The sequence below is a fragment of the Listeria grayi genome (assembly GCF_900638015.1).
GTDB classification, from domain to species: Bacteria; Bacillota; Bacilli; order Lactobacillales; family Listeriaceae; genus Listeria; species Listeria grayi.
In genome coordinates this window covers 225001-455686 of sequence record NZ_LR134483.1, presented here as the reverse complement: position 1 = coordinate 455686, position 230686 = coordinate 225001, and the positions used below count along the sequence as shown (strand labels likewise).

The window sequence follows — 230686 nt, the reverse complement described above, 5'->3', positions numbered from 1 at the left end:
TTCTCCATCTCACGCTGGACTTCGGTATAACGTACGATAAAGTCAGGGGATTTCATGTGTTCTACTTTAGTGAGTATTTTTTCTATCTGTTTCATTTTGGTTTGAAAAGTATCTAGGGCATGTTCGGCACGTTTTAATTCTTGCAGGACTTCTCCTGCTGTCCATTTGATCTCTTGCGCCATATCAGAAGTCCTCCCTTAATTGCGCTGCTTTCTCGTTGCAAAGGGAGATCATGCTTCCTAATACGCTTTCGATATTTATCAGTATATTTTCCAAGGTATCGATTTCTCTGTGGTTTTCGTCGACTAATTGCTTACGCCTTCGACCCACAGCAGACTTTGCTTCTTCCAATACTGCCCTTCTTGCATTTATGGTGCTTTTTAGCTGTGTTTTGTAACTCCCATGTGTTCATCTCCTTGTTGTCTGTTCTATCACAGTATAACAAATTTTATAAAAGAAAGACGAGAATTTATATAGAAGAAGAAATATCTAACAAAATTGTGCTATAATAAGTCTTATTTAATAAGCGAGGAAAAAAATGAAAAGAAAGTTATGGAAAATCTCCGCTTGGGTGATTGGAATCTTACTGGGACTTGTGTTATTGATCTTCATCGCTTTTCAAGTATCGCCAAGACCAGGCGCACTGATCATCAATCGTATGTTTGCAGCAGAAGTCCAGATCAAGGATAAGCCAATCTATAAGCAAGCGAAGAAAAACATTATTGTGGAATCGAATCGCAAGTATCTTTCTAAATTCAAGCAAAATGAGTATGATGTTTATTATCCGAAAAATGTCAAAAAACCGGTACCCGTCATAATCTGGCTGCATGGCGGCGGGTATGTCGGTGGCGATAAATCGGGGATGCGAGAATATGCGACTCGAATAGCTTCGGATGCTAAAGTTGCTGTTGTAGCAATGAATTATGAGCATGCTCCCGCCTCCCAGTATCCAAATCAAGTCCATCAGGTAGATGAATTGATCCAAACATTACTGAAGAACAAAGCGAAAGATACTCGGCTGGATTTGAGCCGTATTTTCTTCGGTGGTGATAGCGCCGGCTCTCAGATCGCCTTGCAATATGCCACGATTCAAACAAATGACAGCTATGCGAAACAGATGGATATGAAGCAGTCGATCCCGAGAGGACATATCAAAGGTACTATTTCCTACTGTGGTCCTGTCGATTTAAAACAAACTGCCTTGCAGCATTCCAACAGCAAATTTATGAAATTTTTTGTTACCACCGTTGCATGGTCGCTGATCGGAACAAAAGATTGGAAAGAAAGCGATAAACTGCAGGAAGCAAGTCTAGTGGCGCATGTAAATAAAGATTTTCCGCCAACTTATATCACCGACGGCAATACCTACTCCTTCCAAGAACAAGGGCATGCTTTAGCAGACCGATTGAAAAAACTTGATGTTCCAGTGGCGCAGTTATTTTATACCTCAGCCAACAAGGAAATAACCCATGAATATCAATTTGATTATGCGACCAAAGAAGCTAAGAAATGTTATCAGGAAACATTGCAGTTTGTGAATAGGTATAAAAAATAGCAGCTTGGTGCTAAAAAAGAACTTTTACTTCTATTATCAAGAAGTAAAAGTTCTTTTTTCGGTCACTCTACCGATTTCAGCGCTTCGATCATATCAATTCGTTTCAGCTTAATATGCATGACGATCATGACCACGGCTGCAAACAGAAGCGTTAAAAGCGCGGAATATAGATAACTTAACCAGCCGATCGATGGACTGAACATCATCTGGTCAACTTCGGCGGTCGTAATAACAAAGCGGTGCAGGAATGCTCCTGCAAAGAAGCCGACGAAGATTCCCATCAACGTTAAGATGATATTTTCCCGATACACATACATCGTGACTTCTTTAGGATAGAAGCCGAGCACTTTAATCGTTGAAAGTTCGCGGACGCGCTCGGAAATATTGATATTCGTCAAATTGTAAAGAACAACAAAAGCGAGCAGTGCTGCGGATGCGATCAATACCACAATGACCACGTCCAAACTATCCAGCGTATTGTCGAGTAAGGAGCTGACGGTATTAGAATATGTGACGTTTAGCACCGCTTTACTGTCAACAAGTTTTTCTGCGTAAGCATTCTGCCATGAACTGGAGGTATCCTTCAAATGAAGTAGATCCAGATTGTAGACAGGCTTTTTGGAAAAGATTTTTTCGTAATACGCTGGTTTCATATATAAATAATGAAAGGCGTAATTTTCTGTTATGGCGGTGACTTTTATTTTATATTCTGTGTGACTACCATCGCGGACAGTCAAGTGATCGCCTGCTTTCACGTGATAGAGACGTGCCAATTTTTCGTTTAAAACTGCACCGTTATCAGGAATGCTTTCCCGTTTATGTGTCACACGATCACGAAGGACGATAAAGTCTGCGAACTCATCCATTCGTTTTGGTACGATCACCGACACGTTTTGTGGACGTGTTCCATTTTTCACAGCGTCCAGATTATTTTGCGAAACTTCCAGACGACTGGAAATAGTAGTATCTTGCATAAGCGATCTGTACGTGGCTCTAGCAGTTTTCGGCGCTGTTTCATCCAGGTTGATGGCGGCGTCATAACGCATGATGTCGCCGTACTGGCGATCCGCAATATTGCTGATCGAGTCGCGTAGACCAAATCCTGTTAAGATCAGTGCTGTACATCCTGCCACGCCAAGCACTGTCATCAGCATGCGCTGTTTATAGCGAAATAGATTTCGTGCGGTGACCTTGCTGGTAAAGTTCATTCGTCTCCAGAGAAACGTCACGCGTTCCAGTAAGATTCGTTTGCCACTCTTCGGTGCCCGCGGCCGCATCAATACAGAAGCATTTGCTCGCAATTCTGCGCGACAGGCAATGAAGGCAGTCAGCGTCGTGCAGGCGATCGCAACGAGTAGGGAGATCGCAATGATTCCCCAATAGATACCGAGTGTGATATCCGGCATCGTGTACATGGTTTTATAAGCATTGAAAATGATTGACGGAAACACTTGAAACCCAATGATGATTCCAGCAATGCCGCCGAAAACACTTGCTAGTGAGCCGTATACCAGATATTTCAAGATAATGCTGCCGTTAGTGTATCCTAATGCCTTCAAGGTTCCGATCTGTGTCCGCTGCTCCTCGATCATCCGCGTCATTGTCGTTAGACAGACAAGGGCGGCAATCAGGAAAAAGAAGATGGGAAAGATCGTTGACATCGAAGACAGCCGATCGGCATTTTCTTGATACTCGCTGTAGCCTGGATTTGTGTTGCGATCAAGTACAAAATAATGAGGTTTTTTAAGCGCATCCAGCCGTTCTTGTTCGATCTGTAAATCTTTTTCTGCTTTGGCCAAGCGTTTCTCCGCTTTTGCTCGTTCTTTATGGAACAAAGCCAATTTAGTTTGGTAATTTGCTTCACCCGCTGTGATTTCTTTTAGAGCGGCAGCTAATTTCGCTTCACCTGCTGCTTTTTCACGCTGATACGCTTGCTTCCCAGCGTTCCATTTTGCCAAGCCTGCTTGATAATCGTGTTGTCCGTTCGCATAAGCAGTTTTGGCACTCGCTAATGCCGCTTTCTTTTGAGAAAGTGTCTTTTCGCCTTGGTCGATCCGGCGCTTTTCTTTTGCTAATTCTCTTTCCATCTGATCCAAATAGCGGTCAGCCTGATTTAAACGCGCTAGCAAAAATTTAAGGCCTTGCTGGACATCTTTGTCACTTACATCAGCGTTATCTGTCTGCTTCAAAAAGTCATCCAGTTCACCTTCATATTCGGAAAGTGCTTGTTTCAATGTTCGTTTTTCTTCTTTTGCGAGATCCATTTCTTCGATCGTACTTGTGATCTCCTTTTTAATGCCATTTCTATCATGGGAAAGATCTGCGATGTTGTTTTGTTTTTTTGCTTGCTGAAGTAGGTTTCTAGCTGTTTTTACAGCTGATTTGACTTGTACTACTTGTTTTTTCGCTTGCTGCCATACTTCTTTGCCTGATTTCAGCTCTTCTTCCGCCTGACTTAGCTGCTCTTCGCCGGAAGCAATCTTGGCTTTTGCACGCGCGAGCTTGGCTTTCGCTGCTTGCAGATCGCGACCGGCTTGTGTGAGTTTGGCTTGTGCAGCCGCGGAACGATTAGCGAGTTCGGTTTTTCCATGCTCGTATTTTGCCCTAGCATCTGCTAGCTTCGCCTTTGCAGCATCAAGTTTGGCTTGGTTTTTCGTCAATTTTTGGCGGGCTTGCCGTAGTTCTTTCTTACCGGCGTCGATTTTTTTCTGTGCGTTAGCTTTTATTTTGGCAAGCCTTGCTTTAGGTTGATCTTGCAAGGCGTTCTTGACTGCTTCTTTCGCCTGACGCGACTGTGTTTTATAGGATTCACTGTAAGCGTTTGTTTTGGCAAGCTGCTTAAAAGTGACATTCATTTGTGTGTAGACTGGTAGATCGAAGTCTTCCTTTGGTACGACGGCGAAAGCATCTGTTTGACCCGTTCCGATCGTACTACTGCCGCGCTCGCCTTTTTGGATATACATCGGTGTTTTTACAAAACCGACGATCGTATATGTGGCTGTTCGGAATTTTTTTGTTAGTTTGCTACCATCGCTATCGACGAATGTCACGCGATCGCCCAGTTTATAGTGCTTCCTCATTTTTGATTTACTGTCTAGCGCGATCTCCCCGCTCTTGTCTGGCAAGCGGCCAGCTATGGCTTGGTATTGATTGAGTTTTGTATCATTTGTGACTGAGAAAACTTTTGTGACTAGGTTGCTATTTTTCAAGAGTACATCTGCGCTATAACCCATTTCTACATGCTTTACATCATCAGCTGCTTGGATTGCTTTTTTGTCGGTCTCATCAAGCCCGTAAGTAGATTGGACCGAAAAGTGTGCTAATTGGTATTTCTTAAAATACGTATCAGCTGTTAAAAGCATGTCTGGACCGGTAGCTTTTAATCCGGAGAAAAAAGCTACGCCAAGCATGATTAAAAGAAAGATAGAAATAAAGCGGCTTTTGGAGTGCCATATCTCTCTGCAGATGTCTTTCCATAATGCCGTTCGCTTCAATTCTTTCTCCCTTCTACCACTCTATTTCGTCGATTGAAACAGGGGACTCATTTTCGCGTATTTTCCGTACTTTGGCATCATTGATCTCAATGATCCGATCGGCAATCGGCTTGATCGCTGTATTATGAGTGATCACGATAACGGTCGTTCCGGTCTTCCGGCAGGTATCTTGAAGCAATTTCAAGATCGCTTTTCCCGTTTCGTAATCCAGCGCGCCAGTGGGCTCATCACACAACAGTAATTTGGGGGATTTCGCCAAAGCGCGGGCAATCGCTACCCGCTGCTGTTCGCCGCCCGATAATTGTGCTGGAAAGTTATCGAGCCGATGCCCCAGACCAACACTTCGCAGCACTTCTTCCGCATCAAGTGCATTCGGCGAGATCTGTGCCGCTAATTCTACATTTTCTTTTGCTGTCAAATTCGGGACTAAATTATAAAATTGAAAGACAAAACCGACATCATTGCGCCGATAACTGGTTAGATTACGCGCACTTAATGCTGCGATATCTGAACCATCTACTTTTACTTCTCCCGCATCACATGTATCCATTCCACCAAGAATATTCAGCACTGTGGATTTCCCTGCTCCCGAGGGACCTACAATGACAACAAACTCGCCTTCGTGGATCTGAAATGTAATCTTATCATTGGCAGTAACTGTATTTTCGCCCATTTGATAAAATTTTGATACTTCTTTCATCTCTACATAAGTCATTTATCGTACTCCTTTTTTCCATCTTCCCCACTCTCTATCTTACTATAGAAATGACTTTCAAAAAATAGTTTCTGGAAATTATTTAGGACTTGGTTTTTATGTGAAACGAAAAAGTCACTGCCTGAGGAATCAGGCAGTGACTTTTTTATATTTCCTTCCAACTAAAAGCCTCCAAAGAAGCTAAATGTTCATCTGCAGACGGCAGGTTTGCTGCCTTGCCAATACCGACTGCATACATTCCTGCTGCTTTGGCGGCGCTGCATCCTGCTTCGGAATCTTCAAAGACGACACACGTTTCCGGCGGCAGTCCCATTTTTTCGGCTCCACGCAGAAACACCTCCGGGTCGGGTTTCGCTTTCGCTACATCATTCCCGTCGACTAGTTCATCGAAATAGCGCAGCAAGCCAGTTCGCTCCAAGATCAGTGGTGCATTTTTGCTTGCTGACCCCAATGCTATTCTGATTCCTTGCTCTCGCAGGTTTTCTAATGTCGGCTTCACCCCAGTCAAGATCTCTGAAGCATCCATTTCGGAAATATACGCGACATAACGTTCATTTTTCAGAGCTGCAAAGGCTTCTTTTTCGGACACAGAGTATGTCGGGTTGTTTCCCAGCGAAAGCAGGATTTCCAGCGAAGCCATTCGTGAAACACCTTTCAGCCGCTCGTTGTCATGCTCGGAAAAGGGGATCTCCAACTCTTCGGCGAGCGCTTGCCACGCCAAGAAATGATATTTGGCAGTATCTACTAATACGCCATCTAAGTCAAAAATAGCACCTTGATAAATTTGCTTTCCCACAGGCTTCTGCTCCTTTATTTCAATTTATAAACGACTGCTTCATAAGGACGCAGTGTTACTTCATGTAAAGAGATTTTGCTATCCGGATAGTTGCTCAAAATGATCTTTTCCGCAGTGTATCCGGCCAACTCGGCGGTCGTTTCGGCTTCATAAAAATTAGCCAGTATTAGCCACGTTTCCTGCTTGTTAGTACGCAAATAGGCATAGATCGCGGGATGTTCTGGCAGGAGTTCTTGATAGCTTCCCCAGACGATCAATTCATTTTCTTTGCGCAGTTGGACCAGTTTTTGATAATGATAAAAGAGGGAATTCGGATCTTGCAGGGCATTTTCCACATTGATGACATCATAACGCGGATTAAGTGCTAGCCATGGTGAACCGTCTGTGAAACCGCCGTTTTTGCTGTCATTCCACGGAATCGGCCGGCGGGCATTGTCTCGGCCCTTAGCGTTGATAGCGTGGAGAATCTCTGCTTCTGTATATCCTGCCGCCAAGCGCTCACGGTACATGTTGTGAGATTCGATGTCATCGGCTTCTTCGATCGCATTTATGGCCGTATTCGTCAGGCCGATTTCTTCTCCTTGGTAGATATAAGGGGTGCCTTTTTGCAAATGCAAAATCGTTGCCAGCATTTTTGCACTGACTTCGCGGTATTTTTCTGAATCGTTGCCAAGTCTGGAAACGACGCGCGGGAGATCGTGATTATTCCAAAACAAACTGTTCCAGCCGCGTTCGTCTAGTTTGGTCTGCCATTTGCTGAAGATTTGTTTTAATTTGAGAAAGTCCCATTCTTGCAAGTCCCACTTCTGTTTATCGGGTTGCTCATCCAGGGCAGCGTGTTCAAATTGAAAGACCATCGACAACTCTTCACGATCCGGATTCGTATAAAGCAAAGCCCCGCTTGGAGTAACGCCCCATGTTTCACCAACTGTCAGCACATTATATTTGCCGAATGTCTCGCGGTTCATTTCTTGTAAATACGTGTGCAACAGAGGACCGTTGGCAGTGATTTCCTTGTCGGGCTGTTTCCCGATCAAATCGATCACATCCATGCGGAAACCGCCGATCCCTTTTTCCAGCCAAAAATTCATCATCCGGTAGATCTCTTCGCGTACTTTTGGATTTTCCCAATTAAGGTCCGGTTGTTTTTTACTAAAAAGGTGCAGATAATACTCGTTGGTCGTTTCGTCTAATTCCCAAGCGGATCCGCTGAATGTCGAACGCAGTCCGTTTGGTAATTTGCCGTGATTAGGGCGCCAGATATAATAATCGCGGTAAGGATTATCTTTACTTTTTTTGGCTTCCTGGAACCAAGGATGTTCATCGGAGGTATGATTGACGACGAGATCCATGATGATCGCGATGCCGTGCTGCTTTGCTTCGGCGATCAATGCGTCCATATCTGCCATGGTGCCGTATTCCGGTGCGATCGCTTGGTAATCGCTGATATCGTAGCCGTTGTCGTCATTGGGAGAAGCACAAACTGGACTAAGCCAGATTGCTCCGATCCCCAATTTCTCCAAGTACGGCAGTTTCCGAATGATTCCTTGCAGATCTCCCACACCATCTTGGTTACTATCATAAAAACTGCGTGGGTAAATTTGATAAATGACTGTTTCCTGCCACCATTTTTTATTCATTTTATACCTCGCTTTTCTGCCTTTCTTGAACGGCTAATATCAGAGTATCTGTAACGGTATAGTTTCCCCCGTAAACAAGTAGCTCGATTGCTGATCCTTTCAATAAACGAATTGCTATGTTTTCTGCATCTACGGCGATTTCCAGCAGTCTTCCGCGGTAATTCATTTTGAAGCGGTACGACTTCCAATTTTCTGGGCTGAACGGTGCAAAGCTAAGTTTACCGTTTGCTGTCCGCATTCCCGCAAATCCTTGGGCGATCGCCAGCCAGCTTCCGCTCATGGAAGTGATATGCAGTCCATCTTCCGTATCATTATTATAATTGTCCAAATCAAGACGTGCTGTTCTGCTATAAAGTTCCACCGCTTTTTCTTTCTCACCGATCTCTGCAGCCAAGATGGCATGGATGGAAGGGGAAAGCGAAGATTCATGGACTGTCAGCGGCTCGTAAAAATCGAAATTTCGACGTTTTTCCGCCAAGCTGTATTGATCATTGAAATAATATAATCCTTGTAAAACGTCTGCCTGCTTGATATAGCATGAGCGGAGGATCTTGTCCCAAGACCAGTTCTGGTTTAGCGGTAGTTCGTGTTTATCTAAATCAGCGACTGGCGTTAGATCTTTGTCTAAAAAAGTATCGTGTTGGACGAAGATCTGCCGTTTATCATCGAATGGCAAGTACATATGCGTCGCGATTTCTGCCCATTTGTTTTTTTCTTCATCGGAAACTTCTAATTCCACTTGTTTCGCTTTACTTACTTTGGTCAATGTTTCCAACGTATAACGAAGTTCCCATTGGGCGATCAAGTTTGTGTACCAATTGTTATTGACGTTATTTTCATATTCATTCGGTCCAGTTACGCCATGAATCATATATTGTTTTTTAGTTGCGGAATAATGAACGCGGTCTGCCCAGAAGCGGGCAATCCCTACTAACACATCCACCCCTTTTTCCAGCAAATACTGCTCATTGCCTGTGTAGTTCGTATAATTATAGATCGCATAAGCAATCGAACCGTTGCGGTGAATTTCTTCAAAAGTGATCTCCCACTCGTTATGGCACTCTACACCGGTAAAAGTCACCATTGGGTAAAGAGCTCCTTGGAGGCCTTGCTTACCAGCATTGTGAAACGCTTCAGGAAGCTGTTTATAACGATATTGAAGTAGTTTTTCGGTAACGGCTTCATCCGTCAACGCTAAGTACATGGGAATAATGTAGGCTTCTGTATCCCAATAAGTTGCGCCGCCATATTTCTCGCCTGTAAAACCTTTAGGACCGACATTCAAGCGGTCGTCTTCACCATAATAAGTCGAAAACAGTTGAAAAATATTAAAGCGGATCCCTTGCTGTGCTTCTTCATCGCCGTCGATCACGACATCTGCTTGTTCCCAGCGTTCCCGCCAAGCCGTTGTTTGTCTTTCCAAATGTGTTTCGAAATCCATCTCAGTAAAAGCGCGCAGCAGTTGGACTGCTTTTTCGGTCTGCGCTTCTTCCGGGATATCACGGCTCGTTACCACGGCAACATATTTCGTCAGTTCCGCTGTTTCACCAGCTTCCAAAGAAAAAGCGATTTCTTCCTCTACTAATAAAGTGCTCTCTCCGCGGAGTAGTTCCTCCACTTGTGTCGCTTGATTTTCCATTACTGTGGTGACGCTGAACTGCGGGATCGAGAAATCATTTGGGATCGTTCTGACTGTTAGACCGCTTTGCTGACCGGAAAAACGATGGCGTTCTTCCCAGAACATTTCATCGTAATTGCTGTCTTCATTGGTCACATTGCCATCGATCTTCGGTACTAATTGAATCGCAGCAATGCCTTCCAGCACTTCGGTCTCTACATGAACGATTGCGAGTTCCCGATCCACGATGCTGACGAACCGTTTAAATGTAAAACGTACTTTTGCTTGTTTCTGCGTTATCGTAAAGCGGCGGGTCAACACTCCATTGCTCATATCTAGTTCGAGTTCGAATGCTTCCGTTTCTATTTTTGCCAAATCGATCATCCGGTCATTGACGTAGATATCGACGCCGATAAAATTGGTGGCATTGATCACTTTCCCGAAATAATCCGGGTAGCCGTTTTTCCACCAGCCAACTCTTGTTTTATCCGGATACCAAACACCAGCAATATAAGTTCCCTGGTGGGTATCTCCCGAATATTGTTCTTCAAAATTTCCGCGCATTCCCATATAGCCGTTACCGATTGACGTCAAGCTCTCTTGCAATCGCTTGTTTTTCTGGTCTAAAAGGTGCGTACGGATTTTCCATGGATGGACTTCAAACAGTCGCTTTATCATGAGTAAACGCTCCTTTTTTCTGTTTCTTTAAATTTTTCGATGCCTCATTATCATTGAATCGGGTCTGCAGAAAGCTCAGTAATAATAGAATCATCCATGCTCCCGATTGGATCAGTAGTACGAGGGCGATATCTCCCGTTAGAAATCCGATTATCATGCCGATCAAACTAGCACTTCCTAGCGCATTTAGCATCAGTTGGATGGACTCTCGAAAAGATTGAATCGTCGTGAAGCCGGTTTTTCTCGTTGCAAAAAGGATCAAGGCTCCCAACAATAAAATGAAAACATTACTGATCAATAACATACCGTTTGTAAGCAGGATCTTTCCTCCCGTTAAAAGTGGTTTATATTGTTTCTCCCAGCTGGACATTGCACTTTTTACAAGTGCTTGAAAAGTTGTCGATTGCTTATGTGGCAGTTGGAGTGTCAGCGAGTAGCCGTTCTTATCTTTCAAAAATACGCGGTCATTCGGCAGCATTACCAACTGATTTTCACCATTGTATGTTTTTCCTGCTTTCCCAGTTGGTGTGAAGAAAAAGGAATTGCTGCGGTGTGGCGCTGTTAGAGAGATTTCTTTTTGCGCCTTCGCTTCCTGCACCCAATTTGGCATATAGGTTTTTAGCGAGACGTTTTGTTTCGCAATGGTCAGAGCGAGCGGCATGGCAAGCAGCGCTGTGCAAGCCAGTATTGTCAGGATAATTTGAAAAAAGTTGGCACCCTGTCTGTTTTCAAATATCCGGCGCGACGAAAAAGTCGTGCCCAGATAGCGAAATAAATATGGATCGGTTCGTTTCATTCTGCTTGCTCCTCTCTTGTCTTAACCCTTCGTCCCGCCGGCGATCAGTCCTGATACAAAATGTTTTTGCAGCAGGAAGAATAAAATCGAGATCGGTACGGCGATCAAGATTGCGCCTGCCGAAAAAAGTACCACTTGCGGATTTTTCGCATCACTGATAAAAGTCTGCAGCCCAACAGCCACGGTATAACGTGTTTCGGAACGCAGCAGGAATTTCGCCAGCATATAATCACCAAATGGACCCATAAATGCCCAGAGCGCCTGCACTGCGATCATCGGCCGTACTAATGGCAAGACGATTTGGTAGAAGATCCGGAAATGACCTGCACCGTCCAGTTTTGCAGATTCATCAAGATCGATCGGCACTGTATCAAAGTAGCCTTTCATCAGCCAGGTATTCATCGGAATTCCCCCGCCGATGTAGATCGCAGTCAAGAACCAGAAGTGATCTAATGCGTTCAATAAAAGTGCCATGACATAAAAAGCTGTAAGTGCTGCCATTGTTGGCACCATTTGGATCACTAAGAAAAACAGCAGGCTTTTTTTGCGCCCGACAAAGCGATAGCGGCTGAATGTATATCCTGCCAGCGTAATGACTGCCACTTGGATGACCATCGTAAAGATCGCAATGACCAATGTATTGAAGTACCATTTGCCATAAAGGGTCTCTTGGAACAAACGACCAAAATTGGAAAGGGTCCATTTGCTGGAAAAGTCAAGTGCGAATGCTGTAACGTTCCCTACTTTAAACGCCGAATTGATCGTGATTAAAATGGGGTATAGAATCACGATCGATAAGACGATCATATAAAAATAAGTAAAGAATCGTGTCCAAAACTTACTGTGTTTGACAGAACTCATTTTTTTCATTGTTTAATCCCCCACCTTAAATGCGTTTGATTTTCGGAAAATAAGTAGCGATATCGCAATAACGATGATCGAGATCAATAACGTTACCGCAGCAGCCACCGAATATTGCGGCGAGCTTCCTGTTGTCAGTTTGAAGATCCATGAGATCAGGATATCCGTTGAACCAGCACCGCCGCCAACACTTCCCGGACCGCCTTTATTAAATAGATAGATCATCGAAAAGTTATTGAAGTTACCAGTATATTGCGTAATAAAGATTGGTGCTGCCACGAACATCACCATTGGAAAAGTGATTTTCCGGAACCGATTCCAAGCATTTGCACCATCGATTTTCGCTGCTTCATAAAGTTCATGCGGGATCGACTGCAAGATCCCAGTAACCATTACATAAATATAGGGGAACCCTAACCAGCCTTGAATCATGATAATTGCTGTTTTCGTCCAAAATGGATCGGTTTTCCAAGCGATACTTGGGATATCTACAAATGGGAGATGGTTCAGAAGTGGGATGACTTGCGTATTGATCGCACCGGCACTGTCATTGAAGATATTGGAAAAGCTTAGGATACTGATAAATGCTGGAACTGCCCATGGCAAAAGGAAAACAACACCGAAGAACCGTTTTCCTTTGATAAATGATTGATTGGCAATAACTGCTGTCGCGATCCCCAAAATGATCTGCAGTGTTGTTGCGCAAAGTGTCCAGATCACCGTCCAAATAAATACGGATGAAAAAGTTGCCCGATAAGAGCTCAAAAAGAAAATATTGAAAAAGTTTTTCACCCCTACCCAGTCGATCAATCCAGCCGGCGGGATGTGGTAGAAATCATAGTTTGTGAAGGCAATAAACACGGTCACTAAAACTGGAAAAACAATGATAAAGATCATCAATACGTAGGCTGGGAGCGTCAGCAGATATGGAAAGCCACCGTCCAGCACATTGCGTAAGATCGCTTTAGCACTTTGATTGATTTCTCTGCCTTGATTCCAGTGCAAGGCGACGATTTTCGCATCACGGATATTTATGAAGTAAAAACCAATAAAAATAATGGTGATCAGCAGCTGCAATGTCCCTTCGATCATCAGGAACATGGAATTATCGAGTACCGGTGTTACACCAAGCGTGATCAATCCTTGTAGCGAACTAATTCCCCGTACTGCCATTTCAACTACAAAAGCTAAGAAAACTGCAAGGAACAAGATCCCTTTTAGCTTCTGCTGGTTATAAAATTGTCCAAGTCCAGGTATGATCGACAGCAGCATTGCTTTTTTTATAGACTTTTTATGTTCCCCCATTACTCGTCGCTCCTCATTCCTAAAATAGGTCGACAGAGACTGTGTTAGCTCCCTGTCGATCATTTATTCTTTTTTATTTACTGTATTTTTGCTGAATAGCATCTTTGATGACTTTTACCGCATCATTAGCAGATTTTTCCGGTGATTTTTTACCAGAACCAGCGTCGAACATCAAGTTCTCAGCGCCAGTCCATACTTCAGCCATTTCCGGGATGTTTGGAGTTGGATGTGCATTTGCATATTGGTCGACCACTGCTTTCGTCAATTCATCGTTTTTCGATTTTGCTGCTTCTCTTGCGGTTTGATTAGCTGGTACTTCGTTGGTCATGTCATAGAATTTTTCCTGATTTTTCGTATTTGTTACATAATCCAGCCATTTTTGTGCAACTGGTTTGTTTTTTGAGTAGCTGCTGACCACCCAGCCTTTTCCGCCGCCGAATGATTCATATTTCTTTCCGTTCACAAGTGTTGGAATTTCTGTTACCCCATAATTGATTTTGGCATTTTTGAAAGTTTGTGCTGCCCAAGGTCCGTTGATGATCGCCGCTGTTTTGCCTTTTGTAAATAAGTCTGTGATGAAGTTGTCATTAGATGTAGAATCTTGCATTCCCTTTGGCCATACATCTTGGAACCACTTCGTCGCATAGGTGATGCCTTCGATCGAACCTTTGTTGTTCAAACCGATGTCCTTTGGATTCGTGCCGTTATCACCGAATACATAACCGCCATAACCTGCTAACAGGCCGTAGCTGTAGTAAAAGTCCGTCCATTTTGCTAAGAAACCGACATTTTTGCCAGGCTCGCTTTTATAGTCGTATTTAGGATCTTTAGATAACGCTTCCAATTCTTTGAAAGTCGTTGGTGCTTTTTTCAGAAGCTCTTTATTGTAATAAAGGACAAGCGTTTCGATAACAGCCGGCTCACCGTAGATCTTGCCTTTGACCGTTACTTGTTTTTCATCGGTTTTATCGTAGTCCGCTTTGTTACCCAATTTCACTTCTGCCAATTGCCCTTGTTGTCCCAACGAGCCGATCCGGTCGTAAGCTGCCATCATCACATCAGGCGCTTTTCCGGCTGGGCCATCTAAAGAAAGTGCATCTAGCTGATCGAACATATCTTTTTTTACTACTTTTATCTTGACGTCGTTTTTCTTTTCAAAATCACCTTTGATGGCATTGACGTACTTTTCATAACCTTTATCAACAGAAATCGTTAATACTTTGCTGTCTTCCTTACTTCCCCCTGAGCCTTGCGTCCCACATGCTGATAACCCGATTAAAGCCCCTGCTAATAATACGCTGCCAAGCACACGTTTGACTCTTTGACTTTTCTTCATCTTCTTTCCTCCTCTTTAGTGTTTACGCATTTTATTATTTCGCTGTTACAACTGTTATGCAAGCGCTTTTTTAATGTTACCGCTAACACGATTTTTCAGTTGTTTCCCGGTAAATAATACAGCCATACTGTCCGACAACCCAGCTACCGTCTTCTCCTTGCTCCGCTTGGTGATGGAAAAGCACGTCGCCATCATGTTCTAAATAATAGGGCACATCACCGCAATTAAAGTAAGCATTCCAAACCTCACCATTCCATTTGCGGACAAAAGCGATTTGCTTTTTCTCATCATCAGTTGCCAGCCAGACCAATTCCCCTTCGCTAAGCAGCTGATAGTTGTCTTTACGCAATTTGATCAATGCTTTTGTGAAAGCAAAGAACGTTTTATCTTGCTCCTCCTCTTTCCAAATCATGCAGCGGCGACAATCCGGGTCATTTTCGCCAAGCATCCCGATTTCCGTACCATAATAAATACATGGCGCGCCGATTTGTAAGAAAGTAAAGGCTAAAGTCGCTTTCGCTAAATCTTTATTTTCCCCACAGATCGTCAATAATCTGGCCGTATCATGTGAATCGAGCATATTGAACATCATTTGGTTCGTTTGCTGCCGGTAAAGCATCAGCTGTTCGTTCAACCCAGCGATCATTTTCGAGGCACTGATTTTTTTTTGAATAAAGAAATCTTCGATGGTTTCCGTAAAAGCGTAGTTCATTACCCCGTGGAATTCATCTCCTTGCAGCCAGCTTTGCGAGGAGTGCCAGATTTCTCCTAAAATATAAAAGTCCGGTTTCACGGCAGTTGTTGCCTGATAGAATTTCTTCCAAAAATGATGATCGACTTCATTCGCAACATCCAGGCGCCACGCATCAATATCAAATTCTTTGATCCAATAGGTCGCAATATCTAATAAATAAGCCTCCACATCTGGATTGGCGGTATTTAATTTTGGCATGTGCGGTGTAAACGCAAAGCTGTCGAAAGAAAGTGTCGTTGCTCCTTCAAAATTGCCGTTTTCACCATAGCGAACAGGGAAATCACGAATATGGAACCAATCGCGATATTTAGAATCTGCTTCCTTCTCGATAACATCCTGCCACTCCGGTGATTTATCTCCCATGTGATTGAAAACTGCATCCAACATGATCCGAATTCCGCGGCGATGACATTCATCTACTAATTTCTTGAATAGTCCTTTGTCGCCAAAGTCAGGATCGATCTCGTAATAGTCGATTGTATCGTATTTATGATTGGAATTCGCTTTGAAAATCGGGCAGAAATAAATACCATTGATGCCAAGTCCCTCCAAATAGTCCAAATGATCGTAAACCCCTTGTAGATCGCCGCCGAATGAATCCGTGCGGTCAGGCAGTTTACTTCCCCATGGTAGGGTTCCTTCTGGATCGTTTGATACGTCACCGTTTGCAAACCGCTCAGGGAAAATTTGATACCAAACCGTTTCCTTCACCCATTCCGGTGCGTCAAACCGATCGATCTCGTGAAAATAAGGCAAGCGGAAATAGTAATTAGCCGTTTGGCACGTTGCCTCTGTGTAGGGAAAAGTCCCGCGATCCCCATAAAAAACTTCTTCGCCGTCATGATCGATCAAATGGAACGCATATTGTAAACGGCGATATGGCGCACCCGTTTCCAGTTGCCAATAATCATGTGTATCTGTGGAACCAATCTGTGTCATTTTTACTTCATGCTCGTACCATTTTTCCTCATTTAGTAAATAAGGATCGCCTTTTAGGACAAACACCTCTTGGATATCTGCTTTCGCCGTCCGTAAGCGGATATGCAACGTGTCCTGATCATAAAGATAAGCGTATTCACTCTCCGGACGATGATAAAATGCTGCTGTATTCATTATTTTTCTACTCCTTTCGTTTTGAAAACAATCATGCCGAATGGCGGCACGATGATATGATCTCGTTTTATTTGGAAATCAGCGGTATTCGCGAGCAAGATCGATGCTTCAGCAAGAGACGCCGAATATTCGATTGTTTCCGCACTGTGATTTGCCAGCACGATCGCATCTTGTCTTTTGGTTTTACGCCGATAGCCGAACAATGGTAGTTCTCCTGTATCTATCATTTCCCAGTTTCCAGCAATAAATAATTCCGTTTGCTTTAACTTCAGCAGTTGCCGATAAAATGCAGTAACTCGGTTTTGCTGGCTCGCCGCAGTAAAATCAGGTTCTTGATTGACCCCTGACCAAGGCGCCGTCTCTGAAAAACCGGCATAATCCGTATTCTCCCACTGCATCGCACCACGGCTGGCATCTTTGCTGGTCAAACTTGCCCATTCCAACAGTTGCTGCTCGTCATAACCTTTTTCCTGTCCTTCCCGCAGAAAATCTCTGGCTGCCTCTTCTTGAAAAGCAGTGATCTCCGGCATCACCAACTGCTGCATCGCGATTTCTTCACCGTAATAAAGCAGTGGGAGTCCACGCTGTAGATACATCAGTCCCGCTAGCATCATCTGGCTTCGCTCCCGCCATTTTCCGGTATCGCCAAACCTTGATATCGCCCGCGGTAGATCGTGATTATTCCAATATAAAACCGGGTAAATATCCGCTTGCTGCCACTGGGCCATCGTCTTTTTAAATGCCTGCCAATCCAGTGACTTCGGTAAAAATTGTTTAGGCAGATCTGCACGTGTAGTCGGCTCTTTTTCAGGAAAATAACGAAAACTGATTACAGCATCGCAAAGGTCAGCTTCTGGATCGCAGTACTCCTCTGCTAGCGTAGCATCTGCTGAGGCCGCTTCGCCTAAAAAGAACAGCTCCGGAAAGTGAGCTTTCAAGCGCCCGATCCATTCTGCCAAGTAGACCTTCACAGCCGGCAAATTTGCATAATAAGGCTCAGCAATGGGATATGTTTCTTCCCCGGACATCTGTTTGGAGAAATCCGCTTTCGCAATATGTATAAACGCATCCAAGCGAAAACCATCTACTCCTTTTCCCGCCCAAAATGCAGCGATCTGAAACATTTCTTCCCGAACTTGCGGATTTTGCCAATTTAGATCTGGCATTTCTTTTGCAAACAAATGAAAATAAGATTTTCCTAAAGAGGGCACATATTCCCAGACTGAACCGCCAAAAAAAGAACCCCAGTTATTGGGTTTGCCGCCGCCAGGAGTTTCCTGCCATACATAATAATCATGATAATCGCTCGCTGGTTCCTCCAGCGCTTTTTGAAACCAGATGTGTTGGTTCGATGTATGGTTCAAAACAAAGTCAAAAATAACGCGAATTCCTCTGTCATGGGCTGCTTGGATCAGCTGCTCCACATCCGTCATCGTTCCAAAAACTGGATCGATCGCGGTATAGTCGGAAACATCATAGCCATTATCGACTTGCGGTGATGTATAGATCGGATTGAGCCAGATCGTGTTGATCCCTAGATCGGCGATATGCTCGAGCCGCTGGATAATACCTTGGATGTCTCCGATCCCGTCATGGTTGGAATCTTGGAAACTTTTCGGATAGATCTGGTAGATCACTGCTTGCTGCCACCATTTACCTGCCATTTGGCTGACCTCCTTCTCTTTGCTACATACCTAGATTACCTAATAAAATAAGCGCTTTCAATATAATTCGAGCTGTTAGCGGTAACAAAAAACCTACCGCCTTTAGCGATAGGTTTACTCGATTACACGTGTGCTCCCGCGTTTGATCAATTGCGGTTCAAATCGTTTATAACCTTGTCTGGCATTGTTTTGATTCATTTTGCTAAGCAACATCGTCACACAAGCTGCTCCCATATCCATGATTGGTTGTTTGACCGTTGTCAGCTGTGGTGAGCCGATTTGATCCAAAAAGACACCGTCAAAACCGATCACACCGAATTGCTCCGGTACGTTGCCGTCCATTTTGATCAGTCCGCGTTCGATCCCTAAAGCCAAACGATCCGAGCTGCAAACAAAGCAGGTGTTTTGCTCCCACATTCCCCAATTATCTTCAATAAATTTCGCTGCATAGCGGGAATGATTATCAAAGCGATGGATCGTCGGTACCAATCCGTGGGCCTGCATTGCATTCACATAACCGGCTTCTCTCGAAAATTCAAATGCCTCATTGATGTCGATTCCGATGTAGATGATATGTTGATATTTTTGAGCAAGCGCATACTCGGTACTGATGCGCGTCCCCTCTTCATTATTTGTATCAATATAATCAATACCGTAGCGGTTTTCTCCAAAAAGAACGACTGGTGCTTCTAGTTTCTCGATCCATTCCAGATCCTTTTCACGAAACCCGGTAATGATATAGCCATCGCAGACCCCGATATCAAAGGCATTTTTCGTCACCAGTTGCATGGAATATTGATGTTTATCCAGTTCCTGCGCGATACCCATCAATAGATTCATATAGTAAGGCTCCGTGGTATCCATTTCTTCTAAAATAAAAAACTTGATGATCTGCGTGCGATTGTTGGCAAGCGCCTTCGCAGCAGCATTCGGGCGGTAATTGAGCTCATGCATAGCATCAAAAACCAATTTTTTCAATTCATCGGTCACAAGTTCAGGATGATTGATTACTCGTGAGACTGTCATTTTCGACACATTCGCTTTTTTAGCAACATCTGTTAAAGTTACCATCCATACCGTCCTTTCCAATATTCTTTTGTATCTGTGCGTGGAAAGTTAAGAAAAACTAGATGCGATTACCACTTTTTTCGTATACTCCTTATTATAGGCTTGCGGGAAATAGGTGGTCAAGAGGATAAAAAGAAAAACAATGCCTTCAAAACTGGCATTGTTTTAAATCGAATTGCAGTTTGATAAAACACCTTCCTTTTCAAAGGAAACTGTCTATCAAACATTATCTTTTTTTTGAAGATGCTGCGCCATAATATCATCAACGACAGTTTGTAAAGTCACTTCACGCATTTCCTGCTCCACATTGGCCTGTAATTGGTCATAAATACCATTAAGTGTGTGCTGGATATTCCCGCCCACAATGCAACGTGGATTCGTATTTTTATCAACATGCAAGATGCGATGGTCTTGTTCAATCGCTTGATAGATCTCTAGCAGACTGATTTCTTCCGCAGGTTTTGTCAAAACTGGAGCCACCGCGCCCGGCCTGCTCTCTATTAAGCCTGCCTTCACTAATTGCGCCATCATTCGGCGGACTAGACTTGGATTGGATTCAATGCTGGCTGCTATTGCCTTGCTTGAGAGATCGCTATCTTTACAGATACACATATACGCAAGAATATGAATGCCATCACTTAGTTTATGCGAATACTTCATAAATTCCGTGCCTCATTTCTGATCGTCTGTTTGCGTTTATTTTTCTGTGACTTCTTTGATCGCCTTATCGATCGGAACTAGATCGTGTCCTAGAACTGCTTTAAGCTCAGCATCATTCCCATCTAATTCCCCTTGGCGGATCCAGCCTTGTATCAGCGTTACGAAGTTAGCTGTTTCTGCATCTAAGCCGCTGTCTTCCAATCCTTTTTTATAGGCAGCGTCATCCAGAGAAACAACCTCAAAATCTCCTGAAATATTGGCAGCTAGTTCTTGATGCGTAAGGCCATTCCCGGAAAATTCATAAACTTCTTTTTGCGCTTCAAGAACTAGTACTTTAGCAGCAGCTTCTGCGTACTCACGCTCTAATGCCCAACCAGTTCGGCCTTCACCAGCAGAATACACAAAAGGTTTTCCTGCTACTGCATTTTTTAAGTTAGAAAGTTCGTTTTCTAAATACCAGTTATTTCGTAGGAAAGAATGTGCGATTCCTGCCTTTAAAATTGCTGCTTCCGTGGTACGATGATCGATTGCTAGCAAAGCGGTTGCTTCTTCCAGATGAGGAAAACTTGTATACGCAATATAGCTGACGCCCGCTTCTTTTGCCGATTCAACTACATTTAAATGCTGCTCCTCACGTGTTACCGGGCCACCTGGGACAGAAGAAATAAATAAAAGACGATCAATGCCAGCCAATGATTTTGTTAATTCTTCCGGTTTCGTATAATCCCCGGCACGAACTTCTACACCTTCCGGAACAACTGCTTTTGCTTTTTCAGTATTTCTCGCTAAAGCAACGATGTCACTCGCTGGTACTAATTGACTTAATGCTTGAATGGCTGCTCTGCCAAATTTCCCTGTTGCTGCTGTAATACCATATTTCATAATAAAGACTCCTTCTTTGTTTGATTTTCATCTTGTTATTATTATAGTAACAGGTTGACCAAAAAGCAAATACTTTGTTTCATGCCTTGATCATCACATGACAGTTGCTTTTCTAACGCGAAAAGACCGTACGATTTCATACGGTCTTTTGGACGCTTTCATACTATTACTTACAACATAGCTTGATATAAAGCAGTTATCTCTTCAAGGTTCGTTGGACGTGGATTCCCCCCTGTACAAACATCTTGGAGTGCATCGTTTGCGATTGCTTCGATATCTTCGCTTTTCGCGCCCAACTCTGAGATGGTTTGCGGAATGCCTACTTTTTCTCCAAGTGCTTGAACTGCTTGAACGGTCTTATCTCTAATTTCTTCAATCGGTGCTGTTCTACTGTCTTTTATTCCCATTGCTGCTGCAATATCCCGATATTTTTCACCGGTATACGCTTTATTATAATCCATAACAATCGGTAAAAGTGAGGCACAGGCAACTCCATGAGGGACGTTGTACCAAGCGCTGAGCGGGTGCGCCATGCCGTGAACTAGCCCGAGGCCTACATTAGAAAATCCCATTCCTGCCATATATTGTCCCAACGCCATTTCTTCTCGTGCTTGAAGATCCCCTTCTACTGAATGTGGCAGCGCCTTTGAAATAATTTCGATTGCTTTAAGATGTAAGGTATCGGTCAGCTCCCAAGCTCCTTTGGTAATATAACCTTCAATGGCATGAGTCAAAGCATCCATTCCGGTAGCGGCACAAAGTGCTCTCGGCATCCCAAGCATCATTTCACTGTCGATAAATGCACATACCGGGATATCATGCGGGTCGACGCAGACAAACTTGCGGTTGCGCTTTTCATCTGTGATCACATAATTGATCGTTACTTCAGCAGCCGTTCCGGAAGTAGTTGGTACAGCCAAAATCGGCAGACTAGGATGTTGCGTTTTAACTTCACCTTCCAGACTAACGATATCCGCATATTCCGGATTAGTATGAATAATGCCGAGTGCTTTGGCAGTGTCAATTGGCGAGCCACCACCGATTGCAAGAATATAATCGGCGCCAGAAGTACTGAGCACTTCTACTCCTTGTTTCACTACCTCTAATGTTGGATTTGGCAGTATCTTATCATAGATCTCGTAAGCTAATTCCGCTTTATCAAGAATCGTTGTAACTTTTTCAACAAGGCCAGCGGCGACCAATCCTTTATCTGTTACCACGAGCCCTTTTTGAAAACTTCTTTTTTTCACTTCGGCAGCGATTTGTTGAATCGCGCCTTTGCCGAAATAAGCTGTTTCGTTTAAAATCATTCGGTTTACCATTATGACCTTCTCCTTTGTTAGTGGATTCACATAAAAGAATAAGAAAGAGTGCTGCCCTTAGGCAGCGGCTCCCAGACTGAAGAAAAACACCATTTCAATCATTTTCGGGCTGTTTCCAGCTTGGCGAAAAATGATTTGATTTTAGGCAAAGTCGAGTACCGAAGCGGAGCGTACTCGTGTACGTGAGCATCGGAACGCAGGCTTTAACGACGAAGATGATCGTTTTTCGCCAAGCTGAGAGTGCTGCCCTTAGGCAGCGATCCCTTCTTCTCTCTTAATCAAGAAAGAATACAGATTGCAATTCTTTTGAAATCGGACTATTATCGGGGTTCGACTTCATGATAGGCGCCATATAGGCCCACCATTTTCGGCAGATTTCGGTTTCTGCGATTTTTTTATAGGCTGCTTTGTCTGGAACTTCCAAATAGGCGAACAGTGTATCTGTTTCTTTATCGAGAAAAATAGAATAATTAGATGCACCATGCTGCTTAAGAGCAGCCTTCATCTCCGGCCACAATTCGTCATGGCGCTTTTTATAATCCTGTTGATTGCCTGGATATAAATACATGATCTCAGCAATTCGTTCCATGCGGTTTCCTCCTTATCCCTCTAAATAGCCTGCTCGAGGGGTGACTTCAAAACGTTCTCCCAACTGACGCAGCTGTTCATCCGTGATAGTTTGCTTGATTTCGCCTTGCGCTTGAACGATCGTGTAGACTTGTGCTGCTTTTTCGGCAGTTTCAATCAGACCAAATGTTTCATCCATATTTTCACCAGATCCATAAATGCCATGGTGCGGCCAGACAACTAATCGATTGGTTTTCATTTTTTCTGCTGTCGCTTCGCCAATCGCATTTGTTCCCGGTACTAGCCAAGGAACAATACCGACTCCTTCTGGGAAAACAACGAGACATTCTGTACACATTTGCCATAAGGTCCTTGTAAGCGCGCGTTCTTCTAATGGGTGTGTGAACGTCATCGCCAGCAAATGCGTTGCGTGGCAGTGCATCACGATCCGATTATTCGGATTGACAGAAAGGCGGGCGATATGACTCATAAAGTGGGCAGGCAATTCACTTGTCGGCAAGCTGCCATTTTCAAGTCCCCATAACACGTCAATACTCTTACCGTCTTTGGCAACGCGAATGATACCTAAGTTTTGGCTCGGTGCAGACGCCACATTTTTGAAGTATTTGCCAGAGCCTGTTGCTAGGAAGTATTTGCCGCTCAGTGCAGAACCGTCAAACTCCATCGGAATATTGCGCTTCGCTTCCGTTATATCCAAGTAAGGTGTCAATTCTTCTTCGTTTAGAAGATAAGTGATATTGCCGCCATTTCGTTCATCCCAGCCTAACCGGTATAAATTAGAAGTCGTTTCGACTATTTCTCTGATAAAAGGTGCCTGTTCGATATTTATTTCCATTTTCCTAGCTCCTATCGTTTCGAAAGTATTGTTTCTTCATATTCTTTTACTTCTTTTAACCAGTCAAGACCGACTGGTACGTCATTTTGTTCACAGAAGTAATTCCAAACATCACCGTAAGGGAAATCTTTGAGTTCTTCTGTAATGACCATTCGATCGGTAAATGCGTTATCGAGCTCCAATTTTTTCAGCTCTGCCGTTGGTTCAAGCAAGGCTTTGAGAAGGGATTTCTGCGTATTGCGTGTGCCCACTACCCAAGCCGCGATCCGATTGATAGTCGCATCGAAGAAATCTAGGCCGATATTCGTCGTTGCAAGCAAGTCATTACGTACGATCTCCCGACCGATCTCAATTAGTTCATCTTCCATCAATACGACATGGTCGCTATCCCAGCGGACCGGTCTGCTGACATGCAGCATAACGCCTTTGCTAAATAGGGCTAACGAAGAAAGTTTATTGGAAATGACTTCTGTTGGATGGAAATGTCCGGCATCCATACAGATCAGTTTATCGCGCGTGATGCCGTAACCCATATAAAATTCATGCGATCCGACGGTATAAGCTTCGGCACCTAGACCGAAAAGTTTACTTTCGACTGCTTCCTGCGTGTATTTTTCGTCTAATTTCTCTGCAAAAATCTCATCTAGCGCTTCCATTAACCGCTTACGTGGCGTTAAGCGATCGATCGGGTTGTCTTTGATACCGTCCGGAACCCAGAAGTTATTGATACTTACTTGTCCTAGTTCTTTACCGAAGTACTCCGCAATCTTGCGCGAACGTTTGCCGTGCTCGATCCAAAAGTCACGTACCTCTTTATCTGGTGAAGCGAGCGTAAAATTATCTTTAAACATCGGATGTGAGAAAAATGTCGGATTGAAATCAAGGCCGATACCGTTTTCCTTTGCCCACTCTACCCATGGCGCAAAATGTTTCGGTTCGATCGTATCAAGATCGACCTTTTCATCTGTATCGACATACATCGCGTGCAGATTGAGTTTGTGCTTGCCTGGTATCAAGGAAAATGCTTTATCCAAATCTGCCCGCAGCTGCTTTGGCGAGTGCGCGGCGCCGGGATAATTACCTGTTGCCATGATTCCGCCGGTAAGCTCTCCGTCCGGGTTCAGGAACCCTTTAACATCGTCTCCCTGCCAGCAATGTACGGAAATTTTTACATTCTTTAATTTTTGGAGTGCCTTGTCTGTATCTACGCCGATCTCCGCATAGCGTGCCTTTGCATCTTGATATCTTTTTTCTACTTCACTCATTTTCAGTTCCTCCTTCTTAGGTCTCATATCACTGATTTTCGTTTTTTTAATGCGGCTAATTCCTGCATTTCTTCTGGTTCAAAAAGCTTGATCGCAAATGAATTGCGAATTAAATTTCGTGCTTCAGCAACATTTTGCAGCTCATTTCTAGTGATCATCTGCACGATGATATTGCCGATCGCAGTTGCTTCCCCCGGGCCGGCATATACCGGGAGCCCGGTTAAATTAGCAGTCAGCTGATTTAGCACCGCTGCATTGCTCCCTCCGCCTACAATATGGATCTTATTCACTTTCTTATCCGTTATTTTTTCCATTTTTTTCAGTTCTTGGGCATAGAGGATCGCCAAACTTCCATATACACAATTTGTGAGTTCTCCGATTGTTTCTGGAACGGTCTGATTCGTTTCTCGGCAATAAGCTTGGATCTCAGCAATCATATCCGTGGGATTATTGAAACGCGGATCGTTCACGTCGATGACTTGTTTGAAAAATGGTGATTCAGCAGCTTCTTCTGCCATTTCTTGGTAGCTGTACTTGTAGTCCGAAAGCCGGGCGATCTCTTGGATGATCCATAATCCCATGATGTTTTTTAAAAAACGGTAAGTTCCATATGCGCCCCACTCATTGGTATAATTTTCTGAAAAAGCAGCTTCGCTCGTAATCGGTGCATGGATCTCCATCCCTAGCAGCGACCACGTCCCGCTGCTTAGGAAAGCCCAGTCATCCCCTTCCGCAGGGGTTCCGACTACAGCAGAGGCAGTATCATGTGTCGCCACTGTGACGACGTGGCAGTCTGGAATCGAAAATCGTTCCTGCCACGACGCTTTTAACTTGCCAAGCGGGGTACCCGCGTCCACTAACGGAGCAAACTTCGAGGCATCGATGTTCAATTGTGCCAAGAGGTCTTTATCAAATATCTGTTCTCGAAGATTAAGCATCTGCGTTGTCGAAGAATTCGTGGTTTCTGCCGCCATTTTCCCTGTCAGCACATAGCCGATATAATCTGGGATCAATAAGATCTTCTCTGCTTTTTTGAGCAGTTTTTTATTCTCCACATAAAGTTGATAAAGCGTATTTAATTCTAAAAATTGGATGCCCGTCTTTTGATAGATATAATTTTTCGGGTAGCTCGATGTGAGCTCGCCGATCTTATCAACGGTTCGTGTATCGCGATAGCTGATTGGATCAGTTAATTTTTCGCCGTCTTCGCCAACGAGTACATAATCGACTCCCCATGTATCGATGCCGACGATACACGTATCGATATTTCTTTGTTTTACTTTTTCCAGACCAGTCAAAATCTCTTGGATAAGCGTATCGATTTCCCACCGGTCATGTCCCTCCCGGCAGGAAAAGCCATTTTTGAACCGGTGGATTTCTTCTAAATGAAGCTTTCCTGCTTCGATATTCCCCAAGATCAGCCGACCGCTCGAAGCTCCTATATCGATCGCCACATAGTATTCCACATCATTCACTTCCTTTTATTTTCAGCTTAGTTCCTGCCACCTTTTCTTTTTCGCCATAGCGTTCTGCAGTAATATCGTCAAGCGACCGATTACGTGTATTCGGCGTCCAGATAACGCCAATAATAAGCGAGGCTGCCAGCAACGCGATCATGATCGTCCCAGCCACGACAAAGCCAAGGTTAGTTAAAATAATTGGGAAGAAGATCGACCAGAAACCGGCACTCCCGCGGACAATGAAAAACATGATCCCCTGCACACCGCCGCGATATTTTGTCGGGAAAAGTTCCGTCGACCAGAGTGCGTAAAACGCCTGCGCACCGATTCCTGCTGAGATCCCCCATAATACGACAAATGTCCATAATCCAAGCCAAGACATGCCGACATATGTCAAAACAACCCAAGATGCAAGCGCCATTGCTGCACCGACGAAAAACAGCCACCGGTGACTGACGCGATCGCCAAGACGAGCAAAACCGTAATAAGTTGCAGCAGCTGTCAGTATCCAAAGTACCGCTTGCAATAGATTTGCCTGCGTATTGGTCAAACCACCGACAGTCTCGTAAACATATGGCATAAAGAAGCCCATTGCTCCGGCCACCAGATTCCAAAACATATACACGCCAACCAAGAATAAGATCGATTTGATATTGACGAAATTAGCAAACACATCTTTAAATTGATGTTCTACTTCCACTAATGGATCTTTCATTTTCTCCTGTTCCGCTTCCCAGTCTTTCGATTCCTCCAATTTGCGCTGCATCATCCAAGCTATAAACGCTACCACAAACAAGGATAGAAATAGTAAGCGGTTACCTAATAGACCAAGCGGCGAGACGATGATCCCTAAGGTAAAGATGATCGCCGGTCCACATGACCAAGCAAATTGCGAGATCCCGATGTTTCTGGCACGAGCTTTCGGCTCTGCCATTTCTGATAAATAGGTCCATGATGCCGGTACGCCAGCCCCTACAGAAAGCCCTGTAATAAGAAATCCTATTAATAACATTGTAAAATTCATGGCAAACATAATGATCGCTACGCCCAACATATAAATCAGCATGTTGTAGGTATAGATAAATTTCCGTCCGAACTTATCGGCTAAATGACCGCCGACTAATGCACCAAAAGCAGAACCGAACGCATTTGCGCTGATTGCCCCTAAAAGGCCGACCGCAAAACTACTCAAACCAAATTCTGATGCCCATAATGTCAATCCGCTGGCCCCTGCCACAATACAACCCGAGTCCAAGTAATTCGTTAATGAAACAGCAATCGTTCCTTTTTTGCTTTTCTGCGAGTCCATACTCATAATGTTAATAACCCTCCTACATATTTTATTTAAGCGCTTACTTACAATATAGTTTTCAATGATTGCGTTTTCAATATCGTAAATCTATAATAAAAGTATCGAATATACAGGAGGAATAGTAATGGATCCCAAAATAAAAGAACAGTTATTCCGGCTCAACCCGCATGAGATCGCCCAAAAAGAAACCGGCACGTTCATTATGGATTATCCGAAAAAATCGTTTTCCGAAGAAAATGGCGAAATAAATATGTTGAACCGTTATTTTTTTAAAAATAAAGATATTCGGGTCAGCAAGCATAACCGCTATGCCGACTATCCCTATCATTCGCATCAATTTTTGGAATTGAATTATATGCTTAGCGGTAGCTGCTGCCAGATCATCGAAGGAAAGGAAGCACTGCTGCAAGAAGGCGAACTTCTCCTTCTCGATACTGGCTGCCATCACTCGATCAAGGCAACCGGCGATCAGGATATTTTGATCAATATCCTTTTCCGTGACAAAAATATCAATTTGAGTTGGTTAGCAGAAATCAAAAAGAAAAACAGCCTTGTCTATGACTTCTTACTCAATTCTGCCGTAGAAGGCCATTCTTTTAAGAAATATATTATTTTTAAAAGTACAAATATTCCGCATATCAAACAGATCCTTGATCAGATCATCACCGAATATTTCCGCAATGAAGCTTTTTCAACGAAGATAATTACTTTTTATCTGCCGATCCTTTTTACCGAACTAGTGCGAAAATGCGACACCTATCTTTCCGATACCGTCATGAACCATGCAATCAGCTCTAATACCATTATTCTTTCTGCATTAAGACTGATTGAGAAAGAATACCGGGAAATCACGCTTAGCTCTACTGCTGAAAAACTCGGCTATAATAAAAATTACTTAAGCAATGTTATCAAAAACAAAACCGGCAGCACCTTTACAGAACTCGTAAATAAACAAAAGATCTTGGCTGCTGATCTATTGATTGAATCCACTACAGCTCCGATCAGTGAGATCATCGAACAAGTCGGCTTTCAAAACAAAACGCATTTCTATAATCTCTATAAAGCGACTTACCACATGCTTCCGCAAGAGCGACGCCAAAAATAATTCACTTCGTTTCCAAGTCCAGTACGACGCTGACCCTTTTGACTCACAAAAATTGGGCTCAAAAAGGATATATATTTCTATCAAAGTGTTCTATTATAATATTGTACAGAGAATCACAATCTTTTTTGCTCACGAAAACACAACGAGCATCGCTGGTTCTCAAAAAATATATAAAAGGACTGATTCGGTATGACTGATTATTCATCTCCAAATTATTTAGCAAAGGTTGATGCGTGGTGGCGGGCAGCAGATTTTATTTCTGTCGGACAATTGTATTTGAAAGGAAATCCATTGCTTCGTAGACCACTTGAAAAAGAAGATCTCAAAGTTCATCCAATTGGCCATTGGGGCACGATCTCCGGTCAAAATTTCATTTATGCGCATTTAAATCGTGTTATCAATAAGTATGATCTGAATATGTTTTACATTGAAGGACCAGGTCACGGCGGTCAAGTAATGGTATCCAATTCTTATCTGGATGGCAGCTATACGGATATTTATCCAACAATCACACAAGATGAAGTTGGTCTGACAAAATTGTATAAACAATTTTCTTTCCCCGGCGGCATTGCTTCTCATGCTGCTCCTGAAACACCTGGTTCCCTTCACGAAGGCGGCGAACTCGGCTACGCGCTCTCTCATGCTACTGGCTCGATCTTAGACAACCCTGACGTGATCGCTGCTACAGTAATTGGCGATGGCGAAGCGGAAACGGGTCCATTATCCGCAGGCTGGTTCTCCAATACCTTTATCAATCCAGTTAATGACGGCGCCGTCCTTCCGATCTTGTATTTAAACGGAGCAAAAATCTCCAATCCGACGATCCTCTCCCGCAAAACGGATAAAGAACTTACCTCCTTTTTCCAAGGATTGGGCTGGGACCCGATTTTCGTTGAAGGAGAAGATCCTGCGAAAGTTCACCCGCTTATGGCAGAAAAACTAGATCAGGCCATCGAGAAAATCAAAGCCATCCAAACAGAAGCACGCAAAGAAGCCGCAGATAAAGCAACAATGCCAACATGGCCAGTGATTCTCTTCCGGACACCAAAAGGCTGGACAGGTCCCAAAGAATGGAATAACGAACCAATTGAAGGAAGCTTCCGCGCCCACCAAGTTCCGATCCCAGTTGATCAGCATCATTTTGATCATGTCGACGCATTGGAAAACTGGCTGCAGTCTTATCGCCCTGAAGAACTGTTCACAGAAGAAGGCTCGTTAAAAGAAGAAATCAAAGCCCTTGCACCAAAAAACCGCATGGCTACGAATCCGATCACGAATGGCGGAATTGATCCGCAACCACTGCGCTTACCTAGTTGGAAAGATTATGCTGTTGAGACTGCAAATAAAGACGTCATTACCCAAGATATGATTGAACTCGGTGGTTTCGTTCGCGATATCGTCAAGGAAAACCCTGATAACTTCCGTATTTTCGGACCGGATGAAACAAAATCAAACCGTTTGAATAAAGTCTTTGAAGTGACCAACCGCCAATGGATGAGCAAAGCAGAATTCCCACGTGACGAATGGTTGGCACCAGCTGGCCGCATCATCGATGGGCAGCTTTCCGAACACCAAGCAGAAGGCTTTTTGGAAGGATACGTCCTCACTGGTAGACATGGCTTTTTCGCCAGCTATGAATCCTTCCTACGCGTTGTCGATTCCATGCTGACCCAGCATTTCAAATGGCTTCGCAAAGCAAAAGAACAAACATGGCGGAACAGTTACCCATCGCTGAATGTGATCGCGACATCGACTGTTTTCCAACAAGATCATAATGGCTATACACATCAAGATCCAGGTGTTTTAACACATCTAGCAGAGAAAAAGCCGGAATTTATCCGCGAATATCTGCCAGCTGATACGAACTCACTGCTTGCAGTCATGAACGAAGCTTTTCGTTCAGAAGAGCTGATCAACTTGATCGTGTCTTCTAAACATCCGCGTCCGCAATTCTATTCTGCTGAAGAAGCAGAAATACTAGTGAAGGACGGCTTGAAAATCATCGACTGGGCCTCCACAGTAAGTGAAGCCGAAGAGCCAGATGTCGTCATTGCTTCTGCCGGTACAGAGCCAAACTTAGAAGCACTTGCAGCGGTCACACTTTTAAATGAAGCCTTCCCTTCCTTGAAGATCCGCTTTATCAATATTGTCGACATTTTGAAATTACGCCATCCGGATATTGATCCGCGCGGCTTGACGGATGAAGAATTCGATCGTTATTTTACAACCGACAAACCGATCATTTTCGCCTTCCACAGCTATGAAGGCATGGTTCGCGACATCTTCTTCAACCGTCACAACCATAACTTGTTCATTCACGGCTACCGCGAAAATGGCGATATCACCACACCATTCGACATGCGTGTCCTTAGCGAAATGGATCGCTTCCACCTTGCAAAAGATGCTGCAGAGGCGGTTTATGGCGAGATTGCAACATCTTTCGTCGCTGAAATGGACGCTGTTTTAAGCAAACATCATCATTTTATCCGCGAAAATGGCGAAGATCTACCAGAGGTGGAAAATTGGAAATGGCAAGCATTGAAGACAGATTTATTGGAAGTATAACTTAAACACAATATGCTTTTAAGAAAGCGTGGAACAGAGAATGTTCCACGCTTTTTCTATTTCAGTGAGGGAGTTGCCTCCCTTATTTTTTCGTGTTTGATTAGAGTTCCTTACCTCCGCCTCATTTAACTGAATTTATATTTTTTTCAGAAAAATCCCTTTATTTCGTTATTTTAATTTGCTATACTCGGAATAACAACTTTAGAAGGAGGCTTTTTATGATTACACTTTTTGCATTTTTAGGAGTAATGGCCGCCATTCTTATTGGAGAATGGCTTTCTACATTTACAAGGGCATTGATTCCGTCATTATTTATCACTGCTTTGATATTTTTGTTTGGATTTTGGACGATCTTTCCCAAAGATATTGTTGCCAAGGCCAGTTTTGGTACAGAATTCGTCAGCCTGTGTGTCCCACTGCTGCTCGTTCACCTCGGCACGAGTATGAGCATCCGCGAGCTTGCTAGCCAGTGGCGTGCGATCATTATCGCTTTGACTGGGGTCTGCGGGACTTTGCTGTTGACGCTCACGATCTGCACCTATCTTTTCGATCTTCCAACCGTGCTTGCTGCTGTGCCGGCAATGGTAGGCGGTATCGTTTCTGCCCTTTTGATGAGCGAGAATTTAAAAGGCTTGGGACTCACTTCTCTAGCTGCCTTGCCTGTCTATATGATCATGTTTCACAGCATTTTCGGCTATCCGATCACCTCTTACATGTTGAAAAAGGAGGCAAGACGTTTGCAGAAGGAACGTGATGAAAATCCGGCTAGTCAGAAAATGACTGTTAGCACGCAAAAAGAACGGCCGAAAGTGATCGATCGGATGCCGGCGGATTATCGGACAAGTGCTTTTATTCTAGTCCGCATGATCCTGGTCGTTTTGGTCGCTTACGGCAGCAGCATTCTGCTCCATAATATCATCAATTTCAATATTCTCTGCTTATTATTCGGGATCGTTTTCAGCGAACTCGGTTTCTTGGAAAAAAATATATTACATAAAGCCGGCGTTTTCAACTGGCTGATGTACGGTTTGACAGCATATATCTTTATGCAGTTGAATACGTCTACCCCAAAAGGATTTATTTCATTTATCCCAGAGATCCTTACGTTGCTTGTGCTCGGAACGATTGGGATGTATATTTTCTCCCTCATTATCTCGAAGCTGCTGAAATTCTCGAAATACATGGGCTTTGCGACAGCTCTGACAGCACTGCTCGGGTTCCCAGCAGACTATATTTTAACAACGGATGTGATCAAAGAACTTGCAAGAGACGAAGAAGAAAAAGAATATATGACGAAACAGATGCTCCCGCCTATGCTCGTCGGTGGATTTGCTACCGTCTCGATCGCTTCGATCATCATTGCTTCCGTCTTCATTAATTTTTTATAAGGAGTGAACTTTATGACAACCATTTTATTCAAGCATGCCAACGTTTTTACAGGAAAAAATACGCAGTTTGAGCCATACGACTTTGCAATCGATACCAAAACCGGAACATTTATCGACCCTTCCTTAGGTAATTATCACGAGGTCGTGGATCTTTCTGGAAAATATGTGATGCCTGGACTTATCAATGCCCATACACATATTATTTTAGATCCTTTCTTCCAAATCGGCGGCTTGTCCTCTGTCAATAGCGTGGAGATCGATTCCGTAGTCAGCACCTATATCGCTGTCCAAAATCTGGAGAAACTATTAAAGCACGGTGTAACCTACATTCGTGATGTCGGTTCTACGTTTAACATCGACCTGCAGTTGTCCAAACTGGAACGAACAAACAAAATCACTGCTCCGGGGATCATCGGTTCCGGCCCCGCCATTGTTATGACAGGCGGGCACGGCAGCGAACTAGGGATCGAATCTGACGGGACTGATGAAACTCGCAAACACGCACGCAAAAACATCAAAAACGGCGCTCGGAATATCAAATTGATGGCAACAGGTGGCGTAAGTATCGATGGCGAGACCCCCACGGATATCCAGCTGAGCATCGAAGAAATGAAGGCCGCTGTGGACGAAGCCCATCATAAAGGCTACACCGCCTGTGCCCATGCACAAGGAACAGAAGGTATCAAAAACGCACTCCATGCCGGCGTCGATTCGATCGAACACGGTATTTATCTCGATGATGAAGCCATTCAAATGATGCTCGATAAACAGACTTTCTTAGTCCCGACATTGATAGCTCCTTGGGCCATCAATCAGCATCCCGAAGCGCTGCCTGCATTCATGGTAAAAAAATCGCAGGAAGTAGCCGAAGCTCACAAGATCAGTATCGGTAAAGCCGCCAAAGCCGGTGTGAAAATCGCAATGGGGACAGATTCTGGAACCCCTTTTAATGATTTTGAAAATGGTTCCGCATTTGAATTGGAATTAATGGTGGATGCCGGATTGTCGCCCTTAGAAGCACTGCAAGCTGCCTCTGTGAATGCCGCTGAGCTGTTGAAGATCGAGGGGCTGACCGGTTCGATCGAAACTGGCAAATTGGCAGATTTTCTTATTATCGACAATGACCCGCTTGCCGATATTCGAGCAGTTCAGGGTGAGAAGATTGTTTATAAAAAAGGGGTGAAGGTACAGTAAGGTTTATGCGGATTCACTTGGGTCCATACGGCAATGACCCCTACCAGGGGAGTCATTGCCGTTTTTCGATTTTTTTGTTCGCTTTTTGAGAGCGTGATTGTTTGACCTATCGACAGTCCCCCCCCGAACAGTACTAGACATAGAATGCGTCACACCAGCTTTCATTACAGCCTTAAAAGCATCCAAACAAGTTCTTCAATATGCCTGTCTTTATCTCTGCGAAACTAGTACTATTGGAAGCCGATTATTGGTCTTCCCGCTTATCTACGATATATGTTAAGTATAAAAAATGGATGTTTCCTGATTCTGTTTAAACAAAATCAAGAAACATCCATTTTTTTCACGCCTAGTTTACTTTTTCAAGGCATCCAAGACTATTTCGGCAATGTCCGTAAACGGGTAAGTATCTTTCTCGTATAATCCGTCTTTAATGCTTAAAGCATGTTGGTGGAAAACATTAAATACCACACTCATATGCAGATTCACCGGTACATCCTTCAAGTAGCCTGCTGAGATTCCTTCCTCTAATAACGTTATAACGATTTTGTTGGTACTTAAAACATCTTCATTCGTGAGGTTCAAGGACTTAATCTGTTCAATAATGGTTAGTCCATCGGGATATTTGATTGAATAATTATAGACAGACCAAATATACGTATCTATTCTCCTTTCGATGGGGATATTTTTATCTGTGAGAGCGATTAAGTCGTGCGTATCTCGGATCCGATCTAACTCCCTCTGATAAGCACTTAACAATAAATCATTTTTATTCTTAAAATAGAGATAAACGTTTGACTGAGCAATTCCCACTAGTTTAGCTACTTTCACTGTGGAAACTTTCGCTATTCCCTCCGTAAGAATAATCTGAGCAGTAGCTTCTTGAATCTTAACTATCTTTGAATCGTCTTTTTTCTTCATATTATTAGTATAAAACTTATTTTTTCATATTTCAACCTTGACAAAGATAGTTCTATCTTTTATAATCTTTTTGGAGATAGAACTATCTTTAAAGTTTTTCCCATTCGAGAAAGGATGATAACGTTGAAAATATTTATTACTGGAGCTACTGGATATGTCGGAACAAAGGTAACAAAAGAATTAGTCGATCTTGGTCATGAGGTAGTGGGACTTGCACGTTCAGAAAATTCAGCTGAAAAACTGCGTACATTAGGTGCTTCTTCTGTAACCGGAGATTTAGAAAGTTTATCTGTATTAACAGAAGCGGCTGCAAATGCTGATGCTGTCTTGCATTTAGGTTTCCAACACAATTTTGATGAATTTGCAAAAGCTGGGCAAGTAGACAAAGCAGCGATTCTAGCATTAGCTGCTGGGATTAAAGGAACAAACAAACCCTTAATAATAACTTCCGGAACAGCGATGATTGGAACGAACGCTAATGAAAAACAAATTTCCGAAGATTACCGGATGCCAGCTGATCAAGAAGCATCTACACCACGAAAATCAGAATACGTTGCTTATGATTTGATTGATGATGGCTACAATGTTGGGATTGTCAGATTAGCACCTAGTGTCCATGGACCCGAAGATCAACATGGATTCGTTAGACAATTGGCTGCAATAGCTGAACAAAATGGCAAATCTGCATACATTGGAGATGGATCCAACCGTTGGAATGCTGTTAGTCAAAAAGACGCTGCTCATTTATTTGTTTTAGCAGTAGATTATTTGCTAAACAAAGAAGTAAAGCTTAGAGTTTTCAATGCCGTAGCTGAGAGTGCCATCACAGCTAAAGAAATAGCTCAAGCAATTGGCGATTATTTGAATGTTCCTACTGTTTCTCTTACGCAAGCAGAATCACAAGAACAACTAGGTTTTCTTGCAGGAATATTCGCTTTAGATGCACCCACTTCCAGTGACCAAACACAAAAAGAGCTAAACTGGACGCCTGTAGAACCAACTTTAATAGCAGATTTAAAAAGCGGTAGTTACTTCAAATAATGGACCTTTAGCTTTGTATTTCTGCTAAAGCTAAACAAATGGATTTGATCTTCTTCCAAATAGGAACGAAGACCAAATCCATTTCTTGTCTATAAATAAGAATTTTTACAAACTGACTTTGCTAATAATAATTATTATACACTTGGCGAAGTTGAGGTAGCTAACGGGCGCTGCTTAGTATAATATTTCCTCCTCAAACCAACCGCTTCCGCATCCACTTCCCGCGATACAACCGCACCGCAAAGATGATGCCTCTGACGAACCATTCAAAACACATTGCTGCCCAAACGCCGAGCAAGCCATATCCTAACGTGATTCCCAAGATATAGCCGAGTACGATCCGAATGCTCCACATCGTGATCAGCGAAACAACTGATGTGAAGGTTGCGTCCCCTGCGGCTCGGAGTGCAGAAGGGGTAATGAAGCTGAGTGGCCAGGCAATGATCCTTGCGACCGAAACCATCAGCAGCAGGACAAAAACTTGTTTTTCAACAGAAGCCGGAACGTGGAACAAGTCAATGAGCCATGGATAGACTGTGATGAGGATGACGCTGGTCAAAAGCGTGGTGATCGAAGAAAGCGCTAAGAAAGATAGCCAGAATTTTCGGACGCTTTTAGTATCTCCTGCCCCGATCGACTGCCCCACGATCGTAACTAATGCAAGCCCTAAGGAGGCCGGAATGATCTCTAGAAGCATGGTCAGTGAGTTGCCGATCGCGTTTGCTGTGAGGGCGAGTGTTCCTAATTGGACGATAAAGATCTGTGTCAGGATTTTTCCGCCGTTGAAGAAGAGCTGCTCGGCGGCAAACGGAAAGCCGATCGACATTACTTTTTTCATGATGTCGAAGTTAAAGGGCGAAAGCCGGGAGAAAGAAAAGTGGATCGATTGAGTCCGCTTGGTCAAATACCAGATCGACACACATCCGCCTAATAAGCGGGCGATATTCAGCGCAATGATCATGCCGACGATCCCTAAATGAAAAACTTGGATAAAGAGCAAGTTGAGAGCCACGTAGCTTAGATTGGTGAGTGCGGAGAGAAACAAAGAAGTTCGGGTATCCGCGACGCCTCGCAAGACACCGCAAGCAGATTCAACGATTGCAAGCGCTGGATAGCTAAGCATCGATCCGATCAGATAGACACTCGCATTTTTCATTACGGCCTCGCTGGAACCTCCAAACAAGCCTTCCAAAAGCGCCCGATGGAAAATCAACACGATAATCGCAAGCACGATGGCGATCCCAAAAACAGCGACCACTGTTGCGACTGCTGAGCGTTCAGCGAGCAATTCATCTCTTTTCCCACGAGCTTGGGCGACCACTACCGTACCCCCAGTCGAAAGTGCAATGAATACACTAATGAAGAAAATATTCAATGATTCGACCATATTGACTGCACTGACGGCTGCGATGCCTGCCGAGCTTATCATTGCTGTATTCAAAAGTGCCATTCCAATAACAAAGCCTTGATCGATGACGATTGGAATTGTTAGCTGAACAACTTCTTTCGACGAGAACAAGTCACTAGAAATAAAATTTTTCCCATATTGCTTTATTCTTGGAAACATAGCAGAATCGATCCTTTCTTTCAATATCTTTTCATTATAGCATTCACTCGCTCGATGTCTAGGAAGGTGATTCTGCTTTTACGCCTTGACAGCGCTCTCTTTTGCCTCTATGATAGAGAACAAAAAATCTCTCTTTTTTTTCAGAGGAAATGGAGTTGTCGCACATGCAACAATTATTCGATTTAGATCAAGTCGCTATATTATGGTTTCAAGAAGAAGCTGGAAATAATCATTTATTGATTTTAGATCCTGCCGACAGCACTTATCCGCTCAGTTTTATCACCAAAGAAGCTGCCTTTCAGCACGCCTGCATGTATGCTGGTGATTGGTATGAAAAGCAGCTGATCACTATTACTAAAACTGCGGTCACTGCCGATAGTTATTTAAAAGCAGCATCGTTATGTATGCAGCAGCTGCATATGGATCATGTAGATGACTTCGAGGTCACAATGGCATTCCGCCAAAAGATCCGAACATTGACATCTCACTATTTACCTAAGTAAGGGAACACGACTAAAGGCTCGGAAAGCAGAGGCTTTAGTCGTGTTTTTTGTCGCTCATAAAATTTGTTCGCCTTTGTAGGTTCCTGAAGGCGAGATATGATGACTTTTCTCGTATTCTCCTGTTTCTTTATTGTAATGGATCGCTGGCGCTGTCAATTTTTTGTTGCCGCGTCTTTTTCTCTTTTTTGCTTTTGAAGTTTTGCGTGCTGGGACTGCCATTCTTTTCCCCTCCTATTTGATTCCTTTATTTTTGCGTTTATTGGTCAAAATAACCTTTAATGCCCGTTTTTTGGTTCTGCTGTTAGGACTTTTCAAACGACGATAAGCACTAGAAAGATCTGCTTTTTCTGACATTGTTATTTCCTCCTCTTTTTTAAATCGTAATCATTACGATTTAAACTTTATCATTGTTTATTCCTTTTTGTCAAGGTTTGTTCTTCGTCTTTCATTCAATGATTGCAATTTAAAGCGAAACAGGTTATACTCCTAAATAATAATGATTACGATTTAGGATGTGTTTCTGTGAAGCAGCTATTCGATTTATATAATATGTCTATTTTGATCCAAGAAGAGACCGCCAGTTATCGCGTGTTAGTTGTCGATATTTACAGCGGCACGCTTATTTATCCTTTCGATACTTTGGATGCAGCGTTAAATCATGCTTTCCAAGAATTACAGGATTGGTTTCAAGAGATTTTAATTGATTTTGAAGAGATGAATAGCCACGATCCGCTTAGTCAAGCTGACTTTGATCGAATGATTGCTTTCCCGCTCAGTCTTGCCGTTCCAAGTGAGCCATTTCAGGAATCATTTGCAGCGCAGCACGTAAAAACGCAGCTCCAAGAAGAAGCTGCGCAAACATGGGAACGGATCGTCCGCTCGAATAGCAAACTCTGATCAGCGGCGGCCGAGTTTTTCCATTACGGCTTGGCGGCTCTGTTTATGATCGACGATTGGAGCGGGATACGTTTTTCCGAGTTCGATATCACATTCAGTAGCCAATTTGGCTTTGTTCTTTTCAGTGTCATGTAGATATGCAGCGGGAACGGCTTTAAAAATCGGCAGATACTGTTTGATATAGGCACCATCCTGATCAAATCGTTCACTTTGCCGGATCGGATTGAACATGCGGAAGTAAGGAACAGCATCGGTTCCAGTTGAAGCAGACCACTGCCAGCCGTTGACGTTGGAGGCATTATCATAGTCGATCAGCTGACTGCGAAAGTAATCTTCTCCCCAACGCCAGTCGATAAAGAGATCTTTTGTCAAAAACTGGGAAACGACCATGCGCATGCGATTGTGCATATAGCCGGTTTGATTTAATTCCTGCATGGCAGCATCCACGATCGGATAACCAGTTTCTCCCTTTTTCCAACGTTCAAAGTTCGCTTTATTCAAAGACCATTCGATTTGACGGTAATTCGGTTTAAAAGACTGCGTGGCCATCTCCGGATAAGTGACCATCAGGACATAGTAAAACTCTCGAAACAGCAGTTCCCGAATAAAAGCTTCGTAGTTTTTTTCATTCGCTTCCCGCTGATCGAGCAACTGATTGAAAATCTGCTGGATGTCGATCAAGCCATAAGCCAGATATACACTAAGCCAACTGGTTTTGATCTCTGCCAGAACTTCCCGATTGGTCTCATACGCTTCGATCGATTCTTTCAAAAATGTCTGCCAATTTGCCGCTGCCTGCTCCTCAGATAACCCGTCATCTGGATAGCTGTGATCAAGATGGCCCGTTCCAGTGACCGCTATCTCACTTAACTGTTTTAGAGAATAGGCAGCAGGTTTTTGGATCGTCACATGTGGCCGATTTGCTTTATAAAAAGGCGTGAATACTTTATAGGGCTCGTCGCCGTTTTTAAAAGTTGCCCGCGGGTGGAAATAATGCTGGACACGAATCGTTTTTATTTTCAAACCAGCGGCTGTTAACTTCTCACGCTGATGCCGAATATCATATTCTTCTTGATGATAACTCATAATATCCCCTGCCATTAGGATCGTATCGATTTTCTGCTTCTGACAGAATTCGGATAATTTTTCATACGTCACTAAGAATGGCCGGATCTCATATTTTGCCAGTTCTGTTAGGAACTGGTTGACTGTTCCAAAGTAAAAAGCTTTTTTTCGTTCACTTGCCCCTTTAAGATCTTCCAGCGGAATAATAAAATAACACGCATCGATCTTAGAACGGTTTTGTTCCACATAGGAAAATAATGGATTATGCTTCGTTCGGAAGACGCGGTTTAAAAGTACACCAAGCTGCATATGGCTACATTCCTCCTTTTGACTGGAATCCCAGATGATAAGACTTCGTCCGGTCGACTACTTGGTTTTGATGATCTAATCCTTTGTCAGTGGCCCGTTTCTGATGAGTCTTTTGGTAAGATGTTGAAGCTTGCCAAGCGTGAAAATCTGCTTCTTCTTCCCACCATGTGATAATGATATAATGACGACTTTGTTCTGGGCGCAATACGCGGATCGCTAGAAAGCCTTTATTTTCACTAAGTCGTCTGGATCGCCCTAAAAAGCGTTTTTCAAAAGCAGCTTCCTGTCCAACTGCTACATAAATATAATTCAACACCGCAAAGCTCTGGACATCAGGAAGCACCCCTTCCCTATCAATACAATTGAATGATTGATCAGCTGTTCCAGCGTTGATGCGGTATACTGTGCTATCATCCGTTTCTAATTTATAACTTGCTGTTTTATTTTTCAATTTGATCGTTCTCATCTCTGCTACCTCCGCTCGCTTTCCTCACCATTTTACTGCTCACATTTCCCTCTTTTCAAACCGCTCAAACCATTTGCGCCCAACTGTTTTCCAGTTTCAACGCATGACCGCTTTCTTTTGATATTCGGTCTAGGGAGGTTTATAATTGACTTGAAGTAAATGTAAGCGCTATTAAGCAAATTTTACTTCAAATCGATTGAAGGAGGTTTTTCTTTTGGTAAAAGATCTAAATGTTTTTGATGCGCATTACCAATTGTTTATCGGCGGGAAGTGGACAGATGGCACGGACGGCAACAAACTCACTTCATACAATCCAAGTAACGGGGAGGCGCTCGCTACTTTCATTGATGCATCAGATCAAGATGTCGATGCCGCTGTAAGTGCAGCCAAAGAAGCGCAGGAAAGTTGGAAGAAGGTTCCTGTAAAAGAAAAAAGCAAGTTACTACTCGACATCGCGGATGCTATCGATGCAAATTTAGATAAGCTCGCTTTAATGGAAACACTCGATAACGGGAAATCACTTCGCGAAACAACGAATGCAGATATCCCGCTTGCAGCCGATCATTTCCGCTATTTTGCAGGTGTGATCCGCAGCGAAGAAGATACGGTAAAACAAATCGATGAAAACACGCTTTCGCTGATCATCAAAGAACCAGTCGGCGTTGTCGGTCAAATCGTGCCATGGAATTTTCCATTCTTAATGGGCGCTTGGAAAATCGCTCCCGCTATCGCAGCAGGGAATGCGGTCGTTATCCATCCATCGTCTAGCACTTCACTTAGTCTACTTGAATTAGGAAAGATCTTAGCAGACATTTTACCTGGTGGCGTTGTCAATATCGTGACCGGAAAAGGTTCCAAATCAGGAGAATATATGCAGCATCACAAAGGCTTCAATAAACTTGCTTTTACTGGTTCTACTTCTGTCGGCAGAAACATCGGCATCGCCGCAGCAGAAAATCTGATTCCGTCCACACTGGAACTTGGCGGAAAATCAGCCAACATTTTCTTTGATGATATGCCATTTGAGCAAGCCATCGAAGGCGCACAAAAAGGGATTCTTTTCAACCAAGGCCAAGTATGTAGCGCTGGTTCACGGATCTTTGTCCAAGAAAATGTCTATGATAAATTCGTCGCTGCACTGAAAGAGCAATTCCAAAAAGTAAAAGTCGGTTTACCATGGGAAGACGGCGTGCAAATGGGGGCGCAGATCAACCAAGGTCAGCTCGATAAGATCCTGGAATACGTGGAGATCGGTAAAAAAGAAGGCGCAAACGTATTGACTGGCGGAGAAAAATTAGAAAACGACAAACTCAAAGATGGCGTCTTTTTAGAACCTACATTGCTGGAAACAACAAACGATACACGAGTAGCGCAAGAAGAGATCTTCGGCCCAGTAGCTACGATCATCAAATTTAAAGATGAAGAAGAAGTGATCAAGCTGGCAAATGATAATGAATACGGCTTGGCGGGCGGCGTTTGGTCCAGAGATATCAATCGGATATTCCGCGTTTCCAAAGCGATCCAAACTGGACGCGTATGGGTCAACACCTACAATGCGTTTGAAGCCGGAACTCCATTTGGCGGTTACAAAAATTCCGGGATCGGCCGCGAAACGCATAAAATGATCTTGGATGCCTATACACAAGCGAAGAATATTTATATCAATTTGAATGAGGAAAAAGAAGGTCTTTATTAAGAGCATAGAAAAAGCACTTCCTGTTATAGCTCGCAACAGGAAGTGCTTTTCTATCTAGGAAACTAACTTAAAAAGCATTCAAATTATTTTGGGGCTGCTCCCCTTTTACGATTCGTTCAATATTTGCTACAAAGAAAGCATACCTTTTTTGATGGATTTTGTAACCATCCGGCATTCCTGCTGTATGTGGCGTAAGAATGACATTTTGCATGTCCCGCAATACGCTATCTTTCGCAAGTGGTTCCTCTTCAAAAACATCTAAACAAGCCCCAGCAATTTCACTTGTCTTTAAAGCCTCGATCAGATCTTGTTCTGCTAAGATCCCGCCCCGCGCCGTATTGATAACAACAGCATTCTTTTTCATTTTTTTAAATGTCGCTGCGTCGATCAGCTTTTTAGTTTGCTGATTTAAAGAAACGTGGACACTGATAATATCCGCTTCACGGATAAGTGTATCAAAGCTGCACATTTTTACAGAACCAGGTGCTGTTCCTGCTGTGTTTCTCGCATAGGCGAATACTTTCATTCCAAAAGCTTGGCAAAAAGCGGCAACTTTTTTGCCGACAGCTCCCATGCCGATAATGCCGATCGTTTTCCCCTCTAGTTCGCTTCCAGCATAGGATAAGCGGTTCTCATCTTCACGATTTTTCATAAAACCATCCAGCTGTGGAATATTTTTAAAATAGGCAAGCATTAATGCCATCACATGTTCTGCCACCGCTTGTGCGTTTACTCCAGCAGCATTAGCGACCCGTACGCCGAACTTTGTACAAGCATCCACATCGACATTATCGAATCCTGCGCCAGTTTGAATGAATTTCAATTCTTTTGCCGTTGCAAGCAATTCTTCATCCACTTGGATGTGCTCTGGAATAAGAACTTCACAATCTTCTAAATGTTTCATCATTTCTTCTCCAGGCGGAAGAATAACTACCGCCCACTTTTTCGGAAAAAGCGATAAAATGATTTCTTTTGTTTGCTTCGTAAATTCGCCCACTATCAAAACTTTCATACCCTTAACCACCTTTTCAGTTTAGCGTCCTATTACGACTTATGCTGAGCCCCTGTATAATACTCATTATATATTACCTTTTTACAAATTCCACTATCCTTGCTCTCATTACAGATCGTGCTTTTTTTCACATTAAAAAGCCGGTTTCCACCATGAGATCCACCTGCATTTCTTAAAATCCTATGGTATGATTATACAGTCATTTCCCAGCAGGAAAAGCGTACAGCTATTTTTAGGGAGTTGGATCTATCATGTTAATTATTATCACTATGGTTATTTTAGGATTACTATTGGGATTTGTAGGGGCAGGAGGCGCGGGCGTTACACTTGCCATACTTGTTTCATTCTTCAACATTCCCATCCATGTAGCAATCGGAACCTCTTTATTGGGGTTGATCTCCACAGCTTTATTTGGTTCCATCAGTCATACCAGAGAAAAAAATATCGACTTTAAAATCGGAAGTTTCCTAGGATTGTCTGGTGGCATTGGAGCACTTATTGCCTCTTTCTGCGTTAAATATATACCAGAATCCAATTTGAGTTTATTAACTTCTATCGCTTTAATTTCATCTAGTATTATTTTATGGATCAGGATCTCTATTATGACGAACGGAAAAGAAAAAAATCTCCGCTTGAAAAGCATTATTCTGCGAGCTTTGTTTTTTGGTATTATTTTAGGAAGTATCTCCGGGCTATTCGGAATCGCATCTTCTGCTTTTATTCAAATCACACTACTACTCGTCTTTGGTCTTGATCTCCGAAAGTCGGCTGGAACTACAATGTTAGTAATTTTGCCTATTTCGTTGATTGGTGGTATCGGATACATTGCCAATGGCTATATCGATGTTTTGCTACTGATAAAAGTAATACTTGGAACTTCGATCGGTACTTATATAGGGGCTAAGTTCACTAATAGATTGAGTCCGCTGATCTTGAAAATCGCCATGATCTCTGTCCCGCTAATTGGTGCTATTATCTTGATTTCAACCCATAACTAAAGTTTTTTTCGATCGCTTTGACCGCAAACAGCTCCTTTCTCGTTTATGACAGCGGATACGGGGTATCCACTAATACATAAAACAAAAAAGGAGCAAAAAACCATGGAAATCAAATTAGCAGACCTTGATTATCCCCCGTTCGTTCGCTTGATTGAAGAACACACGAAAGACATGTACGAAGATGTTCCGGAAGAGTATGATACAGCGATCAATATGGAAAATCTTCCTGACGAAAACGTCACATTTTGGAGCGTATTCGATGGCGATCAGTTAGCTGGTTGCGGCGCTTTAAAAGAACTAGGTGCGACACATGGGGAGATCAAATCAATCAAGACTCACCCGGATCATTTGCAAAAAGGCGTCGCCTCTCTGCTGATGGACTTTTTAACACAAGAAGCACAGCGGCGCGGTTACACGCGACTCAGCTTGGAAACAGGCACAACAGACGATTTCATTCCTGCCAGAGCGCTTTATGAAAAACTAGGATTTACTTACTGCGAGAGCTATTTAGACGGTCCAGCCGATCCGGAAAGTGTATTTATGACGAAAGTGCTTGACCCTTTATAGATTGATATCTGTCGGTGCCGGCAAGCTTGTCTTCTCATTATAGTTCATGAAGTCAGCATGAATAGCCATTTCTACTCTTTGACCGCTTTTTTCAGCCGTTACTTTTTGCGTTACTTGCTTCAAGTATTTTTTCTTCGCATCAACCGTGTAGGTCAGTACCAGTTTACTTTCAGAAGGCGGAATACTGGCAAGGCGAAGATTGTAGAAAGACCTGATTTTTTCAAACAGCTTTTCTCCTGTTCCAGTAAATGTAAATACATAATCATTGCCTTGCTTTTTCATTTTAAAGTCATCTGCCGTATTCGTGAACATATCGACTGCCGGAATATACGTCGTTTCGGTTTGCAAAGTCCCATTTCCGGAAATATCCTGCCAAGTGCCGCCTGACGATCTGATGTAGATTTTCTCCCCAGCAGCATACGTTTCTACTTCGCGGCTGCCTTGTTTCACGTTGGAAAGCAATTCCTTCAACACGCCGTCCTTATAAGTCATCTCCCCAGCGACTTCCGAATTATTCGTTTGCGGCGATGCCCCCACGACCCCGCCGGTTACTTTCACTTCGGCACCAGCTTGTTGTTTGATATACGTGACGTTATCCTCCGATTTGCGAACGATCTCGATCACATCTTGTTTCGTCAAAGTCTTTGGACGCTCTTTTGGTGGTGATTCCGCAGCTCCCTTACATCCACTGAGCACAAAGAGTCCCACAACGACAAGTAATACCCACCCTATTTTTTTCATCTTTCTCCCTCCTTTTTTGAAAGCCATTACAGTAATTACTTTTTTATACCCTTGTTTTCACGCTTTAATATCTAAAAGTTAAATTATTTTTAAAAAACAAGACGGCCTTCGCTGTTCGAAGTCCGTCTATCCTGTCATTGCTGTAATAAGCGATCAATATCCAGTTCTGTCAGATCTGTTACCACCACATCTGCTTCCGGCAACGCTTCTGTTGTTTTAATACCGACTGCATACATACCGGCAGCTTTGATTCCGGCGATTCCAGCCTTGGCGTCTTCAAATCCGACAGCTTTCTCGGGGGCAACTGCTATGCTCGCTGCTGCTTTCAGAAAAATCTCCGGATCTGGTTTCCCTTTGGTAAGCGTATTTGGATCTACGATATGCGCAAAGTAATGGCTGACTTCCAGCTTATCTAAGATCATGGGCGCATTTTTTGAAGCGGATGCGATCGCACAAGGGATGCCTTTTGCTTTTGCTGCTTTTAAAAATCCGGCCACGCCTGGCAGCAAATCCTTTGGTGACAGGTCTTTCAAAAGTTCGACATAGTTCGTATTTTTCTTTGCAGCCAGTTCTTCTTTCTCCGCTTCGCTATATGCCATTTCTTTCCCGCCATGTGCTATTATTTTTTCCAATGATTCCATTCGGCTGATTCCTTTAAGTGTTTCATTGAATTTCTCATTGATCGAAATTCCCAATTCATCTGCTAGTTCTTTCCATGCCTGGTAATGGAATTTAGCTGTATCCGTGATGACACCGTCTAAATCGAAAATAAAACCTTCCCGCATGATTCTCTAAACCCCTCTCTTTAATAAGCAATCGTTATTTGCTCGCCAGCCGGTAGCTGATAAGTTTTTCCACGGACGGAAATGTCTGATGCTGTCGACGCAGTTACCGCTATTGTCTCTGCTGTGATCTCAAATTGATAGTTCACACCTCGGCGTACAAGCTGGAAGGCGATCTTCGTCCAATCTTCCGGTAAGCGTGGCTGGATCGATAATTGTTGTTTGCGAATATCTACACCTGCATAAGTAGCCAGAGTGACGTGCAGTGTTGCTGCCATAACTCCTGTATGAATTCCTTCTGCTGTCGTACCGCCTTGGATGTCATTGTAGTCAGAGTATAAGGCTTCTTGATAAAATTTCCACGACAACGCATGCTGCCCGACCATTTCTGCTAATTCAGCATGGACGATACGAGATAATGTCGAGCCGTGCGAAGTTCGCTGTAAGTAATATTCCAAGTTCTTTTCTAAATAGTCATCCGGCAGTTGATAGTCTAAGTCGCGAATGATCTCATCGATGTGTTGTTTATCCAAGTTATAGAAAGTCATCAACGTATCGGCTTGTTTGGAAACTTTGTAATCATCAGCTGACTTGCCTTCCGCTTTTAAGATTCGATCCATTCGGTAAATATTGCCGTATTTCTCTTTATACGCATCCCAATCGATCTCTTTCAGATCAAAATAGCCTTCATACTGCGCAATGATTCCTTCGTCATTGATCTCAAGCTGTAATTGATGTTTGATCTTTTCATAGTCTTCCAAATCTTCTTCCGTAAGGCCTACTTTTGCACGGATCTTGGCCAATGTTTCCGAATCGAAACGTTCTCGTAGATCCGCCACTTCTTCAAATAGCCAAACGACCATCATATTTGTATAGGCGTTGTTTGTCAGCCCGCCTTCTTTGCTATCCGGGTATGCTTCGTGAAATTCGTCCGGTCCCATTACTTTCGGGATATCGTAGCGCTGTGTACTTTCATTGAATACGGCTGTGCTTTTCCAAAACTCAGCAATCTCTAAGAGCATTTCGATACCGTAGTTTTCCATGAATGCCTGATCATCTGTATTGACGTCATATAACCAGACGTTATAAGCGATCGCAAGCGAAACGTGGCGCTGTAGGCGACTGTAGTCATCGCCCCATTCACCATTCATCGGGTTCAAATGCAATAGCTGGGTTTGTTCTGTTCCGTCATGGCCGGATTGCCATGGGAACATTGCACCATCATAGTTTTCGCGAGCAGCACTTTCTTTGGCTGCGGCTAAGCGATTATAGCGATAAAGTAGCAATTGTTTTGCTGTTTCCGGGAAATGATAGATATAGAATGGCAAAATGAAGATCTCATCCCAAAAGATGTGGCCACGGTAAGCTTCGCCATGCAGTCCTCGTGCTGTGATCGAAACATCGAGATTAGCACTGCTGAATGGTGTAGACGATACTAAAAGATGATAGGTATGCAACCGTAGCAGTTTTTGTGACATCATATCGCCTTCCACTTTGATATCAGCTTTCTCCCAGAGCGTTTGCCATGCTTGGCTGCTTTCGGCAAAAATATCTGCAAAGGCTCTAACAGACATCGTTTCCGTTTTGAGTGCCTTGATATCGATTGGATTCTGCTGATGATCGGCATATACTTCTACCCGCTTTTCAAATGTGTAGGATTCGCCAAGCGCTGCCTCGAAGTTCGTTGCCTGCACAACTTTTCCTGCTTGGATAGTATTCGTAGTTTCGGTAGAGAAAATCGTTTTCTGCAGGACTTCGATCTGCGATTGGGTGGTTTTCGTATGGATAAAAGCGGTATTCCCTTCCGCCCCGAGATCCACAACATCATAATGGTGAGAATTGAGGGAACGATATCTTTCGACATTACTGTTTTCAACCGTTCCATCTAATGTGGTGATCACCGTCAGTGGAGCAGAGAAGTTTAGCGGCCGTACTGTATATTGAATCGCATATTCGTTCATTTTCGCCATATTGGCTACTTTCTCCGCCTTCCATTCCAGCTGCCGCCCTTCTGCATCTTCCACAATTGCTCTTGATTGGAAAAGTCCTGTTTGTAGATCTAACTTCCGTGTAAAATCCATTACTGTAACATTCTCAAATGTCAGAACTTCTCCGGAGGCAATCTTTACGCCGAGAAAACCAGCGCTGGCATTGTTGACAAAGTCTTCATTGACCACTTTTGTATCAGCAACGACAGATTCCGCTTGATTATAAAGGCCTGCAATATAAGTAGCCGGATATGTGCCACTAGTCTGTTCCATTTCCGGGCTCGTTCCTCTTAATCCGAGAAAACCATTTCCGATTGTCAGTAGCGATTCGATCGAGTATTCTTCCTTACCAGGTTCATAGCCTACATAATCTAAATTCCAAGTGATTGCTTCTGCTTTTGCTGCAAAGGCTTCCGACAAAGAGCCGTACTGCGCGGCCTCTTTTTCATGCAAAAATGGTTTATTGGTTATTTCCGAAAACAGCTTTGCTAGATCGTACGCTTTTCCATCTGCATCTATGTAAGTGTTTTCATGTGTTTGTGCATTAAATTCTCCAGAAAGAATGCCAGCTACTATTCCTGCCGCCGATAAGCGCACCGTTTCTGTTATCTGAGAGAGCTCCGTGGTCAGAGAAGTTTTGTCCAGCGGAAATTTTGCTTCGCTCGTTATCTCTCCATGTTCGATTGTTTGGATCGCGATTTTTCCAGGGTGGAATGTCACCGCTAAATATTTCATTTCACAGCCTCCTATTATAACTTGAATATACAAGTTTTCACACTGCAAGTATAGTTGATTTCGATCCAAAAAACAAGCGTTTTCTTTCTACCATTCCAAACACAAATGCTTCTTTCTATGGTAGAATGAGGTAGTTACTATTTTTAAAGTTAATGAGGTATGCACAAAATGAATAAATTTCATGACATATTTTTAGATTTGGAGAAAAAGATCCGCGATGATGTTTATCCAGTCAACTCCCTTCTGCCAAGCGAAAATCAATTAATGAAAATTTATAATGTTTCCAGAGAGACCATTCGTAAAGCGCTTGTACTGCTTATCAATGCCGGATATATCCAGAAGAAGCAGGGAAAAGGCTCGATCGTCATCAACTATCATAAGTTCGATTTCCCGATTTCCGGATTGACCAGTTATAAAGAGCTGAAAGACGCTCAGCACATCTACAGCAAAACGATCATCGCCGAGCTCTCACTCACTAGACCTACCGAACAGCTGGCCAGACAAACAGGCTGGAGCACGCAAGATACGATTTGGCGCCTAGTGCGGCAACGCGAGATCGACGGAGAAAAAGTGATTTTGGATAAAGATTTTCTGCTGAAATCGATCATTCCCGACCTTCCATTAGAGGAAGCCGAAAATTCGATCTACCAATATTTTGAAAATGAACTTGGTCTCAAAATTGGATTTGCCCAAAAGGAGATCACTGCCGAACCAGTCACAGAAGAAGATAAAGCTTTAATGGATCTAGGCGACTCCACCCATGTCGTTGTCGTCCGCAGTGTCGTTCATTTAGAGGATACCCAGTGTTTTGAATATACCGAGTCGCGACACCGCTTAGATAAATTTAAATTTGTCGATTTCGCTCGAAGAAGACAACTTAATTAAAACCGCTAGCCTACTAACAGACTAGCGGTTTTTTATTTTAAAAATAAAACGCTTGCTTTTTTACAATTATCGGTTTATGATTATCATGAAATACAACTTGTATATATAAGTGACTTCAAAAATGAAAGGGGTTTATTTTATGGGCAAGTATTCAGAAGATGCCAAGCAGCTGTTAGAATATGTCGGAGGAAAAGAAAACATCTCTGCTGTCACACACTGTGTAACGCGAATGCGGTTTGTGCTAGTCGACGATTCCAAAGCTGACAAAGAAGCGATTGAAGATATTCCTTCCGTAAAGGGCATGTTTACTAACGCTGGACAGTTTCAAGTTATCATCGGTAATGATGTTTCTACTTTCTATAACGACTTTACAGCTATTTCCGGAATTGAAGGCGTTTCCAAAGATGAAGCAAAAAGCATGGCAAAGAGTAAACAAAATCCGGTTCAAAAAGCCATTGCTGTTTTAGCAGAAATTTTCACACCGTTATTACCCGCAATTATTATTGGTGGTCTTATCTTAGGTTTCCGTAACGTGCTCGGGGATATCGACTTCGGCGGTAAAACGATCGTCGAGATGTCGCAATTTTGGGCAGGAGTCAACGATTTCTTATGGCTGATCGGGGAAGCGATCTTCCACTTCTTACCAGTCGGAATCGTGTGGAGTATCACCAAGAAAATGGGAACGACACAGATTCTCGGTATCGTACTTGGGATCACGCTCGTTTCACCTCAGCTTCTCAACGCTTATTCCGTTGCTTCTACGGCAGCGAAAGACATCCCGTTTTGGGATTTCGGTTTTATCCATATCGATAAGATCGGTTATCAAGCACAAGTTATCCCGGCGATGCTTGCCGGTTTCATGCTCGCTTATTTAGAACGCTGGGCAAGAAAACATATTCCAGAAGTCGTCTCGATGATTTTCGTACCGCTGATCGCATTGGTACCAACTGTTATCGCAGCACATGTTATTCTTGGTCCGATCGGCTGGACAGTAGGTTCTTGGATCTCTGCCGCTGTTAACGCAGGTCTTACTTCTTCTATTAGCTGGCTGTTTGGTGCTGTATTCGGTTTCGTATATGCACCGCTAGTTATCACCGGGCTCCATCATACGACGCTCGCCATTGACTCGCAGCTGATCGCGGACTTCCATAGTACCAATCTATGGCCAATGATCGCCCTTTCGAATATTGCACAAGGTTCCGCAGTTCTTGCTGTATACTTCCTTCATAAAGGTAATAAAAAAGAAGAGCAAGTATCTATCCCAGCAACGATCTCCGCTTACCTGGGTGTTACTGAGCCAGCAATGTTCGGGATCAACTTGAAATATCTGTATCCATTTATTGCCGCTATGATCGGTTCCGGTGTTGCCGGTATGTTCGTGACTATCTTCGGTGTAAGAGCGAACTCGATCGGTGTCGGCGGACTGCCAGGTATTTTGTCTATCCAGTCTAAATACTGGCTGATCTTCCTTGTAGCCATGGCAATCGCGATTGTCATTCCGTTCTTACTGACGATGTTCTTCCGCCGCGCTAATATTTTCAACAAGATCGACCGCGTCGGTGCTGCAACAACTGTCAATCCGATTAAAGAACAACCAACATCTTCTGCTTCTATAGCAGATACGAACAAAGGCATCAACTTTTTCGCACCGGCAGACGGCGAGCTTATTCCGATCTCGGAAGTAGACGACCCTGCTTTTGCACAAAAAACGATGGGCGACGGTTTCGCAGTGAAGCCGACGACCGGTGAAGTCTATTCTCCAGTAACAGGCGAGATCATCAGTATCTTTGAAACCAAGCATGCGATCGGTTACCAACTGGACAATGGCCTAGAAGTATTGCTTCACATGGGGATCGATACAGTCGAATTGAATGGCGAACCCTTTACACTTAAAGTCAAAATAGGCGATTTCGTTAAGCCAGAAACAAAGCTTGCACACATTGATTTAGAAAAAATCACTGCGGCCGGCAAAGGAACTGACTTGATTGTCGTAATCACAAATATGGAAAAAGTAAAAAACTTTACCTTAGAAACAAGTGGTCAAGTGAAAGCTCGTCAAGAAGTGGCGAGTGTGGAAGTACAAGAATAAGTAAAAGAAGAGCTTCGGTCTAGTTGACTGAAGCTCTTTTTTTATATGTATTATAGATTCTGATGGATCGGATAAATAGTAGTTTCAATAGGTTTCGGAAACATGCTTTTTGATAAAATAGCCCCCAACTCAACATAAAAAAACGCTTAAAGCACAGCAGCCCTAAGCGCGATTTTCAAGGTGATCGTTTACTTTTTTTTCTTTTTTCTTTGGAACATGACTTTAAAGGAACCTTTGAGAACATCAAAAAAGCTGAGCGATGGCACCATATCAGCCGGGTCCACATAGACTCTGATTGCCCTAAGGACTTCTTTCGGCCGTTTAGAAGAAAAGGTATACGTGCCATTTCTTTTTGTCTTGATCGCATAACGAGGAATCCACTTGCCCTTTAGCATGACAGAAGCAATCACTTGATCTACTTCTTCCCAGGGGATTTGGATGTACTTACGCACGTCACGGGAATTGAAAAACTCGAAGCCGTTATCTCCGATCAATATCTTCCCATAATCTGTAAGGCCCGTAAAAGCGGTAGCATCTATTGTCAAATCTACCTTTGTATTAATCGATTGAACCAATTACATCCGCTCCATTTCATTTATACTTCTTGCTTTTATTATACGTTTCTTTGAGCGATTTAGCCACAAAAAAGCGGCTGGTCCAATAAGCCCAGCCACTTCTTTATGTGAACTATGATTGCCCCCAGATTTCTACGCTAACCTTCCGATCCCGTCATTCTCGGCGAAAACGGAAGGAGAACAGGCAGCAATTGTTTCTGTAACGGATTTTTTCAGAGAAAATCGTATTCGTTCTTATAGAAGTCCGATTACGTGTCCACCAACACCAACTACGAATAGTCCTAGAATGATGATGATTGGGCTGACTTTCTTCTTAAGCAACCACATACAGAAGAATGTAAGAAGTACTGCTGCAAGTCCTGGAATCAAGTTATCCAAGTTATTTTGCAACGTTGTAACTTTGATTTGCGATAATGCTAATCCTGCATCATGTTGTTCCAATGCAGTTTTGATACCTTGTGCGCCACTTGGAATCTTGTTCCAATCGATAAACGCGCCGTCATCTAATTTAACTTTAGATACAACTGGTGCAAAGTGAATCGATACCCATCTTTGTACGAGGGCGGCGAGGACGAACATCCCTAAAATGGAAGCGCCTTTTGTAATGTCTTGTAAAATACCACCGGAAAGGTCATCTGTGATTTTAGAACCAGCTCTATAAGCAAATTCTTGTGTATACCACATGAATCCCCAACGGATAAGGTTCCAAGCTACGAAGAAAATGATTGGGCCAAGAATACTTCCGCCCATTGCAAGCGAAGCTCCTAGTGCACCTAACATCGGACGAACTGTAAACCAGAATACTGGGTCACCAACACCAGCTAGTGGTCCCATCATACCAACTTTAACCCCTTGGATCGCTACATCATCAACTGGTGCGCCATTTGCACGTTCTTCTTCTAGTGCAAGTGTTACCCCAAGAATTGGTGAAGCAATGTATGGGTGAGTGTTAAAGAATTCTAAGTGACGTTGCAGCGCTGCTGAACGATCTTCTTTTGTTTTATATAATTTTTTGATTGCTGGAATCATGGAGAAAGCCCAACCACCATTTTGCATACGTTCATAGTTCCAAGAACCTTGAATGAACGTGGAGCGCCATGCTACGTTTAGGCGATCTTTTTTAGTTAACTCGATTTTTTCTGCCATTTCTCTTCTCCTCCTTTTAGGTTTAATAATCGTTTAAGATATCACCGAGTGGATCTCTAGAACTACCGCCGCCGTTTCCGCCGCCTGAGTTATTGCCTCCGCCCATTTTGGACAGGTTCAAGTAGATTAGAGCTAGAGCTACACCCAATGCACCTAATGCGATAAGTGTTAATTGAGAAATTGCAGCTACTACGAAACCGATGATGAAGAATGGCCATACTTCGCGTGTTGCCATCATGTTAATAACTAACGCATAACCAACGGCAACTACCATTCCCCCACCGATTGCCATACCATCAGTCAACCAAGCTGGCATGGATTCTAGGAATGATTGCACGCTGTGTGCTGGAATGAATAGAAGTGCTGCTGCTGGGATCGCGATACGAATACCTTGCAGACAGATCGCAAAAATTTGTAACCATTCGATTCGTCTGATGTTGCCTTCTTCTGCCGCTCTATCCATTAAATGTACAACTGGTACAGCTAATGTACGAACGATCATTGTCAAGAAAAGACCAGCTACTGCAAGCGGAATTGCGATTGCGATCGCTGAAGGGATCCCTTTAACGCCTTGTTCACCTAATACTAAAATAATTGCTGACGCTACTGATGCAAGTGCTGCATCTGGTGCTACCGCTGCTCCGATGTTTGCCCATCCAAGCGCGATCATTTGAAGTGTACCACCAAGAATGATACCCGCTGTTAAGTTACCTGTTACTAAACCGATTAATGTACATGCCACTAGTGGTTGGTGAAATTGGAATTCATCTAAAATCCCTTCAATACCTGCTAGAAAGGCAACGATTACTACCAAGATCATTGATATAATAGACATAATAGGCCTCCTATTTTAAATTTGTTTTCTTACCCTTTTAACTCAGATTTTGCACGTTTGATGATTTCATCCATATTTGCACCAGAATCATTAGGTACTTTACGAACGTCGAATTTAATGCCTTTTGCTTTTAATTTTTCAAAAGCTTCCACATCTTCAGGTCCCATTGAAAGCACTTTGCTTACAACGACTTTCCCTACAGAGTGAGCCATCGAACCAACATTGATCTGGTCGATTTCCACGCCGCCTTCTACGACTCTAAGAACATCTTCTGGGTTTTCAAATAATAATAATGCTTTGGTATTGCCGAAACGTGGATCTTTTGCTACTTCGATCATCTTATCCACAGGGATAACGTTAGCTTTAACACCTGGTGGTGCAGCTTGTTCGATCAATTTCTTACGCAAGTCATCTTTGGAAACTGCGTCAGAAACAACGATGATCCGATTTGGTTGTGTAGATTTTGTCCAAGCAGTTGCTACTTGACCATGCAATAAACGGGAATCGACACGAGCCAAAACAAATTTGATTTTGCCGTCTCCTACTACTGTTCCTGGTGCTAGCGAACCTTTTGGTTGCTCTTCTACTGCAGCAGGTGCTGCTTCTTTTGGTTCTAGTTCTTCAGGTTTAATGCGTACTCCTTCTTTAGCTGTCCCAAGGATATGTGCTGCGATCTCTTGCGCAGATTCCATTGTGAAGCGTGATGCGTATGCTTCGATCAACATTGGTAAATTCAAACCTGCAACGATTGCCCACTTATCTTTATGTTCTTCATACAAGCTGTTTGCTTGGTTGAATGGAGTACCTCCCCATAGATCGACTAAGAACAATACTTCATCTTGATTATCAAAAGATGCAACAGCAGCTTCCATCTTTGCTTTGACATCATCTGGGCCTTCGCTTGGCATTAATGTAATTGCCTTAACATTCTCTTGTTCTCCGAAGATCATTGTACCGGATTGCAAGATACCTTCAGCAAATTCGCCATGGGTTGCGAGGATAATTCCTACCATCTCTCTACCTCCTAAATAATTAATCTTTATTTTTCCCAAATAGACGAAACTAACATAAGCTGTTTATCTTCATTCTATTAGTTTTGTCTACTCCGAAGCGCTTCTCTCCCTTTAATACCGCCCCCTCTCAAGTTTTCTGCTTGTTCTAAAGTTGTTATAATTTAGCTTTTTTTAGCGCTTCCATCAAACTTTGTTTACTGTCTGTCACTACTTTGCGAATCTCAAGCTCTATCCCGTGGCTGTCTAAATAGTTAAACGCCTCTAAATCAGCATCATTTACCGCAATGGTATTCGATATCATTTTCTTTCCTGCGGTATAGCCCATCGCACCAACATTTACTGTCGGGAAATAGATACCTGCTTTCACTACTTGTGCTACTTCGATCGGATTGGTGAATAATAAGATCACCCGAACGTCGTCAAACAGCTTATTGGAATAAACTTCAATCATTTTGCTAACAGTGATCACATTCACTTTGATACCCGGGGGAGCTGCTTGTAGAAGCAAAGTTTTCCGCAAATTATCTTTGGTCACAGCGTCGCTAACAACAATGATCCGTTGTATATCTAAGCGCTTTGCCCAAATTGTGGCAACCTGTCCGTGGATTAGCCGATCATCAATTCTTACTAATCGGATATCGATTCCCACCAACATCCCCTCTTTCTGTTTGGCTTATTATTTTGTTGTCTACTTTATATATTGCAAGTTCCGTGCCAACTGTAGTGTATTCTTCCGAAAATCTTTTAATACCAATGGATGAAGCGCAACCAAAAATAAACGGATAATACACTAATTAGTGTATTATCCGTTTATTGATACGCTATTTCACTTCTGCATCTAGTGTATTATTCAATATTTGCAGGATATAATAGATTTCTTCTGGTGGGATTGTGATCAATAATGCCGCTTCCAACATTCGCGCGATTTCCCGTACTTGAACAAAACGCTCTTCCTGTTCATCAAGCACTTGATCGTCTGGGATCTGCAGGCAATCCTGTCGCAATATCCGCTCGACCATACCACCTAAGTGCATGACCATATTGATCGTAAATGCCTGATCGACTTCCTTTAAAAAGACGGCTGTCAATTCACTGGTGAAATCCCACAGCGGTTGCATCACTTTTTCCGGATTGATAAACGTGAAATTCTCGCGTAGATACTTCTCGCAGAGTTCCCACGATTGATCATCATTGAGGACAACTGGATCAAACAAATTATCCGCATCAATGATCAGTTCTTGAAGGATCGTTTTTGCTTCGCCAGAGAAAAGTGCTTCCATCGGAATATATCTGACACCGATTTCCGGGTCCACGATACCTGTTACCGCCACAAGCTGGTAGTCTTTTTGCAGGTTCTCCAACACAGAATCCATTTCCACGATCGAGATCGGTAAAACTTCAAGATCCTGCTCACCGATTTCTAAAAGTGATTTTTCGATGACCTCTTTCATCCGTTTGGCGGTTCCTTGTCCAGATGCACAAATTGCTACGATCGCTTTTTTCGTGTGATGATTATTGTGCGCTGGCAAGCTTTCGACTTCTTGATCGACCGCATTGCCATAACCGCGGAAATTTTTTAGCGAATGGAATAAATAATCCAAGTCCGTATCGAGCAGCTCTGTTTTTCTGACTGCCTCCAATACTAACGCGGTCGTTACCATATCGACTGTGCGGACTGGGATTCCCGTTCGACGATGGATCTCCTCGCTGAACGTTCCAAGCGAACCCATATCCACCAGCAAGAGCACGCCCCCGCCGTTGTTCACTAATTCCACTGCGCCCACGATTTCCTCGAGAGCAGCACGTGGTTTCATTTCTACTGGCATATCCACCGCTACGAGATTATCACTCCCGAACAACTGCTTGACTACTTGCGTCATACTCGTCGCGGTGCTGTTTCCATGTGCGGCAACCACGATCCCGATTCGTCCTGCTGCCTTTTCTTTTTTCAGTGAAACTAGAAGGACAGTAAGATATTCTACCTCTTCCATAGGGATGCTGATTTGATATTCCTCAAAGATCAAGGCTTTGATATCTAATGCAACTTCATATTCCTCGGGATATTTTTCCACCATTTTTCTGATGCTTTCGTTATTGGCTGCTTCCCCACGATTTTCGAGTTGCTGCCGTTTTAAAAAGGAACTGATATGCAAACTCATCGCATAGATAAAGTTTACTTGGAATGTATTATTGAGTTTACTTTTAGCAATTTCATAAATCCGCTTTGTTAAGTCAATTACTTTTTGTTCCACGATTTCTGCTAATTTATTTTCAATATCAAATGTTAAGCGATGATCTTTGTAAAAGGATTTCAAATGCACATTGATATCGGTCATGATAAACTGGTTGATCGATTCTTGATCAATGCCGTCGTCTTTCAGCAGCATCGATTTCTCGTTGATGATCTCGTATAAATTATAAGGCAGTTCATAGGAGTCGACCAACGGCGGCAAGAGGTTCTGATCCGGTGATACTTCCATGACAGCATCCAATCCTTGCGCTAGCTCTGCTAAAAATTGCCGGTCATCCGCCAAATGACTCAAACCGCTCTTGATCTCTTCTGTCAGATCCTCCAACGTAATCACGATCTCTTCGCTTTCCATTTGATTCAAAAAGCTTCGCGCACAGATCAGCTGGATATTCGATTTCAATTGCCCGACATTTCCATGTGTCACACTGCCGATCAGCGCTTTGACAACATCTTCCGTAAGCGAGATCTTGCGTTGGATGCGTTCTGCCTCAATGCCGACCATTAGTTTGACCAGGTCGATTTTCTCTTTTGTTTGCCGCTGATTGAAACTTGGTAAATGGATACTGATCGGGATTCGACGCATAAATGTATTTAATAAGTAAGAAGTCGCATCTTCTGTCGTCGCGCAAATGATGCGCACGTTGGCATGACGCTCTTTCGCCGTTTCGCCGAGTCGATTATATTTTCCATTGTCCATAAAATAGAAAATCATCTCTTGCCCTTCTGGAGGCAAGCGGTGGATCTCATCTAGAAAAAGCATCCCGCCGTCTGCTTTGGCGATCAGCCCTTCTTTTTCCTTGGTCGCACCAGTAAATGCACCCGCTGCATAGCCAAACAGATGACTCATCAGCAGTTCCGAATTATGCGCATAGTCCGCACAGTTGAAGACGATCAATTCCTGCTCTTCTTTGATAAGGCCTTTTGCCTTGGCAAATTCAAACATAATATGCGCAAAATGCGTTTTACCAGTACCAGTCGCACCAGTGATCAAACAGTTCAACCCGCGTGGCGGATATAAAATCGCCGCTTTGGCTTGTTCGATCGGCATTTTCATGCTGCCGCTACCGCCGATGACTTTTTGGAAAACATCTTTATATTCCGCTTGCCGCGGCGCTGCACCTGTCCGCTTCGCCGATTTTGCTTTATTCGGCACAGCAACTCGTCCGCTATCGACATAACGAACCGGTCTTCCGTCAATCTTGGCTAGCAGCCCGTCCTTAACAAGTTCATTCAAGTCTTTGCTAGCGTTGGTTCGTTGAATATCAAAAGCTGCTGCAACTTCATTTGTTGTCACTCCTGAGCCAGAAGCGATCTCTTCTGGACTTAATCCCTTTGTCCTTTTACTAACAAATAAATAGATTTTCTCTACCCGCTTCATCTTTCCCCCACCTTCATCTAAAGCAACTAAACTTCTCCCTCATTGGTGAACTTGTCTAATATCCCTTATATCCTACCATAATAAGTGGGTTTTTTGAACCTTTTTATCATGTCTGCTAGACAATAACGGTCCTAGCGAAGGTCGCTTACGGTAACCCAATATCTAAGAAATCCATCACATTAACGACCTTTTTATGTTCATTTAGAAAGAGAAACTCATAATTCCCGCCATCCATCAAAATTTGCTTCTCTTTTGCAGAAGGTTGCTTTTTGAGGGGAAGAACTATTTTATATTGATAATTTCCCCCTTTAGCAAGTGTTTTAAGATCGTTCCGAAATAGAGGCAACTTATTTTTATCGATCAACCGGTCTAAGTTAGTTTGATCTGTTTTGCTACGCACTGTATAGTAAGACGGCTTCTTGGTATGCTGCAATTTCTTTTCTAATTCCCTGCTAAAAGTTGCCTTAAAAGAAATGACCACTTGCTGGTTGTAGATTTTCACTTTAGGCTTGTCAGTAGACATGTTTGTACCAATGTTAGCTGCGTATTCTTCTATTGATGTATAACCCGTTTTTTTACTGATTGGCTTGTTTTCTATTTTTGAAGTAGCATCTGGAACGTTCTGACAACCGAATAATAGTCCTATTACTGCTAAAACAAAAATGATAGGATATCTCTTTTTCTGCATTTCTTTCCTATCCCTCTCTTTTAACATATAATCTGATATTCCTTTAATAATAGCATTATGCCCGCCTAAAAATCTTTTTTTACAGTTTGCTTATCTATTCACATATGCTAAACTAAACCTATCTAATCAAAGGAGTCCACCATCCATGTTCGATAGTGAAGAAATCTTATCCAGAATGAACGACGGTCAAAAAGTGAATTATGATAAAGTTCTGCAACGAATGATCCAAAATTGGGCGGAGAATGAAGTGCGTCCGCGGATTCTGCTACATAGCTGTTGTGCGCCTTGTAGTACTTATTCATTAGAATATCTCACTCGATTTGCTGATATCACGGTTTATTTTGCAAATTCGAATATTCATCCGCGCAGTGAATATGAACGGCGGAAATTAGTGCAGGAGCAGTTTATCGAGGCTTTCAATGCGAAAAATCAGACAGAGGTCGCTTTTTTAAGTGCTCCTTATGAACCCAATGTATTTATTCGTGAAGTCAAAAAGCTCCAGTTAGAAAATGAACCTGAGGGCGGCAAGCGCTGTTCTGCTTGTTTTCATATGCGGTTGGATATCGTCGCGCGAAAAGCCGAGGAACTCGGGTATGACTATTTTGGCAGTGCCCTTACCCTTTCGCCAAAGAAAAATAGCCAAGTCATCAACGAGATCGGTATTGAGATCCAACAATTTTTCCAAACTCGCTATCTGCCAAGCGATTTCAAAAAAAATAATGGCTATCAAAGATCCATCGAGTTGTGCAAGGCTTATGACGTTTACCGGCAATGCTATTGCGGCTGTATTTTTGCGGCGGCGAAGCAAAATATTGATTTTAAAGCTGTGAATAAAGAAGCAACAGCTTTTCTCAAAAAAAATGCCGACCGGCACTCCTAGCCCGGCGGCATTTTTTCTTTTCTTTTTATTCATCTGCATCCACCATTCCTTTCAGCCTGCCGATAAATTCCGCATAACTGCTCGACGTACTCAATTGTTTCGTATTCACTGCATCGGAAACGATCTCAATGAATCGTTCAAAAAAATCATTGAATACTTTGGATTCATCTTTGCTGATCGTCACAAACGCTATCAGCTTGACTGGATATGCTTCCCACATGACCGGTTCTTGCAATGTCATGACCGCTACACTGCTTTTCACCGCGCTGATCTCAATGGCGTGCGGAATGGCGATGCCAGAAGGGAACCCCGTAGAAGACATGCTTTCCCGTTTTTCAACGCTTTGCAGAAAATCCTCGCCGACATAGCCATTGTGTAGCAACCGCTGATTGATCTGCTTTCGGATCGCCTTTGGAGTTGCTGCTGCAAGGTCTACCTGATTGAAATACAACTCGGCTGGAATAAATTGATCGATATATTGATGCATTTTAACTTTTTGTTTCTGTTCTTTTATCTGATAGATTCTTTTTTCGATTTTTCTTAAATCATTTTGATGTAGAAGCGGCTGGATAAAGATAGCCCGTTCATATCGTTCAGCGATGCTGTGGTCAGTTGTCAGTAACATATCATAACTTTGAGCTTTGATAGCTGCTTCATTAGCTGTCTTGATAAATATCTGTTCACCAAATGCGTTTTCCAGTTTTGCCACGATATTCTCGCTTAAATCATGGTAATCATTAGCGACCAACAGCAAAGAAGCTTGTTCGATGCTATTTTTCTGCGTTCCTAAAAACGAACCGATATGCAAAGCAATAAATGAAATCTCATCTTCGTTGAACCAGATAGCTAGCTTTTCTTGAATCAGTGAAGAAATGTACACGGAAATATCATAGATCAGCGGATAGGCCGTTTTTAGATCCAGTAAACTGCTGTTTCGTGCGAAGGTATCGTATTTGGAACGGTGATAAAGACTTTGCACGTGGATAGCCAACTTATTGAAAAATTCCTGATCATCTCCAAGTTCGATCAAATAGGTCTTTTTGACTTGCTTCAATACATCATGCAGCGCCGTAATGATTTTTTCATCCACAACTTCTTTTAACTGTTTGTTCTTGCTGTTTGCCGAGGTTTCGTTTTGAATCCCGATGAAAAGCAGCGCCAACTGTTCGAGTTCCCCTTCTGAAAAATCAATGGCATATTCTTCTGCTAGTTTATCTGCGATTTCCTTTGCCAGCTCGTATTCTCTCTTTGTTTGAAAATCTTGGTTGTCCGTTTGCTTTTTAATGATGTGCCCTTGACGGATGCGTTCAATGCTGATTGCATAATGAAGTACGATATTATTCAATGTGTATTGATTGATACGGATCTCGTGTCCCGCAAATACCGTACGGATCATCTCTTGAAGTGCAGCTAGTGAAATATAACCGATCATCTGCTGAATACTTGCTTTCAGTTTTTCCTGCAGATTGCTTTCGTCATATAGTAGTGAAATCATATAACGCCTCTTTGCCCGCTCCGTTCCGACCAGCTTTACAGTATCCTTTTCAAAGATGATCTGGATATTCTTCGCCGTAAATTCTTTTTTCATCTGCTGGATATCTGCTTTTAGGGTAGATTCAGAAATAAAAAGATTATCGGCTAATTCGTAAATATCGATCCCATCTGCTGATTTTTTCAACAATTCGAGAAGTATCCGTGACTTACGATCATTTCGTAGTGGTTGTTCGCCAATTGCCTTTATTTCCGTATTCAGCCGATAGCCATACGTACTTGCTGTGATTTTTCCAGGCAGTTCCGCATTGATGCTAGCTACTCGATTTCTGATCGTTCTCGTTGTACATTCGCAGTATGCCGCCAATTCCTTCGATGTTATCCAGCTATCTTTATGTTTTTCCAAAAAAGTCAATAAATCTTTCTGCTTTTCATTCAACATATTCATGGCCCCTAAAGCAAAGAGGAATGATTGTTTTACGCTTTCTAGACAATCATCCTCTCTCCTATTATTTACTTATAAAACTTCGCCGTTTGACGCGATCACATTTTTATACCACTCAAAGCTGTCTTTCTTTATCCGTTTGCCTGATCCATTTCCTTCATTATCTAGATCGACATAGATAAAGCCATAACGTTTTTCCATTTGCGCGGAAGAGCAGCTGACGATATCGATCGGCCCCCAAGCGCAGTAAGCAATAACATCTACACCATCAGCCATAGCATTTTTCATTTGTTTGATGTGTTCGGATAAATAAGCGATCCGATAATCATCGTGCACGCTGCCGTCCTCCAGTTTATCGTACATCCCAAAACCATTTTCAGCAATAATGATCGCTTTTTGATAACGATCCCAATACTGCGAAAGCGAGTTGTACAAGCCTTGCGGATCGACCGCCCATCCCCATGGGTTTGCTGTTAAATTAGGATTAGCGGTTACCGAAGCCGGATTCAAATCATTTTTGCTAGAATCGACCATTTGCGAATAATAATACGAAATAGCGAGATAATCCATTGTATTATTTTTCAAAAGTTCCTTATCTGCTTCTGTGATCGATAATTCGATGGATTTGCTGGCAAAATAATTTAACGCGTATTGCGGGTATTCTCCGCGGAATTGTACATCTGTATAGAAGTATTGCATCCTGTTTCGCTTCAAAGCTAAAATAATGTCATCCGGTTTACAAGAAAACGGGTATGCCGTACAATCTGCTACCATCGTTCCCATTTGGATTTCCGGATTGATCGTTTTCGCATATTGAACCAACTGAGCACTAGCGACAAATTGATGATGCACCGCTTGGAAACTTGCTTCTTCATAATTATCTACCGTGTCATAAGCAACAGCTGTCGAGTTGAATGGTTCAAACTGGATCAGGTTGATTTGATTGATCGCGATCCAATATTTCACTTTCTTTTTGTAGCGATCTAAAACGACTTTACCATATTTCACAAACAAATCAATGACAGCACGATTATTCCAGCCGCCGTATTTAAGGGTGATCGAAACAGGTGTTTCATAATGTAGGATCGTGATGATCGGCTCCATTCCCAGCTCAATGATTTTATCGATCAAGCGGTCGTAATAAGCAAGCCCCGCTTCATTTGGCTCTGTTTCTTCTCCGGTCGGAAAAATCCGTGTCCAATCGATCGACGTCCGAAATGTTTTAAATCCCATTTCACTTAGCAAAGCCAGATCTTCGGGATACGTATGGTAAAAATCAATGCCATGCCGTTTGGGATAATAGCCGGTCTCATCCGCTAAGTTTGCTTTTACTTCTGCTACAGACATACCTTGATGTTGTGCCGCGCTGATTTCTTCATTCGATTTCTCAGGATAATACTTATGCAAGTCGGCTAAGCTGATACCTTTTCCATCTACTTTATAGGCACCCTCCGCTTGGTTCGCCGCGATCGCACCGCCCCAAAGAAAATCTTCCGGCATTGTAAATGCTGCTCTCATTTTTAAAGCCCTCCCATTTTAGCGTCTAATTTTGTAAATAACTTGATTAAATGTTCGCCGATCAAAATCTCGCTTTGTGCAGTCATCAGTGTATCTTGAGCATGACAGAACAGCGTTGAATAGCGAATTTGCTGACCAGATGCTTCCAATTGCAAGGTATCCGTTTGCAATCCATGTGCAACCACAACTTCCTTTCTAGCTTCCTTGATTTCCTCTTTCGCCTTCTCGAATTTTGATTCCTCTAAACTCTCTAAGGACTGCACCAAGCAATCGCGAGCATTTCCCGCATGAACCAAAATATTCATCGATAGTTGATTTAAACGATCATTTTCTTCGATATATTCTTTTTTCTCTGTTTCCATAATACATCCTCCAAATCAATTAGAAGCCGCTTCTAGCTGTGATTCTTCTAAATTTTCTTTTGCTTCTTGTTTTAATAAAGAATTATCGTATGCCTTAAAGAACGGCAGGAAGATAACCCATGTGATGGCAAAAATAACGATACACACAATGACTGCCCGAAAGTCTTGCGTTGCCAAGTAGGAAGTGAACGGGTAAGGCATATACCAGAGCAAGAAGGAATGGGTCGGTATATTGACCAATCCTAGCGACATGGAAAGATATGCCAAGGATGGAACAAGTAGACTGTTGATCCACATCGGGATCATCAAGTACGGGTTGAATGCGATCGGTGCGCCAAACACTAATGGTTCATTAATATTGAAGATCGACGGTATAAATACCGCCTTTCCGATCGCTTTCAACTGCGCCGATCTACTGATTAGCAGCATCATAAAAGATAGTGCCAAAGTCGTTCCGATCCCGCCCATTGACGAGAATGCGTAGATGGTTTCCTGAGTAGCGATATTTACTGCTTTCGCACCATGAGCAACAGCATCGGCATTAGCAGCCAGTCCTGCCATATAAACAGGATAGATGACCGGCATCATTACCCAACCCGAGATCCCGAATGTATATAGAAAAACGGGAATAAATACCGATAAAACAAAGCCCGGATAGGATTGGATGATGCTTGCTAACGGACTAAATACCAGTAAGACGACATTGAAGAAATCAATATGGAACTGCACGGTTACAAGCCAGCCTGCAACCAAGATAAAAGTGATCGGCAGCAGGCTATTGAACCAGCCAACTACAAAATCTGGAATCGGCGTATCTTCGTCGAACAAGGATCTTTTCGCCGCTAGATTCATAACAAAACCTACAAATAATCCAGTAATGATTGCTAAAAACATTCCTGTCGCTCCAAAACGAGAAAGAATGAATGTAATTTCCCCCGATTCTTGAACCGTCGGGAAAAGCAGCATGAGAAACAGGACGACTGCCGTAGAACCAGAGATCAACTTTTGACCACTATGCCCCTTTTTCTCCATTAAATAGTAAGGAATCATAAAAGCAACGATCAGTCCAAACATCCCGAATGAAAAATTACTGATCATGGAAAAGTCCGGCATCCAGTGGAATAAATTCCGCAGCAGCGAGATGACCGTTACCAGTGAACCCACGAACACTAATGGCAAAGCCGCCATGATCGAATCCTGAATCGCAGAGATCCATGGATTTTTCACGATCTTATTCACTTTCGGGGCAAATGTATTTGTCATAAAATCCATTATTCTATTCATTTTATTAGTCCTCCAAACTCAAAACTAGATCTAGCGCTTTCTCTCCGTTCAGCGAGCCATAAATATTTTGAGGGATAACAGCCGCTTTTACATGCTTGTCTTTCACTTGCTCTGTCAAATCATCTAGCATGTATGATAAATGCGGACCGATCAATAAATAGTCGATCTCATTGATTCGTTCATCCAGCTGTGATTCACTCGCCGCCTTTACCGAGATCGTTTCCCCTCTCTTCTTCGCAGCCTTCCGAATTGATGCCGCCATAAAACCACTTGAAGCGCCTGAACCACAAATCAGTAAAATGTTTTTCATTGTCTTCACCACTTTCTTTTATTTATACATTTATTATAGGATGCATAGACAGCGCTTACAAATTTACTTTTTTCCTCGGGGTAGGAAAGTATTGTTTGGTCGTAAATCAAAAGCAGAAAAGGAAAATCGTAAACGGCGATTTTCCTTTTCTGCTTTTTTATGGAACCTTATAAATTTTCTTTAATTATTACCCAGCAGTTCTACTTCGCCTAATTCCCCGCTGCCAGAAAATACGAGCTTATAATGCTTGAATTTGCTGCTATTCGGGTTTATCAAGAATGGTTTCGTGAAATAATCATAGTTAAAATCAAGTTGCTTGATCGTGGATACTTTTTGCCATTTCTTGCCATTTTGCGAACCCAAGACTTTGATCGTTTTGAAAGTAGTCTTTGTTTTCGTGTTGGTCAATGTAAGCAATTTTACTTTTTTCGCTTTATTGAACGAAACAGTCAACTCATTTTTATTATCGATCTGTACGCTTGTTTTACTGTTGTTGTCGATCAGCTCTTGATAATTATCGATTGTAGATTTGACCGCAGAGCTGTGGTCTAAGACATCTGTTTTTACAGTTGGTGTCTTACCGCTTTTAGTCAGTGACATGGGTTTGTCTTTTGCGGCAGTACCGCGTTTTTTATTTGGTTTCGCCGACATATTGAATTTCAACGTACCGCCTTTCATGATCGTTTTGTAATCGATCGCTAAGCTTGTTATTTTCTTGCCATTGAAAGTAACTTTATCGACATACACATTTTTATCACTGTTGTTTGGTGCGTCTACGGTCAACGTTTTGCCATTTGGAAGTTTGATAGATGCCGATTTGAATAACGGTGACCCCAATACAAATTGGTTGCTTGATAGTGTGAGCGGATATAATCCCATGGAGGAAAGAATCTGCCAAGCGGATTGTTCGCCGTTATCTTCATCCCCGATATACCCTTGACCAAAATCAGATCCTACGTAAGTTCTTGCCAAGATATCACGTACATATTTTTGTGTTTTCCAAGGTTCGCTAGAGAAGGCATACATATACAAAATATGATGTGACGGCTGATTGCTATGCCCGTATTGCCCTAATTTCACTTCTCTAGCTTCCCGCATTTCATGGATGACACCTCCACTTGTGGTAAAATCACCCGGTGTATTAACGATACTGTCGATTTTCTCCGTCAGCTTTTTAGGTCCGCCATATAATGCAGCAAGCCCATTCCCATCTTGTGGCACTGATACTGCCATATTATAGGCATCTGTTTCAGTATAGTCGCGTGACCAGTCAATCGGCGAAAAATCAGATGCTTTTGTGGTCCATGAGCCATTTGCTTTCCGCCCTTTAAACCACTTGTTTTCGACTCCATTGCCGGAATAAAACATTTCCGTGTAGCCTAGCGCCCGGTTTTTATAATAAGCCGCTTCATCTTTATGACCTAGTTTTTTCGCCATTTTATAAAGTCCCAGATCATTGATGTAGCCTTCCATAGACCAAGACAATCCGAATGAATCTTCTTCAGATGGTACATAGCCGAGAAAAGCGGATTGATTGAGGTCTTTTCTGCCACCGTTTACTAGATCGTCGGAAAAGACACTAGCATTTTTCAAAGCGGACTGATAAGCGGCTTCTTTATCCATTGAAATGTTTTTCATCATGGCGTCGGCGAAGATGATGTCAGAGTTGGTACCAACCATACTGTTTGTTCCACCTGGTGCGATCCAGCGCGGCACCCAACCTTGATCGCGATAGTGTTGCACGAGTCCGTCTACTAATTCAGCTTCTTTTTTGGGAGTCGATAATAAAGAATATGCCGGCCAAGTCGTACGGTAGGTGTCCCAGAAACCGTTATTTGCATAAAGTTTTCCTGTTTTGATGACGGGTTTATCATCTGTCCCTTCATACGGACTGCTGTATACCCATTTCTCTTTTGCCGCTGTTCCGGCATTTTCCGAGTATAGGTTTGGGTACATGTATAAGCGGTACATGTTGGAATACAAGGTGGTTAGCTGATTACCGGTAGCACCTTGGACACTCACGCGATCTAAAATGGCATTCCAATCTTTTTCTGCTTGTTTTTGCGCTTGTGCAAATGTGTTTTTTTCCAGTTCAAGTTGGTAATTATGCTTGGCTTGCGCTAAGCTCACAAACGAAGTAGCCACCTTCATTTCTACTTGATTAGTCTTTTCATCATCAAAACTGACAATTCCTTGCTTGCTGTTTTCCACTTTTGCGACGCTAAACGGCGTATCAAATTTGCCATATACATACATCGTCTTCATCCCATTGCTGGAATGCTTTGTCGCTGCTTCAAACGATTGGTCTTCTGTGTGATAGGTCAGCTTTCCATCTCCTCTAGCGGAATCAAAAATCACATTTTTGTGAGGAGCTGCTTTATCAAATGTAAAAGTCGTTACTGCTCCGTGCATCGTCGGTGTCAGTTTCATGGTTGCGCCGGCAGCGTTTGATTTATCAGGGAAACTTATCTGATAAAGCTGTGGTTTGGCAATTTCCTGTTCGTGACTGAATGCCGATGCATATTTTCCATGATCGATGTCCGCGCCACTCGTGACTTTTTGGCTGTCGATAGAAGTATTGACCATAAATTGCCATGTCCCTCTATCTCCGACCCAATAAGAAGGTTCATGACTGACTGTCATATATTGGAACTTCTTATCGCTATTGAGTTGATATTCGTAATTATTGTTGTCATTATAGTTCGTAGCTGGCGACCAGAAATTGAAGCCGTTCGGTACTGTAGTGGCCGGCAACGTCAGTCCACGTGAGAAATTCGTATTATTGTTGGTTCCTCGCAGCGTATTGACATAATCTACTTTTTGCATTGGCTGCGCAGGTTTCTCGTTGGTTAACTTGATATCATCAAAGTAGTCGGCAAATTGCTTTCCTTTTTTGGCATTCGGGTTGTGATAAGCCAATAATACGCGTTTGACGGTTTTACCATTTGCGACTTTACCGAGGTCGACAGTGATCTGGCTCCATTGATTGTATAAAAGTGTTTTCGATTTGCCTTGTTCTTGCGGGGAGACGATCACACCATCCTCGCTTTTCCCTTTGAGATCACTTAAATAGGACCCATCGGCAAATTCTAGATCCACTGCTGCGTACATCGGTGTATAGTCGTAATCATAATGAGAATCATAGCTGCCGGACTCGGAAGTCGGCATGACCTTATACTGTAGTCGTGTATTTTTAGACACCTTGATATTGACGTCATTGACAATATTATTATAGGAGTAAGCATCTCCTCCCTTGGCGATCGAACCTTTTACAACAGCAGCTTTGTCACCAGTCCAGCCTTTGTTTTTAAGCTGATTGAGTGCATCTTTCGGTCCGGTGCTGATCTGCGAGCTCATTTGCGCGCTGGAAGTAGGATCGTCTTTCTTATCGCCTGTTCCCAAACGCAATTCCGCCAACTGTGTCATGCTTGCACCATTATTTTCTGAAACAGCTAACTTGTAGAATTTGTACTTTTCACTTGAAGCGATTGGATATTTTTTCCACATGCCCCGTTCACTGAAAGACTGATCTTTTCTTTCATCAATTGTTTGCCAATTTTCAGAATCATTGCTTCCCAGCAATTTCCAGCTTTTAAGATCTCGTCCTGGTTCATCATTGGCAGAAGCAAGTGCATAAACCTTCACTTCTTTCGCTTCTTTCAAAGGAAACGCGACCCACACGTTTTTCCCATTATTTTCATTGGTCAAAAATTTCGTGCTTACACTGTCATCAAATAGATTGGCCTTTATTTCCTGTTCGTTAAAATCTTTACTGCCAGTGATTTGATCGTTCACAACAGTACTCGTTATATCCCCATGGATAACCGGTGTAAAAGTACTAGTTACATTTCTTGCTGCTTTCTTTTGATTCAATTCATCTTGTACAAAATTTGTCTCTGTGCCGTCTTCAAATGATGTGTAAAAAAGCTGATTGTTCTTTGCTGCATGTCCCGTTTTTGCGTTCATCCCCGTTGCCGTTCCTATTGCGCAAATAACTACGATCATGTAAAAAACAAGCTTTTTCATCGTCATTTCCCATCCCCTTATTATTTTTTAAAGCGCTTTCATTATAGTAAAGATAGCTGGTGATTGCAAACTATAAAGAACAGTCGGCTGCCAAAAGCGCAGAGCGACTGTTCATCTGCATTTATTTAATCAATAGCGTCACATAATCAAAAGGCGCTATTTCTGACTGCATGGTGATTTCTTGCTCTAGCGCATTCACTACTCTGCCTTTTTGAAGCAGTTCCTCGGGAAGCTTCATCGGTTCGTCTGTTGGATTTGCCAAACGAACGACATAACTACCCACTTCCGAATAAGCTGGATAGATAGCGGAAACTAACATCTGATCTGTAATTTCTAATAGTGAAAACGTTGCTTGCGGTTTAGCTGGATATTGAAGCGGCCAGATTTTATTGTCTAAGCGGTTGATAAATTTATTCAATTCCTGTTTTTGGTAGGAAATACTCGGTGTTAACCGCGTGATAGCTGTTTTGGCAATCGCATGCTGATCCAGTGTTCCCTCAACGATTTCCACCGCAAACGTAAACTTTCGCTCGCCGATTTCTTGCGCTAAAGGAGTTGGCATCATAATATGCCCTTCATTCGTTGTATCACCGGAAGCACGTCCGGGACGCCAAGCTAGATCTGGTTTGCCGAGCTGTCCGGTAGTGGCAAATAAAGTAATCAGCAATTTGTCATCGATTCGCTCGTATTCTCTCAGCCCATCCGCAAAAGCAGTTAAAGTGCTACCTGCATATTCCACTGAAAGACTTTTCTCGAAGATATGGAGATCGACGGGCTTCTCAACATATTTTTCTTGCCAATCCGCCGGTACTGGGTCTGGTTTGTTGGTCACAAATCCGTTTTGGATCTGGGCAACTGTGGTTCCGCTTAGATCATCTACCTGCAACTGTAGGCGAACCCGATGCGATAATACTTGATTATCAAGCGTGATCTCTCCTTCGATCAGTGCATCTGCTTTCAAGTTGAGTGTCACTTGGAATGCTACCGGTTTAGTTTTCGGGTTTTCTGCCATCCGATCATCCAAATCATATGGCAAATCGGCTGAGCCTTCGATAATCAGGCTTTGTTTAGAACTGTCTTTCTCCACATGTGCTTTCTCAAACTGCAATGCTTTTTCAACCTCGTCAGCTAATGGAGAAAAGTCATACGTATCACCATTGTTGCCGCTATCAACAAGCCGGATGAAATCATGGATCTCGCGGCCGGTTTTGGTGGTCAGTGTTACCTTCCCCGCTTCAAAAGCCAACGTATACAAATCATTCGTGATAGCTGTTTCTTCGCTAACCGTTGCTGTTTCTAAGGGTTTATCTCCTTCAATGAATTCAACCACGGTATATCCTAATCCTGGAATAGTAACATCAATTGCGATATCTAATTCATAGTAGGCCGGTTCGGAGATATATTCAAACCCGGTAGCTACTAAACGCTGGATATTATGCCGTTCAGGATAGTATTTTTCATTGATAAGCACGGCTTTTTCACTGTCCTTAAAGCGGATGTTTTTCGTCCGACTGACAATATGGACTATTTTCTCACCACTAAAAGGAACAGGATCTGTGTTAAAGATCAGCACTTGTTGCGGAGTCAGTTCGAGGCTGTCTGCAAGCCGTTTTGCAATTAGATTTTCTAATCCTGCTGCGATTTCATATGCTTCTTTGGTGCGGTGGATGATGTCCTCCGCCACGTTATCGGAGACACATCCGCCAATGCTATCGTGCGCTTGATTTTCCATTGTTTTTTTCCATAAACGCTTTAATAGGCCGTTACTGACTTGAATATCATTTTTTTGCGCGATCACCATCAATGGTTCAATGCGTCGCAATATTCGCTGTTCCAGCTGGAAATTATCGAGTTTCATTTGGGAACGGACGGAACCGATAGAACGATGGACTCGTGAATAGACTGGTTCCCGTAACTCGCCCTGATAGCTGGGAAGATTCTGCTTTTGTCTGATCTGCTCGACATAAGCCGGATAATCAGAGATGACCGTTTCAAACTTGCTTGCTTCGTTGATTTGCGGCACAATTTTTTCCAGATTCCGTACCATGTTTTTTTGATCGATCCCCGACGGAATCAAAATGGTGCTATTATCGCCGTGATCTTGCAAAAATCCAATCGCCGGGTCTAATTTTTCTTTCACAAATGTCGAAATATTTTTCTGCGCTTCTATCGTCATAAGTCCTGTCATGTATCCAAACGGGAAATTCATTGCATAGACGGATCGCTCTCCAAGCCCTTTCCAGATAAAGTAAGGGGAAGGAACTAATTTTTCAAAGTTTAACCCGCGCCAGCACATGAAATTGTCGATACCGACTTGATTCAATAATGTCGGCAGCTGAGCGTTGAATCCAAACGTATCAGGCAAATAACCGACCATCATTGGTTTTCCGTATTTTGCAGCAGTATCGTGGATCCCAATGATCAAGTTCCGTAAAATCGATTCTGCGTCTACCAATAGCGCATCAGTTTGGGCATACCATGGGCCAATAAACAACCGCTCTTCTGCTACCAGCTTTTGAATCACCGGCAGCTTTTCCGGATTGATCTCTACATACTCATCCACAATGGAAGACTGTCCATCCAAGCAGAAATTAGCATGCGGATTGTTTGTCAATTCATCTAATACTTCTGTAAAAACCTGATCGCTTAGAACCTTTGCATCCTCTGCTGTGAAATACCACTCTCGATCCCAGTGCGTATGCTGTACGATATGTGCTTTTGTCATGTTATCGACCTGCCTTTTTCATATTTTTGCGTTATGCTGCTTTTTTTGCTTCTTTTTTAAACTTGATCGATTTTAGTGTATTGACCATCAACGCTGTTATCAATCCGCCAACGATGATCGAAACACAGTAAAGCAATACATTAGAGGTAAATGGGATCGCCATAAAAGTTGCCAACATGGTATGTTGGGTGATCCCGAAGAAGCCGTTTAATCCGCATGCTGCTGCCGTACCCACGACAATACTAGGAATGACCCGCAGCGGATCAGCAACGGCGAAAGGAATCGTTCCTTCTGTGATACCGACCGCCCCCATGATGATTGCTGTTTTACCATTGTCCCGCTCTGCTTCCGAATAAAGTTTTTTATTGAGCAATGTTGCTAAAAACATGCCGAACGGCGGAATCGCAATGGCAAGTAGCATCGCTGTACTTGCTGCATAGCTGCCTGAAGAAAAGGAAGCGACACCAAATGCATACGCGATCTTATTGACAGGTCCCCCCATATCGAAAGCCATCATCGCACCTAAGATAGCCGCAAGCAGTGCTGCATTTGTACCCGACATGCCGTTTAACCAATGGGTCAATCCTTCTGTCAACATGGTGATCGGGGTCCCTACGACATACCAGAGTATCAAACCAATAATGGCAGTTGCAATAAATGGAATAATGATCAATGATTTTAAGCTCATGATTTTTGCTGGCACTGGAAGTTTTTTCAATACGTTGACTAAATAGCCGACTGCCAAACCGGTGAACATCCCGCCGATAAATCCAGTCCCCATCTGTGAAGCAATCATCCCCGTAATAAACGCCGGGGCTAATCCAGGTCGATCAGCAATAGAATAAGCAATGTAACCGGAGATCATTGGTACAATAAAGTTCAAACCGGTTTGCCCGATCATTCGAATAACGCCCCAGAATGTATCCGTTGTATCCCAAACGCCGCTTCCACCAAATATAACAGCAACAGAAGTAAGTAGACCTGCTGCGGTTACCAATGGAATCATGTAAGATACGCCACTTTGGAAGTGATTAAGCATTTCTTTCCCTAATTTTCTAGCATTCATTTTCTTACCCTCCTGAATTTTATAATACCTACAATAATGCTAATGCCTGCTTGATCGTTTTCTCGCCATCTTTGACAACATCTACCGTGCCGACTTCTAAAAGCTGTTTGCCTTCAAATCGTTCTCGTTCTGCCACGTTTGTGTCTACGGCAAAGATCACGACATCTGCCGCTGCGATATCATCAGCTGACAATCTATTTTCGATCCCCATTGCTCCTTGCGTTTCAACCTTCATATCGATTGCTTCTTTTTTAGCAAATTTTTCTAAATTAGCTTTCGCCATATACGTATGCGCGATTCCGGCGATACATGCTGTTACTGCTACTATTTTTGTCATTTTCTTTTCCTCCTAGATTTTAAAATGCCAGCGCGTTTACAATAGCTTCTCGCGTAGATGCCTCTTTCAGTTGTGCTACAAATTCATCATCCATCAATTTTTCTGATAGCTCTGCTAATACGCGCAAATGTTCTTCTCCTTTATCTGCTGCTTTGATTGCAAGGAGAAATACAAATTTTACCGGTTTTTGATCTAATGATCCCCACTCTACAGGCTGCTTTAATTTAGCAAATGCCACCGTTGATTCTTGGACCGTCTCACTTTTCCCATGTGGGATAGCTAAATTATTCCCGATTCCCGTCGTCATATGAGCTTCCCGCTCAAAAACAGCGGTCTGGAAGGTTTCAGCTTCATTGATAAAACCATTCTCATAAAGCTTTTCAGACATTTTTTCAATGACCTCTTGTTTTGTCGCCGCCTCTAAATCGAGTAGAATATTTTCTTTTTTTATTTTATTTTGTATCATCATATAAAACCTCTTTCAAAACGTTTGTTATTTCTGAATATGTTTTACAATGTGGTAATTTCTTCATTACTTTATGATTCGAGATCACTTCATTGAAGTACGCATAAATTTGATTGATCGATTCTTTGACTGCTTGATTTAAAGCAAAGAAGAAAACGACTTGGACGGTATCGCCATTCCAATCTATCCCGTTTTCATTTACATACATTGAGATCGATGGTTTATTTACATAAGTTATCTCAGCATGTGGCATTGCAAACATCCCCATCGCCGTGGAAGCTAATTTCTCACGTTTCAGACTGCCCTCATAGATGCCTTCATGGACATAGCCGTGTGTCAGTAGAGTGCTGGTTATTTTCTCTAAAACCGCATTCCTTTTCTCAGGCCCCGCCGTGGAAATACATACAAATGTCTTTTTTAGAAGCTTTAAAAAAACGTCACTGGAACTAGTGGTGTGTTTTGTAAGAAACGTGTTGATCTTTTGGATATCTGCATTTGTCATCAGTGGACTAACTACTAAAATCGGCGAATTTGATTTCTCAATAGGAATCGTGCTGATGATCAGTTCATCTTGGATGTTTGCTTTTTGCAAGTCCCGAATCCCTAAAACTTGTTTCACGTGAAGGGCCGCCCCAAACGTCTGCCTGATTCGCTGTTCCAGTAATTTGGAAGTCCCGTAACCGCTGCTGCAAACGAGAATAACCTCCCGCTTGGTCTGGGCTTCACGATCTAAAAAAGATTGGATGTGAAGTGTGATAAAAGCAATCTCGTCTTCATTGAGTTTAATCGCAAATCCAGCCTCGATCGCACTGGCTAATTCAATGCTGATAGCAAATGCGCCCGAAAAGTTTCCCTTGATTTCTTCTGTATACGGATTATGGATAGAAACTTCCAACTTCAATCGTTTGACCGCTGCATTTAAGTGAACGAGTAAGCTGTTTATCAGCTCTTCATCCGGACTGTAACCTCCTAATGTCGACCGGATGATCTGCTGAAGTTTTTCACTATCATCCAATACTTGCAGCATCTCTCCATCGGTATCATTTAAAGAACTTTTTTCGATTGCCAGAATATGGATGTCAATGTATTCTCTTTCATAATCAGGCAACTGGATTTGAAATTTCTCTTCAAGCAATTCGATTAGCAGCGTTGCATATTTAGAAGGTGCATTTGCCGGAGCGATTTTTTTATCGATATAGAAATTCTTTTTGATTCTTTCGATCGCGATTGCTAAGTGGATCGAGAGTGATTGGTATTCGTATTCTGTCACTTGCAGCGAAGTGGATTCAATAAATATATTCAGCACATTAGTGATCGAATGAAGTAGATTCACATCAATAATATTTGTGGTGTCGCCGATCATATTGATTCCGAGTTCCAGTTCTTCTTTTTTAAATAAATTAGTAGCAGTTACTCCGCCCCAATAGTAACTGATCACATCTGACATGAAATGACGCTTCATTTTCTCCGTAGCATCGATTTTGAGACCATTTCGGTTGCTTACAATCGCTACACCTTCTTTTTCCAGTCTCTTTCTGATTTCCTTGATCGTATTTTCCATAGTCGCTCGACTAACGAACAATTCATCTGCAAGATCCTGTATTTTCAAGTGACCTTTTGTATTAAGCAAACGCGAATATACATGCGTGATTCGGTCTTGGATGCTATCGTTTTTAGGTCGTTGCATCGACAGTAAAATGGAGAGCCATGCCTCCTCTGTCCCTACCATTTCTATCCCGAACCGCGGCTTTACATGAATCGCAACCTCTTCTTCCTCAGCCAATGATTCTTGCAATATTCGCACATACTTACTTGCCGTTTTCGTGGATACATTTAAATATTGAGCCAGTTCATTATAAGTCGTATGTCGATGCTCAATTAAATATTTTAAAACCTCGATATACTTGTATTCCAAAATCTCCTCCATACACTCACCTTCCTGAATACGCTTTCATTATAGCTTGATTACACTATTCACCATACGGATACTTTTTCGCTTTTATTATGGAAGTTCCTTAGGTGAAACAACTATTTCTATTATCCCATTCCCTTTGAGAAAATTACTATTTTTTTATTTCCCATAAAAAAAGCAGCTAAAAGATTAGCTGCCCCCAGTTATTTATTAAGTAGTTTCTTTTTACCGCGCATCCTGCTCATAATGTGCTTCATACAACAAACCTTTTTCCAGCGCTTCTTCCGTTACCGAATCTTCCATTTTTTTAACGCTTTTTCGGTATTCGGCGGCCGAGAAACGGTTCATCTGATCAATGGTATCCATATCTTCTGGACTGATCTCAAATTCGAGTTGGTAATTTTCCTTGACGCGTTCTGGTTTACTTGATTTTGGAATCACATGATAATCATGCTGTAGCGCCCATTTATTGAGTAATTGGCCAATGCTGACATGATAAGAATCACACAGCTGATCTAATTTGCTTTTTTCGTCATTCGACAGCTCTGAATCTGGATAAAACGGATTCGGAGTGAAATATGGTTTCAAAATCGAATAACCTGTCAGCAAAATCCCCTCATCAAGGCAATATGTTTCCAGTTCGACTGGTCGTGTTGTTGGCGAGCAGACGATTTGATTACAGTAAGGCTTGACACCTGTGCTTGCTTCAAGTTTTTTTAAGCCCTCGATCGAAAAGTTCGAGACGCCCACATGTTTGATCACGCCATCTTTTTGTAGGTCAAGCAGATCTTGATAGGCTTTTAGATTTAATTCTTCGCTAAGCTCTGCATGTAGCAGTACCAGATCCAAATAATCCGTTTGCAGCCGTTTAAGCGATTGCTTCACAGATTCTTTCACGTGCTTTTTATAATTCGGCGGTGCGATTTTAGTCGTTAAGAAAAATTCCCCTCGCTCGATTTTCTGCTCCTGCAATATTTGACCGATATCATATTCATTATTATAAAGCTGTGCTGTGTCAAAATGGCGGTAGCCTGTTTCCCAAGCAGCTCTGATTACTTCTGACAGTTCTTCCCGATCCGTTAATAACCATGTTCCAAGTCCAACTTTCGGTAATTCGTTTACAACCATTTTCTATTCCTCCTAAGATTCGTCTAATGACCTGTACCTCTGTGAATACCCTAGATAGCTCCAGAAAAAACCTTTTTTTAGCAAACAAAAAAGCCTAATCTCCTTCAAAAAAAGACTAGACTTCCTACCGTAGTCTGTGCTAAGAAAGCAGTTGTATCAAGAACCCGGAAATAATCAAAATGATAGCGCCGCCCATTCGATTACCCATTTGTGCAAATGCGATCAGTCCCATACGATTAGAGGCTGACAACACTGCGACATTACCCGTTCCGCCCATACTGTTATTACAGAAGCCGGCAGTGATACTTGCTTCGACCGGATAAAGTCCAAATAATTTCCCGATAAGTCCGGCTGATAGGGAGATCGTGATGATACTGGTCAAGCATAAAAGCATAAACTGCCAAGTCAATGACTGCGCTAAGACATTCAGGTCGATCAAGGCGATCCCGATACCTGCCAATACGGCAGCGGTTAGATTTTTCACGATCAAATTATTGAACATGATAGCACTTTCTTCATAATACGCTGGAATAAGATTGGCTACTTTACAAATAACGACAATAATAATCATAAAAGCATACGAATGGATTTTTGGTACAAAATAATTACCGATACTTCCAAGCATAAAGAAGGATAATGAAACTAGCAGCCCGACACCCATTTTCGTGATATCCAACTTTATTTCTTTTGGCTTTTCAGCGCTGAAATCACCGTCCATCAATGTTCCGTGTCCATTTGCTTTCGAAGATTCCCCGAATTTAGAAACAAGTGCAGCACCGATGATCGCCAATACATTTCCCATTGCAGAAGCAGGGATCAAACGCGAGATAATATGCGCTGCCGGCTGCGCTAAGGCGTGTGCATAAATACCGGATAATGGCACGACACCTGCTCCGATCCCGCCAGCCATAACTGGAAGAGATACATATAAAATAGAATTGCCGAAACCATTTCCGATCAAGGCACCAACTAAGCCGACCATCAATAATGAGATCGCCATAGAGAGGAGTGCAACCGGAATAAAACGAATCGAAGCTTTGATCAATAATTGACGGTTCATTCCAAGAATACTTCCTGTAATCAGTGCGGCAATATAAAAATCAAGGAAGCCCATATTATTAACAAAACTTTTTGTTGTTTCAACCGCACTACTTGGTAAGATACCAAACGTCGCGATCGTAGCAGAAGCAAAAATGCAGAAAACTGCCCCACCGCCTAAATAAGTTCTCACGATCGGGATTTTCGTACCGATGAAATGGAATAGATTTCCTAGTAACACTAAAACGGCAATTGCCCCCAAAATATTGTTAGGCAATTTGCCTAGCGAGATCACAACCACTAAAATAGCCAGCATGATCAAATAAAATGGCAAGCTTATACCGCTGATTTTAATCGACCAAAAACTTTTTTTCGTTGCGACCGGAACGCTAGTTACATTACTTTCCGAGTTTGACATGATTAAGATTCCTTTCTTTGTCCATCATAATGGCTGATAAACAGCTTTGTCTGACTCAGCTGTTTATCTTGCCATCTCTTTTAATCAGACTTATTTGATTTCAAGATCACGATATTCTGGTGTCCATTTTGCATCTGCCACCGCTTTTTTGATATCCGTGATCGGTTCGCGATTTAGTTTTTGATCTACAACGCTTTGTGCTACTACTTCTGCGATCCGCTCTGAGAATTCCGTGATTTTAGCAACGGAAGGTAATACTGGAGCGCCTGGTTGTTCAGCATCGACAAGTCCACCTAAGGCACGGCTTGCTTGTGACAAGATCTCACTATTCACACGAGTAGCGGTCGAAGCAATCAGTCCTAAGCCAAGACCTGGATACATCAACGCATTGTTACCTTGACCAATTTGATAAGTAATGCCTTTATAAGTAACATCTCCCGCTGGGATCCCTGTTCCGATCAATGCTTTTCCGTCCGTCCATTTGATCAAATCTGCTGCTGTCGCTTCTGCAAGTTTTGTAGGATTTGATAATGGGAAGATAACCGGACGTTCGGTATGACTAGCCATTTCTTTTACGATTTCTTCTGTGAAAGCACCTGGCTGAGTAGAAGTACCGATCATGATTGTTGGGTGGATAGTCTTAACGATCGCATCCAGATTGTTTAATTCTGTTGCATTTGCGAACTCACTGCGTTTACGAACAAAAGGTTTTTGCCCTGGAGTCAAGTCTTCGGTATCTTCAAACAATAATCCTTGTTTATCTACTAAATAAAAATGTTGACGTGCTTCTTCTTCTGATAGGCCTTGGCGGATCATTTCTTCTAATAAGATATTCGCGATCCCAACACCGGCTGTTCCAGCACCGAACGTAATGACTTTTTGATCTGTCAGTTTATCTTTGGAAATATTCAATGCTCCGAAAATACCTGCAAGTACAACGATACCGGTTCCTTGAATATCATCATTGAAAGTAGTCAGCTTATCTTGATATTTTTCCAAAATAGTTGCTGCATTCCCACGGCCGAAATCTTCCCAATGCAATAACAATTCCGGGAACAATTCATCTGCTGCGTTGACAAATTGATCGATGAAATCATAATAGCGGTCGCCACTCACTCGTTCGTGGCTGTTTCCTAGATATAACGGATTGTTCAATAATTCCTGGTTATTTGTACCTGCATCAATCGACACTGGTAATACTTGTGCCGGATTGATGCCTGCTGCAGCGGTATAAACCATCAATTTCCCGATCGCGATGTCAACACCGTTAACACCCCAGTCGCCCATGCCTAAGATACCTTCTGCATCCGTTACGACGATCAAGCGGATATCTCGTCCTGCCGCCGCATTTTTCAGCGTTGCTTTGATATCCTCTGGAGCATCGATCGACAAGAAGGCAGCATCCTGAGGTCTCACAAAAATCTCGTTATATTGTTCGATCGAGTCTGCCACGACTGGATCATAAACGACTGGCATAAATTCTACTAAATGCTGTCCCATCAATTTATAAAATAATGTACGGTTCGTATCAAAGATGTTCATCAAGAAAATACGCTTTTCCAAATCAGCCGGTTTGCTTAAATATTGCGCATATGCTTGTTCTGCTTGTTGTTGCAGCGTTTGGACCTTAGAAGGAAGCATTCCCACCAATTCATACTGCTCTCTTTCTTCCTTCGTAAATGCTGTTCCTTTGTTTAAAAATGGGTTGTTTAAAATTGTTAGACCTTTCACAATAATTCCTCCTCTTTGTTTACATTGGTCATTATAAATGCTAAGATTTACTATAGTCAAAATCACGGGTTGCCATAAATTTTATTTATATGAGAATTGAGGGATTTGTCATGAATCTAAAGGATCTAGAATATTTTCAGCAAGTGGTGACCGACCGGAATTTCACTGAGACGGCTAGAGCCTACAAGGTCAGCCAGCCAACCGTGACCTATGCGATCAAGCGTTTAGAAGAAGAACTTGGCACAAAACTGATCATCCGCAATCAAGCGCATCATTCCCTCATTATCACAGAAGCAGGGAAAATCTTATCCGCACACATCAAAAAAATGATGAAAGAATTGAATATCGCCCGCACCGAAATCGCCCGGCTAACAGATAAAAAAATAAAATGCGGCCTCCCGCCGATCATCGGAAATTATTATTTCCCTAAACTTTCCGTACGCTTATTAGAACAAGGATTCATGAAAAGCATCGATATCATCAGCGGTGGCTCCAGAGATCTCTATCAGCTTTTAAAAACAGGCCAAATCGATACCGCGATCCTCGGCTCGACTCAAGCCATCAGTGATAAAGAACTGACCAGCAGATTATTAGTGGAGAAACCCTTTATGATCGTTGTCAGCCCCAATCATCCGCTGGCCAAAAGAGAAAGTATCGCTTTTTCGGAATTGAAAAATGAACCCTTTGTCCTTTTCAATGAACATTTCGTCCATTCCAGCGGTTTCCACACACTTATCGAACAAACAGATTTCGAACCGAATATCATTTACGAAAACAGCGACCTCAATATTTTAAAAGGCATGATCCACGAACAGATCGGCATCGGTTTTTTAGTAGAACTAGCGGTCCATGCAAATGATGATCTGGTGAGCATTCCAATCAGTGACTTGGAACAGCCCACTTTTATGATCTCTGTTGTGACAAGAAAACAGGTGACCCAGTCCGATTATCAGCGAGAGATCGTGGAGTTTATTACATCGAGTACGGATAATGAGATCAAGGAGAAATAAAAAAGGAAGAACATTCAGGATGTTCTTCCTTTTTTGTTGGATCAGAAGGCGGAATGCATTTTATTATTTTGGCAGTTTGCCGCATAAAAACCGTTGCGCTAAAAAGTTCTCTTTATAAGAGTCTAGGTACTCATATGTAAGCTCTTCAGCTCCATCTATTGCTACTTGTTCATCGAATTCATCATCATCCAACCATACTGTACACTACAAATATCGTTTTTATCAAATCTGATCCTCACTTCCAAATAAAAACAGACCAAATCCATAAAGGATTTGGTCTGACAAATGAATCTAGCTCACAAAATAGCATTTATAATAAATTAAATCGTGCCACAACGTTCTCTACGGTAAAGCCCCGTTCACGCAAGATCTTTTCTCCTGGCGCTGAGGTGCCGAAGTTATCGATCGCGATGATGCTGCCCTTATCTCCGTAATATTTATGCCAGCCAAAGCTTGACGCTGCTTCTATCGCCAAGCGCTTAGTAACAGAAGTCGGTAAGACACTTTCTCGGTAATCTACAGATTGTTGCTCAAAGCGATCGAAACTCGGGATAGACACCACGGAAACATCTTTGCCCGCTTTTGCCAATTCCTTCTGTGCTTCGACCGCAAGCGAAACTTCCGAACCTGTTGCAATCAGAATTCCTGATGGTGTGTTTCCTTGTTGCGGAGAAATAACATAGCCTCCTCTAGCAACATTCGTCGCAGCATTTTCTTTTGTTCCAGGAATAACCGGCAGATTTTGACGACTCAAAACCAGTACAGTTGGTTTATTCCTTGTTTCTTGGGCTAACTTCCAAGCTGCTGCTACTTCGTTACCATCTGCTGGTCGAAAGATCTGCAGATCCGGAATAGCTCGAATGCTGGCTAATTGTTCCACTGGTTCATGTGTAGGACCATCTTCTCCCACAGCGACAGAATCATGCGTCAATACATAGGTAACAGGTGCTTTCTGCAGGGCAGATAGTCGCAAAGCTGGACGCAAGTAATCTGTAAAAACAAAGAATGTCCCACCATATACGCGTGTTCCGCCATGAAGCTGAATCCCATTCATGATTGCTGCCATAGCAAACTCGCGAACCCCGAACCAAATATTGCGACCTTCGTAACAGCCAGGCTCATAATCTTTTTCAGCTGTAACCATGGTATTATTAGAGGAAGACAAATCGGCGGATCCTCCCCAAAATTCAGGCAGAGCCTTGGATAATGCCGTAATTACTTCTTTACTGGTGGCACGAGATGCAGCGCTGCTCCCGACTTCAAAAGTTGGTAACGCCGCTTCCCAGTTTTCAGGAAGCTGCTGGTTGAAAACGCGGAAAAATTGTTTTGCCAATTCTGGATACGCTTTTTCATAGGCGGAAAAACGTTCTTGCCAAGCAGATTCTACTTCTTCCCCTTCTGCAATCATTTGCTCTGTAAAGCGCTTTTTGACATCGTCCGGCACGGTTGATTCGGGATACGTCCAGCCAAGTTTCTCCTTCACAGCTGCGATTCCCTCAGCTCCAAGCGGTGCTCCATGTACTTTATTCGTCCCTTGCTGAGGTGCACCATATCCAATGACTGTCTTCACCTCAATAAGCGTTGGTTTTTCTGTTTCTGCCTTTGCTTGTTCAATAGCTTCTGAGATCGCAGTTAAATCATTCCCATCTTCCACAAGCAAATGCTGCCAGCCGTATGCCTCATAGCGTAATCCGACATTTTCCGTAAATGCTTTTGAGGTCGGACCATCTAGTGAAATATCATTGGAATCATAAAGCACGATCAGTTTTCCTAGTTTGAGATGTCCAGCAAGCGAACTTGCTTCTTGAGAAACGCCTTCCATCAAATCTCCATCTCCACATAGCGCGTATGTATGATGGTCGACAATGGAAATATCTGCTTGATTATATATCGCCGCCAGATGCGTTTCTGCCATCGCCATTCCTACAGCCATTGCAAGCCCTTGCCCTAACGGACCGGTTGTTACTTCTACGCCATCCGTATGACCTGCTTCGGGGTGTCCTGGGGTTACTGAGCCCCACTGCCGAAATTGCATAAGATCTTCTAGTGAAACGTTATAGCCTGACAAATGCAGTAAACTGTAAAGCAGTGCCGAACCATGGCCCGCAGATAAAATGAAGCGGTCACGATCGATCCATGTTGTTGAGGTTCTCGGATTTACTTTTAAATGTTTTGTCCAAAGTGCATAAGCCATTGGTGCTGCTCCAAGCGGCAATCCCGGATGTCCGGAATTTGCTCGCTGAATTGCTTCTATACTTAACATGCGTAACGTATTTACGCCTAACTCATCTATTTTATCAAACATTTCTGTACCCTCCAACGGATGAAAAACTATTCTCTACCACTTTATACTTCTACTTTTTTACCTGTTGCTTCTTCATAATCCTTCAGCATGATATTCCATGATTCCTCGATATCATCTGTCAAACCGAATAATCCACTGCGTCCGACGATATAAATATCAGGTCCTGCAATATCAATGTCTTTAAATGATTTTCGATTAGAAGAACCATCCATTTCAATCACATATCGATACCCTTTTGCGTCACGCAGATTTCGCAAGTCAACAATTTTATTGAGTGTGCTTTTTATAAAACGTTGGCCCGCGAAGCCAGGATCGACCGTCATGATCGTGATTTTGTCTACGAGCTCGATATAGGGAAAAATCGTGTCGATCGGTGTTTCAGGGTTTAACACAATTCCCGCTTTCAACCCCGCATCATGGATTTGATCAATAAGTCTGAATGCCAAACCATCCAATACCTCAGCATGAATACAGATCCATTCGCATTTTAATGCAATTAACTGCTCCACCCAAAAACTTGGGTCAGTCACCATCAAATGGGCTGACACTGGCAGATCGCTTATTTTCCGTACCTCTTCGATAAACCATGGCGATAACGTAATATTCGGCACGTAATGGCCATCCATGATGTCAATATGATAGGAATCAGCATAGTTATTCAAAAAAGTGATCTGTTCGCTAAATTTATCCAAGTCCATCGTCATCAATGATGGTGAAAATCTTACTTTATTCATCATTCCTGCACCACTTTCTGTATTAAAAAATTTGAATATCGTCTAAATCAATATCTTCTTCTTCTACTGCTGCTTTTTCGTCCAATTCTTGTTTAGAAACGTTCTTCTTGATCAAAGCCAGCGCGACCGCAGTTACAATAATATTTACCAGTAAGGCAATAACGCCTGCCCATGGTCTGGACATCGTCGGCAGCATAAGCACGCCACCAAACGGAACCGTAGCATCTGCACCTAACAGCATCGAAACTGCTCCCCCAGCTGCTCCCCCGATAGCTGTTGCAACTACGCAACGTACGATATCATTCATTACGATCGGGATAACACCTTCCACGATATTAATAACACCCATTGGTACTGCAGATTTCAGTGTTTCTATTTCCACAGAGGAATATATATTCTTGCGGAATAATTTTGCAACAAAATAAGCAAGGCCAAATCCGATCGGAGTAGCAGTGTTTACCAGTTGCAGCGCTGTGATTGGTCCGTTGATACCTTCTGCCTGCATCGTCAGTACAAAGGCAAAGACCGTTTTGTTGATTGGGCCACCATAGTCGACCCCACTCAATATACCTACCGCTGCTCCGAATACAGATAGCGAAGATGAACCTAGACCATTCAGCAACCCTGTCAGTAAAGATGTAAACCAAGCAATTGGTACCCCAATGATGTAGACCATGATCAGACCACCAACGATCGATGTCAGGAAGGGAATGATCAGAGTTGGCAGCAAACCTTTTGCCCAGCTTGGGACTTTAACATACTTCAAGACCGCAAGTACAAGATAACCAGCTAAATAACCGCCTAATATCCCTCCGATAAATCCAGCACCGATTGCGTTAGCAGTCAATCCGATAATAAAACCGGGTGCGATCCCAGGTTTAGCCGCAATCGAATAAGCAATTCCTGTCGAAATGACTAGCGGAAGCAGACCTAAGCCTTTTCCACCCATCGTAGCCAAAGCATCCCAGATCGTAAACTTCCCTTGAACCAGCGCATCTTGACTACTTCCTCCAAAAGCCATGCCGATCGCGATCAAAAATCCTGCTCCACAAACGACAGGGATCAAATATGAAATGGCAGTTAATAAATGTCCTTTAAGATCTAACTTGCGAAGTGCTTTCATCACTTTTCTCTCCTTTTATGTTTTTTCATTTTGATAAGCTTCTCTAATCAAGCAAATGCTTCAACAACATCCTCGGCACTCTCAGAATTCAGCAGTTTAGCAACGACTTTATCCTTTCCTAACTTGCGCGCAAATAATGACAGCAGTTTTAAATGTTCTTTTGCAGCTTCCATATCATTTCCGACCGCAAACAGAATAACGACTTTTGCTCCATGGTCATCCAAACTTTCCCATGGGATCTCATTTTCTGTGATACCGATCGCCACTCCATTCTTGCTGACAAACTCGCTTTTACCATGAGGGATCGCCACAAAATTGCCGATTCCAGTTTGTCCTTCTGCTTCGCGAGCGTAAACATCTTTCATAAATCCGTCGATATCGGAAATATAATTATTGTCCTTTAATAACTCACTTAATTCCTGTAATGCACTTTCTTTGGTTGTCGCTTTTAAATTTGTTGTGACTGTTTTTAAATCTACAATATCTTTCACTTCCATTTTTGACCCTCCTAGTTAGAAGCATTACCTTGGCTTACAACTTCTTTTGCTTTCTCCAAAAGTTTTTTGGGCGATTTGATAGCGACGTCCGTTGGCACTTGAATGATTCGTTTGTTTTCAAAACGTTCTCGACCCGCTATTTTCACATCAATAGCCAAGATAACAATATCAGCGGCATCTATTTGTTCTTGTGATAACTCATTCTCGATCCCGATTGTTCCTTGCGTTTCCATATGGATATCGTGCCCCGCTTCTTGAGCTGCCGATTCCAATTTTTCTTGCGCGATATAAGTGTGGGCAATCCCCACTGTACAAGCTGCTACTCCGACGATCTTCATGATAAATTCCTCCTATATCTTCTTTAAATAATCCATAAAAATGGCTTCTTTTTCAGCGCAAAGCAGATTTTGAATAAATGTTTCATCTGCTAAGCTTCTGGTAAATAACGCGATTTCTTTTTTTATTTCAAGCGACTCATTTGTTTTCAATAAAATAGCAATTACTAATTTGATATCCGCAGCAGTTTGATCCCAGCACGAAATCTCTTCCTGCAGATGAATGATCAGTACACTACTCTCAGTCAGAGCCAAGCTTTCGAAATGGGGTAAAACAACATGCGGCGCTATCTGCAAATTGCTTGCTAATTCCCGCTCCCGCAATGCCCGGTTGATATTTTCATGACTTAACTGATCATTTTCTCCGTAATTCGCAATAAATTCATACATTTCTTTTTTCGTTTGAAGAGGTTGGTTGAAATAAGCTTTAAGCCATTTTTTATTTTCCATGTTGCAACTCCTCGATCTTGCGTTGGATCCTATTTTGATCATCTGCTGTCAGCATGGCGCTGACCACCAAGCTCTGGATAGGGAGATCTTGCGGTAGCTGGACAGTAGTTAAAATCAGTTCTGCTTCCGGATGCTTGCGCAGGTTTTCCTTAGAATAGCGGCTCGCTGCAACATCAATGACTTCCAACTCTGGAAATCGCTTTTCTACTTTTGCTAATAAAAGTTCCGACGTGCCGATGCCTGTTGTGCACATAATAATGGTTTTGATAGGACTTGTATTTGTCTCAAGTATCCGGGCAAAATAAAGAGTTATAAAGCCGTTTTCATCTCTGTGGATAGGCGGCAAATCATAATTTTTGCTGATCTTTTCAGAAACTTCCGTCACTTGCTCAAAAATTTCTGGATAAGTGATCATGATCTGCTCGATCAGCCCATTTTTGATTCGGATCTTATTTTCCAGACGATTGATCATTGGTTTGATATGATTGGCCAAATCTAAAAAGTTTGTTTCATTGTTCATATCATTGTTTAGTCGTGCAGTCATTTCATTTAAGTACATATGTGTGATCTGCATTACTTTTGGCGAGAAATTATGTGCGTTTCCATGAGATTTCCCTTGCATCCGTGAAGACAATAGATATTGATATAAATAGTAGACCTCCAGCTCTGATAACTTTTGATGTAAATAGTTTTCTACATTTCTGATCACGTCTTTTGCGATCTGATGCAAATATGGATCGCTGTGAAACTCCGCCAACTCTTTCTCTGTCAGTGGTCTCTCCTTGTCTATCTGAAGAGCACCTACTTTTCGGAACCTTGAAATCAATATATACAAATGCGAAAAAATGTTGACACTGTATGGATAAGGGATCGTTATCGCCAGCGAACTTTCTATTTCTCGCAACTGACGAATAACAAATAGCACATCATAATTATTCAAATTAGAAACTTTGATACTCTCAAGTTCATCTAAATCGATCGTGCTGAATGTAGCTACTAAGTCAACGATTGCCCGCCGAATATTACGCTCATCGCCAATGATAGCAAGTGTTCGTTTTTTTCTTTCGAGCGTCAACTCATATTCTTTGATTTGGCGTGCGATTTCCTGTTCATCATTAAAAATCGCAGAATCGCCCACATAATAGTCTTCGAATAAGTTGTGAATATTTTTTGCCCTTGGAGAAATAAGTAGAAGTTCCTCCATCACCCGGTTACGCCTTTCACTCGGTGAATAGATATCCTCCTTACTCTGCTGCCATTTTTTTTGAGACAAATACTTTTCGTAATTTAATTTATAACCTCTCCCCTTCTCTGAAACGATAAGTGGATCTTTTGCTTCCGCGTCATTTATTCTTTTGATCAAGCGGTAGATTGTTTTGGCTGAAATTTGGAGTATATTCGCCAGCTCCTCTGCTGTCATGTACCCTTGTGTTTCAAAAAGAGTAAGTAACAGATGCTGCTCACGATTTGTTTTTTTCGCCATTTCATCTGCCCTCCTTCTATATATTTAGCATATCTCATTTTTAAGAAAGCGCTTTACTTGGCAATGTCCGTTGCAACGGACATTTTGAAGCAGTATTCATTCATTGTATATCTTTAACTTTAAAATAACATAGAAATAGACCGGCTCTTTGAAAGCACCGGTCTTAAAAGTTACGTTATTTTTAGCTATTTAATCCAACGTAAAACCCTGCTTTTTCAAAAAAGCAGCGATTTCTGGTCTTCGGATCGCTTTAAAAAATTCGATATTCTTATCCGGCCAAGAAGTTTGTTGTCCGTTTTTTTCACGTAAAGCATAGTATTCTCGCGTTAACGCTTCATATGCTTTTAAATCTGCGAATCGATCATGTGGATACTGATTTTCGCTCACTTGATTTTCAGGCAAAAGTCGTGTTTTAACTTGATTTTTGTGTGCCGGGACTCCGACAGTTAGTCCGAAAACCGGTATGGTAAACGGAGGTAAGTTTAATAACTCCGCAACCTTTGCTATATCATTCCGTATTCCCCCGATATAGCAGATTCCAAGATCCAATGATTCTGCTGCAACAACCATATTTTGAGCTGCAATTGTGGCATCGACTACTGCTACTAATAAAGATTCCATATTTCTTAAACCAGCTAAAGATTGATTATCTTCCAATAAAAGTTGTGATTGTCGATATAGATCACCGACAAACACATAAAAAGTTCCCGTTTGTTTGACATAAGAAGCACTATCCGTAATTTCAGCTAGTTTCGCTCGTAATGATTGATCTGTAATTTCCAAAATAGAAAAAGCTTGAACAAAATGAGAAGTAGCGCCACTTCTGGCTGCAGTTACTAGCGTTTGTTTGATTTCATCAGACAAACGCTCCTTTTTAAATTCTCGTACTGAAACATGTTTGACTAATTGCTGAATGGTTTTATTCATGATTTCTCCTCCAATTGTCCATATCACTTACATTTCTTGAATTTAAATGCTAAGTAAAGTATAATTTATTCCCGCTATCATTTGAAATGCATAAATCATATATAGATATCATTAATTTTGATATCAGAAGGAGTACGTTATGGATATCGAGAACATGAAAGCTTTCAATAAAGTCGCTGAACTTAAAAGTATTTCTGCCGCTGCAAGCGAATTACATCACTTACAATCTAATATGTCGAATAAAATAAAAAATATCGAGAAACAATTTCAAACACAACTTTTCTTTCGACATTCTAGCGGCGTTGAACTAACTCAAAACGGGGAAAAACTCTATCACCAATTTCAAAAAATGATTTTGCTCTGGGAGGAAACCACTGCTATTATCACTAACAAAGAAGAAACTATTTTGCTTGGTATTCCCCAGACTTCTTTTCCAACCCAATTTAATGACATTATTAAGGATTTTTATACACAGTTCCCAAATAAAAAATTATCCATCGTCAGCGGAACCACCAACGAATTGATCCATAAAGTAGTAAATAGAGAATTAACGATTGCTTATGTTACTGAATTAGAAAATGAGCAGCTGCTTCAAGACAAACAAGTCATATCAGAGATGCTGTCTCAAGATAAATTAGTCTTCGCCGGCAAAACAAAAGGGATATCGCTTCAAAAAATATTGACTGAGGAACGCTTATACGTCTTTAGTAAGCAATGCTATTCTTATAGAGCACTGGCTTCTTTGATGAAAGATCTCAATGTGGAAACTGCTTCTATCTCCGAAATAAATATTGCCGAAACACTTTTTGAGATTTGCAAAAACGAACTGGGAATCGGCATTATCCCTGAAAGCATCGCATTAAAATATCATTTCCTTACCTACGAAACTTTACCCGACGAGTACGCCAAACTGCGAAAAACGCTCATTTATCATACCGATCATCCGATTTCAAGTGCAGAAAAGTGGCTGATCGAAAAAAGCAAACCAGCTTTTCAGAGATGAGAGTTTGGAGGATGTTTGTTGTTAAAAGCAGCATCCGTATAGACAATTTCACGTCCTATGAACCACAATACCTAGTCAATATATTATCAAAAATGTGTTGATGTTTCACTAACAGATGTTGTTTCTTTATATAGGCATTTTTCATTACAATCATACAAAAAAAAACTGCCGGAAAAGCAAACTACTTTTTCCGACAGTCTGAGGTCGAAACTGTAAACAGCCTTCGTTTTATAATCAATCTTATGTTCAGGCTCTAGAATTAGATTATTTTATAAATTTTTACTTCTTCACGTAAACAACTTGCCACAAGAAATCCACCTCTTTACGACTTTCAAATAATCTTACCTTTTATGTATTTTTACTAATCCAGATAACGCACGAACCGATACTAAACACGCTTGCTCGTTTGACATTATGACTAAGCGTTCATTTTTATTGATTTCCATAATGTGGTTCTTATTTATTAAATAGGATTTATGGCATCGGTAGAAATCTGTGCTTATAGACTCTAAACTTTTGATCGATCCATAAAATTCTAATTCACTATTTTCCAAGTGGAGAATGACTCGATGAGCCGCTGGAGATGCTTCAAAAAAAATAATATCATCTATGTGGATGGAACGAACATTGTCTCCTAATTTCACTTGAAACAATTGTTTCTTCCCTATTCGATCATTACGATAGCGTTCATAAGCAACCCGAAGACAGGCCTGAATTTTTTGTTGGATTTCTTCTGGATAATCCTTAATAATATAATCCATTGCCTCGATTTTGTAAGTAAACGTAAGATAGGACATTTCTCCATGTGTGGTTACAAATACAATTTTGCCTAAATCATCGATTTTTCTGATTTCTGCAGCGAGTGTCAAGCCATTCATGGGATGCTGCAAATCAATATCTAAAAAGTATAAACCCACAGTATGATCATGCGACTCTACATAGTCTAACACTTCTGTTGGATTCGCAGTAGATAATACCACTTCCATATCCAGGTCTTCCATTAAAATGTAATTTTTTATACACGTTTCTACTTTCTCTCTCTGTTTATCCTCATCTTCGCAAATAAAAATAGATAACATGTGCTTACCTTCTCTCTTTTTGGATAATTAGCCGTTGTATAAATAATCGCGGCTCAGTCGTAGTCTCTAATAGTAAATTAGCCGTTTGATTAATCATTTCGCTCATGTTGCTTAATCCAAGACCCCGGTTTTCCCCTTTTGTCGAAAAGCCCTCTTTCTTTAGTTGGTGAATCTTTGGAATGTTTTCTCGACATGTATTTTGGACGATGATCTGTACAGAATGAAAATCTTCAAATAGCGATACAGCGATTTGTCCCTTTCCTAGGAATTGAACCTCTTCTACAGCATTATCCAAGATGATCCCAATCAGCCTGACTAAGATAATTGTATCCGTAGGTACTACTTTGATTTGTCCAGTTACTTCTATAACTATATCAATACCTGCCTCTTGTGCAGATATCAATTTAAAAGATAAGATACTTTTCAGCTCTCTTATTTTAATATTTCTAAGGTCATTAAGTTTAAAATTATTTCGATCTATCATTTCTGAGGATGGCTTGATTTTATGTAAAAAATATATTTTTAATCCTTCATAATCATTTTCCAAAAGATAATCATCAATCGAAGACAATATATTTTTATAATCATGCCTAAATTTACGCACCTCATGATACTGCTTTTCCATCGCTTCCGTATAACGATTCATTGATTCATACTCTATTTCCTTTTGTTCTACTTCATATTTATTTTTTAGTGCATGCATGTAAAAAAAGAAAATGAATAATGTAATTACCAAATAGCCGATAAAAAACATCAAATTGAGCTGAATCAAAGGGAAAGCATTTCCTAAGAAAAACCCTAAATAAATACTTGTATAATAGACAATCATTGTTGCTAAGCCCAATACGGCCACAAATATATTATGGACTATATCTAACCCTAACTTTTTTTCCACTCTCTTTATCATATTAGCTACCCAATATGAGATGAGAACAGATAGGATAATTTGAATTCCGAGATGGGCAAAAACATAGGTATAGTTAATATGGGTTTGATTGATTTGCAGAACATACACTTCCATAATAGTGGCTAAATGATCGCTTAGCACTAAAATGATAGTAGCATATGACGTCACCCCTACAGCCAATACTAATTTATGGTATTTTAAATAATTAATAATCAAAATATTAAGAATCATTACAATAGACGTAAAAAAATTTAAATAATTATACATTAAAACCATTATAACTGCAACTACGGTTAGAAAAACGAATTCACTGATAGTCACTTTCCTATTATGTACTAGTATCTTTCCATTGAGATGGAGTAAAAGTGTCTGGAGGATGATGCCTATTGCAACTTCCAAGTATTTCCCTCCTCTATATGAATGTCTACAAATAGTATACCACTTCACATAGATAGATTCTACTCCATTAACTAAACGATACTATTCCGCTAATTCATCAGGAATTTCTATTTCATCTGACAAAAGAAAACAACACTGTCTCACATTAAGCGATCCAAACATTTCAAACAAATTAATCACTAATTTTTTCATCTTGATTCCCTCCTTTCTTAATAAACACGGGTATGATACAACATACTGCCAGTAAATTTCCAATTAGAAGCAGATTTGCTTCCAATAGAGGTAGCAACGAGCTAATTACTATGGTGAGAAAGCAACTAAAAAGGGCTCGTTTTTTTAGTCGTTTTTTCTTTATCTCGCTTGTGATTTTGTTTTTAGCAGTAGTTCCTGGAGCATATTCCCATAAACCATAAGCTATTAGCAATGCAGCTAGTAATAGAACCACTCGCGGAAATAAAAAGGTCTTTTGGATAAGCAAAGGAAGTCCGACAAGTGCAAGCGTGCTTATTCCTATACAACCAACCGAGCTCTTTGCATGCGCCCCATATGCAAACGTTCGAATGGCTAAAAAACCTAAATGGACAAAAAGAGTTGCTAGGAAAGTATTCATTACAAAGGCAACCGCATATACAATACTCAACTTAAACATATTATTTATTAATGCTTCAATGCCTAGCTTGCATTTCAGAAACTTTTGCTCACTCATAGCCTCCCCAGCTGTTAACCTTTCCAATACCCGCTTAGCCAAACGGTGTTCGATACCCCACAAATTCCACCCAGTCATTTTAATATCCATAGAAATTTCCTCCTCCTGCTTATTACAAGCATACAGGAATACAAAGGACTATTTCCTTTTTTTTCATAAAAAATCGTTTTCCCTTCTTTAGCGTACTTCCCAATCAAAACTACAAGTCGCTAGTGTTTGTTTTTTCTTCCTTAACGTTATTCCCCTGTATTCCCAGCTCTACTTGCAATATCATAGTAACATTCCACGCTTGCAAACTAATGGAATGAAATTCTACTACATGAAAACTTCGCTTGATATGAAGCATCAATTGTAAGAGACTTTGTTCCAATCCCCCTTCTAACAAAAATAAATACTGTTTATCCTTATTAAATTCTACTAATAAATCGTTTTGAAAGACAACGATACTATCCTCGTTTATTCTTTTAATATATAAACAGCCATCAATCAATAACACGATTCGAAAATCCAAATTTTTTTTCATACTATTTTTGGGTGCATATTGTTTTAATAGTTCAAATATCTCCAAAATCGGAACAACAGCTTGATTAGCTTCTTCTAACATTTCAAGTGTTGTAAAGGAGATAGTCGCTACTTCTTTCCCTAAAATAGATCTCCTCACAAATTTCACCTCACGGACTATTTTCCTTATTACGCTGTGAGCATTGATTTTTGATGACTTAGCTGCGCGGCATATAGTTGATAATAATATCCTTTGCGCTGAAAAAGTTCCTCATGCTTGCCCTCTTCTACAATACGACCCTCTCTCATTACATAAATTTTGTCTGCATCAATAATGGTTGATAAACGATGTGCAATTATAATCCGAGTCGCTCCGATATTACTTAAATATTGCGCTACTCTTTGCTCGTTTACAGCATCTAGCGAACTCGTTGCCTCATCAAGGACAATGACACGTGGTTTATTAATCAATGCACGTGCTAAAGCAATTCTTTGCCGCTGACCACCTGATAAATTCAATCCCATTTCCGACACTAATGTGTGATATCCCATTGGCATTGCTTCAATTTCTTCATGAATCTGAGCGAGTTTTGCCGCTGTCTGTACATCTCTAAGAGAAATATTTTCCTGGTTCATCCGAATGTTTTCTAAAATTGATTTATTAAATAAGTTAATATCTTGTGGTACAATACCCATTTGTTTCCGCAGATTTTGCTTATTAAGGGTCAGCATAGATATGCCATCGTATTGTATCTCACCCCTTGTTGGGGTATACAAGCCCAGCGCTAATTTGGCTAATGTACTTTTCCCAGAACCAGAAGATCCGACAATCGCAATTTTTTCGCCGTGTTTTATTTTTAAATTAATATCTTTTAAAACACGTTGCGAGTTCTTTGAATAGGAGAAACTAACATTACGCAAAGTTACGTCCCCCTCTAATTGGGGTTGGACACCGGTACTATTAGAAACTTCTGCTTTTGCTTCTCGAATATCTTGTAGACGTTCAAGAAAAGATGAAGCCACTAAGTATTTATTATACGTATTGAAAATCGCCGTACTTAGACTAAAAAAAATGGCTGAAATACTATTAAATGCGATTACTTCGCCCAAGGTTAGAGCAGCTTGCTGATATTGAATAATCCCTACAATCAATACTAAGAAAGGGGCACCAACTTGAACAAGACTTGTGACGGTTGTGAATAGGTTCGAAAATGTTGCTCGTTTTTGATAAGAGCCTAAAACTCGTTTAAATTGGGCGTACCAGTTTCGACGTACATGTTCTTCTAAAGCAGCTAACTTCACACCTAAAATGGAATATATAGATTCAACTTGTATAGTCTGTAGTTTAGAACTCTCTGCAATCTCACTCTGATTTAATTCGAGTACTCTCGGTCTGGTCATAATAATAAAAATCCCATTAAGTATAAACACTAGCAAGGCGACTCCAGCCAAAACTGGTGATAAATAGAACATGTATGCTGCTACAAAAAGAACGCCACCAAGATCAATAATCCCTGTAATTATATCTTCTGACAATAGTTCTTTGATCACAGTCAATGTATTCATCCTGAAAAGTAAATCACCCGATGTTCTAACTTCATAAAAGTTGTACGGTAGCTTAAGGAGATGTGAAAAAGTGCCTCCCATTAAAGATCGGTCAATAACTTGTTGTAAAGCAATCAACTTTTGCCCTCGCATATAAAGAGCAAATCCGTAAATCCCAAATAACACCATCATTAGGCAGACCAACTGTATAATAAGTTGACTATTGAAAGTCGCCAGTGTATCTATAATATGTTGCACGATAATAGGTAGTCCTAGGGTAACCAAATATGAAAGAAGGGCGAAAACAATCACTTGTCCTACTAACTTTTTATTGATTAATGAATCAGAAATTATCGTTTTCCATGGATTTTCACTTCTTGCCTTTGGCTCAAAAGATGGTTTCGGTTTTGCAGTTAAAACAAAATTTGAAAAAGCGGCTTGGAATTGATCTGTTTTTATTACACGTCTGCCAACTGCTGGATCAATAATCGTATACGCTTGTTTTTGAATACTCTCCAAGACCACGAAATGCTCCTTTTCCCAAAAGATGATTGCCGGGAGTGCTATCTGATTCAAGCCATTGCTGGAGGCTTCATATATATGTACTTTAAAATGATGCTCTTCTAATAACAACTTTAACTGTCGCAATGAAGAACCATCTCTCCCAGTATCCACACTTGTTCGTAGGTCATGCAACGTTTCATAGCTTTTGTGATATCGCAATATCATTGCCACAGCACATAACCCGCATTCCGTGGCTTGCACTTGTTCCACATAAGGTACGCGTCTTTTTTTCAATTGAAGTTCCTCCTTAACTACTTAATAGCGATAAATCTAACATGGCTGGGAGGCTCGGTTCTTCTTGACGCAATAAGGCATAACCAACGCCAGTAAGACCAAGCATAAATTGCAATGTTGGAAGTTGTTGATATGGTTTTTCAGTAAAATTCAATACATTCTGCATGGTGGTTAGCCCATTTTCCGCCGCTATATCTGCTAACAGTTGCCTTATTATGCCATTGCCAGCATTACCGTGGCAAAGACTGTTATTAAGAGATGTTTCTTTCATCTCCCAAGCATTTTTTAAGGCTCGGATACAAATGGAAGATTGGCTTATTGTCTGATCGTTTAAATATATGGTAATTTGCTTTCTTGCTAGCAAAATACCCCATGCCCCATAACACCAATAGTTTAATTTACTTTGGCTTGTTCGAACATCGATCCAATTTCCTGAAATTGAATCAAACAATTGATCTTCTGCTTCCAATAATTTTAGCGTTCTCTCTTTATAAGTTTTATTGTTTGTATGCTGCCATAAGCTAGCAAGTGCTAATGCATATCCTGAAAGCCCATGTGCTAAGCCTGTTTTTGCTTCTGCTGATTTCAAGCTTGCATCTAACTTCTCGCCTAACATACAAGCCGTTTCCAGAATAAAATCTTGCTTGTCCTTTTCATAAATACGAGTTAATAAATGAATCATCCCGGAGATTCCATTGACATAATCAATCTGCTCGAGGGAGGTGTTTTGATCAACACTGATGCTTTTAATTAGTTGATAGGACTGATGTAGCAAAGTTTTATCTTTCCATAAAACGCTAAGATTGTAATACAAATAAATTAATGAATAATAGCCCGCAAAAGCAGAAGGAGTTTCTCCCATAAAAGATTTCGGAAGCTCAGTAATCCCTTTGATTGCCCCTTTAGCCATTTTTGTATACGCCATTTGCTGACGCTGCTCTCCAGCTATTGCTAAATACCAAATTATTCCGGCATTTAGATAAAAAGATGGTATCAATGGTGATAATGCATATGTTTCTCCATCATTATCTATTAATAGCCATGTGCATTTTTCCTTCTTACAATCCCAGATAGCTGTGGTTTCAAATAAATCAAGTAATTTATCATTGAAATCACCATCGGGAGCAAAATCAGCTAGTAGATCAGCCTCATTGGCTAGTTGCTTATTTTGCGCATAGAGGTTGAATGCCAGTCGAAGATAGTACTTTTGTTTCGTTATTTCTTGCTTCGTTAATTGCTTAAATTTATTTTCAACAAGTTGCTGTGGTGTGGTTTCAAAATAATTCTCAACCGTTTGTTGATTACTAGCTTGTAGAGTGGTTGAATTACTCGCACACACAAAATGCGGAATGTCATTATTCAGCATTTCCGATAACTCGATTTGTGTTCGTTTTTTATGCGCTGCTGTTTCTGTAATGATGTTTAACAGTTGTTTTGTTTTTTGTGTGTTTTCTAAGTATTCTGGTCGATAAACGCTATCTAAATACTTCGCATACACATGGGTCGGTCTTAAAACTTGCCGATAGGTGCCCGATACCAATTTACCTGCTGCAATTTCGTTTACAAAAAAATCTTTTTGTTCATATAGTATTTTAAAACAATCGCTAACACCTGCTAAAATATCTGTGAAATACTCATTTGGATCTATTCTTTCTTTTCCTAATGTAACTTGATTTGATACACAATTAAGTTGTGTAACTTGGGTTTTTTCGCATATATCAGTTGTACCTTTTGCAATTATTTTTACTTTTTCTATTTTCAGTGATCCACCAGTCAGTCCTGATAAATCAGCGGTTTTTTGACTACCAATTAGTTGCTGCGGAAATAGCAATGAGCCAATGATGGATCCATTTACTTCATTATAAAATAAATCTAGGACCGTTTCTTGCGCCTTCTTTTTCGCCTTTACACTAACAAGTGTCTCTAAATCTATAAAGAGCGGATATTCTCCAGCAGCAATGATATTCTCATAGTGTAAATCACTTGTTTGCAAGAGCTGAAATAATGCGCTGTAAGCACCAACTCGATAAAAATAGCGCTTAATCTCTGAAACGGTATTGCAAGGCTTTTGCATAACGAATTCTTGCCAGCCATAAGCTGCTCGATCTAAAATCTTTGTGTTTTTCAGTGCATAACGTAAAGCACCCGCTGTATTGAGATACTCCAAAAAGCGATTAAAAGTCGTTTCTCCCGCTAGAGAACGTGGTTTATAAACTATTTTTTTATTATTTGTAAACGTAAGTAGCACAACATTCCTACCATCTTTATGCGGGTCGCTGTTTAGATGCTCCACCTTTTCAAGACATTGTAGCGAAACCTTAAACTGGACTTGTAAGGCTTCCCGATCATGCAAGAAACGGCTGATAATTTCATATAGTTGCTCCAACTGTTGTCGTATCGTCCTCGCAATCAACTTATTCATAACTGGATAAGCTGTTAACAACTTTGTTCTAACTTGTTCATTTAACAAAGATTCATTATAGATAGCATAATTTTCATTATTACTTACTTCTGTCATTTTCCATTTTTGAAAGTTGGTAAGCAGAACGCCTGAACAATAACTCATCAAGCGCTGTTTTAATTCTAGGCAAAGCGCTTGAACAACTTGTTCTACATTTACTAACCCTTTCGTGTCCAATTGGTTCATTATTTTGTGAGCTTGTATTTGAAAAAAATTCAAATCTGCTTTATAAAAATTATCAAAAACCCCAGTTTGATCATCTTTCCATTGCATAATGATTCTCCTTTTTCATTCATAATATGACAGAAGTAGTGGATGGCAAAGAAATACGACACTAATAAGAAAAAACAAAGAATTATCAGTACATATAATTACGGAATGTGCATGATTTCTATCTATCAAATAGGAGGATCGTGTTCTATCCTCCTATTTGACCAGATTTATCTACATTTACTTGTACATTTTGCAGTCGGACAAAGCGCTATAGATAACGGTACCGTTACAGTCCATGGAAAACCGCCATTTTCGTCTTCATGGCTGCTAAGCTCTCGTAGTTCTGCCTCTAACTTTTGTTCTTTTTCATTCATTACTTCTTTTTTTTGATTTGTCATTTTCTTCTACTCCTTTTATATGCGTTTTTGTTGTGTTAAACTAAGTCTTTATTATCAATGAGGATAACACTACATACTGTGAACAATATAATCCCACCGATAATCCCAACTAATGTTGCTGTTCCGAATTGATGCAGTTCTAAAAACTTAATCGCTGAATGAAAGGGAATATATTCCATACCACCTTTTAGAAACGAAAATTTTTCAACGGTCATTTCCAATAAAGCTGGTAAAAATTGAAAGGCGACAATGGATATTAATAACGCTGTCGTCAAATTCATCGTAAGACTGGCAACTAAAATACCAAAGCTTCCTACTAACATGGTAAAAAGGATGTAAGCAATCGTATTAAATAACGCTTCCTTAATCAGAAACTCCCCTGTCAGATTGCCTGTTAATAAATATTGGAATATAACCGCAATGCTTGAACTGATAATCCCCATCATTAAACCGATTAGAGCCAAGCTAGTTAGTTTACTAAGCAGAATGATTTTTCGCGATACATTCTTCGTGAAGATAATGGTGGATGTTTTAACAGAAAATTCTTCGCCTAATGATTTTGCTCCATAATAAATAATGATCCATTCGGCAATCATCGCGAAAAACAGAAAAATATGTGTCATGCTGAATGTATCACTGCTCAACACTTCTACACCCATTCCGATACTCGCAAAAGTTGCTACTAGTAGAACGAGATAACTGTATGGTCTGCTACCAATTTTCTTCACTTCGAGTAAAGAAAGCCGTACAATTGTCATCATGATTTATCCCCTCCTACAATTTGCATAAATTGCTCTTCTAAATCAGCTTCTTTTGCAGTCACGCTCTCGAAATAAAGATTTTCCTGGATGATTGCCCGAATAGTCGAAAAAATTTTTTCTTTAGGCAATTGTACTTCTACGACTTGTCCAAATCGCTTTACCTTAAAATGTTTTCGCTGCAAAAAATTCGTTAGCTCTGTCGGTTCGGGTGTTTTAAATTGATACGCGACATTGTGTGCTTGCTCACTTACTAATGTGCGAATATTCTCAGTGAGTATTCCATCTTTCAACAACATAACTCGATCACATATTTTCTCAATCTCTGAGAGGATGTGACTGGAAAGCAGAATTCCTACATTTCTGGTCTTAACAATCCGCTTTAAATATTGACGCATCGACTGTACGCCCTGAGGATCGAGACCATTTGTAGGTTCATCTAAAACAAGAATGTCTGGTTGACCCAATAAAGCTTGAGCAATTCCTAAGCGTTGTCTCATCCCTAAAGAATATGTTTTAACTTTTTTATGTGCAGCATCCATTAAACCAAGCATATCAAGTAGTTCTATAACCTCACTTTTATCACTTGTTGTGTATTTGGAAAAATGTAGTAAGTTTTGATAGCCTGATAAATAAGGATAAAAATTAGGACTTTCGATCACACATCCAATCTGTGGTTTTAAAAATTCGGAATGTATCTCTCCTTCATATTGTTTGGTTAGCCCTACTAAAATGCGCATCAATGTTGTCTTTCCTGCACCGTTAGCCCCGACTAATCCTATAATTTCACGTGACTTCACGGTAAAACAAATATCTTTTAAAACTGATTTTTCTTTATACTTTTTACTAACATTATTGAATGTCATCACTGTTACCAATCGGATTCGCCTCCTTTTAATCTAATAGTAAAATTTTGGGTAAAGAATAATTCTTATATGCCTGTAAGAGTGCATATCCACATCCAGCTAATCCCACCATTAGATTGTAGGAGACTGTTCCTTTAAATAACCCCGCTTGCCAATTTCGCTTTAAATAACTGTCATATAAATGCTGTACCGTAGCAAAACAGCTATTTAATAAATTATCATCTTGCAAATCCTGTGCCACAGCAGCCGTTATTTCTAAGTTTCCGAAATCGCCATGACAAAGGGACGGATTATTACCAAAGCCATTAATTTGCATTTCTTGTAACGCAATAGTTATTTCTTCTTCCAAACGCTTATCCCGAAAACCACTTTTTAACAGCGCCACTCTACTAGCCAATATTCCAGGCGTCCCGTTACACCAGCCCAGAGAAATATCACTTTGCTGCTCCGAAAAGCGCCAACCTTTTTTTTCAGCATCGTAAAACTGACGTTCATAATTCAGAGCTTGTTTTATAAGTGATAAACAATTTTCCTGCCCTGTCATCTCATAATATTTAGTAAGACTGTATATAATTCCTGCATTTCCATGTGCAAATCCTACTAAAGGGTCTAATTCCTTTTGACGCCAGTGAATTCCTGAATCCATATGTTTTGCCCCTATGCAAATATGTTGATAGCATTCCTCGATGACATGCAAAATTTTCGCTTGTATGTCTGGCTGTGCTTGGAAACTGTTATGAATATTTATTAATACGAGCATACACCCTGCTGAACCTGAGATAATATCAAAGTTCGTATCTTTTTTAATCAACTTATGAACAACAGCAAGAGATTGTTCTATATAATTGGTATACTCGCCGACTAACAATTCATTCAGTTTTCCAATAGCATACAAATAACTGCTAACTCCATTAAAAGCTCCAATCAATTCAGCCTCTTCCCCGGTAATGGATGTTAATTCTTCTTGGACAGCGCGAACAGCCGCCTTAGCAAATTTGGTATAGCGTTCACATCCGGTTACATCTCCTAGATATCCTAAGAAAAGTGCAATTCCTGCATTTCCCAAATACAAGTTATTTCCAATAAAGTCAAGCTCCCAATACTGATCCTGTTGCCCCTCAAAATTAATCCCAATCCACGTGACAATTCTCTCACCTTGCGACTCCATTTCGACCGCATTGGCAATAATTTCGTCTCCCATTGCTTTAGCAAGTTCCAGCCATTGCGCTTTCTTCAATGGCAAATCAGCTTCTTGCTTAAATGCAATATCAGTTATGTTTTTCGTTTGATCAGCGCATTTAGCAGCAAATATCTGTTTTATAATATAAAGTTGGAACGCTCTATCTGCTTCACTACTATCAGCAATTTTAACTAATGAGCTCGCAAGTGGCGTTTGCGAAAAATAATCTTCTGCTAATAAGCCCGCTTGATCATAGAGATGGGTATCCGTTATTTTCGTCAAGAAGTATGGAATATCCCCCTTCTCCAAGCTACTTAGCTCCGCCCGAAACAACGCTTTTTTTCTATCAGTCTGATTCATTCCGATTCGATGCAATAATACTTTTCTATTTAACTTTGAAGTTAAAACATGTGGATGGAAACTTAAAGCAAGGAGTTGACTATATAAAAATGTCGGTTTGATAATATAGCGGTTCATTGTCCCTCTGAAAATGGTATTGACTTGTTCATAAAACCACGCTTTATTTCCCAGCACCCACGTATACATTTGCGAAAAACCAGCTCTTATTTCTCCTTCATAATCACTTGCAGAAACACTATCTCCCTTATAGATTGGGATGTTTTGCTGCACGCTGATTAGTCCGTAGTCTTTTCCGATATAAATATCATCTCGATAGCGATTAAAAATCACATTGCTCTTAAACGGTGATAATTGTTCCTTCTCAGCACTAACACCACCCACATCTGCACTAATAAAATCTATATAAGAATTATTTTTTAGACATTGTGGTAAGATGCCAATTCCTTGGACGGATTGATTTAATCGCCGGTAAAAGCTCCGATAAATAGTAGATTCTGCTACAGTTTCTTCCCCATCATCATTGTGAAATAACGATTCTAAATCAATCAACGTTGGAAATTTCCCAGCAGCAATGATATTTTCATGATGAAAGTCTTTTCCATTTAAAAAATATAGTAAGCATATAAGCTGTCCAATGTTACGGTAAAAGAAAGCAACTTCTTCCTTATGCTCACAGGGCCTATGCTCGATATACTCCATCCAACCATAGTCTCCATTATCTACCGATTTTACGGTTTTAAATGGTGCTAATCCTGTGTCTAACGTATTAATCTGCTGAAGTAGCTTATTAAAAGTAACTTCTAAACTAAGCGAACGTGGCTTATAGATTACTTTTTGCCCATCATTAAAATGAATGACTAATACAGACTTACCATTATTATGAGAATCCCCTAAATCCCCGCCAAATCCCACAATGCCAATAACTGGTTTTGTAACTAAGGAACAAATATCCAAACACCGATGTTTCGTTTGAAGAATCACTTCTTTAAAAAAAGCAAGCTGGTTGACCACGGTCTGAACTAGTAAAGCAAGCAACGCATCGTACTTTTGATAGAAGCGGAGGAGATATGACTTATCCATTAATAGCACATTAGCATAGTAGGAAAAACGCGCTTCCGGAGAATGCCCTTCCAGATACCCTTGCTGCTTTTGCTCCGTTAAATCTTTGACTAAAACACGATTTCCTAAGTTCGAAAGCTTGTCCATCAGCCCTGAGAAAATAGCTTGCTTAACACTCTCTTTATCCAGTATAAAAGGCTCTTCTGACACAAATCGGTCTATATCACGATAATACCTGTGGATAATAGGATAAAAAGCATTAGGAAATAACACATCCTTACAAACCATTTTGTTATATCTGTTTGCTTCTAAACCCGACCAACCCGAAATCATTTTTTCCAGATCACATGTCCGTACTGGCTCTTCCTTCAGGATATTCGATTGATCTAATAGAGCAGTTAATTTCCATTCCGCCTTTTTAAATTCCGGAAAAAATGGAAGCCACTGCTTAATCGCTGTCTCTGGTTTTAATGCTGTCATAAATATCCTCCCTCTATAAAAAGACGTATTTCTTACCTACAGAGTTTTTGACACTCCTTCGTTAACGTACAAACATAACCTTTATTCCCTAGACTCTTACTTAAATCCTTCCAGCCCCATCCACCACTAACTTGATTCTGCTTTTCATGTTCTTCAATTTCTTTTAAGAAATCCCGCTGATCTAGTTGCGACATTCGCTGAAGCCCGTATTCTTTTTTCGTCATATCAATATCCCCCCTATTTAATTACACATAGACTGACATTCTTTTGTTAAAGTACAAATCCGCCCCTTATTACCCAAGTTCTTACTAACATTCCACCAAGCCCCACCTGACTCTTCTCCAATTTCTTGCTCCTCTACTTCTTGCAGAAATCCTTCTTGAACAATTTGTGCCGTTTTTTCCCATTCTTTTTTTTCCATTTTTTCACCTCATTGATTTTTTTGTAAAACTAGCTATCTGCTTTACAACTTTTATTATATGAAAAAAAAAAACTTTATCTACGAATTTGTCGTAAACAAAATAAGCTGATACATAAGCGTTATTAATTCTACCTAGAGCTACGTTAAAGAAATCCTGACCGTTTGGTTAAACAAAAAAACTGCCCCTTTGAAGGGACAGGATTATAAATCAGAGAATTTGATCTGTTTTTACGAATTTAAAACTAGCAATACTTAAACTGGATGTAGGATAGAAGTTGAGACAACTTTTAAGAGAGTGTAAAATTAATCTCAAAGGAAGATTCGTTTATAAATAGTATTTATATTAACATTGTCATCAATAATACCTTCATCAATCATCATATCAGTAATATCTTTTTTGCTTTTCACGTCTTTTGTATATAAATATTTCTCTTCATATCCTTTATAAAAAAGATAGTAAACTAATATTTGTATATTAGAAGCTTTTTCATCAAAAAACGTACTATTCTCGTACTTACTAACTAAATATTTAGTCATTTTTTTCAATTGCCTTAAATTATCTATTTGCCTTACATTCTCTACATTTTTGGAACCAATGAAGTCATTATAAATCTTAGCAAAAAACATGAAGCATGCTATTCCTAATAATTCTTGGACACTCTGCGATTCTTCATATAACAGATTTTTAAAATCCATTTCAATATCAGAAGAGCCATGTTTCAAAATGTTAATTATATTTCTATAAATAGTTTCTTCTAATTCTTGGAATAAATTTCTATCACCGATATCTCCATTCAAAAAGAATAATTGTAATTGCCTATTTTCATTTTATTTAAGCTATATTCACTGTCACTTTCACTCCTGTTTATTATCTATATCTTTTCAGATTAAACTATATATCCGTCACTTTCCACACTTTTAAAAAAATAAAGGGCTGGTACATAAGTCGAAATAATGAAAGAATCGCTTAAAATCCATTTTTAGAAATGGATTTTTTAAGCGATTCTTTTTTATCTTTGCCTTTATCTTTTACCCCAAGCAAAAATTTGATTTATATCCCAGGCTCTTCATAATTATTTTTTCAACTCATTCCAGTCTTTCTTATCTATAAAACTTCTTAAGTTGTCTTTAGTAATTTTCAACTGATACTTTTGAATAATCCATAGCCCAATCATAACCAAATCAATTAATAAAACAAGCCAAAATCCTATTCCCCCTTTTACATAGTATTCATTCGCCCCATGATTAACGGTAAAGGATAAAGCTGCTTTCATTTGACTTCTTACAATAAACAAAACCAGTATCGACAAAATTGGTGTCGTTATTTGAATCATAGAACGATATTTTTTCAAACTGACTACAAATACACTGGCTAACAATAGCACCGGAAACGCTACTAATAAATATCCTAATGTAACACCCTCCGAATAAGCCGTCCCAAACAGGACCTCCATTCCTGAAAATAGTGTGTGTGCCGAACTCCCTCCTAAACGTTGTGTCAATTGATCTCTAACTGTATCTCCTGAAATAAACATCGTCAAAAATAAACTTAGAATGCTCACAGCGGCACCTATCGTAATGCCATATTTTTGTACCCCTAACCAAACTTTCTCTCTATCCATTTTTTATATACTCCTTTTCCGTAAAATTTCTTGACTAATTTCTATTATTAATAGAAGAAGATATAACCATCCTCCAATGTGAAGATGACTCTCTAAGTTTAACCAACTTTCTTGTTGTCCAATTGGCGCAAATAAGAATAACCAAGCGATGGGGTCTGTTAACAGAGAATACCCCGCATAGCTTTGTCGGTGAGTAATAATCCCAACTGTTCCTGTTACTTGATAAAAAGGAAGAAGAAAAAAGCTGACAATCATTAAACTATCAATGCCCCATTTTTTCATTTTCTTTTTCCTCTCTATATTCTTTTACAATCTGTTGCATCCATCTAGAACTATAGCCATATTCACGTGCTAACTTATGAGAACTTTCCCCATCGTATGTCTGATAGATCTTTGCTCTTACTTTTTCTCCTGCATATAATCTTGTTGGAAAATTGATTTGTTGTCCTTTTAAAACGACGTATAATTTTAACATTGACTCAAGGCCAATCAATTCCGATAATTCTTTATACAGCTCTGCCAAACAATCTTCATGTACCTTTGGTTCGTGAAACAATGTGTTCGTTTCCCTCCCTCTCTCATACATCTTTATCCTAGCAATATTTCTACGCAACTTCTAAGCTTTTATACAGCGTAATTTGCGGGCTTTTTGCGTTGAATAATCAATTATAAAAACATTGTTGCATAGTCACTTTCTCGATAATCCAAACCTTAACCTAAAAAAGAAGAAATCAATCTGATTAAATTTTTTTAGATTGAGGAAGTACTGTTCATAAAACGTGCTTTTTTTAATCTTCCTAAATAATATAAAAGACATCTACGAATTTCGATAGATAATTACATATATTACTAATTCGTTATTGTTGCTCATATTTCTTCATTATTGGAGTATCACTGTTTTTAATCCAAAAGGTCCAACATACTTTGGAATTCTCTAAAAAAGTATCTACCCCACCTATATAAGTGTTTGGCATCGGTTCCATTGAAAAATTTCTATATTCCATTCATTTTCTGAACAATGTCTACTTAGAAATTGTTCTAGTTCTATAGGTAATTCACTCTTCTCCAATAACCCCTCTTCATAACTGATTGTTTTTACCTCTATAGGAATTTCTTCATAATGCATCATCTGACTCTGACACCATAGAAGTTTTTGCGCCAAATTCATTAATTCTCACCTCCTATTACGAATTTTTCTGCTATTATCCATTCCTCTTGATAAAAAAGCCCTCTATATAATGGACGGTTATTCTCAGCTAAACAAACAATCATTTCCCAATCTTGATAGTAGCATTGATGCACAATAAAATTTTCGGGTAATTTTGCCATACAAAAAAAGCGTTTCCGCAAAACGCTCTTTGTTAAACACACACAAGTTGATCTCCTCCCTCGTTTACAAAAATAGACCGAATCTCCCCAGAGATTCGGTCTAGAGGATAATATATAAACGAAAAAGTCTTTAAAACATTGGTTTACTTCGAAATCACTGAAAAAGAGCAGACTGGCATTTCTAGCTAACATTATAGCCCTTTTCTCACCAGTTTATTCTAGTCTCAAGTTTGCTCAACTTGAAGACCAGCTTATTGACTGAATTAAAATTTTTGGCGTAATAATTTACTTTTTCATGATCAGTGATTTTTTTCGTAAGTGTCCTCTTAAATACTGTTTTTTATGTTTTCTTTTAGTTTAGCACAAAGTAATATGAAAAAACTTGAATATATGACGAACAGTTTATGGCAAAAATATTTCTAAGAAAATACAACCGGAAAGATGATATTCCCAAACAGTATTATTAAAAACCGCATCACTTATGATACGGCTCCCCTCTCATAATCCGAAACGCTCGATAGACCTGCTCCACCAATACTAATCTCATCAATTGATGAGGAAGTGTCAGTTTTCCAAACGACATCTCCTCATCCGCTCGCTTCAACACATTATCCCCTAATCCAAGCGAACCACCGATCACAAACACGATCTTGCTTTTCCCATAAGTCATCAATTTTTCGATTCCCGCTGCGAACTGTTCGCTGGTTTTCTGCTTTCCGAGAATCGCCAGCGCAACTACGTGAGCGTCATCACTGATCTTGCCTAGGATCCGTTCGCCTTCTTTTAGCTTGACTTGCTCCATTTCTGCTTGGCTAAGTACTTCTGGTGCTTTTTCATCAGGTAGTTCGATGATTTGGACTTTGGCATAGGCCTGCAATCTTTTTAAGTATTCATTGATTCCCTGTGTTAGATATTTTTCTTTTAATTTACCAACTGTTATGATTTGTATATTCATTTGTCCCCTCTTCTTTTCAAATTCTCTTCTATAAGAATACAACAATTTGCGAAAGTTTGCGCATTTATTTTCTGAATTTTTGGTTCTGCACAGTTTATCCCCGGTTTACTCACAAGTTATACACAGAATTTATCCACATATCCACAGGCATTTTGGTATATTGTGTTTGAACATTTGTTCGTCGCAATATCTATGATCTTGCTTTTTTAGTTATACACAGGTTATCCACAAGTCTTTCTATTATTCCTTTCTCATTTAAAAATTGTATACAAACCACTACTCGCCCAACTGGTATGGGTATTATTGCCTGTCATGTTTTTTGCCTTTACACGGACATTTCCACAGCTTATACCCTACTTATTAACAAGTTATTCACAGTGTTTATCCACATATCCACAGGCACTTGCTAGATTTGGTGGACGAATTTCTGTTCGCCACTATATATATCCTTCTTGCCTTTTTAGTTATACACAACTTTATCCACAAAAAAAGCCATCCCCAAAATGGGTGATGACTGTTGGTCTTATTTTTCTAATTGTTTTAATGATTCTTTGATAAAGGCCGGAATGTCGTCTGGATTACGACTTGTTACAATGTTATCGTCCACTACTGCTTCTTCATCTTTCACATTTGCACCAGCATTTTTAAGATCTAATAGAATGGAAGTAAATCCGGTAACGGTTCTTCCTTTCAATTGACCTGTTTGGATAAGCAATTGCGGTCCGTGACAAATGGCAAAGATCGGTTTATTTGCTTGTAAAAATTCAGTCGCAAATTTAACGAAGCGTTCATCGGCACGGAGTTGGTCAGGAGAAAATCCACCGGGAATGAACAACGCGTCAAAATCTTTGGCGTTTACCTCATCGATACCTTTATCGATGGTTACAGGTGTCTGTTCTGCTTTACCCTTGACTGTTTTCCCAGATTCTTTTTCAATGGTCGTGACTTCATGTCCTTCTTTTTTGAATGCTTCTGCGGGGTCTGTGTACTCCACATCTTCAAATAAATCTGTGATAACTGTTGCTATTTTTTTACCCATTATATATCTCTCCTTTGATTTTGGCTACATATAATGTTTTCCACGTGTATTTATTTTTAAACATAAAAAGAACCCCTTAGGTAGGGATTCTCAGACTGAAGAAAAACACCATTTCAATCATTATTTTACCGTTTTCAGCTTGGTGAAAAATGATTAGATTCTAGGCAAAGCTGAGTACCGAAGCGGAGCGTACTTGTGTACGTGAGCATCGGAACGCAGGCTTTAACGACGAAGATGAGCGTTTTTCGCCAAGCTGAGAACCCCTTAGGTAGGGGTTCTGAGTTACGCGCCTTCTTTCAAAGCAACCAATGTCAGAGTAGTACTCTTCAATTTACCGTCACGGTAATATTTGATCGCGATCTTGTCGCCGATTTGAAGGTTTGGTGAATATAATTCTTTACGTAGGGAAATGGAGTTAGTAACTTTTTTGCCATTTAATTCTGTAATAACGTCATATTGTTTCAAGCCTGCTTTAGCTGCGGCTGATGATTTGGTGACTTGTTGGACCATGGCGCCGTAGTTGATGTTTTCTGGAAGTTTCAAGACGCTTTTTTGTTGTGCGCTTGGGATCGTTTCAACGTCGCGAAGGGTCACGCCTAGGGATGGTCTCACTACTTCGCCTTTTGTTTCTAGTTGTTGAATGATTGGTTCTACAGTATTGATCGGAATGGAGAAGCTGATTCCTTCTACGTTCTGCATCGAGATTTTCATCGAGTTGATGCCGATGACTTGTCCTTGGATATTGATCAATGCACCGCCGCTGTTACCTGGGTTGACTGCTGCGTCTGTTTGGATAACGTCAGCTTCCCAATCTTCTTGGCCGTCGCTATTAGTGTCTACTGGTACGGCACGATTTAAGCCGGAAATGATTCCTTCTGTTACGGAACCGGAAAATTCTGTTCCAAGCGGACTCCCGATCGCAATTGCTGGTTCGCCGACTTTTAGGGAATCGGAATTGCCGAATTCTGCTACTTTAGAAACATTTTTACCATTGATCTCTAAAACGGCCAAGTCATTCCATACATCAGTGCCCAGCAGTTTTGCAGAAGCTTTTTTACCGTTTGCAAAAGTTACTTCCAATTTCTCTGCGTTCGCGACAACGTGATTATTGGTAACGATATAAGCTTTGCCGTTTGCTTTTTTATAAATAACACCGGAACCTGAAGAAGCTTGTTTTTCGGAAGTGTTTCCGTCCAGTGGATCTCCGGAAGATTGATAGTTGAGTACGCTGACCACGGCATCTTGGACTTTGCCGACTGCTTTTGTAATGTTGGTCGTGGTATTAACGGAAACATTTTCTACTTTTTGGCCTTTTGTAGTTGTATTGACTGCATTATTTGTGAGTGAATCGTTGTCATTATTCCATGGAATAAAATAAATGATAAGAGCGCCCACAATGACACCGATCAATCCGGTCAAAAAATAGCCAATAAAATTGCCTTTCCCGCCTTTGCGAGGGGGTTCGCCATTTCCACCGTTACTAGTATTGTGATTGTTATTGGGTGGTGGAGGTGTGTTGTCATTTCCTCCTTGGGTGAGCTCGGTGCGGAAAGGATCCCGATTATTCATTTCGTCAAAAAAAGTATCGGTCGAACTGATCGTTTCAGCTGGAATCTCTTGCGGAGAATTGGTGTTACTGACTTGCAGATCATTTTCCGTCTTTTCAGGGAAATTTTCTCTATTTGTTTCGTCCATTTTATTGCTCCTTCCTGAATAAATATCGTTGTTATCTTTATATTAATAAACAAATATGAAAAAATGATGAAAAAATTTTAAAAATATAAAGAAAGCAGAGAAAAGTTATCTCTGCAATTTCTTATATAGTAAATATGTCCGTTGGAACAGCCGGATCGGTATCAAACAATTCCAACTGCGTGCCAACGATGATATCCTGCGCTGCCAACGTTTGACTCACGCTCATTCTCGCTAGATCTTTCATATTGTTATCTTTACTTAAATGTCCTAAGTAAATGCGTTTCGTCTTATCAGTGATCACTTCACTGATCGCAATGCCGGCATCTTCATTGCTTACGTGACCTTCATCTCCAAGAATACGTCGTTTCACGTTCCAAGGGTAGCGGCCCATCCGTAGCATCTCAATATCGTGGTTGCTTTCAAATAAATAAGCATCCGCGCCTTTGATATGGCCTTTCATCCGATCGCTTACATATCCTGTATCGGTGATCATGACAAATTTTTTGTCGCCACTGTGAAAAATGTAAAACATCGGTTCGATCGCATCATGGGAAACACCGAAGCTTTCCACCTGCAGACTGCCGAATGATTTTACTGTTTCCATATCAAAATGGAATTTTTGATCTGAGTTTACTTCACCGATCATAGAATCCATTGCTTGCCATGTTTTTTGATTCGCAAAAACAGGCAGTTTATATTTACGAGCAATGACGCCGAGGCCTTTGATATGATCCACGTGCTCATGGGTAACCAAGATCGCATCCAAGTCCGACATTTTTCTGCCCACTTGTTCAAATAATCCTTCGATTTTCTTACCGCTTAGCCCGCAGTCCACCAATATCTTTTGGTCGCCTGTTTCGACTAAAGTTGCATTTCCTGAGCTTCCGCTTGCAAGAATACTAAAGCGGATCTGATCTGTCTGTATTTTTGTTTGGGCTGTTTCTGAAAACATTATTTTTTCCCCCTTGCAACCTCTGCTGCTTCTATTCTAACGCTATTTACGGAAAAAAGCATCTCTTGCTAACTATCTAGGGAGCAACATACCGCTTGCTTTTGTTTCTTCTAATCCTTTTTGTTCCATATCTGTAACATTGATGATCTGATTGTCCTCAGCATTAACTAATAAGAACTCTGTGACATTTTTGTTCTCGATCTCAAAACACCAAACTGGGAAATAAAAATTCCCGGTGGAGAGTTTTACGGTCGTATAGTAGCCAAAAGTGATTGCTTTGATCTCGCTTTTCTGCTGCAGTTTCCCGTGCTGATAGATCGATTCAAGTGCAACGGAAGCAGAGATCAGGTCATTCTTTTCTTTCAGATCATTTTGTTTTTCCAGCAATGTCTGCTCATAAGAAGTAACTTCATTGTCGTTGTTGAGATAAAAGCGGACATACGCATTTTTCTCAAATAAGATCGGACTTTTGTGCATGACTTGATAATAGACCAGCTCATGTGCCTGTTCATCATACTTCCAAAAAGCATAGGATTTTCCTTTATAAACGTGATTTTCAATAAACTGTTTGAGATCGGGGTTGTCTTTTTTGGGATCTACTTGGATCGGCTTTTTCAATTGCGAATGCAAGATCGTTCCTTGATTTTGGATCGTAAGTGATTGATCTTTGAGCTCTTTCAACTCTTTTGTTTGAAAAATATATGGTTCTGCGGTAAAAATCGCTCCTGACGCCGACTTTTCCGAAAGATCGGCAGGATATTTGATATGATCGTTCCTCAGGTTTTCTTGAATGCTGGAAGAACTCAGTTTGTCAGTATTGTCGGCTAGTTTTTTATTGAACCAAACAACTCCGAGAAAGATGTCGACAAGCAGGAAAGTAATGATAAAGATGATTTCCGTCTTACGCCAATCCATATTAATTACCCCCCTCTGTGTCATTTACAGAAAACCAAGTTCCTTTGTATTGGAACATCCATACTGGTTCCAATTCGACAACGCGATTAAGCGAAGAGGTATTTTCCCAATTGGAGCGTTTCATTTCGTAGCCAGGCGCCATTGCATCAATGTTTTGCGGATCAACTGCTTTGCTCTTGATCAGTTTTTGATAGGCACTATAAGATGACTCTAACTTTACTTTCCGCTTCGCCGAATAGATCTCTGATTCGAACATGTAATACGGCCGGGTATAGCGGAAAACACTTTCCTGACCTTGTGCGACAGAAATCGTCGTCATTTTATCAGGATTGAACACCATCATATTGTGTACATCAAGCATAAAGTTCGTACTCCCACTGTTGACATCATAGCCAGCAAATGTAAAATTGCCAGTCCAGCCTGCGTGTTCATTGACAAAGTTAAAACTGTCTTGGATCATCATGGCTTGTTTTTGTTTGGGAAGCAGTTCCGGACGATTACGTTCTTGTGCCTGATTTACATATTCTAATGTTTTGTATTCAGGATTGACTTGAATGATACTGGAACCATTTGTGTAATTATTACCTTCATTTTTGATGGAATCCGAATCTTGGAAAAGCGCGGATATGAATAGGTTGATCTTGATCGAGCTGATGATAAATTTCCGAGAATCGATGTTTAACGGCGAACTGCTTAAATATAGTCGCCTGTTTTGATCGATAACCACATCATTTTCGATGAATGTATCCTTTGCTTTATTCACGATCGATGCTACTTCGTTCATATCCTTCTCCTGCAGACTGCTCTGGTAGATCGTGTGGTTTTGGTCATTTGCAAAATAAACCGTATGCAGACCTGTATCGCTGGCATTTTTATCAAAAATGATGCGGTTGAAAGAATCTGATTGCAGATTTTTACCAGAAACATGGAAAACCTGCGAAAAGATGGTGAACGGTATGGTAGTTGGATAGACTAATTCAAATGTATCATTTTGATGGATGATGCTCTCGTATGTTTCTGTTTTTTTCTTTTCGGAAACGAGCACTTCCGAGAACCCAAAAGTAGTTCCCCGGGAAGAAAGCGATTTGATCGCTGTCTCATCATTACTACTGAACTGTTTACCGTCTTTATTCCAAATCACTTTATATGGTTTGAAAGTTTGGGCAGCTGTCTGCTCTTTGCTGATCGTTGTTTTTTCGACATTTTTCACGTTGATAGCCTCATAATTCGGCTGTCCTTTCCAAATCGAATAGCTAAGAACGATACTGATAATTACAAGTATGGTCAACAATAAGCCTCTAAATCCATATCTTTTAGTCATCCCAATCATCCTCCGGTAAATCACTGTATGGTAGCGTAAAGTGAATCGTCGTGCCTCTGCCGTTGTTTCGTTCCGCCCAAATGTGGCCACCGTGAGACTCGATCACTTCTTTTGCGATTGCAAGGCCCAGACCTGTTCCGCCCATTTCTCGTGAGCGCGCTTTATCTACTCGGAAAAAGCGGTCAAAAACTTTGTCCAGATCTTCATCTGGAATGCCGAGACCTTCATCGGAAACGCTGATTTGGATCTTATCGCTCCATTTTTTCAAATAGAAGGAGATCCGTCCGCCATCAGGTGAGTATTTATTTGCATTTGAAATGATATTGTCCATTACCTGCATGATCTTATCTTCGTCGATCTCAATGATGATCGGCAATTTCGGAATATGCCGAATAAACATGATCGTATCTTTTTTCATCATTTCAAAGCGGTCGATAATATGATTGAAGAAATCCGTAAAGTTAACAAAACTTTTTTCAAGGCTTTCACGACCTGCATCCATACGGGACAGTTTCAAAAGATCATTAACTAGCCGGATCATCCGCTCTGTTTCGTTTTGCGTTACTTCTAAGAACTGCGGTGCGATCTCTTTATCTTCCCATGCCCCATCGCGAAGTGCTTCTAAATAGCTGTTCATGCTGGTAAGCGGCGTACGTAGTTCATGCGATACATTGGATACGAAATCGCGGCGTTCTTGATTGACTTTTTCTTGGTCGGTGATATCGTGCAGTACGGCGATAACACCATTTACAAATCCAGTTTCCCGTTGGATGATCGAGAAATTCGCTTTTAGAATAAATGGTTTATTGTAGATCGTACGGTCTAGCGTCAATGCTTCATCAATATCCATCAAGTCCTCAAACTCATAATCTTCCCCGATATCAAGCACGTCGATGATCGATTTCCCATTTGCTTCTTCATGCGGGATACGTAGCATTTTTTCAGCCGGTGAATTGATAAGGATTACTTTTCCTCGTCGGTCGGTTGCGATAACGCCATCTGTCATATAAGAAAGAACCGAGGAGAGCTTGCGTCTTTCCCCTTCTGTCATCGCTTGTGCTTCTTGGAGCCGCTTCGTCAGCATATTAAAAGACTCTGCCAGTTCTCCGATTTCATCATAGCCGTAGATTTTCACCTTACGAGAATAGTTCCCTCTAGCCATAGCATACGCTTGCCGTTTCATTTCTTTTATCGGTTTTGTGATCGTACGGGAAAGAATGATACCCATGATCGCGGTTATAAATAGGGAGATCGCGATCCCGGTAACAAAGATATTCGTAATATCATCTACTTGTTGGTAAACAGTTTGAATATCTGCAACTAGGTAAATAGCCCCAATCACTTGTCCTTTATTTTTAATAGGAGAAACGTTGACCCAGACACGTTTTTTGTTAGCTTGGTCAATAAAGATCTTGTCTTCCGAACCGTTTCCGAGCGACAACGCACGTTTAACCAAGGTATCGTTAGACTTTTGACCTACGATACCTTGGTTATCTTTGTTCGATGTGCCGAGGATCTTTCCTCTGCTGTCGAGAACACGTACTTCATTGATCGAATCATTCGCTTGCACAAAGTCTGTCAGGGATTGTTCGATGAGTGCTTGTTCTTTCGACGTATTTTCACTATCATTTAAAATCTCTTCACGCGTATTATAATTAAGAAACGTCATGCTGCTGCGGATCGATTCTTTAAAGTTGTTCTCTAGTCGGCTTTCCAGCTCCCGTACAAAATAAACGCCAATGACCTGCATCGCAAGAATGATCAGCAGAATATAAATGATGACAAGTCTGAATTGTACAGATTGGAAAAATTTCTTTTTTAGCATACGGTCATCCTACTCCTGTTCAGGATTGCGTAAATAGTAGCCTACTCCACGTCTTGTTACTAGCCATGCCGGATGACTTGGATTATCTTCTATTTTTTCCCGCAGGCGTCGTACAGTTACGTCCACCGTGCGCACATCTCCAAAATAATCATAGCCCCAAACAGTTTGGAGCAAGTGCTCACGCGTCATTACTTGGCCAATATGTTTTGCCAGATAATGTAGCAGTTCAAATTCCCGATGTGTCAGTTCGATCGTGTCACCGCGTTTAGATACGACATATGCATCCGGGTGGATCGTCAGCGAACCGACTTCCAGCTCTGAATTTTCTTGATCTTCTGCTGCCTGCGAGCTCACTTGACTGTGGCGACGCAGATTAGCTTTCACACGAGCGATCAATTCACGATTGCTGAAAGGTTTCGTTACATAATCATCCGCTCCCAATTCCAATCCTAGCACTTTATCGATTTCCGAGTCTTTGGCAGTCACCATAATGATCGGCATATCGTATTTTTTCCGCACCTCACGGCAAACTTCCACACCGTCTCGCCCTGGTAACATAATATCTAATAAAATTAGATCTGGTTGTACTTCTTCTACTAATTGTAGTGCTTCATCGCCATCATAAGCACAATAAACATCAAAACCCTCTTTGTTAAGGTTAAATTTCACAATATCTGCAATTGGTTTTTCATCATCAACGACTAAAATCTTCTTTTCTGCCATTTAGTTGTATCCTCCTAATTCGTGGATTTGACTGACGTAGTGTCAGGACAGGCTTCGTTAATCTCTCGTTACAGTCTCTGCTGCCATTCATTGGAGCGTATAAGCTCACTCCATCTATTATAACATAAACATGAATTTATCTGAATTATACTTTATCTACAAAAAAAAGACCAGTGCTAAATTAGCAAGCTGATCTCTTCCTTAACGGTTCCGACGGGATTTGAACCCGCGATCTCCTGCGTGACAGGCAGGCATGTTAACCCCTACACCACGGAACCTAAGCACCTTAAAAATGGCACTTCCTCATTAAACCATGTTTTGGACATTTGCGCAATACCTTTTTTACATATTTTGGGAAAAATTTTACAATACGGGATTTCGGAAAGCCGTAGATGCTCCGATCCGGCGTGCTGCTTCTTCCAAGCGGTCTTCATTCATAAGCAGACCGACGCGAACATAACCTTCTCCTTCTTTACCAAATCCATTCCCTGGCGCAACAGCCACACTCACTTCTTCTAATAGAAAATCAGCAAAGCTTGCGCTCGTAAATCCAGTAGGTATTTTCAACCAAGCAAAGAATGAACCTGCTGGCGCGTCTACTTCCCAACCGATTTCCCGGCAAGCAGCGATAAAATGATCTCGTCTGCTTTCATACATTTTTCGCATTGCTTCCACGTCACTTTGATCACCAGTCAGCGCTATTGCTGCAGCATCTTGGATAGCAGGAAACAAGCTGACATATAGATGGTCCTGAATCAGATTGATCGCACGGACGATTTCTTTATTCCCGACTGCAAAGGCGACTCGCCAGCCAGCCATATTATAAGTCTTAGATAATGTATACAATTCCACGCCTACTTCTTTTGCTCCTGCAGTTTGCAAAAAGCTAACTGGTTTTTTGCCATCAAAACCAATCGAAGCATAGGCAAAGTCATGAACTACTGTGATCGCGTGTTTCTTCGCAAGTGCTACGGTCTCCTCAAAAAAAGCAGGCGTTGCAACCGCACCAGTAGGATTATTTGGATAGTTCAAATACATCATTTCTGTCTTTTTAAGCGTTTCTGGAGAAAGTTTACTATAATCTGGCAGAAAATCATTTTCCGCGCGCAACGGCATCGTTTCATAATTCACTCCGCCAAGCACTACGCCTGATAGATAATCTGGATACCCCGGATCTGGCAGCAACATCCAGTCGCCTTCATCTAATACACACATCGGCAGTTCTACCAATCCTGTTTTCGAACCAAATAAGATTGCTACTTCTGTCTGCGGATCGATCTCTACTTGATACTCACGCTGATAAAATTCGGCTACCGCTTGTTTTAGTTCTAATTTCCCATCGAAGGGCGAATACTTATGATTAAGCGGCTTGTCTGCTGCAATTTTCAATGCTTCCACGATATATTCCGGTGTCGGTTGATCCGGATTTCCCTGCCCTAAATTGATGACATCATGGCCCTCCGCAATTTTTTGATTCACTTTCGCGACCAATGTAGAGAAAAATTGTTCCGGCAATGCTTGTAGTTTTTGTGAGATCTTCATCTTCTGCACCTGCTTTCTGACTTATTTCATTGCTTTCCATATTAGTCTTTCCCGTTCCGTTTGTCTAGGGGATTTTTCTGAAAAGTTAAAAAGAGATTGACAATTCCCGCACAAATAGCGTATATTTTAAATTAACAAGTTTTAAAAAACTAAATTCTCTTATCTAGAGCGGCAGAGGGACTGGCCCTATGAAGCCCGGCAACCTAACTTTTTTTAGTGAAGGTGCTAATTCCAGCAACATTTCTAAATGTTGACAGATAAGAGAAGTCGGAATTTTACGAATCCCAACTTCTCTATCTGTGATAGAGAAGTTTTTTTATTACTTCAAAAGTATTTTACACAGGGAGGAAGAAAAAAATGAAAAAATCTTTTAAGGCAATTTTACTTGTAATCGCAGGTGCTGCGTTGTTGGCACTAGCAGCATGTGGTGGTAATAAAGATGACGCACTCAGCACCAAAAAAATCAGTATCGGGGTAACTGGCGGTCCGCATCAGCAAATCGCCGAAGAAGTAAAAAAATTAGCGAAAAAAGATGGCTTGGACATCACGATCAAAACATTCGACGATTACAATACGCCGAATACAGCTTTGAATGATGGTGATATCGATACAAACAACTACCAAACGATCCCTTTCTTGGATCAGCAAAAGAAAGACAAAGGCTATAAACTCAGCATCGCTTTCAAAACCGTTGCTTTCCCAATGGGTATCTATTCCAAACAGATCAAGGATATCAAGGATCTGAAAAAAGGCGACAAAATCGCGGTTCCTAACGATCCTGCGAATGAATACCGTGCTTTGAAACTATTTGAAAAAGCTGGTGTCATCAAACTGAAAAAAGGTGTTTCCCAAAAAGCAACGAAAAATGATGTCGCTGAAAATCCGCTTAAACTCGATATCGTGGAACTGGAAGCATCACAGCTCCCTTCGCAATTAAGTGAAGTACGCGCTGCAGCAATCAACACGAACTTCGCAATGGGTGCCAACTTGACGATCAATGACGATGCGATCTATCACGAACCGATCAAAAACAATCCATATCCAAATGTCTTTGTCGTTCGGACAGCTAATAAAGACGATGAAGTCGTGAAAACACTTAAGAAATATTACCAATCTAAAGAATTAAAAGCATTTATCGAAAAAGAATTCAAAGGTTCTGTTGTACCTGCATTCTAGGAGTTGAAAACATGATTGAATTAGAAAATCTGTCAAAAACATTTACTGTTAATCGCAAAAAAGTAGAAGCTGTTAAAAATGTATCTTTAAACGTGAAAAAAGGGGAAATATTCGGCGTCGTGGGTTATTCCGGCGCTGGAAAAAGTACCTTAGTACGTTGTATCAATTACTTAGAAAAACCTGACGAAGGCAGCGTAAAAATCGACGGTGAAGATCTTTCTACACTTTATGCTTCTGAACTGCGCCACGCGCGCCGCAAAATCGGCATGATTTTCCAAGGATATAATCTACTCAAAACCGCTACCGTTTACGATAATATTGCGAAGCCACTTAAACTGAGTGGCTTTTCCAAATCCGTTATCAAAGAACGTGTGGAAAAATATCTTCAGATCGTCGGATTAAAGGATAAAGAGCACCATTTTCCCGCTCAGCTTTCCGGCGGTCAAAAGCAACGTGTCGCTATCGCTCGGGCGCTGGCCTTTGAACCAGAGATCTTACTGAGCGATGAAGCAACCAGCGCATTAGACCCGGAAACGACCGAGTCGATCCTAAATCTGCTGCTCAAGATCAATGAGGAATTGGGCATCACGATCTTTCTGATCACGCATGAACTCGAAGTGATCGAACGTATTTGCGATCGTGTGGCTGTGATGGAAAATGGAGAGATCGTGGAACAGGGAACCGTACTGGATATTTATACGAAAGCCGTTCACCCCACTACCAAGCGATTTATCGGTACAGAAGGCGGTTATGAGATCCCTGCTGATTTGCTGGAGAAATACGGGAAAACGGGGAAATTGGTTTCACTCTATTTCTTAGGTGACGAAGCTGACGAACCGGCACTTGCCTTAGTTTCCCGTAATTACGATGTCCTGCCTAGCATTTTAGCTGGCGGCATCACGCATTTCAAAAACGGCACGATCGGAAAACTGCTTGTTCATTTAAAGGGAAATGAAACAGCCTATCAAGATGCGATCGATTACTTGGTCAGTCAGCAAGTCGTTGTAGAGGAGGTTGAATTGCCATGAATGCTTTCATTGAAAACTGGGGACCTGTGATTTGGCAAGGTATCCTCGAAACATTGACAATGACGATCATCACACTCGTTATCGCAGTCATTATCGGTATTCCGCTCGGCGTGCTGCTTATTTTGACACGAAAAGGCGGACAAACAGAAAATTACTTCATTTATACGATTTTGAATTGGGTCATCAACATCTTGCGATCACTGCCTTTCATTATCTTGCTTTTCTTGATTTTACCAGTAACACGAGCAATCGTTGGTACTTCGATCGGTATCCAAGGGGTGATCTTGCCATTAGTCTTTTACACCGCTCCTTACATCGCACGTTTAATGGAATCTACGCTTTTAGAAGTAGACCGCGGTGTGATCGAAGCTTATCAGGCAATGGGGATCTCCACACCGAAGATCATTTTTTCTGTTATAATTCGCGAAGCCCGTTCCGGGATCGCACTCAGCCTTACCATCGCAACGATCGGCCTGATCGGTGCTACTGCAATGGCTGGTCTAGTCGGTGCCGGCGGTCTTGGAGCAATCGCTTATCAATATGGCTTCCAACGTTATGAGCCGACTGTGATGTATACCACCATCGTTATTTTGATAATTATGGTACAATTACTTCAATCATTGGGGAATTTATTGGCTCGTAAACTTAAAAAAGACTAAGATTTGGGAATCAAACTGGGGGAGAAAATAATGAAAATCGCATTATGTCAAACAGATGTCGCCTTTCGTGATCCGGATAAAAATTATCAAGCCATCGAGCAGGCAGTGATCGAAGCAGCAAACAGCGGCGCCGACATCGTGGTGCTTCCTGAAATGTGGAATACCGGCTATTGCCTTTCTGAGTTAGCAGACTTTGCCGACCCTAACGGTGACCGGACAAAAGGCTTCCTTATTCGCTTGGCATTGCAGCAAAAAGTTACTGTTATCGGTGGTTCCGTAGCAATTTCTGAAGAGGATTATTTCTCTAATATCATGTATGCTGTTGCTAAAGATGGCGACTTGCTCGCTTCTTATCGGAAAGTGCATCCATTTCAAGGTATGGATGAGCACATCTATATCAGACCTGGCAATAGCGCCAATCTTTTTCGGATCGGCGACCTCGCATGTGCTGGTTTTATCTGTTATGATATTCGTTTTCCAGAATGGCTGCGTAAACATGCTGCAAATGGTGCTGAAGTCCTTTTCGTTTCCGCACAGTGGCCCTCAGCGCGCATTACGCAATGGAAGCAACTGCTGATTGCCCGTGCGATCGAAAACCAAGCATTCGTCGTGGCCGTCAATCGTGTTGGTTCCGATCCTGCCAATCAATTCGGTGGTAATTCGCTGGTGATCCACCCTAGCGGTGAGATTATTGCCGAAGCCGACGATACACCGCAGAATCTTCTAGCAGAAATCAATTTGGCAGATGTAAAAAAAGTCAGAGAAGCCATGCCGGTTTTAGCAGATCGGCGACCAGAACTTTATTTTTAATAAAAAATCCTTCTATTGAAGACATCTATTTCAATCAAAAAAAGTGTTGGAAGCGAAATGCTCCCAACACTTTTTTAATTTAAATAACAGACCACTTCTCCGCTTGCCAGCGATTTTTGGACATCAATGATGCGCTGATTGCTGGAACCGCGAAAGGCAAGGTTTGGATCAAACTTGTCTTGCTCAAAACGGCCGTCTACGAGTACATCGATCAGTGATAACAGTTCTAATTTATCAGCTGATTCCTTCATCATTTCTTCCCAGGTATAGCCAGTCCATGACCAAATGTCTTTTTCATTGCCAAATCTAGCACGCATTTTTTTGACGATCGCAAGACAGGTCCCTGTGTTCAAAAACGGCTCCCCGCCAAGTAGTGTCAATCCCTGGACGCCTTCATGTGCCAAATCATTCAAGATTTTTGCTTCTAATTCATCGGTATATGGCACACCATATTTAAACGACTGTGCATAAGCGTTATAGCAGCCTTCGCAGTGAAACGGACAACCTGATACATACAGACTGCAGCGCACGCCCTCACCGTCTACAAAATTGAATCCTTTATAATCAGCGATATAGCCTCTGCTTAGATTATCGGATACCCATTCTTTTGGCTTTGGATTATTCATTGCGACCGATCTCCATGTGTTTCACCCGTTTGCTGATTTCCACATGTCGTCCATGTACCATTGGCCGTTTCATCGGATTGCCAAGATAACCGCAAGTCCGTTTGACGACATCTGCCTTTTCAGGATCATTGTTCCCACAAGAAGGACATTCAAAGCCTTCTTTGGTTGGCTTGAATTCTCCCTCAAAACCGCATTCATAGCACTTATCGATTGGCGTATTCGTACCTAAGTACGCAACGCGGTCGTAAGCATAGTCCCACACCGCTTCCAGCGCTTTCGTATTATGGACCAATTTTGGATATTCGCAGTAATGGATAAAGCCGCCAGAAGAATAAAATGGATATTCTTTCTCGAAATCGATTTTTTCAAATGGCGTGATTTTTTTGCGTACATCGTAGTGGAACGAATTTTGATAATATTCTTTATCCGTAATATCTGGAATGCTGCCATATTTTTCACGATCCAAGCGATTGAAACGATCAGTCAGACTTTCACTTGGAGTGGCATAAACACTGAACCAATAATCATATTTATCGCGCCAAGCATCGGCATATCCTTTCAGTTCCTTCACGATATCCAGTGTAAAATCCTTCGCTTCTTTATTAGTTTCCCATTTACCACCATAAAATGCTGTCGCTGCCTCATACAAGCCGATATATCCGATGGAAACGGTAGCACGTTTATTGGTAAACAGATCTTTGACAGATTCGCCGTCGTGCAGCCGTTTTCCGAATGCACCGTATTTGTAAAGAATCGGCGCATTTTCCGGCTGTGCTTGGCTGACGCGTTTCAAACGGAATAACAGTGCATCTTTCACGATCTGCATTTTTTCATGAAAAATTTTCCAAAAATTGTCTTGATCGCCTTCACTTTGGATCGCGATTCTCGGTAAATTCAATGTTACTACACCAAGATTATTACGACCAGCATTGATAAATTCACCGTTTTCATTCTGCCAAGCCGGTAAAAATGAACGGCAACCCATTGGTACTTTAAAGTCCCCTGTTATCTCGGTCAATTTATCATAGCTAAGGACATCAGGATACATTCTTTTCGCCGAGCACTGCAAAGCCAGTTGTTTAATATCATAATTGGGATCTTGCGCTTCTAAATTCACGCCGCGTTTCAATGAAAATACTAATTTCGGGAAAATCGCCGTATGTTTGTCTTTCCCTACACCGAGCAACCGGACTTTCAAGATAGCCTGCTGGATCTCGCGGGAGAAAAAGCTTGTCCCGAGACCAAATCCGAGCGTCACAAAAGGCGTTTGCCCGTTACTTGTATAAAGGGTATTGATCTCATATTCCAAACTCTGCATGGCATCATAAATATCTTTTTTCGTTTTTTCGTGGGCATATTCTTCTTGTTTATCGGCAACGACCCAATCGGCCGCTTCTTCTCTATGCTTTTTATAATTAAGTGCTGCATAGATCGCCAACACTTCATCGATTCTATCCACAGAACAGCCGCCGTATTGCGAACTAGCAACGTTTGCGATAATTTGAGCAATCTGAGCCGTAGCCGTTTGGATCGACTTCGGACTCTCCACATTGGCGTTCCCGATCGTAAATCCTTTAGAAAGCATTCCTTCAATATCGATCAGGCAGCAGTTCGTCATTGCATGGTACGGGCTGTAGTCCAAATCATGGAAATGGATATCTCCCTTTAAATGTGCATTCGCTACATGTTTCGGTAGCATGAATTTCAATGCGTAACTCTTTGCCACTGCCCCAGCTGTCAAATCTCGTTGCGTATTAAAAACGGTGGCATCTTTATTTGCATTTTCATTTACGACAGAAGCATCTTTATTCAAGAGCTTTTCCACACTTTTTGTCATATCGGTAATGTTGTCGCGTTCACTGTCGCGATCATGGCGATATTCAATGTAAGCTCTTGCTACGTCTGGGTATTCGGATTTCATCAGCACATTTTCTACGGTTTCCTGAATCTTCTCGATCGTCAAGACAGTATCGTTTGCCAATTCATTCACAATGTTTTTTAAAAAAACGTCTATTTGATTTTCAGCATCTGTTTCCTGCGCATTCATCGCCGCCAAAATAGCTTTTCTTATTTTCCCTGGGTCGAAATCGACTTGTCTTCCATCACGCTTTTCCACTACTTGCTGCGTTTCTTTTTCTGTATACATCAAAAAGCCTCCAATCACAATATGTAGTACCTACAATTAAATACTAACACGAAATCCTGTATTTTTCTACCAGTAAAATGATTTCTTTTTTATCAGATAGTTTACAATAATAGCTACATTTTTCTTCTTCCAAAAAGAAAATAACTCTCTTTTAGAAGATATGCCCAAAAAAAGCCCCCATTTTTGTGCAACGTGACATTTCCTAATAAACCGCTTTCATTTATACTGAGAACTATCATAAGAAGAAAGAGGCGAGTCGTTTGGCACAATTATCCTTAGAACATATTTATAAAATTTATGACAATAAAGTAACTGCTGTATCAGATTTTAATTTAGAGATCGATGATAAAGAATTTATCGTTTTTGTTGGTCCATCTGGTTGTGGTAAATCTACTACACTTCGGATGATCGCCGGATTGGAAGAGATTTCTAAAGGAACGCTTAGTATCGATGGAAAGGTAATGAATAACGTTGCGCCTAAAGATCGTGATATCGCGATGGTTTTCCAAAACTATGCGCTATATCCGCATATGACAGTTTTTGATAATATGGCTTTCGGATTGAAATTAAGAAAGACGCCAAAATCAGAAATCAAAGAGCGTGTCGATCATGCAGCAGACATTCTTGGCTTGACGGATTATTTAAAACGGAAGCCAAGCGCGCTTTCCGGTGGTCAGCGCCAACGTGTCGCATTAGGTCGTGCGATTGTCCGTGATGCAAATGTTTTCTTGATGGATGAACCGTTGTCCAACTTGGATGCCAAATTACGTGTTCAAATGCGTGCAGAGATCACGAAATTACATCAGCAATTAGATACAACAATGATCTACGTTACCCATGACCAAACAGAAGCGATGACAATGGCTACGCGGATCGTCATCATGAAAGACGGCGTCATCCAACAAGTCGGGGCGCCAAAAAACGTGTACGATCACCCGATCAATATGTTTGTTGCCGGCTTTATCGGTAGTCCAGCAATGAATTTCTTCCACGGCCGTCTGGAAGGCAAAAACTTTATTACTGATAATTTCACGATTGTTGTCCCGGAAGGCAAGCTTAAAGCCCTTACTAGCAAAGGCTACGATGGCAAAGAAATCATCTTCGGTATTCGTCCAGAAGATATCCACGACGAACCGATCATGATCGAAGCAAATCCTGGCTATACATTCCAAGCTCAAACGATCGTTGCAGAATTGACTGGTGCGGAATTCCTGCTGCATAGCAAAGTCGGCAATGAAGAATTCGTCGCTCGCGTTGATTCCCGCTCGAATCATCAACCATTTGAAGAAATCACATTAGCATTTGAAATGACAAAATCTCACTTCTTTGACCCAACAACAGAAGAAAATATTACGGAGTAAATAACGAAAAACGCTCGCCAAAAGATAGCTTGATGCTATCCTTGCCGAGCGTTTTTCTGTTTAGCTATGGCGTAAATCTGTAAATGTAAATTGATCAAATGGTTTTAATCCATCTAATAGCGGTAGATATTCTGGCGCGATTTTCCCGATCTTATTGATTCGCGGATCATTTGGACGCGATTTCAAAGCGATCTGGACTTCTCCCTTGTATTGACCGTATTCTTGATTTAAGAGTAAGATATCGCCTCTTTCGATTGGTTGGTTCTCATTATTAACTGGCAATTCATGCTTGTAATATTTCAAGCGTGTCATAGAAGAGCGGATCATATAACTGGAATAATCGCCTCGATAAGTATGCAGCTCCTCAAAAATGATTTTTTCTTCTAATTCTGTCAGATCATTTGCAGGAAGAATACCAATTGGCGTCACAGCTGCATGGAAAGCGCTGGCTGCTTGCTTTAATTCTGTATCACTGGCGTAGGCATTCCCAATAATAATATCGTCTACCGCCTCCAAACTCTTCATATGCGCGACTTGGATGGCTAACGGCAGTCGACGATGTGTTTCCAACGTGCATAGTCCTTCCTGCAGTGGCCACGGGCCGATCTCTGCCTGTTGTGACGTTACAAAAGCCGCTGTCCGAAGCTGATAGGCTTGGAATTTTTTACTACATGCGAGAAAGTAAGCTTCCTCTAAGCCCGTATATGCTTGCGGAAAAAAATTGTGCGAACCGATCAAATGAGATCTGCGAGGGTGATGATCCATGATCAGATCCAAATAATGATTGTCATTGCTCATATTGATCTCTATCAAAAAACCATATTCATTTTTCGTCAGCAAAGCTTCTTCTTTCCCAGTAAATCCCATATCAAGACGAATCCCCGCTATTTTCCAATCCTCAAAGTATCCCAAGTCTTGTGGTTTGATTCCCAAAACTTCAAAAGTACGGGGATTGACGTCTAAAATAGTTTCAAATCCTAATCCATGCGCTTTGATAGTCGTTTTCTTGATCCGCTCGATATGCGTTGGATCAGGTTCACCAAAAAGCAGTAGATTAATGAATAAGCGTGTAAAGCCATATTCTTTGGCGCGTTCTAAATAAGCAACGTCTGCTTCATATGCTGTCTTCTCCGGATATAAACTAACTCCTAATTTACCCAATTCCATTCCTCCTTGTTTTCTTGAATATAGTGGTAAACGGCTCCTAATATTCCAGCACTGTTGCGAAATTTACAAGGAAGGATCTCCGGAGCGCCGACTGCGGAAACATCTGTATAACGCGTAAACAAGTCATCTACTGCTTGCTTCACGTTCGCCATTATCTCTTCATTGGCACTCACGCCACCACCGATCAAAATCCGCTCGGGATCATACATCACAGTGATATTCAAGATCGTCACTGCTACATTTTGATAAAATTCATTGAAACTCTCTTGAGCGATCCTCCCACCCGACTTTGCTTCTTTCAAGATTGTCGGGATATCGGTCTGCCAATCAGCTAGGTTAAAGACGCCCTTTTTAAAATTATAGATTCGGCAGAGACCTGCGACTGCTCCGGCAAAAAAGCTGACGGATTCATAACCGACTGGGCGAGTATTTCCCCGCCCCAATAGTGAAATACCGACTTCCCCAGCTGCACCGGTTCGTCCAGTCAAAAGCTGGTCATTCAATACAACAGCGCCGCCAACTCCTGTTCCTAATGTCAGACAAAAGTAATTTTTTATATTCTTCCCGTGTCCCAGCCATTTCTCAGACAAAGCCGCGGCATTCGCATCATTGATCACTTGAACGCTTGCCCCTGTCATTTTTGTCAATTCTGCTTGGATATTACGCGATTTGAATCCTGGGATCGCTCCTGCTGTGAGCATTGTTCCATCCTTTGAAATAACGCCAGGAAGACTGATCGCCACTTTGTCGATTCCTTTTCGCTGATAACCAGCTATGATCGCCGTCAATTTTGCCAGCAGACCTTCTGGATCTTCCCGCTTCGTCGGCATGGATTCTTGCTCCAGAATATTTCCATCTGCATCTACTAAACCGAATTTGATAAAACTGCCGCCAATATCGATTCCTACATATTTCTGCATGTCGCATGTCCTTTCTTATTTAAGATCTTGTCCACCCGTCCGAATCACCTTGTTATACCAGTAAAAACTGTCTTTTTTGTAGCGTTTCAGTTCTTTTAAATCAAAATCGGAGCGGTCCACATAGACAAAGCCATATCGTTTTCGAAATCCTTCGTGCGTACTTATCAAATCAATAGCGCTCCACGGGCAATAGCCGAATAGCTCGACACCTTCCTCGATCGCTTGTTGCATTTGCTCGATGTGGCTGCGTAAATAATCGATTCGATAATCATCATGGATCTTGCCATCTGCTGTTAATTCATCACGCTGCCCCAACCCATTTTCCGTGATGATCAGTGGAAGACGATAGCGGCTATAGATCTGGTGAGCGGTGTTGCGCAGCCCGACCGGATCGATCGGCCAATTAGCAAATGTGGTAGTTTGCAGATGTTCATTCTTTTCGCCCTTAAAAAACCCAGGAATCGCAAAGCTGTCTTGCTGATCCTTAGCTGCACTCTCCTTCCCATCACTAGCCGAAACGGTAGAGGAGTTATAATAATTGAAGGCGATAAAATCAGCTGTATTTTCTTTCATGACTTGGCGATCTTCCGCTGTGATCTCCGGCACTGCATCTAATTTTTCTAAAATCCGCCATGCCATGTGATTGTATGTACCAAAGACTGCCGCATCTAAAAACAGCCAGTTTCTAAAAGCACTAAAATATTCGGCTGCCAGCATATCTTCTGGTCTTTCTGTTTTTGGATACACACAGGAAATATTCGGTGCCGGTCCTATTTTCCCCGGATAATTCCCTTCATGATAAAGCTTCATTGCCCTTGCTTGTGCCACTAACATATGATGGTTGCCTTGAAAAGTATCCTTCCAAGAAGTTTTATTTCCCTCCAGCACTCTACTGGCAAAAACAAGCATGTTTTGCTCATTGATCGTCTGCCAATAAGTCACGCGATCCCCGAAATTATCAAATAAAACCTGGCAGTACTCGGTAAACGCATCGATCGTTTCCCGATTTAGCCAGCCGCCCTTTTCATGCAGTGAAGCCGGTAAGTCAAAGTGAAAGACTGTCGGAATCGGTTCGATATCGTTTGCGATCAGCTCGTCAATCAGATCATTGTAAAATTGGATGCCTTTCGGGTTTACTTTCCCATGCGGCATTATACGTGTCCAAGCGATAGAGAAGCGGTATGCTTTTAACCCCAGCTCCTTAAACAGCGCGACATCTTCTTTATAGTGATGGTAATGATCACTGGCGATTTTAAAATCCGTCGTTCCTTCAAACGGTGGACGAATATCTTGAACAGAGGCTTCCTTGCCATCTTCCTCCCAAGCACCCTCCACTTGATAGGCACTGGTGGAAGCTCCCCATAAAAAGTTATCTTTGAATGTCATTGTATTCAGACCCCTCTCCTAATAATACTTTCATTATATAGATAAAAACGCTTTCAATATATCAAAAAAATTGGTATTATATTAAAAAATTATGTATGGGGCGATTTTTATGAAAGCATTCTTATTAAAACTGCAAGCTATTCAATCCTTATTGGACTTCCCTTTTGTAATTTTATCGGAAGATCAATGCGTCTATCAGAAAAACATTACAAGTATCTTAGAAATCGAACAGATCAATACACTCGTTAAAAACACTGACATTTCAAAAGATATCTTGGTTTTCCATACCAAGAAAGCAACCTATTTATCTTTTCTTTTTCAAAGCAATAAAATCTCCTATCATTTCGCTAGCCTGTTTCCCAAAGCATTTTTCGATAAACAACAATTGATCGCCTATCAACAAGATCCCGCTTCACTCGGCAATGATCCAGAAAAGAAAAAACTATTAGATCTTATTCATTTGATTTATTACGCACTTGTTCCAGATAATGATCCAACAATACGAACTGCCAGCACTGAAGCATTCCCAGCACCAAAGCTTGAGCGTGAGCGCTTGGAAGAGCCTAATTTCTCCGATAGCTATGAATTGGAAAAAATATTGATCAATCAATTGAAAACTGGCGACGCAGTAAGTATCCAGCGCATTTTAGATAAATTTGACCGCGCTGGCGACCGTCAAGTAATCGATTTGAAAAGTGTCGAGCAAAAGAAATACATTCTTGTCAGTATGATCACTTTGATCACTCGAGCATCGATTTCTTTTGGCGTTGCTCCTAATACCGCCTATCATTATTCCGATGTTTTCCTACAAGAGATCCATTTGCTGAACAAACATGAGCAGTTTCGCCCACTGGCTGAAAAAATGAATATCACGTTCCAGCTATTGATCCAAAACAAGCAAAAGCGGTTTGATTCCAAAGTCGTTAATGATTGCATTGATTATATCCAACAGAATATTTATGAAAAAATCACTAATGCCGATCTAGCAGAATACACCGGATATAACCGTAGTTATTTATCAACTGTTTTTTATGAAAAAACCGGTCAAACGATCCGCTCCTTTATCCAAGAAATGAAAATCGAAGAATCAAAGTATTTATTGCAGCACACCGACATGACATTGCAGGATATTACTTCTAAACTAAATTTCAGCAATCAAAGCTACTTCAGTAAACTTTTTAAAGATCAATCTCATATGACACCAAAAGAATTTCGGCTAACGCTTTTATAACTGGTCGATCCAGTATCGACTGGAATCTTTCAAGTTTCTAATTTCTTTAATAAAACACTGGATTTTCTATTAGAAATCTCCTCGTTTTTGCTATAAGCTATTTTTGATAATCGTCACTCGCACATCAAAATCGGTATTCTTTGCTGGCCATTTTGTAAGCGCTTGATTTTATTAAATTTAGAAATGAGGGGAACCTATGAAAACAAATTATAAACGTTTAGTAACTGCTGTCATTATCGGCTATACATTCCTTTCTGTCGCACTTCTTACGCCGGCGCTTGTATTATTAAGCGTTCGAGTTATCAATCTTGATCCAGAGAATTACACGACAACATTTGGTCTATGTTCCGCCTTTGGTACTGTATTCGCTATTTTTGGTCCTCCGATCGGCGGCGCTCTTGGCGACCGAACCAGACTTGCATTCGGTCGCCGAAAAACGTGGCTGGTGATTGGTGGGGTGCTTGGAGCGATCGGCATGCTGCTAATGGGGCTGAGCCATTCGATTCTCTATGTGATCATCGGCTGGATCATCGTGCAATTTTTCTATAATATCGCAGGCGCTTCCTTTGCGGGATTGATGCCCGACCAAGTGCCTGTCTCCAAACGTGCTTCTTACTCCGGACTAATAGGCATCGTTCAACCATTGGGCGTATTGATCGGTATGATCTTGGCGGCATTGCTAAATAAAGATTACCCCGCTTTCCTATGGATTCTACTTGCGGTCATGGGAATCGCCGGTCCAGTTATTACATGCCTATTGATTCGAGATACACCAGCTAATCCTGTCCCTCATGCTAAAAAGTCATTGATTCGAACTTTATCCTCTATTTATCCTAGTCCGCGAAAATACCCTAACTATACCAAAGCGATTTTTCTTAAAATCTTTGTTTTGATGGGATATGGAAGTACCGCTTATTTGACTATCATGTTGGCCAAGCGGCTTGGTATGTCTGGTGATGAAGCAGGACATGTGGTTTCTTTGATCAATATCGCTGCTCTCTTTTTTACTGCCATGATGAGCATTGTCGGCGGCATATTGAGCGACAAATTCAAAAAACAACGTCCTTTCATTTGCATGGGAGCGATCTTTATTATCATTGGACTTCTGTTTGATATGATGGCAACTTCTATACCGATCGTAGTCATCGGATCCGTTATGGTCGCTCTAGGTTTTGGCTTATTCAATTCCTCTGATGCCGCACTTGTAATGCGCGTACTACCAAACATGGATAATGCTGGTAAAGACGTTGGGATTATGGCATCGGCTAATAACCTACAAGGCGTGCTGATCCCAATGCTCGCTCCCATGCTCCTTGGAATCGGCAGCTGGTATGCGTTTTTTGGTGGAGTTTCAATCTTTGTGATCTTGGGGATCATTATTTTGTATACTATTCCTGAAGATCCTCGCTATAAAGCATCTCTAGAGGAACAAACGATAAAAGAAGTTATTGTGAAATAAAAAGGGGGACTTATGATATGGAAACAAAGAAAATCTATATCGATCCGGAGAAATTTGCCTATCATGTTATTGCGGGATTTCAGCCAGAAGAAAATAATGATGTTGCTGCTAGTAAAATGATGCTGACTCGCTATCTTACTGCCTACTATCTGATCGAGCAGTTCAACCAGTTAGAAGAAGCGCAATTTAATACCCTCAACAATATCGATTATAATAAAATATTGACGTTTTTAGGTACTATCAAATTCCATTGATGATTAGAAGAGAAAAACCGGAAAGATCGATTATCTTCTCGGTTTTTCTCTGTTTTCACTAGTTGTTTTTGACCATTTCTTTCTCTATCCACTTCTCCCAGAATAAAATAATCCATTTCTGCCTAGTAGCTTCTAGCAGTCCAACCTTGCAGAACCGCTTCAAAATAACATTCAAATATTCCCTTGTAACGAAGGTATACTTCGCGATCTCCTCTTGCGTAAAAATCGCCGGGATCGTACAGCTGCTATCTTCCTTGATTCCGATTTCTTCCCCAACTTGAACAAAAAAATCTTTAATTCGTTCTTCTGCCGACAATGACATGATCTTGATCTTATTTTCAATCTTTTTCATCACAGCTTGTTCTGCTTCTTTTTTCAACATATCGTATGATTGCAGGATAAATGTATCCCCAATCTCCAATAAGACAACATTCCCTTTTGCTTTATAATGAAAAATCGGACACAAAAATTCTGCATCGTCAAAAAGGATCTCACCCTCTTTGATGATGTTGATGAGCTGATCACTGGTATGGCGGACTATCATTCCCTCCACGATCATAAAATTACCTGTTTCGCAGATTTCTTGATTATTTTTATAGACCTTCAATTTGTTGTTTTTCATTTTCATTCGCCTCACTTTTTATATAATCGGAGATACTTCAGTGTTTCTATCTGTGGCATGATGAAATGCTTCGATGTCGTGGATATACCAGTAACTTTCATATTGGCTCAGCAATTCTTGCCGCCGAAAAAGATTCAGCGTCTCTGCAACGATTCCGCGGGAACAGCAACAATACGAAGCAATCAGCTGGATCGTTAAAAACTTAGGTAGCAGCACCCCCTGCTCCGCTTTCTTCCCAAATCTTCTGGCGGCTTCTTTTAAAAACAGCGCAACTCGATCGCCGCATGAAAAATCAAATTGCCGCTCAAAATAATATCTGTTTATCAAGCTCTGTTCCAAAATATAAAACAATAGGACAGAGAGTACTTCCCCTTTTTCCAGGACATCAATAACTTCATTGGCATCTAATTCAATAACTTCACTGGCTGTAAGTGCAATGATCTCAGAATCTATCGTTCGATAAAAATATTCAAATAGTACTGTGCTGTCATCCAGAAATTCTACTCCCGTTTTTTGTCTTCCACCGACTTTTCGGATAAAGACTCCTTCTGAAACGATATACATTTTCTCTTTTTGCAAGTATAGACGGTTTCTTCTCTTGTACCGGATGGCTTTGCCTCTAACTTTATGCAGAATATATTCGATTATACTTTTATCGGCGGTAATAAATTGCTGCATCTCAAAAAAGTCCAACTATTATCAACCCCCTGCATCTATATTTCTATCTTACAGATAGAACATGGGCTGCGATAGACTTGCGTTTGCTCAAAACAAGCAAGTGGCAGGGGTTTCGCCATATATTTTTCATATTTTAAAAAGTAGGTAATCGCTATGAAATTGCTTTTTTGGCTCAAAATCAGCATTTTAACCATTTATTTATCCATTTTATAAAAGAAATTTGTTTTTTTGACTTAAAAATTACAAATTTTTATTGCACAAACGCCGCATTTCTTGCATAAAAAAAAGCCGGGAATTTCTCCCAACTCTTTTAACGATATCAAACTGTCAGCTGAAACGTTACGATCTCTGCATCCGTTTTTACTTGATAACCAATATGCGTAAGAAACGCTGCTGCCTCTGTCTCTGTTTTTGCAAGTTTGATCTGCAATGCATTTGCTCCGCTATCTGCTGCCCATTCTGCGATTGTTTGATTCAGCAAACGGCCCAACCCTTGTTTCTGTACTTCAGGAGCGAGCGCAAAGCTATCGATCGTCCATACTTTATCGGCAGGCGTATCAGCAGTTATGAAAAGCAGACCTACTGGGTTTTCGTCGTTGTCCTTGACAGCGATGATAAATTCATTGCGGTTATCTGCTTCTAGCGCCTGTTCGATCGCCGAAACTCTTGCCTTGTCCAGCTCTAATTGTTCATTGATCGTTTCAAAAATAGCTCTTGTTTGGTTGTTTAAAAATTGAATATGATAATGCCACTTCATTCTTTCACTCTTTTCTTCCAGTTTCCTCCATCTTGACACAAATCACATTTAGTTTCAATATCTATGCTATACTAGAGGAGAAATTTAGTAAAAAGGGGTTATGATAGTGTATAAATTAGTAGCAATCGATATTGATGGAACCTTGCTGAATGATGCTCATGAAATTACAACGGAAGTAAAACAAGCGATCCGCAAAGCAAAAGCGATGGGTGTAAAAGTCGTTCTTTGTACCGGTCGTCCGCTTGTTGGCGTGGCCCAGTATCTAAGTGATCTGGAACTTCGCGAAGAAGGCGATTATGTCATCACTTTTAACGGCGCCCTCATTCAAGACACCTTTACAAAAGAAGTTATTTCTCATTTGACGCTGACAAAAGAAGATCTGGAAGAAATTTATCAAACTAGTAAGGATATAAACTTACATATGCATTTCTTTGATGATAAATTCATCTACACACCAAATCGTCATGTCGGTAAGTATACGATCGTTGAAGCTTACCTAACGAATAGTCAGCTCTTGATCGAAGACATTGAGAATATCCCCGAAGACTTTTTGATGTCGAAGGCGATGTTTATCGATGAAGGCCCTACGCTAGAAGCAGGTATTGCGAAACTCAGTGATGAATTCCGCGAGAAATACAATCTAGTCCGCAGTGCTTCTTTCTATTTGGAAGTATTGAATAAACAAGCGAGCAAAGGCAACGCTGTCAAGCTGTTAGCAGAAACACTTGGCATCAAACAATCCGAAGTCATCGCTATCGGCGATCACGAAAACGATACGACCATGATCGAATACGCCGGTCTGGGCGTTGCGATGGGAAATGCCATTCCTGCTATTAAAGAGTTGGCTAACCATGTAACGACTACCAATAACGAAAGCGGCGTAGCCAAAGTATTTGAAGACTTTATTTTGAATAACGACTAACCAAAAAAACAAGAAAAAGCGGTTTCCCGTTTTTTTCTTGTTTTTTTTTAGTTTTTTGCTGTCTTTTTAAAAGATTATACTTTAAAATTAAATAGTAAATATTTTTAATGGAGGTTAATGAGATGGAACATGTAAATCGAACAAGTTTCCCCAAAGATTTCCTATGGGGCTCGGCTTCAGCAGCTTATCAAATCGAAGGCGCTTGGGACGAAGACGGCAAAGGGCCTTCTGTCTGGGATAATTACGTCCGCATCCCAGGTACTACTTTTGAAGGAACAAACGGTGATGTTGCAGTCGATCATTATCACCGCTACAAAGAAGATGTACAGCTGATGGCTGATATGGGCCTCAAAGCCTACCGTTTTTCTGTCGCTTGGTCACGTATCCTGCCTACTGGCAAGGGAGAAGTCAATGAAGCAGGCATTGCTTTCTACGACAACTTGATCAATGAGTTGATCAAACACCACATTGAACCTGTCTTGACACTTTATCACTGGGATATCCCGCAAGCATTATTTGACGAATATGGCGGCTGGGAATCGCGTCAAGTGATCGATGACTTTACCAATTATTCGAAAATTTTATTTGAACGATTCGGTGACCGCGTGAAATACTGGGTTTCTCTGAATGAGCAAAATATTTTCGTTGGAATGGGTTATGGCACTGCTCTTCATCCGCCAAAAGTACAAGACATGAAGCGCATGTACCAAGTCAATCACATTGCGAACCTAGCAAATGCAAGCGTTATCAATGCTTTTCATGAGATCGTGCCAACTGGTAAGATCGGTCCAAGTTTTGCATATACGCCGCACTATCCTGTGGACACTGATCCTAAAAATGTCCTTGCTGCCGAAAATGCCGAAGAATTGAACAGTTATTTCTGGATGGATGTCTATGCCAATGGTCGTTATCCTTCCAGCATTCTGAAAAACCTGCAAGAAAAAGGGATCGCTCCCCAAATCGAAGACGGTGATATGGAACTGCTTCGTTCTGCCAAGCCGGACTTTATGGGTGTGAACTATTACCAATCCGCAACGGTCGCTCACAACCCGATCGACGGCGTCACACAAAGTTCTGAAATGAATACCACCGGTAAAAAAGGAACTTCCAAAGAAACAGGAATCCCAGGTGTTTATAAAAAAGTCGTCAATCCTTATGTGAAAACGACGAACTGGGATTGGACGATCGATCCTGAAGGCCTTCGCATTGCCTTGCGCCGCATCAACAGCCGCTATGATTTGCCGATCCTGATCACGGAAAATGGTTTGGGTGAATTTGATAAACTGGAAAATGGCAAAATCAATGACAGTTATCGGATCGACTATCTGCAAAATCACGCAAGTGCGATCCGCGATGCTATCAGCGACGGCGTTACGGTACTTGGCTACTGCACATGGAGCTTCACTGATCTACTCAGCTGGCTGAACGGCTACCAAAAGCGCTATGGTTTCGTCTACGTCGACCGCGATGTCTCCGATGATGCGCCGATGACACGTATTCCGAAAGAAAGTTATTATTGGTATCAACATGTGATCGAAACAAATGGTGAGGAACTATAAGTTAGAAAAAAGCTTGAGACAGAAAAATGTCTCAAGCTTTTTTTATACTAAATGCTCCACCTGATTAAGCGCCTCGACCTCATACTTGCCGTCTTCATAGCAGACAACACTTACGCTCGTATTCAAGATGCGGGCAGCTTTTGTACGATAATCCTCTACGCCACCGCCTGCCAATAGATGCAGTAGTAAGGAGAGTGTCATGCCATGGGAAACGATCAAAATATTGCCTTCCTCATGGTTAGCGACTATTTTTTCCAAGCCGCCGCGCACACGGTCAGCCAGTTCATAGAACGTTTCGCCGCCGTTTACTTCTGCAGTGTAAGCCGCCGCATCCGTCATGAAGGTCTCTCGTTCTTCTGGAAAGTCGCGGTCCAGATCCAAGATCGAAACGCCTTCCCAAGTTCCGAAGTGCATTTCGCGCAGTTCTTCAAGTGGGTGAAGCGGATATTTTTCGTTCGTGATCAAATTAGCTGTATCTTGTGTACGTTTACTTGTACTCGTATAAACGGCTTCAAATGGTATATCTCGAAGAATGTCGCCAACAGCTTTTGCGCCGTTGATCCCTTCTTCTACTAACGGCGAATCTCCCCAGCCCTGCATTTGTCTGGAAATATTCCATTCCGTTTTGCCGTGTCTTATAAAATAGAATCGCAATACTTTTTTATCCAATCCGTACTTCCTCCTTCATACTGTCTTTTAAATTGTATCATGAAGGAAATAAATTGATAAGCCTTAATTTGCTTCCAAGCCAAATCCCGGCGTAGCGGTAGCGATCTCGATCAGCAAGCCATGCGTTTCTTTAAAATAGATCGACTGAAATGCGCCATGATCTTTGATTTCGGAATGTTTGATTTTTTTCTTTTTCAAATAGGCCTGCCATTGTTCTAACGATGCTTCATTGGAAGTGCGAAAAGCGATATGGCTGACTGCTCCCGCTCCAATCGGCTGCACACTCAAATCCGGCCGCGATTCTACATGGATTTCACTAGCCGGTCCGCTTTGAAAAACAGTAAGATATTTCTCATCCTCCTCGTAGGCCCCTTTACGTATATAACCAAATAATTTCACGAGCATATCATCCGTTCGCATTTTTTTGAAAATGGAAAACCGCACCGGACCCAGTCCCAAAATCTGATATTCAAGAGGTATCGGACTTTCTTCCCAAAGTTGGTGCACAGGCCGTAGCAGTTCATTTTCTGCAACGATCAGATGCACTCTCAACCCATCGGGATCGCACAGAGAAATCCCTTCCCGGCCGTATTCGGTAATGGATTGGTATGAAACATCATATTCGTTAAAGCGCTTACTAAAATAAACGAGTGAAGCTTTGGATGGTACTGTAAAACCGATGACAGAAATTTGATTTCTTCCGAATATAGTTGGTAGCGCTTCCTTTTCTTCGACAAATGCAACTAACGTCCCCGGTGTCCCTAACGCATCCCCATAATAAATGAATTTCTCTGACTCGTCTGCTTCTTTCACGGTTCGAAGTCCTAATACTTCTGCATAAAAGAAGCGATTCTTTTCTAAATCAGTCGTTACCGCTGTAATGTGGTGAAGCCCGGCAATCTCCATATGAAGCCCTCCTAAATCGTTATGACTGTCTTCATTATAGCGAATGTAGACCGCGGTATTCAATGCACAGCGTCTATTCCGGTATATGTTTCATTAAATTGGAAAAAACGGTACATTATTAGTTTTCTGTTCAACCATTCCATTCATAAGCCAGTCGTTTTCCATTTTCATCTGGTGTTACATAAATGATACCGCGGTAGCTAAAATCGAATTTCTTGATATAATGCTGCATGCGGACATTCAATTCGTGGGTATCGATACGGACTTGCGAAAAGCCTTTCGATACGGATAAGCTGATAAGATTGGAGAAAAAATATTGACCCAGTTGCCTTCCGCGGTACTCGGCAGAGATCGCGATACGGTGGATCGTCGTGTAAGGAGTATTCTCGTTCAGCCAGCTCCCTGCTTCGATCTTCGCATAGTTTTTTTCCTTTTCTTCCAGCAATGTCGCTGTTCCTGCTATCCTTTTTCCGCATATCAGTACATAGCAGCAACCGCTCGCGATGTCGGCTATCAGCACTTCTTCATTCGGATGGCCATCCTGCCATTGCGGACTACCCTCTTGTTTCAGCAGCTGCTTTGCTTCTCCAATGATCTGCATGATTGCTACTAGATCTCTCTCTTTTGCTTGGCGTATATAAATTCCTGCCATCCTTAACTCCCTCCAACTCGTTCAATCCGAAATTACGTTTATTATAGCGTTTTTCGACATAGAAAAACAAGCCAGTGATCTACACTGGCTTGCGAGGAAAATATCTTATAACGTTTCTCCGTTTGACTCGATTACTTGTTTGTACCAGAAAAATGAATCTTTGCGGGAACGTGCTAATGTTCCGTTGCCGTCGTCGTCTTGATCGACATAGATGAAACCATAGCGTTTCGACATTTCGCTTGTGGAAGCACTGACTAGATCGATCGGTCCCCAGCTTGTATAGCCGAGCAACTCCACGCCGTCAGTGATCGCTTCTTGCATTTGTTCGATATGTTTGCGTAAATAATCGATCCGGTATTCATCATGGATCGAGCCATCTGCTTCCACTTTATCATATGCACCAAGTCCGTTTTCTACGATGAAAAGCGGGAGTTCATAACGGGTATAAAAGTCATTCAGTGTATAGCGAAGGCCTTTTGGATCGATCTGCCAGCCCCAATCGGATGTTTCCAAATAAGGGTTTTTCACGCCGCCCATTAGATTGCCGGAACTGGTCTGCGCTTCTGGACTGCTCGATGTGGAAAGCGACATATAATAACTGAAAGAAATAAAATCGACAGTGTGGGCTTGCAAGATCTCGTCATCGCCGACTTCTTTTTCGATATGAATATCATTTTCTTCAAAATACCGTTTCATGAAGAATGGATATTCCCCCTTTGCATGTACGTCCGTAAAGAAGAGGTTCATTTGGTTTAATTTCTGCGCCTTTAAAATATCATCTGGGTTATTGGTAGCAGGATAAGTCGCCATTCGTGCAAGCATACAGCCTACTTGGGATCCTGGAATGATCTCATGCGCCAGTTTCGTTGCTAAGCTACTTGCGACTAACTGATGGTGCGCCGCTTGGTAACAAAGCTGCAGTTTATTTTCGGCATTTTCGACCAAAACCCCGCCGCCTGTATACGGACTAAGCGTGATCACATTGATCTCATTGAATGTCAGCCAATATTTCACTTTGGAACGATAACGTTTAAAAACCGTTTCCGCGTAGTTCATAAAGAAACCGATCACACGTCGATCTGCCCAGCCATTATATTTCAGCGTCAATTGAAGCGGTGTTTCATAATGTGACAATGTGACCAGTGGCTCGATCCCATATTTCAGACATTCATCAAAGACATCATCATAAAATCGAAGACCTGCTTCGTTTGGTTCGGCATCGTCGCCATTCGGAAAGATCCGCGCCCAGTTGATCGATAGGCGGAAAACTTTAAAGCCCATTTCTGCAAACAAAGCAATATCTTCCTTATAATGATGATAAAAATCAATGCCGTCGCGTTTCGGAAAACGACCCTCTTCCTTACCAGACAGGATCGCCTCGATTTCTTCCCGCGTAACGTCCAACGCATGATCTTTGGTACGCTCTGCTTTAGGGATATACCGCACCATATCTGCTGTCGAAAGCCCCTTGCCGTCTAAATCATACGCACCTTCGACTTGATTGGCAGCTGTGGCACCTCCCCATAAAAATCCTTCTGGAAATTTCTTCACTACTGACATATAACCTGCACCTCTTTCTGTTATTCATGAACCAAGCATAAACTGTGTAATGCATTACATGTCAAGAACGAAATCACTTTCCTTCCAAGACTTCTTCCAGCATTTTAACGGCTTCTTTATTGTAGGCTTTATAATCGAATTTTTTAAAAGTTTCATAGCCCAACAAGAGTTTTTCCATGCCTTCCACTAGCCCTTCTGTGCTTTTATCCACCAACAAACCATAACCGTCTTTCAAAATACTGTAGCAACCGGGGATATTCGTCGATACGATCGGCTTCTCAAGAACCAGACATTCCAGCAGCACCATCGGCTGTCCTTCATGGATAGATGATAAAACAAAAGCATCGCATGCGTTTATTATCGGAAAAGGATTCTCCAGCTGGCCGAGGATATGGACTTTATCCTCCAGTCCTAATTCGCTGGTATACTTCTTCAATTCTTCTTCTAGTTCACCGAGCCCGATAATAAAAAGCTGTGTATCTGCATGTTTTTCTTGTAGCTGTTTAAATGCTTTTATCAGCCCTTTATGGTTTTTTTCTGGCGACAATCTTCCCATCGTCACAAAGTTGAAAGTATCGGAGGGAATCTCGATATCGTTGTCTTCCTTTGCAGAACTTAGGATCGCTTCATAATCGATCGAATTGTGGATATAGGTCATCTTGCTCGTATCCTGAACGACATGTTCCAGATGTTGTTTATTCACTTCTCCTGTTTGTTTGGCAACAGAAACGATCACGTCAAAGTAATTATAAAGCGGGAAGATGATATTCAGATCTGCTCTGTGCTTATACGCTTTCCCTAACTTTTTACTATACTCTTGCATCATCTCATTATGTTGATAAATGATTTTCCTCGGACTATTAGAGGAAGCGAGCAACAATGTCCAATATTTGAAATAGCCGTCAAAATCAAGGGCAATATCGATCTCGGTATTCCCGAGTACACGTTGTAATTCTCTTTGATAAATCGTTTTGATCTCATCAGTCAGAAAACCGGTAGGCCCATTTTTCATTAAATGTTCTAATGGATGACAATGAAAATCTAAAAAGACCTCTTCCTCATCGTGAGCAATATTGATATTGCCTGGGATCTGAATCTTGATAACGTGTTCCGGTATTTTTTTAAAGTTGAGGGCTTCATAATACGGTAATTTTTCTTGCTCAATGACAATGATCTGGTATTTATCTTTATTCAAGTTTTTCATTAAGTTAAGGGCAGAAGAAGTGATCCCATTATTCTTGAAACCGCCACAGTACATGACGATATTCTTTTTGGCTTTTGATGTTGCCAGCTGCTCTCTCCGCTCGATAAAAGTATAATCGTTCGGTGGCACTATTTGCCCGTCGATGATAGTTTTCATGTTTTTAGGTAGTTCCAGTCCACCTTCATGCTCGATAATATAATCGGCATGGAGCAAAAGTCTTGTCAAATTTGCGTTCCATTCTTTGGTATAGCTGATAAAGATATAAGTTTGCCCTTCTCGTTTTGAAAAGAAAGTCGGTAACTCTACATCTGCAATAATGTATTCTGCAGTGGCTAGGCATCTGATATTTTCTACAGTTTCCAAATTTTCAAGATCAAACCGTTGTTTTTTCTTCAATTCCGGATTGTCTGCTATAATTTTTTCAACAATCTCTGCTTCTGTTTGTTGCATCACAAAAGCAACTGTGTTCTCCTTGATTTCTTCTTCCAACCAACTTTTCACATAACTGCTTTTCAAGTTCATCCTGATTCCTCCCTCTATTTTTGGTAAAGAAAAAAAGACGTTCCCCGCGCCTTTCTTTCTTCTTAGCCCTTATAATCGTGCTGTATATCCAATTACTAGACTCGCGGCCAAAACAACTACTAAAGCTACAATAATGATCCACCACATATTGGCAGAAATTTTCCTATTCACTCTTTTGCTCATAGCGCAAAACATCCTTTTAGACTGCATTTTTTGAGAAATAAAACCCTTTTCGTTTTTGTTTATGAAGATATATTCCACTTCTCTTCATTGGCTAAACAATAAACGCAGAATTGTAAGCAATTTGTCCTAAAATGTTAAACATTTTAACATTGATTTCGCAATTATTCTTGCTTAGCCTACATAAAATCCCTTGCTTTTTTAATTCTTTTAACGACTTCATTCCCTTTAGCAGTCAACCGGAAGTGCTGATCCTCTTCCAAGATAAAGTTTTTCCCCTTTAGAAATGACACGGTCTTGGTGATATCTCCTTCAGTAAAACTAATATGAGGAAAATTAGCGGCAATTTCTGATTGGTTGGAAGCTAAAGGCTGTATTCCTGCTTCTATCGAGAGCAGCATGATACATTTCAGCTCGTCTAACATGAGAACATCCCCCTTTTTTTGTAGCTGCAAAAAAAGAGTACTCAAATAAAGAATGGCTTCTTTCATGAGTACTCACAGATTTTAGTTTGGAATTTTTACTAGTCTTATTATCATCATAATAACACGAATAGGGTGGTTTTACTATGTTTTGGATATAAAACAATGCTCCTTCACCGAAATGAAGGAGCATTGTTTCTTTTATAATGTTGTGATTTCGTCAGACTCGCTTAATGCGGGTTTGTCAGCAATAACTTCTGATTTCAGTTTACGGTAGCGACCGATACCTGTACCAGCTGGGACTAATTTACCTAGGATTACGTTTTCTTTCAATCCTAGCAATTCGTCACGTTTTCCTTTGATTGCCGCATCTGTTAGGACACGAGTTGTTTCTTGGAAGGAAGCAGCGGACAAGAAGGAATCTGTTTCCAAGGAAGCTTTCGTGATTCCTAGCAATACTGGACGACCTGTTGCTGGTTGTTTGCCGGCAAGGATCGTATCGCGGTTAGCTTCCGTGAATGTTTGGATATCCATAAGTGTTCCTGGAAGGATGTTTGTATCCCCAGTATCCATGACACGGATCTTACGTAACATTTGACGTACCATAACTTCGACGTGTTTATCGCCGATTTCTACCCCTTGCATACGGTAAACTTTTTGTACTTCTGCAAGTAGATATTCTTGTACGGATAATACGTCACGCACGCGGATCAATGCTTTTGGATCGATAGAACCTTCTGTTAATGCTTCACCACGGTCCAACATAGAACCAACTTCGACTCTTAGACGTGCTGTGTAAGGAACGGTGTAGGAACGTCGGTCGTCAACACCTTGGATCGTGATTTCTAGACCGCGATCGCGTCCTTCTTCGATCGAAACGACTTCACCAGCAACTTCTGTGATCGTAGCTTGTCCTTTTGGATTACGGGCTTCAAAAATTTCTTGGATACGAGGAAGACCTTGTGTGATATCGTCTCCGGCAACCCCACCAGTATGGAACGTACGCATTGTAAGCTGTGTACCTGGTTCCCCGATGGATTGGGCAGCGATGATACCAACTGCTTCTCCGACTTCCACTTCTGTACCTGTTGCCAAGTTTTTACCGTAACATTTCTTACATACACCATGTTTCGTGTTACATGTAAAGGCAGAACGGATCGAAACTTCTTCGATACCTGCGCCAATGATTTGTACCGCAATATCTTCGGTGATCAAATCATTTTCTTTTACGATGATCTCGTTTGTTTCCGGATGTCTGATCGTTTTACGAGCATAACGTCCTTCCAAACGTTCTTCCAGTGGTTCGATGATTTCCGTACCTTCGCGGATCGCTTTGATCGTTAGACCACGGTCAGTACCACAATCGTCTTCACGAATGATAACATCTTGCGCTACGTCAACCAAACGACGAGTCAAGTAACCGGAATCGGCTGTTTTAAGGGCTGTATCGGTAAGACCTTTACGAGCTCCATGGGTAGAGATGAAGTATTCTAAGACCGTTAGACCTTCACGGAAATTGGAAGTGATCGGAAGTTCTACGATACGTCCGGATGGATCGGCCATTAGACCACGCATACCGGCAAGTTGTGTAAAGTTGGAGATGTTACCACGAGCTCCAGAATCTTGCATCATGAAGATTGGGTTCAAGCGTTCCAAACTCAAGATCAGTTTATTTTGGATCTCATCTTTGGCAGCATTCCAAACACCGATAACACGTTCATAACGTTCATCATCTGTAATCAGACCACGACGGAATTGTTTGGTGATTTTTTCAACTTTGTCATGTGCTTTTTCAAGGATCTCCGGTTTTTCTTGGAGTGTCAAGATATCCGCGATACCAACTGTGATGCCGGCTTTTGTGGAGATCTTGAATCCTAGATCTTTCATGCGGTCAAGCATTTTGGAAGTTTCCGTGATATGGAACTTCTTGAATACTTCTGCAATGATGTTTCCTAAGATACCTTTTTTGAATGGATCGATCAACGGTTGGTTCGCAATATGCGTTTTCACATCTGTTGTTGTATCGACAAAGTATTTCGTAGGTGTTTCGATTTCAAGGTTATATTTCGTTGGTTCGTTGATATACGGGAATGATTCCGGAAGAATCGTGTTGAATACTAATTTACCAACGGTTGTGATCAACAATTGTTTACGTTGTTCTTCTGTAAAGCGTTCATTTTGGATCGATCCAGCATAAACCCCGATACGAGAATGCAAATGCACGTAACCGTTTGTATAAGCGATCATTGCTTCGTTGATATCTTTGAAAACTAAACCTTCGCCGACAGCATTTTCACGTTCTAATGTTAAGTAGTAGTTACCTAGTACCATATCTTGAGATGGTGTTACAACTGGTTTACCATCTTTTGGATTTAGAATGTTTTGAGCTGCGAGCATTAGAAGACGAGCTTCTGCTTGTGCTTCTGCAGACAATGGCACGTGGACAGCCATTTGGTCACCATCGAAGTCAGCGTTGTAAGCTGTACATACTAGTGGGTGAAGACGGATCGCCCGGCCTTCTACAAGCGTTGGTTCAAATGCTTGGATACCAAGACGGTGAAGTGTAGGTGCGCGGTTAAGGAGAACCGGATGTTCCCGGATAACTTCTTCTAAAACGTCCCAAACTTCAGCTGCCATACGTTCGATCTTACGTTTTGCGCTCTTGATATTGTGTGCTAAACCGCGAGAAACGAGCTCTTTCATAACAAATGGTTTGAATAATTCAAGCGCCATTTCTTTTGGCAGACCACATTGATACATTTTAAGGTTTGGACCTACGACGATAACGGAACGACCGGAATAGTCGACACGTTTACCTAGTAAGTTTTGACGGAAACGTCCTTGTTTCCCTTTCAGCATGTGAGAAAGAGATTTCAATGGGCGATTACCTGGTCCTGTAACTGGACGACCGCGACGACCGTTATCGATCAATGCGTCGACAGCTTCTTGGAGCATACGTTTTTCATTTTGCACGATGATGTTAGGCGCACCTAAATCAAGCAAACGTTTCAAACGGTTGTTCCGGTTGATAACCCGGCGGTACAAGTCATTCAAGTCACTTGTTGCAAAACGTCCACCTTCTAATTGAACCATTGGACGGATTTCCGGTGGGATAACAGGTAGTACATCCAAGATCATCCAGCTTGGCTCATTGCCGGAATTACGGAATGCTTCCATTACTTCCAAACGACGAATAGCACGTGTACGACGTTGTCCTTGTGCTGTTTGAAGTTCAGCTTTCAATTCTTGTGTTTCTTTTTCTAGATCGATGTCAGAAAGAATCTTTTTGATTGCTTCTGCACCCATTCCAGCGTGGAAATTTTTTCCGTATTTTTCACGGTAAACACGGTATTCTTTTTCAGAAAGTAATTGTTTCTTTTCTAGTGGGGTATCGCCTGGTTCAGTTACAACGTAGGAAGCGAAGTAAATGATTTCTTCCAGTGCACGCGGGCTCATGTCCATTACAAGACCCATACGGCTTGGGATACCTTTGAAATACCAAATGTGAGAAACAGGAGCAGCTAGCTCAATGTGTCCCATACGTTCACGACGTACTTTGGATTTGGTCACTTCTACGCCGCAACGGTCACAAACTACGCCTTTATAACGTACGCGTTTGTACTTACCACACGAACATTCCCAGTCTTTCATTGGACCAAAGATACGTTCACAGAACAAACCGTCGCGTTCTGGTTTTAAAGTTCTGTAGTTGATGGTTTCTGGTTTTTTAACTTCACCATGTGACCACGAACGAATTTTATCCGGAGATGCAAGACCAATTTTCATATACTCAAAATTATTGACATCTAACAAGTGCCCAACCTCCTAATTATAATTCGGAAGAAGCTGCCTGTTAAAGAAACAAAAGCCTCTTTAACAGCCACATCCTTCTGTTTGATTTTTATCGGAAAACAAATTTGCGTTGCGGAAATCGTTATTTCTAACTTTTTCCGTCAGCACCCAGCGAAATGGCAAATGAAGATGAACGTTTGTCGTTTCGCTGCGTTTATTTGTTTTGGAGTCTTAACTATCGGGCTGGTTAATCAACCTGCTCGGTCTGTGCTTCTTCTGGTTTCACGATATTGAACGCTTCGTTTTGACCAGCGAAATCGTCATCGTCTAGATCACGGAATTCGATTTCTTCTTCGTCAGCAGAAAGGATCTTAACATCCATACCAAGACTTTGAAGTTCTTTTATTAATACTTTAAAGGATTCTGGTACACCTGGTTGTGGTACACTTTCACCCTTAACGATTGCTTCGTAAGTTTTCACACGTCCTACAACATCATCGGACTTGATTGTTAGGATCTCTTGAAGCGTATAAGCCGCGCCGTAAGCTTCAAGCGCCCAAACTTCCATTTCCCCGAAACGTTGTCCACCGAATTGTGCTTTACCACCAAGCGGTTGTTGTGTAACAAGGGAATAAGGTCCAGTTGAACGAGCATGTAATTTGTCGTCGACCATGTGGGCAAGTTTGATCATATACATGATACCAACGGAAACACGGTTATCGAAAGGTTCGCCAGTACGTCCATCGTACAGGATCGTTTTCGCATCGCGTGCCATGCCAGCTTCTTCTACAGTGCTCCACACATCTTCTTCGTTTGCACCATCAAATACTGGTGTCGCAACATGGATGCCAAGTGCACGAGCTGCCATACCAAGATGCAATTCTAGTACTTGTCCAATGTTCATCCGTGATGGAACCCCTAGTGGGTTAAGCATGATGTCGACTGGTGTGCCATCAGGCATAAACGGCATATCTTCTTCAGGTAAAATACGAGAGATAACCCCTTTATTACCATGACGACCGGCCATTTTGTCCCCTTCATGGATTTTACGTTTTTGAACGATATAAACACGTACTAATTGGTTAACACCTGGTGGTAATTCGTCGCCAGCTTCACGTGTAAAGATTTTAACATCCAATACGATTCCGCCGCCGCCATGTGGTACACGAAGAGAAGTATCACGAACTTCACGTGCTTTTTCACCAAAGATGGCATGCAATAAGCGTTCTTCAGCAGTTAGTTCCGTTACACCCTTAGGCGTTACTTTACCAACAAGCAAGTCGTTGTCTTTTACTTCGGCGCCGACACGGATGATTCCGCGTTCATCAAGGTCACGCAATGCGTCTTCCCCAACGTTTGGAATATCACGAGTCATTTCTTCAGGTCCAAGTTTTGTATCACGAGCTTCTGATTCAAATTCTTCGATATGAATAGAAGTATAAACGTCATCTTTAACAAGACGTTCGCTCATGATGATCGCATCCTCGTAGTTGTAACCATCCCATGTCATGAAGGCAACAAGTACGTTACGTCCAAGTGCAAGTTCGCCGGAATCCATCGAAGGACCATTAGCAAGGATCTCACCTTTGACAACGCGATCGCCTTCTGCAACGTTTGGACGTTGGTTATAACAGGTTCCTTGGTTGGAACGAACGAATTTGCGAAGTGTATATTTATCGATACCGCCTGTAACTTCTGTACCATCTACATCGGATACACGGCGAATCCAGATTTCTTTTGCTTCTACGTGTTCTACAATGCCATCATACTTTGCAGTAATCGCAGCACCGGAGTCTTTCGCAGAAACGTGTTCCATACCAGTACCTACGAAAGGTGCTTCTGGGTGCATAAGCGGAACAGCTTGACGTTGCATGTTCGCTCCCATCAGCGCACGGTTGGAGTCATCGTTTTCTAAGAAAGGAATACATGCTGTCGCAACGGACACAACTTGTTTAGGAGATACGTCCATGTAATCGACACGTTCTTTTGTAACAGCTAAGTTCTCGGAACGGAAACGAGCCATAACTTCTTCTTCTGCAAAAGAGCCATCGTCGTCTAGTTTCGAGTTTGCTTGTGCTACTACATAGTTATCTTCTTCATCTGCTGTCAGATAATCGATCTTATCTGTAACGCGGTTCGTTTCAGGATCCACACGACGGTACGGTGTTTCGATGAAACCAAATTTGTTTACTTTCGCATAAGAAGAAAGGGAGTTGATCAATCCGATGTTCGGGCCTTCTGGCGTTTCGATCGGACACATACGGCCATAGTGAGAGTAGTGAACGTCACGTACTTCATAACCAGCACGTTCACGAGTCAAACCACCAGGTCCAAGCGCAGATAGACGACGTTTGTGCGTCAATTCGCCAAGCGGATTCGTTTGATCCATGAATTGCGATAACTGGGAGCTACCGAAGAATTCTTTGATAGACGCCACAACTGGACGGATGTTGATCAATTGTTGTGGTGTGATCGTACTCATATCTTGAATCGACATACGTTCGCGTACCACACGTTCCATACGAGATAGACCAATACGGAATTGATTTTGCAACAATTCGCCGACAGAACGCAAACGACGGTTTCCTAAGTGGTCGATGTCATCTGTGTCGCCAACGCCATGCAGCAAGTTGAAGAAATAACTGATCGAAGAAACGATATCAGATGGTGTAATGTGCTTCACATCTTCTTCGATGTACGCATTACCAATGATATTGATTTCTTTTTCTTCATCATTTGGTGCATAGATTTTGATGGATTGAACAACAACGCTGTCATCCATGATTCCATTGGAAGGATGAAGTGTGTGGAAACCAACACCGCTTTCTAAATTCGGGATGATTTGGTCCAGCGCACGGCGGTCCAAAATATCACCTTTAGAAGCAATGATCTCACCTGTTTCAGGATCAACTAATGTTTCTGCTAAACGTTGGTTGAACAAACGGTTTTTCAAATGTAATTTTTTGTTGATTTTATAACGTCCTACGCTTGCTAGATCATAGCGTTTTGGATCGAAGAAACGGGAAATAAGTAAGTTTCTCGCATTTTCAACAGTAGGCGGTTCACCCGGACGTAGACGTTCGTAAATCTCAAGCAACGCTTTTTCGGCGTTATCTGTATTATCTTTTTCTAATGTATTGCGTAAATATTCGTTATCACCGACAAGTTCGATGATATCTTGGTCAGAACCGAAACCTAGTGCACGCAACAATACCGTTACTGGTAATTTACGTGTACGGTCGATCCGAACATGGACAACATCTTTCGCATCTGTTTCATATTCCAGCCAAGCCCCACGGTTAGGGATAACAGTGGAACCAAATCCAGTACGACCATTTTTGTCGATCTTATCATTGAAATAAACACCAGGAGAACGTACTAATTGGGAAACGATAACACGTTCTGCCCCATTGATAATGAAAGTACCCATTTCTGTCATCAGCGGGAAATCGCCCATGAATACTTCTTGGTCTTTCACTTCTCCGGTTTCTTTGTTGATCAATCTTAGTTTGACACGTAGTGGAGCTGCATAGTTAGCATCTCTGCTCTTGGATTCTTCAACCGAATACTTAGGTTCTCCAAGATCGTAGTCGATAAATTCAAGCGATAGATTTCCAGCAAAGTCTTCGATCGGAGAAATATCTCGGAACATTTCACGAAGCCCTTCGTCTAGGAACCATTGATAAGATGCCGTTTGAATTTCGATCAAGTTAGGTAATTCTAACACTTCACTGATACGCGCGTAACTTCTACGCGTGCGATGACGTCCGTATTTCACATCATGTCCTGACAAACTATTCACCCCTCAAAATAATTAAAATATATTAGCACACTCTCTAAGTCAAAAGCGCCTGCGTTTAAACCTTCCGCACCCGGAGTTTAAGTAATTTAAGCAGATTCATTTGCGTACAATGACTGCTTCCTTAAACACCGTCTATCAAAAGCTTCCTGACCGCCTGCCTCAGAATGGATCATTCTTTCTTCTACCTTAACTTGTCTGAGTGGAACTTCCAAACGAATAAACTACACGGAAAAGACAAAAAGAAAGCGGATTTCAATCTCTTATCTGAAAACCACGTCCGTGTTTAATTATACTGTCTTTTTTGTTGTCATTTTGGCATGAAAATGACATAACGACCCTAGTGTAGATTATGTTGGCATTATATTATAATACAACAACCCAGCGCCTTTGTCAAGCTGTTTCTCCAGCTTAACTGCTTCTCCTTATTTCTTCCTATTATAATAAACAGCAGCGGCATTCATCCTCGCCACTGCTGCTGCATTTATTCTTCTATATAACTGGTATCCCCTATCTTGCCTACTGTAAATTTGCCATTTTCATACGTGAGTTCAGTAACACTGGCATTTGGCAACTGCTGATCTGTATCTGCATCTGTCCAATCGCTTATCATACTTGTGATCGCCATGCCGTGAGAAACGACCAGCACTTTCCCGCCGCCTGCTTTTCTCTGTTTTTCAGCAATTTCTTTCATTTCTGCCTGCATCCGCTTTTTAACCTCCGCACGTGTTTCTGCTTGTTTGGAAGTATCATTAGCGACGATCGCATCTACCGCTTTGTCCAAGCCGACTTTATCCAAATTAGCGACAAGATCATCCATATCTTTATAGCCTAGTGTTTTCGCAGCCTTCCCCCACATATTTTCATCAAAATCGCCTTCAAAGATTCCAAAACCGTTTTCACGCAGTTTCGGTGATTCGTTCACTTCTTTTTTCTCCTCACCCATTGCCTTTAAGATCAATTCCGCTGTTTCGCGCGCGCGACCTGAATCGCTAGTATACACGGCATCAAAATCGATTTTCTTTTCTTTCAGTCCTTTGCCCAGATCTGACGCTACATCACGACCGTCTTTCGTCAGCGGTGTGTCTGACCAGCCTTGCGCACGGTGAACCTGATTAAACATCGTTTTCCCATGTCTGGTTACATAGATCGTGACTTTCTCGTTTTTTTCTTTCTCGGGAGCCGACTTTGTTTCTCCGCCGTTCCCACATGCCACTAAGCTTAAACTCATTAGAAGGATGACTACTATACTGCTGATTTTTTTCATTTCTTGTTGCACTCCTTTTTTGTTTGAAATAAAAGAAAAAACCTAAATCGAGGAGAAATAGCACTTCTCCACGACTTAGGTTTTGCCTGCTTCACCAGTAACAACCCTGTTTATTTAATGCTATAATAGCACGAATCTCCCTTTCTAGCAAGCGCTTTCATAAAAACGCTATAAAGATATGTAAAAAAACTCGTTTAGCGGAGAAATACTTATTCCCGCTAAACGAGTGGCTATTTTAACCGTTTTTTCAGATTTTACAAGTTAGAAAATTTTTCCAACAAGCGAATCATTTGGCATGTAAAACCGTATTCGTTATCATACCAAGCAACCGTTTTGACTAATTGGAAATCACCAGAAGTGGTAACTTCAGTTTGCGTCGGATCAAAAATGGAACCATATGTCGTTCCGATCACGTCGCCGGATACGATTTCGCGATCGTCGTAGCCGAAAGAAGGATTGTTTTCGGTATGCTTTTTGAGCGCCGAGTTCACTTCATCGGCTGTTACTTTTTTGTCTAAAATAGCAACCAATTCTGTCAGGGAACCATCCACTACAGGAACACGTTGGGCATGTCCTTGTAGCTTGCCGTTCAATTCAGGGATAACTAACCCGATCGCCTTGGCTGCCCCGGTAGAGTGAGGGATCGTATTATCTGCTGCCGAGCGGGCTGCTCGCAAATTCCCGCCGCGCACTGGACCATCAAGTAGCATTTGTGTCGACGTATACGCATGGACAGTAGTCATCGTTCCTACCTTGATACCGAATTCTTCATGTAAGAAATAAGCCAGCGGTGCCAGACAGTTTGTCGTACAAGAACCTGCAGAAATAATTTGATCGTCAGCAGTCAGCGTATCGTCATTTACATTGTAGACGATGGTTTTCATTTGTCCTGCGGGTGCCGAGATCACCACTCGTTTCACTCCAGCATCTAAATGTGCTTTTGCTTTTTCTTCAGAGGTATAGAAACCTGTACATTCCAATACAATATCGACGCCGTCTTTTTCAACCCAAGGGATCTTGCTTGCATCCGGCTCTGCGTAAACTCTCGTTTCGACGCCGTCCACTTTTATTCCTTCCGATGTGGCAGTTACTTCGCCTGCATAAGTACCATGCGTAGAATCAAATTGCAGCAGATGTGCTAGTACTTCCGGGCTTGTCAGGTCATTGATCGCCACGACCTCGATATCATCAGAAACTTCTTTTATCCTGCGAAATGCCAAGCGGCCGATCCGGCCAAAACCATTGATACCAACTTTTACCGTCATACTTATCCCCTCCACCATTAATATACCGCTAGTATGCGCTTCTCAACTGATTTTTTCAACCGATATGATTGGTGTTTTCAAATCCCAGGGTAACGATTTCCGCACCTTTTATCTGACCTTCAAAAGCACCTGTTTTTTCTTCTAGCAAATTGGATCTGTACAGCTGTTTTCCGGCAAAGCGAACACGCAGATCAGCAATACGTTCCGTTAAATTATATCCTCGGAGAAGTAGATCGCTTGATGCTTCTTTATACTTCAATGCGGTTACGGAAAACGCATCCCCTTCGACTTCCAGAAAATGATGTTCCGGCGATTGCGTTCCAGTATGAATACCAGTTTGACTAAACGTGAACGGAATCTGGAAGTTTTTCGCACGTTGATAAGTAGCTGTTTCTTCGCCCGCTTGATGAAACTCGATGGCAAATGCGACTTGTTGCGCACCTAAACATTGCGCTTCCGGCGTCGGGAAGTAACCCCAGTCACCCAGTTCCCCAACGGAGCGTAAGAGTGTGAGCGCGATTTTCGGTTTCGCTTCATTTAGGATCTCATATTCATTTAAACCATAATTACTGACGGTTATCCCTTTTGATTCGTCCGCTAGATGCACAAATTGATGCTGATGCTGCGGATTTGTCGGGTTTTCCCATACAGCTGCCGGACGATTCGGGCGTGTCACTGTTTCAAAAATACTGTCTGCTTGGTGCTGCTCAGCGTGTATATCGGTTTGAATGATCGCACGAAGACGGTGATCTTTCACTTGGTTATCGAATGCGGTGAAAACTTGCAGTTGACGGTTATACTTCTCTAATCGAAGTGTCGTATGGATAACAAATGGCACCATCTCAACCGAACGCTTTGCTTCGCGGCGGCGGAATTCTTTGATTGCTTTTTGTTCACGTGCAAGCATGTCATCTGCTGAGCACGGCACCATCATTGTGGAAACTATTTCGATCTCAGCTACGTTTGCTGTATTGGAAAGCATGGTTACTGTGGTATCGCCGTCTTGGGAATAAATGCGTTTGCTATCCGTGGGTTCAAAGAAAATGTATTCGTTTCCGATATCTCCAGTTTCTTCATAATAGAGCACGTCTTCATAGTTAGTACCCGTTTGTTTATCAAACACAGCAACCGTGCCGTCTTCTCCTACCTGTACGCGCAAATAATCATTTTCCATTAGGCGCGGTTCCGCCGAAACTAGATTTTCTATTTCTGCCGCTTCAGCAGACTGTACCAAAGCGTAAGTTCGCCAGCTAAACGCCGGCATCTCTTCTAAGAACAGCGCCACTTTTACATAGCGTGCCATATACGGTACGCGGAAGCCATCTTTTGGAAGGTCATAACCAAACCGAACTTCGCTTCCCACCAAATCAAATGCTACTGTTTCGCCATGACTATCCTGAACGCAGATAGTCGGAATGCCTTTCTTTTCGAGTTTATCATAAAGGGTTTCATGATCATGGCCAGCGAATAAAATGCGTTCCCACTCGATCTCAACGATCACGCTTCCCGTCTTACGTGCTCCCGCTGTGTTCCAGACTACAAAAGGTTTGGCATCAGCTGGAAAGGCGCTGGTATCAACTTTTGCTGCCAGATAGTCAGCTGCTTCCGTAGCGATATAATCTGCTACTTCCTCTGCTTCGGCAAAACGTTCTACCATGGTGCGGTGAACTTCATCGACGCTGCAGCCGCAGATACTGTCGTGCGGATGGTTCTGCATCAGCTTTTTCCAAGCATAACGCAGTGGATCATGCGGATATGCTTTGCCAGCTTCTCCCGCCATCACTGACAGCGGTTCGGCAATGTTCTCCAGCAGTCTGCTTACTTTTGTATTTGCTTGTTTTAAATAAATACGGGCAGAGGCAGTATTAGCGAGCGTGTACCAACCATCCGATTCCTGACTAGTGAGTTCCCCCTCCACTTGGTTTAAATCTGCCGGGAGTTCTGCACGTACTGCTTTCAGATAATCATCAAAATTACTATGCACAAACTCGATCTCCGGATAAAGTTCATTTGCCAGCTGAATCGCAGCGGACAGATCTTTTTGAACCGGCTGATGATCACAACCATTCATCATCAACAGCTGATTAGTAGAGGCATAGCGTTTTGCATCTGCAAGCTTTTCATCCCAAAAAGCTCGTGCTGCTTCGCGTTCGCTTGGGATCTCATTCCCATTACTGTACCAATTCGCGAATAATAGTCCCAGCACCTTGCTCCCATCTGGACCTTGCCACCACATTTCCGAAAACGGCGAGGTATACTTATCATCATTGATGACGACATTATTAAAGCCAGTCGGTTTCACACCGCGGCCAAATGCCGCCACATCGATCCCGCCTTGCTGTAATATTTGCGCTGCCTGCCCCATATTACCGAACGTATCTGGAAAATAGCCAACAGAAACAGGATCTACCCCCCACTTCTTAACCGTCTCCATCCCTACAAGCATATTACGAACATTGGATTCACTGCTGGTAAGTAAGGCATCTTGTAAAATATAAAACGGCCCGATCTTTAATTTCCCGGCTTGCACCGCTTGCCTTAATTCCTGCTCTTTCTCCGGTCTCACTTCCAAATAATCTTCTAAGATAATGGTTTGACCATCTAAGTGAAAATAGCGAAATGCAGGATCTTTTTGAAAAAGTTCCAGCAGATCATCGATCAGTTCGATCAAGCGCATGTGGTGCTTTTCATATGGCAAGTACCATTCTCTGTCCCAGTGACTGTGCGAAATAACGTGTACAACTTCTTTCATGTCGTTGCCCTCCTATTTTTGGATTTGGATATCAAAATAATCCATAACAAGCTCACAAAACATCATATTTGCCCAAGAAAACCATTCTCTGGTGTAATTATTCGGGTTATTGACATCAAATCCTTCGTGCATCAGATTGGTACCGCCATCGCAAGCCACAAGCGTATTCAAGATCCGTTCTTTCTCAGCTTTGCTGGTCGTTGTCATTCCTTCCATCGCAAGCGCGATCGGCCAGATATATTCCGGTGGTGTGTGCGAACTCCCGATTCCTTTTGCATATTCCCCTTCATAAAAATAAGGATTTTCTTTGCTCGTAATCACTTTTCTTGTCGCTAGATATAGAGGATCATCCGCATCGCAATAGCCGAGGTACGGCGCTGATAAGAGATTGGGCACGTTGGAATCATCCATGATCTTGGCGCTACCTTTGCCGTCTACTTCATATGCGTAAATTTTTTCGCCAGTTTCAGACGTTGTCACGCCGTATGTTTTTATACCTTTTTCGATTTCATCACGGAGCTGTTTGATCTGTGCTGTTTTTTGTTCACTTGGTAAAATCGTCGTAAATATCTCTCTTAAATAATCCAAGACCACGATAGCAAACATATTACTTGGCACGAGATACCCGTAAATACAAGCATCGTCGCTCGGTCTAAAACCAGACCAAGTCATCCCTGTCCAAGCAACTTTACTACCGACCCCGTCTTCCACAAGCGTATCTTCTTTCCGATCTGTATCACGGACAAAACGGTATGGCGAGTTTTCATGATGTTGTTCTGTTTCCCATACCGCCAAGATCTTGTCGACCGCTTGTTCAAATGTAGCATTGAAATGACTTGTGTCGCCAGTTGCTTTATATAATAAGTAGCTAAGTTGAACGGGGTAGCAAAGTGAATCGATTTCATATTTGCGTTCCCATATTTCCGGAAGCTTCTCCGTATGATCCGTTTGATGTCCAGCTCCATTTGCTGTTTCATTGAAGGCGTTTGCATAAGGATCTAAACAAATAAACTGCATTTGCCGTTCCACTAGGCCAGCTATCATTTTCGCGATTTCTGCATCTTCTTTTGCTACCACAAGATACGGACGCACTTGCGCAGTGGAATCCCGCAGCCACATCGCCGGTATATCGCCTGTCAGTACAAAAGTTGTTTCGTCTGGCAACCGTTTTATGGTCGTTAATAAAGTATTTGCAAAACATGCGTTGAAATTTTTCGCCCAATCCGCATGTGCTGTTCCGCATTTTTCCGTAATTGTCTGCATGAAGTTTTTAACCGCTGTCGGCACTTCTTGATATGCCATTATCAACACTCCTCTAAATTTGATATATCATTTATACTCCACTACAGTATAATGAGGCTGACTCAAAATTGCAACCTTTAATTCTATTTTTGATTTTACAAGCTTGATATGCTATTATAAATTTGATATATCAATTATAGAAAAGGTGACGAAGCATGCCCAAAAAACCCATCTATCAGGAAATATACGATTTTTTAGCAAAAAAAATCTTAACTGGCGAACTAGCTGTCGGCGAGCAAGTCCCAACTGAGCAAAGCCTCGCGCAAAGTTTTCATACGAGCCGGATCACTTCTAAACGTGCGTTGACAGATTTAGAAAATAAAGGCTTAGTAGAACGCATCCAAGGAAAGGGCACGTTTGTAAAAGCCGCCGGAGAGCATGTGCCGCAGCAGCCACAAAAGAAAATCTTATTTTTATCTCCCTTCCCTAACCAGCATGATCTCGGCAATTTCACCGCCGGAATGTTGCCTTATTTGACCTCTCAGGGCTATCAGCTCCATATTCAAGATGATACTTATTTGACGCAGCCTAATTTTTTTGAATTGATCGGTCAATATGACGGCATGATCTATTATCCGCTGTTCAGCAATTCCAATTTAGCCATTTTATATCAATTGGCTTATCAAAAATTCCCGATCGTTCTGCTGGATAAAAAAGTGGAGGAGCTGGATCTACCATTAGTTACAGCGGACAATTTCGGCGGTGTTTATACAGCAACTAAAAGACTTTTGCAGACGCATGAACGCATTGCCTTTTTACATCATACGCCGCTAGGTCAGATATCCACTGTACGCCAGCGTTATCTCGGTTATTTGCAAGCGCTTCTTGAAGCGGGACAATCCTTCCAAACAGCACCGAATACAGATGCGAGCCAAGATGATGCTGCTCTATTGCAGTCTTATTTAGACAGTGGTGTCAGTGCAGTCATCGCAGAAAACGATCTTGTGGCTATCCATTTTATGAAAGTAGCGAAACAAGCAGGAATCAACATTCCGGAACAGCTTTCCATTGTTGGCTTTGATAATATCCAAGCCGCGAGTTTGGTAGAACCGGCGCTTAGCACGATCTCGCAGGACTTTCTAGCAATGGGAGAAGCCGCAGCAAATATGCTTTTGCAAGTCATCGCTAAGAAAGAACCCGCAAATGTCGAAGTACCCGTCCAATGGATCGAACGGGAGTCCCATTATTAAAATGCAGGAGTGATAACAATGAAAGCCATACAAATCGATACACGTCAGGGTACTGCCAATTCCGCTACTTATTCCAATGGAAATACACTACCTTATACCGGCGTTCCCTGGGGAATGAATTATTTTGTCGCCCAAACCACCAACGAAAAAGGAAGCTGGTTTTTTCATCCGCAAGATCATACTTTTCAAGGCTTTCGGCTGACTCACCAGCCGAGTCCATGGATGGGCGATTTTTCACAGCTACTTTTAACACCGCTTACAGGAGAGATCCAGCAGCATACGCTTTACGGCATTCAAAGTTCCTATCGTCCGGAAGAAGCTGCATTTAATCCGCACTATTTAAAAATCAAACAGCTCCGTTATCAGATTACAAGTGAATTAGTTCCCAGTACATATGGCGCAAAGTTAAAAATCCATTATGCTAAGAATGATTTGCATAGTCTTTTATTTTCTGCACCAGCTGAAAGCGCGATCGCCGTAGATTTTGACACCAATATTGTCACTGGTTATGTAAAAAACTTTGCTGATTGTGTGGATAAAAATTTTAAAATGTATTTTGCATTTACAGCGGATCAGATTTTTTCTCCGGCAGAAACTGGTTTTTTTGAAGGGGAAATAAGAAAAGCGGCTGATCATAATCAAGCGGATGACCAACTTTTTCAGCTCGCTTTCCGTGACTTTTCCAGCGGGACAGCGGTGGTCACGATCGCTACCAGTTTTATCAGTCCAGAACAAGCTCAACTTAATTTACAGCGGGAACTGACGGACGACTTTTACACGACAAAAGAAAAAGCAGAAACCGCTTGGAATGATTACTTAGGAAAGATCAACATAACGGATCGCGATAGCAAAAAAGTAAGCACGTTTTATCACTGCCTGTACCGAACTGGTCTTTTTCCGCAGCGTTTTTATGAATATGATGCGTTGGAGCAGCCAATTCATTACAATACAACGGCTAAGCGAGTAGAAAAAGGGATCTTATATACCAATAATGGCTTCTGGGATACCTATAAAACGGTCTTTCCGCTTTATTCCCTCTTGGTTCCGGAATTATACGCAGAAATGTTGGAAGGCTTCTTGAATAGCTATCGTGAAAGCGGCTATCTACCGAAGTGGCTCTCTCCTGATGAGCGCGGCATAATGCCGGGGACACTGATCGATGCAGTTATTGCAGATGCAGCGGTAAAAAACATTGGTGCTGAACTGATGCCGGACTTTTTGAAAGCAATGGAATATACGGCGTCTACTCCTTCCGCGAATGGCAATTACGGACGGCAAGGCGGCAAGGATTATGAACGTTTGGGTTACGTGCCACTAAGTTATCATGAAAGCGTCAACCACACGCTTGATTATGCGTATAGCGATTTCTGTATCTCTGTTGTGGCGGGGTATCTGGGATTGCCTGATAAAGCGAAAAAATACCGCGATCGCTCCCGCAATTACCAGCAGCTATTCAGCAAAGCAGATGGCTTTATGCGCGCAAAAGATGAAAACGGCCAATTCCGCACCCCCTTCAATCCTTTCGCTTGGGGCGGGGATTATGCAGAAGGTAGCGCTTGGCAAAGTAGTTTTGCTGTTTTCCACGATTTTGCCGGGCTGATCGAACAATTCGGCGGAGAAAATGCCTTCTTAGCTCGCTTGACGGAACTGGCAAATACGCCTCCTACTTTCGATGTCACTGGCTATCCTTATGAGATACACGAAATGAGTGAGATGGCAATGATCGACTTTGGCCAGATCGCGCTTTCCAATCAGCCAAGTTTCCACATCCCTTATCTGTTTACTTATGCAAAACGTCCTGATTTGACTCAATTATTAGTCAAACAGGCATGCAGTCGATTTTTTGATGATTCCTTTACCGGTTTCCCAGGCGACGAGGATAACGGCAGTATGGCAGGCTGGTATGTTTGGAGCACACTTGGTTTATATCCGGTAACGCCTGGCAGCGGCGAATATGTTTTGGGGATCCCTGCTTTTGATGAAGTAGTCATTACTCTGCCAACTGGGAAAATCGTGCGGATCTCTAGTCACAATAATACCGTCCAACATCAGTTTGTTGTAGGACTGAAATGGAATGGAGAAGTGTTTAAAAAGCTTGCGATCTCGCATCAGGAATTGGTTTGCGGGGCAGAGCTGGAGTTCGAATTGGGCCTCGTACCGCCACTTGGTGTTTACGACACAGCTATACCGCCTTTTTCAATTTAACGAGAATAGAAAAAAATCGCATGGAAATACCATTTGTAAATGGTTTTCCTGCGATTTTTTTCTTAGGAATCCAATTGATCACTCCACGTTTTGAACTGTTCAAAATAAACGTCATACTGTTTTGACCGCTCGTTATCAGGAAAATAACTTCGCTTCACACGATTATATTTTTCAAGTACGCTTTTCGCATCCAGCCGCGACTCGCTAAGTACTGCACAGATCATAGCGCCAAAAGCCGGGCCTTCATCTAGTTCGAGGACTTCGATCTCAGAGCCGAAAACATCTGCGAACATTTGCAGCCAAAACGGATTTTTGACCACACCGCCGATGATGCGGAATTTAGGTAAAGCTGGTGTTTCCATATTTAAAAAGACATTTTTCAAAGAAAAAGCAATGCCTTCTAAAACAGAGCGAATCAGGTCTGCTCGTTTGTGGTGCGCTTTTAAATTAGTGAAAGAAGCAGATAGATCGGCATTATAATAAGGGCTCCGTTCACCAAACAAGTAGGGAACGAAGATAACACCGTTGCTTCCGATCGGGCTTTCTTCCGCTGTTTTTGTAAAAGTTTCAAAGCTTTCGGTGGGAGCCATGATTTGTTTCAGCCAATCGAGCGAATAGCCTGCTGAGAGCGTCACGCCCATTTTATAATTCATACCTTCTAACGCAGAATGAAAATAATGGAAACGCCCGTCTACTTGGGTATGCGTTTCGGTATCATAAAAGAGTACCACGCCGGAAGTTCCCACAGAAATCAATCCCTGCTGATCAAAGTCTGCGATCGTTCCCAACGCACCGCAAGCATTGTCAGCCCCACCCATAATGATGCGAATATCATTTGCAAGCTTAAATTTTTGCTTTAACGCGGCTTTCAGATTTCCCGCTACTGCGGTCGACGGAATCACATCCGGACATTTTTCGATTGGTATCTCCCACTGCTGTAGTAAATTTTTGTCCCATTCGCCTGCTTCGAGATCGTATAAAATCGTTCCCGCTGCATCAGATGGTTCGGTATGTAGCTTTCCAGTGAGATAATAGACCAAATAATCTTTGGGCAGCACAAACTTCCACGTTTTATCCCAAAGCTCTGGTTCATGTTTCTGTACCCAACGGATCTTGGGTAGTGTAAATCCTTCGAGGGCGATGTTTTTTTCATGTTTCAATAAATGCGCCTTCGCTTGCTCGTTCAATTCGCGGACTTCCGCAGTGGTTCGCGTATCGTTCCATAAGATCGCATTGCGAAGGGGCTTTCCGTCGTTATCTAGTAGGACGAGTGAGTGCATTTGTCCTGAAAAGCTGATTGCTCGGATACTGCTTTTTAGATCAGAATATTTATCCAGCAGTTTTGCAAAAACAGTTTCAAATGCGTCTATCCATAATTGCGGGTCCTGCTCGCTGTATCCAGTATGTTCGGAAACGATGGTGTAAGCACTGCTCTCACTTCCCAGTATACCTCCCTTTTCATCGCCCACAATGATTTTCAGCGAGCTGCTGCCTAAATCGACCCCTAAATAATAGTTCATTCCTTTCCCTCCTATATCAACTCATAATCTGTAAACGCAGTATAATGCTGCCTAAGTTTGTCGGCTGATCCACTCTGCAGATAATTCGGCAGACGCTGCATTTCAAAAGTGATGCCGCCGAATTTACGAATGTTTTCTTGGTTTGGCTCTGCTACTTTATTCAGTGTGTAGATCACAGCTGCTTCTTGATTTGTCCGGATCTTCAGTTGATTCTTCCGATCAGCGGACTGCAAAATGATTCGAGGTAGCGTTTCGCTTTTTTTCGGAAAATAGTACGCCAGATCAATACCTCCCGCACATATCTCAGAGAGTTCTGTGCCGATTTGAAGTGCTTCTCCCACCTGTTTCCTCGTTCTGAAATCAAATGCTTGATAAAGCGGATCATCCAAATCAGCCAATTCTCCTGTCGGGACACATTGCTCATCGATGAGCTGCAACTTTGCGTCTTCGGTTTGCAGCCAATGTGTTTCTATAGTCGCAGCTGTTTCTTGATTTAAATTGAAATACATATGGTTGGTCAAATTAAAAACGGTAGGCTCAGCGGCGTATCCGCTAATCTCTATTATAAAATGATTCGCCTGCAATTTATAAATGATTTGAATCGAAGCAGGCTCATAATCAGAAAAATCATCTTGATAAGTGAGTGAATACCGATCTGTGTCGATTCTTTCAACTTGCCATTTTACTTGATGCAAGCCATGTTTGCCGCCGTGCAAATGAATACCGCCTTCATTCTGATCTAGCGTCACGAGATCTCCAACTGCATTTCGATAAAACGGCGGGAATGTCCGCCCAGCGTTTCGACCGATCATAGCACCGAAAAAATGAGGATTTTGCACATATTTTTCTATATCCGTATAATGAAGCACATAATTTGTATTGGTCTTCCGATTGATCAATTTGGTGATGATTCCGCCATGATCCAAAAATTCCAAGTGGATCGCATCATTTTCCAGTGTATAAGTATGCAATGATTTTCCTCCTTTAAAAAAGAGAGACAAGGCGCACCTTGTCTCAAACTCTTACAATATTGGGGTCCGTAAAGACATCGCTCTCATCGTCGCTCGGAGAAGAAAATTCTGAGATGACTGCCCCTTCTGCACCTGCTTGAAACCAATGTTTGATATTTGGATCGATCGTGTATTGATCGCCAGGATATAAAATGATTTCATGTCTGACAGTATAATAAGCATCTTTTCCTGGCGGTATCTCGCTGGCGATCCCGCCTTCTGGCTCAGGGCCTTCCACATATAAGTAGACGCTCCCTTTTCTGCAACGGAATGTTTCCTGCTTCCCGGGAATATCTCCTTTTGGAGGGTGCCGGTGTTCTGGACATGTTTGTTTCGGCAAAAGTACCATCTCTTTGGCACAATAGCGGTCGTTATTGATATAGACAATCAAGTTAAGTGCTTCTGTTTCGATATTATCAAGCCCAAAATCGGCAAAATCGATACGGTTTAATTCTGATTCCGTCAATGCAATCCCGGAGTCCAAGAATGCTTTTTTGACGCGTGCTTCATAGTCTTTCATCATTGATCCTCCAATCAGCTGATTTTCATATCGTCCCATGAGATATCGTCTTCTTCTTTTTCTTCCACAATAACTTCTGCATTCGGGTCAACACGTTTTTTCAAGATCAAGATCGATACAGCGGTCGCAAGCGAGCCAATCAGTAGCGCTGCCAAAAATGCCCACGGGTGAGTCATCGTCGGAATAGCAAACATTCCTGATGCCGGGATGTGACTGTCTGCGCCCCATAACATGCTGAGCCCGCCGCCAATCGCGCCGCCGATACCTGTGGCAATGACATTTCGTAACAAGTCATTCAATACGATCGGGAAACAACCTTCTGTAATCTGGCAGATCCCCATTGGAAAAGCGGTCTTCAATGTTTCTATCTCCTGACGATTAAAAATATTCTTGCGGATGACTTTCCCGATAAAATAAGCCATTGTAAGCCCAAAAGGTGTTACCATCGATGCTAATATCAATACGGTGATCGGTTCATAGATCCCTTCGGAAAACATGGCAAACACAAATGCGAAAACAACTTTATTGATCGCGCCGCCATAGTCGATTGAAGATAAGATCCCGATGATCGCTCCGTAAACGAAGAGCGAAGAAGTATTCAAGCCGCCTAAGTAGTCAGTGATCAAACCGGTAAACCAGTTGATTGGCGTCCCGATAATGTAATACATGACCAGTCCGGCGATAAAAGAACTTAGGAATGGAATGACAAGTGTCGGCATCAGCCCTTGCATCCAGCTAGGTACTTTAATGAAAGCTGTAATAAGTAAAACCACAATACCAGCAATATATCCGCCGACTAACCCGCCTAGAAAACCTGCGCCAATACCGTTCGCAACCATCCCGACGATCAAGCCTGGTGCAATACCCGGCTTATCCGAAATGGAGTAGGCAATCGCTGTGGATACGATCATCGGCAAAAGTCCAAGGCCGTAGCCACCCATGGTGGTCATTGCATCCGCAAAAGAAAAACCTTCTTTGAATTTTTCGATCGTTTCGCCGCCTAGCATATTTCCGATTGCAAGCAAAAAACCTGAAGCTACTACAATGGGCAAAAAGAATGAGATCGCTGTCATTAAATGCTTTTTAAAACCTATGTTTTTGAGTGCTTCCATCAAACTTACCTCCTACTTTTTATACTTTCAGCTCTTCTAATTTTTCGATCAGCTTGGTTGGGGATTTTACAACAAGTCCAGTTGGTACTTCCACGATCTTTTTACCTAAAAAGCGTTCTCTGCCGCCAATCTTGATATCCGCTGCGATCACCACGACATCTGCTTCGCGGATCTCTTGGTCCGTCAAGGGATCTTGTGTCCCCGACAGACCTTGTGTTTCGATTGCTACTTCATGACCTCTGCTTGTACCTGCTTTGATCAATTTTTCTTTCGCGATATAAGTGTGGGCGATACCCGCAGTACAAGCTGCGATTCCTACGATTTTCATCAACAAACACTCCTTTGCGATTTAGTAATACTTCACTTTATCATTCGACTTGAATAAATGGATCTTTTCAAGTGCTACTTTTTTCGTTTCTTCCATACACGCTGGGAATAAGACATTTGGCTCGCGGATCTCGCTGTTCCCGCCATTTAAAACTTCCCGTAATTTATTCGCGAATACGATTTTGATATCGCTTGAGATATTGATCTTGTTGATCCCCATCGTTACAGCCGTGCGGATCTCATCGTCTGGATTACTAGAACCGCCATGCAATACAAGCGGAATGTCTACGCGACCGGCAATATCTTCTAAAATATCAAGTCGCAGTTTCGGATCAAGATTTTTCGGATAGATCCCATGAGCTGTTCCGATCGCCACAGCTAAACTATCTACGTCTGTTTGCTCGATAAAGTCTTTCGCAACTTCTGGATCTGTATAAATGACCTCGGTCACGCCGCCTTCAACAGTATTCCCAGTGTCGCCGATCGTTCCAAGTTCTGCCTCTACCGATACTCCGACCGGATGCGCCGCTGCTACGACTTTTTTTGTGATAGCAATATTTTCTTCAAATGATAAGTGAGAAGCGTCGATCATAACAGATGTAAATCCTAATTGAATGGCATGAATCACTTGTTCATAGCTAGCACCGTGGTCTAAATGGATACAAACAGGTACCTTGCTGTGGTTGCCTAAGAATTTGACTTGGTCGACAAAACTGTCTGTCAGAAAACTCAATTCATCTGGATGGATCGCGATCATAACGGGAGACTGCGCCTCTTCGCAAGCTTCCATCACCGCATTTAAAAGTTGTCCTGAACCTGCATTGAAAGCCGGCACCGCGAATCCATGTTCATTTGCTACTCCCAAAATTTCTTTTCCGCTTACTAACATTATTATCTCTCCTTTAAGATTTAGTGATCAATCTATACAAACCATCTATCGTCTGAACTTTTTTCAAGTTCTCGATAAATGTTTCGTCCGCTAATAGAATGGCGATTTTCTGCAGCAATAAAATGTGCGTCGTATTTGCGTCTGTATCTCTTACTGCGAAAAGAATAACAACACTGACACCACCTCCATCCAGTGTTTCCCATTCGATCTCACGCTTCAGTGTGGCAATGGCAACGGTCGTTTCCAGCACTGCTTCTGATTTCCCATGCGGGATCGCAATCCCTTCGCCGATTCCCGTTTCGCCTTCTGTTTCGCGTAAATAAACGTCGTCAAGAAACATTTTTTTATTTGAGATATAGCCTTCCTGCTCCAGCAGATCCCCTAATTCTTCTAAGATCTCTGCTTTGCTGTTGGCTTCTGAATTGATACGCAGTAGATTTTTATGGACGATTTTTTCTAATTCAAGTACTTCCATTTAATTCATCTCCTTAAAAAAGTAATTGATCGTTTGGATATCTTTTTCTGTAAGCAGCGGTCCAATATTGAGAACTGGGATCTTGCCGATCTGCATCGGTACTCGGATCGTAGAAAAAATCAAATCGATATTTTCGTTGATAAAATCCAAGTTTTTCCTGGCTTGGCGCTGGCTCATGGTCGCGACGATATTCAAGTCGGGAAAGCGCTGCTGGACTCTTATTTTGAGAAGTTCTGAGGTTCCGACTCCTGTGGAACAAATCAACAAGAGGTTTTTCTGTTCCTTTTGTTTGATCTTGTATTTTTCAAAGTAAAGGGTGATGTAGCCCGTTTCGGCATTGTTGATTTTTTTCTCGAATGCTAGTTCTTTATTTATTTCATTAGATGCCGCTTTTACTTTTAAATAGGTGTCGCGGTATTCAGAGATCACTTCATCCAACATATTGTTTTCGATCCCGATCCCAAGCCGTAATCGGCTGAGCATGGGTAAAACATGCTGATAGAGGTCTTCATAAAGTGATCTTTGCGAAGGTAGCAGACTGATATCACTGATGCCGAAAAATCGAGTAATGTAAGTTGTCGTGATCTCTTCGGCAAGTTTCTTATCGATATGGCTGCTTTCACGTTTTTGGATATTGATAGAATAGACATTTTGAAATAGGAAATACGTTTCCAGCTCGTTTAAAGCAACGCCAACGTATTCTGTGACATTTTTGACGATTTTTTCTGCCACTTCCTTAATATCTGAATTGGCTTCCATCAAAAGCCGTTCATCGTTTTCGAGCGGTTCCTGACTTTCCAAGTAGCGCACTTTGCCATCACGGTAGCGTTTGATCAGCATGAAAATGTGTGTGTAAAGGGCGACGTCATAAGGATAGTTGATGTATTCACCGATTTTTTCTTCGATCAGGGCGATCTGACTGTCGATAAAGTATTTATCGAGATTGTTGATCTCGACGTTGATTTCGCCCAAACTATTGTTTTTGTTGATTTCCAGCAATAAACTATTGATCGCTTTACGAATATTCGTTTCTTTTCCGCTCAGCCAGATAAAATCCTGATCATAGTGTAGATTCAATTCAAAACGGCTGACGATCGCACCGATCTTTTTCATTTTTCGAACTCGTGAACTCTCGCTCAAGTATTCATAATTAGGTAAACTTCTACGCACCGTTTTTTTCGGATGTTTAAAAAGTAGTGTCAGTACTTCATCAAATAAGTCATTTTCCTCTTTTATCGGAACAACAGAGTAAATATCTTTATTGAGAAAAAAGTTATTCAGTTTGTATCCCTTTCCTGCTTCTGAATCTACGAGTGGGACGTGGTAATCTTTTAAAGAGATCTCGTTGATCCGCTTGACGATCCGGTAGATCGTCTTCGAGGAAACATATAATTCTTTTGATAGGTATTTCGCAGAAACAAATTCTTCAAAGTTTAGATGATTGAGTAAAAGATTTTCTTTAGAACTGAATATCATGTCCCTCACCTCTTGACCTTATTATATCGTTATTGTATTCGCTTACATTTCAGTTTATGTCTATAGTTACGGACAATCTGATCCTATCTCCGCATCCAATCACTCCTTTTCTTATTTATTAAGTAAAAAAAGAAACTAGCATTGGATCTGCTAGTTCTTTCTTTAATATTCGCTCATAAGCGTGAGAAAAGCTACTTATAAAGCTTTTTTATTTTCTAAAATCGTTACTTCTGTTCGGGCAAGTTCTTGATTGTGATTGTTTTTCCCAACGACTGCTACCTTACTGTTTGCAGAAATACCGAGTCCTTTGACATAATAACGAAACTCGCCGCTTGCCGGAATCGTAGTAAAGGATTTTCCGTCTACCTCAACAGTCACTTTCTTGACGTCACCTGTCGCTATACCGGTTATATAAGATTCCCCCACTGTAAAAGCATTTGTTTCCACGGTGCCGCTCTGTGCTTGGATCTCCACCGGGGCAGAGGTGATTATTCGGTTTAATTTGTCTCTGCCGATAAGTTTCACTTGTTGATCCGTGGTGTTGATCTTGTTACCGATATAATAGCGGAACTCCCCATTCGTAACGGAGATCGTAGCATAGACCTGCGAATCGATCTGGACGGTCACCTTTTGGACATCGCCGCTTATATGACCAGTCAAATAACTGTCCCCCATTTTGTAGACATCTGGTGTGATAGTGCCGGCTGTTTCACTTAAGACAAGCGGCTTACGGTCCAGCTCTTTTCCATAACGGTTAAGTCCGACTACTGTTACTTGTTGTTTTTTGCTTTGAATCAGATTGGATGTATAGTAATGGATCTTACCGTTTTTCACGGGAACGGTTGTCATTTTTTTGCCGTCTACTTCCACGTATGCCTTTGTGATCGAAGCGGTAGCTGTCCCTTCGATATAACTGCCGGAGCCGATTTTGAACGGCTGTAGCTGCAATATTCCTGCATCTTCTGCCAGCGATAGTTTCGTACGATCCAGTTCTTCTCCATCAGCACCATAGCCAATCACTTCTATATCTTGCTTTTGCGAAGTGATCTTGTTGCCGGCATAATACTTGTAAGTCCCGTTACTTACAGAAATGGCTTTTTGTTTGATGCCGTCGATTTGGATGGCGACTTTACGAATGACTCCTTTATACGTTCCTTGGATGTAGCTGTCTTTATCTATGGTAAAGGTTGTCGCGGTAATAATACTTTTTAATTTTACAGGTACTTGAACGCGGTCTAACTCTTTGCCATGCCGATCATAGGCGACTACCCAAACATCTTGGTCTGGAGAAGTGATGTATTTTTCGGCCGGATACTCAAAATCGCCATTCACTTTCATAAATGGTGTAAATTTACGATTCACGATCAGACAGATTTGATAAATATCCCCTTCTGCGGTTCCTGTTACGGAGCTGTCTTTATTGATAGTGTAAAGATTTGCCGACAGTTTGCCTGCTGCATCTTTAATATAACGGAAGGTCATTTCTTTATCCGTCTTCCCCATCACACCTTGCGGAGAATCCGTGACAGATTGGAAAACGAATTGATCGATCTCGTATTCCGGAACACTGTAGCTTTCTCCTTCTTTCAGTTCGACCGTATAATCATCGTGTAGTTTTGCTCCGGTATCTTTATCGATATAGTGGGCAGTTAGTTTGTGTGTTTGGATTTGTTTTTTATAATAGATGGTTATCTCTTTGTCTGCATCAGCAATCGTTCCTGTAAGTAAAGATGGCTCTGATTCTAATTTGTAACCATCCACCGTGATAGCAGGGATCGTATAGGTGGCCCCTGTTATCCCCGTTGTGACGTAATCTGCATGTAGCTTATTTCCTGTATCGGCATCTAAATAATGAGCTGTTACATGATACTCGGCTTGTTTTTTATACATCAGTTGGATGATCGTATCACTAGTCAGTTTTCCAGTCAATGGAGCTGATGTCGCTTCTAACTCATATCCCGGAACATCAGCCGGTATTTGGTATGTTTCGTCTGCTGCTATTTCTGTTGTATAATCAGCTTTGATTTTCCCGCCAGTATCCTGATCGACATATTCTGCTGTAAGCTGAAACCCTCCAGCTGCGTGTACTTGATAGCTTGAAAACTGGCTCGTCCCCGTTATCAGCAGTACCATGATCACCAAACTAGTTATGAACTTTTGCATGTATTCCTTCTCTCCCTCTCTCACTTGATCCCTATTGCTTTATACGTCACGATATATGTAGCCTCCGCTACAGCTGTAAAATAATCCGTACGATACATTTCTCTCCCTTGGATAAGGTCGATCATCAGTTCATTCATCAAATTATTATGCCCTTTGATCAACGGACTGTGCGCTTCGGGCGTCGGCATGATCATCAGATGGTTGTTGATCCCATATTTTTCTGTTAACACGCGGCGGAACTGCGAAATGGCTTGGAAACCATAATCGCGTACTCCTGTGAAAAAATGAAACTGGACATTTTTCTTTTTTTCTTCTAAATGTGCAAATGGCTGTTCCGTCTTAAAAAATCGCATCACCTGCGCCTCAAAGTCTGGATCCCCTCCAAAAAACAGCTTTTTCCCACTATCTCCAAATGGATGAACGGAGATCGTCAAATCGGGAACTAAGCAGAAAACATCATCGATATAAGGATTGGTAAGTCCCAACGTCACTGCACCAGCGCCGCCTTTGGAACTTCCGATCAGAATTACTCGTGTATATCCATGCTGCTGGATCATTTTGGTCAGATGCTGACTGATCTCCTCATAAATAAACCTTCCATTATCAAATAAATACCAGCCATATAGCCCCGAATAGTAGTCTTCCAGATAAAAGAAATCGGCTGGCAATCCTCTTTGCGAAAGTTTCATAAAGTGATAGTATTGATGCACCTTTTTGACTGCTTCTGCCGGTATCGATCCAGCAGATACTTTGTCTGCGTAGTCCTGATTTATTTTTGTAAACGCGCCTTGCATGACAACAACTAATGTACTTGATCCATTTTGGATATGTTTGCCTTCAAATCGTATACTCATTATTTTCCTCCTTTCCTAAAAATGCAGATTTTCTTGGATGATCGTGAGGATTTGATGTAGCGAAAATCCATTCATCCTAACAGCGCTGTATCCAATGATCAGAAGAAAGACACTCACATAAAAAAACTGCGAGAGCATGGCTCTTTTCGTTCTTACCCCAAATGTCAACCATTGATCATCCATACGCTGGGCTGCCATTTGTTGGAGTTGGTATGCTTTGCGCTCATCCAAACTCCATTTATTGAATTGATGGACAAACTTGCTGTACTCAAGGCATACCGATTCGCTCTCGCCATATGCCTTTAAAGTGCCGTAATGGAGCCAAGCTGTTTTGTCGCACATTTCTTTTATTTGACTGATGGAATGGCTCACGAAGAAGATCGTCTTGCCTGCTTGTTTGAATGTAGCGATCTTCCGTAGACATTTCTCATAGAAAGTCTGATCTCCAACTGCAAGCGCTTCGTCGATGATCAATATATCGGGATCGATCTGCACCGCTATGCCAAATCCCAACTTTGCCTTCATACCGCTGGAATATTGTTTGATAGGTTGATCTATAAAAGCATGCAGCTCTGTGAAAGTAATAATGTCTTCGAGATGCTGTTCGATCTCTTTCTTTTTATAACCCATTAAAAGCATTTTCAGATAAATATTTTCACGCCCTGTTAAATTAGGTTTCAGCCCCGCTCCGATAGCGAGTAACGATACCACTCCTTCGCGTGTGATCGTTCCTTCTGTCGGCTGTGTCAACCCGGCGATCAGATTGGAGAGCGTTGATTTCCCAGAGCCGTTCAGTCCGATCAGCCCTACTGTTTCTCCCTTTCCGACCTCAAATGAAATATCTTCTAATGCTTGAAAAACAGGATAACGTTTCTTACGGAAAGGATTTCGCAGCCAGTATTCTGCTTTTTTCTTTTCTAAACTGAACCGCTTGCTTACTTTCTCGATTTTCACTGCTACTTCCATTTGAACTGCTCCTTTACATATACTCGATAAAATAATTTTTATAGGCCTTATGAACTTGTGCGCCAATAAACAAAATCAGCCCTGTTACTCCCCAAAAATAAAGCAGCCACCACGGATCTTGCCAAAACCAGCCACGGTCCAAAAAGGCATCGCGGAACCCTTCAATCAAATACACGAATGGATTCAGCCGTAGAAGCTCGGTGATCAAAGAATGCGGTTTTTCCGAAATATCGATAACGGCACCAGAAATAAAGAACAACAGTCGCATCATAGAACTGATAATAAGCTGATAATCACGAAATACGACTGAAATCGCCGAATTCAACAAAGAAAAGGCAAATAACAACACGATCATAGCGATAAAATAGTAAAAAAACTGCAGCCACTGCCAGGTTGGATAATAGCCTTGGAGGATAAAGCAACCCAGAAAAATGCTGAGCATAGAGAAATAACTCGTCAGCCCTTTGACGATCGAGATAGAAGGAAGGATGCTGATCGGAAAATTGGTTTTCATAATCGAACCTAAATTACTGTAGATCGCATTAGCTCCTGTTACGATGCTTGAACTGATATAAAACCACGGGATAACCCCCATCAGCATCCAATAGATATAAGGTACGTCAGAATCCAACATCGTCTTGCCATGAAGCCTGAGCCCGAAAACGATATAATAAATCGCAATTTGGATAGCCGGACTTAAAAATTCCCAAAACAGTCCCAAATAATGACTTTGATGCGCCGATTTTTTGTCGTATTTTGTTAACCGAATAATTGTATCAAGATGTTGCCATTGTTCCCGAGCAATGCGGTATACTTCTTTCATGTCTTCCTACTTCCTAACGAGCGCTTGGATTGTCCGCAATAAAAACGGAGCAAAATATAGGCCCGTATCACTATGATTTTCATAACTTTCCAAATCTAACTGGTAGGCAACTCCGCGTTTGTCCAAATGCTGCAGAAGCGGCGCCAGATGTTGTGGATAGTGAAAATCGCCTTCGCCAACGTGAAAATACATGTCCGGAAATTTCTCAGCGACTGCGACTTCATGCAAGATCAATTGATTCCAGAAGCGCTGACCTTGTTGCTGATTTTCGCCAAGCAGACGTTCATAGCGCTCTCGCATAGAAGGTGAGTTGGCACGTTTATTCAAGTAATCAGCGATGTATATCTGTGGTGCCCCGATAATCGCCTTACCGAAGTTATATTTCACACTATAATAAAGTGCCGCAGCGCCGCCTTTGCTTGATCCAGTCGCAATGATACGCTTGGCGGAGATATTGTATTGATTCGCTATTTTTGTGATCAGCGCGATCACTGCCCGCTCAAAATCATGTTCTCGATTAAAGCCTACATAATAGCAGAATTGCTCTTGATAGGAATCCAATAGAAATAATTTATGCACATTGACAGGCTCCAGCGTCCGGATATGATTATAGACAGGTGGCCCCCCTTGGAATTCGGTCGAATAAAGCCCCGAAAAGGATAGTAGCAGGGTATCTGACGCCCCCTCTGCCGGCTGGAAAAGATACTTCACCGGAACATCATTAAAGAAGATTTTTTCATCTGCCAGTGTCGTGGTGAGCAAAGCTTGATTTTTACAGTCGATGTTCAGTGTTTCTGTCAATTCATTGTAAATAATCGTATCGCCTTCTTTGACAAATAGCCGTAGCTGGTAAGCCCCGCTAAATAGTGGCTCTACCTGAATGGTCGTCACGGTCTCCAAGGGCTGATACCAGATTTTTTGGATTGCTTTACCGTCTTGATAGATATAGTATGCGTAGGTCAAGTTCTCGATTTTCTTCGCCGGAACGCTAAAAATCAGTTTTAATTTTCCGTGACTGTATTTCATCGGCATGCGATTAAGTTTGATTTTCATGATTTTATCACCTGTTTTCCTCTTAACAAGTACGTATGCCGATCGACTTCAATCAATTGCTTTTCTCCTGCATACTGCTTGCTCCGTGTCATATTTTTTAAAACATTATAGATAAATGCCGTATATTGATTGACTAATTGGGTGTGCCGGTCCTCTGCATCGTTGACAACAAGATGCGAATCGACTCCATGCTCTTTCAAGAATTGATGATACTTTACCAGAGGCGCATATTGGATATCGTTTGTCCCTGTATAGAGATAAATGGCTGCCTTACTTTTCCGATTTGTGATCGCCTCTTTAAAAAAGAACTGATTGACTTGTTCGGAAAAATGCGGATCTGATCCTAGAAATAGATGTTTTTCATTTGGACATAGTACTTGCAGATAATCAGCCACATATATTTGAGGAACTAACGAAAACACATGTGTGATAAGTGGATTGATCAATCCATAAAGAAGCGCACCCGTCCCGCCTTTGCTTGAACCAAAAGCGATCACTTTTTCATACTGATATTTCTGGATCAGGCTTGTCAGTTCTTGATTCAAAGCTTCGTGGACAAACTTGCCTCCATCGATAAAATACCAGCCATAACATTTCGAAAAATGATCTTGGATAAATAAGTAGTCTGCTTCCGGAAAATTTGTCGCAAATTTCATCCAGGTATAGCGAGCATGCAGTTTTGCCACCTCGTGCTGTGCCATCGTGTCTGCATAAATAGCTGGAATGGCATCATTAAGAGGTTTTGCCGCATTTTGGAAAACGATTATCAATGTTTTATTTCCATTTTGAATATGTTTACCATGTAACATAGCTAATTCTCCTCTGCTCAAAAATCTGCCACGATCGTACGTTGCACGGCATCGCTCGTTTGGGTCACGACTTCATTGGTTTGTTCCTTCTTCACAAAAACTTTCACTCGATAGCTTCCTGCCTCTGTGATCGGTAATTCGTAAGTGTTGTAAGGTGTGTATTTTGATTTAAAAACAGCTTCTTCTTTTCCAGCTTTGTACACATAAAAAGCGTAGGTAAAGGCTTCTTTTGTCTTTTGCTTAGTGAGCTGGCATTTCATTTGTAATTTATCTCCTACTAAAAATAATTGGACCTCTTTGATAAGCGGATTGCTTTTTTTCATTTTACTTTTCATCCTTTTTTTCATTTGTCTGGCCTCTTTCTTAGCTTGTAAATAATTGTGTAATGAGTGTTTCGATTTGTTTAACAATGCTTTGTTTATCAAATTTTTCTTTCGCATAATCTTTAAGTGCTTGCGCTTCCTTCCTTCCACGGTCGTGTGTGGCAATATAATCCGCCATTGCATCAATATTTGGGTGTATATAGGCTGCTGGATAAATAGTATCTGCCCCTTTCCAATCACGGATAACTGGGAAACTACCGCTGGCGATACCTTCTGAGACCGCTACATGAGAACCTTCATAGTCGCTGACGGATAAGAAATAACCGATTTTGCGCAGCCAGTCGTGCACATCATTACCGTGCTCGTCAAAAATAACATTTTCTTTCCACGGCGCTTTCTCGATTCGAGCAAATAATTGCTCATAATAGGTTCGCTCTGTCTCCCTCGCCATCAGCCAAGGAAGCTCCTGCGGCATTTTGCTTTTGACAAATAATTTATAGCGCGAGTCTTTTTCCCATAATTTTTCTAAGATGTCAACGGCCAGATCAAGCCGTTTGCGAGCTGGCAAAATACCGCAGATGCCCAAGTGGAATTCTGATCCGGACAGTTTTGCTGCATCTAGTTTTTCAGCATCGATCAAATTATCAAAATACATCATTTTGCTACGAGGAATTCCGAAAATACGGTGGAACTCTTCCAGCATATATGGTGTGATAACGATGATCTTATCGACTTTGTCGACATCCATTTGCTGTGGGAAGGCCAGATCTTTCTCTTGAAAGTGCATGCGGACAAGCAATTTTTGATTCTGCTGCTTATGTTTGGAATACCAGACCGCATTGCCGAGTCCCCACTCGCAAAAAACGATATCTGCCCACTTCACACATGCCTCGCTGTGCTTTTCATCATGTTTGCTATGGGAATCCCACTGGTCGATTTTCACTTCAAAAGCTGGATTTTGTTTGAAGTATGTCATGATCATCGCGGCAAATTTCAAATCATGACCGGCGAAAACGATTTTGATCGGCTCTTTTTTAAATGACCATAAAAAAGGTTTTAATCGCTCGTAGGCAGCTTGGAATGTAAATTGTTTGCTGGCAGCATAAATCTGTTTGGCTGCCTTTTTATACAGTGCCGGATCTTGCAGGATTGCGGTGGATTTCTGGATAAAATCTGCTTCTGTATCGACAAACAGTGGGTAATCGGCTCCCAGTATGGCTTCATGCATAACTGTCCTTCTTACTAAGGCCGGTTTGCCCAAACGGCCGTATTCCAATAATTTGCTGGAGAGTTCGACACTATCGTCATTATCAATATACTTGCTCCGCCAACTGATCCCAAGATCGGCTTCTTTGATCAGCTCTTGGCAATCTTCGCGCGGGATCGCACCGTGCCAAGTCAGTCCTTCTGTCGTTTTTAATGCTTGCACGATCGGTTCCCTTCGTTCTTTTGTCCGTAATACATCTTGGAATTTATCGCCGACGATCTGATAGGTGATCTCCGGATTGGTTTGGCGCATTTTTTGGACCGCAGAAAGGATTTCTTCGGTATACCAGTCGACATGGAATTTTCCGCTGTAGATCATACGATTATGCTGATTACGGAAACTTGGGATCTCAGGATTATCAGGTACCATCGGATAGAGGAGTTCGATTTTCCCGCCATCTACGCCAATCAATTTTTGGAAAGCTGCCTTCGTTTCTTTTGTCTGTAAAAACAGGTGATCAAACCGCTCGTAGACAGCTTGCAAATCTTTTCTTTCTTCCGGAGTCGAACGCTGATCATGCTTGAAGTCCGTCAAGTACGGCACCGTTTTAGCAGTGAGCACATCATCTTTCATGATCTCCCGTACTAAGGCAAATCCTCTGACAATGATCAGATCATATGGATGCTCTGTGTTTAAGCGCTTCATCAACTCCACTGCCTCTGCTACACTCAAACAGTGCCCTGCCTTATAAGGAACGCGGCCAAAATCTTGATGTGCTCTAATAAGCCGTAAATTCGGGATCTTGCTAAGTGCTCCAGTAAAACGCTGATTTTGATCCTCTGTTTTCAGCAGCAGATCCACTCGAACACTCGGATTCTGACTAAGCATGGTTCCCATCGAACTCAGCCAAACTGCTGAACCGTCCATCATATTAAAATTGATATCTCCATACAGTAATACTCGTAATTCTCTCATTATTGACACCTTTCACTTATAACCCAATATTTGCTTTGTCTGCCTCTGCTAAAGTTTGGCCATTCTCGATAAAATTGAATTTATCGGCACTGAAGAGCTGCGCCCCTTTTGCAAAATAAGCAGACAAGTCTTCCTTATTTATCCACGCTTTTAAACTGTCGTAAACTGTTCCTTCAAAGGGAAAGCTGGTACTCATGATCGATCGATCCGGCCATAAGCTTGTTACAAACTGGTATTCTACTTCTGCTTGCTTGCACACTAGCTTATTTTCCGTGGCTTCATAATAGCTTGCTTTTCCAATAAAATCGGCTTGTGTATATTTCGTAGCGATCATCAGGTCTTTGAGGTAATTTTCCCCATAATGATTCGCGGAATCGAAATAAGCCAGATACGAGCTTTCTGTAAACGTACGTAATTTCGTATAGTGCTTGGTATAATCTAAGATACAAATCTCGACCTGTTCGCTCGAGTAGCGATTGATCATCGTTTGTATTTCCGTTAAGTCATCTACCAAGAGAATCAGCTTTTTCGTCAAATAGGTTTGCCGTTCAAATTGTTCAATGGCAGCCTCGATATCCTTGGTGGTATCTACTTTGGCAATAACTGCAACAGAAGGCTCTTCGTCTGCGATCGTAACGCCCATGTTATCCAAGATAAATGCCATTCGTTTTTGATACGTATGTTTCTCATATACTTCCCGGATACCGAGCAGTGTTTTTTCTCGATAAGCCGTTTCATTCGTGCGCATCGCTGCTAATTGTTTCTGCAATTCCCGCGGATTCTGAGCGATCATCACGATATTCCCGAAGATCTCCTCGATTCCTTTCGAGTAACTGCTTAAAATCGGTGTTCCTGATGCCAGCCCCTCAAAGACGCGCCGTGAAAACATCGTGGGCGAATCAATGACGCTGTTGACATTCAAGATGTAGCGATAGCCTTTATAGGCCTTGGCAATGTCTTTATACGGCAAGCTACCGACGACATTTTCACGAAATTGTTTCGGAAAGAGAAATTCTTCTTCCGTCCGTTCAAAATTCCGGTCATAAATGACTAAACCATAATCTGCACTGATCGCCAGCATCTCATCCATTTTTTCGCGTCTCTCTATATGGCGGTTCGCATAATAAGAACCGGCAAAACAAACTTTGTCTTCTTTTGGGATACCTAATTGGATCGGATTATGCTGCGAAGGTTCTGCAGCAAAAGGCAAGGCAAAAACACGCTCGTGCTTGGCCTGTTTCTGATAATCCGGTATTTTATTTGCGTCCGTTGTATAAATATAATCAAAGCGTTTTGCGCTATCGATAAATTTTTCATAGTGGATCGGATCTTCTTTATTCCAAAAAACAGTGGGGATATCACGCTCTTGGCACCATGCTAATAATGCCTTCAATTCTTTCCGCTCATCATTGCTGTATTTACCGATCTTATATTGCCATGTATCACCATTTCCATGCCATGCTGACTCTACAAAAAGAAGATGCGGTCTGGCTTCGGTCAAGACTTCTTGCCAGTTATTCGGAGTGAACGTGATCAAATCGACGACCTTATCAAAACTAGTCATGGTAAATTCATCCAGGATACAGGCTACCCTCAGATCCTTGATCCGCTTTAGAGAATGCCAATCGTTTGGTATATCTTCATTTGCAGGAATGGAAGCATCTCGCTTTGATTGAAAAAATCTATTCACTTGTAAATGCTTGATTTTCGCCAGCCCTGCTCCAACAATTTTGAAAGCAAAACGCAGCGCCGTTGTTTCTTTGTCCAATGTAAGCTGGTGCTCCTTATTCATCTCTACAAAAGAGGTTTTTATTTTACGCGCAGCCGAATATTCTGCCACGGCTAATTTGATCGTTATTCCTTGTGATATTTCTGCTTCGCTTTGGATAATCAGCATTTCGCCCGGCAATACTTCTAATGGCTGTTTGGGTAGTCTTGAAAATGCGACATTCGTTTCTTTAAAAGAAGTATAATTCGCTTTCTCATTGGCATTGGCGAAAAAAAGTGAACCATCAGCGTCATAGGCGTGCAGCCCTTCCTCTCGAACATACCACCAATTTTCACTAGTACAAAATGCTTCTTTGGAAACTAGCTGCGGGTGGATTTCTCCAATGATCTCCGTTTCAAACTGATTGATTTCCTCATATAATGCATTTATTTGGTTGCGAAAAGTAGTTTTTTCCTTAGTTTCCAATATCTCCCAGTCCATTTCATTGTTTTTGTATTCGCCATTCGTGTATATTTTTCTTCTAATAGCGCGAAGGCCTTGGTTTTATCTGCTAATCGATCACGCAGCTTTTCCGCTTCCGCTTCTGCTTGCTGCTGATCGTGAAACAATCTGACAAGCGCTTGCTTCTGCTTTTCCAGCAACTCGAAGGTAGTTTGTTTATAGTTGCTTAATTCTGCTTGGGAATTTTGCAATTGTGTCAGCAGCTGTTCTTGGTCACGCAGTTTCTCATTAGCAAACTTGTTTCGGTCGTTCAATTGCTGATTTGCTTCCTTGCTTTTCTGCAAATTTGTTTCTAATTCGCGAATCCGCTGCTCCAGCCTATTGATTTCTGATTGGGCAGTCAGCTGTTCCGCTTTCATTCGTTCCTTTTCAGTACGCAGCATGATCTCCTGTTCCAAGTGTTGATGTGCTTCTTTCTCTTTTTCAAGCAGTTTTTGATGGATTTCCAGTAGTGCATTTTCAAACTCCTGCTGGTATTGATGTGCCGTTTGTTTAAGTTCTTTTTGCTCGCTGGTCAGCCAATCCGCATACACTACTTCCTGCTTTTTTTCTGTTTGCAGCTGTTTTCGTAAACGATCGTTCTCTGCTTCCAACCTCTGATTATCGAATAGCAGCGTATCTTCTTTCATTATTCACACCTCGTTACTTTTTCATAAATGGCTAAAAATCTCTTTTTTTCTTTTGTCCAATTATAGGATTCTCTTGCCCGTAAGGCATTATTGCGATAATGTTCTCGCAGCGTGGGACTATCTAGTAGATTATTGACGCCGGCTGCGATCGACTGGGGATCGTGCGAATCGACAACGATACCGGTATGTTCCTTTTCCACTACGCCTTTGATTTCCGGAAACTCGCAAGCAACGACGGGAATGCCGCTCATCATATATTCAAACAACTTATTAGATGAGGCAGAATAATGATTGAAGCATGTATTGTTCAATAGTTGAAATCCCAGATATGCTGCTCGTGTGTATGCCGGCAATTCTAAAACCGGTACTTTTGCAATAAACTTTATTCGGTCAGTCAAGCCCCTGCTTGCAACCATGCTTTGTAGATCGCTTTTTATTTTTCCATCTCCGATCAATACAACAACTCCGCGATGAAAAGCCGGTACTGCTTCGATCAGTTGTTTCAGCCCTCGCCCGGTTTGGATCCCGCCTTGATAAAGCAAGATCGGTTCATGCTTAGGGATATCCAATGCTTGATGGATGTCAGCGACGGTTGTTTCTTTATTTTCAAATGGATAATTGTGCACGACTTCTGGATAAAAATGGTAGCGTGCTTGAATATAGGCAGCGCGTGTGTGGTTCTCATGAATACAAATCGTCACATAACGGAGCAACCATCTTTCCAGATCTCCGTAAAAGCGGTGATTATAGCCAGAACGGCTCGTATTGATTTCATGCGAGTCAAACACCACTTTTTTTCGTTTGAATAATCGCCCGCATATCACTGCTTGCGGCAATGTGTTTAAATCATTAGCATGATAGATCGTCGTTTTTAAAAACAGACCATAACCGATCATTTTGACTATCAATACTAATTTTCGGACTAGATATTTTAGCTTTGTTGCATAAAGCAGTCCCAACAGCGATCCAATCACCAGTGTAGTGAGCGGAAAAAAGCGCATTGTACATGCAGCTATCAGTCCTAACAAGAAAACTTCCGACATCTTGGTTACCGTCGGCAAGCAAAATCTTACTCGATATACAACAAAGCCTTCGCGGAGTTGTTCCTTGCGTGGTTGCGCTCTCCCTCGAAGTGCTATCAAATTTACTATATAACCGGCTTCTGCCAGTGCAGTACATTCACGCAGTACTCTCGCGTCATGAGAAAATTCATTCCAGACGAACATCGTTACTTTATGCGTCATGATTTTCATCCTCATTGATTATTTGTTTTAGTGCAGCAAAATTTTTATGCCAATTATAGTGTTGCTTCGCATATTGTCTGCCACTTATCCCGATTGCTTCTCTTTTCTCTTTATTTACTGCCAACTCTTGCAGTTCATCCGCCAACTGATCCATGTCCCCACTATCTATAATGATGCCGGCGCCTACTTTGGTGATTATTTCTTTGGAATAGCCTCTAGCAAAACCAATAATTGGAAGTCCCATCCCCATGTAGTCAATCACTTTCCCAGGTAAGACTGATCCGAAAACCGGATGAGCATCCAGCCCAAGATAGGCGATATCGGCTTTTTGCAAGTGCCGTAAAACATGCGCTCTTGGTTCAGGGGGTGAGACATCGATATTGGTCAAATTTTTATCTCGGATCTGTTGTTTGATCTCTTGGTATTTAATTCCATAGCCAATCAGCCGGAATTTTATCTGCTGCTGTTCTTTGAAGCGTTCTGCCAGATTTACCAAATGGTAAATGTCTTGTGCGAGTCCCATATTACCAGCATAAATGATCGTAATGTCTTCATTTTTCTCTCTCTTCGTTTCTTGTAATTCTGCTTCTGTCAGCCCGTTTGGAAGGAACACGATTTTTTTCTGCATGCCCGTAATAGCCTGAATGTAAGGCATGAAACCTTCACTGTTGACAATAATCGTATCTGCACGTTTATAGATATGTTTTTCGATCGGCAGTGCCAATTTCATTAGAAAAAACGGGGCCCTGCCCTTCATCGCTTTTAAGGTTTCCGGCCATAGATCTCGGATGTCTACAATAAATTTGGCTTTATATCTGAATTTGGCAAACAATCCAACAAGTGGGATAGATAATGGTGGAGAAGTTACGAATACAACATCATATTTCTCTTTATCTTTCAATAGTTGGAAGATCAGCTTGATCAATACTTCTGCATATAAGAAGAATCGAAACAGCATGTGCTTTTCAAATCGTCCGGTTCTTGCTTTTACTCGCTGGATCGTTGCGTCTATTTCCAGATCTTCTCGAAATTCATTGCCTTGATATATCTCTCTAAGCGGATATTGCGGTTCTGTTGTCAGAACATGCAGGTCGAACTGCTTACTCAAGTGAATACAGATCTGTTTCATGCGGTTAGCTGCACTACCGATTTCGGGCGGAAAATTTTGGGTGATCACCAGTACTTTTTTCATCAACAACCTCCACTTGTGGGCACCTGCTCCTTAAATATGCAGCAATTCCTTTTCATTGGACTTCGAAATGTTTCCTAGGTCGTAATAGTTTTCCATTGTCTTGCAATTCGTTGCGATTGCTTTGGTGTCTAGAATCACCGCATTTTTAGCCAAATGAAAATCACTTGGTTCTAATGCTTTGAATTCACTATGATCCGTCAAGATCAGTACCACATCTGCTTGATCGACGGTTTGGTCCAGATTATTTTCTACAAACGGTGCTTTGACATGCGGATCAAATGCTTTTACTGAATAAGCGGGATTGCTTTCTAATGTTTGGTAGATATCTAAGGCCGGGCTTTCGCGAATATCATCGATATCCCCTTTATAAGTTAGCCCTAGTACCGCGATTTTTGCTTTTTCTTTATGTTTAGTCCATTGTTCTACCTTTTTGACAATGAATGTCGGCATCGTAGAATTGATCGCACGAGCAGTTTGGATCAATGGCGAGACACTTGGAGCCTCCGCGGCAATGAAATACGGATCGACCGCTAGACAATGTCCGCCAACGCCAGGTCCTGGTGTATGCAGATTGACACGCGGATGCTTATTTGCCATCTCAATGACATGCAGGGCATTGATATCGAGTTCATCACAAACTTTTACCAATTCATTCGCCAAGGCGATGTTCACATCTCGGAATGTATTCTCCATCAGCTTCGACATTTCTGCTTCGGAAGCACTGGTTTCGATCAGTTCTCCTTGGACAAAGATGCTGTAGATCGCTTTTCCTGCTTGTGTACATGCTTCTGTCATACCGCCGATGATTCGGTTATTGTGGATCAGTTCGTGGATGACTTGACCTGGAAGAACGCGTTCTGGACAATGTACTAAGAAAATATCCTTCCCTACGACAAAGCCTTCTGCTTCGATCATTGGTTTGATGTGATCTTCCATGGAACGCGGAGCAATTGTTGATTCTACGATGAGTGTATTTCCTTTTTCCATGACTGGTAAAATTGTTTCTACGGCGCTTTTGACATAGTCTAAGTTGCACGATTTATAAGTGTCCATATTGTTAGGCGTTGGTACAGAAACAATAAAAGCATCCGCTGCTTCTGCTTCTGTTCCTACGTGAAAGTGATTGCTTTGGAGTGCTTTGTCTAATTCCGCTTGCAATCCTGGTTCTTCGATGTGGATACGCCCTTTGCGAAGCTTCCCTAAGACGAGTTCATTAACATCCATTCCGTACACATGTTGTCCGTGGTTGGCGAACATGATAGCAGTAGGTAATCCAATATAGCCTAAGCCAACAACTGTTATTTTCAATGTTAACCCTTCTTCCAAATTATTTAGCTTCTGGAATAGCTATATTCCAGTTTGCCAATTCTTTTTTTTGTGGTGTATAGATCAATTGCGCGGTTTTAACATCTTTCGGTAATTCAAAATACATGTGCCCCGTCAATGTTTTACCAGGTTTGAATGTATCTCCGAAGTTGTTTCCGCTGTCTGATACTTCATAAGTTTTATCTGCTGCTTTAAGTTTGAAATCATATGCGCCTACTCCAGTTTCTGTGCTGTCATTATTCACAAACTTCATTTCGATGTTGACGATGTTTTTGCTACCTTTTCCATTTTCCGTTGTTTGGATATCTGCAATTTTCATATCCATGTTGTTTACAGTTTTAGTAACTGACATTTCTTTTTTTGATACTTTTTCTGTTTGTTTTGCGGGTTCGTTTTGTTTATCTGTCTGTTTGCTTGTCGTGCTGCATCCGGCAACCATAATGACTGTAAGTGCCGCAATAATGCCGAATAAAATCTTTTTCGTTTTCATATTACCCATCCTATTCTATTGATTAGAACATCAAGAGCTGCAGGCTAGCCACAGCTCTTGATGCAAACTAACTTATTTAACGACTTTTACGATTGTAGAAGTGATGACTGCGCCTGAACTGTTTTTACCGATCATTTCTACTTTGCTATCTGCTTTGATGTTTTTATCGTTAACGAAATATTTGAATGTACCGTCTGCATTCACAACTGCTAATGCAGCATAATCTTTGTTGTCTACTTTGACTGTTACTCGTGTTACATCACCTGTTGCTGTTCCTGTGATATAGTAGCTGCCGACTTTGAAAGTATCTGCTTTGATCGTTCCTGTTGCACCATTGATCTTCACTTGCTTACGATCAAGTTCTGTGCCGTTTTTGCTATAGCCGATAACTTCCACTTTGCTGCCTGATTTGATACCTTTATCTGTTACGTAATATTGGAAGCTTCCGTCTTTAGCGATCATCGCTGGTGACGTATAATTTTTGCCATCCACAACGATTTTCACATTTGTTACATCTCCTGTTGCTGTTCCTTTGATGTAAGCATCGCCGACTTTGAAATCATAAGCTTTCACTGTTCCGGACAAATTGATGATATTTACTGGCTTACGGTCTAATTCTTCACCATTTTGGCTATAACCAACTGCAACTACTTTGCTGTCTGCTTTAATGCCTTTATCTGTAACATAATAGCTGAATTTACCGTCTGCAGTAACGCCTGCTTTGCTGTATTCTTTTCCGTCTACGATGATACTTACTTTTTTCACATCACCTGTTGCTGTTCCGGTAATATGGCTAGAGCCGACTTTGAAATCAGCCGGGTTGACTGTTCCCGCTCCTGCAACAAGTTTCACTTTTTTACGATCTAATTCCACACCATTTTTACTGTAAGCGACCATTTCGACATCTTGATCAATGCTTGTGATGTTTGGTCGTGCATAATAGTGTAATTTACCTTCTTTAACAGGTACAGTTGTCAGATCTTTTCCATCAATGATCACGCGTACTTTTGCAATATTGCCTGTGTAAGTACCGTCAATGTATGAATCTGTTCCTACTTTGTAGCTGTTTGGATATAACACACCTTGCGCTTTAACTATGTTGACTTTCGCACGATCCAGTTCTTTTCCGTTGACGTCATAAGCAACAACTTCAACGTCTTGGTCTAGTTTCAAGATTTTTTGTCCGACGTACAAGCTATATGGACTAGAAGTTACCACTTTCATACCTTGATATTTGCCATCGATGTAAATTTTAAGAGTATGAACATCGCCAGTGAACGTCCCAGTAACGGCTGTATCTTCTGCGATAACGAAGTCATCTGCGGTGACTGTTCCTTTTAGCACTCTATCATAGTAAAGTGTAATCTCTTTATCGCTCGTACCCATTGTTCCTGTTAGACTCTCGGAAGAAGAATTGTATGTGTAATCAGCAATCGTCTCTTTTGGAACATTATATTTGTCGCCTTCTTTGACATCTGCGGTGTAGTCTGTTTTGATTTGTTTGCCTGTTGCTTTATCTACATAATGTGCTGTTAATTTGTGTTTTGCGATGTCTTTGTTGTAGTAAACAGTGATTTCTTTATCGCTCGCACCCATTGTTCCTGTTAAGCTCTCAGAAGATGAATCAAATGTATAGCCTGTGATCGCTGCTTTTGGAACATTGTAAGCATCGCCTTCTTTGACGTCTGCAGTGTAGTCTGTTTTGATTTGTTTGCCTGTTGCTTTATCTACATAATGTGCAACTAGTTTATGATTTTCTTTTTTGTTGTAGTAAAGCGTAACATGACGGTCTACTTGTCCCATTGTTCCTGTTAGGCTGTCAGAAGATGAATCGAACGTGTAGTCTGCGATGTCTTCTTTTGGAATGCTGTACGCTCCGCCTTCTTTGACATGTTTTGCATAAGGATCATGGATTTTTTCGCCAGTTTTCTTATCCACATAGTCTGCTGTTACGTTATGCATTTGTGGTAATTGGTTGATTGCGATCAGGAAGTCATGTGCGCCTGATGTAGCACCTGTTGAACCTGTGAATCCCCAATACACTTCGTTGGATTTAAATGCTTTTTGCGGATCAATTACTTTCGAGTTGCTTACACCATTAAATGTGTAAGTTAATTTATTATTTGCTTTATCCCAATGAATGGATAATTTTTTCCATGTACCATCGGCAATTTGATCATTGATGTAGCTAACTGCCTCATGTGGTTGAGCTTGATCCTTTGGAATATCTGCTGGTGTCACGATAGCTGTATGACCATAAAGTGTTTGGTTTAAATCTTGGTCGTATTGATATGCTCCTGAGCCAGTGTCTTTGCTGTTGTAATAGGAATCATATTCAAATGATAATGCGTTTTGGATATAAGAACCAGTCCATGAATATGCACCCAAGCCTTCTCCGTTATCACCTAATGCTTTCGTTCCTCTGCTATCATTGTGCATTGTAAACGTAATTCCATCTGCAAAAGCTTTCTCTGCATCATAATTACCAAAGTATAGGTACGAAGATAATGTAAAGTCTTTAGTTAGATCTAGTTTGTAATTACCAAATATGGATCCTGCTTGGTAAAAGTCTTGTGCTAGATTGATCGACTTTCCATCATCATCAATACTTGCACTCCCATTACCGGGTTCAAATACATCTTTTAAATTTTCTACATTCTCTGGTGTTGGTGGTACATCACTATCGGCTTTAACATTTGCAGTTGCTGCATGAGCATTCACATGATTGCCCATCATTGAATAAAATGGCGTTAAAGCAATAAACATGACTAATAGTAGTTTTAAACCTTTGTTAAGTATCTGTCTCATTGTCTTTTCCTTACTCCTCTACTTTTGTATTTCTATCCAATAGCTGATTGGATATGTTGTATCGCGCTAGGGGATTTGATTTCCCTTCGCAGCTTTCCCTTCACCCCCTTTGCGTTCCAACACGCATTATCAGGATATGCAACGCAGGGCTCTTCTAGTTGCGCTTTGCTTGTGGTGTCCCTGCATGGCATACGCTTGTGGATGAAAAGTAAATACATAGTGGTGGAAATGAAGACTTACATAAATATTATTTTATATGCTGTATTTCTGTGTGCTGAATCATTCATGTATTTCTCTATCACTCCACGCCTTGTAGTATACCTAGTCTATGAAAGAAAAGCAGTTTGTATTTTTGAGCAAAACTTATAAAAATAAAAACTCCCTAAAAAAAGGATTAAACCACAGCGATCGAGAAGCAACAAAAAAGCAGTTCTTGAAGTATATTCAAGAACTGCTTTTTATTCTTTTATCCCAGCGAATCATCTTTTTCCCCAAAGAAAAATCTTCCACTCATTGCTGCGAATAATTTTCCTACTTCCGTATCTTCCTCTACAGAATCATTTTCCAAAAAGGCATTTTCTTTTACCGCAAGCAGCGGCTGCTGATGCATATCGCTATTCCGTTTCTTTTTATTCTCTTTTGTTTCTAAATCAAACGTCGGTTTTTCCGATTTTTTGGTATCCTTATCGCCAAAACTTAAAATGGCGTTATTGGAATCAAATTCGTTTATCTTGTTGATACGCTGTGTCGTTCTCTCTTCGTCAGACGGATGCACTGCTGGTATAATCAGCAGTGATACTCCTAACCCGATCAAAGAAAGCCCCACAAACACACTTCTATTTTTCATTACTCTTTCGCTCCCTTATCTTCACTAACAAGTTCCCCAAGTTCTTCCAATCTCTTATCATAGGAGGTTCCTTCCAAATCAGTTGCTCACAATTTATTTCCGCTAATTCAAAATCAGAGATATAAAGATCTGTGTTTGCTGACGGTACCATATCCAAAATAATATTCATCGGCTGAAATTGAAAAATATTATGTGCGATATAGTTGGAATAGGTCGTTCCTCGCGAAAAATCGATACAGATATGGATCTTCCGTTGTAATAATTGGATAGGGAAAGTTGTCACGATAGCAAACATATAATCATAGAACAAAGCCGCTCTATCTACGATAATATTTGTTTTATCAATATAACTATTTAAAAATGCTTCGATCACTTCAAAATACTCAGGATAGACCTCCTGAAAGTACTTGATCTGTCCTCTTGTAGCAAAAACATCCGGGTATAGATTGAAATGAAGCAACTTGAAATGGATTCGACTGATTTCATCTTCCAAAAGTAATAAATTTTCCTCTAGTTGTTTGGAATCTATCGAAAAATCACCGGTTATCTTTTCGCAAAAAAGCGTAATAAATTGTTGTGATAGCCTTTCAGTTACTTTATTTTCAAGTTTAGCATAATACGATTTATCAATGGTAATGTAATTTTCAGCAATGAGGAATGCTAATAAATATTGGCTTTCCACTCTAAGTACACTTTCGTCTTCCTTAAAAAACGTCGATGCAATCGCATAAATTATTTCTTCTTGAGATTCTGAGGCGGCTTGATGGTTTGGTTCTCCTAGAATGTAATTGCCTTCAGCGATCCGCAAGCAAGTGATCGCAATAAAGAAACGCAACTTGACTTCTTGAGTTGGTGGAAGTTCTAAAGAAAATGCCTCGCAAATAGCGCGGTACATTGCTTCTACGATTTCAGTTTCCGAAAAGGGATATTTTATACCATTGAAGAAAAAATAATACAACATAAAGTAGGTAATGCGTATATCTGCTTCCTCACCGATCAACTGACCGTTTTTGATTGTCAGCTTATAAGGCTTGATGATTTTCAGCAAGTCCTGTTGAATGACATAGGCTTTCGACTCGCTGACAAACTGCTTTTCCGAGAAATCATAGATACTAATGTTTTGGTACATCAATTCTTGAAAATAAAGAAATCGATTCGAGCGTTCAATGTAAGTAATGCTAAGATTGGCAATAATGGAGTCCGTTAAATCCACCGCAGTTAGAAAATTACTATTTACAATCTCCAGCTTCACTTTTCCCGCGGCAGCAAGTTCACCCAAGTCGACATTGATATCGTTCACATAATTGACCAGCTTGAACCTTGAAAGCCCTAACTCTTCCATCAATGTTGCCATAGGGAAATATTGATTCGAATCAGCTTCAAGGAAAGTTAAGATTTGTAGTTTTAACTTTTCATTTTTCTCTAAAAAGTTATATAGATTGTTCATGGATTAAAACTCCTTCACACTCCTATTTCATTTATCCCCAAAAGTATTCCTTCTTTCTTTTTCTATACCCTATTCCTCCCATTCTATTAATTGTAAAATTCTTTTTGTAAAATTTCATTCTTTTTTTTCTTCTTTTTTTTTAAAAAAAAGAACTGCTTTGCATTGAACTCTTACATATAATAAAGGCAGATATATAGTGTGATAACTTACAGCAATTTTTCGAGAAAAGGAGTTAATAAACGTGTACAAACAGAATTTAATAAAGCGCATTGCTTTTGGCTTATTAGCATTTCTACTGACATTCTCTTCCCCTATTTCATTTTTAAGCTCGGCGGCAACAGCTAATGCAGCACCAAAAGCAGCTGGAGATGGCAATGTCCATGTTACGCCAGCAAACTTCTTAGATTATTTCACATTAAATGGAGCAACCACTTATGATTCTTCGACAGGGATTGCAACTTTAACACCCAACGAGAAGAATTCCAACGGAAACTTTGTTTTAAATAATAAAATTGATGTCACCCAAAACTTCAAATTAGTCGGAAAAATTAATTTGGGGGATAAATCTAATATTCAAAATGGAGCAGATGGTATCGGTTTTGCATTCCATTCTGGAGACACATCCGATATTGGCGCATACGGTGGAGGACTTGGAATTGGTGGTTTAGATGGCGGCTTCGGTTGGAAGGCAGACTCCCACTATAATGGTGATAGTAGCACTCAGTACTACTATACAGCTGATCCATCCAGATTTGCTACACCAATAGCACCAGATACCAGTACTCCCTCTTTCGGGGCATTTGTTAGTAACGATAGTAACAAGATAGCGAACACTTATGATGGAAGTGATGCACCAGCACAAGTTATTGACCAACCAACTAATAATCAATTTAAAGACATTGAGATTGATTACAATGGTGCTACCAAAACAATGTCTGTCATTTACGATGGTAAAACCTGGTCTAAAAACATTTCCGCATGGAACACTTCAAATGCGCTAGCGTTTATCGTTTCTGCATCGACTGGGAACAAGTATAATCTCCAACAATTCCAACTTACCTCTTTCGATTACGTTACAACCGGATCGGTAGAATTAACAAAAGTTGATGCAAAAGACACAACCAAGCATCTTGCTGGCGCTGAATTCAGCGTAAAAAATTCTGACGGCACAACAATCGAAACTAATTTAGCAACTGATGCAAATGGTCGCATTTCTCTAAACGGTCTACCATTCGGTGATTACCAATTCATCGAAACAAAAGCGCCTACCGGTTATGAACTAAACGCAACACCTATTCCGTTTACCATAACCAGCGAGAATGAAACAACTCCTGTTCAAGTGACTGCAACAAATGAAGAACAACTAGGGTCTGTATTATTAACAAAAGTGGATAAAGATAATTCTGATAAGGTATTGAGTGGTGCTGAATTCAAACTTACAGATGCAGACGGAAAAACGCTTCAAGACAATTTAACAACCAATGCGGATGGAGAACTTAAAGTCAATGAGCTAGCACTCGGATCTTATAGCTTCATTGAGACAAAAGCACCAGCTGGTTACGAACTAGACAGCACACCGGTTACCTTCACGATTAACGAAAGCAACTACACTTCAACTATTGACCTCAACAAAGAAAATGCGGCAATGAAAGGCTCTGTCGACTTGAAAAAAGTGGACAGCGATAATCCTGCAAAAGTCCTTCAAGGAGCAGTATTCAAGTTAGTTGATGGTGACGGGAAAACCTTGCAAGAAGACCTGACAACCAATACAAATGGCGAAGTGAAAGTGGCAGACTTGCCGCTTGGTTCCTACAGCCTGATCGAAACAAAAGCACCAATCGGCTATATTTTAGACAACACCCCTGTCAATTTCACAATTACAGAAGCAAATCACAACACCACGATTTCTCTAACGAAAGACAATACCGCGATGAAAGGTTCCGTCTTACTTACAAAAGTCGACAGTGCAGACCCTGCTAAAACACTGCAAGGTGCAGAATTCAAATTAGTCGACAACGACGGGAAAACACTACGCGAAAACTTGACGACCAATGCGAGCGGCGAATTAAAAGTCAATGATCTTCTACTCGGTTCTTATAGTTTAGTCGAAACAAAAGCGCCAACTGGCTATATCCTAGATGATTCACCTGTCAAATTCACGATCACTGCAGACAACTACGACACCACGATCGATCTAAATAAGGAAAACACCGAAATGAAAGGTTCTGTCCAGCTTACTAAAGTTGACAGTCAAGACGCTGCCAAAACACTGCAAGGCGCGGAATTTAAACTAGTCGACAACGACGGGAAAACACTCCGCGAAAACTTAACGACCAACGCAGACGGTATTTTAAAAGTCAACGACCTAGCATTAGGTTCCTATAGTTTAGTCGAAACAAAAGCGCCAACTGGCTACATTTTAGATGATTCACCTGTCAAATTCACGATCACTGCTGATAACTACAACACCACGATCGATCTAAATAAGGAAAACACCGAAATGAAAGGTTCTGTCCAACTTACTAAAGTTGACAGTCAAGACGCTGCCAAAACACTGCAAGGCGCAGAATTCAAACTAACCGATGCTGACGGGAAAACGTTACGCGAAAACTTAACAACCAACGCAGACGGTATTTTAAAAGTCAGCGACCTAGCACTAGGCTCTTACAATTTAGTCGAAACAAAAGCGCCAACTGGCTACATCTTAGATGACTCACCTGTCAAATTCACGATCACTGCTGATAACTATGACACCACGATCGATCTAACTAAAGCAAACACCGAAATGAAGGGTTCCGTCCAGCTTACTAAAGTTGACAGTATGGACCCTGCCAAAACACTGCAAGGCGCAGAATTCAAACTCATCGACAAAGACGGCCTCTCTGTTAAGGAAGGACTAACAACCGATAAAGAAGGAAAACTGGCTGTCAAAGATTTATCCCTAGGCTCTTACAGTTTGGTCGAAACAAAAGCACCAACAGGCTACCAGTTAGATCAGTCTCCTGTAAACTTCTCGATTACAGCAGATAACTATACACAAACGATCCAGCTGACAAAAGAAAACAATCTATTACCACCAAAATATGGTTCTGTCGAATTAACAAAGATCGACCGCGATAAACCAAGCACGACCCTTCAAGGTGCCGTCTTCAAACTCGTTGATGCAGATGGAAAAACATTGCAAAAAGGGTTGATGACTAATAAAGCCGGTAAATTAAAAATCACCGATCTAGCACTCGGCTCATACAGCTTGGTCGAAACAAAAGCACCGACGGGTTATCAATTAGACGCAGCGCCAATCAACTTTAAGATCACCGACAGCAACTACGACAGCACCATCAAAGTTGAGAAAACCAACAAACTATTGCCTGCAGACAAAGCTTCCGTATTGCTAACAAAAGTTGACAGTGCAAATACGAAGAAAACATTGCAAGGCGCAACATTCAAACTCCTGAATGCTGACGGCAAAACCATCAAATCTAATCTGAAAACAAATCAAAACGGAAACATCTTAGTGAAGGATCTGACACCTGGAAAATATAGCTTCGTTGAGACCAAAGCACCAGCTGGCTATAAGCTCAGCAAAAAAGCCATTCCGTTCCAAGTAAAAGCAAACAGCTCGAAACTACTTCAAGTAACTGCCAAGAATACAAAAGCGGACCCGCCAGTAATCACGAAAAACATTGACGGCAAATCGCATATCACACTTAAAAATCGGAATCAATCATTCAACTGGAACATTCATGCTGCATTCGGAAACGCGACAAGCAGCTGGGAAGTAGCTAGTATCCAAGATAAAGTCAACAAAGTATTGGATATTGAAAAAGTCACGATAGTGGATGAAAATGGCCATAATGTGAAAGCCAACGGAAGATTAGATATCAAGAACAACGTAGTTACCTTTGCGATCTCTAAGAAAAACGGAAGCTTTGCCTATCTTTCTGGTCACTCATATACGATGACAATCACTACCAAGATCAATTCTTCCGTTTCCGACAAAGCGCTTATTCAAGCAAGTAAAGAAAACGGTATTCCTAACATCGCCGATCTAACCTATAAAGACGGCAAAACTACGATTCACTCTAACGACCCAAGCGTAACACCACGCTTGCATGACGGAAGCTTGCCACACACAGGTGACAACAATCCAATCGTATGGGTATTAGTAGGATTGTTCGCCATTGTTGGAGCTATCTTCTTTATACTTTCTGGAAAGAGAAAAGAAAAACATTAAAGCACGAAAAAACCAGCCTCCCCTTTTTTGGAGGCTGGTTTTTTTGTTAAAATAAGCAAAAGGGCGGAAAATACCGCCCTTAAAATCATTTATTGTTGTTTCTTAAACGCATCATACTGCTTTTGGATCTCATCTCTTACTTTATCATAACCCGCTTTTTTCAATTTCTTGTCCATTTCCGGAATTGCTTTATCTGGATCTAATGTCCCGGTATTCAAGCCATCCACATATTGATTCATGACATTCGAAATATTGGATAATTCGGTTTTCACTGAATCCGTGTTGAAATTGAAACCTAATAGCGGCGTTTGTTTTGCTGCTTTGATTTTGTCATCACGTTCTTTGATCTTCGCTGGGCTGACATTATCTGTTGGGTAAATGATTTTGTTATTCCCAGTATTCCATGCAGATAAGTGATTATTTGGTTTGTAGCCGTCTAATAATTTTACGCGGCCATTATCGACTTTTTTCCAAGCTTTTCCTTCGATTCCATAGATCAATGTATTTAGGATGGATGGATCAGAATTAAGTACACCTAACACTTCGACTGCTTTTTCTTTGTGTTTCGAGTTGCTGGAAACGACAAAGTTAGCGATTTGGGCTTGTGTATTGGTTTTATAAGCGTCTGTGATCGGTTTAGAGACAAGCGGCTGCCCTGCTGCTTGTGTTAAGATCGTGTCGCCGTAATCGAATGGCCCTTGTGTTTCTTGGCGAACGAACCATGTGCTGCTGTTTAGCGGATATTCGTTTGTGCTGGTAGCTGCATCTTGAGCAACATATCCATCTTTGTAATATTTGTGCATCGTCCGCAAGTTGTCTTTCATTCTTTCATTATCGTATTGATTGATGATCTTCGTTCCGTCGCCTTTTAGATCAATAGCAAACGGCATTTTGTTCTCTAATGGATATTCCATGTTCGATTCCACTTTAAACCCTTGACCAGCGGCGATCGGCGTTACACTTTTTTCTTTTTCTTTGATAACTTTAAGTAACGGCGCTAGATCTTGGTAGCTCTTAACGTTTTTGATGTCAAGATCATATTTGTCTAAGTAATGTTTGTTGAATGTCAGCACTTGTTGGGCAAAAACATTGGCATTCACTGGGAATGCATATAATTTCCCGTTGACAGTATTTCCTTTGATATAAGCAGGATCTAATTGATCGTACGCTTTTTTCGCATGTTTCGGCAATAATTTTGTCAAATCTGTATAAGCACCTTTTTGAGCATTGATCACATAACTATTGGCATAAGCAATGTCGTAATTTTCTCCGGACGAAACGATAACAGACATTTTCTTAGGATAATCGCCCCAAGTAATGAAGCGCATATCCAGTGTTGCACCTGTTTCTTTTTTGATTTTCTTATTTGCATCCGCAAGCAACGCATCGAAACCTTCTGGCTTATCACCAATTTGATACATGACGATCTTGTCGCCGGATGCTTTCCCTTCTGTCGGTTTACCTGATAAACTACAAGCACCGAGCATAGCAACAACGGATAAAGCAATAACCCCAAGTACAACTTTTTTTGACCAGTTTTTCATTTGTACTGTCACTCCTTTTATTTTATCTCCTAAAGAAAACGCTTTCTAAATAAATTATACTTTCTACGCCTAAATAAAAAAGGTACAAATCATATGTAAAAATAGATAAATCATAGCTTTTTTATTCTAGCGGGTCAAAGTTGCTTTGGTATTGCTCGCGGAATTCTTTCGGCGAGATACCGCAGATCTTTTTGAAACTCTTATAGAAATAGCCCGCACTTGTATACCCCGTCTTATCCGCGATCTCATTGATCGTATCACTGGTATCGACTAAGAAATTTTGCGCCTTTTTGATGCGGTATTGATGCAAGTACTGGGAAAAACTTTTATTTGTTTCTTTTTTGAAAAGCTGCCCGACATACATCGTATTCATATGCAGCCGATTCGCCACATCTTTCAAGTTAAGTTGCTGATCATATTCATTATGAATGATTGCCAACACATCTTGGACATGTTCGGAATATTGCCGTTTTCCTTTTTGCGCCCGTATCTCGGTAATCGTTTCTTCAATCACAAGCTGCAGCTCTTCAAAATTTTGACTGATTGCGATCTTCTCTGCATGCTCTTGATAAAAATGTTCCGTGACTGTTTCAAATTGTCGATAAAGATCGATGAAAATCAAAAAAACGATGTGCCTTGTGTAATTTGGCAGTGCTTCTGACTTTTTGAGGGTATCAAAAATCTTCGTGATCTCCGCTTGTACTGTTTCAAAATCACGGATCGATAGTGCTTTGTTGAAGGCAACGAATGAAATGGACGGAAGTGCGCCTCGAGCTGCTACGTCATTCGCTTCCATTTCCTGGATACCTTTTCCAGTATAAAAATCATGGAGTTGACTCGATCCTAAAGCACTGTCATAACTAAGTGAAACGTCTTTGAAATCCACGATTGTCTCGCCGACGACGATTTCCGTATCCAGCAGCTGCAAGTCCTGCTGTAAATCAGCGATCAGGCATTTGATCGGCCGCTTTTCACCTTGATAGATGAGCAACCAGCGATCGATCTCATGCACAAATACTACTAGCGGCTGCTGTTTTTGGAGCAAATATTCTTTGATTGCCGTTTCATTTTCCGGTCGGTCAATAAAAACAACGGTGAAATTCTCTTGCGCCACGTTGATTCCTTGCTTTGCTAGATAACCTTCCAGCGCATCATAGTCCACTTCATCATGCAGCCAGTTCACTAGAAAATACGCCTGTAAGTAATCCTGCTGCTGCTCTTGCTGAAGATCTTCTTCAATCAGCGCAGCGACCCGGTTCAGCGTCTCGATCATTTCCACTTTATTGACCGGCTTGAGCAAATAATTCTCTGTTCCCAGATTCAACGTATCTTTCACATATTGAAATTCCTGATATCCGGAAAGCATGATCGAACGAAATAAGCAGCCGCTTTTCTTCGCTTGCTCTAAAAATTCGATTCCTGACATAATCGGCATATTGACATCTAAAACGATCAGATCAACAGGTTCCTGCCGAATAAATTCCAGCGCATCCAAGCCATTGCGAGCCGTACCAACTACTTCATAGCCTAACGACTCCCAAGGAATCAGCTTTCGCAAGCCGTTAATGATCATGTATTCATCATCCGCTAATAATACCTTATACATCATATCCCCTCCTTTTGATCAGCATGCCTCAGTGGAAAACGAATCTGCGCCGTGACTCCGCCGCTCTCGTTCTGCTGAAAGGTAAAGCTATACTGGTTATCAAAATAAACCCGCAGCCGCTCATTAACATTGCGGATACCAATTGATTCTGCGCCTTCCAGCGAATTTTTTTGCTTCAATTCCATATTTAGTGTCTCGATCTCCTTTGCAGTCATACCTAGGCCATTATCCGCTACCGAAATAACGATCTCCCCATTTTCCGAAAAAGCTTTCAAACTTCCGGCATTATCGATCCGACTATAGTCGATCCCATGTAAGAAATAATTTTCTAACAGTGGCTGGATAATAAATTTCGGAATAACGACTTCCTTGACTTCCTCTGCTACCGAAAAGGAATAAGCCAGCCGATCCGGGTAGCGCATTTGATACAGGTAGAAATATTTCTCACAGAATTCCAGTTCTGCTGCAATCGTTGTAGTTTTTTCCTGTGAAATATTGTTCCGTAGTAGCGTAGCAAAGGCGTACACCACATCTGCTAGATCATCTGCTTCCAAGCTAACGGCATACATGCGGATATATTCCAACGTATTATATAAAAAGTGGGGATTGATCTGCGACTGTAAAGCCCGCATATGAGCATCCCGCTGCGCCAACTCCAAGCGATAAATATCATCCATATACTGATTGATATTATCCAGCATTTGATTGATTCCATTCGAGATCGCATACAGTTCTCCCTGCTTATCTGCTTCTTCGATCCGCGCTTCCAATTTCCCGGAAGAAACGTCTTCCATTGAGCGCAAAATACTTTTGACCTGACCATCATATTTAGAAAACATTTTGTACAATGCCGTGATCAAGAGCAGATCCAATAATACCACACCAACCCACAGAATCGAAAGCGGACCTAACAAGGCGATCCACACTTGCTTTTCCGCAACAACTGTCACGATTTTATAACCGTTACTGGCAGTTACGGACTGCATAAAGTAATGATTTTTCGAAAGTGATGCCAATGAATTGTTTTTGAGTCCCTGCTTTAAGACTGCTAGGCTGCTATCTGCCGCATTCATTCGATAATCATATACTAAGTTATTCTGCTCCGTCGTCACAAACAAAGATACTGGTAAATTAGCCCCATACGTCACCAATGTTTGCTTAAACTCCTTCGCTCGCAATGTCAAATACAAAGTTCCCATCTGTTCCAACGTATTAGGATTGATAAGCACTTTCTGGATGCGTACTCCTTCTTTCTCCACCGGTAGTCGCTGCAGAAATTGACCGTTTTTATTATCCAAGCTTGAGTACAGGACTTTTTTCTCATTATTGAGCGAGATTCCGATCGCTGTGATCGTATCATCGTCATAATAGATTTCCCGTAACTGCTGTGGCAAGTAAATAAACCCCGAGCCGTTATTGTCCCGTTGTTGGTGGATACTGTATTTTAAGTAATCGGATTCATTCTTTTCAAAAAAAGCCTGCAGATTGTCGATCTTATCCTGATTGCTGACTAAATCCCGGATAAGCAGATCCAGCTTTGAATTCTTTTCCCGAATAATATCCGCTACATGTCCTGCCGACTGCGCTAATGCGATTTTAGCTTTTTTTCGTTCTTGGTGGATCATGGAGTAGCTGATCAAGACAGCAAATACAGTGATCGCAACCAGTAAAATAAACGCATATGTCTTGAGCAGCTGTTTGAAAACATTCCGTTTCCCCATAATCGGCTGTTTCCTCCCTTATATTATTCCATTCCAAATTTCGCATTCATCTGCTGATAAATTCCTTTAGTAATAAATAGTACATAAATAACTAACAAACTTACTGTTCCGAATAGTAACAGCGCCGGACTTTTATAGGTAATAACTGCCACCACAAGGATGCCTGCCAGTAGTTTGATGATTGTGAAGAAGTTTGTGAAAAAAACAAGCAACGTCAATTTCAAGATATTTCGAAATGACGTCTGATAACGCGAATCAGTGACTAATGCTAAGATAAAGCAGACAGCTACCAGCACTATCGCACCGATAAGGATACAACTCGTCATCAAAAAGAAGATCCCTTTCACTTGCACCGCCGCATATAGGCTGTAGAGCAATATTCCTGCACAACCAGCGAACAAATAAAACAGGGCATTCCCACGTTTGAAATTTTCTTTATAAAAACGCCATGCCACCCGCCAAGTGATTTCTTTCGTATCGAATTCAAACTCGTACGCCAGATTCGTGATCGTCAGCCAAGCAGGACCGATACCAAGTACGATCCCGCCGACAAACATCAATCCTACAAAAATCACATTCATTTTAATGACTGCATAACAGCGAATAAAAATCTGTTCCAGCATTCTTCCCACTACCATACTTTCTCCTCCAAACGCTTCCTTTTTATTATATAGGAAAATCTTCGCTTATAGCGCTAAAATTTCTAAATATATCAGAAAGAGAGCGCACCACGATCTGCCCTCTTTCAACATGTATTATTCTTTTACCCCGCCGATCGTCATTCCGCGGACAAAGTATTTTTGGAAGAACGGATAGCTCAAAGCAATTGGCAGCGTCGAGATCACGACCATTGCCATCCGTGTCGCTTCTTTAGGAATACTCGAAATATTGCCGGCCAAATTTCCGCTCATAGAGGCATTCTGTGCCATATAATCAATATTGGATTGGATCTTCATCAGTAAATACTGCAATGGAACCAAACTGTCGCTTTGGATATAGAGCAACGCATTGAACCAGTCATTCCAGTACCCTAGCGCTGCAAACAAACTGATTGTCGCGATCCCCGGCACCGCAAGTGGCACAACGATACGGGCAAAGATTCTAAACTCACCGGCACCATCGATCCGCGCCGACTCAATGATCGCATTGGGAACTGAGCGCAGGAAGAATGTCCGCATCACGATAATATTAAATGGACTCAACGCCATCGGTAAAATCAGCGCCCATACTGTATCTTTCAGATGTAGCATATTTGTCATGATGATATAGCTTGGTACAAGCCCTGGACTAAACAACATCGTGATCAACGCAAAGAATGTCAAAAAACGGCGCCACTTGAAATTTGGACGCGAGATCGCGTACGCATAAGTAGACGTGAAACTGACATTCACCAAAGTCCCGACTACCGTTACAAAAACCGTTATGAACAACGATTGCAGAATCTGTTCCTTCATTTCATACAAGTAGCGATAACCCTCAAAGCTCCACTGCTGCGGCCATAATTGATACCCATTCGTCAGCAAAGACTGCTCGCTCGTCATAGAGATCACGATAACGAATAGTAACGGAAATACACAGATAAAAGCAAACACGCCAACTAATAATGTGAAAAATAAATTTGTTTTTTTACCAAATGTCCGATGTCTTACTTCTATAATCGATTGCTTTTTTCGTTTCATTTTCTCTCCTCCTAGAACAATGCCGACTCTTTATCGAATCTTCGTACAATCAAGTTTGTGATCACAACTAAAGCAAAACCAACTAATGATTGATAAAGTCCAGCTGCCGCAGCCATCCCAATGTCACCCGTACTCGTTAATCCATTATAGATATAGGTATCTAAAACAGAGGTAACTTCCGTCAAAGCGCCCGAATTATGTGGGATCTGATAAAATAATCCAAAATCAGCGCGGAAAATATTTCCCACCGCAAGGATCGTTAAAACAGACATCAACGGGATCAGTTGTGGAATCGTGACATTCTTGATCTGCTGCCATTTCGAAGCACCATCGATCTGTGCCGCTTCATAATAAGTCGGATCGATCCCCATGACCGTCGCAAAGTAGATAATACTGTTATAGCCGATCCCTTTCCAAATACCCATAAAGAGAATGATCAGCGGCCAGTACTTCGGCTCATTATACCAGCTGATACTCTCGCCACCATGCGAAGTAATAATGCTGTTGAGCAGGCCTTTATCTGGACTCAAGAACGCATAGACAAAGTAACTGATAACGACCCAAGATAGGAAATACGGAAGCAACATCGAAGTTTGAAAAACCTTGACCGTTAATTTTGATCGCAGCTCGCTCATTACGATCGCCAAGAAAACGGCCCCGATCAGACCAATCACAATAAATCCTAAATTATATAAAATCGTGTTCCGTGTAATCAAATACGCATTGTCCGAAGAAAATAAGAATTTGAAATTATCCAGCCCCACCCACGGGCTTTCCTTCAAGCTCTGTAAAAAACCGCCAGCAGCATAGTGGAAATTTTTAAATGCCACTACGTTCCCGAAAACAGGTATGTAAAAAAAGATGATCAACCAAACAACCCCCGGCAAACACATCGCCAAAAACGCCTTATTCCGCATAAATTCTCGTACCCATTTTTTCATCTTCTGTCCCTCACTTCCTTGTTGACCCTTCATTATCTCCATTGTAACGAATGATTTTTCTTTCAAAAAGGAACAAATTATAGAAAAAAAGAGAAGAACTATATATCTTCACAAAAAAAAGCTGCCCCCGAAGGAACAACTTGTACTTCTTTACGCAATACCAAACAACCGCAGTGCCGCCATTGAGACCACACCAATGATCACGACCCATAGCAGGCTCTTCGTGAGAATCGCTGTCAAAATACTCGGCAGCGCCGCAAGCAGGTTATCCAGTTTGATCCCAGGAAAGTGACCTGGATGATCCACTAGCAGACCTTGAATGAACAACGCTGTCAAAATACATAAAGGGACATAAGACAGATACTGCATGACCACTTCGGGGAGATCCCACTTTCGGACAAGCATAAAAGGAGCCACACGTGGCAGCCAAGTGACGATACCGCAGCCGATAACTGCTAGAAGTGTGTAGAGAGAGATTTCCATCTATCCATCACCACCCCAATCAAACAGCCTAACAACGTTGCAGCCAATATCGACAATTCCGGTGTCATTAACCGCATAAAAATAAGCACTAAACAACTGACAGTAAGCATCACCAACAAACTTTTCCCGATCGTTTTGCTTTTATCACTGATCAGTTGTAAATATAATAATCCGATAAACATCGCTAAAAGTGCAAAATCCAATCCAAATGCTTCTGGATTCGGCAGCCACCCACCAATAAAGGCTCCAATAATACAAGCAACGATCCACGTAATATAAGCCGTAACATTCAGACCATGCATCCAGGCAGGCGTCACAGCCTTTTTATTCCCGATCCGATTCATTGCGACCGCGAATGATTCATCCGTCAACAGCGAACCGATCCCAACGTTGCTCCATAAAGAAGCCTTCTTAAACGTTGGTGCAACCGCCATACTCATCAAAGCATTCCTCGAATTTATCAAAAAAGTCGTCACGATGATCGCCGATAACGGACTCGCCAGTGCCAGCATCCCGGAAATAATAAACTGCGCAGCCCCCGCATAAACAACTGCCGCAAGCAAGATTATCTCCAAAAGACTAAGACCAGACGTCTTGCCAACCACGCCAGCAGCGATCCCGATCCCAAGATACCCTAACACGGTCGGCAAACACGCTTTCACTCCATCTACAAATGTCAGTTCATCCGTCTGTTTCATTATCTGCACCTCACTCTTATCTGCATAAATTACTGTTTGACACTTTTATAGATAAAATATCCTTTGTCTCTAGCGACCATTTCCACATTACCAAAAACAGCTTCCATTTTCTTTTGAGCAGAGGGCCCACCTTGTTTTTTCTGGATAACGATCCAAAGCTCACCGCCACTTATCAAATGGTCATAGGCATCACTGAGAATCTGGTGAACAATCACCTTCCCTGCCCGGATTGGCGGATTGCTTAGAATATAACGATAATCATCAACCGTCACATTTTCATAAACCGAACTTTCAAAGATAGCCGCATTATCGATATGATTCAATGTCGCATTTTCCTCTGCTAGTTCAATCGCCCGTTCATTCACATCGACCATATCGATTCTCATTGCCGGATAAGCCTTTGCCAAAGCAAGCCCAATTGGTCCATATCCACAGCCGACATCTAATACTTTTCCATCAGTGCTATTCGGGGCAAAGTTCTCTATTAATAAACGCGAGCCGAAGTCGACTGTATTTTTGGAAAAAACGCCACTATCACTTATAAAGCTTAGTGTATTATTTTTTAACTGAAAATCCCATTTTTTCCGATTATGATCCAATTCTTTATTATTTGTATAATAATGCTGATTCATCTTTTTCCCCTTACTTTCCCATGTATTCTTGCTATAACTATAACAAAACTACGGAAGTGTAACAATAAAAATCGTTTCGAGCACACAAAAAAAGGCACCATCATAAAATGACAGTACCTTTGATCGAGTAAAATTATTTGAATTCTACGCCAGCGCCAACTTCTTCAAGTTTAGCTTTGATTTCTTCAGCTTCTTCTTTAGTAACGCCTTCTTTAAGAGCTTTAGGAGCGTTATCAACAACTTCTTTAGCTTCTTTCAAGCCAAGACCAGTGATTTCACGAACCACTTTGATAACTTTGATTTTAGAATCTCCAGCAGAAGTAAGTTCTACTGTGAATTCAGTTTGCTCAGCAGCAGCAGCGCCACCAGCAGCAGCTACAGCTACAGGAGCTGCAGCAGTTACGCCAAATTCTTCTTCAATTGCTTTTACTAAATCGTTTAGTTCTAATACAGACGCTTCTTTTACGGAAGCAATGATTTCTTCAATGTTTAAAGCCATTTTAAAATTCCTCCATTATAATTGGTTTTTTTGTTTGATTAAGCTTCTTGTTCTTCTTTTTGATCCGCTACTGCTTTAGTAGCAATCGCTAAGCCACGAACTGGAGCTTGTAGTACGTTGCAAAGCATGGATAGCAAACCTTCGCGAGATGGAAGATCAGCAAGTGCTTTGATTTCTTCAAGAGAAGAAACTTTACCTTCGATGATCCCCGCTTTGATTTCAAGCGCTTCATGATCTTTGGAAAAGTCATTCAAGATCTTAGCAGGTGCAACTACGTCTTCATTACTGAATGCAATCGCATTTGGACCAGTCAATACTTCGTCCAAACCTTCTAAAGAATTGGCAGCTACTGCACGACGAGTCAATGAGTTTTTGTAAACTTTAAAGTCGATTCCAGCTTCACGTAATTGTTTACGTAATTCTGTTACTTCTGCTACGTTAAGACCACGATAGTCAACGATGACAGTAGAAACACTTTCTTCGATCTTAGTTTTGATTTCATTAACTGCATTTTGTTTAGCTTCAATAATTTTACTCATTCTTACACCTCCGTCCACTGATATGAATTTCTATGACCCCGAGTATTCGGAGCAAATAAAAACCTCTGTGAACCGTAGACACAGAGGTTTTCGCTGATTCGCCGGAGCGAAAAAGCAATCGTTAATCCTCGGGTGGCAAATTTAAGTGCAAGCGCACGCCAACTGTCTACGGTCAGGATATTTATTTGTATCAACTAGCCAAGTCTATCAAAATTCTATATACAAGTCAAGCTTATATTATAGACTGAATGTGTCAACTTGGATACCAGGTCCGTAAGTAGTAGTTACGGAAAGATTTTTCACGTAAGTACCTTTCGCAGATGCTGGTTTTGCTTTTTGAATAACATCATTTACAGTACGGAAGTTTTCAACTAAAGCGTCAGTTCCGAAAGAAACTTTACCGATCGCAGCATGGATGTTACCGGATTTATCAACACGGTATTCTACTTTACCAGCTTTGATTTCGTTAACAGCTTTTGTTACGTCCATTGTTACTGTACCAGTTTTAGGGTTAGGCATTAAACCTTTTGGTCCAAGCACACGGCCTAGTTTACCAACTTCGCCCATCATGTCAGGTGTCGCAACGATTACATCAAAGTCGAACCAACCTTGCGTAATTTTTGTTACGTATTCAGAATCGCCTACGTAATCAGCGCCAGCAGCTTCAGCTTCTTTTGCTTTATCACCTTTTGCGAATACTAATACGCGAGCAGTTTTACCAGTTCCGTTTGGCAATACAACAGCGCCACGGATTTGTTGGTCTGCTTTTTTAGGATCCACGCCAAGACGGAATGCTACTTCAACAGTCGCATCGAATTTAGCGTAATCGATTTCTTTAGCAAGTGCAATTGCTTCTTCAATAGCATATGCTTTGTTTGTATCTACTTTTTTCAAAGCTTCTTGATACTTTTTACCTTTCTTAGCCATTTCTTTTCCTCCTTATTGTTTCACTTTGGGAAATGCGCGTTTTAGTCTTGGACTGTGATGCCCATTGAACGTGCAGTACCTTCTACCATCAACATTGCAGCATTAACATCTGCAGCGTTTAAGTCAGGCATTTTAGTTTCCGCGATTTCTTGTACTTGAGCACGAGTTACCGTAGCAACTTTCGTTTTGTTTGGTTCACCAGAACCTTTTTCCACTTTAGCAGCTTTTTTAAGCAATACTGCAGCTGGCGGTGTTTTAGTGATGAACGTGAACGAACGGTCTTCAAATACAGTGATAACAACAGGAATGATAAGACCAGCTTGATCGGCTGTACGAGCGTTGAACTCTTTACAGAATCCCATGATATTAACACCAGCTTGACCTAGTGCAGGTCCAACTGGAGGTGCAGGATTTGCTTTCCCAGCAGGGATTTGTAATTTCACTTCTTTAATCACTTTTTTAGCCACGAGACATACCTCCTTAAGTCCGTGATGTGGTTGTATGGGGCTGATATTTCCCCTCCCACGTTGAAAAATACGCATAGAAAGCGTACTCTTCTATAGTAACACGGATTTGATAGGAAGGCAAGGGCTAGTCGATGAATTTGTATTTGTATCCGCCTTTGCTATCTTTCTCTGCAAAGTAAAGCTGATAATCTTGAAGTTTTTCTTCTGTATAAAAACTTCCAGGGCCGTCCTTGTCCATATAGACATTGATTCTTGCTTCCCCACTTGTTGTTTCACCCGGTTTCAATACCCACTTTAGGTTTTTATTTGACTTCAATTCTTTCATCTCATAATAATCAGCCTGCCATAAGCGACCACCACTAATAATAGCAAGGTCATCTATTTTTAATTTTTGTGAAACAATACTGTTTTCCTTCTTATTCGTTGCCACAAATGGAATTGTATAGCGGTAGATGGAATAATCATTATCTGGATCTTTACTCTTTTTCCTTATTGGTTTTCCAATCTTGTAACTTAGTTGATTTATTACTTCTGCTTTTCCATATTTAACTTCCTCTACGCTAGTTTCATATTTTTTTGCGTTAAGGCTCTTATATCTCCAAACGCTGAGGATAACTATTATTAAACAAGCAGCAATCGCAATTCTATGCCATATTTTCTTTTTGTTCACGATCCCTGCTCCTCTCTCAGTCTGCCGCTCTCCATCACAAAGGTTTTATCTGAAATGCGATTTAAAAATGTTGCATCATGGCTAGCCACCAATATCGTACTCCCCTCATCTCTAATACGGAGCAGCAGATTTATCATTTCTTCTATTCCCTTTTCATCAATTGCATTCGTTGGTTCGTCTAGTAAAATAATACTGGGTTGAAATGCAATTGCTTGAGCTATCCCCAAGCGCTGTTTCATTCCAAGCGAATATTTGCTGTATTTTCGTTTATCATTGTGATCCAACCCAACTAACTCTAGAACCCGCTTTATTTCAGTGCCAATTATTTTTTTGGGTTTATCAAACATAGCCAGTAATTCTAAGTTTTTATATCCCGTGAACTCATCTAAAAATCCCGGGTTCTCTAATAAGATCCCCATATCCGAAGCAAAACTGCCGTCTGCTAATTGTTTTTTCCCATTTATTTCAATACTTCCACTTGTTTTGATCAATCCCGCAATCGCTCGAAATAACATCGTTTTTCCAGAACCATTCCTTCCTCGAACACTTGTAATTTGTTTCTTCTCAAAATGTATAGTAATATCTTGCAACACCGTTCTGCCCTTTATCGTCTTGCTTACGTTCTCCAGCTTAACTCCTGATGCCATATCAATTCTCCTTTTCATTTCCTAATATATTCATTTTCTTAATCCTTATTATTCCTATCACCAGTAATATCCCCATCATCACAAAAGAATATAAGAAACTAACTGTCAGATCCTGTGAAAAAATCGTATCAGCTGTTTGCCTTCTCCACATTAAATGATTGGCAGGCATCCAGAAATTCGGATTTAACAACCCAATTCCTAAAAAAAAGAGCGTCCCAACGAAAGAAACAATTTCTTTGAAAAATAAGGAGAGCGTCGCAAACAAGATACTCGTGAGAATTAATCCTATCCATATAAATAGAAACATTTTAAAAAAAACCAACCAATTAATTACCATTACTCCTTTTAGAAAACCAAAAACCATAAAAATCGCTGCAAAGTGGAAAGACACGATAATAAAAGTCACTCCGACTATCAGTAAACATTTACTTAACCAATAAAGTGTCCGTCTCGAAATTTTTGTGAAAATGTAGTGACCTTGTTCTGCTAAGTCACAACGGATAAAATCAAACAAGATAATACTTGGTGCTATCATGTAAACAAACCATTGCAACGGAAATGCAAACTTACTTTCTTTTAAAACCTCAATAATTTCTCCACCGATCAACTTCTCTAGAATCATTTCTATTCCCTTCTCATCTTGAAAGAAAGAACAAGAGAACTTTATTAATAACAATACCAATATACTTATCCAAATTAGAAACCGATTCCTAGCTTTTGATAACACCCAAGCAAGATCACGTCTAGTCAATAATAAAAGTTTTTTCATAACCTCATCCTATACATAGAAATTTTTTCGTATCATTACCCATTCCCCGATAATAAATAATAAAATACTAACACCCCACATAGGAGCAACTTGCAAAAGCAATTCAGAAAGACTGAATTTCAATTCAGCAAACAAAAATATTCTATTCATAATAATAGATTTCATATAATAAACGTCCATCGTCATGTCTATTAACAGAACTACCAAAAATGAAATCATTGTTAGAATGATTTTTTCCCATTTAACAAATAACAATGTAGCAAATGTCGATAGCATCCAAAGACAGCTTAACATCGTTACACTTCCCCATATTAAATGTCCCCACTCGATTCGTTGTTGTGCATATATACAAAAAATGATTATTGTAGCAACATAGAATACAGTAAATAGACAAACTAATAGAAAACTTCGTATCATCAAATGCCTAAAAAAGCTTTTTCTACTTTTATAAAAGAAAATACGCATACTGCCAAAGCTAACTTTTAACAGTATGGTAAATAGAAGCGAAAACGCAGGTAATATACAATTCGTATACGCTTGAGATCCATATGCAACTACGACAATGGACTCCTCAAAAACCGTTTTATATGTCAAAAAGAAGCAAGCTACTCCTATAGCACTAAACAAAACTCGTTTCGCTTTAATATCTTGAAAGAAGATAATAAACACACTATTTAACCACATTTTTTTTAACTCCAATAAAATAGATTAACGTGCCTAGAACTATCCCCATAGTTAGTACAGAAAACCCTATTTGCCAACTAACTCCATCACTTGCTCCTGTCACGCGGGAAAAATCAGTTGGCGTATAAGAACCGGTTAGCAAGAGAGACACCGGGAGAAAACTCACATACAGGTAGTTGATGATATAGGCAGATATATACACCATAAAGCGGTATCTGATAAACATGCTGAATGCTAACGCAAGTGTCGCATATAGTCCAGTTGCAATAAAGCCGATGAAAAGATATAAGAGCATATGCAAAAACGGGTACATATAATATAACTCTGGAAATAATGTCATCGAATGAAGCAGTGAAATCGTATCATTTCCATCCATTATCATATCTGGCTTATGACTAGGTAGCATCATGAAGCACCCATAGATATTTAACAATAGTGGCACAATGAAGCAAAGTCCTGCTCCAATGAAGTTATAACTATAAAGATTTAAAAAATATCGTTTCACTTGCCCCTTTGCGTAAATATGTTCAAAAAAACCACTTTTTTTATCTGAAATGTATATATCAGCCACAGCTACAGCTGCAATAATAGGCATTAACATGAATAATAAGTTAGGCAGTTCAGATCCAGTAAAACTCTCGATCCATCTAGTGTATGGTGTGCCCCCATATTTAGCATTTGGATAAATATCTGCCAACAAATAATAGACAGACAAAGCTGTGCCCATTAAAAGCGCAATATAAAAAGTACTTTTATGTAAAATTCTATTAATAAAATAAAATTGCATTTTATCCTCCTTAGTAACGAGAAATTATTGGTACAAGAGTTTACTCCTGTACCAATAATCTCTATTTTTTAGAATCCGGACTCCATACTCCTTGTACTCTATTTGGCTTTCCTTTGTCTGCTCCCGCTTTGATCGCAGCATAATCTCTTCCGTTTTCTAATACATAGTTAGCCAACTTTATCGTTCTAACACGATCCAAGCGGTAATAATATCCCCCGGAACAGTCCTTATATGAATCTGCACCAACCACCCAGCCAGTTAACTTTCTTCCTTGGTGTTGTACGTAATTTATTTTCATATACACAGATGAGCGATTATATTTTGGTCTGAAAGTTGTCCGGTCATAATCAGCACTTTTTGTCGGCTTAACAATAAGTTTAAAAGTTGTATCCCCCGTATTCCCTTTCGCCTGAGCCGGCATGTAGTTAACCCCTGTCACTATTAATCCTATCGCAAAAATGAACATTAATTTCTTAATCATTCTGTCTCCTCCTCGTTAGTATTTTCACCGAAATTATAGCACGCCACCCCCTTCCCAAGAAAGCCCTTTCAAGACAAAACAGTCTATATTTTCTAAAAATTCACAATTCTGACACATTACTATCCCAATTCTTATACATCCCCAACAAAAAAGCAGCCTGCCTAAGCAAGCTGCTTTCCCTATACCATTAGATTTTCTCGATTTGATTAAAATCGACTTCGACTGGTGTTTCTCGGCCAAACATGTTGACCATCACTTTCGCTTTTCCTTTATCATTATCCATCTCATCGACTTTACCGGAGAATTCCGCAAATGGACCTTCTTTTACCATTACCGTTTCGCCGACTTCAAAGTCTGCTTCGACTGTGCGGTCGTTCATTCCCATGCTCTTCAGAATGCGCTCTGCTTCTTCTGGAAGAAGGGCTGTCGGCTTGCTTCCTGCGCCGGCTGAACCGACAAATCCTGTTACACCTGGTGTATTACGTACTACATACCAGGAATCGTCTGTCATTACGATCTCAACTAATACATAACCAGGGAACACTTTGCGTTTCAGTGTTTTTGTTTTGCCGTTCTTCACTTCTGTTTCTTCTTCTTCCGGAACGATAACGCGGAAAATTTGATCCGTCATTCCCATTGATTCGACCCGTTTTTCTAAATTTGCTTTTACTTTATTTTCATAACCTGAATAGGTGTGGACTACATACCAGTTTTTTTCCATTACTTTTTTGGCTGCACCGTTTGCGAGCCATCCTCCTTCATTTTTCTCTCCAAAATAAAAAACCCGACAAAAAATACGGGTCTAACTCAAGGAGTATTATAACACTATTACTTCCCGAAGTACAATACTAGATTACCAATTTGATTAATTGTTCGATACCAAAGTCAATAACCATAAAGAACACAGCAAACAAAATAACTGTAATGATAACTGTTACTGTATATGTCACTAATTCTTTTCTAGTTGGCCATGAAACTTTTCGCATTTCAGAAATGACGTTATGGAAAAAATTTGAAAGTGCAGACATATGAATTACCTCCATTTTAACTATTTTGTTTCGCGATGTAATGTATGCTTATTGCAGTGGCGGCAGAATTTCTTTACTTCTAGTCGAACTTGTTTATTTGTCCCGCTGGCAGTAATGGTATAATTACGCGAACCACACTCTGCACAGGCAAGGGAAGCTTTTCTTTTCATTGAATCATCTAACCCCGCAATCATTTATATACTCATTTTAAGTATATCGCATCACTATTAGTCTACCACTTGTCTCAGATATCGTCAAACTCTTTTTCAATCAAACTGCGCACCCATTTTTTTCTTGATCCGCTGCAGCGCGTTGTCGATCGCTTTGATATTTTTACCGAAATGGTCTGCCATTTCTTGGTAGCTCTTGCCTTCCAAATAGCAGCGCAAGACTTCTTTTTCAAAAGGGCTGGTTACTTTCTCAAGCCGCTCGGCAATATCGATCCGGTCTTCACTTTTCAGCAAATAATCTTCTGGCGTCTGTGCCGCCTGTTCTGAGATCACATCCAGCAACGTCCAATCTAAGCCATGTTCTTCTGTCATCGGAGTATCCAAAGAAAGGGATTGGTTCAGCGGCTGATTTTTTTGGCGCGCCGAACGTTTGACCGCTGACAGCAGCTGTCTGTTGATACAGATCTCAGCAAATGTCCGAAAGCTGGCTTCTTTGTCCGGGGAAAAGTCCCGAATCGCCTTAAAAAGACCAATCATCGCTTCCTGCAATAGATCATCACGCTCTGCACCTTGTAAAAAATATTGGGTTGCTTTCCAATACATGATTGGCTGATATTTTTGAAAGAAATAATCCAGAGCTTCCGTATCTCCATTTTTAGCAAGGTCGATTCTGCTTCTATCTTCGGCATCACTGCTATTTTGACTACTCACTTTTATCTGACTCCTTTTAATACTTCTCGGCGTTCCAATAAGTATTGATCGTGTGCATCCATTATAGCGACTTGCATGGAAAGGCGTCCATCTTTATTTTTCGCCTCTTCTCCACTTTTCCAGCTGTTCCATCACTTCAAAATCGATATTTAGATCCGTTTTCGGATCACTTTGTTTGATTTTCTTTATTTTCTGACCTATTTTCTTACCCATTTCCTGAATTTCAAAAAGCAGTTCGCGAGATGAGATCCGCAACGCTCCCTGACCGAAAATCGCCCACTGTTCTGTGTAATCAGAAGTTGCAACGATGATCTGGGTCTTGGCATTCTTCCATTCGATTGCTTTGCGTTCGATATATTCATCTGCCGTTTCGTCTTTTTTAGTAAACACGATTTCTACTTGATGTTTATTGGTCTTACGTTTTGCTCCGCTGACATATTGCGCATCAAACACCACAACCACGCGATAACCCGTATAGCTCTTATACTCCGCCATCGCCTCTAGCAAACGCTCTCTGGCTGCTTCCAAATTCTGCGCTTTGAGCATACTTAGTTCTGGCCAAGCTCCAATCACATTATAGCCATCTACTAATAAAATATGTTCCACGGATCATCCCTCCAATGGATAGCGCTTGCGATAAACTTCATATAATAAAATACTTGCTGCTACCGAAGCATTTAAGGAAGTCACTTTTCCTTTCATAGGAAGATGTACGAGAAAATCACATTTTTCGCGAACCAATCTGCTCATTCCGGCTCCTTCGCTGCCGATTACGATTCCAAGTGGCATATCTACGTCCATTGTCCGATAATCGCTGCTTCCTTTCGCATCCGTTCCGAAGATCCATAACCCGCGATCTTTTAGCACATCGATCGTTTTGTTTAAATTCGTTACTCGTACTACAGGAATATGCTCGATTGCACCAGTAGAAGCCTTGGCAACGGTCTGCGTCAAGCCAACTGAGCGTCTGTTCGGGATAATGATCCCATGGGCACCAACTGCATCTGCCGTCCGCATGATCGATCCTAAATTATGCGGATCTTCTAATTCATCTAACAAAATGAAGAACGGTTGCTCATTCCGGGTACTCGCCCGCTCAAAGAGTTCATCTAGCTCCGCATATTGATAAGCCGATATTTGCGCAGCGACACCTTGGTGAGCGCCTTCTACGACCTTATCGATTTTCTGTTTCGGTACAAATTGGATTTGGAGTTTTCGTTCTTTAGCAAGTGCGATAACTTGCTTCATCACACCTTTTTGAGAAGCTTCCGCAATATAGATTTTTTGGATATCGCGTTCCGACCGCAGCGCTTCTAATACCGGGTTTCTACCGCCGATCCATTCTTGTTCATTTTCCATTTACTTGCCTCTTCTCATTTTTTATTTTCAACTATTTCCCGCGCTTTTTCCATTACTTCTGTTAAACGCGTTTCCTCATCCGCTAAATGCAGATAGCCTATGACTGCTTCAAAAGCCGTCGATAAGTTATAGATTTTCGGATCGACATTTTTCGGTATACTATACGATTTAGCATTTCTGCCACGCTTCGCATAGCTCATTTCTTCTTCCGTCAAAAATCCCGTTTCCATCATTTCTTGTAGGGAAAATGCTTGCCCTTTCGCTGAAACAAAACGCGTAGCTGCTTTATGCAGTCCATTTGGTTTTGTTTTCCCCGAAGCAAGCAGATATTCCCGGATATATACTTCATAAATAGCGTCTCCCATATAAGCAAGCGCCAAGCCGTTCAGCTGTTTAAAATCTTTCACCTTACTCATTCTTCGCCTCGCTTGAAACGTGTGCCATGAGCAGTATCTTCCAAAATGATATGTTTAGAACGCAACAGTTCGCGAATCTCATCAGCACGCTCAAAGTTTCTTTCATTCCGTGCTTTGAGCCGTTCTTCGATCAGTGCTTCGATTTCCTCATCTGCTAATTCAAATGCCTGCTCTGTCTCCAGTTTAAGCCCTAAAACATTGGCAAACAACTGCAACATACTTAGGAATTCGCGTAAAACAGTAATAGATACATCTTCTTCTGCCAAATAAATATTTGCCCGCTTTGCTAGTTCATGAAAAACGGTAATGGCGTTTGCTGTATTAAAATCGTCATCCATTTCATCTTCGAAACTTTGCTTCAATTCTGTAAGCTGTTCCAGCCAGTCCTCCGTTGTTTCTTCATCAGCCACATCTTCTTCAGCATGTTGTATCCGGTAATCGATGTTCTGATAAGCAGTCCGCAAGCGTTCCAAACTATTTTTCGCATCTTCCAATGTGTCTTCACTTAATGAGATCGGATTCCGGTAATGGACAGATAACATAAAGAATCGTACAACATCGGGGGCGTGCTCTGCTAAAACATCATGTAAAGTAATAAAATTCCCCAATGATTTGGACATTTTTTCTCCATCAATGTTAAGAAATGCATTGTGCATCCAATAATTAGCAAATTGTTTTCCAGTCCGTGCTTCTGACTGCGCGATTTCATCCTCGTGATGCGGAAAGATCAAGTCATGACCACCAGCATGGATATCGATCGTATCCCCTAAAAACTTCTGGGCCATCGCCGAGCATTCAATGTGCCAACCCGGTCTGCCTTTCCCCCATGGACTTTCCCAGTTTATCTCTCCTGGTTTAGCAGCTTTCCACAATGTAAAGTCAAGTTCATCACGTTTTTTATCGGTCGTTTCTACACGGATACCATGCTGCAGGTCCTGCAACGGCTGATGAGAAAGCTTACCATAAGCATCAAATTTTTTCGTTGCAAAATAGACATCGCCCGCCGATTCATAAGCATATCCCTTATCAACTAACGCTTGGATAAAGTCAATGATTTCCTGCATATTTTCCGTCACACGTGGATTGGTCGTCGCACGCGCAACATTTAATTGATCGACATCTTCAAAGAACGCATGGATAAATTTATCCGCCACTTCCGGAACCGTCAAGTCCAGTTCCTCCGCCGCACGGATCAGTTTATCATCCACATCTGTAAAATTAGATACATAATTAACATCATATCCCCGATAAGTCAAATACCTTCTGACTGTATCAAAAAAGATAATTGGTCTAGCATTACCAATATGAATATAGTTATAAACAGTAGGGCCACATACATACATACTGACTTTCCCGTTTACTAATGGTTTAAAAACTTCCTTTTCTCTTGTGAGTGTATTAAATAATTGTAAGGCCATTATTTACGCTCCTTCTCTTCTAATAGTCGCTCGATTTTTCTCTCTAATTCATTTACCCGTACTAATAAACTGTCAATATCCGGTTCCGCATGCGCTACTCGTCTACCGTTCAACCGCACGACTTTCGCCGGCACCCCTACTACCGTTGCATCTGGCGGAACATCCTTCAAGACCACCGCACCTGCACCGATTTTAGAATCTGCTCCAAGCACGACAGGCCCGAGCACTTTGGCTCCTGCGGAAATAAATACTCGATCACCGACCGTTGGATGTCTTTTCCCAATATCTTTCCCTGTTCCGCCTAGCGTAACCCCATGAAAAATCACAACATCATCGCCGATTATAGCTGTTTCGCCAATAACTACCCCTGCACCATGATCAATAAAAAAACGTCGCCCGATCTCCGCGCCAGGGTGAATCTCCACATTTGTAAAAAATCTTGCAAATTGAGAAATGACCTTCGCGAATAACGGCATTCGATGCGTATAAAAAAAGTGCGCTACCCGATGCCACCATAACGCATGTAGACCTGGATTCGTGATGACAGCATCCCAAAAACCTCGGGTGGCTGGGTCATTCTTATTGATTGCTTCTGTATCTTCTTTTAAACGGTTAGGCACTGTGCGTTCCTCCTTTGGTTTTGCTGGGGGGCTGGGTTGGTTTGTGTGATTTTTTATGGATATGTGCTGGTGAATCGCTTTGTTTGGACGGGAAGTATGGATTTTATTAGACTTCATCTTATGGATAGTGCATCCGTAGCTCGCTTTGCTCGAATCGGGGATATGACTTTGTCCTATGAATATTGCACCCGTAACTCGCTTTGCTCGAATCGGGAAGTATGGTTTTCATAGGACTTTGTCCTATGAATATTGCACCCGTAACTCGCTTTGCTCGAACGGGTGCAACAAAAAAGACGCCCTCTATACAGAGACGTCTAGCGCGGTTCCACTCTGTTTGAGTTGCGTCTCTTCGTTTTACATTCAGACAGCTTCTCCAACTTTAAGGCATTGTAACGGGTGGCTTCCGTCTAAGGATACTTTGATTTCCCCTTAGAATTCAAGGACGCATTTCAAAAGCATTTCACTGAACTGCTTCCAGCCTGTGGCAGTTCTCTCTATAAGTTTCGGGCTTTTTACTTCTTCCTATCTACACTTTGAACGAGATTAATAATACCTTTATTATAACAGCTGAAATGCAATATGCAACTAAAAATTCTTTCTGTTGGCTGTGGATTGGGATCCTTTTTGGGGTTAGGGGGGTGCGTGTTTTATATGTCTTTGTCTTATGAATATTGCACCTGTAACTCGCTTGGCTCGAACGGGGATATGGTTTTCATAGGACTTTGTCCTATGAATATTGCACCCGTAACTCGCTTGGCTCGAACGGGGATATGGTTTTCATAGGACTTTGTCCTATGAATATTGCACCCGTAACTCGCTTGGCTCGAACGGGTGCAACAAAAAGGAAAGTTCGTAATGAACTTTCCTTCGAATGCTTTAAATGTTGTCCAATGTTTCGATTTCTTCTGCTGAGAGTGTGATCTCTCCTGCTGCGATGTTTGATTTTAAGTGGTCAATAGAAGATGTTCCTGGGATAGGAAGGATAACGTCGGATTTTTGTAGTAACCATGCTAATGCGATCTGTGCCGGTGCTGCGTTGTGTGCTTTAGCGATTGTCACTAGTGATTGTTGGCTGTCGTTTGTCAATTCCCCTGTTGCGAGCGGGAACCATGGAATGAATGCGATGTTGTTTTCTTCTGCGTATTTTAATACTTCTTCATCCGCACGGTCAATCAAGTTATAGCGATTTTGAACAGAAGCGATCGGTGCGATTTTTTGCGCTTCTTTCAATTGGTCGACCGTAACTTGCGACAATCCGATATGTCTGATTTTGCCTTCTTTTTGCATGTCTGCTAACACACCAACTTGTTCTTCGATCGTGTAGTCAGGATCGATCCGATGCAACTGCAGCAAGTCAATTTTTTCTAAGCCTAATGAAAATAGGTTCAATTCGACTTGTTGGCGTAAATAAGCCGGATTACCTAGCGGAGTCCATATGTTTGGACCTTGGCGTGTATTCCCTACTTTTGTTGCAATAACTTTCTTTTCTTCTCCGTTATATTCTTTCAATGCTTTTTTTACATATAAATTAGCATAAAATGGTCCGTAAGCATCCGCAGTATCAATGAAATTGATTTCACTTTCCAACACCGCTTTTAATACATCGACTGCTTTTTCCGGATCTTTATACGGTCCAAAAACGCCTTCGCCTGTAAGCTGCATGGTTCCATAACCTAACCGATTAACTTCTAATCCATCTGAAAATGTAAATGTCTTTTTCGTCATTTTACTTTTCCTCCTCTTTCGATTTTATTTCCAAAAATCTTCGTCACCATAATCGACATGATTAGATACTTCTTCCCAATCTGCCAAATCTGACAACACCTTTTCTACCTTTGCATGCGCACGCTTAAAGGCATTTTGTCCCATAAGAAAGTGTAGAGGGGCATTTTCGCTCTCAACAGCTTTTATCATTGCCTTGGCAGCAAGTTCCGGCGAACCAGTTTGTTCTCCAGAAAAACCGTGTGTCCGTTCAATATTAGCGCGTGCAGTAGTTTTATAGTCATCGATCTCCACTTTCGTTTCGACGGAAGACCCGCCAGCCCATTCAGTACGAAAAGGTCCTGGCTCTACATTTGTCACTTTGATACCAAGCGGCTCTAGTTCTTTTGCCAACGCAGCCGCAAAACCTTCTACCGCAAATTTCGTTGCATTATAATAACCAAACCCCGGTGAGCCGTCCAAACCACCGATAGACGTAATATTTAGGATATGGCCTTCGCGTTGTTTTCTAAATTGAGGTAAAAAAGCCCTCGTTATATTACTTACACCCCAGAAGTTAGTTTCAAACATTTGGCGTACATCTGCAACATCACTTTCTTCAACCGCGCCAAAGTAGCCGTAACCTGCATTATTAACCAAAACATCAATTCGTCCGAAGCGTTCTAATGTTGCTTGAACAGCTGCGTCCACTTGTTTTTCATCATTTACATCAAGTGAAAGAGCCAATCCATTTTCATTTCCGGCGATAGCTTCCTCTGCTTTTTCTATTTTTCGAGCTGTAGCCACGACAGAATAACCTTGTTCCAGCAATTCCTTCGTAAGCTCTTTTCCAAATCCGGAAGATGTTCCCGTGATAAACCAAACTTTTTTCATAGTGGATCACCTCAACCTTTCTCATTTGTTTTTCAACTACAGATTGAGTATAATACCTTATAGTTACTAGAAGGCAAGTATCTTTTTCTAAAAGGAGGAAAAATTATGTATACGATTAAAGAAGCCGCCGAAAAAGAAGGTTTAAGTACTTATGCACTGCGCTTTTATCATGATAAAGGCCTTTTGCCAGCTGTGCAGCGCGATGCAAATAATAATCGTGTTTTCACTGAAAAAGATCTTATTTCCATACATTTTGTCAAGTGCCTTAGAAATTCAGGAATGCCTCTAAAACAAATCAAACACTACATGACATTAGTCGTAGACGGCGACAAAACAATCGCCGAGCGGTTAGAATTATTGAAAGAGACACGAGAATTCGTATTGGATCAGCAAAAGAAAATCGCCGAAGAATTGAAAACACTAGAACGAAAAATCACGAATTACGAGCATACTTTAGTTTCCAACGGCGATACCAGCTGTAAATAAAAAAACGATCTTTCTTTAATCGAAAGATCGTTTTTATTTTATTTATTCAACCAGCTATGAAGACGTTTCAATACCTTTTCTTTGCCTAATACTTCAATAGCAAGAGGTAATTCAGGACCGTGCATTTCCCCTGTTGTTACGATTCGAATCGGCATGAACAAACCTTTTCCTTTTACAGAAGTTGCTTTTTGAACACGTTTGATAGCTGCTTTGATCTCAGCTGCTTCAAAATTTTCCAATTCTGCCACTTCTTTTGCAAAAGCATCAATCACGACAGGAACGGTTTCTGCCTCTAACACTTCTTGTTCTTCCGCATCAAAGGTAACTTCATCAGTAAAGAACATCTCCGACAATGGAACGATCTCTGCTCCGTAACTCATTTGCTCATGGTAAAGCGAAACTAATTTGTTGACCCATTCGGCTTCTTCCGCCGTCAACTCCTTAGAAACAACACCTGCTTCTTGCAAATGAGGTAAGGATAATTCAACTACTTTTTCAAGCGGCAAAGCTTTCACATATTGATTGTTTACCCATGTCAGCTTAGCTTTATCAAATAATGCCGGGGACTTGGACAAACGATTTTCATCAAAGATCTTGATAAACGCTTCTTTCGAGAAAATCTCTTCTTCCCCTTCAGGCGACCAGCCAAGCATAGCGATAAAGTTGAATAATGCCTCTGGTAAATATCCAAGATCACGATATTGCTCGATAAATTGGATAATGGAACCATCGCGCTTGCTTAGTTTTTTTCTACTTTCATTGACGATCAATGTCATATGGCCAAATACAGGTGGTTCCCAGCCAAAGGCTTTATAGATCATCAATTGTTTTGGCGTATTGGAAATGTGATCATCACCACGCAACACATGCGAGATCTCCATCATATGGTCATCCACTGCTACAGCAAAGTTGTACGTAGGAATTCCGTCTTTTTTTACAATGACGAAGTCGCCAATGCCGTTTGAGTCAAAGGATACTTCATCTTTTACAATATCGTTAAACGTAATTGTTTCATCAGCAGGAACTTTGAAGCGGATACTAGGACGAATTCCTTGTGCTTCTTTTTCAGCTTGTTGTTCTTTAGTCAAATGACGACATTTTCCGCTGTAACGAGGCATCTCGCCGCGCGCTTTTTGTGCTTCTCGTTCTGCATCCAATTCTTCTTCTGTACAGTAACATTTATACGCTAAACCTTTTTCCAACAATTCTTCAATCAGCGGATTGTAAATATCTGCACGCTCGGATTGGCGGTATGGTCCGTACTTCCCAGGAACATCGACACCTTCGTCCCATTCTACGCCGAGCCATTTCAAATTGTTCATTTGGCTTTCTTCTCCGCCTTCAACATTACGTTTTGCATCTGTATCTTCAATCCGGACGATAAAGTCCCCGCCGTGATGTTTCGCAAATAAATAATTGAATAATGCTGTACGTGCATTCCCTATATGCAAAAAGCCAGTTGGACTTGGTGCATAACGCACCCGTACTTTTTTTGATCCTTCCATCATACAAACACTCCTTTTATTTTTCCAATAAAACTACAGCTAGACTTGCGATCCCTTCTTCTCGACCAACAAATCCCATCATTTCCGATGTCGTAGCTTTAACATTTACTTGGTCTAATTCTGCTCCTAAAAGCTCCGCAATATGTTCACGCATTGCCTCGATGTAGGGAGCCATTTTTGGTTTCTCTGCAATGACCGTACAGTCTAAATTTCCTAATTGGTAGCCATCCTGCTGGATCTCTTTCCAAATGATCGAAAGTAGCTGACTAGAATCAGCATCTTTATACTGGTCATCCGTGTCAGGGAAAAAATACCCAATATCGCGCTTACAGACAGCACCTATAATAGCATCTGTGATGGCATGAAGCAATACATCTGCATCACTGTGCCCTAAAAGTCCAAGCTCATGAGGAATCTCAATCCCGCCAATAATCAACTTGCGATTTTCAGCTAATTGATGAACATCATAGCCTTGTCCGATTCGGATCATGCTCTGTCACCTCTCCTTGCCTTCAGAATAGCCTTTGCGATGACGATATCATCAGGAGTAGTCAGCTTGATATTGTGATAGCTTCCTTCCACCATTTCGACACGTTTACCAATATATTCGACTAAACTTGCGTCATCTGTACCTAAGTATTTTTCCTTTTTCGCTATCTTATGTGCCAACTTGATAACGTTTGGCTGAAACCCCTGTGGAGTCTGGACTTGCCACAATTCATTTCGGTCAGGTGTTTCGACTACTACACCTTGCTTTACCCGTTTGATCGTATCTTTAGCAGGGACACCGCAGATCACAGCATCACTCTGTGTTAAGCATATCAGAATTCGCTCGACGACTACTTTATCGAGAAACGGTCTGGCACCATCATGGATAAGGATCGGGCGTTCACCAGAACAGTGATCCAACCCACAACCCACACTCCACTGCCTTTCTGCCCCGCCGGAAACGAGGGTAATTCGGTCGCTGTAAGTTTTCATGTCCCTTTTTAAAACGGAACGCAATTCTGATTGTTCCTCTTCTCGACAAACAAGAATGATCTGCTTGCATCGTTCATCTGCCAAAAACAGGGCAAGACTATGCATAAAAAGCGGCTTCCCGCCAATTTCCAACCAGATCTTGTTCTTTTTCAACTGCATCCGTTTTCCTTGACCTGCAGCTAATAAAATCAATTCATACTCCATATCGCGGCTCCGTTTATCAAACTGGCTTTGCAAAAATCATTCTTCCAGCTGAAGTCTGCAGTACACTTGTCACTTCAACTTGTTTGGTTTCATTGATAAATTTACGTCCTTCTTCTACGACGATCATTGTTCCGTCATCTAAATAAGCAACACCTTGATTGTGTTCTTTCCCGTCTTTAACGATCAATACAGTCATCTTCTCGCCCGGCAATACTACAGGTTTCACAGCATTGGCAAGATCATTGATGTTAAGTACCGGAACATTTTGGAACTCACAGACTTTATTCAGATTATAGTCGTTCGTGACTACGATTCCATCCATTAATTTCGCAAGTTTGATCAATTTACTATCTACTTCCGGAATTTCTTCAAAATCCCCATCATACATCTCTACTGCGATCGTTGGATCTTTTTGGATTCGATTCAAGATATCGAGCCCTCTTCTTCCCCGCGTGCGTTTCAATGTATCAGAAGAATCAGCGATATGCTGGAGCTCCGCTAAAACGAATAATGGGATAACGATCGTGCCGTCTAAAAATCCTGTTTGTAGGATGTCGGCAATTCGTCCATCAATAATAACACTTGTGTCCAAAATTTTATATTTCTGCCCAAATTTTTCAGTTTTTTCTTGTGGTTCTTCTGCTGCTTTTTTCTTTGTCATCCGATTACTGAATAAGTTGACCAACTCATTTTTTCTGCTGTTCCCCACTCGGAAACCTAAATATCCTAAAACAAGGGTCAAGAGAATCGGAACGATAGAATTGATAATTAGTATTCGTGTTTGGCTAAGCGCATTTCCAACTAAATAGGCGATGATCAACCCAACGATCAAGCCTAATCCGCCGTAAATCAATGTAGAACCTGAGATTCCTGTCAATTTTCTCTCTAACCAGTTAAATGCGGCTTCGATATATTTCACCGCCCAGAAAGTAATAAGATAAAATATAAGTGCACCAATCAAAACATTTGTATAAGGGTTATTAAGGAAAATCTGATTCTCGAGGCCGAGCGCGCTCCAAAGATAAGGCAGCTCTACAACGCCCAATGTAGCTCCAATCAAAATCAGGCATATACGAATGACCCATTTCAACATGTTATTTTCCTCCTTTCTTTTCTATAAAATAAATTACAGTTTGCGATACAGTAAACGCACTTCCATTCTACACCATAAAAATGCTATACCGCAAATTGTAATCAAGATTTTTTATTTCGGTAGTGCTTTTGTTAATGCTTGCGTAATCGTATCTACTCCGATGATCTCAATGCCTGCAGGAACTTTCCAGCTTCCTTCATTGTTGCTTGGGATAAAAATACGTTTAAACCCTAATTTTGCTGCTTCTTTTACGCGTTGCTCGATTCTCGACACTCGGCGTATTTCTCCAGTCAATCCGACTTCCCCGATAAAACAATCCGTGTTATTTGTCGGTTTATCCCGATAGCTGGATGCAATGCTGATAGCAATTGCCAAATCGACTGCCGGTTCGTCCAATTTCACACCGCCAGCTGCCTTTAAATACGCATCTTGGTTCTGCAGCATCAGTCCTGCCCGTTTTTCTAAAACCGCCATGATCAAAGAAACTTTATTATGATCAAGTCCCGTTGCCATACGTTTCGCATTTCCATACATGGTTGGTGATACAAGCGCTTGGATCTCTACTAATACTGGCCTTGTGCCTTCTAATGAAACCACAACAGTCGATCCCGAAGCGCCTTCTAAACGTTCTTCGAGGAAAACTTCTGAGGGATTCGCCACTTCTACTAAACCGACATCGCGCATCTCAAATATGCCCAGTTCATTTGTAGAACCAAAACGATTTTTCACAGCCCGTAAAATTCGGTAAGCATGGTGGCGCTCACCTTCAAAATACAGCACTGTATCTACCATATGTTCTAATAAACGAGGCCCAGCGATCGCGCCTTCCTTCGTTACATGACCAACAATAAAGATAGCAATGTTTTGTGTTTTAGCGATCTGCATCAATGCTGCCGTACACTCTCGAACTTGTGAAACGCTTCCGGCAGCACTCGTAACATCGGGATGGTAAATGGTTTGAATGGAATCGATAACGACAAATTCCGGTTTGACAAACTGGATCGTATCTTGGATGGCTTCTAAGTTGGTCTCTGCAAATAGATACAGATTGTCTCCTGACACTTGCAGGCGCTCTGCACGCAGTTTTGTTTGCCGTACAGATTCTTCGCCGGATATATAAAGGACTTTTTTCCCTGATACACTTAGTTCTGCTGAAACTTGCAGAAGAAGGGTAGATTTACCTATCCCGGGATCGCCACCTACCAAGATCATTGATCCGACAACTACTCCGCCACCTAATACTCGGTTCAGTTCCGGCATTTTCGTCATGATCCGTTCTTCTTTCTCACTTGCTACTTGATTGATAGGAGTAGCTTTTGCTGGTTCCCCAGCTGTATGTGAAAAGGTTGCGCGGCCTTTTTTGCTTGGCGTCAGCGCTTCTACCATTTGATTCCATTCTCCGCAGCTCGGACATTTCCCCATCCATTTCGGGGATTCATAGCCGCAATTATTGCAGACAAATTTTGTTGTTTTTTTTGCCAAAGTATTCGCCTCCCATGATGCTATTTTAACACAGATCATGCGTTCGTATTTGTTTTTTTGTAAAATCGTTTTTTCAACGCTGATTATGTATTTAAAGGGCCTTTTCCTGATTTTCAAGGAAAAGGCCCTCCTAATGTTATTTTGTTTTTACCTGTTTAGCAGCCTTTTTAGTAGCAGGTGCTTTCTTATTTGTTCTTACTTCCAGTTCGCCAGCTTTTACGCCGATCTCTACCGCATCGCCGACAACGATTTTTCCGCGAAGCAGTTCTTCGGAAAGTCTATCCTCGATGTTGCGTTGGATAGCCCGTTTCAGCGGACGTGCTCCATATTCAGGATCGTAGCCGTCTTTGGCGATTTTTGCTTTTGCGCCTTCTGTCAACGTAACATGGATATCTTGAGCCGCAAGACGTTTAGTCAATTGTTTTGTCAGCAGCGTGACGATTTCTTTCAATTCTTTATCCTGTAAAGCATGGAAAACAATTGTTTCGTCAATCCGGTTGATAAACTCTGGACGGAAAACTTGTTTCAATTCTTGCAAGACGCGTTGTTCCATTGCTTTATGATCTTTCCGTGGATCTGTGACCAAAAAGCCAACCGATTTATCTTGTTGCATTTCACGCGCACCGACATTCGATGTCATGATGATAATGGTATTTCGGAAATCGACTACACGGCCTTTGGAATCTGTCAAACGGCCATCATCTAAAACTTGAAGCAACATGTTGAATACATCTGGATGTGCTTTTTCGATTTCATCTAATAGGATGACCGAATAAGGTTTTTGACGTACTTTCTCTGTCAGCTGTCCGCCTTCCTCATAACCTACATATCCTGGTGGCGAACCGACCAAACGAGCAGTGGAGAATTTTTCCATATACTCGGACATGTCGATTCGGATCATAGCTTCTTCATCGCCAAACATCGACTCAGCCAATGCTCTAGCTAGCTCTGTTTTACCGACCCCAGTTGGGCCTAAGAAGATAAAGGAACCAATTGGGCGCTTAGGATCTTTGAGTCCTGCTCTCGCACGTCTTACAGCCAAGGAGACTGCTTTAACAGCACTTTCTTGACCGATGACGCGTTGGTGAAGCAATTTCTCCATATTTAGCAACTTATCGGTCTCAGTTTCTGCCAATTTCATCACAGGAATTCCTGTCCAGCTAGCAACAACTTCTGCCACGATATCCTCGGTTACCTCATTATGATCCATTCCTTGCTTTTGCTGCCATGTCGATTTTGTTTTTTCTAGTTCTTTTTTCAGTTTTTGTTCTTTATCACGAAGCGAAGCAGCCTTTTCAAATTCTTGGCCTTGGACAGCTGCGTCTTTTTCTTTTTTCAATTCTGCAAGTTCTTCTTCCATTTGTTTTACATTAGATGGTGTTGTATAAGCTTTCAACCTTACTTTAGAACCAGCTTCATCAATAACATCGATTGCTTTATCGGGTAAAAAGCGGTCCGAAATATAGCGGTCGGATAAGCGTACTGCAGCCTCTAATGCGGAATCCGTGATGGCAACACGGTGATGTGCTTCATAACGATCACGCAGACCGTGCAAGATTTGAATCGACTCATCCACAGTTGGTTCATCTACTTTCACGGGTTGGAAACGACGTTCTAACGCAGCGTCTTTTTCAATGTACTTGCGATATTCATCTAAAGTAGTGGCACCAATGCATTGTAGTTCTCCGCGAGCTAGTGGCGGCTTCAAGATATTTGACGCATCGATTGCACCTTCTGCTCCACCAGCACCGATCAATGTATGAAGTTCATCGATAAACAGGATCACGTTCCCTGCTTGTCTGATTTCATCCATTACTTTTTTCAAACGATCTTCGAATTCACCACGATATTTTGTGCCGGCAACCACAGTACCCATATCAAGTGTCATGACACGTTTTCCGCGAAGAGTTTCCGGAACTTCATTTTTAACGATTTGTTGTGCTAAACCTTCAGCGATCGCGGTTTTACCAACACCAGGTTCCCCGATCAATACTGGATTATTCTTCGTTCTTCTGCTCAATACTTCAATCACGCGCTGAATTTCCTTTGCACGCCCGATCACTGGATCCAAGTTTTCTTCTCTTGCGATCACAGTCAGGTCTCGTGCCAAGCTGTCTAATGTTGGGGTTGCTTGTGTATTGGTTTGACGGCCTGCACTTGCAGCATCACTACTGCCTAACAGTTGCAAGACTTGTTGTCTTGCTTTATTTAGACTAACGCCTAAATTACTTAATACCCGAGCTGCTACTCCTTCACCCTCACGGATCAGCCCCAATAAGATATGCTCCGTACCAACATACGTATGACCTAATTTTCTAGCTTCATCCATAGAAAGTTCGATTACTTTCTTAGCCCGAGGTGTATATTGGATTGTCGTCACGGTTTTATCGCCCTCACCGATCAATGCCTCTACTTCTTGTTGTACTTTTTCAGAACTTACTTCTAACTCATATAAAGCCTTGGCAGCTATTCCTTCGCCTTCTCTTACTAATCCTAGTAAAATATGTTCTGTACCAAGATTGCTGTGTTTTAACCGGATAGCTTCTTCTTGGGAAAGTGCAAGAACCTTTTGCGCTCGTTGTGTAAATCTTCCAAACATCATAATGAATTCCTCCTTAATGTTACGTTCAATTATGATTCATTTTTTTCTAATAAATCTCTTATGACTCTTGCACGAATTACCTTCTCTTCAAAATCATTCAAATCATGTCCAGCTGCTTGTCGCAAAAATGCTGGTTGCGAGAATATTACCAGTTCGTTCACTTTTTCGCGAGTAATATGCTCAAGATACCCTAATTCTACGCCTAGTCTTAAATCAGAGATCGCATCTGAACTTTCAGCTTCTGTGATCATCCGGCAATTTTCAAGCAATCCATACGCTCTAAAAATACGATCTTCTAACGCGATATGGTATTTTTGCTTGAGCATTGTTCGTGCCACTCGTTCCTGCATAATGACTTGCATAACGATCTCCGTTAAATCTTCAATAATTTCCAATTCCGTTTTTCCTAGAGTGACTTGATTGGAAATCTGAAAAATATTACTGGATGGCAGACTGCCTTCTCCATACATTCCTCTTACCACAAAGCCAAGGTGCCTAATCGCTTCGATCATTTTTTTCATCTGTTTTGTTGTCACAAGCCCTGGAAGATGTACCATAGCAGAAGCTCTTAGGCCAGTTCCCACATTTGTAACACAGCTTGTCAGATAACCAAACTGTTCATCATACGCAAAATCCAATTTTGCTTCCATCACATTTTCGATTTGAAGTGCTTTTTCTAAAGCCTCTTCTAAATTCAATCCTGAGACCATGCTCTGAATCCGGATATGGTCTTCTTCATTGATCATGATACTAAGGTTCTGTTTTTCATTGATAGCAACCGCACCATGCTCGCTTTTATTCATCAAGTAAGGACTGATAAAGTGCTTCTCTACAAGTAATGCTTTTTCCAGCATTTGCATATCATTCATCTTCAACAGTTGAAAACTATCATCAAGGCTACCAAATACGGAATCAATAGTTTGCTCTTTTTGCAAATAAACTGGAAACACTTTATTCGGAAGGTTTCTCGCAATTCTCACACGAGAACTTAAGACTACATCACTTTCTTCGCCTCGAGCTTCTAACCAAGTATTTAAACGGGGTTCAAAGAAGTTTGTCATCCAGCATCCCCTCCCTTGAGCACTTTAATTTGATCTCTTAACAAGGCAGCCTCTTCAAAAGCTTCTGATTCGATCGCTTCTTGCAGCTTTCTTTTCAATGCCTCGATCTGCTCTATAGTATCAGCTTGTTTTGTAGTTGCAATCGGCCTTTTCCCAACGTGCTGCCGATAACTATTTTGTACTTGGCTTATATAGGGCACCAAGTTTTCCCGAAAGGCTTCATAACATTGTTCACAACCGAGTCTATTATTAGCAACAAATTCGGAAAAAGCTAACCCGCAGGATGGACAACTTTTCTCTTCACTGTGAGTATGTTGTTTATTTTGTAATAAAGACAACATTTGCAATGTGAAATCAGTATAAGTATCCACAATTTCAGAAAATTTTTCAGATGATTGCTGTTGATTTTTTGCGGCACACGATTCGCAAAGATACAATGTTTTGCTTTGTCCTTCATTATTTATTTGTTTAATAACCACAACTGCTTCATTTTTACCACAATCTTCACACAGCATTAGCTCACCTCGTTAATCATATTTAAGCGCAACCAACATTGATTCTAAAATGCGACTCCGTAAAATATCTCTATCCGGTAATGGCAAAATCAGAACATCTCTATCTAAAGCAGATAAAATGATTCTTGCTTCTTTCTTATTGATAACACGTTCTTCTAACAGACGGAAAATAACATCTTCCGCAAAAGATTGAGAAACTTTTTTGTCATGCAACATTGCAATAATAGCTTCCAAAAGTTGTAATTTATCATTCATTTTCACTTTTATGATTCGGATATAACCGCCACCACCGCGCTTACTCTCTACAATATATCCACGCTCCATCGTAAAGCGTGTATTAATAACATAGTTTATTTGCGAAGGAACACATTCAAACTTATCAGCAACTTCACTACGTTTTATCTCGATTGCTTCGTTGTTTTCTAAGACTTGTTTCAAATATGCTTCGATAATATCTGATATATTTTTCAACGAATAGACTCCTTTCTTAACTTTGACTAACTTTGACTTTAATTATACTAAATTTAGAAGAAACGCACAATAAAAAGCTCTTTAAAACAAAATAAAAAGCCTAGAAATATCTAGACTTTTCAAGGTGCCCGGCAGCGACCTACTCTCACAGGGGGAAACCCCCTACTACCATTGGCGCAGAGAAGCTTAACTACCGTGTTCGGGATGGGAACGGGTGTGACCTTCTCGCCATAACTACCAGACAATATAAGAGAAAAACATTCTCTCAAAACTAGAGAAGAAAGGTTGTAAAGTTTTTACCGATAATCATTTTTATTGGTTAAGTCCTCGATCGATTAGTATTTGTCCGCTCCATATGTTGCCATACTTCCACTCCAAACCTATCTACCTGATCATCTTTCAGGGATCTTACTTTCCGAAGAAATGGGAAATCTCATCTTGAGGGGGGCTTCACGCTTAGATGCTTTCAGCGTTTATCCCTGCCGCACATAGCTACCCAGCGATGCTCCTGGCGGAACAACTGGTACACCAGCGGTGCGTCCATCCCGGTCCTCTCGTACTAAGGACAGCTCCTCTCAAATTTCCTGCGCCCGCGACGGATAGGGACCGAACTGTCTCACGACGTTCTGAACCCAGCTCGCGTGCCGCTTTAATGGGCGAACAGCCCAACCCTTGGGACCGACTACAGCCCCAGGATGCGACGAGCCGACATCGAGGTGCCAAACCTCCCCGTCGATGTGGACTCTTGGGGGAGATAAGCCTGTTATCCCCGGGGTAGCTTTTATCCGTTGAGCGATGGCCCTTCCATGCGGAACCACCGGATCACTAAGCCCGACTTTCGTCCCTGCTCGACTTGTCAGTCTCGCAGTCAAGCTCCCTTGTGCCTTTACACTCTGCGAATGATTTCCATCCATTCTGAGGGAACCTTTGGGCGCCTCCGTTACTCTTTAGGAGGCGACCGCCCCAGTCAAACTGCCCACCTGACACTGTCTCCCCACGCGCTAAGCGTGGCGGGTTAGAATGGTCATACAGCCAGGGTAGTATCCCACCATTGCCTCCTTGCACGCTGGCGCGCGCAGCTCTTAGGCTCCTACCTATCCTGTACAAGCGGTACAAACATTCCATATCAGGTTGCAGTAAAGCTCCACGGGGTCTTTCCGTCCTGTCGCGGGTAACCTGCATCTTCACAGGTACTATAATTTCACCGAGTCTCTCGTTGAGACAGTGCCCAGATCGTTGCGCCTTTCGTGCGGGTCGGAACTTACCCGACAAGGAATTTCGCTACCTTAGGACCGTTATAGTTACGGCCGCCGTTTACTGGGGCTTCAATTCGCACCTTCGCTTGCGCTAAGCGCTCCTCTTAACCTTCCAGCACCGGGCAGGCGTCAGCCCCTATACGTCACCTTACGGTTTTGCAGAGACCTGTGTTTTTGCTAAACAGTCGCCTGGGCCTATTCACTGCGGCTCTCTCGGGCTTTCACCCTAATAGAGCACCCCTTCTCCCGAAGTTACGGGGTCATTTTGCCGAGTTCCTTAACGAGAGTTCTCTCGCTCACCTTAGGATTCTCTCCTCATCTACCTGTGTCGGTTTGCGGTACGGGCAGTACAGTTCTAACTAGAGGCTTTTCTTG

Annotated in this window: 201 protein-coding genes, 1 tRNA gene, 2 rRNA genes, 1 pseudogene, 1 riboswitch and 2 other annotated features (2 of these 208 running past the window's edge); of the genes and pseudogenes, 31 read left to right on the top strand and 174 right to left on the bottom strand. The window is 41.5% G+C overall.

From position 1 onward, the window contains the following. Together EL241_RS02150 and EL241_RS13600 are read right to left on the bottom strand one after the other, a co-directional pair. Window positions 1-182 carry the 5' portion of a DUF5344 family protein gene (locus EL241_RS02150; protein WP_036108289.1) on the bottom strand. 109 nt of this gene lie to the left of the window's left edge, so the window shows 182 of its 291 coding nt (coding positions 1-182); it begins with the start codon at window positions 180-182; the stop codon falls past the left edge of the window. Window position 183: 1 nt separating this feature from the next. Further along, on the bottom strand, window positions 184-351 hold the full coding sequence (locus EL241_RS13600; protein ID WP_170166136.1) for a hypothetical protein: 168 nt from the start codon (window positions 349-351) through the stop codon (window positions 184-186). Between the two features lie 187 nt (window positions 352-538). On the opposite strand from EL241_RS13600, the gene EL241_RS02145 reads away from it, so the two are divergent. Then, window positions 539-1555 (top strand): alpha/beta hydrolase, encoded by a 1017-nt coding sequence (locus EL241_RS02145; protein ID WP_036108292.1) that lies wholly within the window; start codon window positions 539-541, stop codon window positions 1553-1555. 62 nt (window positions 1556-1617) lie between these two features. Here EL241_RS02145 and EL241_RS02140 read toward each other — a convergent pair whose 3' ends face one another. The 20 genes from EL241_RS02140 to EL241_RS02045 all read right to left on the bottom strand — a co-directional run bounded on the left by EL241_RS02140 (window position 1618) and on the right by EL241_RS02045 (window position 27714). After that, window positions 1618-5049: an FtsX-like permease family protein gene (locus EL241_RS02140; RefSeq protein ID WP_126320309.1), complete on the bottom strand. Its 3432-nt coding sequence runs from the start codon at window positions 5047-5049 to the stop codon at window positions 1618-1620. A gap of 13 nt (window positions 5050-5062) precedes the next feature. Further along, complete coding sequence (locus EL241_RS02135) at window positions 5063-5764, bottom strand: ABC transporter ATP-binding protein (RefSeq protein ID WP_003757530.1); 702 nt, start codon at window positions 5762-5764, stop codon at window positions 5063-5065. A 145-nt stretch (window positions 5765-5909) separates the two neighbouring features. Continuing rightward, a complete protein-coding gene (gene pgmB / locus EL241_RS02130) occupies window positions 5910-6560 on the bottom strand; it encodes a beta-phosphoglucomutase (protein ID WP_036108295.1) in 651 nt (216 codons plus the stop codon). 14 nt (window positions 6561-6574) lie between these two features. After that, window positions 6575-8200 (bottom strand): glycoside hydrolase family 13 protein, encoded by a 1626-nt coding sequence (locus EL241_RS02125; protein ID WP_126320308.1) that lies wholly within the window; start codon window positions 8198-8200, stop codon window positions 6575-6577. Between the two features lies 1 nt (window position 8201). Beyond that, the gene (locus tag EL241_RS02120) at window positions 8202-10496 is read right to left on the bottom strand and encodes a maltose phosphorylase MdxK (protein WP_036108298.1); all 2295 of its coding nucleotides are present in this window, start codon (window positions 10494-10496) and stop codon (window positions 8202-8204) included. Next, window positions 10477-11292 carry a hypothetical protein gene (locus tag EL241_RS02115; RefSeq protein ID WP_036108301.1) on the bottom strand — a complete coding sequence of 272 codons (816 nt, stop codon included), beginning with the start codon at window positions 11290-11292 and terminating at the stop codon, window positions 10477-10479. The genes EL241_RS02120 and EL241_RS02115 overlap by 20 nt, the downstream gene beginning before the upstream one ends. Window positions 11293-11313: 21 nt before the next feature. Continuing rightward, on the bottom strand, window positions 11314-12162 hold the full coding sequence (locus EL241_RS02110) for a sugar ABC transporter permease (protein ID WP_036108305.1): 849 nt from the start codon (window positions 12160-12162) through the stop codon (window positions 11314-11316). A 3-nt stretch (window positions 12163-12165) separates the two neighbouring features. Beyond that, window positions 12166-13458 (bottom strand): carbohydrate ABC transporter permease, encoded by a 1293-nt coding sequence (locus EL241_RS02105; protein ID WP_036108309.1) that lies wholly within the window; start codon window positions 13456-13458, stop codon window positions 12166-12168. Between the two features lie 73 nt (window positions 13459-13531). Then, window positions 13532-14794 (bottom strand): extracellular solute-binding protein, encoded by a 1263-nt coding sequence (locus EL241_RS02100; RefSeq protein ID WP_036108313.1) that lies wholly within the window; start codon window positions 14792-14794, stop codon window positions 13532-13534. An 82-nt stretch (window positions 14795-14876) separates the two neighbouring features. Then, window positions 14877-16661: a glycoside hydrolase family 13 protein gene (locus EL241_RS02095; RefSeq protein WP_036108315.1), complete on the bottom strand. Its 1785-nt coding sequence runs from the start codon at window positions 16659-16661 to the stop codon at window positions 14877-14879. Then, window positions 16661-18325, bottom strand: coding sequence for an alpha-glucosidase (locus tag EL241_RS02090; RefSeq protein WP_036108318.1), 1665 nt, complete (start codon window positions 18323-18325; stop codon window positions 16661-16663). The genes EL241_RS02095 and EL241_RS02090 overlap by 1 nt, the downstream gene beginning before the upstream one ends. Before the next feature lie 114 nt (window positions 18326-18439). After that, a complete protein-coding gene (locus EL241_RS02085) occupies window positions 18440-19396 on the bottom strand; it encodes a LacI family DNA-binding transcriptional regulator (RefSeq protein WP_036108321.1) in 957 nt (318 codons plus the stop codon). A gap of 216 nt (window positions 19397-19612) precedes the next feature. Then, entirely contained in the window at window positions 19613-20053 is a 441-nt protein-coding gene (locus EL241_RS02080; protein WP_036108324.1) for an Rrf2 family transcriptional regulator, read from the bottom strand. Between the two features lie 36 nt (window positions 20054-20089). Next, entirely contained in the window at window positions 20090-20935 is an 846-nt protein-coding gene (locus tag EL241_RS02075; protein WP_036108327.1) for an NAD(P)H-binding protein, read from the bottom strand. Between the two features lie 170 nt (window positions 20936-21105). Beyond that, window positions 21106-22257, bottom strand: coding sequence for a lactaldehyde reductase (gene fucO / locus EL241_RS02070; RefSeq protein ID WP_036108331.1), 1152 nt, complete (start codon window positions 22255-22257; stop codon window positions 21106-21108). A 274-nt stretch (window positions 22258-22531) separates the two neighbouring features. Then, window positions 22532-22846 (bottom strand): L-rhamnose mutarotase, encoded by a 315-nt coding sequence (gene rhaM / locus EL241_RS02065; RefSeq protein ID WP_036108333.1) that lies wholly within the window; start codon window positions 22844-22846, stop codon window positions 22532-22534. A 12-nt stretch (window positions 22847-22858) separates the two neighbouring features. Continuing rightward, window positions 22859-23680 carry a rhamnulose-1-phosphate aldolase gene (gene rhaD / locus EL241_RS02060; RefSeq protein WP_036108336.1) on the bottom strand — a complete coding sequence of 274 codons (822 nt, stop codon included), beginning with the start codon at window positions 23678-23680 and terminating at the stop codon, window positions 22859-22861. Between the two features lie 11 nt (window positions 23681-23691). Continuing rightward, window positions 23692-24945 carry an L-rhamnose isomerase gene (gene rhaA / locus EL241_RS02055; RefSeq protein ID WP_036108374.1) on the bottom strand — a complete coding sequence of 418 codons (1254 nt, stop codon included), beginning with the start codon at window positions 24943-24945 and terminating at the stop codon, window positions 23692-23694. A 23-nt stretch (window positions 24946-24968) separates the two neighbouring features. Continuing rightward, on the bottom strand, window positions 24969-26411 hold the full coding sequence (gene rhaB, locus EL241_RS02050) for a rhamnulokinase (protein WP_126320306.1): 1443 nt from the start codon (window positions 26409-26411) through the stop codon (window positions 24969-24971). A gap of 1 nt (window position 26412) precedes the next feature. After that, window positions 26413-27714 carry an MFS transporter gene (locus tag EL241_RS02045; protein WP_197721057.1) on the bottom strand — a complete coding sequence of 434 codons (1302 nt, stop codon included), beginning with the start codon at window positions 27712-27714 and terminating at the stop codon, window positions 26413-26415. Window positions 27715-27841: 127 nt separating this feature from the next. Here EL241_RS02045 and EL241_RS02040 point away from each other — a divergent pair, with 127 nt between their 5' ends. The 4 genes from EL241_RS02040 to EL241_RS02025 all read left to right on the top strand — a co-directional run bounded on the left by EL241_RS02040 (window position 27842) and on the right by EL241_RS02025 (window position 33969). After that, complete coding sequence (locus EL241_RS02040) at window positions 27842-28822, top strand: AraC family transcriptional regulator (RefSeq protein WP_126320305.1); 981 nt, start codon at window positions 27842-27844, stop codon at window positions 28820-28822. 189 nt (window positions 28823-29011) lie between these two features. Continuing rightward, a complete protein-coding gene (locus EL241_RS02035) occupies window positions 29012-31387 on the top strand; it encodes a phosphoketolase family protein (RefSeq protein ID WP_036108341.1) in 2376 nt (791 codons plus the stop codon). Window positions 31388-31605: 218 nt separating this feature from the next. After that, complete coding sequence (locus EL241_RS02030) at window positions 31606-32775, top strand: hypothetical protein (protein WP_036108344.1); 1170 nt, start codon at window positions 31606-31608, stop codon at window positions 32773-32775. Between the two features lie 12 nt (window positions 32776-32787). Next, a complete protein-coding gene (locus EL241_RS02025; protein ID WP_036108347.1) occupies window positions 32788-33969 on the top strand; it encodes a metal-dependent hydrolase family protein in 1182 nt (393 codons plus the stop codon). A 351-nt stretch (window positions 33970-34320) separates the two neighbouring features. Here the strand turns inward: EL241_RS02025 and EL241_RS02020 are convergent, their stop codons facing one another. Further along, on the bottom strand, window positions 34321-34887 hold the full coding sequence (locus EL241_RS02020; protein ID WP_036108350.1) for a TetR/AcrR family transcriptional regulator: 567 nt from the start codon (window positions 34885-34887) through the stop codon (window positions 34321-34323). A gap of 123 nt (window positions 34888-35010) precedes the next feature. Between EL241_RS02020 and EL241_RS02015 the strand changes: the two genes are divergently transcribed. Then, on the top strand, window positions 35011-35928 hold the full coding sequence (locus tag EL241_RS02015) for an SDR family oxidoreductase (RefSeq protein WP_036108353.1): 918 nt from the start codon (window positions 35011-35013) through the stop codon (window positions 35926-35928). A 193-nt stretch (window positions 35929-36121) separates the two neighbouring features. Here the strand turns inward: EL241_RS02015 and EL241_RS02010 are convergent, their stop codons facing one another. Next, window positions 36122-37495: an MATE family efflux transporter gene (locus tag EL241_RS02010; RefSeq protein ID WP_036108356.1), complete on the bottom strand. Its 1374-nt coding sequence runs from the start codon at window positions 37493-37495 to the stop codon at window positions 36122-36124. A gap of 164 nt (window positions 37496-37659) precedes the next feature. Between EL241_RS02010 and EL241_RS02005 the strand changes: the two genes are divergently transcribed. Next, the gene (locus tag EL241_RS02005; RefSeq protein ID WP_036108357.1) at window positions 37660-37998 is read left to right on the top strand and encodes a hypothetical protein; all 339 of its coding nucleotides are present in this window, start codon (window positions 37660-37662) and stop codon (window positions 37996-37998) included. A gap of 54 nt (window positions 37999-38052) precedes the next feature. Here the strand turns inward: EL241_RS02005 and rpmF are convergent, their stop codons facing one another. Both rpmF and EL241_RS13595 read right to left on the bottom strand, forming a co-directional pair. Continuing rightward, window positions 38053-38217: a 50S ribosomal protein L32 gene (gene rpmF / locus EL241_RS02000; protein WP_036108360.1), complete on the bottom strand. Its 165-nt coding sequence runs from the start codon at window positions 38215-38217 to the stop codon at window positions 38053-38055. Window positions 38218-38229: 12 nt separating this feature from the next. Beyond that, window positions 38230-38352 carry a putative metal homeostasis protein gene (locus tag EL241_RS13595; RefSeq protein WP_003757483.1) on the bottom strand — a complete coding sequence of 41 codons (123 nt, stop codon included), beginning with the start codon at window positions 38350-38352 and terminating at the stop codon, window positions 38230-38232. A 168-nt stretch (window positions 38353-38520) separates the two neighbouring features. Between EL241_RS13595 and EL241_RS01995 the strand changes: the two genes are divergently transcribed. Next, window positions 38521-38895, top strand: a complete 375-nt coding sequence (locus EL241_RS01995) for a hypothetical protein (protein ID WP_036108363.1) — start codon at window positions 38521-38523, stop codon at window positions 38893-38895. Here EL241_RS01995 and EL241_RS01990 read toward each other — a convergent pair whose 3' ends face one another. Both EL241_RS01990 and EL241_RS01985 read right to left on the bottom strand, forming a co-directional pair. After that, on the bottom strand, window positions 38896-40269 hold the full coding sequence (locus EL241_RS01990; protein WP_036108367.1) for a cryptochrome/photolyase family protein: 1374 nt from the start codon (window positions 40267-40269) through the stop codon (window positions 38896-38898). A 4-nt stretch (window positions 40270-40273) separates the two neighbouring features. After that, window positions 40274-40735: an antibiotic biosynthesis monooxygenase family protein gene (locus tag EL241_RS01985; protein ID WP_052009305.1), complete on the bottom strand. Its 462-nt coding sequence runs from the start codon at window positions 40733-40735 to the stop codon at window positions 40274-40276. A 214-nt stretch (window positions 40736-40949) separates the two neighbouring features. On the opposite strand from EL241_RS01985, the gene EL241_RS01980 reads away from it, so the two are divergent. Further along, window positions 40950-42431, top strand: a complete 1482-nt coding sequence (locus EL241_RS01980; protein ID WP_036108370.1) for an aldehyde dehydrogenase family protein — start codon at window positions 40950-40952, stop codon at window positions 42429-42431. A gap of 67 nt (window positions 42432-42498) precedes the next feature. On the opposite strand, the gene EL241_RS01975 is transcribed toward EL241_RS01980, so the two are convergent. Next, complete coding sequence (locus EL241_RS01975; protein WP_036103680.1) at window positions 42499-43443, bottom strand: NAD(P)-dependent oxidoreductase; 945 nt, start codon at window positions 43441-43443, stop codon at window positions 42499-42501. A gap of 251 nt (window positions 43444-43694) precedes the next feature. Here EL241_RS01975 and EL241_RS01970 point away from each other — a divergent pair, with 251 nt between their 5' ends. Then, the gene (locus tag EL241_RS01970) at window positions 43695-44441 is read left to right on the top strand and encodes a sulfite exporter TauE/SafE family protein (protein WP_036103678.1); all 747 of its coding nucleotides are present in this window, start codon (window positions 43695-43697) and stop codon (window positions 44439-44441) included. A 102-nt stretch (window positions 44442-44543) separates the two neighbouring features. After that, window positions 44544-45008, top strand: a complete 465-nt coding sequence (locus tag EL241_RS01965; RefSeq protein ID WP_036103675.1) for a GNAT family N-acetyltransferase — start codon at window positions 44544-44546, stop codon at window positions 45006-45008. On the opposite strand, the gene EL241_RS01960 is transcribed toward EL241_RS01965, so the two are convergent. The 3 genes from EL241_RS01960 to EL241_RS01950 all read right to left on the bottom strand — a co-directional run bounded on the left by EL241_RS01960 (window position 45003) and on the right by EL241_RS01950 (window position 49254). Beyond that, complete coding sequence (locus tag EL241_RS01960) at window positions 45003-45749, bottom strand: DUF6612 family protein (RefSeq protein WP_036103672.1); 747 nt, start codon at window positions 45747-45749, stop codon at window positions 45003-45005. The genes EL241_RS01965 and EL241_RS01960 overlap by 6 nt on opposite strands. Before the next feature lie 134 nt (window positions 45750-45883). Continuing rightward, entirely contained in the window at window positions 45884-46534 is a 651-nt protein-coding gene (gene pgmB / locus EL241_RS01955; protein WP_126320304.1) for a beta-phosphoglucomutase, read from the bottom strand. A gap of 20 nt (window positions 46535-46554) precedes the next feature. After that, window positions 46555-49254, bottom strand: coding sequence for a glycoside hydrolase family 65 protein (locus EL241_RS01950; RefSeq protein ID WP_036103669.1), 2700 nt, complete (start codon window positions 49252-49254; stop codon window positions 46555-46557). Window positions 49255-49413: 159 nt separating this feature from the next. Between EL241_RS01950 and treR the strand changes: the two genes are divergently transcribed. The 3 genes and pseudogenes from treR to EL241_RS13745 all read left to right on the top strand — a co-directional run bounded on the left by treR (window position 49414) and on the right by EL241_RS13745 (window position 52228). Beyond that, window positions 49414-50139: a trehalose operon repressor gene (gene treR / locus EL241_RS01945; RefSeq protein ID WP_003757454.1), complete on the top strand. Its 726-nt coding sequence runs from the start codon at window positions 49414-49416 to the stop codon at window positions 50137-50139. A gap of 139 nt (window positions 50140-50278) precedes the next feature. Next, window positions 50279-51691 (top strand): annotated as a pseudogene (gene treP, locus EL241_RS01940) (PTS system trehalose-specific EIIBC component); the annotation flags it as partial. Then, the gene (locus tag EL241_RS13745) at window positions 51674-52228 is read left to right on the top strand and encodes a PTS sugar transporter subunit IIA (protein WP_232020859.1); all 555 of its coding nucleotides are present in this window, start codon (window positions 51674-51676) and stop codon (window positions 52226-52228) included. The pseudogene treP and the gene EL241_RS13745, both read left to right, overlap by 18 nt. Window positions 52229-52416: 188 nt before the next feature. Here EL241_RS13745 and EL241_RS01935 read toward each other — a convergent pair whose 3' ends face one another. The 7 genes from EL241_RS01935 to EL241_RS01905 form a co-directional block, all read right to left on the bottom strand. Then, window positions 52417-52803, bottom strand: a complete 387-nt coding sequence (locus EL241_RS01935) for a DUF956 family protein (RefSeq protein ID WP_003757449.1) — start codon at window positions 52801-52803, stop codon at window positions 52417-52419. A 234-nt stretch (window positions 52804-53037) separates the two neighbouring features. Beyond that, window positions 53038-53949: a PTS system mannose/fructose/sorbose family transporter subunit IID gene (locus EL241_RS01930; RefSeq protein ID WP_003757445.1), complete on the bottom strand. Its 912-nt coding sequence runs from the start codon at window positions 53947-53949 to the stop codon at window positions 53038-53040. 22 nt (window positions 53950-53971) lie between these two features. Further along, a complete protein-coding gene (locus EL241_RS01925) occupies window positions 53972-54784 on the bottom strand; it encodes a PTS mannose/fructose/sorbose transporter subunit IIC (protein ID WP_003757443.1) in 813 nt (270 codons plus the stop codon). Between the two features lie 29 nt (window positions 54785-54813). Beyond that, window positions 54814-55797 carry a mannose/fructose/sorbose PTS transporter subunit IIA gene (locus EL241_RS01920; RefSeq protein ID WP_036103656.1) on the bottom strand — a complete coding sequence of 328 codons (984 nt, stop codon included), beginning with the start codon at window positions 55795-55797 and terminating at the stop codon, window positions 54814-54816. A 154-nt stretch (window positions 55798-55951) separates the two neighbouring features. Continuing rightward, on the bottom strand, window positions 55952-56440 hold the full coding sequence (locus tag EL241_RS01915) for a PTS sugar transporter subunit IIB (RefSeq protein ID WP_197531928.1): 489 nt from the start codon (window positions 56438-56440) through the stop codon (window positions 55952-55954). Window positions 56441-56618: 178 nt separating this feature from the next. Further along, complete coding sequence (locus EL241_RS01910; RefSeq protein WP_126320303.1) at window positions 56619-59426, bottom strand: sigma-54-dependent transcriptional regulator; 2808 nt, start codon at window positions 59424-59426, stop codon at window positions 56619-56621. Window positions 59427-59571: 145 nt separating this feature from the next. Further along, on the bottom strand, window positions 59572-60141 hold the full coding sequence (locus EL241_RS01905) for a hypothetical protein (protein ID WP_036103650.1): 570 nt from the start codon (window positions 60139-60141) through the stop codon (window positions 59572-59574). Window positions 60142-60259: 118 nt separating this feature from the next. On the opposite strand from EL241_RS01905, the gene EL241_RS01900 reads away from it, so the two are divergent. Beyond that, a complete protein-coding gene (locus tag EL241_RS01900) occupies window positions 60260-60994 on the top strand; it encodes an epoxyqueuosine reductase QueH (protein ID WP_036103647.1) in 735 nt (244 codons plus the stop codon). Between the two features lie 25 nt (window positions 60995-61019). On the opposite strand, the gene EL241_RS01895 is transcribed toward EL241_RS01900, so the two are convergent. From EL241_RS01895 to EL241_RS01830, 14 genes are all read right to left on the bottom strand, one after another. Beyond that, a complete protein-coding gene (locus EL241_RS01895) occupies window positions 61020-62927 on the bottom strand; it encodes a BglG family transcription antiterminator (protein WP_170166135.1) in 1908 nt (635 codons plus the stop codon). A 75-nt stretch (window positions 62928-63002) separates the two neighbouring features. Further along, window positions 63003-64448 (bottom strand): glycoside hydrolase family 1 protein, encoded by a 1446-nt coding sequence (locus EL241_RS01890; RefSeq protein ID WP_036103643.1) that lies wholly within the window; start codon window positions 64446-64448, stop codon window positions 63003-63005. A gap of 2 nt (window positions 64449-64450) precedes the next feature. Next, a complete protein-coding gene (locus EL241_RS01885; protein WP_003757403.1) occupies window positions 64451-64810 on the bottom strand; it encodes a PTS lactose/cellobiose transporter subunit IIA in 360 nt (119 codons plus the stop codon). Window positions 64811-64825: 15 nt separating this feature from the next. Continuing rightward, the gene (locus EL241_RS01880; RefSeq protein ID WP_003757401.1) at window positions 64826-66094 is read right to left on the bottom strand and encodes a PTS sugar transporter subunit IIC; all 1269 of its coding nucleotides are present in this window, start codon (window positions 66092-66094) and stop codon (window positions 64826-64828) included. Between the two features lie 4 nt (window positions 66095-66098). Further along, window positions 66099-66404: a PTS sugar transporter subunit IIB gene (locus tag EL241_RS01875; RefSeq protein WP_003757399.1), complete on the bottom strand. Its 306-nt coding sequence runs from the start codon at window positions 66402-66404 to the stop codon at window positions 66099-66101. A gap of 180 nt (window positions 66405-66584) precedes the next feature. Continuing rightward, window positions 66585-70436 carry a GH92 family glycosyl hydrolase gene (locus tag EL241_RS01870; protein ID WP_126320301.1) on the bottom strand — a complete coding sequence of 1284 codons (3852 nt, stop codon included), beginning with the start codon at window positions 70434-70436 and terminating at the stop codon, window positions 66585-66587. A gap of 115 nt (window positions 70437-70551) precedes the next feature. Next, window positions 70552-73155 (bottom strand): glycoside hydrolase family 38 N-terminal domain-containing protein, encoded by a 2604-nt coding sequence (locus EL241_RS01865; protein ID WP_036103639.1) that lies wholly within the window; start codon window positions 73153-73155, stop codon window positions 70552-70554. 31 nt (window positions 73156-73186) lie between these two features. Then, window positions 73187-74221 (bottom strand): PTS fructose transporter subunit IIC, encoded by a 1035-nt coding sequence (locus tag EL241_RS01860; RefSeq protein WP_052009055.1) that lies wholly within the window; start codon window positions 74219-74221, stop codon window positions 73187-73189. Between the two features lie 28 nt (window positions 74222-74249). Then, window positions 74250-74558, bottom strand: coding sequence for a PTS fructose transporter subunit IIB (locus EL241_RS01855; RefSeq protein ID WP_003757390.1), 309 nt, complete (start codon window positions 74556-74558; stop codon window positions 74250-74252). 19 nt (window positions 74559-74577) lie between these two features. Continuing rightward, window positions 74578-75027 carry a PTS sugar transporter subunit IIA gene (locus EL241_RS01850; protein ID WP_115346156.1) on the bottom strand — a complete coding sequence of 150 codons (450 nt, stop codon included), beginning with the start codon at window positions 75025-75027 and terminating at the stop codon, window positions 74578-74580. Beyond that, on the bottom strand, window positions 75011-76951 hold the full coding sequence (locus EL241_RS01845; protein WP_003757384.1) for a BglG family transcription antiterminator: 1941 nt from the start codon (window positions 76949-76951) through the stop codon (window positions 75011-75013). The genes EL241_RS01850 and EL241_RS01845 overlap by 17 nt, the downstream gene beginning before the upstream one ends. A 210-nt stretch (window positions 76952-77161) precedes the next feature. Further along, complete coding sequence (locus EL241_RS01840; RefSeq protein WP_036103634.1) at window positions 77162-78064, bottom strand: aldo/keto reductase family protein; 903 nt, start codon at window positions 78062-78064, stop codon at window positions 77162-77164. Between the two features lie 139 nt (window positions 78065-78203). After that, the gene (locus EL241_RS01835; protein WP_126320300.1) at window positions 78204-79520 is read right to left on the bottom strand and encodes a 2-hydroxycarboxylate transporter family protein; all 1317 of its coding nucleotides are present in this window, start codon (window positions 79518-79520) and stop codon (window positions 78204-78206) included. A gap of 90 nt (window positions 79521-79610) precedes the next feature. After that, window positions 79611-81251, bottom strand: coding sequence for a malolactic enzyme (locus EL241_RS01830; protein ID WP_232020842.1), 1641 nt, complete (start codon window positions 81249-81251; stop codon window positions 79611-79613). Window positions 81252-81361: 110 nt separating this feature from the next. Between EL241_RS01830 and EL241_RS01825 the strand changes: the two genes are divergently transcribed. Beyond that, a complete protein-coding gene (locus EL241_RS01825) occupies window positions 81362-82261 on the top strand; it encodes a LysR family transcriptional regulator (protein WP_036103627.1) in 900 nt (299 codons plus the stop codon). 310 nt (window positions 82262-82571) lie between these two features. On the opposite strand, the gene tkt is transcribed toward EL241_RS01825, so the two are convergent. The 8 genes from tkt to EL241_RS01785 form a co-directional block, all read right to left on the bottom strand. Beyond that, entirely contained in the window at window positions 82572-84566 is a 1995-nt protein-coding gene (tkt, locus tag EL241_RS01820; RefSeq protein WP_036103625.1) for a transketolase, read from the bottom strand. A gap of 41 nt (window positions 84567-84607) precedes the next feature. Further along, window positions 84608-85303 carry a D-allulose 6-phosphate 3-epimerase gene (alsE, locus tag EL241_RS01815; RefSeq protein WP_324603452.1) on the bottom strand — a complete coding sequence of 232 codons (696 nt, stop codon included), beginning with the start codon at window positions 85301-85303 and terminating at the stop codon, window positions 84608-84610. A 19-nt stretch (window positions 85304-85322) separates the two neighbouring features. Then, window positions 85323-86423, bottom strand: a complete 1101-nt coding sequence (locus tag EL241_RS01810) for a PTS fructose transporter subunit IIC (RefSeq protein WP_036103623.1) — start codon at window positions 86421-86423, stop codon at window positions 85323-85325. Between the two features lie 47 nt (window positions 86424-86470). After that, entirely contained in the window at window positions 86471-86920 is a 450-nt protein-coding gene (locus EL241_RS01805) for a PTS sugar transporter subunit IIA (protein WP_126320299.1), read from the bottom strand. An 11-nt stretch (window positions 86921-86931) separates the two neighbouring features. Beyond that, window positions 86932-87258 carry a PTS fructose transporter subunit IIB gene (locus tag EL241_RS01800; protein ID WP_036103622.1) on the bottom strand — a complete coding sequence of 109 codons (327 nt, stop codon included), beginning with the start codon at window positions 87256-87258 and terminating at the stop codon, window positions 86932-86934. A 12-nt stretch (window positions 87259-87270) separates the two neighbouring features. Continuing rightward, window positions 87271-87705: a PTS sugar transporter subunit IIA gene (locus EL241_RS01795; protein WP_170166134.1), complete on the bottom strand. Its 435-nt coding sequence runs from the start codon at window positions 87703-87705 to the stop codon at window positions 87271-87273. After that, window positions 87695-89188, bottom strand: coding sequence for a BglG family transcription antiterminator (locus tag EL241_RS01790; protein WP_126320297.1), 1494 nt, complete (start codon window positions 89186-89188; stop codon window positions 87695-87697). Before EL241_RS01790 ends, EL241_RS01795 begins: the two co-directional genes overlap by 11 nt. A gap of 189 nt (window positions 89189-89377) precedes the next feature. Further along, window positions 89378-90115, bottom strand: a complete 738-nt coding sequence (locus EL241_RS01785) for an NADPH-dependent oxidoreductase (protein WP_036103618.1) — start codon at window positions 90113-90115, stop codon at window positions 89378-89380. A 139-nt stretch (window positions 90116-90254) separates the two neighbouring features. Between EL241_RS01785 and EL241_RS01780 the strand changes: the two genes are divergently transcribed. Next, window positions 90255-91118: a LysR family transcriptional regulator gene (locus EL241_RS01780; protein ID WP_036103615.1), complete on the top strand. Its 864-nt coding sequence runs from the start codon at window positions 90255-90257 to the stop codon at window positions 91116-91118. Window positions 91119-91459: 341 nt separating this feature from the next. On the opposite strand, the gene EL241_RS01775 is transcribed toward EL241_RS01780, so the two are convergent. From EL241_RS01775 to EL241_RS01645, 28 genes are all read right to left on the bottom strand, one after another. Next, on the bottom strand, window positions 91460-92197 hold the full coding sequence (locus EL241_RS01775) for a LytR/AlgR family response regulator transcription factor (protein WP_036103612.1): 738 nt from the start codon (window positions 92195-92197) through the stop codon (window positions 91460-91462). Between the two features lie 4 nt (window positions 92198-92201). Next, complete coding sequence (locus tag EL241_RS01770; RefSeq protein ID WP_052009052.1) at window positions 92202-93503, bottom strand: sensor histidine kinase; 1302 nt, start codon at window positions 93501-93503, stop codon at window positions 92202-92204. An 81-nt stretch (window positions 93504-93584) separates the two neighbouring features. Beyond that, on the bottom strand, window positions 93585-93695 hold the full coding sequence (locus EL241_RS01765; protein ID WP_126320296.1) for a cyclic lactone autoinducer peptide: 111 nt from the start codon (window positions 93693-93695) through the stop codon (window positions 93585-93587). Then, window positions 93676-94299, bottom strand: coding sequence for an accessory gene regulator B family protein (locus EL241_RS01760; RefSeq protein WP_036103610.1), 624 nt, complete (start codon window positions 94297-94299; stop codon window positions 93676-93678). Before EL241_RS01760 ends, EL241_RS01765 begins: the two co-directional genes overlap by 20 nt. A gap of 109 nt (window positions 94300-94408) precedes the next feature. Continuing rightward, window positions 94409-94870, bottom strand: a complete 462-nt coding sequence (locus tag EL241_RS01755) for a hypothetical protein (protein WP_036103607.1) — start codon at window positions 94868-94870, stop codon at window positions 94409-94411. A gap of 29 nt (window positions 94871-94899) precedes the next feature. Continuing rightward, complete coding sequence (locus EL241_RS01750) at window positions 94900-97053, bottom strand: peptidase domain-containing ABC transporter (RefSeq protein ID WP_126320295.1); 2154 nt, start codon at window positions 97051-97053, stop codon at window positions 94900-94902. A 13-nt stretch (window positions 97054-97066) separates the two neighbouring features. Then, the gene (locus EL241_RS01745; protein WP_126320294.1) at window positions 97067-99787 is read right to left on the bottom strand and encodes a type 2 lanthipeptide synthetase LanM family protein; all 2721 of its coding nucleotides are present in this window, start codon (window positions 99785-99787) and stop codon (window positions 97067-97069) included. 167 nt (window positions 99788-99954) lie between these two features. Beyond that, window positions 99955-100125 carry a class II lanthipeptide, LchA2/BrtA2 family gene (locus EL241_RS13590; protein WP_170166133.1) on the bottom strand — a complete coding sequence of 57 codons (171 nt, stop codon included), beginning with the start codon at window positions 100123-100125 and terminating at the stop codon, window positions 99955-99957. 35 nt (window positions 100126-100160) lie between these two features. Beyond that, window positions 100161-100886, bottom strand: coding sequence for an ABC transporter permease (locus EL241_RS01740; protein ID WP_036103592.1), 726 nt, complete (start codon window positions 100884-100886; stop codon window positions 100161-100163). Further along, a complete protein-coding gene (locus EL241_RS01735) occupies window positions 100883-101752 on the bottom strand; it encodes an ABC transporter ATP-binding protein (protein WP_232020858.1) in 870 nt (289 codons plus the stop codon). Before EL241_RS01735 ends, EL241_RS01740 begins: the two co-directional genes overlap by 4 nt. Before the next feature lie 25 nt (window positions 101753-101777). Beyond that, window positions 101778-104828 carry a type 2 lanthipeptide synthetase LanM family protein gene (locus EL241_RS01730; RefSeq protein ID WP_036103589.1) on the bottom strand — a complete coding sequence of 1017 codons (3051 nt, stop codon included), beginning with the start codon at window positions 104826-104828 and terminating at the stop codon, window positions 101778-101780. Between the two features lie 32 nt (window positions 104829-104860). Next, window positions 104861-105052, bottom strand: a complete 192-nt coding sequence (locus EL241_RS01725) for a plantaricin C family lantibiotic (protein WP_036103587.1) — start codon at window positions 105050-105052, stop codon at window positions 104861-104863. 17 nt (window positions 105053-105069) lie between these two features. Next, window positions 105070-105249: a plantaricin C family lantibiotic gene (locus EL241_RS01720; RefSeq protein ID WP_036103586.1), complete on the bottom strand. Its 180-nt coding sequence runs from the start codon at window positions 105247-105249 to the stop codon at window positions 105070-105072. Between the two features lie 309 nt (window positions 105250-105558). Then, the gene (locus EL241_RS01715) at window positions 105559-106047 is read right to left on the bottom strand and encodes a hypothetical protein (RefSeq protein ID WP_036103583.1); all 489 of its coding nucleotides are present in this window, start codon (window positions 106045-106047) and stop codon (window positions 105559-105561) included. A gap of 275 nt (window positions 106048-106322) precedes the next feature. Continuing rightward, window positions 106323-106871, bottom strand: coding sequence for a hypothetical protein (locus EL241_RS01710; RefSeq protein ID WP_036103582.1), 549 nt, complete (start codon window positions 106869-106871; stop codon window positions 106323-106325). Window positions 106872-106874: 3 nt separating this feature from the next. Further along, window positions 106875-107153 (bottom strand): hypothetical protein, encoded by a 279-nt coding sequence (locus tag EL241_RS01705; RefSeq protein WP_036103581.1) that lies wholly within the window; start codon window positions 107151-107153, stop codon window positions 106875-106877. Further along, on the bottom strand, window positions 107134-107427 hold the full coding sequence (locus tag EL241_RS01700) for a Mor transcription activator family protein (RefSeq protein ID WP_052009049.1): 294 nt from the start codon (window positions 107425-107427) through the stop codon (window positions 107134-107136). The genes EL241_RS01705 and EL241_RS01700 overlap by 20 nt, the downstream gene beginning before the upstream one ends. Window positions 107428-107826: 399 nt before the next feature. After that, entirely contained in the window at window positions 107827-108039 is a 213-nt protein-coding gene (locus EL241_RS01695) for a hypothetical protein (RefSeq protein WP_036103580.1), read from the bottom strand. 636 nt (window positions 108040-108675) lie between these two features. Beyond that, entirely contained in the window at window positions 108676-109155 is a 480-nt protein-coding gene (gene rlmH / locus EL241_RS01690) for a 23S rRNA (pseudouridine(1915)-N(3))-methyltransferase RlmH (RefSeq protein WP_003757370.1), read from the bottom strand. A 523-nt stretch (window positions 109156-109678) separates the two neighbouring features. Beyond that, window positions 109679-110194, bottom strand: coding sequence for a type 1 glutamine amidotransferase domain-containing protein (locus tag EL241_RS01685; RefSeq protein WP_036103578.1), 516 nt, complete (start codon window positions 110192-110194; stop codon window positions 109679-109681). Between the two features lie 282 nt (window positions 110195-110476). Beyond that, window positions 110477-111889 carry a S1C family serine protease gene (locus tag EL241_RS01680; protein WP_036103576.1) on the bottom strand — a complete coding sequence of 471 codons (1413 nt, stop codon included), beginning with the start codon at window positions 111887-111889 and terminating at the stop codon, window positions 110477-110479. Between the two features lie 121 nt (window positions 111890-112010). Beyond that, window positions 112011-112841, bottom strand: a complete 831-nt coding sequence (locus EL241_RS01675) for an MBL fold metallo-hydrolase (protein ID WP_003757364.1) — start codon at window positions 112839-112841, stop codon at window positions 112011-112013. Window positions 112842-112913: 72 nt separating this feature from the next. Then, window positions 112914-113756: a two-component system regulatory protein YycI gene (locus tag EL241_RS01670; protein WP_170166132.1), complete on the bottom strand. Its 843-nt coding sequence runs from the start codon at window positions 113754-113756 to the stop codon at window positions 112914-112916. 1 nt (window position 113757) lies between these two features. Next, window positions 113758-115077 (bottom strand): YycH family regulatory protein, encoded by a 1320-nt coding sequence (locus tag EL241_RS01665; RefSeq protein WP_036103570.1) that lies wholly within the window; start codon window positions 115075-115077, stop codon window positions 113758-113760. After that, window positions 115070-116902, bottom strand: coding sequence for a cell wall metabolism sensor histidine kinase WalK (gene walK / locus EL241_RS01660; RefSeq protein WP_003757359.1), 1833 nt, complete (start codon window positions 116900-116902; stop codon window positions 115070-115072). The genes EL241_RS01665 and walK overlap by 8 nt, the downstream gene beginning before the upstream one ends. A gap of 9 nt (window positions 116903-116911) precedes the next feature. Then, window positions 116912-117625, bottom strand: a complete 714-nt coding sequence (yycF, locus tag EL241_RS01655) for a response regulator YycF (RefSeq protein WP_003757357.1) — start codon at window positions 117623-117625, stop codon at window positions 116912-116914. Window positions 117626-117830: 205 nt separating this feature from the next. Then, window positions 117831-117903, bottom strand: a tRNA-Asp gene (locus tag EL241_RS01650). Window positions 117904-117988: 85 nt separating this feature from the next. Further along, on the bottom strand, window positions 117989-119167 hold the full coding sequence (locus EL241_RS01645) for a pyridoxal phosphate-dependent aminotransferase (protein WP_036103567.1): 1179 nt from the start codon (window positions 119165-119167) through the stop codon (window positions 117989-117991). Window positions 119168-119323: 156 nt separating this feature from the next. Beyond that, a riboswitch (SAM riboswitch) is annotated at window positions 119324-119431 on the top strand. Between the two features lie 93 nt (window positions 119432-119524). Here EL241_RS01645 and EL241_RS01640 point away from each other — a divergent pair. Genes EL241_RS01640 through EL241_RS01625 form a run of 4 tightly spaced genes read left to right on the top strand, consistent with a single transcriptional unit; the run spans window position 119525 to window position 122840 of the window. Beyond that, window positions 119525-120343: a MetQ/NlpA family ABC transporter substrate-binding protein gene (locus EL241_RS01640; protein ID WP_003757352.1), complete on the top strand. Its 819-nt coding sequence runs from the start codon at window positions 119525-119527 to the stop codon at window positions 120341-120343. Window positions 120344-120354: 11 nt separating this feature from the next. Continuing rightward, window positions 120355-121371 carry a methionine ABC transporter ATP-binding protein gene (locus tag EL241_RS01635; protein ID WP_036103564.1) on the top strand — a complete coding sequence of 339 codons (1017 nt, stop codon included), beginning with the start codon at window positions 120355-120357 and terminating at the stop codon, window positions 121369-121371. After that, entirely contained in the window at window positions 121368-122030 is a 663-nt protein-coding gene (locus EL241_RS01630; protein WP_036103561.1) for a methionine ABC transporter permease, read from the top strand. Before EL241_RS01635 ends, EL241_RS01630 begins: the two co-directional genes overlap by 4 nt. 27 nt (window positions 122031-122057) lie before the next feature. Further along, window positions 122058-122840, top strand: coding sequence for a carbon-nitrogen family hydrolase (locus EL241_RS01625; RefSeq protein WP_077912691.1), 783 nt, complete (start codon window positions 122058-122060; stop codon window positions 122838-122840). Between the two features lie 74 nt (window positions 122841-122914). On the opposite strand, the gene nrdG is transcribed toward EL241_RS01625, so the two are convergent. After that, window positions 122915-123466 (bottom strand): anaerobic ribonucleoside-triphosphate reductase activating protein, encoded by a 552-nt coding sequence (gene nrdG / locus EL241_RS01620; RefSeq protein ID WP_036103555.1) that lies wholly within the window; start codon window positions 123464-123466, stop codon window positions 122915-122917. Further along, the gene (gene nrdD / locus EL241_RS01615; RefSeq protein WP_036103552.1) at window positions 123459-125612 is read right to left on the bottom strand and encodes an anaerobic ribonucleoside-triphosphate reductase; all 2154 of its coding nucleotides are present in this window, start codon (window positions 125610-125612) and stop codon (window positions 123459-123461) included. The genes nrdG and nrdD overlap by 8 nt, the downstream gene beginning before the upstream one ends. Window positions 125613-125872: 260 nt before the next feature. On the opposite strand from nrdD, the gene EL241_RS01610 reads away from it, so the two are divergent. Beyond that, complete coding sequence (locus EL241_RS01610) at window positions 125873-126973, top strand: ABC transporter ATP-binding protein (RefSeq protein WP_036103550.1); 1101 nt, start codon at window positions 125873-125875, stop codon at window positions 126971-126973. A gap of 60 nt (window positions 126974-127033) precedes the next feature. Here the strand turns inward: EL241_RS01610 and EL241_RS01605 are convergent, their stop codons facing one another. Genes EL241_RS01605 through EL241_RS01595 form a run of 3 tightly spaced genes read right to left on the bottom strand, consistent with a single transcriptional unit; the run spans window position 127034 to window position 130446 of the window. Continuing rightward, window positions 127034-128134, bottom strand: a complete 1101-nt coding sequence (locus EL241_RS01605) for a DUF871 domain-containing protein (protein ID WP_036103548.1) — start codon at window positions 128132-128134, stop codon at window positions 127034-127036. Next, window positions 128122-129060, bottom strand: a complete 939-nt coding sequence (locus EL241_RS01600) for an ROK family protein (RefSeq protein ID WP_036103546.1) — start codon at window positions 129058-129060, stop codon at window positions 128122-128124. The genes EL241_RS01605 and EL241_RS01600 overlap by 13 nt, the downstream gene beginning before the upstream one ends. A gap of 15 nt (window positions 129061-129075) precedes the next feature. Beyond that, on the bottom strand, window positions 129076-130446 hold the full coding sequence (locus tag EL241_RS01595; RefSeq protein ID WP_036103545.1) for a glycoside hydrolase family 1 protein: 1371 nt from the start codon (window positions 130444-130446) through the stop codon (window positions 129076-129078). A gap of 109 nt (window positions 130447-130555) precedes the next feature. Between EL241_RS01595 and EL241_RS01590 the strand changes: the two genes are divergently transcribed. From EL241_RS01590 to EL241_RS01580, 3 genes are all read left to right on the top strand, one after another. Continuing rightward, the gene (locus tag EL241_RS01590; protein WP_036103543.1) at window positions 130556-131677 is read left to right on the top strand and encodes a helix-turn-helix transcriptional regulator; all 1122 of its coding nucleotides are present in this window, start codon (window positions 130556-130558) and stop codon (window positions 131675-131677) included. 196 nt (window positions 131678-131873) lie between these two features. Next, a complete protein-coding gene (locus EL241_RS01585) occupies window positions 131874-133136 on the top strand; it encodes an MFS transporter (RefSeq protein WP_052009048.1) in 1263 nt (420 codons plus the stop codon). 17 nt (window positions 133137-133153) lie between these two features. After that, a complete protein-coding gene (locus tag EL241_RS01580; protein WP_003757334.1) occupies window positions 133154-133390 on the top strand; it encodes a hypothetical protein in 237 nt (78 codons plus the stop codon). Window positions 133391-133448: 58 nt separating this feature from the next. Here the strand turns inward: EL241_RS01580 and EL241_RS01575 are convergent, their stop codons facing one another. The 3 genes from EL241_RS01575 to EL241_RS01565 all read right to left on the bottom strand — a co-directional run bounded on the left by EL241_RS01575 (window position 133449) and on the right by EL241_RS01565 (window position 135447). Beyond that, complete coding sequence (locus EL241_RS01575; protein WP_036103541.1) at window positions 133449-134012, bottom strand: Crp/Fnr family transcriptional regulator; 564 nt, start codon at window positions 134010-134012, stop codon at window positions 133449-133451. Window positions 134013-134030: 18 nt separating this feature from the next. Next, complete coding sequence (locus tag EL241_RS01570) at window positions 134031-134705, bottom strand: cyclic nucleotide-binding domain-containing protein (protein WP_036103538.1); 675 nt, start codon at window positions 134703-134705, stop codon at window positions 134031-134033. 304 nt (window positions 134706-135009) lie between these two features. After that, window positions 135010-135447, bottom strand: coding sequence for a GNAT family N-acetyltransferase (locus EL241_RS01565; RefSeq protein ID WP_052009047.1), 438 nt, complete (start codon window positions 135445-135447; stop codon window positions 135010-135012). Between the two features lie 106 nt (window positions 135448-135553). On the opposite strand from EL241_RS01565, the gene yidA reads away from it, so the two are divergent. Beyond that, window positions 135554-136369: a sugar-phosphatase gene (gene yidA, locus EL241_RS01560; RefSeq protein WP_036103536.1), complete on the top strand. Its 816-nt coding sequence runs from the start codon at window positions 135554-135556 to the stop codon at window positions 136367-136369. Between the two features lie 122 nt (window positions 136370-136491). Then, window positions 136492-137928 carry a glycoside hydrolase family 1 protein gene (locus EL241_RS01555; protein WP_036103533.1) on the top strand — a complete coding sequence of 479 codons (1437 nt, stop codon included), beginning with the start codon at window positions 136492-136494 and terminating at the stop codon, window positions 137926-137928. A 42-nt stretch (window positions 137929-137970) separates the two neighbouring features. Here the strand turns inward: EL241_RS01555 and EL241_RS01550 are convergent, their stop codons facing one another. The 12 genes from EL241_RS01550 to EL241_RS01495 all read right to left on the bottom strand — a co-directional run bounded on the left by EL241_RS01550 (window position 137971) and on the right by EL241_RS01495 (window position 158220). Further along, window positions 137971-138597, bottom strand: coding sequence for a histidine phosphatase family protein (locus EL241_RS01550; protein ID WP_036103530.1), 627 nt, complete (start codon window positions 138595-138597; stop codon window positions 137971-137973). A 63-nt stretch (window positions 138598-138660) separates the two neighbouring features. Further along, window positions 138661-139503 (bottom strand): VOC family protein, encoded by an 843-nt coding sequence (locus EL241_RS01545; protein WP_126320289.1) that lies wholly within the window; start codon window positions 139501-139503, stop codon window positions 138661-138663. Between the two features lie 130 nt (window positions 139504-139633). Next, a complete protein-coding gene (locus EL241_RS01540) occupies window positions 139634-140155 on the bottom strand; it encodes a GNAT family N-acetyltransferase (RefSeq protein ID WP_036103527.1) in 522 nt (173 codons plus the stop codon). A gap of 105 nt (window positions 140156-140260) precedes the next feature. Continuing rightward, window positions 140261-141715, bottom strand: coding sequence for a glycoside hydrolase family 1 protein (locus tag EL241_RS01535; RefSeq protein ID WP_036103524.1), 1455 nt, complete (start codon window positions 141713-141715; stop codon window positions 140261-140263). Window positions 141716-141788: 73 nt separating this feature from the next. Then, the gene (locus tag EL241_RS01530; RefSeq protein WP_036103520.1) at window positions 141789-143441 is read right to left on the bottom strand and encodes a glycosyltransferase; all 1653 of its coding nucleotides are present in this window, start codon (window positions 143439-143441) and stop codon (window positions 141789-141791) included. A 359-nt stretch (window positions 143442-143800) separates the two neighbouring features. Continuing rightward, window positions 143801-144046, bottom strand: a complete 246-nt coding sequence (locus EL241_RS01525) for a hypothetical protein (protein WP_036103517.1) — start codon at window positions 144044-144046, stop codon at window positions 143801-143803. A 198-nt stretch (window positions 144047-144244) separates the two neighbouring features. Then, window positions 144245-147856: a DNA-directed RNA polymerase subunit beta' gene (gene rpoC / locus EL241_RS01520; RefSeq protein ID WP_003757308.1), complete on the bottom strand. Its 3612-nt coding sequence runs from the start codon at window positions 147854-147856 to the stop codon at window positions 144245-144247. A gap of 226 nt (window positions 147857-148082) precedes the next feature. Beyond that, window positions 148083-151637, bottom strand: a complete 3555-nt coding sequence (gene rpoB / locus EL241_RS01515; protein ID WP_126320288.1) for a DNA-directed RNA polymerase subunit beta — start codon at window positions 151635-151637, stop codon at window positions 148083-148085. 481 nt (window positions 151638-152118) lie between these two features. Next, on the bottom strand, window positions 152119-152901 hold the full coding sequence (locus EL241_RS01510; RefSeq protein WP_036103510.1) for a histidine phosphatase family protein: 783 nt from the start codon (window positions 152899-152901) through the stop codon (window positions 152119-152121). A gap of 254 nt (window positions 152902-153155) precedes the next feature. Beyond that, entirely contained in the window at window positions 153156-154166 is a 1011-nt protein-coding gene (gene gap, locus EL241_RS01505; RefSeq protein WP_003757297.1) for a type I glyceraldehyde-3-phosphate dehydrogenase, read from the bottom strand. Between the two features lie 55 nt (window positions 154167-154221). Continuing rightward, complete coding sequence (locus EL241_RS01500) at window positions 154222-156918, bottom strand: alpha-mannosidase (RefSeq protein ID WP_036103506.1); 2697 nt, start codon at window positions 156916-156918, stop codon at window positions 154222-154224. Between the two features lie 12 nt (window positions 156919-156930). Beyond that, the gene (locus EL241_RS01495) at window positions 156931-158220 is read right to left on the bottom strand and encodes a glycoside hydrolase family 125 protein (protein WP_036103503.1); all 1290 of its coding nucleotides are present in this window, start codon (window positions 158218-158220) and stop codon (window positions 156931-156933) included. A 155-nt stretch (window positions 158221-158375) separates the two neighbouring features. Between EL241_RS01495 and EL241_RS01490 the strand changes: the two genes are divergently transcribed. Next, window positions 158376-159410: a GntR family transcriptional regulator gene (locus EL241_RS01490; RefSeq protein WP_126320287.1), complete on the top strand. Its 1035-nt coding sequence runs from the start codon at window positions 158376-158378 to the stop codon at window positions 159408-159410. A gap of 18 nt (window positions 159411-159428) precedes the next feature. After that, window positions 159429-161615: a GH92 family glycosyl hydrolase gene (locus EL241_RS01485; RefSeq protein ID WP_036103500.1), complete on the top strand. Its 2187-nt coding sequence runs from the start codon at window positions 159429-159431 to the stop codon at window positions 161613-161615. 62 nt (window positions 161616-161677) lie between these two features. Here the strand turns inward: EL241_RS01485 and xylB are convergent, their stop codons facing one another. The 25 genes from xylB to EL241_RS01360 all read right to left on the bottom strand — a co-directional run bounded on the left by xylB (window position 161678) and on the right by EL241_RS01360 (window position 190330). After that, window positions 161678-163135 (bottom strand): xylulokinase, encoded by a 1458-nt coding sequence (gene xylB / locus EL241_RS01480; RefSeq protein WP_036103496.1) that lies wholly within the window; start codon window positions 163133-163135, stop codon window positions 161678-161680. An 11-nt stretch (window positions 163136-163146) separates the two neighbouring features. Further along, complete coding sequence (locus EL241_RS01475; RefSeq protein WP_036103495.1) at window positions 163147-164106, bottom strand: aldose epimerase family protein; 960 nt, start codon at window positions 164104-164106, stop codon at window positions 163147-163149. A gap of 43 nt (window positions 164107-164149) precedes the next feature. Beyond that, window positions 164150-164668 carry a D-lyxose/D-mannose family sugar isomerase gene (locus EL241_RS01470; RefSeq protein ID WP_036103693.1) on the bottom strand — a complete coding sequence of 173 codons (519 nt, stop codon included), beginning with the start codon at window positions 164666-164668 and terminating at the stop codon, window positions 164150-164152. 11 nt (window positions 164669-164679) lie between these two features. Continuing rightward, on the bottom strand, window positions 164680-165777 hold the full coding sequence (locus EL241_RS01465) for a PTS fructose transporter subunit IIC (RefSeq protein WP_003757277.1): 1098 nt from the start codon (window positions 165775-165777) through the stop codon (window positions 164680-164682). Between the two features lie 19 nt (window positions 165778-165796). Next, window positions 165797-166105 carry a PTS fructose transporter subunit IIB gene (locus EL241_RS01460; RefSeq protein ID WP_036103493.1) on the bottom strand — a complete coding sequence of 103 codons (309 nt, stop codon included), beginning with the start codon at window positions 166103-166105 and terminating at the stop codon, window positions 165797-165799. 21 nt (window positions 166106-166126) lie between these two features. After that, on the bottom strand, window positions 166127-166993 hold the full coding sequence (locus tag EL241_RS01455) for a ketose-bisphosphate aldolase (protein WP_126320286.1): 867 nt from the start codon (window positions 166991-166993) through the stop codon (window positions 166127-166129). Between the two features lie 13 nt (window positions 166994-167006). After that, window positions 167007-167468 carry a PTS sugar transporter subunit IIA gene (locus EL241_RS01450; RefSeq protein WP_003757274.1) on the bottom strand — a complete coding sequence of 154 codons (462 nt, stop codon included), beginning with the start codon at window positions 167466-167468 and terminating at the stop codon, window positions 167007-167009. Next, window positions 167469-168944 carry a BglG family transcription antiterminator gene (locus EL241_RS01445; RefSeq protein WP_036103491.1) on the bottom strand — a complete coding sequence of 492 codons (1476 nt, stop codon included), beginning with the start codon at window positions 168942-168944 and terminating at the stop codon, window positions 167469-167471. 195 nt (window positions 168945-169139) lie between these two features. Further along, on the bottom strand, window positions 169140-171107 hold the full coding sequence (locus tag EL241_RS01440; RefSeq protein ID WP_036103489.1) for a MucBP domain-containing protein: 1968 nt from the start codon (window positions 171105-171107) through the stop codon (window positions 169140-169142). 20 nt (window positions 171108-171127) lie between these two features. Continuing rightward, window positions 171128-171961, bottom strand: coding sequence for an alpha/beta hydrolase (locus EL241_RS01435; protein WP_126320285.1), 834 nt, complete (start codon window positions 171959-171961; stop codon window positions 171128-171130). A 15-nt stretch (window positions 171962-171976) separates the two neighbouring features. After that, window positions 171977-172927, bottom strand: a complete 951-nt coding sequence (locus tag EL241_RS01430) for an ABC transporter ATP-binding protein (RefSeq protein WP_126320284.1) — start codon at window positions 172925-172927, stop codon at window positions 171977-171979. Between the two features lie 13 nt (window positions 172928-172940). Then, the gene (locus tag EL241_RS01425; protein WP_126320283.1) at window positions 172941-173750 is read right to left on the bottom strand and encodes an ABC transporter permease; all 810 of its coding nucleotides are present in this window, start codon (window positions 173748-173750) and stop codon (window positions 172941-172943) included. A 6-nt stretch (window positions 173751-173756) separates the two neighbouring features. After that, the gene (locus EL241_RS01420; protein ID WP_036103485.1) at window positions 173757-174803 is read right to left on the bottom strand and encodes a prolyl oligopeptidase family serine peptidase; all 1047 of its coding nucleotides are present in this window, start codon (window positions 174801-174803) and stop codon (window positions 173757-173759) included. Beyond that, a complete protein-coding gene (locus EL241_RS01415) occupies window positions 174800-175612 on the bottom strand; it encodes an alpha/beta hydrolase (protein WP_036103482.1) in 813 nt (270 codons plus the stop codon). Before EL241_RS01415 ends, EL241_RS01420 begins: the two co-directional genes overlap by 4 nt. 17 nt (window positions 175613-175629) lie before the next feature. After that, window positions 175630-175959, bottom strand: a complete 330-nt coding sequence (locus EL241_RS01410; protein ID WP_126320282.1) for a hypothetical protein — start codon at window positions 175957-175959, stop codon at window positions 175630-175632. 16 nt (window positions 175960-175975) lie between these two features. Continuing rightward, a complete protein-coding gene (locus tag EL241_RS13740; RefSeq protein ID WP_036103476.1) occupies window positions 175976-178117 on the bottom strand; it encodes a glycosyltransferase family protein in 2142 nt (713 codons plus the stop codon). Between the two features lie 16 nt (window positions 178118-178133). Then, a complete protein-coding gene (locus EL241_RS01400) occupies window positions 178134-180311 on the bottom strand; it encodes a CgeB family protein (RefSeq protein WP_232020841.1) in 2178 nt (725 codons plus the stop codon). After that, window positions 180272-180976 carry a hypothetical protein gene (locus tag EL241_RS01395; protein ID WP_036103473.1) on the bottom strand — a complete coding sequence of 235 codons (705 nt, stop codon included), beginning with the start codon at window positions 180974-180976 and terminating at the stop codon, window positions 180272-180274. The genes EL241_RS01400 and EL241_RS01395 overlap by 40 nt, the downstream gene beginning before the upstream one ends. After that, a complete protein-coding gene (locus EL241_RS01390; RefSeq protein WP_126320681.1) occupies window positions 180976-182223 on the bottom strand; it encodes a glycosyltransferase in 1248 nt (415 codons plus the stop codon). The genes EL241_RS01395 and EL241_RS01390 overlap by 1 nt, the downstream gene beginning before the upstream one ends. Further along, window positions 182210-183412 (bottom strand): glycosyltransferase family 4 protein, encoded by a 1203-nt coding sequence (locus EL241_RS01385; RefSeq protein ID WP_036103470.1) that lies wholly within the window; start codon window positions 183410-183412, stop codon window positions 182210-182212. Before EL241_RS01385 ends, EL241_RS01390 begins: the two co-directional genes overlap by 14 nt. A gap of 30 nt (window positions 183413-183442) precedes the next feature. Then, window positions 183443-184720 (bottom strand): nucleotide sugar dehydrogenase, encoded by a 1278-nt coding sequence (locus tag EL241_RS01380; protein WP_036103686.1) that lies wholly within the window; start codon window positions 184718-184720, stop codon window positions 183443-183445. 19 nt (window positions 184721-184739) lie between these two features. Next, window positions 184740-185228 carry a DUF4352 domain-containing protein gene (locus tag EL241_RS01375; RefSeq protein WP_170166131.1) on the bottom strand — a complete coding sequence of 163 codons (489 nt, stop codon included), beginning with the start codon at window positions 185226-185228 and terminating at the stop codon, window positions 184740-184742. Between the two features lie 72 nt (window positions 185229-185300). Further along, window positions 185301-188036 carry an immunoglobulin-like domain-containing protein gene (locus EL241_RS01370; RefSeq protein WP_036103467.1) on the bottom strand — a complete coding sequence of 912 codons (2736 nt, stop codon included), beginning with the start codon at window positions 188034-188036 and terminating at the stop codon, window positions 185301-185303. A gap of 466 nt (window positions 188037-188502) precedes the next feature. Further along, complete coding sequence (locus tag EL241_RS01365) at window positions 188503-188883, bottom strand: hypothetical protein (RefSeq protein ID WP_036103464.1); 381 nt, start codon at window positions 188881-188883, stop codon at window positions 188503-188505. After that, complete coding sequence (locus EL241_RS01360; RefSeq protein WP_036103461.1) at window positions 188873-190330, bottom strand: helix-turn-helix domain-containing protein; 1458 nt, start codon at window positions 190328-190330, stop codon at window positions 188873-188875. Before EL241_RS01360 ends, EL241_RS01365 begins: the two co-directional genes overlap by 11 nt. A 241-nt stretch (window positions 190331-190571) precedes the next feature. On the opposite strand from EL241_RS01360, the gene EL241_RS01355 reads away from it, so the two are divergent. Then, window positions 190572-194564 carry a SpaA isopeptide-forming pilin-related protein gene (locus EL241_RS01355; RefSeq protein ID WP_052009044.1) on the top strand — a complete coding sequence of 1331 codons (3993 nt, stop codon included), beginning with the start codon at window positions 190572-190574 and terminating at the stop codon, window positions 194562-194564. An 89-nt stretch (window positions 194565-194653) separates the two neighbouring features. Here the strand turns inward: EL241_RS01355 and EL241_RS01350 are convergent, their stop codons facing one another. The 29 genes from EL241_RS01350 to EL241_RS01210 all read right to left on the bottom strand — a co-directional run bounded on the left by EL241_RS01350 (window position 194654) and on the right by EL241_RS01210 (window position 218655). After that, complete coding sequence (locus tag EL241_RS01350; protein WP_036103458.1) at window positions 194654-196108, bottom strand: ABC transporter substrate-binding protein; 1455 nt, start codon at window positions 196106-196108, stop codon at window positions 194654-194656. A 121-nt stretch (window positions 196109-196229) separates the two neighbouring features. After that, window positions 196230-197714: a response regulator transcription factor gene (locus tag EL241_RS01345; protein ID WP_036103455.1), complete on the bottom strand. Its 1485-nt coding sequence runs from the start codon at window positions 197712-197714 to the stop codon at window positions 196230-196232. Next, entirely contained in the window at window positions 197714-199435 is a 1722-nt protein-coding gene (locus EL241_RS01340) for a sensor histidine kinase (RefSeq protein WP_036103453.1), read from the bottom strand. Before EL241_RS01340 ends, EL241_RS01345 begins: the two co-directional genes overlap by 1 nt. Window positions 199436-199458: 23 nt before the next feature. Then, the gene (locus tag EL241_RS01335) at window positions 199459-200073 is read right to left on the bottom strand and encodes a YesL family protein (protein WP_036103450.1); all 615 of its coding nucleotides are present in this window, start codon (window positions 200071-200073) and stop codon (window positions 199459-199461) included. A gap of 117 nt (window positions 200074-200190) precedes the next feature. Further along, entirely contained in the window at window positions 200191-201114 is a 924-nt protein-coding gene (locus EL241_RS01330) for a carbohydrate ABC transporter permease (RefSeq protein WP_036103447.1), read from the bottom strand. A gap of 11 nt (window positions 201115-201125) precedes the next feature. Then, entirely contained in the window at window positions 201126-202055 is a 930-nt protein-coding gene (locus tag EL241_RS01325; RefSeq protein WP_036103444.1) for an ABC transporter permease, read from the bottom strand. A 150-nt stretch (window positions 202056-202205) separates the two neighbouring features. Further along, window positions 202206-202538 (bottom strand): AzlD domain-containing protein, encoded by a 333-nt coding sequence (locus EL241_RS01320; RefSeq protein WP_036103441.1) that lies wholly within the window; start codon window positions 202536-202538, stop codon window positions 202206-202208. Continuing rightward, entirely contained in the window at window positions 202511-203236 is a 726-nt protein-coding gene (locus EL241_RS01315) for an AzlC family ABC transporter permease (RefSeq protein ID WP_036103438.1), read from the bottom strand. Before EL241_RS01315 ends, EL241_RS01320 begins: the two co-directional genes overlap by 28 nt. A gap of 29 nt (window positions 203237-203265) precedes the next feature. Next, window positions 203266-203868 (bottom strand): class I SAM-dependent methyltransferase, encoded by a 603-nt coding sequence (locus tag EL241_RS01310; protein WP_036103435.1) that lies wholly within the window; start codon window positions 203866-203868, stop codon window positions 203266-203268. Window positions 203869-204001: 133 nt separating this feature from the next. Next, complete coding sequence (rplL, locus tag EL241_RS01305) at window positions 204002-204367, bottom strand: 50S ribosomal protein L7/L12 (protein ID WP_003757253.1); 366 nt, start codon at window positions 204365-204367, stop codon at window positions 204002-204004. Between the two features lie 38 nt (window positions 204368-204405). Then, window positions 204406-204906: a 50S ribosomal protein L10 gene (gene rplJ, locus EL241_RS01300; protein WP_036103432.1), complete on the bottom strand. Its 501-nt coding sequence runs from the start codon at window positions 204904-204906 to the stop codon at window positions 204406-204408. Between the two features lie 47 nt (window positions 204907-204953). Next, window positions 204954-205096: a sequence feature (ribosomal protein L10 leader region), on the bottom strand. Window positions 205097-205143: 47 nt separating this feature from the next. Beyond that, window positions 205144-205833 (bottom strand): 50S ribosomal protein L1, encoded by a 690-nt coding sequence (gene rplA / locus EL241_RS01295; protein ID WP_003757250.1) that lies wholly within the window; start codon window positions 205831-205833, stop codon window positions 205144-205146. A 41-nt stretch (window positions 205834-205874) separates the two neighbouring features. Beyond that, entirely contained in the window at window positions 205875-206300 is a 426-nt protein-coding gene (gene rplK, locus EL241_RS01290; RefSeq protein WP_036103429.1) for a 50S ribosomal protein L11, read from the bottom strand. A 124-nt stretch (window positions 206301-206424) separates the two neighbouring features. Further along, window positions 206425-206970, bottom strand: coding sequence for a hypothetical protein (locus EL241_RS01285; protein ID WP_126320279.1), 546 nt, complete (start codon window positions 206968-206970; stop codon window positions 206425-206427). After that, a complete protein-coding gene (locus EL241_RS01280; protein WP_126320278.1) occupies window positions 206967-207617 on the bottom strand; it encodes an ATP-binding cassette domain-containing protein in 651 nt (216 codons plus the stop codon). Before EL241_RS01280 ends, EL241_RS01285 begins: the two co-directional genes overlap by 4 nt. A 1-nt stretch (window position 207618) precedes the next feature. After that, entirely contained in the window at window positions 207619-208386 is a 768-nt protein-coding gene (locus EL241_RS01275; RefSeq protein WP_126320277.1) for an ABC-2 transporter permease family protein, read from the bottom strand. A gap of 670 nt (window positions 208387-209056) precedes the next feature. Next, window positions 209057-209857 carry a hypothetical protein gene (locus EL241_RS01270; RefSeq protein WP_036103409.1) on the bottom strand — a complete coding sequence of 267 codons (801 nt, stop codon included), beginning with the start codon at window positions 209855-209857 and terminating at the stop codon, window positions 209057-209059. Window positions 209858-209918: 61 nt separating this feature from the next. After that, on the bottom strand, window positions 209919-210338 hold the full coding sequence (locus EL241_RS01265) for a DUF2712 domain-containing protein (RefSeq protein ID WP_036103406.1): 420 nt from the start codon (window positions 210336-210338) through the stop codon (window positions 209919-209921). Between the two features lie 187 nt (window positions 210339-210525). Further along, the gene (gene nusG / locus EL241_RS01260) at window positions 210526-211059 is read right to left on the bottom strand and encodes a transcription termination/antitermination protein NusG (RefSeq protein WP_003757240.1); all 534 of its coding nucleotides are present in this window, start codon (window positions 211057-211059) and stop codon (window positions 210526-210528) included. A gap of 127 nt (window positions 211060-211186) precedes the next feature. Continuing rightward, window positions 211187-211366, bottom strand: a complete 180-nt coding sequence (gene secE / locus EL241_RS01255; RefSeq protein WP_036108387.1) for a preprotein translocase subunit SecE — start codon at window positions 211364-211366, stop codon at window positions 211187-211189. Window positions 211367-211386: 20 nt separating this feature from the next. Beyond that, window positions 211387-211536 carry a 50S ribosomal protein L33 gene (gene rpmG / locus EL241_RS01250; RefSeq protein ID WP_077904810.1) on the bottom strand — a complete coding sequence of 50 codons (150 nt, stop codon included), beginning with the start codon at window positions 211534-211536 and terminating at the stop codon, window positions 211387-211389. 96 nt (window positions 211537-211632) lie between these two features. Next, window positions 211633-212247 (bottom strand): RNA polymerase factor sigma-70, encoded by a 615-nt coding sequence (locus tag EL241_RS01245; protein ID WP_003757234.1) that lies wholly within the window; start codon window positions 212245-212247, stop codon window positions 211633-211635. Between the two features lie 93 nt (window positions 212248-212340). Further along, window positions 212341-212853: an NYN domain-containing protein gene (locus EL241_RS01240; RefSeq protein WP_003757232.1), complete on the bottom strand. Its 513-nt coding sequence runs from the start codon at window positions 212851-212853 to the stop codon at window positions 212341-212343. 3 nt (window positions 212854-212856) lie between these two features. Continuing rightward, complete coding sequence (gene rlmB / locus EL241_RS01235; RefSeq protein ID WP_003757230.1) at window positions 212857-213606, bottom strand: 23S rRNA (guanosine(2251)-2'-O)-methyltransferase RlmB; 750 nt, start codon at window positions 213604-213606, stop codon at window positions 212857-212859. A gap of 14 nt (window positions 213607-213620) precedes the next feature. After that, window positions 213621-214022 (bottom strand): Mini-ribonuclease 3, encoded by a 402-nt coding sequence (locus EL241_RS01230; protein ID WP_036108390.1) that lies wholly within the window; start codon window positions 214020-214022, stop codon window positions 213621-213623. Next, window positions 214019-215440, bottom strand: a complete 1422-nt coding sequence (gene cysS, locus EL241_RS01225; protein ID WP_003757225.1) for a cysteine--tRNA ligase — start codon at window positions 215438-215440, stop codon at window positions 214019-214021. Before cysS ends, EL241_RS01230 begins: the two co-directional genes overlap by 4 nt. After that, the gene (gene epsC / locus EL241_RS01220; protein ID WP_040486650.1) at window positions 215440-216060 is read right to left on the bottom strand and encodes a serine O-acetyltransferase EpsC; all 621 of its coding nucleotides are present in this window, start codon (window positions 216058-216060) and stop codon (window positions 215440-215442) included. Before epsC ends, cysS begins: the two co-directional genes overlap by 1 nt. Window positions 216061-216363: 303 nt before the next feature. Continuing rightward, window positions 216364-216598: a binding site (T-box leader), on the bottom strand. Between the two features lie 338 nt (window positions 216599-216936). Continuing rightward, window positions 216937-217785, bottom strand: coding sequence for an aldo/keto reductase (locus tag EL241_RS01215; RefSeq protein ID WP_036108392.1), 849 nt, complete (start codon window positions 217783-217785; stop codon window positions 216937-216939). Window positions 217786-217809: 24 nt separating this feature from the next. Further along, the gene (locus EL241_RS01210) at window positions 217810-218655 is read right to left on the bottom strand and encodes an oxidoreductase (RefSeq protein WP_036108395.1); all 846 of its coding nucleotides are present in this window, start codon (window positions 218653-218655) and stop codon (window positions 217810-217812) included. A gap of 105 nt (window positions 218656-218760) precedes the next feature. On the opposite strand from EL241_RS01210, the gene EL241_RS01205 reads away from it, so the two are divergent. Then, on the top strand, window positions 218761-219141 hold the full coding sequence (locus EL241_RS01205; protein WP_003757219.1) for a MerR family transcriptional regulator: 381 nt from the start codon (window positions 218761-218763) through the stop codon (window positions 219139-219141). A gap of 38 nt (window positions 219142-219179) precedes the next feature. Here the strand turns inward: EL241_RS01205 and gltX are convergent, their stop codons facing one another. From gltX to EL241_RS01150, 11 genes are all read right to left on the bottom strand, one after another. After that, the gene (gltX, locus tag EL241_RS01200; RefSeq protein WP_040486814.1) at window positions 219180-220646 is read right to left on the bottom strand and encodes a glutamate--tRNA ligase; all 1467 of its coding nucleotides are present in this window, start codon (window positions 220644-220646) and stop codon (window positions 219180-219182) included. Window positions 220647-220662: 16 nt separating this feature from the next. Beyond that, window positions 220663-221136, bottom strand: a complete 474-nt coding sequence (gene ispF, locus EL241_RS01195) for a 2-C-methyl-D-erythritol 2,4-cyclodiphosphate synthase (RefSeq protein ID WP_036108397.1) — start codon at window positions 221134-221136, stop codon at window positions 220663-220665. Further along, the gene (gene ispD, locus EL241_RS01190; protein ID WP_036108409.1) at window positions 221133-221831 is read right to left on the bottom strand and encodes a 2-C-methyl-D-erythritol 4-phosphate cytidylyltransferase; all 699 of its coding nucleotides are present in this window, start codon (window positions 221829-221831) and stop codon (window positions 221133-221135) included. The genes ispF and ispD overlap by 4 nt, the downstream gene beginning before the upstream one ends. 16 nt (window positions 221832-221847) lie before the next feature. Continuing rightward, window positions 221848-222924: a PIN/TRAM domain-containing protein gene (locus EL241_RS01185; protein WP_003757211.1), complete on the bottom strand. Its 1077-nt coding sequence runs from the start codon at window positions 222922-222924 to the stop codon at window positions 221848-221850. Between the two features lie 111 nt (window positions 222925-223035). After that, window positions 223036-224445: a DNA repair protein RadA gene (gene radA / locus EL241_RS01180; RefSeq protein WP_052009306.1), complete on the bottom strand. Its 1410-nt coding sequence runs from the start codon at window positions 224443-224445 to the stop codon at window positions 223036-223038. Between the two features lie 97 nt (window positions 224446-224542). After that, window positions 224543-227008 carry an ATP-dependent Clp protease ATP-binding subunit gene (locus tag EL241_RS01175; protein ID WP_126320276.1) on the bottom strand — a complete coding sequence of 822 codons (2466 nt, stop codon included), beginning with the start codon at window positions 227006-227008 and terminating at the stop codon, window positions 224543-224545. Between the two features lie 29 nt (window positions 227009-227037). After that, a complete protein-coding gene (locus EL241_RS01170; RefSeq protein WP_126320275.1) occupies window positions 227038-228069 on the bottom strand; it encodes a protein arginine kinase in 1032 nt (343 codons plus the stop codon). After that, window positions 228066-228584: a UvrB/UvrC motif-containing protein gene (locus EL241_RS01165; RefSeq protein ID WP_036108400.1), complete on the bottom strand. Its 519-nt coding sequence runs from the start codon at window positions 228582-228584 to the stop codon at window positions 228066-228068. The genes EL241_RS01170 and EL241_RS01165 overlap by 4 nt, the downstream gene beginning before the upstream one ends. 12 nt (window positions 228585-228596) lie before the next feature. Further along, on the bottom strand, window positions 228597-229055 hold the full coding sequence (locus EL241_RS01160; RefSeq protein WP_003757202.1) for a CtsR family transcriptional regulator: 459 nt from the start codon (window positions 229053-229055) through the stop codon (window positions 228597-228599). 126 nt (window positions 229056-229181) lie between these two features. Further along, a 5S ribosomal RNA gene (gene rrf / locus EL241_RS01155) occupies window positions 229182-229297 on the bottom strand. Window positions 229298-229370: 73 nt separating this feature from the next. Next, window positions 229371-230686, bottom strand: a 23S ribosomal RNA gene (locus EL241_RS01150); it runs 1617 nt beyond the window's last position.

Excerpts from the sequence above, each read along its gene's own strand:
- EL241_RS01775 (WP_036103612.1), bottom strand. The coding sequence starts at position 92,197 with ATGTTATCTATTTTTATTTGCGAAGATGAGGATAAACAGAGAGAGAAA.
- EL241_RS01710 (WP_036103582.1), bottom strand. The coding sequence starts at position 106,871 with ATGGATAGAGAGAAAGTTTGGTTAGGGGTACAAAAATATGGCATTACG.
- EL241_RS01315 (WP_036103438.1), bottom strand. The coding sequence starts at position 203,236 with ATGAAACAGACGGATGAACTGACATTTGTAGATGGAGTGAAAGCGTGT.
- EL241_RS01540 (WP_036103527.1), bottom strand. The coding sequence starts at position 140,155 with ATGGCAGGAATTTATATACGCCAAGCAAAAGAGAGAGATCTAGTAGCA.
- EL241_RS01720 (WP_036103586.1), bottom strand. The coding sequence starts at position 105,249 with ATGGAAAAAAAAGAATGGGAAAAAACGGCACAAATTGTTCAAGAAGGA.
- rplJ (WP_036103432.1), bottom strand. The coding sequence starts at position 204,906 with ATGAGTAAAATTATTGAAGCTAAACAAAATGCAGTTAATGAAATCAAA.
- EL241_RS01425 (WP_126320283.1), bottom strand. The coding sequence starts at position 173,750 with ATGAAAGAAGTATACCGCATTGCTCGGGAACAATGGCAACATCTTGAT.
- EL241_RS01170 (WP_126320275.1), bottom strand. The coding sequence starts at position 228,069 with ATGACAAACTTCTTTGAACCCCGTTTAAATACTTGGTTAGAAGCTCGA.
- rpmF (WP_036108360.1), bottom strand. The coding sequence starts at position 38,217 with ATGGCAGTCCCAGCACGCAAAACTTCAAAAGCAAAAAAGAGAAAAAGA.
- EL241_RS01695 (WP_036103580.1), bottom strand. The coding sequence starts at position 108,039 with ATGAATTTGGCGCAAAAACTTCTATGGTGTCAGAGTCAGATGATGCAT.
- EL241_RS01280 (WP_126320278.1), bottom strand. The coding sequence starts at position 207,617 with ATGGCATCAGGAGTTAAGCTGGAGAACGTAAGCAAGACGATAAAGGGC.
- EL241_RS02010 (WP_036108356.1), bottom strand. The coding sequence starts at position 37,495 with ATGTTTCCAAGAATAAAGCAATATGGGAAAAATTTTATTTCTAGTGAC.
- EL241_RS01460 (WP_036103493.1), bottom strand. The coding sequence starts at position 166,105 with ATGAAAATCGTAGGAATCGCAGCTTGTACTGCGGGTATCGCCCACACT.
- EL241_RS01445 (WP_036103491.1), bottom strand. The coding sequence starts at position 168,944 with ATGATATTCAGTTCTAAAGAAAATCTTTTACTCAATCATCTAAACTTT.
- EL241_RS01910 (WP_126320303.1), bottom strand. The coding sequence starts at position 59,426 with ATGAAGCGGGTAGAGAAAATCTATTTATTTGTTAGTAAAAGGACAAAG.
- EL241_RS01990 (WP_036108367.1), bottom strand. The coding sequence starts at position 40,269 with ATGCAGCTTGGTGTACTTTTAAACCGCGTCTTCCGAACGAAGCATAAT.
- EL241_RS01230 (WP_036108390.1), bottom strand. The coding sequence starts at position 214,022 with ATGAGTAAGGTGAAAGATTTTAAACAGCTGAACGGCTTGGCGCTTGCT.
- EL241_RS01870 (WP_126320301.1), bottom strand. The coding sequence starts at position 70,436 with ATGACGATGAAAAAGCTTGTTTTTTACATGATCGTAGTTATTTGCGCA.
- EL241_RS02125 (WP_126320308.1), bottom strand. The coding sequence starts at position 8,200 with ATGAATAAAAAATGGTGGCAGGAAACAGTCATTTATCAAATTTACCCA.
- EL241_RS01465 (WP_003757277.1), bottom strand. The coding sequence starts at position 165,777 with ATGGAAGCACTCAAAAACATAGGTTTTAAAAAGCATTTAATGACAGCG.
- radA (WP_052009306.1), bottom strand. The coding sequence starts at position 224,445 with ATGATCTGTGTTAAAATAGCATCATGGGAGGCGAATACTTTGGCAAAA.
- tkt (WP_036103625.1), bottom strand. The coding sequence starts at position 84,566 with ATGTTTGATAAAATAGATGAGTTAGGCGTAAATACGTTACGCATGTTA.
- EL241_RS01895 (WP_170166135.1), bottom strand. The coding sequence starts at position 62,927 with ATGTTGAATGAAAAGCAGAAAGATTTATTGACTTTTTTGGAAAAACAT.
- fucO (WP_036108331.1), bottom strand. The coding sequence starts at position 22,257 with ATGGTAAACCGAATGATTTTAAACGAAACAGCTTATTTCGGCAAAGGC.
- EL241_RS01635 (WP_036103564.1), top strand. The coding sequence starts at position 120,355 with ATGATTGAATTAGAAAATCTGTCAAAAACATTTACTGTTAATCGCAAA.
- EL241_RS01580 (WP_003757334.1), top strand. The coding sequence starts at position 133,154 with ATGGAAACAAAGAAAATCTATATCGATCCGGAGAAATTTGCCTATCAT.
- EL241_RS01860 (WP_052009055.1), bottom strand. The coding sequence starts at position 74,221 with ATGAATGCTAGAAAATTAGGGAAAGAAATGCTTAATCACTTCCAAAGT.
- EL241_RS01785 (WP_036103618.1), bottom strand. The coding sequence starts at position 90,115 with ATGAATAAAACCATTCAGCAATTAGTCAAACATGTTTCAGTACGAGAA.
- EL241_RS01485 (WP_036103500.1), top strand. The coding sequence starts at position 159,429 with ATGAAAGCCATACAAATCGATACACGTCAGGGTACTGCCAATTCCGCT.
- nrdG (WP_036103555.1), bottom strand. The coding sequence starts at position 123,466 with ATGAATAATCCAAAGCCAAAAGAATGGGTATCCGATAATCTAAGCAGA.
- EL241_RS02040 (WP_126320305.1), top strand. The coding sequence starts at position 27,842 with ATGGATCCCAAAATAAAAGAACAGTTATTCCGGCTCAACCCGCATGAG.
- EL241_RS01335 (WP_036103450.1), bottom strand. The coding sequence starts at position 200,073 with ATGGTAGTGGGAAGAATGCTGGAACAGATTTTTATTCGCTGTTATGCA.
- EL241_RS01205 (WP_003757219.1), top strand. The coding sequence starts at position 218,761 with ATGTATACGATTAAAGAAGCCGCCGAAAAAGAAGGTTTAAGTACTTAT.
- gap (WP_003757297.1), bottom strand. The coding sequence starts at position 154,166 with ATGACGGTAAAAGTTGGTATCAATGGTTTTGGCCGGATCGGCCGCTTG.
- EL241_RS02135 (WP_003757530.1), bottom strand. The coding sequence starts at position 5,764 with ATGACTTATGTAGAGATGAAAGAAGTATCAAAATTTTATCAAATGGGC.
- EL241_RS01745 (WP_126320294.1), bottom strand. The coding sequence starts at position 99,787 with ATGCAATGGAAAGATGATCAAACTGGGGTTTTTGATAATTTTTATAAA.
- EL241_RS01415 (WP_036103482.1), bottom strand. The coding sequence starts at position 175,612 with ATGTTACATGGTAAACATATTCAAAATGGAAATAAAACATTGATAATC.
- EL241_RS01685 (WP_036103578.1), bottom strand. The coding sequence starts at position 110,194 with ATGGGTAAAAAAATAGCAACAGTTATCACAGATTTATTTGAAGATGTG.
- EL241_RS01215 (WP_036108392.1), bottom strand. The coding sequence starts at position 217,785 with ATGACGAAAAAGACATTTACATTTTCAGATGGATTAGAAGTTAATCGG.
- EL241_RS01645 (WP_036103567.1), bottom strand. The coding sequence starts at position 119,167 with ATGAAGATCTCACAAAAACTACAAGCATTGCCGGAACAATTTTTCTCT.
- EL241_RS01210 (WP_036108395.1), bottom strand. The coding sequence starts at position 218,655 with ATGAAAAAAGTTTGGTTTATCACGGGAACATCTTCCGGATTTGGAAAA.
- EL241_RS01360 (WP_036103461.1), bottom strand. The coding sequence starts at position 190,330 with ATGAACAATCTATATAACTTTTTAGAGAAAAATGAAAAGTTAAAACTA.
- EL241_RS01920 (WP_036103656.1), bottom strand. The coding sequence starts at position 55,797 with ATGGTAGGAATTATCCTCGCAACCCATGGCGAATTTGCTGAAGGTATC.
- EL241_RS01630 (WP_036103561.1), top strand. The coding sequence starts at position 121,368 with ATGAATGCTTTCATTGAAAACTGGGGACCTGTGATTTGGCAAGGTATC.
- EL241_RS01900 (WP_036103647.1), top strand. The coding sequence starts at position 60,260 with ATGTTCGATAGTGAAGAAATCTTATCCAGAATGAACGACGGTCAAAAA.
- EL241_RS02145 (WP_036108292.1), top strand. The coding sequence starts at position 539 with ATGAAAAGAAAGTTATGGAAAATCTCCGCTTGGGTGATTGGAATCTTA.
- EL241_RS02105 (WP_036108309.1), bottom strand. The coding sequence starts at position 13,458 with ATGGGGGAACATAAAAAGTCTATAAAAAAAGCAATGCTGCTGTCGATC.
- rlmH (WP_003757370.1), bottom strand. The coding sequence starts at position 109,155 with ATGAATATACAAATCATAACAGTTGGTAAATTAAAAGAAAAATATCTA.
- EL241_RS01985 (WP_052009305.1), bottom strand. The coding sequence starts at position 40,735 with ATGAGAACGATCAAATTGAAAAATAAAACAGCAAGTTATAAATTAGAA.
- EL241_RS01795 (WP_170166134.1), bottom strand. The coding sequence starts at position 87,705 with ATGGAAAATAAAAAATGGCTTAAAGCTTATTTCAACCAACCTCTTCAA.
- walK (WP_003757359.1), bottom strand. The coding sequence starts at position 116,902 with ATGCTAAAAAAGAAATTTTTCCAATCTGTACAATTCAGACTTGTCATC.
- EL241_RS01850 (WP_115346156.1), bottom strand. The coding sequence starts at position 75,027 with ATGATGATACAAAATAAAATAAAAAAAGAAAATATTCTACTCGATTTA.
- EL241_RS01840 (WP_036103634.1), bottom strand. The coding sequence starts at position 78,064 with ATGGTTGTAAACGAATTACCGAAAGTTGGACTTGGAACATGGTTATTA.
- EL241_RS01185 (WP_003757211.1), bottom strand. The coding sequence starts at position 222,924 with ATGTTGAAATGGGTCATTCGTATATGCCTGATTTTGATTGGAGCTACA.
- EL241_RS01865 (WP_036103639.1), bottom strand. The coding sequence starts at position 73,155 with ATGACAAAAGCACATATCGTACAGCATACGCACTGGGATCGAGAGTGG.
- EL241_RS01410 (WP_126320282.1), bottom strand. The coding sequence starts at position 175,959 with ATGAAAAAAAGGATGAAAAGTAAAATGAAAAAAAGCAATCCGCTTATC.
- EL241_RS01810 (WP_036103623.1), bottom strand. The coding sequence starts at position 86,423 with ATGAAAGCACTTCGCAAGTTAGATCTTAAAGGACATTTATTAACTGCC.
- EL241_RS01950 (WP_036103669.1), bottom strand. The coding sequence starts at position 49,254 with ATGAAATATTTAGCGGTGACATTCCACCCTGGAAAAATCGCGATCCAA.
- EL241_RS01730 (WP_036103589.1), bottom strand. The coding sequence starts at position 104,828 with ATGACAGCATTAAAACCAGAGACAGCGATTAAGCAGTGGCTTCCATTT.
- EL241_RS01175 (WP_126320276.1), bottom strand. The coding sequence starts at position 227,008 with ATGATGTTTGGAAGATTTACACAACGAGCGCAAAAGGTTCTTGCACTT.
- nrdD (WP_036103552.1), bottom strand. The coding sequence starts at position 125,612 with ATGTATACAGAAAAAGAAACGCAGCAAGTAGTGGAAAAGCGTGATGGA.
- ispF (WP_036108397.1), bottom strand. The coding sequence starts at position 221,136 with ATGATCCGAATCGGACAAGGCTATGATGTTCATCAATTAGCTGAAAAT.
- EL241_RS01595 (WP_036103545.1), bottom strand. The coding sequence starts at position 130,446 with ATGACATTCAAAGATAACTTTTTATGGGGAGCTTCCACCAGTGCCTAT.
- EL241_RS13595 (WP_003757483.1), bottom strand. The coding sequence starts at position 38,352 with ATGTCAGAAAAAGCAGATCTTTCTAGTGCTTATCGTCGTTTGAAAAGT.
- EL241_RS01325 (WP_036103444.1), bottom strand. The coding sequence starts at position 202,055 with ATGAAAAAATGGGTACGAGAATTTATGCGGAATAAGGCGTTTTTGGCG.
- xylB (WP_036103496.1), bottom strand. The coding sequence starts at position 163,135 with ATGAACTATTATTTAGGGGTCGATTTAGGCAGCAGCTCGCTGAAAATC.
- EL241_RS02095 (WP_036108315.1), bottom strand. The coding sequence starts at position 16,661 with ATGAATACAGCAGCATTTTATCATCGTCCGGAGAGTGAATACGCTTAT.
- EL241_RS01960 (WP_036103672.1), bottom strand. The coding sequence starts at position 45,749 with ATGAAAAAAATAGGGTGGGTATTACTTGTCGTTGTGGGACTCTTTGTG.
- EL241_RS01825 (WP_036103627.1), top strand. The coding sequence starts at position 81,362 with ATGAATCTAAAGGATCTAGAATATTTTCAGCAAGTGGTGACCGACCGG.
- EL241_RS01330 (WP_036103447.1), bottom strand. The coding sequence starts at position 201,114 with ATGAAACGAAAAAAGCAATCGATTATAGAAGTAAGACATCGGACATTT.
- EL241_RS02045 (WP_197721057.1), bottom strand. The coding sequence starts at position 27,714 with ATGGACTCGCAGAAAAGCAAAAAAGGAACGATTGCTGTTTCATTAACG.
- EL241_RS01890 (WP_036103643.1), bottom strand. The coding sequence starts at position 64,448 with ATGAGAGCAGCATTTACAATGCCGGAAGATTTTCTTTGGGGCGGTGCG.
- EL241_RS01925 (WP_003757443.1), bottom strand. The coding sequence starts at position 54,784 with ATGTCTATTATATCAATGATCTTGGTAGTAATCGTTGCCTTTCTAGCA.
- EL241_RS01430 (WP_126320284.1), bottom strand. The coding sequence starts at position 172,927 with ATGGAAGTAGCAGTGAAAATCGAGAAAGTAAGCAAGCGGTTCAGTTTA.
- EL241_RS01270 (WP_036103409.1), bottom strand. The coding sequence starts at position 209,857 with ATGCAATTTTATTTTATTAATAGAATTTTACATAAAAGTACTTTTTAT.
- cysS (WP_003757225.1), bottom strand. The coding sequence starts at position 215,440 with ATGGCCTTACAATTATTTAATACACTCACAAGAGAAAAGGAAGTTTTT.
- EL241_RS01435 (WP_126320285.1), bottom strand. The coding sequence starts at position 171,961 with ATGAGTATACGATTTGAAGGCAAACATATCCAAAATGGATCAAGTACA.
- EL241_RS02075 (WP_036108327.1), bottom strand. The coding sequence starts at position 20,935 with ATGAAATATGGTATTACAGCAGCAACAGGGAAATTTGGCAGAGCAGCC.
- EL241_RS01585 (WP_052009048.1), top strand. The coding sequence starts at position 131,874 with ATGAAAACAAATTATAAACGTTTAGTAACTGCTGTCATTATCGGCTAT.
- EL241_RS01385 (WP_036103470.1), bottom strand. The coding sequence starts at position 183,412 with ATGAAAAAAGTACTGGTGATCACCCAAAATTTTCCGCCCGAAATCGGT.
- gltX (WP_040486814.1), bottom strand. The coding sequence starts at position 220,646 with ATGGAAGGATCAAAAAAAGTACGGGTGCGTTATGCACCAAGTCCAACT.
- EL241_RS13740 (WP_036103476.1), bottom strand. The coding sequence starts at position 178,117 with ATGAGAGAATTACGAGTATTACTGTATGGAGATATCAATTTTAATATG.
- EL241_RS01165 (WP_036108400.1), bottom strand. The coding sequence starts at position 228,584 with ATGCTGTGTGAAGATTGTGGTAAAAATGAAGCAGTTGTGGTTATTAAA.
- EL241_RS01265 (WP_036103406.1), bottom strand. The coding sequence starts at position 210,338 with ATGATTAAGAAATTAATGTTCATTTTTGCGATAGGATTAATAGTGACA.
- EL241_RS01420 (WP_036103485.1), bottom strand. The coding sequence starts at position 174,803 with ATGAAAATCAAACTTAATCGCATGCCGATGAAATACAGTCACGGAAAA.
- EL241_RS02085 (WP_036108321.1), bottom strand. The coding sequence starts at position 19,396 with ATGGTAACTTTAACAGATGTTGCTAAAAAAGCGAATGTGTCGAAAATG.
- EL241_RS01675 (WP_003757364.1), bottom strand. The coding sequence starts at position 112,841 with ATGTTTTCAGAAACAGCCCAAACAAAAATACAGACAGATCAGATCCGC.
- rplA (WP_003757250.1), bottom strand. The coding sequence starts at position 205,833 with ATGGCTAAGAAAGGTAAAAAGTATCAAGAAGCTTTGAAAAAAGTAGAT.
- EL241_RS01530 (WP_036103520.1), bottom strand. The coding sequence starts at position 143,441 with ATGAACTTGAAAAGCAGTTATGTGAAAAGTTGGTTGGAAGAAGAAATC.
- EL241_RS01640 (WP_003757352.1), top strand. The coding sequence starts at position 119,525 with ATGAAAAAATCTTTTAAGGCAATTTTACTTGTAATCGCAGGTGCTGCG.
- EL241_RS01525 (WP_036103517.1), bottom strand. The coding sequence starts at position 144,046 with ATGTTAGACGAGCTGAAATGTATCATGCTGCTCTCGATAGAAGCAGGA.
- EL241_RS01885 (WP_003757403.1), bottom strand. The coding sequence starts at position 64,810 with ATGGAAACAGAGAAAAAAGAATATATCGAAGAAAATGATCGTTTAAAT.
- EL241_RS01590 (WP_036103543.1), top strand. The coding sequence starts at position 130,556 with ATGAAAGCATTCTTATTAAAACTGCAAGCTATTCAATCCTTATTGGAC.
- rlmB (WP_003757230.1), bottom strand. The coding sequence starts at position 213,606 with ATGGAAAATGAACAAGAATGGATCGGCGGTAGAAACCCGGTATTAGAA.
- EL241_RS01470 (WP_036103693.1), bottom strand. The coding sequence starts at position 164,668 with ATGATGAAAGACTATGAAGCACGCGTCAAAAAAGCATTCTTGGACTCC.
- EL241_RS01455 (WP_126320286.1), bottom strand. The coding sequence starts at position 166,993 with ATGTTAGTAAGCGGAAAAGAAATTTTGGGAGTAGCAAATGAACATGGA.
- EL241_RS01765 (WP_126320296.1), bottom strand. The coding sequence starts at position 93,695 with ATGAAAAAATTAGTGATTAATTTGTTTGAAATGTTTGGATCGCTTAAT.
- EL241_RS01440 (WP_036103489.1), bottom strand. The coding sequence starts at position 171,107 with ATGCAAAAGTTCATAACTAGTTTGGTGATCATGGTACTGCTGATAACG.
- EL241_RS01875 (WP_003757399.1), bottom strand. The coding sequence starts at position 66,404 with ATGAAAAACATTTTACTGATTTGTGGTTCAGGCGCTTCAAGTGGTTTT.
- pgmB (WP_126320304.1), bottom strand. The coding sequence starts at position 46,534 with ATGCGGGAAGGTTTTATTTTCGATTTAGACGGTGTCATCACGGATACA.
- EL241_RS01740 (WP_036103592.1), bottom strand. The coding sequence starts at position 100,886 with ATGATGACAATTGTACGGCTTTCTTTACTCGAAGTGAAGAAAATTGGT.
- EL241_RS13590 (WP_170166133.1), bottom strand. The coding sequence starts at position 100,125 with ATGACAAATCAAAAAAAAGAAGTAATGAATGAAAAAGAACAAAAGTTA.
- alsE (WP_324603452.1), bottom strand. The coding sequence starts at position 85,303 with ATGATGAATAAAGTAAGATTTTCACCATCATTGATGACGATGGACTTG.
- rhaD (WP_036108336.1), bottom strand. The coding sequence starts at position 23,680 with ATGGAAATAAATATCGAACAGGCACCTTTTATCAGAGAAATAGTCGAA.
- EL241_RS01350 (WP_036103458.1), bottom strand. The coding sequence starts at position 196,108 with ATGAAAAACTGGTCAAAAAAAGTTGTACTTGGGGTTATTGCTTTATCC.
- EL241_RS02090 (WP_036108318.1), bottom strand. The coding sequence starts at position 18,325 with ATGGCAGGTAAATGGTGGCAGCAAGCAGTGATCTACCAGATCTATCCG.
- EL241_RS02120 (WP_036108298.1), bottom strand. The coding sequence starts at position 10,496 with ATGATAAAGCGACTGTTTGAAGTCCATCCATGGAAAATCCGTACGCAC.
- EL241_RS01310 (WP_036103435.1), bottom strand. The coding sequence starts at position 203,868 with ATGAATCAGCATTATTATACAAATAATAAAGAATTGGATCATAATCGG.
- EL241_RS01845 (WP_003757384.1), bottom strand. The coding sequence starts at position 76,951 with ATGGAGGAGATTTTGGAATACAAGTATATCGAGGTTTTAAAATATTTA.
- EL241_RS02110 (WP_036108305.1), bottom strand. The coding sequence starts at position 12,162 with ATGAAAAAAATGAGTTCTGTCAAACACAGTAAGTTTTGGACACGATTC.
- nusG (WP_003757240.1), bottom strand. The coding sequence starts at position 211,059 with ATGGAAAAAAACTGGTATGTAGTCCACACCTATTCAGGTTATGAAAAT.
- EL241_RS02115 (WP_036108301.1), bottom strand. The coding sequence starts at position 11,292 with ATGAAACGAACCGATCCATATTTATTTCGCTATCTGGGCACGACTTTT.
- EL241_RS01835 (WP_126320300.1), bottom strand. The coding sequence starts at position 79,520 with ATGTCAAACTCGGAAAGTAATGTAACTAGCGTTCCGGTCGCAACGAAA.
- EL241_RS01340 (WP_036103453.1), bottom strand. The coding sequence starts at position 199,435 with ATGGGGAAACGGAATGTTTTCAAACAGCTGCTCAAGACATATGCGTTT.
- EL241_RS01555 (WP_036103533.1), top strand. The coding sequence starts at position 136,492 with ATGGAACATGTAAATCGAACAAGTTTCCCCAAAGATTTCCTATGGGGC.
- EL241_RS02030 (WP_036108344.1), top strand. The coding sequence starts at position 31,606 with ATGATTACACTTTTTGCATTTTTAGGAGTAATGGCCGCCATTCTTATT.
- yycF (WP_003757357.1), bottom strand. The coding sequence starts at position 117,625 with ATGGCAGAAAAGAAGATTTTAGTCGTTGATGATGAAAAACCAATTGCA.
- EL241_RS01535 (WP_036103524.1), bottom strand. The coding sequence starts at position 141,715 with ATGTCAGTAGTGAAGAAATTTCCAGAAGGATTTTTATGGGGAGGTGCC.
- EL241_RS02005 (WP_036108357.1), top strand. The coding sequence starts at position 37,660 with ATGCAACAATTATTCGATTTAGATCAAGTCGCTATATTATGGTTTCAA.
- EL241_RS01800 (WP_036103622.1), bottom strand. The coding sequence starts at position 87,258 with ATGAAGATCGTCGGAGTAGCAGCTTGTACAGTGGGGATTGCCCACACT.
- EL241_RS01665 (WP_036103570.1), bottom strand. The coding sequence starts at position 115,077 with ATGACTAAAAGATATGGATTTAGAGGCTTATTGTTGACCATACTTGTA.
- EL241_RS01725 (WP_036103587.1), bottom strand. The coding sequence starts at position 105,052 with ATGACGAAAAAAGAATACGGGCTTCAGCGAATGTCGCAACTAGATCAG.
- rplL (WP_003757253.1), bottom strand. The coding sequence starts at position 204,367 with ATGGCTTTAAACATTGAAGAAATCATTGCTTCCGTAAAAGAAGCGTCT.
- EL241_RS02080 (WP_036108324.1), bottom strand. The coding sequence starts at position 20,053 with ATGAAGTATTCGCATAAACTAAGTGATGGCATTCATATTCTTGCGTAT.
- EL241_RS01855 (WP_003757390.1), bottom strand. The coding sequence starts at position 74,558 with ATGACAAAAATAGTAGCAGTAACAGCATGTATCGCCGGAATCGCGCAT.
- EL241_RS01320 (WP_036103441.1), bottom strand. The coding sequence starts at position 202,538 with ATGGAAATCTCTCTCTACACACTTCTAGCAGTTATCGGCTGCGGTATC.
- EL241_RS01705 (WP_036103581.1), bottom strand. The coding sequence starts at position 107,153 with ATGAAAAAATGGGGCATTGATAGTTTAATGATTGTCAGCTTTTTTCTT.
- rpmG (WP_077904810.1), bottom strand. The coding sequence starts at position 211,536 with ATGAAAAGAAAAGCTTCCCTTGCCTGTGCAGAGTGTGGTTCGCGTAAT.
- EL241_RS01760 (WP_036103610.1), bottom strand. The coding sequence starts at position 94,299 with ATGGATATTAAAATGACTGGGTGGAATTTGTGGGGTATCGAACACCGT.
- EL241_RS02020 (WP_036108350.1), bottom strand. The coding sequence starts at position 34,887 with ATGAAGAAAAAAGACGATTCAAAGATAGTTAAGATTCAAGAAGCTACT.
- EL241_RS01395 (WP_036103473.1), bottom strand. The coding sequence starts at position 180,976 with ATGAAAGAAGATACGCTGCTATTCGATAATCAGAGGTTGGAAGCAGAG.
- EL241_RS01450 (WP_003757274.1), bottom strand. The coding sequence starts at position 167,468 with ATGGAAGTACTTGAATTAGAAAAAATCGTCCATAAAAATCTACTGCGT.
- EL241_RS01670 (WP_170166132.1), bottom strand. The coding sequence starts at position 113,756 with ATGGATTGGCGTAAGACGGAAATCATCTTTATCATTACTTTCCTGCTT.
- EL241_RS01805 (WP_126320299.1), bottom strand. The coding sequence starts at position 86,920 with ATGGAAGTGAAAGATATTGTAGATTTAAAAACAGTCACAACAAATTTA.
- ispD (WP_036108409.1), bottom strand. The coding sequence starts at position 221,831 with ATGGAGTATGAATTGATTTTATTAGCTGCAGGTCAAGGAAAACGGATG.
- EL241_RS01275 (WP_126320277.1), bottom strand. The coding sequence starts at position 208,386 with ATGAAAAAACTTTTATTATTGACTAGACGTGATCTTGCTTGGGTGTTA.
- EL241_RS01780 (WP_036103615.1), top strand. The coding sequence starts at position 90,255 with ATGGATATCGAGAACATGAAAGCTTTCAATAAAGTCGCTGAACTTAAA.
- EL241_RS01880 (WP_003757401.1), bottom strand. The coding sequence starts at position 66,094 with ATGAATAGAATAATGGATTTTATGACAAATACATTTGCCCCGAAAGTG.
- secE (WP_036108387.1), bottom strand. The coding sequence starts at position 211,366 with ATGTCTGCACTTTCAAATTTTTTCCATAACGTCATTTCTGAAATGCGA.
- rhaM (WP_036108333.1), bottom strand. The coding sequence starts at position 22,846 with ATGGAACGAATTGCTGAGATCATGTATTTATATCCAGGCAATCAACAG.
- EL241_RS01790 (WP_126320297.1), bottom strand. The coding sequence starts at position 89,188 with ATGGCGAAAAAAACAAATCGTGAGCAGCATCTGTTACTTACTCTTTTT.
- EL241_RS01600 (WP_036103546.1), bottom strand. The coding sequence starts at position 129,060 with ATGCAGAAATATGTAGGAATCGATATTGGCGGCAGTTTTATCAAATTC.
- EL241_RS01490 (WP_126320287.1), top strand. The coding sequence starts at position 158,376 with ATGCCCAAAAAACCCATCTATCAGGAAATATACGATTTTTTAGCAAAA.
- EL241_RS02025 (WP_036108347.1), top strand. The coding sequence starts at position 32,788 with ATGACAACCATTTTATTCAAGCATGCCAACGTTTTTACAGGAAAAAAT.
- EL241_RS01510 (WP_036103510.1), bottom strand. The coding sequence starts at position 152,901 with ATGAAAAAAATCAGCAGTATAGTAGTCATCCTTCTAATGAGTTTAAGC.
- EL241_RS01680 (WP_036103576.1), bottom strand. The coding sequence starts at position 111,889 with ATGGACGAAACAAATAGAGAAAATTTCCCTGAAAAGACGGAAAATGAT.
- EL241_RS01575 (WP_036103541.1), bottom strand. The coding sequence starts at position 134,012 with ATGAAAAACAACAAATTGAAGGTCTATAAAAATAATCAAGAAATCTGC.
- EL241_RS01375 (WP_170166131.1), bottom strand. The coding sequence starts at position 185,228 with ATGAAAACGAAAAAGATTTTATTCGGCATTATTGCGGCACTTACAGTC.
- EL241_RS01500 (WP_036103506.1), bottom strand. The coding sequence starts at position 156,918 with ATGAAAGAAGTTGTACACGTTATTTCGCACAGTCACTGGGACAGAGAA.
- EL241_RS01970 (WP_036103678.1), top strand. The coding sequence starts at position 43,695 with ATGTTAATTATTATCACTATGGTTATTTTAGGATTACTATTGGGATTT.
- EL241_RS01365 (WP_036103464.1), bottom strand. The coding sequence starts at position 188,883 with ATGAAAAATAGAAGTGTGTTTGTGGGGCTTTCTTTGATCGGGTTAGGA.
- EL241_RS01495 (WP_036103503.1), bottom strand. The coding sequence starts at position 158,220 with ATGGCATATCAAGAAGTGCCGACAGCGGTTAAAAACTTCATGCAGACA.
- EL241_RS02100 (WP_036108313.1), bottom strand. The coding sequence starts at position 14,794 with ATGAAGAAAAGTCAAAGAGTCAAACGTGTGCTTGGCAGCGTATTATTA.
- EL241_RS01545 (WP_126320289.1), bottom strand. The coding sequence starts at position 139,503 with ATGGAGATTGCCGGGCTTCACCACATTACAGCGGTAACGACTGATTTA.
- EL241_RS01905 (WP_036103650.1), bottom strand. The coding sequence starts at position 60,141 with ATGTTAAAAGAGAGGGATAGGAAAGAAATGCAGAAAAAGAGATATCCT.
- EL241_RS02035 (WP_036108341.1), top strand. The coding sequence starts at position 29,012 with ATGACTGATTATTCATCTCCAAATTATTTAGCAAAGGTTGATGCGTGG.
- rhaA (WP_036108374.1), bottom strand. The coding sequence starts at position 24,945 with ATGAGTGAAGTAGAAAAAAGATATCAAGATGCAAAGGCACGCTATGCG.
- treR (WP_003757454.1), top strand. The coding sequence starts at position 49,414 with ATGCACAAAATGAATAAATTTCATGACATATTTTTAGATTTGGAGAAA.
- EL241_RS01370 (WP_036103467.1), bottom strand. The coding sequence starts at position 188,036 with ATGAGACAGATACTTAACAAAGGTTTAAAACTACTATTAGTCATGTTT.
- EL241_RS01930 (WP_003757445.1), bottom strand. The coding sequence starts at position 53,949 with ATGGCAGAAAAAATCGAGTTAACTAAAAAAGATCGCCTAAACGTAGCA.
- EL241_RS01975 (WP_036103680.1), bottom strand. The coding sequence starts at position 43,443 with ATGAAAGTTTTGATAGTGGGCGAATTTACGAAGCAAACAAAAGAAATC.
- EL241_RS01965 (WP_036103675.1), top strand. The coding sequence starts at position 44,544 with ATGGAAATCAAATTAGCAGACCTTGATTATCCCCCGTTCGTTCGCTTG.
- EL241_RS01565 (WP_052009047.1), bottom strand. The coding sequence starts at position 135,447 with ATGAAGTGGCATTATCATATTCAATTTTTAAACAACCAAACAAGAGCT.
- EL241_RS01345 (WP_036103455.1), bottom strand. The coding sequence starts at position 197,714 with ATGTATAAGGTATTATTAGCGGATGATGAATACATGATCATTAACGGC.